The organism is Collinsella sp. AF28-5AC, from assembly GCF_003457875.1.
Taxonomy (GTDB): Bacteria; Actinomycetota; Coriobacteriia; order Coriobacteriales; family Coriobacteriaceae; genus Collinsella.
The window spans coordinates 1-207409 of record NZ_QRTA01000003.1; the positions used below are offsets into that span (position 1 = coordinate 1).

At 60.2% G+C, this 207409-nt stretch carries 168 protein-coding genes, 7 tRNA genes and 1 other RNA gene; 40 read left to right on the forward strand and 136 right to left on the reverse strand.

The window, feature by feature from the left end; all coding sequences use genetic code 11:
* Positions 1 to 385 precede the first annotated feature (385 nt).
* Genes DWZ01_RS03235 through DWZ01_RS03255 form a run of 5 tightly spaced genes read left to right on the forward strand, consistent with a single transcriptional unit; the run spans position 386 to position 6984 of the window.
* The gene (locus tag DWZ01_RS03235; RefSeq protein WP_199408098.1) at positions 386 to 1036 is read left to right on the forward strand and encodes a hypothetical protein; all 651 of its coding nucleotides are present in this window, start codon (positions 386 to 388) and stop codon (positions 1034 to 1036) included.
* A 1-nt stretch (position 1037) separates the two neighbouring features.
* A complete protein-coding gene (locus tag DWZ01_RS03240; RefSeq protein WP_117848075.1) occupies positions 1038 to 4100 on the forward strand; it encodes a type III restriction-modification system endonuclease in 3063 nt (1020 codons plus the stop codon).
* A gap of 1 nt (position 4101) precedes the next feature.
* The gene (locus DWZ01_RS03245; protein ID WP_022349656.1) at positions 4102 to 4986 is read left to right on the forward strand and encodes a DUF4238 domain-containing protein; all 885 of its coding nucleotides are present in this window, start codon (positions 4102 to 4104) and stop codon (positions 4984 to 4986) included.
* Between the two features lie 24 nt (positions 4987 to 5010).
* Positions 5011 to 5229, forward strand: a complete 219-nt coding sequence (locus tag DWZ01_RS03250) for a hypothetical protein (RefSeq protein WP_022349657.1) — start codon at positions 5011 to 5013, stop codon at positions 5227 to 5229.
* A 51-nt stretch (positions 5230 to 5280) separates the two neighbouring features.
* Entirely contained in the window at positions 5281 to 6984 is a 1704-nt protein-coding gene (locus tag DWZ01_RS03255; protein ID WP_022349658.1) for a DUF262 domain-containing protein, read from the forward strand.
* Positions 6985 to 6987: 3 nt separating this feature from the next.
* Here DWZ01_RS03255 and DWZ01_RS03260 read toward each other — a convergent pair whose 3' ends face one another.
* The 3 genes from DWZ01_RS03260 to DWZ01_RS03270 are packed head-to-tail and all read right to left on the reverse strand — an operon-like array spanning position 6988 to position 8694.
* The gene (locus tag DWZ01_RS03260; RefSeq protein WP_022349659.1) at positions 6988 to 7413 is read right to left on the reverse strand and encodes a hypothetical protein; all 426 of its coding nucleotides are present in this window, start codon (positions 7411 to 7413) and stop codon (positions 6988 to 6990) included.
* A 5-nt stretch (positions 7414 to 7418) separates the two neighbouring features.
* Positions 7419 to 8489 (reverse strand): site-specific integrase, encoded by a 1071-nt coding sequence (locus DWZ01_RS03265; RefSeq protein WP_022349660.1) that lies wholly within the window; start codon positions 8487 to 8489, stop codon positions 7419 to 7421.
* Between the two features lies 1 nt (position 8490).
* Positions 8491 to 8694 (reverse strand): hypothetical protein, encoded by a 204-nt coding sequence (locus tag DWZ01_RS03270; protein WP_006681531.1) that lies wholly within the window; start codon positions 8692 to 8694, stop codon positions 8491 to 8493.
* A 140-nt stretch (positions 8695 to 8834) separates the two neighbouring features.
* On the opposite strand from DWZ01_RS03270, the gene DWZ01_RS03275 reads away from it, so the two are divergent.
* Positions 8835 to 9248: a helix-turn-helix domain-containing protein gene (locus tag DWZ01_RS03275; protein WP_022349661.1), complete on the forward strand. Its 414-nt coding sequence runs from the start codon at positions 8835 to 8837 to the stop codon at positions 9246 to 9248.
* 618 nt (positions 9249 to 9866) lie between these two features.
* Here DWZ01_RS03275 and guaA read toward each other — a convergent pair.
* Positions 9867 to 11465, reverse strand: coding sequence for a glutamine-hydrolyzing GMP synthase (guaA, locus tag DWZ01_RS03280; RefSeq protein WP_117848077.1), 1599 nt, complete (start codon positions 11463 to 11465; stop codon positions 9867 to 9869).
* 268 nt (positions 11466 to 11733) lie between these two features.
* Here guaA and DWZ01_RS03285 point away from each other — a divergent pair, with 268 nt between their 5' ends.
* On the forward strand, positions 11734 to 12747 hold the full coding sequence (locus DWZ01_RS03285) for an asparaginase (RefSeq protein ID WP_117848079.1): 1014 nt from the start codon (positions 11734 to 11736) through the stop codon (positions 12745 to 12747).
* A 317-nt stretch (positions 12748 to 13064) separates the two neighbouring features.
* On the opposite strand, the gene DWZ01_RS03290 is transcribed toward DWZ01_RS03285, so the two are convergent.
* Positions 13065 to 13283 (reverse strand): helix-turn-helix domain-containing protein, encoded by a 219-nt coding sequence (locus DWZ01_RS03290; protein ID WP_117848081.1) that lies wholly within the window; start codon positions 13281 to 13283, stop codon positions 13065 to 13067.
* A 76-nt stretch (positions 13284 to 13359) separates the two neighbouring features.
* Between DWZ01_RS03290 and DWZ01_RS03295 the strand changes: the two genes are divergently transcribed.
* A complete protein-coding gene (locus DWZ01_RS03295) occupies positions 13360 to 13749 on the forward strand; it encodes a hypothetical protein (protein WP_117848083.1) in 390 nt (129 codons plus the stop codon).
* 9 nt (positions 13750 to 13758) lie between these two features.
* Here the strand turns inward: DWZ01_RS03295 and DWZ01_RS03300 are convergent, their stop codons facing one another.
* The 4 genes from DWZ01_RS03300 to DWZ01_RS03315 form a co-directional block, all read right to left on the reverse strand.
* On the reverse strand, positions 13759 to 14112 hold the full coding sequence (locus DWZ01_RS03300; protein ID WP_233506165.1) for a DUF1648 domain-containing protein: 354 nt from the start codon (positions 14110 to 14112) through the stop codon (positions 13759 to 13761).
* A 41-nt stretch (positions 14113 to 14153) separates the two neighbouring features.
* Positions 14154 to 15230, reverse strand: coding sequence for a redox-regulated ATPase YchF (ychF, locus tag DWZ01_RS03305; protein WP_055309950.1), 1077 nt, complete (start codon positions 15228 to 15230; stop codon positions 14154 to 14156).
* 127 nt (positions 15231 to 15357) lie between these two features.
* Positions 15358 to 16701 carry a 6-phospho-alpha-glucosidase gene (locus DWZ01_RS03310; protein WP_117848085.1) on the reverse strand — a complete coding sequence of 448 codons (1344 nt, stop codon included), beginning with the start codon at positions 16699 to 16701 and terminating at the stop codon, positions 15358 to 15360.
* A gap of 155 nt (positions 16702 to 16856) precedes the next feature.
* Positions 16857 to 18467 (reverse strand): alpha-glucoside-specific PTS transporter subunit IIBC, encoded by a 1611-nt coding sequence (locus tag DWZ01_RS03315; protein ID WP_117848087.1) that lies wholly within the window; start codon positions 18465 to 18467, stop codon positions 16857 to 16859.
* A gap of 356 nt (positions 18468 to 18823) precedes the next feature.
* Between DWZ01_RS03315 and DWZ01_RS03320 the strand changes: the two genes are divergently transcribed.
* Both DWZ01_RS03320 and DWZ01_RS03325 read left to right on the forward strand, forming a co-directional pair.
* Positions 18824 to 19849, forward strand: coding sequence for a zinc-dependent alcohol dehydrogenase family protein (locus DWZ01_RS03320; RefSeq protein WP_117848089.1), 1026 nt, complete (start codon positions 18824 to 18826; stop codon positions 19847 to 19849).
* A 65-nt stretch (positions 19850 to 19914) separates the two neighbouring features.
* Positions 19915 to 20670, forward strand: a complete 756-nt coding sequence (locus tag DWZ01_RS03325) for a GntR family transcriptional regulator (RefSeq protein ID WP_117848091.1) — start codon at positions 19915 to 19917, stop codon at positions 20668 to 20670.
* 131 nt (positions 20671 to 20801) lie between these two features.
* Here DWZ01_RS03325 and DWZ01_RS03330 read toward each other — a convergent pair whose 3' ends face one another.
* The 4 genes from DWZ01_RS03330 to DWZ01_RS03345 all read right to left on the reverse strand — a co-directional run bounded on the left by DWZ01_RS03330 (position 20802) and on the right by DWZ01_RS03345 (position 25234).
* Positions 20802 to 22055, reverse strand: a complete 1254-nt coding sequence (locus DWZ01_RS03330; protein ID WP_117770021.1) for a 4Fe-4S binding protein — start codon at positions 22053 to 22055, stop codon at positions 20802 to 20804.
* A gap of 151 nt (positions 22056 to 22206) precedes the next feature.
* Complete coding sequence (locus tag DWZ01_RS03335) at positions 22207 to 22713, reverse strand: iron-containing alcohol dehydrogenase (protein ID WP_117848093.1); 507 nt, start codon at positions 22711 to 22713, stop codon at positions 22207 to 22209.
* A gap of 113 nt (positions 22714 to 22826) precedes the next feature.
* Positions 22827 to 23927, reverse strand: a complete 1101-nt coding sequence (locus tag DWZ01_RS03340) for a glycerol dehydrogenase (protein ID WP_117848094.1) — start codon at positions 23925 to 23927, stop codon at positions 22827 to 22829.
* Between the two features lie 83 nt (positions 23928 to 24010).
* Entirely contained in the window at positions 24011 to 25234 is a 1224-nt protein-coding gene (locus DWZ01_RS03345) for an iron-containing alcohol dehydrogenase (protein ID WP_022093871.1), read from the reverse strand.
* 500 nt (positions 25235 to 25734) lie between these two features.
* Here DWZ01_RS03345 and DWZ01_RS03350 point away from each other — a divergent pair, with 500 nt between their 5' ends.
* The 4 genes from DWZ01_RS03350 (at position 25735) to DWZ01_RS03365 (ending at position 30254) form a co-directional block, all read left to right on the forward strand.
* Positions 25735 to 26811 carry a hypothetical protein gene (locus tag DWZ01_RS03350; RefSeq protein WP_117848096.1) on the forward strand — a complete coding sequence of 359 codons (1077 nt, stop codon included), beginning with the start codon at positions 25735 to 25737 and terminating at the stop codon, positions 26809 to 26811.
* Positions 26811 to 27854, forward strand: coding sequence for a hypothetical protein (locus DWZ01_RS03355; protein ID WP_117848098.1), 1044 nt, complete (start codon positions 26811 to 26813; stop codon positions 27852 to 27854). Before DWZ01_RS03350 ends, DWZ01_RS03355 begins: the two co-directional genes overlap by 1 nt.
* Before the next feature lie 45 nt (positions 27855 to 27899).
* Complete coding sequence (locus tag DWZ01_RS03360; RefSeq protein ID WP_117848100.1) at positions 27900 to 30077, forward strand: MurT ligase domain-containing protein; 2178 nt, start codon at positions 27900 to 27902, stop codon at positions 30075 to 30077.
* 100 nt (positions 30078 to 30177) lie between these two features.
* Positions 30178 to 30254, forward strand: a tRNA-Glu gene (locus DWZ01_RS03365).
* A gap of 634 nt (positions 30255 to 30888) precedes the next feature.
* On the opposite strand, the gene DWZ01_RS03370 is transcribed toward DWZ01_RS03365, so the two are convergent.
* Positions 30889 to 32976, reverse strand: a complete 2088-nt coding sequence (locus tag DWZ01_RS03370; RefSeq protein ID WP_117770025.1) for a glutamine synthetase III — start codon at positions 32974 to 32976, stop codon at positions 30889 to 30891.
* Positions 32977 to 33402: 426 nt separating this feature from the next.
* Here DWZ01_RS03370 and DWZ01_RS03375 point away from each other — a divergent pair, with 426 nt between their 5' ends.
* The 8 genes from DWZ01_RS03375 (at position 33403) to DWZ01_RS03410 (ending at position 43003) form a co-directional block, all read left to right on the forward strand.
* Entirely contained in the window at positions 33403 to 34275 is an 873-nt protein-coding gene (locus DWZ01_RS03375; RefSeq protein WP_117770026.1) for a methylenetetrahydrofolate reductase, read from the forward strand.
* The gene (locus tag DWZ01_RS03380; RefSeq protein ID WP_117770027.1) at positions 34275 to 35066 is read left to right on the forward strand and encodes a hypothetical protein; all 792 of its coding nucleotides are present in this window, start codon (positions 34275 to 34277) and stop codon (positions 35064 to 35066) included. Before DWZ01_RS03375 ends, DWZ01_RS03380 begins: the two co-directional genes overlap by 1 nt.
* A 109-nt stretch (positions 35067 to 35175) precedes the next feature.
* Positions 35176 to 36336 carry a DNA cytosine methyltransferase gene (locus tag DWZ01_RS03385; protein WP_117848101.1) on the forward strand — a complete coding sequence of 387 codons (1161 nt, stop codon included), beginning with the start codon at positions 35176 to 35178 and terminating at the stop codon, positions 36334 to 36336.
* Positions 36299 to 37312 carry a DUF4928 family protein gene (locus tag DWZ01_RS03390; protein ID WP_158556906.1) on the forward strand — a complete coding sequence of 338 codons (1014 nt, stop codon included), beginning with the start codon at positions 36299 to 36301 and terminating at the stop codon, positions 37310 to 37312. The genes DWZ01_RS03385 and DWZ01_RS03390 overlap by 38 nt, the downstream gene beginning before the upstream one ends.
* Complete coding sequence (locus DWZ01_RS03395) at positions 37302 to 39869, forward strand: homocysteine S-methyltransferase family protein (protein WP_233506166.1); 2568 nt, start codon at positions 37302 to 37304, stop codon at positions 39867 to 39869. Before DWZ01_RS03390 ends, DWZ01_RS03395 begins: the two co-directional genes overlap by 11 nt.
* Positions 39870 to 39977: 108 nt before the next feature.
* Positions 39978 to 41342, forward strand: coding sequence for a PFL family protein (locus DWZ01_RS03400; protein WP_035136908.1), 1365 nt, complete (start codon positions 39978 to 39980; stop codon positions 41340 to 41342).
* A gap of 519 nt (positions 41343 to 41861) precedes the next feature.
* A complete protein-coding gene (locus DWZ01_RS03405; RefSeq protein ID WP_117848159.1) occupies positions 41862 to 42545 on the forward strand; it encodes a hypothetical protein in 684 nt (227 codons plus the stop codon).
* A 158-nt stretch (positions 42546 to 42703) separates the two neighbouring features.
* On the forward strand, positions 42704 to 43003 hold the full coding sequence (locus DWZ01_RS03410) for a YhbY family RNA-binding protein (protein ID WP_006234690.1): 300 nt from the start codon (positions 42704 to 42706) through the stop codon (positions 43001 to 43003).
* Between the two features lie 69 nt (positions 43004 to 43072).
* On the opposite strand, the gene DWZ01_RS03415 is transcribed toward DWZ01_RS03410, so the two are convergent.
* From DWZ01_RS03415 to ssrA, 8 genes are all read right to left on the reverse strand, one after another.
* The gene (locus tag DWZ01_RS03415; protein WP_117848103.1) at positions 43073 to 46072 is read right to left on the reverse strand and encodes a BTAD domain-containing putative transcriptional regulator; all 3000 of its coding nucleotides are present in this window, start codon (positions 46070 to 46072) and stop codon (positions 43073 to 43075) included.
* Between the two features lie 448 nt (positions 46073 to 46520).
* Positions 46521 to 47249, reverse strand: coding sequence for a glucosamine-6-phosphate deaminase (gene nagB, locus DWZ01_RS03420; RefSeq protein ID WP_055251013.1), 729 nt, complete (start codon positions 47247 to 47249; stop codon positions 46521 to 46523).
* A 272-nt stretch (positions 47250 to 47521) separates the two neighbouring features.
* Positions 47522 to 48019, reverse strand: a complete 498-nt coding sequence (locus tag DWZ01_RS03425) for a PTS glucose transporter subunit IIA (protein ID WP_022094632.1) — start codon at positions 48017 to 48019, stop codon at positions 47522 to 47524.
* Positions 48020 to 48090: 71 nt separating this feature from the next.
* Positions 48091 to 49428 (reverse strand): phosphoglucosamine mutase, encoded by a 1338-nt coding sequence (gene glmM, locus DWZ01_RS03430; protein ID WP_117640103.1) that lies wholly within the window; start codon positions 49426 to 49428, stop codon positions 48091 to 48093.
* Positions 49429 to 49551: 123 nt separating this feature from the next.
* The gene (rpsI, locus tag DWZ01_RS03435; RefSeq protein WP_022094634.1) at positions 49552 to 49947 is read right to left on the reverse strand and encodes a 30S ribosomal protein S9; all 396 of its coding nucleotides are present in this window, start codon (positions 49945 to 49947) and stop codon (positions 49552 to 49554) included.
* A gap of 2 nt (positions 49948 to 49949) precedes the next feature.
* A complete protein-coding gene (gene rplM / locus DWZ01_RS03440; protein WP_117848105.1) occupies positions 49950 to 50393 on the reverse strand; it encodes a 50S ribosomal protein L13 in 444 nt (147 codons plus the stop codon).
* A gap of 157 nt (positions 50394 to 50550) precedes the next feature.
* Entirely contained in the window at positions 50551 to 51429 is an 879-nt protein-coding gene (locus DWZ01_RS03445; RefSeq protein WP_117848107.1) for a patatin family protein, read from the reverse strand.
* A 617-nt stretch (positions 51430 to 52046) separates the two neighbouring features.
* Positions 52047 to 52410: a transfer-messenger RNA gene (gene ssrA, locus DWZ01_RS03450) on the reverse strand.
* Positions 52411 to 52647: 237 nt separating this feature from the next.
* On the opposite strand from ssrA, the gene DWZ01_RS03455 reads away from it, so the two are divergent.
* On the forward strand, positions 52648 to 53082 hold the full coding sequence (locus DWZ01_RS03455) for a hypothetical protein (RefSeq protein WP_117757419.1): 435 nt from the start codon (positions 52648 to 52650) through the stop codon (positions 53080 to 53082).
* A gap of 58 nt (positions 53083 to 53140) precedes the next feature.
* On the opposite strand, the gene DWZ01_RS03460 is transcribed toward DWZ01_RS03455, so the two are convergent.
* The 20 genes from DWZ01_RS03460 to DWZ01_RS03555 all read right to left on the reverse strand — a co-directional run bounded on the left by DWZ01_RS03460 (position 53141) and on the right by DWZ01_RS03555 (position 81615).
* The gene (locus DWZ01_RS03460; protein ID WP_158556985.1) at positions 53141 to 53656 is read right to left on the reverse strand and encodes a PIN domain-containing protein; all 516 of its coding nucleotides are present in this window, start codon (positions 53654 to 53656) and stop codon (positions 53141 to 53143) included.
* Positions 53653 to 54006, reverse strand: coding sequence for a hypothetical protein (locus DWZ01_RS10695; RefSeq protein WP_158556986.1), 354 nt, complete (start codon positions 54004 to 54006; stop codon positions 53653 to 53655). Before DWZ01_RS10695 ends, DWZ01_RS03460 begins: the two co-directional genes overlap by 4 nt.
* Positions 54007 to 54149: 143 nt before the next feature.
* Entirely contained in the window at positions 54150 to 56165 is a 2016-nt protein-coding gene (locus DWZ01_RS03465; RefSeq protein ID WP_233506167.1) for a heavy metal translocating P-type ATPase, read from the reverse strand.
* A 78-nt stretch (positions 56166 to 56243) separates the two neighbouring features.
* A complete protein-coding gene (locus tag DWZ01_RS03470) occupies positions 56244 to 56489 on the reverse strand; it encodes a DUF6110 family protein (protein ID WP_055250999.1) in 246 nt (81 codons plus the stop codon).
* Between the two features lie 641 nt (positions 56490 to 57130).
* Positions 57131 to 58807: an Asp-tRNA(Asn)/Glu-tRNA(Gln) amidotransferase subunit GatB gene (gatB, locus tag DWZ01_RS03475; RefSeq protein ID WP_117770039.1), complete on the reverse strand. Its 1677-nt coding sequence runs from the start codon at positions 58805 to 58807 to the stop codon at positions 57131 to 57133.
* The gene (gatA, locus tag DWZ01_RS03480; protein WP_117770040.1) at positions 58807 to 60321 is read right to left on the reverse strand and encodes an Asp-tRNA(Asn)/Glu-tRNA(Gln) amidotransferase subunit GatA; all 1515 of its coding nucleotides are present in this window, start codon (positions 60319 to 60321) and stop codon (positions 58807 to 58809) included. The genes gatB and gatA overlap by 1 nt, the downstream gene beginning before the upstream one ends.
* Positions 60321 to 60632 carry an aspartyl/glutamyl-tRNA amidotransferase subunit C gene (locus DWZ01_RS03485; protein ID WP_117770041.1) on the reverse strand — a complete coding sequence of 104 codons (312 nt, stop codon included), beginning with the start codon at positions 60630 to 60632 and terminating at the stop codon, positions 60321 to 60323. The genes gatA and DWZ01_RS03485 overlap by 1 nt, the downstream gene beginning before the upstream one ends.
* Positions 60633 to 60977: 345 nt before the next feature.
* On the reverse strand, positions 60978 to 61895 hold the full coding sequence (locus DWZ01_RS03490) for a class C sortase (RefSeq protein ID WP_158556907.1): 918 nt from the start codon (positions 61893 to 61895) through the stop codon (positions 60978 to 60980).
* 132 nt (positions 61896 to 62027) lie between these two features.
* A complete protein-coding gene (locus DWZ01_RS03495; protein ID WP_117770043.1) occupies positions 62028 to 62801 on the reverse strand; it encodes a hypothetical protein in 774 nt (257 codons plus the stop codon).
* A complete protein-coding gene (locus tag DWZ01_RS03500) occupies positions 62783 to 63745 on the reverse strand; it encodes a MarR family transcriptional regulator (protein WP_199412379.1) in 963 nt (320 codons plus the stop codon). The genes DWZ01_RS03495 and DWZ01_RS03500 overlap by 19 nt, the downstream gene beginning before the upstream one ends.
* Before the next feature lie 517 nt (positions 63746 to 64262).
* Positions 64263 to 65897 (reverse strand): isopeptide-forming domain-containing fimbrial protein, encoded by a 1635-nt coding sequence (locus DWZ01_RS03510; protein ID WP_158556987.1) that lies wholly within the window; start codon positions 65895 to 65897, stop codon positions 64263 to 64265.
* Between the two features lie 114 nt (positions 65898 to 66011).
* Entirely contained in the window at positions 66012 to 67679 is a 1668-nt protein-coding gene (locus tag DWZ01_RS03515; RefSeq protein WP_158556988.1) for a SpaA isopeptide-forming pilin-related protein, read from the reverse strand.
* Positions 67672 to 70836 (reverse strand): SpaA isopeptide-forming pilin-related protein, encoded by a 3165-nt coding sequence (locus DWZ01_RS03520; protein WP_158556989.1) that lies wholly within the window; start codon positions 70834 to 70836, stop codon positions 67672 to 67674. Before DWZ01_RS03520 ends, DWZ01_RS03515 begins: the two co-directional genes overlap by 8 nt.
* A gap of 586 nt (positions 70837 to 71422) precedes the next feature.
* Positions 71423 to 72244, reverse strand: a complete 822-nt coding sequence (locus DWZ01_RS03525; RefSeq protein ID WP_117848118.1) for an HAD family hydrolase — start codon at positions 72242 to 72244, stop codon at positions 71423 to 71425.
* A gap of 223 nt (positions 72245 to 72467) precedes the next feature.
* Entirely contained in the window at positions 72468 to 73754 is a 1287-nt protein-coding gene (locus DWZ01_RS03530) for an MFS transporter (protein ID WP_158556990.1), read from the reverse strand.
* Positions 73755 to 74044: 290 nt separating this feature from the next.
* Positions 74045 to 75346, reverse strand: coding sequence for a molybdopterin-guanine dinucleotide biosynthesis protein B (gene mobB / locus DWZ01_RS11010; RefSeq protein WP_117770050.1), 1302 nt, complete (start codon positions 75344 to 75346; stop codon positions 74045 to 74047).
* Positions 75347 to 75350: 4 nt separating this feature from the next.
* Positions 75351 to 76406, reverse strand: a complete 1056-nt coding sequence (moaA, locus tag DWZ01_RS03540) for a GTP 3',8-cyclase MoaA (protein ID WP_233504624.1) — start codon at positions 76404 to 76406, stop codon at positions 75351 to 75353.
* A 235-nt stretch (positions 76407 to 76641) separates the two neighbouring features.
* Complete coding sequence (locus DWZ01_RS03545; RefSeq protein ID WP_117770051.1) at positions 76642 to 77679, reverse strand: hypothetical protein; 1038 nt, start codon at positions 77677 to 77679, stop codon at positions 76642 to 76644.
* Positions 77680 to 77894: 215 nt separating this feature from the next.
* The gene (locus tag DWZ01_RS03550; RefSeq protein WP_117770052.1) at positions 77895 to 79793 is read right to left on the reverse strand and encodes an ABC transporter ATP-binding protein; all 1899 of its coding nucleotides are present in this window, start codon (positions 79791 to 79793) and stop codon (positions 77895 to 77897) included.
* The gene (locus DWZ01_RS03555) at positions 79786 to 81615 is read right to left on the reverse strand and encodes an ABC transporter ATP-binding protein (RefSeq protein ID WP_117770053.1); all 1830 of its coding nucleotides are present in this window, start codon (positions 81613 to 81615) and stop codon (positions 79786 to 79788) included. Before DWZ01_RS03555 ends, DWZ01_RS03550 begins: the two co-directional genes overlap by 8 nt.
* Before the next feature lie 258 nt (positions 81616 to 81873).
* On the opposite strand from DWZ01_RS03555, the gene DWZ01_RS03560 reads away from it, so the two are divergent.
* Complete coding sequence (locus tag DWZ01_RS03560; RefSeq protein ID WP_117770054.1) at positions 81874 to 83220, forward strand: MATE family efflux transporter; 1347 nt, start codon at positions 81874 to 81876, stop codon at positions 83218 to 83220.
* Between the two features lie 140 nt (positions 83221 to 83360).
* Here the strand turns inward: DWZ01_RS03560 and DWZ01_RS03565 are convergent, their stop codons facing one another.
* The 10 genes from DWZ01_RS03565 to DWZ01_RS03610 form a co-directional block, all read right to left on the reverse strand.
* The gene (locus DWZ01_RS03565; protein WP_233506168.1) at positions 83361 to 83552 is read right to left on the reverse strand and encodes a type II toxin-antitoxin system Phd/YefM family antitoxin; all 192 of its coding nucleotides are present in this window, start codon (positions 83550 to 83552) and stop codon (positions 83361 to 83363) included.
* A 61-nt stretch (positions 83553 to 83613) separates the two neighbouring features.
* Complete coding sequence (locus DWZ01_RS03570) at positions 83614 to 84036, reverse strand: PIN domain-containing protein (protein WP_117770055.1); 423 nt, start codon at positions 84034 to 84036, stop codon at positions 83614 to 83616.
* Positions 84033 to 84425: a type II toxin-antitoxin system Phd/YefM family antitoxin gene (locus DWZ01_RS03575; RefSeq protein WP_158556910.1), complete on the reverse strand. Its 393-nt coding sequence runs from the start codon at positions 84423 to 84425 to the stop codon at positions 84033 to 84035. The genes DWZ01_RS03570 and DWZ01_RS03575 overlap by 4 nt, the downstream gene beginning before the upstream one ends.
* Before the next feature lie 284 nt (positions 84426 to 84709).
* Positions 84710 to 86938, reverse strand: coding sequence for an NAD-dependent DNA ligase LigA (ligA, locus tag DWZ01_RS03580; RefSeq protein WP_117770057.1), 2229 nt, complete (start codon positions 86936 to 86938; stop codon positions 84710 to 84712).
* Between the two features lie 448 nt (positions 86939 to 87386).
* Positions 87387 to 88847 carry a S1C family serine protease gene (locus tag DWZ01_RS03585; protein WP_117770058.1) on the reverse strand — a complete coding sequence of 487 codons (1461 nt, stop codon included), beginning with the start codon at positions 88845 to 88847 and terminating at the stop codon, positions 87387 to 87389.
* Positions 88848 to 89055: 208 nt separating this feature from the next.
* Positions 89056 to 89718 carry a winged-helix domain-containing protein gene (locus tag DWZ01_RS03590; protein ID WP_117770059.1) on the reverse strand — a complete coding sequence of 221 codons (663 nt, stop codon included), beginning with the start codon at positions 89716 to 89718 and terminating at the stop codon, positions 89056 to 89058.
* 50 nt (positions 89719 to 89768) lie between these two features.
* Positions 89769 to 91106 carry a glutamine synthetase family protein gene (locus DWZ01_RS03595; RefSeq protein ID WP_117770060.1) on the reverse strand — a complete coding sequence of 446 codons (1338 nt, stop codon included), beginning with the start codon at positions 91104 to 91106 and terminating at the stop codon, positions 89769 to 89771.
* A gap of 134 nt (positions 91107 to 91240) precedes the next feature.
* On the reverse strand, positions 91241 to 91612 hold the full coding sequence (locus tag DWZ01_RS03600; RefSeq protein ID WP_117770061.1) for a DUF86 domain-containing protein: 372 nt from the start codon (positions 91610 to 91612) through the stop codon (positions 91241 to 91243).
* Positions 91599 to 92093 carry a type II toxin-antitoxin system RelB/DinJ family antitoxin gene (locus DWZ01_RS03605; RefSeq protein ID WP_117770062.1) on the reverse strand — a complete coding sequence of 165 codons (495 nt, stop codon included), beginning with the start codon at positions 92091 to 92093 and terminating at the stop codon, positions 91599 to 91601. Before DWZ01_RS03605 ends, DWZ01_RS03600 begins: the two co-directional genes overlap by 14 nt.
* A gap of 42 nt (positions 92094 to 92135) precedes the next feature.
* Positions 92136 to 93158 carry a LacI family DNA-binding transcriptional regulator gene (locus tag DWZ01_RS03610; RefSeq protein WP_158556911.1) on the reverse strand — a complete coding sequence of 341 codons (1023 nt, stop codon included), beginning with the start codon at positions 93156 to 93158 and terminating at the stop codon, positions 92136 to 92138.
* Positions 93159 to 93391: 233 nt separating this feature from the next.
* Between DWZ01_RS03610 and DWZ01_RS03615 the strand changes: the two genes are divergently transcribed.
* Both DWZ01_RS03615 and eda read left to right on the forward strand, forming a co-directional pair.
* Positions 93392 to 94426 carry a sugar kinase gene (locus DWZ01_RS03615; RefSeq protein WP_117770064.1) on the forward strand — a complete coding sequence of 345 codons (1035 nt, stop codon included), beginning with the start codon at positions 93392 to 93394 and terminating at the stop codon, positions 94424 to 94426.
* A gap of 253 nt (positions 94427 to 94679) precedes the next feature.
* On the forward strand, positions 94680 to 95321 hold the full coding sequence (gene eda, locus DWZ01_RS03620) for a bifunctional 4-hydroxy-2-oxoglutarate aldolase/2-dehydro-3-deoxy-phosphogluconate aldolase (RefSeq protein WP_117848121.1): 642 nt from the start codon (positions 94680 to 94682) through the stop codon (positions 95319 to 95321).
* 392 nt (positions 95322 to 95713) lie between these two features.
* Here the strand turns inward: eda and DWZ01_RS03625 are convergent, their stop codons facing one another.
* Positions 95714 to 96403, reverse strand: coding sequence for a GntR family transcriptional regulator (locus DWZ01_RS03625; protein WP_117770065.1), 690 nt, complete (start codon positions 96401 to 96403; stop codon positions 95714 to 95716).
* Between the two features lie 486 nt (positions 96404 to 96889).
* Between DWZ01_RS03625 and DWZ01_RS03630 the strand changes: the two genes are divergently transcribed.
* Both DWZ01_RS03630 and DWZ01_RS03635 read left to right on the forward strand, forming a co-directional pair.
* On the forward strand, positions 96890 to 97570 hold the full coding sequence (locus DWZ01_RS03630) for a YitT family protein (protein ID WP_117770066.1): 681 nt from the start codon (positions 96890 to 96892) through the stop codon (positions 97568 to 97570).
* 103 nt (positions 97571 to 97673) lie between these two features.
* Entirely contained in the window at positions 97674 to 98765 is a 1092-nt protein-coding gene (locus tag DWZ01_RS03635) for an ATP-binding protein (RefSeq protein WP_117770067.1), read from the forward strand.
* Between the two features lie 228 nt (positions 98766 to 98993).
* Here the strand turns inward: DWZ01_RS03635 and DWZ01_RS03640 are convergent, their stop codons facing one another.
* The 5 genes from DWZ01_RS03640 to DWZ01_RS03660 all read right to left on the reverse strand — a co-directional run bounded on the left by DWZ01_RS03640 (position 98994) and on the right by DWZ01_RS03660 (position 103291).
* Positions 98994 to 99233 carry a hypothetical protein gene (locus DWZ01_RS03640; protein ID WP_052044012.1) on the reverse strand — a complete coding sequence of 80 codons (240 nt, stop codon included), beginning with the start codon at positions 99231 to 99233 and terminating at the stop codon, positions 98994 to 98996.
* 73 nt (positions 99234 to 99306) lie between these two features.
* Entirely contained in the window at positions 99307 to 99933 is a 627-nt protein-coding gene (locus DWZ01_RS03645) for a hypothetical protein (protein ID WP_158556912.1), read from the reverse strand.
* A gap of 925 nt (positions 99934 to 100858) precedes the next feature.
* Positions 100859 to 101167, reverse strand: coding sequence for an MGMT family protein (locus DWZ01_RS03650; RefSeq protein WP_006234744.1), 309 nt, complete (start codon positions 101165 to 101167; stop codon positions 100859 to 100861).
* A gap of 174 nt (positions 101168 to 101341) precedes the next feature.
* A complete protein-coding gene (locus tag DWZ01_RS03655) occupies positions 101342 to 101848 on the reverse strand; it encodes an HPP family protein (protein ID WP_006234745.1) in 507 nt (168 codons plus the stop codon).
* 3 nt (positions 101849 to 101851) lie between these two features.
* On the reverse strand, positions 101852 to 103291 hold the full coding sequence (locus DWZ01_RS03660) for an MDR family MFS transporter (RefSeq protein ID WP_117770069.1): 1440 nt from the start codon (positions 103289 to 103291) through the stop codon (positions 101852 to 101854).
* Between the two features lie 520 nt (positions 103292 to 103811).
* On the opposite strand from DWZ01_RS03660, the gene DWZ01_RS03665 reads away from it, so the two are divergent.
* Positions 103812 to 104153, forward strand: a complete 342-nt coding sequence (locus DWZ01_RS03665; RefSeq protein WP_006234747.1) for an arsenate reductase family protein — start codon at positions 103812 to 103814, stop codon at positions 104151 to 104153.
* A 172-nt stretch (positions 104154 to 104325) separates the two neighbouring features.
* Here the strand turns inward: DWZ01_RS03665 and ilvD are convergent, their stop codons facing one another.
* The gene (gene ilvD, locus DWZ01_RS03670) at positions 104326 to 106104 is read right to left on the reverse strand and encodes a dihydroxy-acid dehydratase (protein ID WP_199411412.1); all 1779 of its coding nucleotides are present in this window, start codon (positions 106102 to 106104) and stop codon (positions 104326 to 104328) included.
* 108 nt (positions 106105 to 106212) lie between these two features.
* Positions 106213 to 107574 carry a GntP family permease gene (locus tag DWZ01_RS03675; protein WP_117770598.1) on the reverse strand — a complete coding sequence of 454 codons (1362 nt, stop codon included), beginning with the start codon at positions 107572 to 107574 and terminating at the stop codon, positions 106213 to 106215.
* A gap of 234 nt (positions 107575 to 107808) precedes the next feature.
* Between DWZ01_RS03675 and DWZ01_RS03680 the strand changes: the two genes are divergently transcribed.
* From DWZ01_RS03680 to DWZ01_RS03690, 3 genes are all read left to right on the forward strand, one after another.
* Positions 107809 to 108501 (forward strand): FadR/GntR family transcriptional regulator, encoded by a 693-nt coding sequence (locus tag DWZ01_RS03680; RefSeq protein ID WP_230318618.1) that lies wholly within the window; start codon positions 107809 to 107811, stop codon positions 108499 to 108501.
* A gap of 160 nt (positions 108502 to 108661) precedes the next feature.
* Entirely contained in the window at positions 108662 to 109471 is an 810-nt protein-coding gene (locus DWZ01_RS03685) for a gluconate 5-dehydrogenase (protein WP_055309684.1), read from the forward strand.
* A 140-nt stretch (positions 109472 to 109611) separates the two neighbouring features.
* Complete coding sequence (locus DWZ01_RS03690) at positions 109612 to 110253, forward strand: RpiB/LacA/LacB family sugar-phosphate isomerase (RefSeq protein ID WP_117563655.1); 642 nt, start codon at positions 109612 to 109614, stop codon at positions 110251 to 110253.
* A gap of 120 nt (positions 110254 to 110373) precedes the next feature.
* Here DWZ01_RS03690 and DWZ01_RS03695 read toward each other — a convergent pair whose 3' ends face one another.
* The 18 genes from DWZ01_RS03695 to aspS all read right to left on the reverse strand — a co-directional run bounded on the left by DWZ01_RS03695 (position 110374) and on the right by aspS (position 134951).
* Positions 110374 to 112323, reverse strand: a complete 1950-nt coding sequence (locus DWZ01_RS03695) for an FAD-dependent oxidoreductase (protein ID WP_117848123.1) — start codon at positions 112321 to 112323, stop codon at positions 110374 to 110376.
* A 197-nt stretch (positions 112324 to 112520) separates the two neighbouring features.
* Positions 112521 to 113738, reverse strand: a complete 1218-nt coding sequence (locus DWZ01_RS03700; RefSeq protein ID WP_117848124.1) for an FAD-dependent oxidoreductase — start codon at positions 113736 to 113738, stop codon at positions 112521 to 112523.
* 103 nt (positions 113739 to 113841) lie between these two features.
* Complete coding sequence (locus DWZ01_RS03705) at positions 113842 to 114747, reverse strand: sugar phosphate isomerase/epimerase (RefSeq protein WP_147332620.1); 906 nt, start codon at positions 114745 to 114747, stop codon at positions 113842 to 113844.
* A 1-nt stretch (position 114748) separates the two neighbouring features.
* A complete protein-coding gene (locus tag DWZ01_RS03710; protein WP_195543847.1) occupies positions 114749 to 115987 on the reverse strand; it encodes a glycoside hydrolase family 105 protein in 1239 nt (412 codons plus the stop codon).
* Positions 115988 to 116094: 107 nt separating this feature from the next.
* Complete coding sequence (locus DWZ01_RS03715) at positions 116095 to 116763, reverse strand: SGNH/GDSL hydrolase family protein (protein WP_233506169.1); 669 nt, start codon at positions 116761 to 116763, stop codon at positions 116095 to 116097.
* Positions 116764 to 116832: 69 nt separating this feature from the next.
* Positions 116833 to 118998, reverse strand: coding sequence for a pectinesterase family protein (locus DWZ01_RS10785; RefSeq protein ID WP_199412380.1), 2166 nt, complete (start codon positions 118996 to 118998; stop codon positions 116833 to 116835).
* Positions 118999 to 119132: 134 nt separating this feature from the next.
* Positions 119133 to 120728 carry a glycoside hydrolase family 28 protein gene (locus DWZ01_RS03730; RefSeq protein ID WP_117848129.1) on the reverse strand — a complete coding sequence of 532 codons (1596 nt, stop codon included), beginning with the start codon at positions 120726 to 120728 and terminating at the stop codon, positions 119133 to 119135.
* Positions 120729 to 120843: 115 nt separating this feature from the next.
* Positions 120844 to 122403, reverse strand: coding sequence for an MFS transporter (locus tag DWZ01_RS03735; protein WP_117848131.1), 1560 nt, complete (start codon positions 122401 to 122403; stop codon positions 120844 to 120846).
* Between the two features lie 353 nt (positions 122404 to 122756).
* Positions 122757 to 124241 (reverse strand): UxaA family hydrolase, encoded by a 1485-nt coding sequence (locus tag DWZ01_RS03740; protein WP_117770589.1) that lies wholly within the window; start codon positions 124239 to 124241, stop codon positions 122757 to 122759.
* 81 nt (positions 124242 to 124322) lie between these two features.
* Positions 124323 to 125837: a tagaturonate reductase gene (locus tag DWZ01_RS03745; protein ID WP_117770588.1), complete on the reverse strand. Its 1515-nt coding sequence runs from the start codon at positions 125835 to 125837 to the stop codon at positions 124323 to 124325.
* Positions 125838 to 125933: 96 nt separating this feature from the next.
* Positions 125934 to 127361, reverse strand: coding sequence for a glucuronate isomerase (gene uxaC / locus DWZ01_RS03750; protein WP_117770587.1), 1428 nt, complete (start codon positions 127359 to 127361; stop codon positions 125934 to 125936).
* Positions 127362 to 127821: 460 nt separating this feature from the next.
* Entirely contained in the window at positions 127822 to 128901 is a 1080-nt protein-coding gene (locus DWZ01_RS03755; RefSeq protein ID WP_117770586.1) for a substrate-binding domain-containing protein, read from the reverse strand.
* A gap of 144 nt (positions 128902 to 129045) precedes the next feature.
* Positions 129046 to 129246, reverse strand: coding sequence for a hypothetical protein (locus DWZ01_RS03760; protein WP_117770585.1), 201 nt, complete (start codon positions 129244 to 129246; stop codon positions 129046 to 129048).
* Positions 129247 to 129421: 175 nt separating this feature from the next.
* Positions 129422 to 131749: a ferrous iron transporter B gene (locus DWZ01_RS03765; protein WP_117770584.1), complete on the reverse strand. Its 2328-nt coding sequence runs from the start codon at positions 131747 to 131749 to the stop codon at positions 129422 to 129424.
* 123 nt (positions 131750 to 131872) lie between these two features.
* Positions 131873 to 132094 carry a FeoA family protein gene (locus tag DWZ01_RS03770; RefSeq protein WP_006234774.1) on the reverse strand — a complete coding sequence of 74 codons (222 nt, stop codon included), beginning with the start codon at positions 132092 to 132094 and terminating at the stop codon, positions 131873 to 131875.
* A 39-nt stretch (positions 132095 to 132133) separates the two neighbouring features.
* Entirely contained in the window at positions 132134 to 132376 is a 243-nt protein-coding gene (locus DWZ01_RS03775) for a FeoA family protein (RefSeq protein ID WP_022094360.1), read from the reverse strand.
* A gap of 232 nt (positions 132377 to 132608) precedes the next feature.
* On the reverse strand, positions 132609 to 132857 hold the full coding sequence (locus tag DWZ01_RS03780) for an HPr family phosphocarrier protein (RefSeq protein ID WP_158556992.1): 249 nt from the start codon (positions 132855 to 132857) through the stop codon (positions 132609 to 132611).
* Positions 132858 to 133163: 306 nt separating this feature from the next.
* The gene (gene aspS / locus DWZ01_RS03785; RefSeq protein WP_055285971.1) at positions 133164 to 134951 is read right to left on the reverse strand and encodes an aspartate--tRNA ligase; all 1788 of its coding nucleotides are present in this window, start codon (positions 134949 to 134951) and stop codon (positions 133164 to 133166) included.
* 256 nt (positions 134952 to 135207) lie between these two features.
* On the opposite strand from aspS, the gene serB reads away from it, so the two are divergent.
* The 4 genes from serB (at position 135208) to DWZ01_RS03805 (ending at position 138189) form a co-directional block, all read left to right on the forward strand.
* Positions 135208 to 135843 (forward strand): phosphoserine phosphatase SerB, encoded by a 636-nt coding sequence (gene serB, locus DWZ01_RS03790; protein WP_117563673.1) that lies wholly within the window; start codon positions 135208 to 135210, stop codon positions 135841 to 135843.
* 114 nt (positions 135844 to 135957) lie between these two features.
* Positions 135958 to 136740, forward strand: coding sequence for a nickel pincer cofactor biosynthesis protein LarB (larB, locus tag DWZ01_RS03795; RefSeq protein WP_117848135.1), 783 nt, complete (start codon positions 135958 to 135960; stop codon positions 136738 to 136740).
* Positions 136741 to 136750: 10 nt separating this feature from the next.
* Positions 136751 to 137647: a LarC family nickel insertion protein gene (locus DWZ01_RS03800; protein ID WP_117770443.1), complete on the forward strand. Its 897-nt coding sequence runs from the start codon at positions 136751 to 136753 to the stop codon at positions 137645 to 137647.
* A 2-nt stretch (positions 137648 to 137649) separates the two neighbouring features.
* Positions 137650 to 138189, forward strand: coding sequence for a TetR/AcrR family transcriptional regulator (locus DWZ01_RS03805; RefSeq protein ID WP_117770442.1), 540 nt, complete (start codon positions 137650 to 137652; stop codon positions 138187 to 138189).
* A 307-nt stretch (positions 138190 to 138496) separates the two neighbouring features.
* On the opposite strand, the gene larD is transcribed toward DWZ01_RS03805, so the two are convergent.
* From larD to DWZ01_RS03900, 19 genes are all read right to left on the reverse strand, one after another.
* On the reverse strand, positions 138497 to 139228 hold the full coding sequence (gene larD / locus DWZ01_RS03810) for a D/L-lactic acid transporter LarD (protein ID WP_006234784.1): 732 nt from the start codon (positions 139226 to 139228) through the stop codon (positions 138497 to 138499).
* Positions 139229 to 139277: 49 nt separating this feature from the next.
* Complete coding sequence (gene larA / locus DWZ01_RS03815; protein WP_117770441.1) at positions 139278 to 140555, reverse strand: nickel-dependent lactate racemase; 1278 nt, start codon at positions 140553 to 140555, stop codon at positions 139278 to 139280.
* Positions 140556 to 141021: 466 nt separating this feature from the next.
* Entirely contained in the window at positions 141022 to 143835 is a 2814-nt protein-coding gene (locus DWZ01_RS03820; protein WP_369832481.1) for a phosphoenolpyruvate carboxylase, read from the reverse strand.
* Positions 143836 to 144092: 257 nt separating this feature from the next.
* The gene (gene hisS / locus DWZ01_RS03825; protein ID WP_117770439.1) at positions 144093 to 145406 is read right to left on the reverse strand and encodes a histidine--tRNA ligase; all 1314 of its coding nucleotides are present in this window, start codon (positions 145404 to 145406) and stop codon (positions 144093 to 144095) included.
* Positions 145407 to 145710: 304 nt separating this feature from the next.
* The gene (locus DWZ01_RS03830; RefSeq protein ID WP_195521812.1) at positions 145711 to 146160 is read right to left on the reverse strand and encodes a hypothetical protein; all 450 of its coding nucleotides are present in this window, start codon (positions 146158 to 146160) and stop codon (positions 145711 to 145713) included.
* 122 nt (positions 146161 to 146282) lie between these two features.
* Positions 146283 to 147575, reverse strand: coding sequence for a M20 family metallopeptidase (locus DWZ01_RS03835; RefSeq protein ID WP_117770438.1), 1293 nt, complete (start codon positions 147573 to 147575; stop codon positions 146283 to 146285).
* A gap of 115 nt (positions 147576 to 147690) precedes the next feature.
* Positions 147691 to 148674 (reverse strand): DMT family transporter, encoded by a 984-nt coding sequence (locus tag DWZ01_RS03840; protein WP_117770437.1) that lies wholly within the window; start codon positions 148672 to 148674, stop codon positions 147691 to 147693.
* A gap of 201 nt (positions 148675 to 148875) precedes the next feature.
* Positions 148876 to 151065 (reverse strand): YhgE/Pip domain-containing protein, encoded by a 2190-nt coding sequence (locus DWZ01_RS03845; protein ID WP_117848137.1) that lies wholly within the window; start codon positions 151063 to 151065, stop codon positions 148876 to 148878.
* Positions 151066 to 153831 (reverse strand): YhgE/Pip domain-containing protein, encoded by a 2766-nt coding sequence (locus DWZ01_RS03850; RefSeq protein WP_233504660.1) that lies wholly within the window; start codon positions 153829 to 153831, stop codon positions 151066 to 151068.
* A 492-nt stretch (positions 153832 to 154323) separates the two neighbouring features.
* Positions 154324 to 156348, reverse strand: coding sequence for a molecular chaperone HtpG (gene htpG / locus DWZ01_RS03855; protein ID WP_099432638.1), 2025 nt, complete (start codon positions 156346 to 156348; stop codon positions 154324 to 154326).
* 202 nt (positions 156349 to 156550) lie between these two features.
* Positions 156551 to 157051 (reverse strand): GNAT family N-acetyltransferase, encoded by a 501-nt coding sequence (locus DWZ01_RS03860; RefSeq protein WP_099432637.1) that lies wholly within the window; start codon positions 157049 to 157051, stop codon positions 156551 to 156553.
* A gap of 39 nt (positions 157052 to 157090) precedes the next feature.
* Positions 157091 to 157741, reverse strand: coding sequence for a tyrosine-protein phosphatase (locus DWZ01_RS03865; protein WP_022094060.1), 651 nt, complete (start codon positions 157739 to 157741; stop codon positions 157091 to 157093).
* 17 nt (positions 157742 to 157758) lie between these two features.
* The gene (locus DWZ01_RS03870; protein ID WP_055309657.1) at positions 157759 to 158496 is read right to left on the reverse strand and encodes a CpsD/CapB family tyrosine-protein kinase; all 738 of its coding nucleotides are present in this window, start codon (positions 158494 to 158496) and stop codon (positions 157759 to 157761) included.
* Between the two features lie 2 nt (positions 158497 to 158498).
* On the reverse strand, positions 158499 to 159155 hold the full coding sequence (locus DWZ01_RS03875; RefSeq protein WP_022094058.1) for a YveK family protein: 657 nt from the start codon (positions 159153 to 159155) through the stop codon (positions 158499 to 158501).
* Between the two features lie 195 nt (positions 159156 to 159350).
* Positions 159351 to 160775 (reverse strand): cell wall metabolism sensor histidine kinase WalK, encoded by a 1425-nt coding sequence (locus DWZ01_RS03880; protein ID WP_117848138.1) that lies wholly within the window; start codon positions 160773 to 160775, stop codon positions 159351 to 159353.
* Positions 160776 to 160778: 3 nt separating this feature from the next.
* Positions 160779 to 161507, reverse strand: a complete 729-nt coding sequence (locus tag DWZ01_RS03885) for a response regulator transcription factor (protein WP_117848140.1) — start codon at positions 161505 to 161507, stop codon at positions 160779 to 160781.
* 64 nt (positions 161508 to 161571) lie between these two features.
* Entirely contained in the window at positions 161572 to 162447 is an 876-nt protein-coding gene (pstB, locus tag DWZ01_RS03890; protein ID WP_199412381.1) for a phosphate ABC transporter ATP-binding protein PstB, read from the reverse strand.
* Positions 162448 to 162550: 103 nt separating this feature from the next.
* Complete coding sequence (locus tag DWZ01_RS03895; protein ID WP_117848142.1) at positions 162551 to 163789, reverse strand: sensor histidine kinase KdpD; 1239 nt, start codon at positions 163787 to 163789, stop codon at positions 162551 to 162553.
* A 25-nt stretch (positions 163790 to 163814) separates the two neighbouring features.
* Positions 163815 to 164510, reverse strand: a complete 696-nt coding sequence (locus DWZ01_RS03900; RefSeq protein WP_117848144.1) for a response regulator transcription factor — start codon at positions 164508 to 164510, stop codon at positions 163815 to 163817.
* Between the two features lie 197 nt (positions 164511 to 164707).
* On the opposite strand from DWZ01_RS03900, the gene DWZ01_RS03905 reads away from it, so the two are divergent.
* Entirely contained in the window at positions 164708 to 166048 is a 1341-nt protein-coding gene (locus DWZ01_RS03905) for a D-alanyl-D-alanine carboxypeptidase family protein (RefSeq protein ID WP_158556993.1), read from the forward strand.
* A gap of 131 nt (positions 166049 to 166179) precedes the next feature.
* On the opposite strand, the gene DWZ01_RS03910 is transcribed toward DWZ01_RS03905, so the two are convergent.
* The 7 genes from DWZ01_RS03910 to serS all read right to left on the reverse strand — a co-directional run bounded on the left by DWZ01_RS03910 (position 166180) and on the right by serS (position 171643).
* Positions 166180 to 166270, reverse strand: a tRNA-Ser gene (locus DWZ01_RS03910).
* Positions 166271 to 166362: 92 nt separating this feature from the next.
* On the reverse strand, positions 166363 to 168804 hold the full coding sequence (locus DWZ01_RS03915; protein WP_117848148.1) for a lipopolysaccharide assembly protein LapB: 2442 nt from the start codon (positions 168802 to 168804) through the stop codon (positions 166363 to 166365).
* A gap of 185 nt (positions 168805 to 168989) precedes the next feature.
* A tRNA-Arg gene (locus tag DWZ01_RS03920) sits at positions 168990 to 169066 on the reverse strand.
* Between the two features lie 348 nt (positions 169067 to 169414).
* Positions 169415 to 169491, reverse strand: a tRNA-Arg gene (locus DWZ01_RS03925).
* A gap of 163 nt (positions 169492 to 169654) precedes the next feature.
* Positions 169655 to 169731: transfer RNA gene (locus tag DWZ01_RS03930), tRNA-Arg, on the reverse strand.
* A 77-nt stretch (positions 169732 to 169808) separates the two neighbouring features.
* On the reverse strand, positions 169809 to 170186 hold the full coding sequence (locus DWZ01_RS03935) for a hypothetical protein (RefSeq protein ID WP_117770522.1): 378 nt from the start codon (positions 170184 to 170186) through the stop codon (positions 169809 to 169811).
* A 173-nt stretch (positions 170187 to 170359) separates the two neighbouring features.
* Positions 170360 to 171643: a serine--tRNA ligase gene (serS, locus tag DWZ01_RS03940; protein WP_040359108.1), complete on the reverse strand. Its 1284-nt coding sequence runs from the start codon at positions 171641 to 171643 to the stop codon at positions 170360 to 170362.
* A gap of 111 nt (positions 171644 to 171754) precedes the next feature.
* On the opposite strand from serS, the gene DWZ01_RS10790 reads away from it, so the two are divergent.
* The gene (locus DWZ01_RS10790) at positions 171755 to 171928 is read left to right on the forward strand and encodes a DUF6724 family protein (RefSeq protein ID WP_006235069.1); all 174 of its coding nucleotides are present in this window, start codon (positions 171755 to 171757) and stop codon (positions 171926 to 171928) included.
* Between the two features lie 156 nt (positions 171929 to 172084).
* Here the strand turns inward: DWZ01_RS10790 and proC are convergent, their stop codons facing one another.
* From proC to DWZ01_RS04065, 26 genes are all read right to left on the reverse strand, one after another.
* A complete protein-coding gene (gene proC, locus DWZ01_RS03945; RefSeq protein ID WP_055285927.1) occupies positions 172085 to 172855 on the reverse strand; it encodes a pyrroline-5-carboxylate reductase in 771 nt (256 codons plus the stop codon).
* Positions 172856 to 172928: 73 nt separating this feature from the next.
* Positions 172929 to 173399, reverse strand: coding sequence for a 23S rRNA (pseudouridine(1915)-N(3))-methyltransferase RlmH (gene rlmH / locus DWZ01_RS03950; RefSeq protein WP_117770521.1), 471 nt, complete (start codon positions 173397 to 173399; stop codon positions 172929 to 172931).
* Positions 173400 to 173405: 6 nt separating this feature from the next.
* On the reverse strand, positions 173406 to 174344 hold the full coding sequence (locus DWZ01_RS03955) for an SPFH domain-containing protein (protein WP_117848150.1): 939 nt from the start codon (positions 174342 to 174344) through the stop codon (positions 173406 to 173408).
* Positions 174345 to 174650: 306 nt separating this feature from the next.
* Positions 174651 to 174737 (reverse strand) — tRNA-Leu (locus DWZ01_RS03960).
* A gap of 43 nt (positions 174738 to 174780) precedes the next feature.
* Positions 174781 to 175698 carry a TatD family hydrolase gene (locus DWZ01_RS03965; RefSeq protein ID WP_117848151.1) on the reverse strand — a complete coding sequence of 306 codons (918 nt, stop codon included), beginning with the start codon at positions 175696 to 175698 and terminating at the stop codon, positions 174781 to 174783.
* Positions 175688 to 176548 carry a 16S rRNA (adenine(1518)-N(6)/adenine(1519)-N(6))-dimethyltransferase RsmA gene (gene rsmA / locus DWZ01_RS03970; protein ID WP_117848153.1) on the reverse strand — a complete coding sequence of 287 codons (861 nt, stop codon included), beginning with the start codon at positions 176546 to 176548 and terminating at the stop codon, positions 175688 to 175690. The genes DWZ01_RS03965 and rsmA overlap by 11 nt, the downstream gene beginning before the upstream one ends.
* 107 nt (positions 176549 to 176655) lie before the next feature.
* Positions 176656 to 178257: a methionine--tRNA ligase gene (gene metG / locus DWZ01_RS03975; protein WP_117848154.1), complete on the reverse strand. Its 1602-nt coding sequence runs from the start codon at positions 178255 to 178257 to the stop codon at positions 176656 to 176658.
* Between the two features lie 69 nt (positions 178258 to 178326).
* On the reverse strand, positions 178327 to 179205 hold the full coding sequence (rsmI, locus tag DWZ01_RS03980) for a 16S rRNA (cytidine(1402)-2'-O)-methyltransferase (RefSeq protein WP_117770516.1): 879 nt from the start codon (positions 179203 to 179205) through the stop codon (positions 178327 to 178329).
* 6 nt (positions 179206 to 179211) lie between these two features.
* Positions 179212 to 180273 carry a glycoside hydrolase family 5 protein gene (locus DWZ01_RS03985; protein ID WP_117716618.1) on the reverse strand — a complete coding sequence of 354 codons (1062 nt, stop codon included), beginning with the start codon at positions 180271 to 180273 and terminating at the stop codon, positions 179212 to 179214.
* A gap of 480 nt (positions 180274 to 180753) precedes the next feature.
* Positions 180754 to 180826 (reverse strand) — tRNA-Phe (locus tag DWZ01_RS03990).
* 135 nt (positions 180827 to 180961) lie between these two features.
* A complete protein-coding gene (locus DWZ01_RS03995; RefSeq protein WP_199412382.1) occupies positions 180962 to 181249 on the reverse strand; it encodes a ribbon-helix-helix domain-containing protein in 288 nt (95 codons plus the stop codon).
* A complete protein-coding gene (locus tag DWZ01_RS04000; RefSeq protein ID WP_117770513.1) occupies positions 181246 to 181512 on the reverse strand; it encodes a hypothetical protein in 267 nt (88 codons plus the stop codon). The genes DWZ01_RS03995 and DWZ01_RS04000 overlap by 4 nt, the downstream gene beginning before the upstream one ends.
* Before the next feature lie 58 nt (positions 181513 to 181570).
* Positions 181571 to 181930 carry a DUF192 domain-containing protein gene (locus tag DWZ01_RS04005; RefSeq protein ID WP_233504671.1) on the reverse strand — a complete coding sequence of 120 codons (360 nt, stop codon included), beginning with the start codon at positions 181928 to 181930 and terminating at the stop codon, positions 181571 to 181573.
* The gene (locus DWZ01_RS04010) at positions 181927 to 182403 is read right to left on the reverse strand and encodes a hypothetical protein (RefSeq protein WP_117770512.1); all 477 of its coding nucleotides are present in this window, start codon (positions 182401 to 182403) and stop codon (positions 181927 to 181929) included. The genes DWZ01_RS04005 and DWZ01_RS04010 overlap by 4 nt, the downstream gene beginning before the upstream one ends.
* Positions 182403 to 184463, reverse strand: coding sequence for a hypothetical protein (locus DWZ01_RS04015; RefSeq protein WP_117770511.1), 2061 nt, complete (start codon positions 184461 to 184463; stop codon positions 182403 to 182405). Before DWZ01_RS04015 ends, DWZ01_RS04010 begins: the two co-directional genes overlap by 1 nt.
* Positions 184464 to 184539: 76 nt before the next feature.
* Positions 184540 to 185040 (reverse strand): TadE/TadG family type IV pilus assembly protein, encoded by a 501-nt coding sequence (locus DWZ01_RS04020; RefSeq protein ID WP_233504670.1) that lies wholly within the window; start codon positions 185038 to 185040, stop codon positions 184540 to 184542.
* Positions 185015 to 185233 carry a hypothetical protein gene (locus DWZ01_RS10705; RefSeq protein WP_147333370.1) on the reverse strand — a complete coding sequence of 73 codons (219 nt, stop codon included), beginning with the start codon at positions 185231 to 185233 and terminating at the stop codon, positions 185015 to 185017. Before DWZ01_RS10705 ends, DWZ01_RS04020 begins: the two co-directional genes overlap by 26 nt.
* A gap of 1 nt (position 185234) precedes the next feature.
* On the reverse strand, positions 185235 to 185798 hold the full coding sequence (locus DWZ01_RS10620; protein WP_147332621.1) for a hypothetical protein: 564 nt from the start codon (positions 185796 to 185798) through the stop codon (positions 185235 to 185237).
* A complete protein-coding gene (locus DWZ01_RS04030) occupies positions 185762 to 185995 on the reverse strand; it encodes a Flp family type IVb pilin (RefSeq protein WP_117770508.1) in 234 nt (77 codons plus the stop codon). Before DWZ01_RS04030 ends, DWZ01_RS10620 begins: the two co-directional genes overlap by 37 nt.
* Positions 185996 to 186005: 10 nt before the next feature.
* The gene (locus DWZ01_RS04035) at positions 186006 to 186647 is read right to left on the reverse strand and encodes a type II secretion system F family protein (RefSeq protein ID WP_117770507.1); all 642 of its coding nucleotides are present in this window, start codon (positions 186645 to 186647) and stop codon (positions 186006 to 186008) included.
* Positions 186644 to 187570 carry a type II secretion system F family protein gene (locus DWZ01_RS04040; RefSeq protein ID WP_117770506.1) on the reverse strand — a complete coding sequence of 309 codons (927 nt, stop codon included), beginning with the start codon at positions 187568 to 187570 and terminating at the stop codon, positions 186644 to 186646. Before DWZ01_RS04040 ends, DWZ01_RS04035 begins: the two co-directional genes overlap by 4 nt.
* On the reverse strand, positions 187543 to 188871 hold the full coding sequence (locus DWZ01_RS04045; protein WP_117770505.1) for a CpaF family protein: 1329 nt from the start codon (positions 188869 to 188871) through the stop codon (positions 187543 to 187545). The genes DWZ01_RS04040 and DWZ01_RS04045 overlap by 28 nt, the downstream gene beginning before the upstream one ends.
* Positions 188868 to 190511: a P-loop NTPase gene (locus DWZ01_RS04050; protein ID WP_117770504.1), complete on the reverse strand. Its 1644-nt coding sequence runs from the start codon at positions 190509 to 190511 to the stop codon at positions 188868 to 188870. The genes DWZ01_RS04045 and DWZ01_RS04050 overlap by 4 nt, the downstream gene beginning before the upstream one ends.
* The gene (gene cpaB / locus DWZ01_RS04055; protein WP_233504669.1) at positions 190511 to 191170 is read right to left on the reverse strand and encodes a Flp pilus assembly protein CpaB; all 660 of its coding nucleotides are present in this window, start codon (positions 191168 to 191170) and stop codon (positions 190511 to 190513) included. The genes DWZ01_RS04050 and cpaB overlap by 1 nt, the downstream gene beginning before the upstream one ends.
* 252 nt (positions 191171 to 191422) lie before the next feature.
* Positions 191423 to 192376 carry a ribosome small subunit-dependent GTPase A gene (gene rsgA / locus DWZ01_RS04060; RefSeq protein WP_199411404.1) on the reverse strand — a complete coding sequence of 318 codons (954 nt, stop codon included), beginning with the start codon at positions 192374 to 192376 and terminating at the stop codon, positions 191423 to 191425.
* A gap of 504 nt (positions 192377 to 192880) precedes the next feature.
* Entirely contained in the window at positions 192881 to 195562 is a 2682-nt protein-coding gene (locus tag DWZ01_RS04065; protein WP_117770502.1) for a cation-translocating P-type ATPase, read from the reverse strand.
* A gap of 437 nt (positions 195563 to 195999) precedes the next feature.
* Here DWZ01_RS04065 and pyk point away from each other — a divergent pair, with 437 nt between their 5' ends.
* On the forward strand, positions 196000 to 197460 hold the full coding sequence (gene pyk, locus DWZ01_RS04070) for a pyruvate kinase (RefSeq protein WP_117770501.1): 1461 nt from the start codon (positions 196000 to 196002) through the stop codon (positions 197458 to 197460).
* Between the two features lie 203 nt (positions 197461 to 197663).
* Here the strand turns inward: pyk and DWZ01_RS04075 are convergent, their stop codons facing one another.
* The 6 genes from DWZ01_RS04075 to pheS form a co-directional block, all read right to left on the reverse strand.
* Positions 197664 to 198512, reverse strand: a complete 849-nt coding sequence (locus DWZ01_RS04075; RefSeq protein ID WP_117770500.1) for a hypothetical protein — start codon at positions 198510 to 198512, stop codon at positions 197664 to 197666.
* An 80-nt stretch (positions 198513 to 198592) separates the two neighbouring features.
* On the reverse strand, positions 198593 to 199363 hold the full coding sequence (locus DWZ01_RS04080) for an energy-coupling factor ABC transporter ATP-binding protein (protein WP_233504668.1): 771 nt from the start codon (positions 199361 to 199363) through the stop codon (positions 198593 to 198595).
* A 46-nt stretch (positions 199364 to 199409) separates the two neighbouring features.
* Entirely contained in the window at positions 199410 to 200246 is an 837-nt protein-coding gene (locus DWZ01_RS04085) for an energy-coupling factor transporter transmembrane protein EcfT (RefSeq protein ID WP_117848155.1), read from the reverse strand.
* Positions 200224 to 201309: a cobalt transporter CbiM gene (gene cbiM, locus DWZ01_RS04090; RefSeq protein ID WP_117848156.1), complete on the reverse strand. Its 1086-nt coding sequence runs from the start codon at positions 201307 to 201309 to the stop codon at positions 200224 to 200226. The genes DWZ01_RS04085 and cbiM overlap by 23 nt, the downstream gene beginning before the upstream one ends.
* Positions 201310 to 201554: 245 nt before the next feature.
* The gene (gene pheT, locus DWZ01_RS04095) at positions 201555 to 204008 is read right to left on the reverse strand and encodes a phenylalanine--tRNA ligase subunit beta (RefSeq protein ID WP_117770496.1); all 2454 of its coding nucleotides are present in this window, start codon (positions 204006 to 204008) and stop codon (positions 201555 to 201557) included.
* A 63-nt stretch (positions 204009 to 204071) separates the two neighbouring features.
* Entirely contained in the window at positions 204072 to 205148 is a 1077-nt protein-coding gene (gene pheS / locus DWZ01_RS04100; protein ID WP_117770495.1) for a phenylalanine--tRNA ligase subunit alpha, read from the reverse strand.
* A 505-nt stretch (positions 205149 to 205653) separates the two neighbouring features.
* Here pheS and DWZ01_RS04105 point away from each other — a divergent pair.
* Positions 205654 to 207237 carry a carboxypeptidase M32 gene (locus DWZ01_RS04105; protein ID WP_117770494.1) on the forward strand — a complete coding sequence of 528 codons (1584 nt, stop codon included), beginning with the start codon at positions 205654 to 205656 and terminating at the stop codon, positions 207235 to 207237.
* Positions 207238 to 207409 lie beyond the last annotated feature (172 nt).

Genomic DNA, 207409 nt, shown 5'->3' on the forward strand with positions numbered 1-207409 from the left:
TGCGGAAACGCGGGGCCCGTTCAGGCTGTTGCGTTGAGATTGAAAATCAACCCCTTATATGTAACAATCATACCGGCTTCCTAACGTTCAGAATGGTTTCTACTGTCTGCTGCGGTGTTTGGTTGGAATTGTCCAGCCAAAAGCCGATCCGTGGTGTTGTCTGCATTTTACTAAATACAAATTCAATGTATACAGAAAGAAATATATAAGGAGTGGGAGGGATTCCGCCGTAGTCGGCATTGTAGGAAAATCCAAAAGTTTAGATTTTCTCAAAATGCTTATCTTTTGGTCTTTGGTTCGGAATAGTGTAGTGCTGGCGGTCTATCTATTGTTTTCGGTTGCTTGCTTCTTTACCGTACATGAGCATTTAAGCACGGGTGATATTGTGCTTGATTTTTTCTCAGGCTCAGCATCGACCGCCCATGCCATGTTCCTGCAGGAGCTCGGAAAAGATGATCGCTATCAGTTTATCCTTGTCCAGCTTCCAGAGCCTTGTGACCCGAAACGCGACGCCTACAAGGACGGGTATGAGACTCTCTGCGACATAGGCGAAGGACGCATTCGCCGCGCAGGCGACAAAATCAAAACCGAGCTCGAGGAATCCAACCGTCAACTCAAGCTTGGCGAGGGACCCAAGCAGCTTCCCGACATCGGCTTCCGTGTGTTCGAGCTCGATGAGTCCGGCATTGAGAAGCCCGAGCCCGGTCAGCTCCTCTTCGACGTGGTCAAGCCCGATCGCTCCGATATGGATATCGTCTTCGAGATGATGCTCAAATGGGGCCTCGAGCTCACGCTGCCCGTCGAGAAGTCTGAAGCCGCGGGCTATCCCATCTGGTCCGTCGCTTGCGACGAGCTCGTCTGCTGCATGTCCCGAGGCCTCACCATTGAGGCGCTCGAGGCCATCGCCGACATGGAGCCCAGGCGCGTTCTCATCCTCGATTCCGTCCTCGACGACACCCTCAAGCTCAACGCCGTGCAGATCTTCAAGCACGCCGGCGAGCGCATGGGCTGTGAGATCGAATTGAGGACGGTCTAGCATGGCGGCGCTCGAGTTCAAGTTCTCATCCGACCAGCAGCACCAGCTGGAGGCCATCGAAGCAACCTGCGACCTGTTCCGCGGACAACAATTTATTGGCAGCGTATTCTCCGCCGATTCCGGCCGCAAAGGCCAGACGGCAATCGGCGAGCTCATGGTCGGCCACGGCAACGAGCTTCGCGTGGCGCCGGGCCAGCTCCTCGACAACCTGCACGCCGTGCAGGAGGAGGGCTGCCTCCCGGCAACCGACGTCCTCACCGATGGGCGCCTGCGAGACTTCACCGTCGAGATGGAGACCGGCACCGGCAAGACCTACGTCTACATCCGCTCCATCTACGAGCTAAACCGCCGCTACGGCATCACCAAGTTCGTTATCGTCGTGCCGAGCGTGGCCATCCGCGAGGGCGTCCTCAAGAGCCTCCAGACCACCCGCAGGCACTTCGAGACGCTCTACGACCGCACGCCGCTCGACTACTTCGTGTACGACTCGAAGGACATGGGGCCGGTGGGTAACTTCGCCACGTCGAGCTCCATCCAGGTCATGGTCATCAACATCGACGCGTTCAACAAGGGCCTCGAGAAGGATGGCACCGCGAAGGAGGGCAACCTCTTCCACCGTCCCAGCGAGAAGCTCACCGGCGGCTTCAGCCCTCGCGAGCTCGTGAGCGCCTGCAAGCCCGTCGTCATCATCGACGAGCCCCAGAGCGTCGACAACACCAAGCAGGCCAAGGCCGCCATCAAGAGCCTGAACCCGCTGTTCGTGCTGCGCTACTCGGCCACGCACAAGCAGGCCTACAACATGATCTACCGCCTCACGCCGGTCGACGCCTTCGAGCGCCACCTGGTGAAGGGCATCTGCGTGGACTCGATCAAGGCCGAGGCGAACCTCAACGGCGCGTACGTGAGGCTCGAGTCCGTCAAGTCCGACCCGTTCTCCGCCAAGGTGTCCATCGACGTGCGCCAGGCCGACGGCACGCAGAAGCGCAAGGCCGTCACGGTGAAGACCGGCAACGACCTCTACCAGAAGAGCGGCGAGAACAGCGACTACGAGAGCGGCTGGGTGGTCAACAACATCGGCGCCGCAGTGGGCGACGAGTTCATAGAGTTCCAGAACGGCGAGGTGCTCGAGCTCGGCGAGGCGCTGGGCGACGTCAACGAGGAGGTCGTCAAGCGCGCGCAGATCCGCCGCACCATCGAGGACCACCTGGCCCGCCAGTTCGAGCTGTGGCCGCGCGGCGTGAAGGTGCTCTCGCTCTTCTTCATCGACCGCGTCGACCGATACCGCGTCTACGAGCCCGAAGTCCACGGCGGCCTGTACGCCCTGATGTTTGAGGAGGAGTACGCAGGTGCCCTGAACTCGAAGGCGCCTCGTCGCATCGCAAAGGCGGCGGGGATCGGCAAGGGCACGTGGCTCGAGTGCTACGAAGCCGTCGGCGCCCCGCTGGTGCGCGACCCCCACGCCGTGCACCAGGGATACTTCGCCAAGGACAAGAAGGGCAAGTTCAAGGACTCCAAGGGAGCCGCCGGCACCGCCGACGACGCCGGGGCCTTCGAGCTCATCATGCAGAAGAAGGAGACGCTCATCTCCTTCCCGGACGGCAAGGACGCGGACAAGGACGTCTCTTTCGTCTTCAGCCACTCCGCGCTCAAGGAGGGCTGGGACAACCCCAACGTGTTCCAGATCTGCACGCTCGTCGAGACAAAGGACAACCTGACCAAGCGCCAGAAGATCGGCCGCGGTCTGCGCCTGTGCGTGAACCAGGATGGCGAGCGCCTGTACGACCCAGAGGCGAACGTGCTCACCGTCATCGCGAACGAGAGCTACGACGACTTCGCCAACGGCCTGCAGAAGGAGCTTGAGGCTGAGGACTTCAAGTTCGGCGTCATCACTCCGGAGAGCTTCACGAAGGTCACGGTCAAGGGCGATGATGGCGTCGAGGAGCGCCTGGGCTACGAGAAGTCCAAGCAGGTCTACGACCACCTCGTCGCGACCGGCATGGTCGACGACAAGGGCGCGGTGACGCCCGAGCTGAAGGCGGCCGCCGAGGAGGGCAAGGTCGAGCTCCCCGCCGAGCTCGAGCCTGCCAAGGAGCAGGTCGAGGCGATCATCATCCACAAGTCCCAGAGGGTCCAGATCCGTGACAAGGCCAAGGAGGTCTCGGTCGAGCTGCAGAAGGACGTCACGCTCGACCCTGCGTTCCAGGCCCTGTGGGACCGCATCCGCCAGCGCACGCGCTTCCAGGTGGAGGTCGATTCCGAAAAACTCATCGAGCATGCCACCGAGGCGGTCGATGGCATGCTCGCCGTGCGCCCGCCCCAGGTGACGAGCGAACGCGCCTCGTTGGGCATCGACGACGTGGGCGTTAGCGCCGAGGGCACGGGCACCTCCGTGGTTTCCGTTGCCGGCAAAGTGAAATACGATCTTCCCGACCCGATCGCGGAGCTTCAGGACGCCGTCGGGCTCACCCGCGGCACCATCAAGGCGATCCTCGAGGGCTGCAGCCGCCTCGACGAGTTCGAGATCGACCCCGCGACCTTCCTCGCGCAGGTCGGCGACAAGATCAACCGCGTGAAGAACGACCTCATCGCCCAGGGCATCAAGTACGTGCGCCTTCCCGAGGACGAGTGGTACACCATGCGCGACCTCGAGCTTGACGACTACACGGCCTACCTTGGGCAGAACGCGTGGAAGCCGGACATGACGAGCAAGAGCCTGTACAACTACGTGGTCTACGACTCGGCGGGGGTCGAGCGCTCCTTTGCCGAGGCTCTAGACAAGCAGGAGGAGGTTCTCGTGTTCGCGAAATTGCCCTCGGCGTTCAAGATCGACACGCCGCTCGGCAGTTACAACCCCGACTGGGCGTACGTCGAGGAGGCCGACGGCGAGCGCCGCGTGTACTTCGTGACCGAGACCAAGGGCGGCAAGAACGGCGAGCCCGCCCTGCGCGACGCGGAGAAGATCAAGATCGGCTGCGCCAAGAAGCACTTCGAGGCGCTGGACCTCGGAAACGACTTCCATTACAACGTGCGCACGACCTACCAATACGAGGCGGTGAAGGCTTAGGATGTCGAAGCTGCCCGGAAAGATGACGCGAAAGCAGCACTGGGTGCCGCGGTTCTACCTGCGCCATTTCGCGGATTCCTCCGGGCAGCTTCATGCCTACAGCAGACAGAAGGGCTCCTTCTTCCGCACGAATTGCGAGAACCTTTGCAGCATGCGCGATCTTTATGAGGTCGAGCATGCCGATGCGACAGGCGATGCGACAGACAGATTCTATGCGCAGAACCTCATCGAGGTTAAGCTATCTGAGCTCGAGAGCCGCATCGCGCCGCTTTACGATCGCTTTTTGGAACGCCAGAAAGAAGACCAGTGCGAAGACGAAGGGTATTCTGATGGGAAAGCCGCCGTTTGCGAGCTGGCAGCAAATATCATCGTCCGGCACCCTATCAGTATGCGCGTCGACAAGAAATGGTCACGCGAGACTGCCGAAGAGCTGCTCAGAAACGTTCATCTGACACCCTATGAGCTCGGCTTGCTCGATTGGTCGGATTGGCGCGGGGATTCCCAAGCGGTGGTCGAGCTTGCCGCCGCCGCAACCATGCTCTTCTCCAACGATGATATTGTGCCAGTTAACCGTATTCGAAAGGCTTTTTTTGAGAAGAGCTTCTCCATCCTTAGGGCACCCGTCGGCTCAGGGTTCGTTACGACGTCGATGCCTATGTTCATCATCGGGCCCGAGGACGACTCGTACGATTTTCATCTCGCGTATATGCCGTTGAGCAGTGAGTATGCTGCGGTCTTTTCAGATGACCCTCTATTTCCGCCGTTTGCGAGACTCGGTTTTTCGGGCGTCGAGTTCATGAACCGACTTCTTCTGCTTAACTGCGAGCATTGGGATGTCGCCATATCGAGGGGAAGCGGCCCGCTCGAGCACGCGGTACGCGATTGAAGTCAAGCGAACAGTGCCGAATTCATGCACGAGATGTTCACGCGCGACGGCAGGGAGCTATCCCTCGACACAGTGATCTACGACCGCTCGAAGAAGAAGGGGCAGACGATGATCGATACCATCGACCGTGGCTGCCTCGAGGGCGGCTGCCTTGATGACGAGGACCTGCGCATCATCTTCGAGCACCTTCTGGGGAGAAGACGGCAAGGACCGGGAACATTAAAGGGTCAAGCAGCGTATTGATAAAATTGACCCCGCCAGCAATAACCGCAAAGGATAGATAGGGCTTTAAGGATGGATGCAGGAAAAGCAACGATAAGCGGCGTGTTCAACGGATCGCGCCTGCTCGAAATACCTTTTTACCAAAGGGCGTACGTCTGGGGAGAAGAGCAATGGGAGCGTTTCCTCGGCGACATGGAGTTCGTCACGGCCTCGAAGCGGCCCTATTTCCTGGGCTCCATCATCCTGAAGCAGGCCTCCTCCGGCAACACCTGGTCCGAGGTCTCCGAGGTTCGCACCGTCATCGACGGCCAGCAGCGACTCACGACCATGGTCATCTTCTTCAAGGCACTCTGTGCAAAAAACGGCACCAACAATTTGTTTGAGCGAGATTTCGTCCTGGAGACCGGCGATGTCGCCTTGCGGCACGGCAAGTACGACCGGCAGGATTTCGAAAAGGTCGTCAGCGCCACGGGCTGCGAACCCCTCGAGGGCTCCTCGGCCATCGTCCTTGCCTACAACTACTTCCTCAAGAATATCGACCCGGAGAAGGTCGACAGGAACACGATCAAGTCGAACGTCCAGTTCGTCTGCATCGATCTTACCGAGGGCGAGGACGAGCAGCAGATATTCGACACCATCAACTCGCTCGGGGTGCGCCTGACGACGGCGGAGCTCCTTAAGAACTACTTCTTCAACCGCGAGAACGAGCAGGCGTTCAAGGAGTGCTGGGAAGACGTCTTCGAGCCCACGGCTGAGAAGAGGGAGTATTGGGAGCAGGAGATCGTTACCGGGCGCATCAAGCGCACGCTCGTCGACCTCTTCTTCGACGCGTTCCTCCAGATTCTGGTCCAGGACAAGAGGCGTGGCGTCACGACCGAGGACAAGCTCTTCTATTCGCGTACTTCGAACCTCTTCCAGTCCTACAAGGATTTCATCGGCAGGTACTGCAACGGCGACAAGGTCGAGATTCTCGACAACATGAAGGCGTATGCCGAGGCGTTCGAGTCCACGTTCGACCCTGGCTACTGCGACGCGGACATCCCCTCCGCTTCCGGCGTCGAGCGCCTGAACGTGCTGATATTCGGCCTCAAGAACTCGACGCTCATCCCGTACGTGCTCTACGTTCGAAAGAACGCGGAGTCTTCGAGCGAGGAATCTAAGATCTACGCCCTGCTTGAGAGCTACATCGTCCGCCGAATGCTGGTTCAGGCGACCACGAAGAACTACAACAGGCTGTTCACCTCGCTGATCTTGAACGAGGTGAAGGACGCGGAGGCGCTGAGGAAGGCTCTCGAAGCCAATGACGAGGCGACGACGTACATGCCCGGCGACGCCGAGGTTCGAGCGGCATTCGAGGAATCGTGTCTGTACAACCTCCAGTCCAAGGGCGTCCTCTATCTGCTGGAAAGCGCCATTCGTCCGGGCATGAGCAGCACGGCCCTGCTCGGGTTCAACCAGTACACCCTCGAGCACATGATGCCCAAGAAGTGGCGCAACAAATGGGGAGCCCTCGACGATGAGGCTGCCACGCGAAGGGACCGGAAGCTCCTCACGCTCGGCAACCTCGCCATCATCACGCATTCGCTCAACGCCTCCATCCGCGATGCCGATTGGCCCACCAAGAAGCAGGGAAAGGGATACAAGGACGGCCTTGCCCTCTGCGCCGCCGGCCTTGCGACCATGGCCGGCGCCCTAGAGAAGGAGTCTTGGAACGAGGGCGATATCGCCGATCGCGCCGAATGGCTTGCGGACAAGGCGTTGGAGGTCTGGCGCTAGGCCCTACCTGCGTCCCATCTCGAAGATGCTTGCGGTGTCGGAACCCGCATCGATGACGGATGGAACCGGCTCTTCCAAAAACGTAGTTCGTGGCGATGTCTCTTCCGTCGGCGCGTCAAGAGGCTCGCCGAGCGCTAGGAAGAACCTCATCACGTGCTCAATTCTCTGTTGCAGGGACTCGCTCAGCTCGCCGTAGGAGGCCGCCAGCCGCACCTCCTTGGCCAATTCCGCCATCGAGTCCCTCAGTGCCTTCTGCACGCTCACGGAGGGCCTCACCTCGACCTGGGTATCGGTGAGCTTGGCGATGATGTAGTCCTGCCTGTTCATGCCGCTCCAGGCTGCCATCTCGCATATGAGCTTGCGCTCCTCGGGCGTGCAGCGGAACGCCATCGTCTTGCTGCGCTTGCGGGCGCTGTTCTCGCACGGCATCCTTCTTACCCCCTCGCCCCGTCGAGCGCGGCGGCCATCTCGTCCTGCTTCGTGGGGAACAGGTGCGCGTAGCGGTAGGTGATGTCCACCGCCTCGTGGCCCATGCGCTCGGCGATGGCCAGCGCGGAGAAGCCCATCTCTATCAGCAGGCTCACATGGCTGTGGCGTATGTCGTGTATGCGGATGCGCTTCACGCCCGACGCCTTGCACCCGCGCTCCATCTCGTGGGCCAGGAAGTGCTTGGTCACGGCGAACAGGCGCTCGTCGGGGGCGACGTCGTCGCGCATCTCGATGAAGTCCGCCATCTCGTCGCGCAGGAAGGCGGGCATGACGATCGTGCGCACGGACTTGGGCGTCTTGGGGTCGGTCACGGTGTCAACGCCGTTGAGGCTCTGGTACGACTTGTTGATGCGCAGCCGCGAGCTCTCCAGCATGAAGTCGGACGGCGTGAGCGCCAGGAGCTCGCCGCAGCGTATGCCCGTCCAGTAAAGCAGCTCGAAGGCGTGGAATGAGAGAGGCTTGTCCATGACGGCCTCGCTGAACCTCAGGTACTCGTCCTTGGTCCAGAACTGCATCTCGCCGCCCTTCTTCGAGCCTATCTTGTCGACCCTGCGCACCGGGTTGTCGCTGAGGCCGTAGTAGCGCTCGGCGTGGTTGAAGATGGCGTTGAGCTGGTTGTTCACTGTGCGCAGGTACGTCGGTGCCCAGGGCTTCCCGTCGGCGTCCCGGTGCTCGGTGAGCTCGTTTTGCCACCTGATGACGTCGATCGGCCTCACGTCGCACATGCGCATGTCCCCGAAGAACGGCACGAGCTTGTCGTTGATGATGTACTCCTTGGTGATCCACGTGTGCTCGCGTATGCGCGGCTTCACCTCGGAGGCGTACACCTCGACGAACTCGGAGAACGTCATGTCCATGGCCCCGCCGTTAAGGCTCTTGAACTGGCTCTCCCACACTGCGGCCTCCACCTCGGAGGAGAAGCCGCGCTTCGTCTTGTGGCGCTTCGAGCCGCGGGCGTCGCGGTAGTAGCACTGCACGTAGAACGTGCCGTTGCCGTCGTCCTTGTACACGGGCATGTCAGTCCACCTCCGGGAAGTACAGGGCGTCGAAGACGTCGCTTCGAACGCGCCCGCGGATGACCACGCGCCCGCGCGCCTCCTGCTCGGCGTTTATCTTCCTGATCACCTCGTAGGCGCTGCCTTTCTTGATCCTCAGCAGCTCCGCGACCTCGTCGGCGTCCAGCATGTGCGGCCTCGGCGTCTTCGCCACCTTCTCGTCCATGGCTCCTCCAATCAATGGCGTACGGATACGTACGGTTCACAGATTCAGAGTAAACGTACATATCTGTACTGTCAATAGAATTGCGTACATTTGCGTACGCTGATAAGATGTGCTGGTACGTAATTCCAGGAGGAGGGCTCATGTCCGTAGGCGAGAACATAAGGCGGTACCGCAAGTCGCGCGGCATGACGCAGGCGCAGCTCGCCGAGGCGGTCGGCCTGACCGAGGGGGCCGTGCGCCACTACGAGAGCGGCATCCGCGCCGTGAAGCCCGAGCTGCTCGAGTCCATCTCCGCGGCGCTCGGCGTGTCCGTCAACGCCCTCAAGGATTACGGCGTCGAGACTGCGGGCGACCTCATGTCGCTGCTCGTGCGGCTCGAGGACTCCTTCGGCATCGTGCCCGCAGCCGACGGCACGGGCCTCTCCCTGAACCCCAAGGCGCCGCACGCGCCCAAAGCCGCGATGGCGATCGAACTGTGGGCAGAGAAGCGCGCGCAGCTCGAAAACGGCAAGATCGACGCCGACGAATACGAGGACTGGAAAGCCTCGCTGTAGCGGCTCTCCGCATTTCGCGATCAACGCAACCGAATCAGGACGGTGGACCAGGCGGCGAGCGCCGCTCGGGCCTGCGTAAGCTGAGTTTTTACTCCCCATTGCATGCCAAGGCATTTCCGGCGCACCTGGGGAGTAAATGACGCGGTGGCTTACACGGCGGCACGCGGCAGTACGCCGCGGCATTTCCCCTGGTTACTCCCGTTTTCATTGAGGCGGCGAGATTCTTTACTCCCCATTAACCACCTGGGAAAACGCTGTGAGAAGACCGCCGAAAAGCCTATTGAGTTCGATTTGAGTTTCACAGGCCCCGAAACGGCCCCGTTTGGCTCTCGGAGACAAAAATCGCGCGTCTACTCACTTGGGATGAATCCTTACTCCCGTTCCTCCGAATGCCGCACCGTGCCTTGCCGTCTTGAAACACGGGGGAGTAAATTGCGAAATCGCAGGTGAAAGGGAGTAAAACGACAAAGAAAAAGCCTCCGTCCCAACGCGGGAACGGAGGCTCGGTTATCGTATTTACTCACCAACATCGCTGGCGGCTTTGCCATGACTCTCGTACGAAACGAAACTCAGCGGCACAGTGCGGCACTCAAAAATGCAGGTCAGAACCCTATCAGCCTACTCCCACTCGATGGTCGCGGGCGGCTTGGACGTGATGTCGTAGCACACGCGGTTGGCGCCGGGAACCTCGGCCACGATGCGGCCGGAGATGCGGGCCAGCACGTCGTAGGGCAGCTTGGCCCAGTCGGCGGTCATGGCATCGCTGGACTCGACGGCGCGCAGGATGATCGGGCGTTGGTAGGTGCGCTCGTCGCCCATAACGCCGACGGACTTAATGTCGGGCAGGACCGCGAAATACTGCCAGCAGCTGTGCTCGGAGTTGCGCTCGCCGGTCTGCTCAAACAGACGCTGGTTGTAGGCGTCGAGCTCCTCGCGCACGATAGCGTCGGCGTTCTTGAGGATCTCGAGCTTCTCCTTGTCGACCGCGCCGATGATGCGGATGGCCAGACCCGGGCCCGGGAAGGGCTGGCGGAACACGATGTGGCCCGGCAGGCCCAATGCCAGACCAAGCGCGCGGACCTCGTCCTTAAAGAAGTGGTCGAGCGGCTCAATGAGGTCGAAGTGTACGCCCTCGGGGAACGGGATCAGGTTGTGATGGCTCTTGATGGTGGCCGTCTTGCCGCCCGTCTTGCGAGCGCCGGACTCGATGATGTCGGGGTAGATGGTGCCCTGAGCCAGGTACTTGACCGGCTTGCCATCGGTCTCGAGCTGCTGCGCCACGGCGAAGAACTCTTTCCAGAACTGCGTGCCGATGATGCGGCGCTTCTCCTCGGGCTCGGTCACACCGGCCAGAAGCTCGGCATAACGGTCCTCGGCGTGGACGTGGATAAAGTCGACGTCAAACTGCTTGGTGAAGACCTCCTCCACCTGCTCGGGCTCGCCCTTGCGCAGCAGACCGTGGTTGATGAACACGCAGGTCATCTGCTTGCCCACGGCGCGAGCGCCCAGCGCAGCCACGACGGAGGAGTCGACGCCGCCGGACAGGGCCAGAATCACGCGGTCGTCGCCGACCTTCTCGCGGAAGTCTGCCGTCATGGTCTCGACCAGGTTGTCCATGCTCCAGTTGGGCTCCAGGCCACAGATCTCAAACAGGAAGTTGCTCAGCAGCTGCTGACCGTACTCGGAATGCTTGACCTCGGGGTGGAACTGCGTGGTGAAGATCTTGCGCTCGACGCACTCCATGGCGGCAACCGGGCACACGTCGGTGCTGGCGGTAACGGTAAAGCCCTCGGGCACCTCGGAGACGGCATCGCGGTGGCTCATCCACACGGTCTGCTCCATGGGCGTGGAGTTAAAGAGCTTGGCGCCTGCCGTGCGCGTGATGGTGGCGCGGCCATACTCGCCCACCTCGGAGTGGCCGACCTTGCCGCCGAGCGTCACGGCCGTGATCTGATGACCGTAGCAGAAGCCCAGGACGGGAAGGCCCAGGTCAAAGATGGCGGGGTCGATGGACGGAGCGTCCTCGGCATACACAGAAGCCGGGCCGCCGGAAAGGATGAGCGCAGAGGCGTTCATCTCGCGAATCTCGTCGGCCGAGATGTCGCAGGGAACGATCTCGGAATACACGTTGAGGTCGCGGACGCGACGGGCAATGAGCTGACCGTACTGCGCACCAAAGTCGAGTACGAGGACCTTTGCGGAAGCCTTTTGATCCATGGTTTCCCCCTCTTGTTGGCGGGGAGCCGGTGCCCACCCGCGCGAATAAACGAAAATTGCTTTCATAGTGTACACGTTATATGGGGTTTCTCGTCCCTCGCAGCCATCAGTGCACGGCAAACGCACGACCAGGGCCCCTATTTGACGGCAATTGAAGTGTTACCAAACGTTACAGATGATGTAATACGTTTGAACATTGGACGCCCTGTGCCACAATACTGCCGAACGACTCCGCCTCTGTGGCGGCAAATACGATAGGAATACCAGCATGAAGCGCATCCTTCTCATCGCCACGGGCGGCACCATCGCATCGACCGAGGACGGTAACGGCCTCTCCCCCGCCCTGACCGGTGAGGAACTCGCCCAGAGCGTCCCCGAGATCTCGGGCCTCTGCGAGCTCGACGTCGTGCAGCCCATGAACATCGACAGCACCAATATGCGCCCGAGCGACTGGATGCGCATCCGCGATGTCATCGTCGAAGGCTATGCCGATCACGACGGCTTTGTGGTCCTGCACGGCACCGACACCATGAGCTACACCGCGGCAGCGCTTTCCTATCTGATTCAGGACAGTCCCAAGCCCATCGTACTCACCGGCTCGCAAAAGCCCATGGGTAACCCCTTTACCGATGCCAAGCTCAACCTGTACCAGAGCCTGCTCTATGCGCTCGACGAGCATTCACACGACGTCTCGATCGTGTTTGGCGGCGTCGCCATTGCCGGCACGCGCGCCCGCAAGCAGCGCACCATGAGCTTTAACGCGTTCATTAGTGTCAACTATCCGCCCATTGCCTACATCCGCAACGACCGCATTGTGCGCAACGGGCTTCACGGCACGCATCAGGGCGAAAACCCGGTGCGTTTCTACGACAGCATCGACCCGCGCGTGTTTGTCCTTAAGCTCACGCCCGGCGTGAACCCGGGTATCCTGGACGCCCTGGCCGATAGCTACGACGCCGTAATCCTTGAGACCTTTGGCATTGGCGGTATTCCCGAGTTTGGTGAGTCGGGCGAGTCATTCCAGGAGGCGATTTTCCGCTGGGTCGATTCGGGCCGTACTGTCGTTATGACCACGCAGGTCCCCGAAGAGGGCCTCGATTTGGGCGTTTATGAGGTCGGCCGTGCTTACGCGGATCATCCGGGCATTCTGCGCGGCGACGACATGACCACCGAGACGCTCGTGGCCAAAACCATGTGGGCGCTCGGCCAGTCACGTGATGCAGCAGAGATTCAGCGCCTGTTTTACAGCCAAGTCAACCACGACCGTATCCCGATGGCGTAGCTAAAACAAAATCCGCCTCTTTGGGCCTTGTAGGGCACGTGATACCCCTCGGAACGTGCAAAAAGCGGAGTTTTCAGCATCCGCCCCTTCCGGGAACGTTAAAACCGCTGGCTGTAAATTGCCTTTCGACTCGAAAGACTCGTTCCGCGCGCTTGTTATTCCTCATATTATTGAATTTTGTGGATAATCCAAAACATTACGCGTCGTATTTGTGGCCCCGGCTGCCGTTAAATTATTGAGGGATGCTGAATACTCGCGTTTTTGCACGCCGCCGTCGGGGGGACCCGTTCAACAAGCGGCAAATCTAGCAAAAAAGGCTACTCGATACCCTCGAGAAGCTCTGACACCGTCATGCCAAGCGCGGGCGCAATCTTAAATAGAACCTTGAGCGTGAAATTTGCCGTCCCATCTTCGATTCGGTCGAGATAGGGGCGGCTGATTCCTGCTGCCACGCAAAAATCGACCTTGGAGATACCAAGGGCCTTGCGCGTCTCTTCGACCCGCCTGCCAAGAATCTGTTTCGCACGTTCGTCCATGCAGACGAGTTTGAAATGGAGCCGAACATAAACGTAAACTATAGTTTACGTTTTGCCGAATACACAGGAGTTTTCTATGTCGGCTTGCTCGATTTGCATGCGTCAGAAATCACGTTGCGCAGACGGTGTGCAGCCCAAGTTTGTCATCGTTGAGGCCGAAAACCTTTCCCCAGATGAGCGCACGGCCTTTACACTGCTATCGAGCCGTGTTGCGACCGCACTACTCCCCGACCCAGCGCAAGGCGACCTCGCCGCTCAATGTCAGGCGTTCGGCTGCACCCTTGACCAGGCCGCAGTAATTGCAACCAGCCAGCGTGGCCTGCCACTTCTCTTGGAAGCCGGTATCGCACTCGCCCTTCGCGGCGCCGGATACGAAAACGAGGCCGCCGCCGACATGGTCTTTCAACCACGATCGAGCGGCGGCCTCGCAGCAGCCATCGAATATGCTTGCAGGCTCGTTGCCTAAAGGCGCAAGCTAAAAGCCCAGGCCAAAGCCCATACCGGTAATCGCCGAATACATAAAGTAGACGTTGATTACGTTGAGAAACACACCCGTGATGCAGCCGTTTCGCAGGTAGCGCTCGCACACGATGCGCGCCATGGCGGCGGAGTCATCATTGTTTTTAGCCTGGCGTCCCGCCGTAAAGTACGTCGCCACGCTCAGCAGCAGATTGAGCACCGGCAACGCCAGCAGCTCGTAACTCTTGCCCCAGCGCGTCGCCTCGCCGGCGGCATTAAACTTCGTTGCCACCTCGGGACCAATGTTGGGGATAACACACGCTGCGACCACCAGCGGAATCACCGCAAGTACGAGCAGCGCAATACCCATGTAGCCAGCTTTTTTGCCATATTTAAACATATGCGTCGTCCTTACACGTTAAAGCGGAAGTGCACGACGTCGCCATCGGCCATGACATAGTCCTTGCCCTCAATACGCAGCTTGCCGGCGGCCTTGGCGCCCTGCTCGCCACCGAGCTCGATGTAGTCGTCGTAGCCAATGACCTCGGCCTTAATAAAGCCGCGCTCAAAGTCGGTGTGGATGACACCGGCGGCCTGCGGGGCGGTCGCGCCCTGACGCACCGTCCAGGCCTTGACCTCCATCTCGCCAGCCGTAAAGAACGACTGCAGGCCGAGCAGCTTGTAGGCAGCCTGAGCGAGCACGTCCAGACCGGGCTGCTCCAGGCCCAGGCTCTCCAGGTAGTCGGCGGCATCCTCGGGATCGAGCTCGGAAAGCTCGGCCTCGATCTTGGCGCAGATCGGCAGCGGCTTGACGCCATCAATGGGCGCCAGGTCCTCGTTGAGCATGTCCTCGTCTACGTTGGCCACATATAGGATGGGCTTCATGGTGAGCAGGAACAAGCCCTTGGCAGCGGCGCGCTCCTCGTCGGTCATCTCCATGGACGCGGCGCGCTTGCCCTCGTTGAGCCAGGCAAGCAGGCGCTTGGCGACCTCAAACTTGGGCATAAGCTCCTTGTCGCGCTTGGCCTCCTTCTCGAGCTTGGGCAGCTGCTTCTCGAGCGTGCCCATGTCGGCCAGGATGAGCTCGGTCATGATGGTGTCGGCATCGCCGGCGGGATCGACGAACTCGCCCGTGCGGCCCACCTCGCGCATAACGTTGGGGTCCTTAAAGTAGCGCACGACCTCGCAGATGGCATCGGTCTCGCGGATGTTTGCCAAGAACTGGTTGCCCAGACCCTCGCCCTCGTTAGCGCCCTTCACCAGACCTGCGATGTCGACAAACTCGACCGTAGCCGGCACAATGCGGCCGGGGTTGACGATGTCGGCGAGCTTTTGCAGGCGGCTATCGGGCACATCGACGATACCCACGTTGGGGTCGATCGTGGCAAACGGGTAGTTGGCGGCAAGGCCGGTCTTTTTGGTAAGCGCGGTGAACAGCGTCGACTTGCCCACGTTGGGCAGGCCCACGATACCGATGGAAAGGGACACGACAGCTCCTTTTGGTACAGGTACTTCAAACTGCATAAGTATAGCGCCGCCGCAGCATCTGGGCGAACCCGGACGCCACGGCGGCGCAAATGAAGCAGAGATGAGTGAGAGTTCGAGACTGCAGTCCTTACTTAAGCTCGGGCCAGAAATCCTTGTTGGCCTCGATGAGCTCGTCCAGGATCTGCTTAGCAACGCTCGCCGAAGGAATGGTCTTGGAGAGCGTGAGTGCCTGCCAGAGCTTCTGGTAGCTGCCCTCGACCCAAGCCTGGACAACGAGCTTCTCGACGGAAACCTGCTGCTCCATCAGGCCCTTCTGGAACTGCGGAATCGGGCCCTGGCAGATCTTCTCAAAGCCGTTGGAGCCGACGATGCAAGGCACCTCGACCATGGCCGTCGGGTCGAAGTTGGGCACAGCGCCATCGTTGGGGACGATCAGCAGAAAGCGCTCGAGCGTGTTCTCGGCCAGTGCGCAGGCAAGGTCGACGATGTAGTTGGCATGTACATCTGGCTCAAAGCCGCCGTCCTTGGCAGTACCCTTGGCGATGATGTCGCGGCAAGCGCCAAAGACCTTCTTCTCACGGCCGTCCATAACCTCATTGGCGCGAGTGTAGTTGGGGTCAGACGTCTCGACGACATAGTCCGGGTACAGGTAATACTTGAGGTAGGTATTGGGAATCGTCTCGGGATCGACAGCATAGACATCCTTGGCCTTGCCGAAGGTGTGAATCCAGCTCTCCTCGACATGCTGCTCCTTGCCGGCCTCGTGCTCGATGCCGTCCAGGTAGCCGTTCTTAGCCATGTGCTCCTTAATCTGCGGCATGAGGTCGTTGCCGTCCTTGTCGTAGATCTTGCTCCACCAACCAAAGTGGTTGAGGCCGTAGTAGCTATACTGCAGCTCGCGACGATCCTTGATGCCGCACATACGGCTCATCTTATCCATGAGGTCGATCGGCATGTCGCAGATGTTGATGATGCGGCTGTTGGGGCGCAGCACGCGGCAAGCCTCGGCGACGATGGCCGCGGGGTTGGAGTAGTTGAGCATCCAGGCGTTGGGGCTGTACTTCTCCATGTAGTCGAGGATCTCGATGACGCCGCCGATGGAGCGCATGCCGTAGGCGATACCGCCGGCACCGCAGGTCTCTTGGCCAACGCAGCCGTACTTGAGAGGAATCTTCTCGTCGAGCTCACGCATAGCGTACAGGCCAACGCGGATGTGAGCGAGAACGAAGTCAGTACCGGTAAAAGCGGTCTCGGGGTCGGTGGTGTAGCTAAACTCAACCTCGGGGGCGTTCTCGTGGAAGTAGATCTCGCAGGCCTTGGCCACGGTCTCCTGGCGCTCGGCGTTGTTGTCGTAGAAGGTCACCTTGTTGACCGGGAAGCGGTCGCGCTCCTCAAGCAGCATCAGAGCGATGCCCGGGGTGAAGGTAGAGCCACCGCCGGCAATGGTCACGGCATAGTTTTTCTTGGACATGATGTCCTCCTCATTCTGGCCGCTTGCTCAATCCATCCCCGTACGCGGCCTGCACGGTTTGGAATTGTTACCTAGAAGTGGAGTTTTTTATCTCTAGAATCGGCCTTGCGGTGCATACCGGCTCTGCAAGGCCGATTGTTTCGATGGACGATGGTTTACAGAAGACTCTCGAACTTCAGAAGACTCTCGAACTTCTCGCGAACCTGCGGGACGCTAAGACCGACGATGACCTGGATTGACTGACCTTGGACCACCAAGCCATGCGTACCGATCGCCTTGAAGGAAGCCTCGGGTGCAACGACGCTCTTGTCCTTGACGTTAACGCGCAGACGGGTAGCGCAGTTCGTTACATCGATGATGTTATCCGTGCCACCGAGCAGATCGAGGATGTTCTCGGCAAGCACCAAGCGCTCATCATCTTTACTCTGGGCGGCCGATTTGCCAGCAGCAGCACCGCCCTGCTTTTGCTTGTAGTCGGCCTTGGACTTGAGCTCGACCTCAACATCGTCATCCTCGCGACCGGGGGTCTTAAAGTCGAACTTGACGATCAGGAAACGGAAGACCACAACCCAAAGAGCGGTAAAGCACAGACCGACAAGGATGGAGATGGCGTACTGCAGACCGTGTGCGGCCCAAAGGGGCAGCCAGTCCCACGAGAGCATCGAGATGATGCCGCCGTCGAAGATACCCACGACGCCAAGGAGGTTTTGAGCCATGCAGCCAAGCGCTCCGAGCACGCAGTGGACGACGAACAGGCCGGGCGCGATGAACAGGAAGGTGAAGTCAAGCGGCTCGGTGATACCGCAAAGCATAGCGGTAAGGGTGACGGGAATGAGCAGAGCCTTGACGCGCTGCTTGCGCTCGGGTTTGGCGGTCATATAAAACGCAATGGCGACGCCAAGCGAGCCGAAGACTTTAGTCCATCCAGGGCAGGTATAGGCAGCCCAGGGTGCGGCATCCTTAAGAGCAATGCTCGGATCGGCAGCCAGTTGGGGCAGGATGTTGGCCCAAGCGGCAAAGATGCCGCCGTTGACCGCCGCGTTGTCGTAATAGAACGGCGTATAGATAAAGTGGTGCAGGCCTGTAGGGATCAGCACGCGCTCGAAGAAAGCAAAGACACCCACGCCAAACGTACCGGCGGAAAGGATGAATCCCTGGAAGGCAGAGATAGCAGCCTGAACATGCGGCCACACCAGGCAGGCGATAAGAGCGACCGGGACCATAACGAAGAAACCGATCATATAGATGAACACGGAACCCGAGAACACGCCCAGCCACTCAGGAAGTTCGGTGTCGAAGAACTTGTTATGCAGCATCGTGGCGATACCAGAGATAATGAGCGCGCCCATGATGCCCATATCAAGCGTTTTGATGCTTGCGATAGTGGCAAGACCAGTACCGCTGCCCGCCTCGACAGAGTAGTCGACGCCAAAGACAGGGCCCCACTGCCCCAAGATTGTGCTTACAAAGTAGTTGAAGGTAAGGTAGATGGCCAAAGCCTCCATGCAGCAGCGAGCGTTCTGCTTGTTCGCGAGCGAGATTGGCAACGCTACGCAAAACAGCAACGGCATCTGGTTAAAGAGCGTCCAACCACCCTGGAGCAGCACATTCCAGCAATCAAACCAAAGATGGCCCGCAGTGGCCATCTCGCCAAAGATCGCCTCGGTGGTAAACAACGTACCCAGGCCGACGACGATTCCGGAAAATGCGAAAAGAATTGCAGGCGTGTACATTGCACCGCCGAAACGTTGTATCTTTTGCATCATGACGGGGAATCCCCCTCTCTTCATTCGGAGCGCTGCGGTTTTGGCTTCACTCGAGACCGCAGACGCGCCGTTTGCGTGTACCTCGTGCAATAGGACGGGTGGGCCCGCGTCCCCGGCTTCTTGCGCTTCTATTTTTATCACATCACTTATCTAGACAAGTTAATACGGTTTCCATGTTCGGTCAGCGGTCGATAATTGACGGTGAACGGTTTATTTCAAAGGTTTTGCCTGTTATTGCCTGTTTGTCTAAAACTTCTAAAACAAAATATTTATCAACTTGTCTAGATAGGCTTGTATAAGGATGTTTGCATACCTATACTTCATTACAACATTCACCGCCACGTTAAGGAGTCACCATGAAAAGCGCGGTCTTCTATGGAAAGCACGACCTCAGAGTCGAGGAATCGGCAAAGCCGGCCGTGGGCAGGCGCGACGTTCTGATCAACGTCAAAGCTTGCGGCGTCTGCGGTACCGACGTTCATATCTATGAAGGCGACAAGGGTGCAGCCGACGTTACCCCGCCCACGATCCTTGGTCATGAGTTTGCGGGCGTTGTCGAGGCCGTGGGCAGCGACGTCGCTGGCTTTAAACCGGGCGATCGCGTGTGTATCGACCCAAACCATCCCTGCGGCTGCTGCGAACCCTGCCGCGACGGAATCAACCACTACTGCGAGCATATGACCGGTTACGGCACCACCGTTAACGGCGGCTTTGCCGAGTACTGCTCCGTCGATATGCAGCAAGTCTACAAGTTGGGCGATCACACCAGCTTCGAGCAGGGCGCCATGACCGAGCCCGTCGCCTGCTGCCTGCACGGCATCGATATGTGCAACATCAAGCCCGGCAGCACAGTTGTCGTTATCGGCGGTGGCATGATCGGTCTGCTCATGATGCAGCTCGCCAAAAACGCCGGCGCCACCAAGGTTGTCTTGCTCGAGCCCGTCGAAGGCAAGCGCGAGGTTGCGCTCAAACTCGGCGCCGACCTGGCAATTGATTCCATCCACGAGGACGTCCCGGCCCGCCTGAAGCAGGAGGGCGTCGGCAACGTCGATGTCGTTATCGAGTGTGTTGGCAAGCCCGTCACCATCGAGCAGGCCATCCAGATCGCCGGCCACAAGGCTACGGTCATGATGTTCGGCCTCACCAAGCCCGATGAGACAATCACCGTCAAGCCCTTCGAGGTCTTCCAGAAGGAGCTTGTGCTTACCTCGTCCTACATTAACCCTTATACGCAGCGTCGTGCGCTCGAGCTCATCGACTCTGGCAGGCTCGACGTATCCTCGATGGTCGCAAAGGTAGCCTCCCTCGACGAACTCGGCGCCATCCTGTCAGACCCGGCCCTGCGTGCCATGGGCAAATATATAATCGACCCCGGCAAGTAAATCGATTGACACCTGCGCGGGCGGCCCCCATCCGTCGTTCACGCACCCAGCTCTAGGAGACCGTCATGGCGCGAGCCATCTTCCAAACTATTTATGACAACGTGAAGCAGTCGATTGACGACGGCACATACGCCTATCAGAGTTATCTGCCTTCGGAGACTGAGCTCACGCAGCTGTTTGACTGTTCGCGCATGACGGTCCGTCGCGCCATCTCGATGCTTGCGGCAGATGGTTACGTGCTCCCCCAGCAAGGCAAAGGCATGCGCGTCATTCGCAACATCAGTGACGAGACGAGTCGTGGCGGCGGCGGACTCGAGACCTTTAAGGAAATCGCGGTCAACCGAGGCTTTGAGCTCAAGACTGTCACCACCGTCTTTGAGCTCCTCATCTGCAGCAAGGCGCTCTCCAAGATTACCGGGTTTCCCGAAGGCTGTGAGCTCACACGCGCCAAACGCATCCGTTATGCAGACGGACAAGCCGTGTGCTCCGACGACTCCTATTACCTAAGTTCACAAGTACCGGGACTGACACCCGAGATTGTCAACGATTCGATTTATCGTTACCTCGAAGAAGACCTTGGCATTAAGATTGCCACGGGCAAACGCGATGTAACGATTGAGCACCCCACGCCCGAAGATGCGCGCGTGCTCGATCTCGACGACTTTAACGCACTCGCCGTTATACGCGGGCAGACCTACAACGCCGACGGCATCCTTATGGAATACACCGAGACAAAACAGGTCCCCGGGTTCTTTTTGCTCCATGAAACCGTGACGCGCAACGGTACCGGTCGAACCGGCCACCAAAGCAGCATGAACTAACCATTTATTAGTTGCGGTGGAATAGTTCCTAGAATGGCCAGCTTAAGGGCAAAACAGGAACTATTCCACCGCAACTTTTTTGGCCGGTGGGGCAGTACCTGTCCCACCGGCCATCATTTACGTTCTTTTAGCTAGTCTGCGAGCTTCTCCACCTGATCGAGCATCTTGTCGAGCTTGGCCTTTGCTTCGGCCTTGACCTTCTCAGCTTCTTCATGAGCCTTCGCCTTCTGGGCGGCCTTTTCCTCGGCCTCGGGATCGACGACCACCAGGTTGGATGCATCATGCTCAACCAACTTAAGCGCATGCTCGGGACACACCTTGACGCAAGCTCCGCAACCTAGGCAATACGTGGACTCCAGTGCAAAGCGACCGCTTCCCACCAAATCGCAGGCGAACGTGGGGCATACATTGACGCACTCGCCGCACGACGTGCACTTGTCAAAATCGCACTCCGGCGTGCTCACCTGCATGTTCTGGGCAAGCTCGGGGTGGTTTTGCAGCGTCGAGAGCACCAGCTGCCGCCCGTGCGTGAGCGAACGGCGACGCTTGGTCGTCGTGGTGCCGCACATGGTGTTGAGCGTGCGCTCCAGCTGGGTAATCTGATGGCGATGGGCCTTGAGCTTTTGCGTCACCGAGGCCAGCGCCGCCGTCGCCGGATTGAGCTTGGTCACCGTCAGGCCCGTGGTGCGGGCGATCTTTTCCATGTACTCCTTGCGCTCGTACTCGCGGCGCTTATGGCATTTGAGGCTCTTGGAGTCGACCTCCAAGCCCATACCCGTGCCGGACCACTCCTCGGCCTTCGCAATCGCCTCGCCCAGAATGTCCTCACCGCCGGTGTTGCGGCATTTATCGCACACGTCCAACGGCAGGTACACACTCACGTTGGGATAGTCTGCCAGTACCGAGAACCAGGTCTCGGCCGTAATATCGCCCACGCAGGCAACGACGACTTCGTTCTCGCGCGGCATGCGCTTAAGGGCACGCGTGCAGGTGACGTAGGCGGTCTCGTGGCTCGTAGCCGCCGAGACAATGTCGTCGTAGACGTTTTTGGGCGCCAAGCGCGGCGAGATGATTGCCTCGGTCGGACAGGCAGCGGCGCACAGGCCGCACTTGCGACAGGAGTCGAGGATCTCGATGGCGTCTTCCTCGACCTCGATAGCGTTGACCGGGCACACGTCCATGCACGCGGTGCAGCCGCTCTTTTCGTTTTTGCAGGTCAGGCACGGAATGGTGTTACCGCGCGGACGCTCCTTGTAGTCGGCAGGATTCCACTGCGGCGCCGACGGATCGAGTGCATCGGTCACACCGCCAAGCGGGTTTTTAAGAAAGTCGAAACCCTTGCTGATCTCGATAATGTCATCAAACAGATCGTGTTCCTGCGCCATGCGCGGCCCCTCCCTGAGCAGTGCAAACAAGCAAGAGATAATGATACGCTATCGGCCCACGCCTCGGGCAAATTACACGCGGAGCATCTTTGCAGCAAATAGCCCATGGCCTATCGCCGTCTCGATTGCACAAGGTCAATCAAGCGCCAAACTATGCCTCGCACATGAGCTGCACGAGTTTTTGTTTGGTCACCTTGGCCTGTTCGTTAGCCATATTGCGCTCGTTTCTAAAGACCGCATTTGCAACACCCTGCAGATCGCCATCGGAAATCACGCTGCACGGACCGTCCATCGACGCCGCCGTGGGGCATACGCACAACGGCAACTCGGCATAAAACGCAACGGCCTTGGCGATATCGAGCATCTTGCCGCCGCCAATACCCACTACCATGTCGCAATACTCGGCCTGGGCTTCCTTAGCCATTTCGAAAACGGCCTCTTCCGTACACGGACCGTCATAAATCTTAAAGAACGGCTCGCTTAGATCGTCGTCCAGAAATCCATCAACAATCTGCCTGCACAGCCGATCCTCGGTGCCCTGGTCAAACAAGACATAGGCAGCGCAGCCCAACCATGACAAATACTTGCCTTGACGCGACAGTTCGCCCGGCCCCTGAACATACCGGCCGGGACCGCCGTAAACCACAGGAAGCGCCATACGAGAATCCGCCCTTCATCAAACAACGATTGGTGCAAAGTAACCTGACCCCTTTGCACCATAGCAAAAAGGGGCAAAGCCATCTGTTGGCTTTGCCCCTTCCTTAGCTTGATTTACTCATCCATGAGATAGTAGTGACCCAGTGCGTCGGCACCCAGAATGGCGTTTGCAACCATCTCGGGCGTCACCTCAAACGGCATGTTGCACATGGTGTCATCGGGTGCGCAGGCGGCCTCGGCAACAATCATGGCCTGCTCGCGCGTAAGCTCGGCAACGCCAAGTTCCTTCATCGTGACCGGCAGGCCCAGCTCAATGCAGAAGCCCAAGACTTCCTCGAGTTTCTCAGTCGGAGCATCCTCGAGTACCAGCTGGACGATAGTGCCAAAGGCGACCTTCTCGCCGTGATACATGCCGTGGCACTCGGGCAGCATCGTCAGGCCATTGTGGATGGCATGAGCAGCAGCAAGGCCCGAGCTCTCAAAGCCGATGCCGGAGAGCAGCGTGTTTGCCTCGATGATATGCTCGACGGCAGGCGTGAGCGCACCCTTCTCCAGCGCGACCTTGGCCTTAACGCCATCGGCCATAAGCGTCTCGTAGCAGAGCTTGGCAAGCGCCAGACCGGCCATGCCGCCCTTGCCGCCAGCGCAGGTGCCGCCGTCGGCATCGTGCGTTGCCTGGGCCTCGAAATAGGTTGCGAGCGCATCGCCCATGCCGGAAACCGTCAGGCGCACCGGGCTCGCCGCGATAACCGTCGTATCCATAAGGACAATATTGGGGTTTGCCTTAAGGAAGAGGTACTTGTCGAACTGGCCGTCATCGGTATAAAGCACCGAAAGCGCCGAACACGGGGCATCGGTCGAAGCAATGGTGGGGCAAATGATAACCGGGGACTCCAGGTAGTAGGCGACGGCCTTCGCGGTGTCGAGGATCTTGCCGCCACCGACGCCGACGACGATATCGCAACCGTTGTCGCGAGCGAGCGCAACCAGGCGATCGACCTCGCCCTTGGAGCACTCGCCGTTAAAATCCTCAAACAGCAGCTCGGCCTTAGCCTCGGCAAAGCCGCCCTCGATCTTGGCACCGACGCGCTTCTTGCCCGAAGGCGTCACGATGACGAGGGCCTTAGCGCCGAGCGGCTCGACATAGGAGCCGAGCTTGGCCAGCTCGTCCGGACCCTGGATGTACTTGCTGGGGCTATTGAAAATTGCAGCCATAACTATCCCATTCTCTAAAAGAAAAAAGAAAGGGGCTCCGTACAGATACGTGCGGAGCCCCTCGTTACGATAACAAGAGTCGATTAGAAATCGATGTCGGTGTCGTAGTAGCAGGCCTTGAGGATCTTCTCGAAGTCGGCAGCCTTGGTCTCACGCGGGTTCTCGGGCGTGCAGGCGTCCTGCTCGGCGTTCGCGGCAATCTCGGGCAGCTTGGCGAGGAACTCCTCCTCGGAAACCATCTGCGGGTTCTCGGCGTCGACCTTCACGCCACCATTCGCGTAATCCTTGATGGACTGCGGAATGTTGAGCTGGTCGTTGAGGTCGCGGATCTTCTGGACGAGCGCAGCGATGAGCTCCTCGTTGGTCTCGCCGGGAAGGTGCAGGATCTCCTTGGCCACGTAAGCGTAACGCTCGGCAGCACGGGGATCCTTGGAGTTCCACTGGATGACCTTGCCCAGGTACATGGCGTTAGCGGCACCGTGGATGATGTGGCCGTTCTCGAAGGCAGCACCGGTCTTGTGAGCCATGGAGTGAACGATGCCGAGCAGGCCCGAGGAGAAGGCGATACCGGCGATGCACTGAGCCTCGTGCATGTGCTGACGGGCCTCATGGTCGCCAGCATAGGACTTGGGCAGCCACTCGACGATCTCGCGGATGCCGTGCAGAGCGTTGGCGTCGGTGAACATAGAGGCGCAGGTGGAAACGTAGGCCTCCATGCAGTGGGTCAGAGCATCCATGCCGGTGTGAGCGCACAGCTTGGCGGGCATGGTGTAGGTGAGCTCGGGGTCGACGATGGCGACATCAGGGGTGATGTTGAAGTCGGCCAGCGGGTACTTGATGCCCTTTTCGTAATCCGTGATGACGGAGAATGCGGTGACCTCGGTAGCAGTGCCGGAGGTAGAGGAAATGGCGCAGAAGTGAGCCTTCTGACGCAGCTCGGGGAAGCTGAACGGCTGGATAATGTTGTCGAAGGACTCCTCGGGATACTCGTAGAAGACCCACATGGCCTTAGCGGCATCGATGGGCGAACCGCCGCCGATAGCAACAATCCAGTCGGGCTCGAAGTCGCGCATAGCGGCTGCGCCCTTCATGACGGTCTCGATGGAGGGATCGGACTCGACGCCCTCGAACAGCTTGACCTCCATGCCGGCCTCTTTGAGGTCGGCCTCAACGTCCTGCAGGAACCCGCCGCGGCGCATAGAGCTGCCGCCAGAAACGATGATGGCCTTCTTACCCTTGAGGTTCTTCACCTCGTGGCGAGCGCCCTCACCAAAGTACAGATCGCGAGGATTGGTAAAACGTCCCATACTGTGCCTCCTAAACAAGCCCCTCTTAGACTTGCGTATATAACGGAGCACCCAATTGGCTCCGTTAGGACCGGTTTGCGCGTTGCCGGCGATGACAATGCGCGATGTCTAAACGTCTCAACGCTCAGACAAACACTATTTTACCGTTCTGGTTGGTCAGTTATTCACCTAAAGCCGCCAATGATGAAACGTTTTTTCTATCCCTGAAGACCCTTGTGCGGCATCCATACTCCCAAGCTGGGCAAACGTTTTATCAAGGTTGACTACATATCCCGGGCAGGACCGTGCCCCTCCAAAATATGCACCGTTCGCCGCCAAAAATCGACCGTTTGCGGCACCGTGATACCACTCGGTCGTCCAAGGTGCCGACATTTGTGCGACATCCGTCTTCGTGGTGCAAAGGTGCAAGTCCAAGTGCGGCACCCCCGGTGTGCCACATGCGGGTAAACTAGAACCTTATATAGAAACATTTGAACCCTAACCGCAGCAAAGGAGGCCCCATGGCATTCGATCCCATTCAAGAGGATTGCCATCGCCTCGTTCTTGAGGCCTTGCGCCGCGACAATATCCCGCTCACCGACGGTGCCGCCGTAGAGCGTCTGATGGAACAATTCACCCGCAACCCCGCACCGCTCATCGTGCACGACCGCGACCGCGCCGGGCACCTCATTGCCAAGGTGGTCGAGGCTGTCGACTACCGCATTCCCTTTATCCCTGACGATACCCAGGCAGAGCAAGAAGAGGCAGCTGCCGAGAACATGCTCCGCGAGGCAGCCGCGCTCGACCCGACCAACTGGGACGCTCAGCGCATGCTGACCGCCCTCACCGCCGGCTCCAACGAGGAATACGTGCAGTATCTGGTGTCCAAGTGCGACGAAGTGGAGCACGATCTGGCGCTCAAGACCGCCTCGGCGCAGGACCCCTACGAGCGTGAGGCCGCAGGCGACCTTATGCGCCGCCCCTACCTGCGCTGGCTTGCCGCCTTGGCATCGCGCGCGCTCATTAGCGGACGCTACCGCATGTCGCTCGAAGCCGCGAATCGCAGCTTGGACTTTGCGCCCAACGACCCCGCTGGTGTCCGCCACACCGCGATGCTCGCTATGGCAAAGCTCGAATACCCCGCCGAGGAGCTCAAGCGATTTCGCTCTGCCCACTCCGTCCCCTATCTCGCCAGCACGCCGCTGCGTCGTCGTCCCAAGGACGCGGAGCGCGACTTGGACCCATGGACGCTCATCGCGCTGATGAGCGCTGCCTGGCGCGAGCTGGACTACGAGGGCGCCGAGCACTATTTGCGCATCCTCGCACGCTCGTGCCCGCACGCGGCCGAGGCGCTCTACTTCCAAACCGAGTTTCCCGATGGCGTCTATGCCCGCGTCAACGTGGGTGTGGGCTCCACCGACGAGCTCGTCCTTGCGCTGTCCGAGGCGACGCCGGTACTGCAGGAGGGCCTGGGCGCCCCCGACAACGCCAGCTTCGCCGCCTGGGTCGCTACCAACGATATCGTGCGTTCCCAAATCGATGAGCGCATACTGCGGGCGGCCGAGCAGGGTTTGCCGTTTAAGGGAGGAGACCTCTAATGGATCCGAGCGTCTACATCCCCGCCTACCTGGAGCGCACCTATCTGGCGTCGCACCCCGAACTCACCGATGCAGCACGCGAGCTTGTCCATAACGACGTGAGCGTCAACCCTCATAAGTATGCGCAGACCGAGCATGCTCAGGCACTGCTGTCCTACGCCGGTGTTCATCGCCACCTGCTCGACGAGCTCCATCGCATCGAGGATATGGGCAGCGACGAGGAGTTCGAGCAGACGCGCAATCGTCTGTTCGACGACATGCGCGATGAGCTGCTCAAGATTGTCCGCGTCGATGCGTATGTCCTCGATGCCCAGCTGCTCGCCATCATTTTGGCGGACACGCCCGTTGACGCCTGCCTGGGCGACCTGATGAAGCTCGAGGCGACCACGACCGATTACCTGCAGCAAAGTGTGCCCGGGTTCGATATGGAGGCCCCACACTACTGGGCCAACAAAGTTTTGACGGACGGCGTGACGGCGGCAGATCTCACCGTGAACGAGCCGGCACTTATCGGGTGGCTCCACACGCTCGAGGCCATCTCGCAGCTGTGCATGGCGAGCGCCCGCTACCGTGCTGCCGCCAACTACGCCCGCCGCGTCCTTAAGGCGGAAGGCTACCCCACCCGAGCCGCAGGCACCGTGTTGCTCGCCCTCGCTCGCCTGGAAGACCAGGACGGCTTTTTTGCCCTGGCTCACCAGCTCGAGGAAGAGATCGGGGCTGATGCACTCGAGAACTCCCCCTGGTACCTGCTCGCCCGCACCATCCTCTTGTTCAAAACGAACAAGATGCGTCCGGCGGTGCGTGCGCTGCGTGAGTTCGCTAACCGCTGCGAGGGCGGCGCATTCTTCTTGCTGAATCCCATGTACCAGACACCGTACCTTCCCTGCCGACCCGAGCCGCGCGACCCCTGGGACCTCTCGCACCAGGCGGTTTGGGAAGCCGACGGCATTATCTCGGACACCCCCGACTTTGCCCCCTGGGCCAACGCCTGCGAAGATGTATCGCAGCTTGCCCAGGAATTTGCGCGCCGCTACGGATTTTAGTGACGCACTCGACCCGACCATGTCGTTTACGTTAGGAACGGTTTCATGAATCTCCGCTCATCTCTTGCCTGCACCTCGAGCGATATCGCTCGCTGGGGACTGCGCTCTGTCCTCAAACGCCAGGGCGGCGTACTCCCCGGCCGCATCGCCATGAAGATCGATCCCGAGTTGCTGAGCGACCTCGCTGGCCTTGTCGACCGCAGCGTGGTGATTACGGGTACTAATGGCAAGACCACCACCTCCAACCTCATCGCCGACGCCGTTGCCGCCAGCGGCGCCACCGTGGTATGCAACCGCGCCGGCAACAACATGGAGCCGGGCGTGGTGGGTGCGCTGCTCGAGGCCCGCAGTGGCCTTAAGCACACCAGCAGCGGCAAGCGCGTGGGCGTTTTTGAGTGTGACGAGCTCTACACCGTACGCGTTCTGCCCAAGCTCAAGCCGACGTACTTTGTGCCGCTCAACCTGTTCCGCGACCAGCTGGATCGCTATGGCGAGATCGACCATACCCAAGACGTCATCGCCCATGCGTTGGAGCTCTCTCCGACGACAACGCTCATCTACAACGCCGACGACCCGTTGTGTGCCTCGATTGCCGCGCGCGTTCCCAACGCGAGTATTGCCTTTGGCATCGACGGCGCCACCAACACCGAGTCCGACCGCATTAGCGACTCACGTTTTTGCTCACAGTGCAACGCGCCGCTGGAGTATGACTACGTGCAATACGGCCAGCTCGGCGCCTACCATTGCCCCTCGTGCGGCTGGGCCCGCCCTGCGCTTGTCCGTCGCGTGACGGACGTGAAGCTCGGCTGCGACGGCTACGGCTTCGACCTGGTCTTTGGATCTGCGCCCGACGCGGCTGCCGTACACATCGCCACACGCTACAACGGCCTGTACATGGTCTACAACGTTGCCGCTGCATTCTTTGCCGCACATGAGTTAGGCGTGGATACGGCGCACCTGCAGCCCACGCTCGACGCCTACGTCCCCGCCGGCGGACGCATGGGCCGCTGGGATATCGCCGGCCGCACCATCGAGGCCAACCTGGCTAAGAATCCCGTAGGCTTCGATCGACAAATCCAGTCCATCAAGACGGCAGGCGGCAGACTCTGCGCTTTCTTCCTCAACGACAACGACGCCGACGGCCACGATGTATCGTGGATCTACGACGTCGACTTTGAGCGCATCGCCGACACGCCGGGTCTTGTCGCCTTTGCCGGAGGCACGCGCGCGCACGACATGCAGGTGCGCCTCAAGTACGCCGGCATCGATGCCGCGATTATCTCGGACGTCGCGCAGGCAATTGGCGCCGTGGCAGACGAGGCCGCCGATGACACCTTCTACGCCGTCGCCAACTACACGGCCTTCCCGCCGCTGGTCAAGGAGCTCGACGGGCTGAAAGGCGCCACCGCCGACGCTGTTGCTGGGCGCGCCGTAGCCCGTGCCGACGGCAGCGCTCTTCCTGTCGGTATCGCGCCAGTCGAGCTTTCGCGCCCGCTGCGCATCGTCTACCTGTATCCCGATGCCCTTAACCTCTACGGCGACGGCGGCAACGTCATCGCCCTCGAGCGCCGCTGCGCCTGGCGTGGCATTCCCGTGCGCGTGGACGAGGTCCGTATGGGCGAAACGCTTGATTTGACCGATGCCGATATCGTCATGATGGGTGGCGGCTCCGACCGCGACCAGCTAGCCGTGGCACACGAGCTGCTCGCCCAAAAAGACAAGGTCGCGGCCTATGTTGAGGATGGCGGCTCGCTGCTTGCCATCTGTGGCAGCTATCAGCTGCTCGGCCGTTCGTACTATATGGGCGAAAATCGCATCGAGGGCCTGGGCGTCATTGCCGCCGAAACCGTACGTGGCTCCGATCGCCTGATCGGCAACGTAGCCGTCAAAACCGATCTGGCACCTGAGCCCTTTGTGGGATTCGAGAACCATGGAGGTCGCACCCTGCTCGACGCGGAGGCAACGCCGCTCGGAACGTCCGTCGTCGCGGGCACCGGCAACAACGGCGACGATGGCCTTGAGGGTCTGATCTACAAGGGCGTCATCGGCACGTACCTGCACGGGCCGGCGCTGCCCAAAAACCCCGAACTCGCCGACTGGCTGATCGCGCATGCCCTCGAGCGCCGCGGCGATGCGCAGGCCACAGCCCTGCTGCCGCTCAAACCCCTCGACGACACCTACGAGCACGCCGCCCACGACGCCGCGATGAAGCTCCTCCCCTAACGCCTCGCCACCACAAAGGGGACAGGCACCTTTGTGGTGGTTTTTCAGTTTGCCAACGATATGTGAACGGCTAAAAAAGTCTGCTATACTCTTTCCCGCTGTCCCCATCGTCTAGCGGCCAAGGACGCCACCCTTTCAAGGTGGATATCGCGGGTTCGAATCCCGCTGGGGGCACCATTTGAATTGAAGAGCCCGTTACCCTCGCGGTAGCGGGCTTTTTGCTACCCATGCGCCGGGATTCGAACCCGACAGGGTGCGGAGCTGAGGAAACGCGAAGCGTTTTCCAGCGCAGCACGCAAGGAGCGAAGCGACGCGGCGAAAGCGGGCGGCGTCAGCCGCACGCGGACATCCCGCTGGGGGCACCATTTAAATTAAGAAGCCCGTTACCCCCGCGGTGACGGGCTTTTTGCTACCGATATGCCGGGATTCGAACCCGGCAGGGTGCGGATCCCGGCATCATCGCAAGGCCTGTGGTCAAAAAATGGCAAATATGAGTACTGTTACCATTTTAGTTACAGAGATTTCATGCCTTCAGAAGGCGATTTAGCCGTCAGGCGTCCTACGGCGGAAAAATTGCAGACGTTTATCGGCTAAGTACTTGGGCATATGTTGCGTAACACTACATATTTTGCAAATAAATAATGCTACAGGACTTGTGACAGTACTCATATTTGACGTTTTTTGTCCACAACCCTTTATACCTAGGCAAGTCGGCGGCAAAACGGGCTTCAAAGCGTCCTTCGCAAACAAAAACCGGGGCCCGCATGATGCGGACCCCGGCTCAATACCGTGACGATATGTCAGTTACGCTCTACACGTAGAACAGGATGTCGTCGTAAGTCGGGACCGGCCAGTAGTCGGCGGCCACGATCTCCTCCATGGCATCCACGGCGGCGCGCAGCGTATCCATAGCGGGGACGACCTCGTGTGCATACACGTTGGCCTGCTCCTGACCATCGAGGCCCTCGGCCTTCTGATGCACGGCGTCGAGCGCCTTGATGGAGTCGTTGATGGTGGTGATACCGTTGCAGAGCTTGTTGAGCGTGTTCTGCTCGCACTGCATGGCGGCCTCGGCACCGGCGGCACGAATAGTCTCAAGGCCCTTAGCGACCTTGGTGGCATAGGCAGTAATGACCGGGCGATAGGTACGACGCGCCTCGCGAACCATCGTGGTAGCCTCGATGTTCATGAGCTTGTTGTACTTCTCGAGCTTGCAATCGTAGCGGCACTGGGCCTCGGCCTTGGTCAGGACGCCCGTCTCCTCAAAGAGCGCAATGGCCTTATCGGAAACAAAGGCGGGCAGGGCGTCGGCCGTGGTCTTGTTGTTGGCAAGGCCGCGCTTCTCGGCCTCGACGGGCCACTCGTCGGAGTAGCCATCGCCGGAGAAGAGGATGCGCTGGTGGTCGGTCAGGACCTTCTTGCAGTACTCGAGCGCGGCGTCCTGGAACTCATCCTCGGGCGTACCCTCAAGCGCGTCGGCGAAGGACTTGAGCGACTTGGCCACGGCGGCATCGAGCACCAGGTTGGAGTCGGAGACGTTCTGCTCGGAGCCGCAGGCACGGAACTCGAACTTGTTGCCGGTGAAGGCAAACGGGGAGGTGCGGTTGCGGTCGGTGTTGTCCTGCATCAGCTTGGGCAGGGTATCGGCGCCCAGGTCGAGCACGCCGCGCGTGGCATGGACGGAAGCCTTACCATCGATGATCTTCTCGACGACCTCGGTAAGCTGGTCGCCCAGGAAGATGGACATAATCGCCGGAGGAGCCTCGTTGGCGCCCAGACGATGGTCGTTGCCGGCCGAGGCAACAGAGGCGCGCAGGAGTTCCTGATAGTTATCGACGGCCTCGATCACCGCGGTGAGGAAGACGATGAACTGCAGGTTGTCGAGCGGGGTGTCGCCCGGATCGAGCAGATTCTCGGACTCGGTGCCAAGCGACCAGTTGTTGTGCTTGCCCGAACCATTGATGCCCTCGAAGGGCTTCTCGTGCAGCAGGCAGACCAAGTCGTGGCGGGAGGCGATGAGCTTCATCTTCTCCATCATGACCAGATTCTGGTCGATGGCCTCGTTGACCTCGCCATAGACCGGTGCGAGCTCATGCTGGCAGGGAGCGACCTCGTTGTGCTTGGTCTTGGCGGGAATACCGAGCGCCCACAGCTCATCGTCCAGGTCCTTCATGTAGGCCGAGACGGTGGGGCGGATAGCGCCAAAGTAGTGCTCCTCGAGCTCCTGGCCCTTGCATGGAGCAGCACCAAAGAGGGTGCGGCCGGTGATGACCAGGTCCTTGCGCTTGCGGTAAGCGTCCTTCTTGATCAGGAAGTACTCCTGCTCGTCGCCCACGGAAGGAACGACCTTCTTGGGGGTCTTACCGAACAGCGCCAAAACGCGCTTAGACTCACGCGAGAGCGCGGTCATGGAACGCAGCAGCGGGGTCTTCTTGTCCAGGGCCTCGCCCGTGTAGGAGCAGAAAGCCGTGGGGATGCACAGGACATCGTCCTTGATAAAGGCGGGGCTGGTGGGATCCCAAGCGGTGTAGCCACGGGCCTCGAAGGTGGCGCGCAGGCCGCCGTTGGGGAAGCTGGAGGCGTCCGGCTCGCCCTGGATGAGGTTCTTGCCCGTAAACTTGGTAATGGCGGTGCCGTCGTGGTTGGGCTCCAGGAAGCTGTCGTGCTTCTCGGAAGTAATGCCCGAAAGAGGCTGGAACCAATGTGCGTAGTGCGTCGCGCCCTTGGAGATGGCCCAGACCTTCATGGCATGGGCAACGGCGTTGGCCACATCCAGGTCGAGCGGCTCACCGCCCTCGAGGGTTGCAGCAAGGCGCTTCCAAATGTCCTTGGGGAGGTAGTCCTTCATGACTTCCTCAGAGAACACCATGGTCCCGAAGCGGTCAGTAAGTTCGGCCATACGGAACTCCCTTCGTATCGGCACCGCGTGAGAAGCGGTGTTGATTACTAACGAACGAGTCATAGCTTAGACTCGCCGTGTTTCCGCGACATTACCGTTATGTTGCTGTCGCGAAACCAATCAATGAGGTTACCCTATCGAGGCGGCGTTGCCACCCTCAACAGCCAATCAACTGCATAAATTGCAGACCTCTCCCCATAGTTTAAGGGTAGTCAATTTGGGATGGAGCTCTATTAACTGGTATTTTGCATCAGATACCAGTCTTTATAGTCCGTGCCTAGATTAGCCGCTCTGTTATAGAGAAAGCCGATAGCAAGGCATCTTTGATTGGTATCCTCAAATAGCGAGTGAAACTCCACCGTGGCACAGTGGTGCTGTAGAATCCTTACAACACATCACACTATTACGTATCTAGAGGAGCACGATATGCGCGTCGACGAGGTTTTTAAGCAGGCAGCATCCCAGGGCACCGCGCCCATTTCGTTTGAGATGTTCCCGCCCAAGGGCGAACTGACCCTCGACATGGCTCGCGAAGTGGCAGGCAATCTGTGCAAGCTTTCGCCGAGCTTTGTCTCGGTCACCTGCTCGGCCGGCGGCTCGGGCAACGGTGCCGCCACCGCCCCCATCGCGCATATGATTACGAGCGAATTCGACACGCCCTCGGTGGCACACCTTACCTGCGTGGGCCGGTCGCATGCCGATATCGCCGCCAAGATCGATGAGTATCGCTCGGCCGGCGTGGAAAACGTGCTGGCCCTGCGCGGCGATCTTCCCGCCGGCGCGACCGAGGACGACAAGCCCGCCTCCGACTACGCCTACGCCCGCGACCTCATCCCCGAGCTCGTCGACGCCGGCTTTTGCGTGGGCGCCGCAGCCTACCCCGAGGGCCACATTGCCTGTGAGGACCTCAACGTCTCGGTCGAACACCTCAAGCAAAAACAGGACGCCGGCGCGAGCTTCTTTGTGACGCAGCTTTTCTTTGATAACGAGTGCTTCTACCGTTTTCGCGAGCTTGCCGACAAGGCCGGCATCACCGTGCCCATTACCGCGGGCATTATGCCGTTTATGGGCAAGTCGCAGATCAGCCGCATGGTCTTTATGTGCGGCGCGTCGCTGCCCTCCCCCGTCATCAAGATTCTCGCCAAGTACGAGAACGACCCCGAGAGCCTGCAGGCAGCCGGTGTAGATTATGCCGCCCGTCAGCTTTGTGACCTCAAGGAGCACGGTGCCGACGGCCTGCACCTGTACACTATGAACCGTCCTGCAATCGCCGCGACCATTATGGAGCGCCTGGGGTAATGGAAAAACCGCACATCGATACAACCACTGTCGAAGTGCCGGCCGACCTTGCGTCGCCGGCGCTTTACCGTGTCGATGCTGCGCACCATCCCCGTGTCGACCGTGCCGAGATGCTGCGGTATCTGGGTTACGGCGGCCAGCAGATTGAGCCCGAACTGTCACGACGTATTGAGCTTGTCGTTGAACGCCTGGAATTGGACATTGAGCCCCGTGGCGTGCGCCGCGTATTTGCCGTCGATGCCACGGGCGTGGACGAACAGGGCAAGCCTTGCATCCGTCTGGTCGGCACCAACGTTGAGCTGCGCGGTCGTGATATCTATCGACATCTCAAAGACGCCCGCTTTGCCGCGCTCATGGCATGCACTCTCGGCATGGATGCTGAGCGCCGTTTGCGCACCACGGGAGCCCAACATCCCCTGGAGGGCGCCGTGCTCGACGCCGCGTGCTCCGCTTACGTGGAAGCCGCCGTTGAGCAAATGGACCAGCAGGTCAAGATGGACGCCGCCGTTCATGGGCTCGCCGGCAACTGGCGCTTTAGCCCCGGCTACGGCGACTGCCCGCTCTCGGCCCAGCGCTCGATCGTCAATGCGCTCAACGCCACGCGGCTCATCGGCCTGACCGTCACGCCCACCAGCCTGCTCATGCCCACTAAAAGCGTGACAGCGGTGATCGGCCTGTTCGACGGCGAAGTCCACGACGCCCAGAGCCGCCCCACCTGCAATATCTGCCGCATGCGCGAGCACTGCCGCTTCCGCGCCGCCCACACCACCTGCTATTCGCATTCTGAATAAAATGTCAATTGATGGCACGGTATCGAGGGAATCTCATCCGTATGTAAGCGGATGTCCTCACAAACAAGTACCATAAGATTCCAAATAACAACTATCTGAAAGCCAGTACATGCACAACATTCTGCAGTTCTCGCCACAACTAACCGCGCTTGAGTTTTTTTCAGGCATTGGCTTGGCTCGTGCCGGCATGGCAAAAGCCGGAATCAAAACAATCTGGGCAAATGACATAGACCATACTAAATGCGCCATGTACGGCCAGTGTTGGGGCGATGAGCATCTAGTCGAGCAGGATGTCCACACACTCGACCCCGACTTAATACCCCAAGCCGACATCGCATGGGCGTCAAGCCCTTGCACAAACTTATCTCTCGCGGGAAACAGGGAGGGACTTATCTCTGGCAAAGAGTCCAGTGCGTTCTTTGGCTTTATTAAGGCCATCGAAGGAATGGGCGATCGTGCCCCGCGGGCACTTGTTCTCGAAAATGTCATCGGCCTTGCCACGTCTAATAACAGTAATGACTTTAGACTCGTTTGCCAGGAATTTAATCGTTTAGGCTATTCATGCGACGCTTATTTTATCGATGCACGGCACTGGCTTCCCCAGTCACGCCCCCGCATGTTTGTCGTCGGATTAAAAAACCCTCTTCCCAACAGCCGACTCGATTCCTCGCTTCGTCCTGAAAAGGTCTCCTGGATTCACTCCGACCCTTCACTCATTACGCACGTCTCTCACCTAAACGAGCCAAGTCCACTTCGCATGACGGGCCTTGCAACGGTTGTTGAAAATATTCCCGAGAACGACAAGCGTTGGTGGAACAAAAACCAAGTACAAGCATTTATCGACTCACTTGCACCGCATCAAGCAGAGCGCCTTCAGCGCTTCTTAAATGCCAAAGAAAAAAATGTTCGCACTGCTTACCGTCGCACGCGATCGGGCGTTGTGCGCTGGGAAATCCGTGAAGAAGAAATTGCCGGATGTCTAAGAACGGCTCGCGGCGGCTCATCAAGACAGGCAGTCGTTATATGCGAAAACGGAAAGATAGAAGTTCGCTGGATGACTGGAACTGAATATGCCCGTCTCCAAGGTGTTGACTCATGTCAGTTTAGCGGCTTCTCGGATGCTCAGATTCGCTACGCATTCGGCGATGCAGTTGCCGTGCCAGTTGTCACTTGGCTTATAAAAAATGCAGTCAAACCCGCGCTTATGTCTTCAAGGAACGGAGTGGACAATAATGGAAATGACCAATTGCTCCTTGAGCGAGCCCGATAAAGACATCTTGGATGCCATTGAACTCTGGTACGAATCCAAGCGCAGCAAGCGAGGCAACGTCAACCGTAACGTCATGGCGGTTGGCATAGGCATAAGCGAGCTGTTGCAAAACCGTTTTCCGCTCACCGACGATTATGTGCAATCGGACAAGGGGAGCCAAGTACGAGGCCTAAGTGGAGCATGCATCAAAACAGTTTTAGCCAGACATGGGGAAACGCGTGCCTTCGCGTCAGAGGGCGGCAGAACCTCACGCGGCACACTCCCGATGGCGCTTGAGCTTGCCACGATTATCAACTCTGCCCTACCCAGTGACATTTGCGAAGACACTCGTCTTGAAGCTGCGAATGCAATCGCCAATTTCTTCGTCGAGCGAATCCAGGTCGATTTCTTTAACCGGCAGAGAATCAAAGTCGAAATCGATCTTCAAAAACCAATTTCTGTCATTGTCGATGATATCCTAGCCGAAGCAAGCCTACGGTCCGATAAGCCAACGGGTACCGTCGCACAGCACCTGGTAGGTGCAAAACTAGAGATGTTATTTCCAACCATAGAAATCGGAAAAGACAACTCAAACGCCGCCGACCAGCAGACAGACCGTTCTGGCGATTTCCAAATCAATGATGCTGCATTTCATGTGACTGTATCGCCAATGGCCAAATTGACCGATCGATGCCGAGATAACATTCGAAATGGCATTCGGCCCATCGTCGTTGTCCCCCACGATAAAGTTTCCTTCGCTTACGGACTGTTCGAAAGTGAGGGACTCGGCAATCGCGTACAGGTTATCGCACTCGAATCGTTTATCGGCATCAATATTGAAGAGTTATCGTTCTACAAGCGAGGCCTAATTCGATTAAATGTCGCACGGCTTCTTGCCCACTACAACAAGCGAATCGAAGATATCGAGCCCGACAAATCTCTTCAAATAGAAATTCCTCAGTGGGCTCTAGACGAAATGGATGCACATGGCGAATAGCTCAAACATACTTATCACTCATGATCTGGACGGTGCCGCGCTGGCGGCACCCGTTGATGCCGCACGTCGCAACGGTGCCACGTACAAGACGCGCACGATCGACGATCTGCGCATTAAGGACGATCGCCTGCGCGCCGCCATCGAGGGCACGGGACACCTGCTGTTCGACGGCGGCATGGGCACCATGCTGCAGGCGGCCGGCATGAAGGCCGGCGCTCTGCCCGAGCTGCTCAACTTTGAGGAGCCCCAGGTCATTACCGACATTCAGCGACAGTACGTCGAGGCCGGCTGCGACGTGATCACCGCCAACACCTTTGGCGCCAACGCCCACAAGCTCGATGGCGCCGCTACCGTGGCAGATGTCTTTGCCGCCGCTGCCGCCTGTGCCCGCGCGGCCGGTGCCCATTACGTCGCCGGCGACATCGGCCCCATCGGTGCGCTGCTTCGCCCCCTGGGCACCCTCAGCTTCGACGAGGCCTATGACCTCTTTGCCGAGGAAGTGCGCGCCGGCGTCAATGCGGGCGTGGACCTCTTTATTATCGAAACCATGACCGACCTGGCCGAGATCAAGGCGGCCGTCCTCGCCTGCCGCGAGAACTCCGATCTGCCCGTCTTTGCCACCATGACCTTTGAGGAAGACGGTCGCACCTTCCTGGGCACGAGTCCCGAGGTTGCCGCCATCACGCTCGATGCCATCGGCGCCGACGTTTTGGGCATCAACTGCAGCCAGGGACCGGCCGAGCTCCGAGGACTCGCCGCTCGCATGCTCACCGTTACGGACAAGCCCGTTATGGTGCAGGCCAACGCAGGACTGCCCCACGTGGACGACGACGGCAACACCGTCTTTGATATCCAGGCGCCCGAGTACGCCGTGGCCGTCGCCGGTATGATTGAGGACGGCGTAAGCGTCGTGGGCGGCTGCTGCGGCACCACGCCGGCGCACATGGCGGCCCTACGCACGCTTATTGACAACCACACGCCCAGCCCACGCCATCGCAAGCCCAGTATGTCGGTCACGAGCGCCCAGACGGTCGTGGACCTTCCCTGCGACGGCCATAAGATTGCCGTCATCGGCGAGCGCATCAACCCCACCGGCAAAAAGCGCCTGCAGCAGGCCCTGCGCGACGGCGACCTGGACTACGTCGTGAGCCGGGGCATCAGCCAGCAGGAACAGGGCGCCGACATCCTGGACGTCAACGTGGGCCTGCCCGAGATCGACGAGGTCAAGATCATCCAACAGGCGACCGAACAGCTCCAGGGCTCCACGCTGTTGCCGTTGCAGATTGACTCCACCGACCCCGCAGCCGTCGAGGCCGCCGTGCGCCGCTACGCTGGCAAGCCCATCATCAACTCGGTCAATGGCAAGCAAAAGATCATGGATGAGATCTTTCCGCTGGTCGCCCACTACGGCACCAACGTTGTCGGCCTTACGCTCGACGAAGGCGGCATCCCCGATACCGCCGAGGCCCGCTTTGCCATCGCCGAACGCATCGTGGCCGAGGCCGCCCGCTACGGCATCGGCCCGGACCGTATCCTCATCGACTGCCTGGTCATGACCGCCTCGACCAACCAGCGCCAGGCCGAGCAGATCCTACGCGCCATGTCCCTGTGCAAGGAGCGTCTGGGCGTCAAATGCGCGCTCGGCGTATCGAACATCAGCTTTGGCCTGCCTGCCCGCCCGCTGCTGGGCTCAGTCTTTTTGGCTGCCGCTTTTGGCGCGGGCCTGGACGCCCCCATCATGAACCCGGGCTCCAAGCGCTTTATGGATACCGTCTACAGCTATCGCGTCCTGAGCGTTGAGGACGAGGGCTCGACCGGATACATCGAGCGCTACGCCGGCTGGACCGATCCGTACAAGATTGCCGCAAACCCGGCAGCAGCTCAGGCCGCATCGACCGACACCGTGCCCGCTGCTGGCACCGCCGGCACCGACGGCAACGACGACCCGATTCGTCGCATGGTCGTCTCGGGCCGCAAAGGCGAGATCGCTGCCGAGACCGAGCGCCTGCTGGCAGACCACGACGCCATGGACCTCATCAACAATCACTTTATCCCCGCCCTCGACGAGGTTGGCGTCCTCTTTGACCAGGGTAAGTTCTTCTTGCCGCAGCTCATGGCCTCGGCCGAGGCCGCGCGCGTGGGCTTCGACACCATCAAGCGCCTGATGCCCGCCGGCGAGATTGCCGACAAGGGCAAAATCTGCGTGGCCACCGTCAAGGGCGACATCCACGACATCGGTAAGAACATCGTCAAGATGCTGCTCGATAACTACGGCTATACCGTCTTTGACCTAGGCCGCGACGTCGACCCGCAAGAGGTGCTCAAGACTGTACAGGAGCGCGACATCAAGCTCGTTGGCCTCTCGGCGCTTATGACTACCACCGTCGTCGCCATGGAAGAGACCATCAAGTTGCTCCATGCCGAGGTTCCGGGCGTCAAGATCATCGTGGGCGGCGCCGTACTCACCCCCGAATACGCCAAGCAGATCGGTGCGGACTACTACGCCAAGGACGCCGCCGAGAGCGCTCGTATCGCCGAAGAGGTCTTTGGGAAGTAACACAACGGAAACAACCGAGCACCAAAACGTGCCGCACGCGCCACTTGGCACGTGCGGCACGTTAGAATAGATAAGACTATGCTCGTTTTGGCAGATAGGAGCGCAAGGATGGCGATCACGCCCGCAGAAATCGCGGAAACCCGCGGCATGGTTGAGGAACAGAACCTCGACATCAGGACCATCACCATGGGTGTTTCGCTCATGGGTTGCGGTGACGAGAACCTCGACCGCATGTGCACGAAGATCTACGACCACGTGACGCACACGGCTGAGCATCTGGTCGAGACCGCCGAGAACCTCGAGCGCGAGTACGGTATCCCCATCGTCAACAAGCGCGTTTCCGTCACCCCGGTGGCGCAGATCGCCGCGTGCTGCAAGGATGAGGACCTCACCCCCATCGCGCATGCCCTCGACCGCGCGGCCGAGACGCTCGGCATCGATTACCTGGGCGGCTTCTCCGCACTCGTCCAGAAGGGCATCGGCGACGCCGACCGCCGCGTCATCCAGTCCATCCCCCAGGCGCTCGCCACCACGAGCCGCGTCTGCTCCAGCGTCAACGTCGCCAGCCTGCGCGCCGGCATCAATATGGACGCCGTGCTTATGGCCGCCCAGACCATCATCGATGCCGCTAAACTCACGGCCGACCAGGATTCCGTCGGCGCTTCCAAGTTTGTCTGCTTTGCTAACATGGTCGAGGACTCCCCGTTTATGGCGGGCGCCGTCCACGGCGGTGGCGAGGCCGACGCCGTCATCAACGTAGGCGTCTCGGGCCCCGGCGTTATGGCCGCAGCCCTGGAGACGCTGCCCGATTCCGCATCGATGATGGAAGTCGCCGAAAAGATTAAGCAGACCGCCTTTAAGATCACCCGTGCCGGCGAGCTCATGAGCCGCGAGGCCGCCCATCGTCTGGGTGTCGAGAAAGGCATTGTCGACCTGTCGCTGGCTCCCACGCCTGCCATTGGCGACTCCGTCGCGCGCATCCTCGAAATCATCGGCGTGGGCACCTGCGGTGGCCCCGGCACGACCTGCGCGCTCGCCATGCTCAACGATGCCGTCAAGAAGGGCGGCGTCATGGCCAGCTCCAGCGTGGGCGGTCTCTCGGGCGCTTTCATCCCCGTGTCAGAGGACGCCGGCATGATCGCCGCCGTCGAAGCCGGCGCGCTTTCGCTCGAGAAGCTCGAGGCCATGACCTGCGTGTGCTCCGTTGGCCTGGACATGATCGCCATCCCCGGCGACACCCCGGTCGAGACCATCGCCGGCATCATCGCCGACGAGATGGCCATCGGCGTCATCAACAACAAGACCACGGCCGTCCGCGTGATTCCTGCTATCGGCAAGGGCGTGGGCGACTGCGTCGAGTACGGCGGCCTGTTCGGCCGTGCGCCCATCATGCCGGTGAACCCCAACGCCGGCACCGTGCTTGCCCACCGTGGTGGACGCTTCCCGGCTCCGCTGAACTCACTGAAGAACTAGCCCAGGGATACGAGGCGAGGAGCCCCGGGGGGCAAATATATAAGGTCGCCTGCTCGGACAGTCCTGACTCGCACGGAGAGCACATTAAGTGCTCTCCGGCTCGTGCGGAACTCGCGATCGACCTTATATATTTGCCCTCCCCGGGGCTCCCGCACAACGGGACCTCGGTTGGGTTCTATCCCGGTTGCAGTTGCTTCGCTCCTGCACCACATGGTTGATACGGCGGTTTGGCGTTGGATCGGTTCTTTCCGATATATGCTGGTTGCGGCTCTTCTTTTGGGAGGAGTCGCTTTTTTGTTGCTAGGAGGTTGGCCCGTGGTTGATGGGGATGCTCGCTCTGGGCTTCTTTCTGCTGATTGGAATGGCGAATGGATGCGTTTGCAAGCTGGTCGGCGGCGGGCTGATGACTCTTTTGAGTGGGATAAGCGGGCTCGGCATTTTCGGCCGCTTGAGACTGCTCCGTATGCCCGGGACTTTATGAAGCTGTTGGCGTTAAGGCCTGGTGAATCGGTGCTTGATATGGGGTGTGGGGCTGGGTCGATTGCTATTCCGCTTGCTCAGACTGGGCATCCTGTGATTGCTGCTGACTTTTCCCCTGCCATGTTGGGCACGCTTGATGCTGGCATTGAGTACTATGGGCTCGAGGATCGCATTACGCCGCTTGAGCTTGCTTGGGATGATGATTGGGATTTGGTTGGACCGGTCGCAAAGGCGGTGGATGTTGCCTTTGCCAGTCGGTCGGTTACGACGACTAATCTAAAAGGTGCGCTTGCCAAGCTTGATCGTACGGCTCGTCGGCGTTGTGCTGTCACGATGGTCGCCAACTCCAGCCCGCGTTATGATCTGCACTTGATGAACGCTATCGGCGCCTCGGTTACCTGCAGCAATGGCTTTGTGTACGCCTTCAACATCCTCATTCAGATGGGTGCGTTGCCGCAGGTTACATACTTTGAATCGCCTCGTCGCGATACCTTCGATAGCCTTGAGGCAGGCGTGGCGGATTTTTCCCGTATGCTCGAGCATGGCAACGAGGATAAGATCGACCGCCTGCGCGACTATATCGCTCAGCACATGATCGAAAACCCCCATGCCGGCGAGCCGGGCTCCAAGGGCGTGCCGCAGGGGCGCTATATGCTCGACCATATCCGTAAGGTTCGCTGGGCGTTTATTGCATGGGAACCGATCTCTGAATCCCGCTCGTAGCCCGTTCACAGCCCGAGCTGCCCATCACCTCGGCATCCGCATTCTTTGCGAACTGGGCAAACGCGCCCCACACCGCGCCGTTCCTGCGCTATCGTGGGACAGCTCACGTAGATTAAGGCCCCGTCGCGGGGCGCCCCATACATAGAAAGCGAGAACCCATGGCACTGACAGGAGCCCAGGTCAAGCAGCTTCGCAGCATGGCCCATCACCTCAACCCCGCCATCATCATCGGCAAGTCCGATGTCAACGAGGGCACCGTCGAGCAGACGGTCGCCTACCTGGAGAAGCACGAGCTCGTTAAGTGCTCCGTGCTCGATGGCTCCAGTCTTTCCGCCCGCGAGGCCGCCGAAGAGCTCGCTGAGCGTTGCCACGCCGAGGTCGTCCAGGTCATCGGCCGCAAGTTCTCGCTGTATCGCGAGTCCTCGCGCAAGGACATCGAGAAGATCAAGCTCGTCTAAGAGCCAATGATCCGGCGAGCCAACACATAGCAAGCTTACGGGTGCCCAAGTACTTCGGGCGCCCGTTTTTTATCGCTCGACCAGCACGCGATTGAGCCGCCCCTCCACCAAGCGCTCGTATAGATGCCGCGTCTCGGGCTCGGGTACGCCATTGACCTGTTCCCTTAGATGGTGCATATGCCCGCTGTATAGCTCGACGATATCGCGCCGCCGCCCCGCCGCACTGTAGACGCGCATGGCGCAGCGCACCATATCCTCACGCGCCGTTTCCTGTCGAAGCCCCGACTCCGCCAGCCAAATCGCCGACTGCAAATCGTTTTCTTCTAGAGCGGCATTTGCTCCCTTAATCATGCAATCGATGTACTTTGACTGCATAATGCGTCGCATACGCAAAAAGTAGGTGGGGTTACAGCCATTGGGAACATACAGCGGTCCGGCATAAAGCTGCTCAATCTTAAGGCACAGCTCAACTAAATGGGGCCCGCGCGCACCCGTGCGATTTCCCAAAACCTCGCGGCTTATCTGGTCAAACAGCCGTACATCGGTCTTGACGTAGTCGCCGTTGAGTCCGATGCATTCATTTTGGATGAGCACACACGACTTGCCATCCGGCGTCGGTCCCAAAGCCGACCGCAAGCGCGATATCGTCGAGTACAGGTTGTTGCGGGCGCTATTGAACTCGGCATGGGGCCACAACTCCATGGCCAGCGTCTCACGATCGACGAGCGCATCCATGCCCAGCGCAAGCCGCTCGGCAAGTGTCGCCGCCTTCTTGCGGCGCCACATTTTGTCCGTGATGGGAAACCCGTCGCGCTCGGCGCGAAACGCACCAAACATGCGAATCTCGATATGGTCAATGGTATCAACGGCTTCAACCTCGCCGGCCTGGAACAGGCGCTCGCCCTCCCCTTCCAAATCGTCGCGCAGCGAGTACCGCGACAGCTCGCGCACGGGAAGCTTCTTGCGAATCCTGGTCGCCGGCTCGCCCAGACAATGCATGGCAAGGCGCGCAAAGAGCCGATACGATGGCTCCAGAATCCCCGCACGATTCATGGACATCCAGGCCGCAAGATCGCTGTCTCGGCCCGCACAGGCCAAATGCAGCGCCACCATCCAGGCCTCCGCTCCACCAACCTGCGTCTGGCTTATATCGAGCAACTCCGCTTCCTCACGTACCGAAACCATCGAGGTGTTACGCAGATACGCCGCGCGCTCCAGCAGCAATGCGTTATCGCGCATGTACGCAATCGACTCTTCGGCAAGTTTGAGCACTTGGACCGCACGGAACTTTGCATTAACCGGCCGTCCCTCTGCCAGCGACTGCCAGCCTTCTAGCAACAGGCCAAACAGCTGAATCTGGTTATCGCGCATGCGCACGGCAAAACGATCGAGCTCGTTGAACGCCGCGTCGTCGGTTACCGGCAGGCCGGAAAGGAGCCGCCGTGCCGCCAGCACCATGCGCACCCAGATAGCCATCGCCTTAAGCCCACGTACGTCGAGCGCCTCCCGCACCACCGTCATCTCGTCGTCGCGCTCGTCGGTTCCCGCAAACGACCCGTCAAAGAGCTCCACCAGCATGCTATCGGCCCGTATAACAATCCCCGCGATGTCGAGCTCACAGTCGTAGGCCTTGCTCGTTTTGAGCTGCTGTAGAACGCCGCCGTCATCTCCCCGTTCGGTCAGGCATCGCTTGACCTCGATATGCGCGGACAGCATGTCGAGTGCGGTGTGGGACGTCTCTATTTCTGGCACGGCCAGGTTCGTAGGAAGCCCAAGCCCGTTGTCCCCATAGCAAACAGCCGTCAGTGTCTGGGCCACCCTCCATGAAACAGGGTCTATTTCGCAGGCCGCCCGTTCGCCCCCGCGCTCGATGACCGATGCCATATAGCGAGCGAGCTTTGTATTGGACACGCTGACCGCTGCCAGATATACGCCAAGCGCCTCGGCAGGCGTTGGCTCTGGAGCCGGATCCTCGGCATCGATCGTGCCCAGCGCTGCTCGGCAGATATCGGCCCCGTGCCCCGTCAGAGCCAGATCGACCCCATACTGCCCAGCAAGTTCAAGGACCGCATCACGGTCCAAAAAGGCGTCCGCCAGGCCCATCGCCGCATCGCATCGGCCCGCCTTAAGCAAAATCCGGGCCGCCCTCGGAACAAGTTCGGGGCGGACCTCGGCCACCAACTTACGCAAGCGCAAGCGTCCGTTATCCTCCGTGCCCAGACACGTAAAACTCCGCTCGGCGGGGTCCAAGCCAAAGATCGGGTAGTCGCGTACGAAGTAGGACTGGTCGACCATCGATAGCCTCACCCCGCAAGCCTCGAGTTCTGCGATATTGCCCTCGCCCATCAAAATCATGAGACATGCCACGCAAAACAGCGCATTATTGTCGAGCGAAGCCAGATCGACAAGTGCCGCGCCATATACGTTGACAATCTCGTTTTCGAGCAGACCGGCTACGTCGCCTTGGCCATACAGACCCGTCTGCAATGCCGAAACGAGCTCGGGCACGCCCTGCGTGAGCTGATAAAAGTCGAGCGATGTGCTGATCGAAAACGCCGATGCCCACGCCGAATACTCATAGGCATGCACCTTGAGCATCTGCGCATTGATCTTAACCGAATCGCCCAGCCCATGAATCAGTTGACGATTTGAAGGACGGCAGGAGATAAAGACCCCTACCCCCATAGCGCGCAGGCCGCGAATCCTGTCGATGAGGTCTTCGGTATCGTGCTGATCGAGGTTTGGCACATTATCAATCGCGATAAGGGAGTGCGGTTTGTCTTTGAGTTCTTCGGTAACCACCTCGAGCTGCATAAACACCTCGCGCCCGGTAGCGCGATCGGCCTCGATAATCCGCACGGGGCCTCGCGTCGGGTCGCATTTAACCTCATGGGTGTACTGCAGCAGTACCGAGGTCTTCCCAAACCCGTCGGGCGCATAAAGAACCACAATGCCGGCCTTTCGGCCCTTGGCGATAAGCTCATTCATCAAGCGTTCGCGTCGCACCATATAGCCTCCGCCCAGCGGCATCAGCTCGAGGTCGTCTATACTGCCCAAATCGTTTACCATGCCCGCTCCTCAACTCGACCGTATGGACACTGTAACCGCAAGACCATACAAGCCGCGCTATGAATAGAGCGACCTTGTGTTCTAGGTTGTCTATTGGTACGCAAGCGGCAAGTTTTTGTACAGCGAGGGCCGATTGTTATTAATCCCCCGACTAATCGGTCTTTAAGCAGGTAAATGAGCTTGTCAGCTTGTCCCATCTAAGCGGCAGTGTAACGCAAATGAACAAGGTTCAGCTATGTCATTCAACTCGCCTAGCACCCGCTACCGTCTACGACCTTTTAGTGGCATTTTTGCATAGAATCTGATATGGAATGAATCAAGCTGTTTGACATCCGGCATTCGTCAAGCTTGCGGCAAGATTTTGGTCAAGCGGGCGGAAAGGGATAGCAAAAAGGCCCCCGCAAAGCGGAGGCCTTAGGCAAGGCTATGTCGAGGTGCAGGATTCGCGCTACTCGCAGAGCGAAAGGGCGGCCTCGTCGGCAACGACAACGCAGTTGGTGTGCAGCTGCAGGATCGAAGCCGGGCACGCGGGCGTAACCGGACCATAGCACATGTCATGCACGGCCTGAGCCTTGGCCTCGCCGTTGGCGACGACCAGGATCATGCGGGCATACATGATGGTCTGGGTGCCCATGGTGTAGGCCTGACGGGGAACGTCGTCGATGCTGTCGAACAGGCGGCTGTTGGCCTGAATGGTGCTCTCGGTGAGGTCGACGCAGTGCGTGCCCTTGGAGAAGTGGTCATCGGGCTCGTTGAAGCCGATGTGGCCGTTGTTGCCAATGCCGAGCAGCTGCAGATCCGGGTAACCGGCGGCGGCGACGATCTTGTCGTACTCAGAGCAGGCAGCGGCGGCGTCGGGGTTGGAACCGTCGGGCACATGCGTGTTGTTCAGGTCGATGTTGATGTGATCGAAGAAGTTCTCACGCATGAAGTAGTGATAGCTCTGGGGATCGTCGTGCGAAAGGCCGCGATACTCGTCCAGGTTGTAGGTGCTGACCTCGGCAAAGTCGACGTCGCCCTTCTCGTACCAAGCAGCGAGCTGCTTGTAGGCACCGATCGGGGTGGAGCCGGTGGCAAGTCCCAGCACACAGTCGGGCTTGAGGATAACCTGCGCCGAGATAATATTGGCGGCCTTGCGGCTCATATCCTCGTAGTCTTTAGCTTTAATGATCTTCATTACGCGTCCTTTCTCGTACAAGAGAGGCAAGGCTCCCCTTACAAGCACTTGCCCGCGGCCCGCGTCGGCCGCAACCAACGTGTGCGGCCACCAGGGCGAGGTCGCGTAATGTATGTGTCTCGTGTCTAGCCGCGTCGAGGCCCCTGCCCGTCCACGGTGACCCGAAGCCTTTTAGCTTCGGACAAATCCCATCTTGCCACGGAGGGCGTCCTCTTTCAAGGGCGCCCTCCGTAAACGTGTTTGAATTGTAGGCTAATGGCCACATGCACTTGCTAGCGCTCGCGAGCAACGATGAGCTGGTCCATCTCTTCGACATGCACGCCAACGGAGCCCTTGATGCTCGAGAACTCAACAGAGTTGCACACCAAGATGGGAACCGTCACATCGTAGCCCTCGGCAGCAATTGCCTCGCGATCGAACTCAATGAGCACATCGCCCTTATGGACGATGTCGCCCACTTGCGCATGTACGGTAAAGTGCTTGCCCTCAAGCTGAACAGTGTCCAAACCAACGTGGATGAGCACGTCCAAGCCATCGACCGTGTTAAGCGCAACAGCGTGTCCCGTGGGAAAAATGGCCTCGACCTTGGCATCAGCCGGTGCAATCACACGCGTGCCGGTAGGCTGAATCGCCACGCCCTGGCCCAAAAGGCCGGTGGCAAATGTCTGGTCGTTTACCTCGGAAAGCGGAATGACGTCGCCCGAGATGGGAGCATCCAGCGTAAGGACTCGACCACGCATACCAAAAGACCTTAGGACTTTAGTGAACATGCTCCCCCTCGGACATACCAATCGACCAAAATAGCCTTAACAGTTTACCACTTGGCACTCGTTTTTGACCATTAGGGAAGTTCGCGCTTGACAACCTCGACGATGTCGTCGACAACGCGCTGGGTCAGCTCGTGCGTCTCGGCCTCGGCCATAACGCGGACCAGCGGCTCGGTACCGCTCGGGCGCACCAGAATGCGGCCGCGGCCATCAAGCTCCTTCTCGGCAGCAGCGACGGCATCCCAGATGGGCTGGCAATCATCCAGACCAGCCTTGTTGTCGGAATGCACGTTGACGAGGACCTGCGGGTACTTCTTCATGATGCCGGCAAGATCAGTGAGGGTACGACCGGTGCGCTTGAGCACGGCCAGCAGCTGCAGAGCCGTCACCAGGCCGTCACCGGTGGTGTTGTGCTCCAGGAAGATGATGTGGCCGGACTGTTCGCCGCCGATGACGGCGCCATCCGCGAGCATGCGCTCCAAAACGTAGCGGTCACCCACGGCGGTCTGAACCATCTCGAAGCCCTGCTCCTTCATAGCGATGGAGAAGCCAAGGTTGCACATGACGGTCGAGACGATCTCGGAGTTGGCGAGCTTGCCGCGGGCGGCGAGGTCAGAACCGCAGATAGCCAGGATGTAGTCACCGTCGATCTCATTGCCCTCGCCGTCGACGAACAGCACGCGGTCGGCGTCGCCGTCGTGGGCCAGGCCGATATCGGCGTGGGTGCGCAGCACGAGCTCGCGCAGGGGCTCAAGGTGAGTGGAGCCGCACTCAACGTTAATGTCGGTGCCGCAGTAATCGGTGTTGATGGCATGGACCGTGGCGCCCAGGCGCTGCAGCGCAGCGGGCGTGGTCTGGCAGGAAGCACCGTGGCCGCAGTCGACGGCAACAACCAGGCCATCGAGCTTAAGGCCGTCGAGCGTGCTGATGGCATGATCGACATAGGCCTTGCGGGCGTCTTTCATCTTGATGATGTGACCCACACCGGCGCCGGTCGGCAGCGTGTCGGCAGCCATGGCCTCCTCGGACATGACCCAGGCGCTGATCTCTTCCTCGACAGCATCGGGAAGCTTCATGCCCTTGCGGCTAAAGAACTTGATGCCGTTGAACTCCGGCGGATTATGCGAAGCGGAGATGACGATGCCGCCGTCGAGCTCGTTTTGGACGGTGAGCAGCGCCACGGCCGGCGTAGGGATAACGCCGCAGCAATGCGGACGGCCGCCCTCGGCCATAATGCCAGCGGTCAGAGCACTCTCGAGCATGGTACCCGAAAGGCGCGTGTCGCGGCCGATGCAGATGTCCGGGCCAAGGAACTTGGTCGCCGCGCGGCCCAGGCGAAACGCGAGGTCGCACGAGAGGTCGGCATTGGCGACGCCACGGACGCCGTCGGTACCGAAGATGTTCTGGGGCATAGGATCGCTCCTTCCCTAGCAGGCGATATACAACCGCCCACCCTAGTCGAAAAAGAAAAGCGGGACCCGCCGAGGAATCGGCAGGCCCCGCTTGTACATTGTATCTCGAAAGGAGATAAAACCTTAGCGCTTGGAGAACTGGGGAGCGCGGCGGGCCTTCTTGAGGCCGTACTTCTTGCGCTCGACCACGCGAGCATCGCGCGTAAGGAAACCGGCCTTCTTGAGGTCAGCACGGTAGTCGCCAGCGTTCAGAAGAGCGCGGGCGATGCCCAGGCGCAGAGCGCCGGACTGACCGGAGATGCCGCCGCCATCGCACAGAGCGATAACGTCGAACTGACCGGCGGTGTCGGTCACCTTGAAGGGAGCAAGGGCGTTCTCAACGAGCTGATGACGGCCGAAATACTGCTCGGCGTCACGCTTGTTGATGGTCACCTTGCCGGTGCCGGGGACGAGACGGACGCGGGCGACGGCGTTCTTACGACGGCCGGTACCCTGGTAGACAACGGTGTTCTCAGCCATCTTTAAGCCTCCAGCTCAATCTTCGTGGGGTTCTGGGCAGCATGCGGATGCTCGGCACCAGCGTAGACCTTAAGCTTGGTCATCTGGGCACGGCCGAGGGTGGTCTTGGGCAGCATACCGCGAACGGCGCGCTCGATAACCTTCTCCGGGTGCTTCTCCATAGCCTGGCGGAAGCTCTCAGCCTTGAGGCCGCCGTTGTAGCCGCTGTGGCGATAATAGGTCTTCGTGCCGGCCTTGTTACCGGTAAGCTGGACCTTATCGGCGTTGATGACGACAACGAAGTCGCCGCAGTCGCTGTTGGGCGTGAACTGGGGCTTGTTCTTACCGCGCAGGATCATTGCGATCTGGGTGGCAAGACGGCCCAGGACAGCACCATCGGCGTCGACGAGAACCCAGTTGCGCTGGACCTCGCCCTGCTTGGCGTAGTGAGTCGATTTCGAAATCACTTAGACTCCTCCATGTACAGTACGTGTTGTTACAGAGATTCACGGGGCTCTGCAAGTAACCCGTCCATATTACCCCGCTCGCCGTACGAGTCAACAGGTATTTTGGCTCCGACCAGAGTTTCTGCACATGTCATCCACGAGCCGTGATGTCGCAGCGTTAACGCTCGACAAACGCCTCGATATCTCCCAGCAAGCGCTTTGCCTCCTGGCGGCCCTGGATATACAGATCGAGAAGCTTTGCCGGATCGTGCTCGACATGGCCGACCTCGACCGGCTTTTGCGGAGCGACGACCAGTGCGCGGCCCTCGCGCTCATACTTCCACAGGTGCATGCGCTGGAGGTTATAGCGGTCGTGGCGCGTCTCGATAGCCTCGAGCAGATAGGGGTAGTCGGCATAGCGCGCACGCGCCGCCGGCAAAAACTCGTAGGGCTTTTTCTCATATGAGCGGTCCTGGGTGACGATGACGACCGCACGGTCGAAGCCCGCCTCCTCGAGCACATGCTCGATAGGAACCGAATCGGCCACGCCGCCGTCGACGTATTTGTGCCCGTCAATCTCGACCGGCGGCGTCACCAGCGGCAGCGACGTCGAGGCGCGCACGGCGTCGAGGTCGAGCACGGCGCTTTTGACCGGCAGGTAGGCAGCGGTTCCAAACAGCATGTCCGTCGCGACGGCGTACATCTCGATAGGGCTGGCGTCGAACGCCTCGTTGTCAAAGGGATCCAGGCGGTCCTGGATATCGTTGAAGATAAAGTCGTGACCCACGATGGAGCCCGTGGATGCGAAGGATGCGGCACCCATGTAGCGGTTGTCATTGCAGAAGGTCAGGTTGATGCGATTGACGCGACCGATCTGGTGTGACTTGTAGTTGACGCCGTTGAGCGCACCGGCCGATACGCCATATACCGCCGGAATTTCGACACCGGCCTCCATGAGAACGTCGAGCACGCCGGCGGTAAACTGCCCACGAAAACTGCCACCCTCCAAGACGAGCGCGACCTTGCCGACGTTCTTTGCCTTATCTTCTGCAGTCATATTGACCTCCTGCGATTGCGTTTTGGCTTTCTTCTACCCAGTTTTGGAATGGAGGGCGCGCAGGTTTTTCGAGGCGGCAGGTGAAGCGGAAAGTGCGTCCCAGTTTGAGGCGGGATTCCGGGATGAACTTTCCGTTTGGACCGCCGTTGGGAAAGCGCGTCCCAGTCTGAGCGCGGATTCCGGGATGCGGTTTCCGCTTGATGTGTCATCCGGAAACTACGTCCCAGTCTGAGCGCGGATTCCGGGATGGGCTTTCCGCCTGGGCTGCCATTGGGAAAGCGCGTCCCACTCTGCGTCACTGAGGCGTTTTCTTTACGCCCGCGCCCTGCATAGAGTTCGATTCTCCGCGGGTGGAGGGGATCCGTCCGCGCGGGACACGGCAGGCTGTCATCCGGTCGGCATCGAATCTATATCCAGTCGAGGCTTTGCGCGGAGAATCCGCGTATTTGCTTCGCAAATCCGCACCGGCTTCGGCCGCCTGCCGGCGTCCTCGCCCGCTCGCTACAAACGCTCCGCGTTTGTTTAACGCTCGCGCCCTGCACAGAGTTCGATTCTCCGCGGTACGGGCTAGAAATGAAAAGGCAGGTAGATACGAATATCTACCTGCCTGTAACTATTGGTGGAGGCGCGGAGAATCGAACTCCGGTCCACGAAAGCCCCCTGATTGGCATCTCCAAGCTCAGTCGCTGGTTTAGTCTCGGACGCTTTGCGCGCAGCGACACGCTCGCAGCATCCCAACCGGTTCGATCTTAGCCTGCGCCATACCGATTACGTGCGCAGGAGCATTCCCTTAACATGACGTCGCACCGGTGTCGGGGAAATCACCGGGTTGACGCGCCGCTATAAATTAAGCAGCGAGAGCCATAGGCTCAAAAGAAGAGTTGTTGTCAATTCAATTTGACGGTACCCCTGTTTAACGAGGCGAGGAGACCTCGGCTTGCTTCCTCTCTCAGAGCTATCGTGTCGAAACCAGTCGCCCCCGAATGTCGGGAAAGTCTGGATAGCATTGGGCACGAGCACCCAACACCCGTCGACTTTTCAAGGAACATACGGGGCGAGCCCCGCTTGTGGAGTGTTATCTTACCACGTTCTGAAAGCGGACAGCTGTCCTATGCACGAGCTGTGAAGACCCCAATGTGCGCCGCACTTCGCACTTTTGTTACCGATCGCATCACGTATATTTTCGCCAAGCATAATTGACCCGTCGAAAGGACCGTTATGGATACCAAGCAGCAACTCGTCAATGCCCTCGCAGGCCTGGGCTCAACCATTACCGAAGCTATGGATGTCATCGAGGGCTTTGTCCCCTGCGGACATCCCGCCCTCACGGTATCGAACGCACTCGTCGCGCTGGACGCTGACGATGATGCGGCTCTCGCCCAGCAGCTTGAGACCGTCGAGGGCTTTATCGACCACGTGAGCGAGAACCGCGGCGTGACCGCCTACCACGGCATCGAGGTCGAGCTCGCGGGTCCCAAGGCCAATCTGCTCGCAGCAATCCGCGAGGTAGGTGCCCTTATGCAGACCGCAGGCGTCAAGAACACCCAGGTCAACGAGTGGGTCTACCGCAGTCTGGCAGCACTCGACAGCTCCGACGAAAAGGCAGCCGAGCAGCTCGCAGAAAGTCCCGCCATTAAGGCCGAGCTTTTGTAAATAGCAGACGCGGGCCCCTTGGCGCATCGTCGTCCAAGAGGCCCGCAAACAGTTCGCATCAACCGATAGCCGCGCCGCCGCGTTCGGCCAAAGCCAGAATCGGCATCATTTGGCGCGGGGTCTTTGCTGCAAGATCGGCATGTTCGAGCAGTTTTCGATCGTTGGTCACCAAGTAATCGACCTGCGCGCGCTTGCATGCGGCGAGCACCAAGTTGTCCTCGTAATCGCGATGGAGCGCTAAGTATTTGTCGGCCAGCCAAAGGTCCGACGCATCTGCACCCACGGCCGTGGCGTTTTCGGTCATATTCCGAACAAACGCCAGCGCCGCATCGCCAATCGCGCGGGCAGAAGCCTCGTCGAGCGCTCCCCCGCTGGCAAGAACGCTACGCTTCAGTTCGTGCTGGACAACGTACAGCACGTCCTTGGCGATATGCACCGGAAAGAGCAACGTTGCGCCCGATTCCGTCGCCCGCCCAATAAACGCACGCGCGGCAAGCGACTCGGCATGGTCGACGCAAAATGAATCAACCCATACGTTGGCGTCCACCATTATTTTGAGAGGAGCCCCGCTCACAGGATCATCCCCTTTTGGCGATAGCGCTCGTCCATGGCTTCGGAATAGATTGTGTCCCAATCGCGGGCATCGGATACGGACGAGGTAGCGATGCCCAGGTCCGCGTAAAGCTGGTCCGCTGCCGCCCATGATGCGGCGAACGGAGTATCGGGCGCGACGGTCTGCTGCCGGTCGTCGACGGCCGCAAGCACTTCCTCGCACTGCCCGCCACCCTGCGCGACCTTGGCCACCACCTTTTTGATGAGCCCGGGCAGCGACCTGCCCGAAAGCTGCAGCACCTCCTCGGCACGGTTCTTGACCTGGCGATTTACGCGAACGTTCACCTGCGCCATGCCGCTAACAGCACCCACGTCGATCCCGCTCCCTTCAATTGCTATCCCTGCTAGCAACACTATATAGAGAAGCTAGCACATGGTCAAACGCAAAAGGCCTGCGCCCAGACGACACCGATGCCGTCTGGGCGCAGGCCAGATAACGTGGGCGAACACGTCTGCTAACGCAGGTACGCCTTGGCGTTGCTCAGGCTGTAGGCAATCGTCGAGCCGTTGTGCAGCAGCGACGACGCCTGCGGGGTAATCGTTCCGGTAATGCCCAGTGCCAACAGCGCCGAGTTAGTGAGCATCACCTTAGAATAGGAGCTCGTCAGACGATCAATGAGGCCCTGACTCATGCGGCGCAGGCGCACGATCGCGGCGAGATCCGTATCGGTCAGGATGATATCGGCGACCTCCTTGGCGATATCGCTTCCGCCACCCATCGCCAGGCCCACGTCGGCCAAACCGAGCGCCGGCGAATCGTTGACGCCGTCGCCCACCATGGCAACGTGGCGTCCCTCGCTCTTAATGCGCTCCACATACGCGTACTTGTCCTCGGGCAGCAGCTCGGCCTTAAACTCGTCGACACCTGCCTCGCGAGCAATGCGCTCGGCCGTGCGCTCGGAATCGCCCGTGAGCATAACGACATGCTTGACGCCCAGCGCATGCAGGTCGGCGATGGCCTCACGGACCCCGGGCTTGAGCGGATCCTCGATGCCGAGCACGCCGACGACCTTGCCATCGACCGCCAGATACAGCGGCGACAGGCCCTGCATCTGGAGCTCGATTTGCTCCTTGATGTCGGACTCGAGCTGCGCGCTCTCGTCCTCAAATACAAAGTGCGCGGAACCGATGATGGCGCGACGCCCCTCGATGGACGAAGCGATGCCGTGCGCCACGATGTACTCGACGGCGGCATGGCGCTCGCGGTGCTCAAGCCCGCGTTCGCGGGCGGCGTTGACCACGGCACGCGCCACCGGATGCGGGAAATGCTCCTCCAAGCAAGCGGAAAGACGCAGGACCTCGTCCTCGCTCCAGCCATCGGTGGTGAGCACGCAAGCCAGGCGCGGCTGCGCCTCGGTAAGCGTGCCAGTCTTATCAAACACAATGGTGTCGGCTTTGGCAAACGACTCAAAGTACTTCGCGCCCTTGACCATGACGCCCATCTTGGCGGCATCGCTCATAGCGGTCATGACGGCAACGGAGCCCGTAAGCTTGAGTGCGCACGAGTAGTCGACCATCAACGCCGCCGAGGTCTTGATGAGGCTGCGGGTGGTAAGCGCAACCAGGCCCGCGAGCAGGAAGTTCCACGGGACGATCTTGTTGGCGAGGTCTTCCATGTGCGACTGGCCCTCGGACTTGAGCGAGTCGGCCGTCTGCACGAGTGAGACGATTGAGCGGAGCTTGGTTTGAGCCGTATTGGCGCGCACGCGCACCAAGATGCTGCCATCTTCCACGACGGTACCGGCGAACACGTCGTCGCCCACGCTGCGCTCGACGGCCAGCGGCTCGCCGGTCAGGGTCGCCTGGTTGACCATAGCGCTCCCCTGCTCGACAACACCGTCGATGCAAATGGACATGCCAGTGCGCACGGCCACCAAGTCGCCGGGCTCAAGCTCGGTCGCGGCAACGCTTACCTCGGTATCGCCGACGACCTTTTGTGCCTTATCGGGCACGTCGAGCAGCGAGTTGATGAGCTCGTTTTCGCTCATGGCACGGGTGTAGTCCTCGAGCAGCTCGCCCACGTTGAGCAGGAACATCGTCTGGCCCGCGGTGTCGACATCACGTTTGACAAACGAGATACCGATGGCCGAAGCGTCGAGCACGGGAACGGTCAGGCGCGGCTGCGCGAGCTCACGGAGGGCGGCACGCAAAAAGGCCATGTAACCGGCCACGACAAACACCGCGCGCAGTGGCGTGGGCAAGAACCAGCGACGTGCGTAATGGGCACCGACGAGTGTCGCCAGGTCCATAACGAGTTTGTGCTTGCGCGGCTCAAGCTGCATCACGTAACCCGTCTTTGCGTCGGCAATGGCCTGAGCGTCGAGCGCACCGACGGCGGCCAGCACGGCATCGCGGCGCGACTCGTCGTATTCGAGTGCCATCTGGCCGATGCGGCCATATACGCGCACCTTGCGCACACCATCGATTTCGCCGCTGAGCTTAAGAAGTGCATCGAGATCGCTCTCTGGCACAGGACCCGCCAATTGAAGACGGGTCCTGCCGGGGATCTCGCTAATAATCGAGAATCTCATAGTTTGTGCCTGGGAGCGTTACTCGGCTGCCTCGTCAGCAGCGGCCTCGCTCTGGGTGATGTAAGCAGCCTCGGCAACCATGTCGTCGACATTAGCCTTGGCCTGCTCGACCATGTCCTGGTAGCCGTTCTTGATGCGCATGCCGCACGCGATACCCTGCACGCAGGCATTCTTTACCGGAGCGCTGGTAAGCAGCTTGATGCCGGCCGTGCCAAGCAGAAAACCGCCACCGACAAGCAGGGTATTGAACGTCGACTTCTTCATGTTGCTTCTCCCTTTTGCCGCATTGGACGCGGCATGGTGCTTCAGCACCCGAGTAAACAAGTTTGCTCGAGCACGCTTTTGGAAAATAGTTTAGTTTATCTAACTATTAAGTTCAACAAAGGTTAACTCTTTGGAAATCTTAAGGTGGGGAACAGCCGGCTTCTAGCGATCCGCCCGCCGCGATGTACATCCGTAACGCCAAAGAGGGAGCCCTCCCCTCTCCAGCAAATTGAAGGTGAATGGTTTTCCGCGAAGTGAACGAGCAAAATTAGACCCCCGAAACATCCGCATTTTTTCGCAGCAAAACCGCAGGAAACACTCGACAAAACCGCAGAAAACCGAGCCAGAAAAGTGTTGATGTTTCAGGGGTCCAAAATAGGTCGTTCACTTCGCGGAAAAGTATTCACCTTCGTTTTCTCGTCCACAAAAATGAGGGCGCCAACGGCGCCCTCATTCACCAAATTCCATTCAGCCTACCTGACCCGAACGGCCGAGTCGTCACGGAGCCGAGGGGCCGGGCGCAGGGCCTTGCCTCTCAATGAGTTCCGCACGAACAGGAGGCGCCAGTGGCGCCTCCGTCGTGAGTCAGGACTGTCCGAAATTGAGAGGCAAGGCCCTGCGCCCGGCCCCTCGGTTCCCGCTTACGAGAGCGACGTTCTCAGCAACTCGTTGAAGAGCTTCGGATTGCCCTTGCCGCGGCTCGCCTTCATGCACTGGCCCACCAAAAAGCCGATGACCTTCTGGTTGCCGTCACGATACTGCTGCGCCTGATCAGCACAGTTTGCCAGCACCTCGTCCACGATCGGCTGCAACGCGCCGGCATCGCTCACCTGACGCATACCGCGCTCGTCGACGATCTTGTTGGGGTCGTCGCCGGTCTGGGCCATGGCCTCAAAGACCTCGTGCGCCTGGTTGGAACTGATGGCATCGGTCGCCAGTAGCTTGGCAAGAGCTGCCACCTGAGCCGGCGCGATCCCAGACTCGGTCAGCGAGACGCCGGCGCCCTTAAGGTAGGCAATCATCTCGTTCACCAGCAGGTTTGCGACCGTCTGAGCCTCCTTGCCAGCCATGCCGGCAGCGGCGGCCTCAAAGAACTCGGCAAACTCCGGATCGCCAGCAATCTGCTCGGCGTCGGCCGTCTTAATGCCAAAGTCGGCCTCAAAACGGGCGCGCTTGGCATCGGGCAGCTCGGGAATCTCGCCACGGCAGCGGTCGATGAACTCGTCGTCCAGATCGAACGGCGCCAGGTCGGGGTCGGGGAACAGACGATAGTCGTCGGCCGTCTCCTTCACGCGCATGACCACGGTGCGCTTGCGGCTGGGCTCCCAGTGGCGGGTCTCCTGATAGATGATGCCACCCTCCTCGAGCACCTCGGCCTGGCGGCAGATCTCGTAGGCAAGGCCGTCATGCAGACTCTTAAACGAGTTGAGGTTCTTGAGCTCGGTCTTGGTGCCCAGCTTGGTCTCGCCGCGACGACGCAGCGACACGTTGCCGTCGCAGCGCATGGAACCCTTCTCCATGGAGCAGTCCGAAATGCCCAGCGTCACAAAGATGCGACGGAGCTTCTCCATAAACAGGCGCGCTTCCTCAGGCGTACGCAAGTCGGGCTCGGTGACAAGCTCGATCAAAGGCGTGCCGCAGCGGTTGTAGTCGACGAGCGACTCGGCCGCGGCGGTAATGCGGCCCTCGGCGCCACCCACGTGGACCATCTTGGCGGCGTCTTCCTCCATGTGGATGCGCAGAATGCGGATAGGCACCGTGTAGGAACCGTCCTCGCGGCGCTCGGGCATCTGCAGGTTGGACGCGTCGTAGCTGGCCAGATGGCCGGCGCGCTGGTTGCCCTCGCGCATGGTCATCGTCATGGACGTGGACAGGCCCTCGGCGTTGGCCGAGGCGCTCGCCAGGCTCTGGGCCTCGGCCTCACCAAACGCGCAGTCGGGGCGCTCGGCGGCACCGCGACCGGTCACGTCCAGGTCCAGGTGGCCGTACATGGCAAAGGCGACCGGGCCCTGCGTGGTCTGGAAGTTCTTGGCCATATCGGGATAGAAGTAGTGCTTGCGGTAGAACATCGAGTGGCGCTGGATCTCGCAGTTGGTGGCGAGGCCGGCCTTGACGATGCTCTCGATGGCGCGCTTGTTGGGCACCGGCAGGGCGCCGGGCAGGCCCAGGCATACCGGGCACACGTTGGCGTTGGGCTCGTCATCGTGGCTGAGCTTGCAGTTGCAGAACATCTTGGTATCGAGTGCGGTGAGCTCGGTATGGATCTCCAGGCCGATCACGGCCTCCCAATCCTGCAGGACCTCGGAAAGCTCCTTCATTACAGCTCGCCTCCCTTCCCGGCAAAATCGGGCGCGACGGAAAGCGCGGGCGCACCCGTAGCGGTATCGGCAAAGCTGCGCTCCAGGGCGCGGGCAAACGTGAGCAGCTGACGGTCCTTAAAGGCAGGTCCCACCAGCTGGGCAGAAACGGGCAGTTGAGTATCCTCGCCCAGACCCAGCGGCACCGAGATGCCACCGTTGCCGCAAATGTTGAGCGAAATGGTGTACAGGTCGGAGAGGTACATCTGCGTGGGGTCGCTAATCTCGCCAAACTTAAAGGCCGTGCGCGGCGAGGCGGGCATGAGGATGGTGTCCACCTTGGCATACGCGGCGTCGTAGTCCTGCGTGATGAGCGTGCGGGCCTTTTGCGCAGCGTAGTAGTACTTGTCGTACACGCCCGAGCTCAGCAGGTAGGCGCCGAGCATCTGACGGCGCTTGGCCTCGGCACCAAAGCCGTGGGCGCGCGACAGCGAGCTCTGGTCGGACAGGTTGGCGCAGCCCTCCTCCTGGTAGCCGTAGCGAATGCCGTCGAAGCGGGCCAGGTTGGAGAACGCCTCGGCCGGGCCGATGACGTAGTAAGCGGCGATGGCGGCGTCCAGGTGCGGCAGGTCGACCTCGACCAGCTCGGCGCCCTGGTTCTGCAGCTCCTGGGCGGCGCGCTGAACAGCGGCCTTGACCTCGGGCGTCAGGCCCTCGGCCTCCATAAACGAGGGGATGATGCCCACGCGCTTGCCCTCGATGCTGTCGTTGAGATGCTCGGTAAAGTCGACGGCGCAGTCCTGGCTGGTGCAGTCGTACGGATCGTGGCCCGCGCCGGTAAGCGCGTTCATGGCCAGCGCGACATCCTCGACCGTGCGGCCAAAGGGTCCCACCTGGTCGAGCGACGAGCCAAAGGCAACCACGCCGTAACGGCTCACGGCGCCATACGTGGGCTTAAAGCCCACCACGCCGCACAGCGACGCCGGCTGGCGAATGGAGCCGCCGGTGTCCGAGCCCAGCGAGAGCGCGACCTCGCCCGCGGCGACGGCGGCAGCGGAGCCGCCCGAAGAGCCGCCGGGCACGCGCTCGGTATCCCAGGGGTTGTTGGTGCGGTGGAACGCCGAGCTCTCGGTAGAGCTACCAAAGGCAAACTCGTCCATGTTGGCCTTGCCCATGGGCAGGCAGCCGGCATCGAGCATGCGCTGGACGCAGGTAGCGGTGTAGACGCTCTGGTAGTTCTCGAGCATGCGGGAAGCGCAGGTGGTGCACGTGCCCACGAGGTTCATGTTGTCCTTGATGGCCAGCGGCACGCCCGCAAGCGGGGGCAGCGGCTTGCCTGCGGCACGGTCAGCATCCACGCGCGCAGCGGCCTCGAGCGCAAGCTCGGGCGCCACCTGCAGGAATGCCTGGACCCCGCCCTCGCGCGCCTCGATGGCGGCAAGGGAGGCCTGGGCCACCTCGGTAGCGGTAAAGTCGCCGGCGGCAACGCCCGCGGCGATCTGGGCGGCGGTAAGGGAATCGAAGCTTAGCGCCATTACTCGCTCTCCCCCTCTCCCAAAATGGACGGCACGCGGAAGTAGCGGTCGCGCGCGCTGCCGGCGTTTTCCAGCGCAACGTCGAGCGGCAGGTCGCGCTCGGGCTCGCGCAGGTCATCGCCCATCACGTTGGACAGGCTTCCGATAGGATGGAACGTGGGCTCCACGTCGGGCAAGTCATATTGCAAGACGGGCTCGAGCATCTGGACGGCGTCGTTCATGTAGGACGTCATCTGGACGAGCTCGTCATCGGTCAGTGCGATCTTTGCGTACTCGGCGATGCCGCGCACGTCTTTCTCGCTGAGTGCCATAGGCGCTCCCTTCCGCATAGCAGTTAAACCGCTCTAGTATACAAGGCAACGCCGCTTGGAGCAGGTGCTTTACCCAAATGCAGCGAAAACGTAACGAGGGCGGCGGTTGGCAGGCGGCGGGCCGGCCGTTCTGCAACGAAACCGCACCGTCCATAGCGAAAACCGTCCCGCCCACAGCGAAGACCGTCTCGACCACAACGAAAACCGTCCCGCCCGAAACGAAAAGCATCACAACATTCGACGCTTTTCGCCAAAATCGAGATTTTCATCGAATGTTGTGATGGTTTGGAAGTCCCGACCACCGCAAAGGCGCCTGTCCCCATTGTGGTGGTTCTGGAGAATGTCTTATGCCGAGGCTTTGGCCTTGCGGCGCTTGCGGACCGCGTGGATCACGATGTCCAGCAGCAACAGCGCAATGGCTATGACCACGATGAGCACGGCAAACTCGCGCTTACCCCAGTGGCGGCCGGCCAGCGACTTTTGCTTGTCGACGTCCTTCTTGCTGTACTTGGTGCGCACGCAATGCACCAGCAGGCGATGGTCGTTTACGCCGTAGGGCGTGCAGGTGACAAGCGTCACCTTGTCGGCGCCCGGCTCGATGGTCAGCGACTCCATCTCCTCGGGCAGCACGACCTCGGAGTCCACCATCTTGTAGGCGAGCGTCTTGTTCATGGTGTGCAGCAGCACCAGGTCGCCGGGCTCCAGCGAGTGGATGTCGTCGAACATGCTCAGGTTGCGCATGCCCGAGTGCGCGGTGAGCACGCAATGCGTCGAGGTGCCGCCCACCGGCAGGCTCGTGCCCTCCAGATGGCCGACGCCCGCCATGAGGACCTCCTCGCTCGTGCCGTGGTAGATGGGCATGCTCACGTCGATGGAGGGGATCTCGACCCAGCTCATCATGGGGTCGCGGTCAAAGATGAGCTGCTGGGCGTAGGGCTCGATCTGGTCGGCGGGGAGCTCGGTGGCCTCGCCCGCCAGCTGCTCGTTAAAGGAGCGCGCCTGGAGCAGGATGCGCTCGCGCTCCTCGGCAGACAGCGCGTCCACGGTGCTGGACACGGTGCTGATCTGGTTGAACACGCCCGAGGCCTCGAGCCGGTCCAAGATCCACGGCCAGGTCATAAGACCCACGCCAATAAGGATGATGACGATGGTGATGAGCCGATCGGCCCAGCGCGGCAGTCGCTTGCGACGGCGCTTGGGCTTTGGTTGAGGTTTGGGCTGAGGGCTTGAGCCGCCGTTGGCCGCAGCGTTATTGCTCTTCATATGTTTGGCGCCCTGCACCATCGCCGGTCACTCCTCTACAACTCAGGTTGTCTAAACAAATAATAGCCGATTAGCGAGCTCATACGCCGGACAACGCAGCTTGGCTGCACCGTCCGGGCCACGTAACCCCACTCAACCAATCAAGCCATATGTTGCTTTCATCGTCTCGAGCAACTGCGCCATCGTTACGCCCGCAACCCCAATCTGTTTCAGATTGACGTCGCCCACCTCACAATCTTTGACAAACGCAAGCATATCGTCCTTCAGTTCTCCGCCCAGGTCGACACCTTCCGACTCGCCGAGCAGCTGAGCAAGTCTCAGCGCATCGCGTTTATGCTTTTTTACCTTCCTCGAATCAACGTTCTCCCCCGCTTCCCTTCTAGCTTTTAGGTCGAGATACGCCTTCGCTTTGAACGGGACAATGTATTCCGTACCCAGGACCGAAACGCCGCCTACGGTCCGAATTCCCTGAAGGAACAAGCTGTAGTAAGCATCGTCCAACAAAATTGCCGACAGACTGCTTATGTTTTCATCAACGTGAATTGGCGCCACATCAATCCCCTCACGACCCTTTAGAAAGTCGGGGCACTTCGCGAAGAGTTCGATCATATGGGGGTAACCCGGCCTCTTTGGCTCTGTAAACCGATAAAAGCATGAGTCTTTACCTTCGCCCCAGCCGCAGCGGTAGCCGCCATCACGCACCAAAGTCCATATAGCTTCTGCCGTCTGAGGCAACCGGTCATCGGCGACAATTACCACATCAAAATCGTGAGTCGCCCTAAACGGAAGTCCCGCCTCCGAGAGCAAAATGTCGCATGCCGTGCCGCCGATAAGAGCATACGATCCTGCAGCTTCTTGCATATGCTGCTGAAATTCTTGGAGACCTTCTACAGCGCTTCTTGCCATGGATATTCCTTTCCAAACATGCGATCGACTTCGAGCTGAATTCGCTCATCGTCGATTGCCGCCAAAGATAGCGCAAGCGAAATGTCATCGACGCGGGAGGAGTCGGCAAACACGGGCGCATAGCGCCACACTTGGATCATCGCCGTTTCGTTATCCGGCAACTCCCCGTCTGCGACTTCGAGGTCGCTCAGTTGACACCATGCACTTCTTAAGACGGCCTTTTGTTCCATGCCCGGCGCAGCGAGCATCGAACGCGCAGCGAGCGCCGTCTCCCCGGCGTCAACAAGATAGTCGATCTGCGGCGTCTTCCTTGCAAAAAAGACCTTCGAGACAGGCGAGGAGAGCTCTGCCATGTGCTCGCTAAGCAGAAGATCAACGGCAACAGGGAGCACGACGACACGTCGCTCGCAACGCTCGCGCCTCGCGAGCCCCCTGTCAACAAGCTCGGTTATGGCCTCACTCGCGCGGCTTGCCGAGATTCCAAGCGCACGACAAAGGTCATAGGGACGATATGGCTCCTGGGCTGCTCCCCAGATTGCGGCAGCCTGCGCGTTGGGTGACATCTTGATCGCGTGATTGTGAAACCAAGCACCGCCCCTCTCCGTGCAAGCTGCGCCCATAAATGGAAGAAAAGCCTGTCTACCTGGACAGACAAAGGGAATCCCTTGTGCGACCAATGCTTTGCGCTGACGTGCATCGGCATCAGGAAACGAAACGACAACAGGAGTCTCCGCGCGCAAGGCTAGCTGACTATAGACTCTCTTAGCCTCGGGAAGCCCGACGCCAGTAGGCAAACTTGCAAGCAAAAACGAAAAACCGTTTGCGTCAACAGCGCGGACCTCAATCGCCCGCAGATGCAGCGGCAAGCGTGCGAATCCAGGCCAAGTTTTGGTCTTGGCGGAGAGACCTAGTGCTTCTTGTAAGTAGATTAGCGCTTCGTTCATTTCCATCTTTTTCGTTTGATTCCAGTTTATATTGGAATTATACATAATTCTCGGAATTAACGAGATTCCTTTCGTGCCTAAGTCCATATTTGCGTTTTCAGAATATCCCGGATCGGCGGAGCGATTCGGGATACAATATCAATAGAAAACGACGCACCCCGCGTAAATGTTTGGGAGCGCGGGCGGCCTAGTTTTCAGCTTTTGTTAAATGCCCGGGATCCGACCCCCGGGCATTCTTATTTGCGCTTGTTGCGGCGCAAATGCCTTCTACCGTCCGCACCGCGCGTGCGCCTACGGACCTTAAACCGAACTTCATACGAGTCAAGAAACGCGATGACGGATGAGTCCGCATCGGACGGTGGAGGCTGCCTGTGTTGTCCAAAAAACGGGACAGACTCCAGTGCGGAGTCTGCCCCGAAAAGAGAATGGCAAAGCAAGAACGTGGATGGACGAGAAAAGTGTCCGCAAGTCTCATGGCCATCACATCCCACCTGCCAAAGGGATGGGTGAGCGGGCGTTACTCCTGCTCGGACTCCTCAGCCTGCTTACGGCTGCGGATGAGATGCGCCACGCCAATGCACAGCACCGCGCCACCAGCGATCCAGGTGAAGGTCACACCGTTAAGACCGGTCAGCGGGAGGCCAGAGCCCTTCTTGTTCTGAATGGTGACGGGAATGGTCGCGTCGTTTGTAGGACTGGAAGCAACCATTTCGGTATTGCTGGACGTTACGTCGAGATTCTTCAGGGTGCCGTCATCGTTGTACTCCGGATCCACTGTGATGGTAAACGGAGCAAGAGTGTTGTAGCCGGCAGGTGTATCGCACTCGGTGATCTCATACGTTCCTGCAACAAGGCCTGGGATATAAATCTTTCCACCATCCTTGTCGGTCTTGAATTTTCCTGCGTTTGCCACTTCTTCGGTAAGACCGCCTTCTTGGGTCAACCATTTCTCCTGCGTAAGCTTTTTATTTCCCTCATGGGTCATCTTGACTTGGAAGGTAGCCTCGAGCTTATGGCTCTGATCATCCTTATCGACCTTGGTCACATCCAGGCGGAAGACATGGTCGGTAACTCGCTTCGACGTGGACGTGCCAGTACCGTCAACCATGGGGTTATTAGAATAGACAAGCTTGACATCATTGGTGTTGCCGGCGGCCGTGTATTCAGCCTTTTCGGTCAGCTTTGCCTTGTATGTTACAACGACCTTGGAGTCACCCTTAAGCGTCACACCTGCATCTTTTGCAGCAGCCTTGAGGTCAGTGAAGGAAATCGACAGGTCATGACCACCAGTAGGGTCTCCAGAAGCGTTCACAGTCTCCGCAAGGTCTACTTTTGTAGGCTGGATAACAGTGTCGTTAATTGTCACCTTAACGGAGTTCTTGTCAGCCTCCAAACCAACAGAAAGATGGTCCTGGAACGTATATTCGTACTTGGTAAAGGTGTCGATGTTGCTAGCAACAGAGCCAGTCAGTTTATATTCGACCTTCTCGCCAATATACGAGTCACTCACCTTTCCCCAGTTACCGCCCTCGAAGACCTCCTTATCGACCGTGGGAATGCTGGTCTTCTCGGTAATATTGATCGCTTCATCGCCAACAACAGTGAAGATAGGAGCGGTACCGGCTTCAACACCTGTGACGGTAGCAGCGTCAGTCACAAAGAGCCAGTAGCCGTGTGAAAGGTTGTTAGCAGCGCCCTTCGAAGTAGTTGCGTAACCACTTGAACCTTCCAGACCAGTCACCGCGGCCACAGCTGCTGCAATCTTATATGCAGCAGAGCCAGACTCCACGCTAGTCGTTTCATTAGTGTCCGTCACGTACGTCTTAATCCAGTCAGCAGCATCCTGAGCGGTTGTAATACTGGCGTTAGGATCTATTTTTTTAATCTCTTCCGTAACAGCAGTTTCAACCTTGTCGTTCGCCCATGTGATATTGCTCACAAGCGTCTGGTCATTCTCGTCCTTTACCACATTGGCATCGAAGATCTTATAGCCCTTGAAATTAGTCTCGTTCCCATTCGCGTTCGTAATGGTCACCGAGCCATTCGCCACACCCTCAGCAAACGCCATCGTGACCGGGGCCATGACGCCGCCGAAGCTCAGCGCTGCTGTGAGGCCGGCGGTTACTGCCAGGCGTGCGATGTTCTTACTCATGCTCATCTTCTTTTCCTCCGTTTTCCGTTTGGTTCCCATTCGATCGGTCATCATCTGTCTGTGTCTTAGCATCTACTTCGCTACGTCTCGCCCCGCTCTCTGTGGGGCTGCCAGCTACTCTTTATGGCTGCCACCTCCCCGCTTGACCAGGAGCGCGACCACAATGAGCGCGGCTCCGGCGACCGCTGCGGCGGCCGCGGCGTACATTGCCATATCGCCAGTCGAGGGCATAAAGCCTCCGGTGGTAATGCTAGGGGGTGTGCCGGTGGGCGTGTTGATGAGCGACGCCTCCAGGCTGCCCGTCGACCCGTCCGCGCTGTCGGCACGCAGGGGCGACTCGGCCGTGATGGTGAGCTTGGGCTTGGCAGCGGCCACCTGGTCGACGTCCAGGCCCTCGGCCTTGACCGTCACGGAGCGCGCGCCCTCGAAGGCGGTGTAGCCCTTGGGCGCCTTGAGTTCGCGGACCTCCAGCTTGCCCGAGTCCACGCCCGAGACGGTCACGCGGCCGTCCTCGCCCGTGGTGACGGTGGCCTTGCCCTCAGCATCCCACGTGCCGTCGGCCGCCAGCGTGCGGCCGCGGTCGTCGGCGATGCTCAGGACCGCCCCGGCAAGCGGCTTGTCGCCGTCGCTGCCGCGCTTGGTGAGCGCGAGATCCCAGGTGTAGGCGCACGCGTCATCGCTCGGCGTGCGGGTGAAGTCCGCGTCGCCGGACTGGTCGGTAAAGGGAGAGCGCGGGTAGCGCAGGTAGACCTCGTTGGGGTTGCCCTTCGCGATGCCGTGGTTGCATGCGCTGTTGAGCGGCGCGTTGTACACGGCGACCACGCGGGCGCCCGCGGTGAAGGCGTCGGCCCCGCCGAGCGCGGCGATCAGGTCGCCGGTGCGCACGGTGAAGGTTCCGTCCGCCGCTACCTTGGTGGCGCACTGGGCCGTGATGTCGGTCCAGCCCTTCGCAGGGTCGGTGCCGGCGCGGCCGTCCTTGCCGGTCTGGACGGCGTCGAAGCCGCCGTCCGCGCCCGCCGCCACGTACACGCGCATGCTCGCGGCGACCTTGGAGGGGTCGAGTCCCGCGCTCATGGTGTCGACAAACCGCACCGTATAGGTGTCGTAGGCGGTAAGACCCGCCGGGACCGTGGCAGAGAGGCGCCAGTACAGGTCGTCGGCGACCGTGGCGTCGGCGGCCTTCTGCCATGCGGCGGTGCTGTCCTCCAGCACGTGCTTGGCGACCTTGGGCGTCGCCGCCTTGGGCTTGACGGTGACGGCGCTGCCGCCGACCAGGGCCATGATCGGCGCGGTGCCGGCCTCGTCCTGGGCGATGGCGTCGTCGTCGGCGACGATGAGCCAGTAGCCACAGGGCAGCTCGGCCGCCGTGCCCGCGTTGAGGGCCACAAACACGGCGCCAGAGCTCTGGAGGGAACGAGCGAGCTGTGCGCTCAGCGCGCTCGTAAGGTGGGAATCGGTGTTGAGCCACTCGGCAGCTTCCTGCGCGGTGGTCTGGGAATTGGGCATGCCGGCGCTGTGCAGCACAGGCAGCGCGGCGTCGCGCACGGCGTCGCTTGCCCAGGCGAGATCGGTGGCGATCTTGGAGTCGCTGTCGCCGTCGACGACGTTGGCGCTAAAGATCTGGTAGGCGTCGTAGCTGCGCGCCACGGTGCCGCTCACCGTGATGGAACCGGTCGAGGTCGGCGCGGCCTGCGCGGAAGCGGGGAACACAACCGCGCAGGTGCCGATCAGGAGGGCAAGCAGCGCAAACAAGATCGGGAAGGAGCAAACTTTCTTATTCACGACGCTTACCTCCCTTCGCATTCGCCTTGCGACGAATGTGCATCCAGGCCGCAGCAGCGCAAAGCACCGCCGCGCCGGCAAGGTACGTCAGAGTGACGCCCGACATACCAGAAAGGGGCAAAGAGGTGGAGTAGGTGTTGGTGAAGGTGGAGACGGGAATGATGGTTGGGTCCGCACCGGCGGAGGTTTGAACCGCGACGCCCTGCCCGTTCTCGCCAAGGGTGTTGCCCATGTCATCCTTCATCTGCGTAACGGTGGTAGAGGTGGTAAGACCGGTGTACTTGCCAGTGGTCTCATTCATGACGGCCTTCACCGTGACGGCAACCTGGTACTCGGCCTTGGAGTAGCGGAGCTTATCGATGGCACCGGTGGTAGGCGCGATCTCCTTCACCGTGTAGGTGTAGGTCCTGGCGTAGTCACCCGCCGTACCGCGGGTATCGGACAGGTGCGACTTGTTGAACGTCATGGCGCCAAAGGTCGCCGTGATGTTGTTGGGCTTGGCGGCGTCGGTCTCCCCTGCTGCGGGTGCAATGGAGAGGTCTGCCGGGTTAGGAATGGGCACGTTGGTTGCGTAATCCCCCGTAGCCTCGATGTTGAAGTCGAACGCAACGTATTTCCCGCTGGAATCCTTCGGCCAGTCCGTATTACGGACGGACTTAGTCACCGGGATTTCCACGGACGTGGTGGTGAGAGAATCGGAGATGTACGTAGTGCCCTCAACAATGCTCGGTTTCTTTCCCTCGGTCCACGCAATGGAACCGTCCGCCTTGGACACCGTGAACTCGTAGGTTGTCTGGTTCAGCTCGTAGCCAAACGGCGCCTGGGTCTCCGTGAGCGTGTACGTGCCCGGCAGCAGACCCTCGAGCTTGAACTTGCCATCGGCGGGATCAGAATCTGCCCACTTGTTGCTGACAGCTTCCGCATTCGTATCGTTATCAATCACAGTCAGGGATGCAGCGTCCGGAATTTCGGCACCATCGGCATCCTTTACCTTGGTAAGCGCCCACTCGGAACCAGCCAAAGGAGTGTGTCCCGTGTCGCTCTCCTCAACCTTGGTCCAAGACACCGTACCGGTGATCTTGGTGTTGGAGATGGCGCCCGTGGTGTTGGAATCATCGAATGAAACGAGCTTATTTCCGTTCACCGTGTCCACATGACCCTGAACATAGTTCACCTGCTCGCCGGTGTTGTTCATGGTTGCGTAGTAGATGGTGTCCGACTTCTGATAACCAGCCGGCGCCTTGACCTCGCGAATGTAGTACGTGAAGTAGTCTTTATCGTTGGGATCGCCAATTTTGGCCTTCTGATTCAAATAGTTGAACTGAAGCTCGCCATCATCCGAAGAGTAATCATTGGCACCGCCATCCGTTACCGTAACGATGGGATACGTTTCATTCTTGGCATCATCGACAGTGCCGTATATCGTCCACGAGGAACCAGAAAGCGGCGTCATGCCGTCCGCAGCGTCGACCTTGCTCCACGCAATGGCAGAGCCGTCCGGTGTATACGACCCAGACCACGGGAAGTTGTGACGCTCCTGATCCATATCGATGACGGAAGCCGAGTTACCCTCGAGATTTGTGAAGTTGTACGCGATCTTAGGGTTGTTCATCATGAAATCTTCGCCCACGTACACACGACCGTTGGTGGTCACATGGTCGTCGAAGCTTCCGTTGGGAACGAGAATCGATCCGAGCATAGCAGCGGCGGGGTCATCGTCGGTCCACTTGCCGTCCCCGCCGCCATTGCCCCAGTCGCTTCTACCCTCGCCCGCAATGCCACCACGGATGGTGAGGCTCGTGGTATCGACAAAATTCCACATGATGGACTGGGAGGCCAGCGAGTATTTCGCGCGAAGGTCTTTATCGGCGTTACTCTCATTACCGCGAGATATTTCTGTATCGCCCCACCAGAAGCGCCAGCCATTGTGGAACTCGACAGGACCAGCACCTGTAACGTTCACGACAATGGATGCGCCTTCGGGGACATTGGTGAACTTAAAGTCGACGCCGCGGTAGTAGACGCCATCCTTCAAGTTGGAGAGCTCGGAACCGGCAATGGTGAAGACCTGTTGCATAGAAGTTCCATCGCCGGTAAAGGTGATAAGTCGCTCGGTGTTGCAAATCTTATAGTTCGGGATTCTGGTATCAAGCGCACCGGAAACAGACTTCTCACTACCATCGAAAGTGAGTGTATAGCTTGTTCCCTTGTTATCGTACTTGTTGATTGCGTAGCTGTTGTCGCTAATTGCGGAACCATCCGTAACTGTGCCGGTATTTGCAAACGAGGCGAGCTGTTTCGATAGCTTCGAGAGGTATCCATCTGCACCGTTGTAGCTCGAATAATCGTTACCGTTAACATTAGTCAAATCAACATTTTGATTGAACAGGTCGCTCTTCAGAGCATCCGAGCCCTCGAACCAATTACCTTGCTTTTTCACGACAGACTGGCGCCCGTTGTTAGCATTCGAATCCCAATAGGAATAGGTAATGGGACCGGCGATCTGCGCGGTATAGTCATAGCCAGGGTGGGAGTCAGTCTTTGTCGCCTTGCCGACCCAAGCACCCTTGGTCCAAGCACCAACCGTCGCAGCATCTGAGGTCGTTCCCTGACCGGTATTCATGTTCTCAATCAAGCTGTTTATGCCGGCGACCGCAAGCACCGTGCTTCCCTCCCTGGGACGAAACTGCGATCCAAAACCAACGGTGCCGAAACGGAAGCCCTGGCCGCCCCAACTCTCCTTGATAGGATTCATGGCCAGTTTGCCGTGGACCACGGTAAGGCCCTCCGCCTCAGCGGCATATGAGCCGGTGGGGGCGTTATTCGCATCAAGAGTGCTAGTTTTGTTCGGCTTACCACCGATGTACATGTCGCGGCCGACGTAGGTGGCCACGCCGGGATCGGGGGTGGAGATATCGATATTCGTACCGATACCGATAGACGTGGGCTTGTAGATGCCCTTGTTCACAGTAGTAGCCGCGTTCGCAGAGGTGGCGGCGCTATTCTGGTTTTCGGCATCCTCGCTGGTGTTATCTACAGCAGCGGACTCACTTGAGGAACTCCCCGTTACAGCTTCCTCGGTAGAAACTGTCTGGGTGTCGTTGGCAATGGCCTGCGAGATCGGAGGCATGACGAGCGACAGTACCAGGCTCAACACGGAGACTCCGCACAAAACGCCTGCCAGTACACGGCGCGTCGCTTTTTTACTCTGCTTAGTTTTTTCTGAATTCGCTTTCATCGATGTCTCCTCCCCAAGAGACCGCGATCTTGCTCTTTCACTATCAAACGTATCTGCGCAATCTGTAATTGCGCTCGCTTAGTAATACTATTGTAACTATTGTTTAAACATCCGGGCAACAAAACCGACATTTTTGTAGCCAGTTCTCAATTCTCTTGACATTTACTCAGATTTGCTTTCGTTTATTCGCTCTGAAATATCTGTTTCTACTGGTAATTAAGTTAGTTATCAGTTTTTTAATAGCATTTTATTTATTTGCACAACATTTTGCTCAAGAGCAAACATCCTGTGAACGGTCGAAAATCGACCGTGAACGGTAGGTCATTAACCGGGAGGAATAGACTGCCAAATTGATGGGAATATCTTTAACTCATCGGTGGTTAGAAGCGTAATGTTCAGACAACGTTATTTGGGTTTTCGCGCAGATTTTAGGCATCAATTCGCCCAAATCGCCTGAGACCACCGCAAAGGAGCCCGTCCCCTTTGCGGTGGTTCTCCCCCGGCGCTACAGCAGATGCTCCTCGATAAAGATCGCGATGCCGTCTTTGTCGTTGCTCGCGGTTACAAAGTCGGCGGCGGCACGGGTGGCGTCGCTGCCGTTTGCCATGGCCACGCCCACGCCGGCGTCAGCCACCATGCAGGTGTCGTTGTCCGCATCGCCAAACACGCAGATGTCCTGGAGCTCCATGTCGTTGAGCTCCGCCACGCGCACAAGGCCGCGCGTCTTGGACACGCGCGGATCCATGAACTCGTAGAGCCGCTGCGTGGTTTGCAGAGCCGCCGCCTTAACGGTGTCATCGGCAAACGTCGACGCCCGCTCAATCACCCGCGGCATCACCTCGGGCGCCATGGTAAACATCACCTTGGGCTGCGGCTCGCGCAACAACTCGGCAAAATCGACCACCTGGTAGGGCACACCGTCGACGCGCGACAGGTGCTCGACACACGCGTTGCTCTCGGGCACGTAGAACACGCCGTCTCGGGGACAGACGGGTGTTGCCGGAAGGTCCGCCATGTGCTTGCAGATGCGCGCGATGGTCTCGCCCGGCAGCGGATAGCTCAGCTCGTTGATGTCGTGCGCGCGGTCGATGACCTCGGCGCCACCGCAGCCCACCATCACGTCCACCAGGCCTTCGATGCCCCAGAGCTCGTACATGGCCTCGGTCGCGTGGGCGTCGCGCCCGGTGCACAGGCCAAAGAGCACGCCGCGCTCGCGCAGGGCGCGGATCGCCGCCACGGTGCGCGGGGACACCGTGTGCCGGCTCGTGAGCAGCGTGCCGTCGATATCGCAGAACACGGCTTTGATGTGGCTGAAGGTGGTGTCCATGGGGGCCTTTCTGGGTTGTGCGGCGGTGTGGGGTGTATTCGCGAACGGCGTACATGGTATACCAAGGCGGACACGGGGCGCTTTGGCGCAAAACCACCACAAAGGTGCCTGGCCCCCTTGTGGTGGCCGAACCCGAAGGGTGGCCTGGCCCGAGACGCAAAGCATCACAACATTCGACGTTTTTCGGCAAAATCGCGATTTTCGCTGAATGTTGTGATGGTTTTTACTGCCTTGTGGCACGATCAAAATGCCGGCGTCCAAACAGCAGCAACGCCGCGGGAACCGCCGTCACAACCATGCCCGCCCCTACGAGCGTCTGCTGCACGCCAAATGTCGCCGCCAGACACGGGGCAATCGCCAGCGGCACCACGCCGGCGAACATGTTGCCAAAGCCCATGACCGAGTTCACGCGACCAAGCTGCTCGAGAGGAGCCGTCGTTTGCACGATAGTGTTGTGGAGCGGATTTACGACACCCCAGGCAACGCCCAGGGCAATCTGGCCGACAAGGGCTACGCCCACGTACGGTGTCCCCACATAGAGCAAACTTCCCAGGCCTACGAACATAAGCGCCACAAGCAGCGTCTTAAGGTTGACCAGGTGCGGCGGCAAGCGGAGCGCGGCCACGGCGCCCAGCACCGCGCCCACACCGCTGGCCGACGAGAGCCAGCCCATCCATTCGACACCGACGTGCAGGACACCGCGGTAGAAGAACGACTCCAGCGGGTCGAAGGCACCGTAGCCAAAGTTTGAAAGGAAAATAATGCAGAACAGCAGGGCAAGGACGCTGTTGGTAAAGACTGTCTTGATGCTGGTCGCGAAGGTGACGCGGGAAGATGTGTTGGGGTCGGGGCTTTGGCTGGCAGTGATTGCCGTTGTACTGCTGTCCGCGGGAGTACTTTCACGCGCGGCGACGCGAACTGCTTGCGGTCTAAAGCCCCAGCCGGCAATAAACGCCAGTACGGTAAAAATCATCATGAGCACGAACACCGCGCGCGACGACGCAGCAGCCGCGACAAAGCCGCCCAGCGTGGGGCCGACGATGATACTCACGTTTGAGAACATGGCAATGGCGGAGTTGATGTCTTTGAGCTCGACGGGGTCGTTGGTGAGGTAGGCCGGATAGGACGTGGCAATGGGCTGAGCGAATCCCATCGTAAAGCCTAGGAACACCGCGCCGAGCAGGATGACGCCGGTCGCGCTACCAAAGGCGAGGATTGCCGCGCCGGTTGCCAGCGTGCCCACGATGCTCAGCAAGAAATGACGGCGCGGACCCCAGGCGTCGAGCGCCGCGCCACCCGCAAAGGATCCCAAGATCACGAATACGTTCATAAAGAGGACAGCCAGCGATGTCGCCACGACCGAGGCATCGTCTGCATAGGTGAGCGTTCCGATGACGCCGATAAAGTAGCTGGTCTGAAAACCGGTGTAGATGAGAAAGCGCATCGCCACCAGGCGCTTGGCCTGCACGGACAGCGATGACTGAGGCTTTGAGAAAAGAGAGACGAGCATGGAGACTCCTTGTTTCATACGAATGCGGACGGCGGGCATTCGCCACCGTCTGTCGAATCAATCTATCCGCATGAAACATTAAGGACGCATCAAGAGCCCCTTCTCTCCGTTTTTCGCCCGTCATGAACTACTTGGTAGATTGTAAGGCATGTCCCACACATCTACTTAAACAAAAACCACCACAAAGGTGCCTGGCCCCTTTGTGGTGGAAGTGACGTTTGCCCAGATAAAACCTGCCAAAACAAACCTGTCCCTATTTGGCAGGTTATGGCAGCGCAGCGAGCCAGCCCTTAAAGGTAATCTTGGATAAGATCGCAGATGGCTCGGGCGTCGTTGATGTTGATGGCTCGGGTCGCAAAGCCGGCGTCGAATGCCTGGCGTGCCAGGGCCTCGTTGCAGGCAAGGGCCAGCGTGCGACCGTCGACCAGGTCGAGCGAGCTCTTGCCGCGCAAACGGTCGACACCGGAGCGCGCGACGACGATATTGTCAAAGCCCTCGGTCTTGTAGCCCTCGATGATCACCACGTCGACATCGTTGTAGCGCGACAGCAGCTCGCGCGCGGGCATCTCGTCCTCCTCGCGCGTGTCGGCGTACTCCGCCCAGCGCGTGGCGCAGATGAGGCCCACGTGCTTGGATCCGGCTTGGTGATGGCGCCAGGTGTCCTTAGCGGGCACATCGATATCAAAGCCGTGATGCCCATGATGCTTAAGCGAACCCACGCGCAGGCCGCGGCGGGTGAGCTCGGCAATGACCTTCTCGACGAGCGTGGTCTTTCCCGAGTTCTGGTAGCCGATAAACGCGATCGCGGGGACGGCCGGTGCCGGAGCTGCGGGCGCGACGGCGACGGGTGCGCTTGCGGGCGCGGCACCGTCAGCGGCCACGGCCTCAACAGCAGCGGCCTGGCGTTCGGCACGATCCCACACGCCCGAGCGGCCACCCTCCTTGTGCAGCAGGCGCACGTCGACGATCTCCATGCCGCGATCGACGGCCTTGCACATGTCGTAGATGGTTAGGCACGCGGCACTCGCGCCGGTCAACGCCTCCATCTCGATACCCGTCTTGCCCGTCACGCCGGCCGTGACCAGTACGTGAAAGCCAACCTGCCCGTCCGCGCGCGCCGGCGCCCAGCCCTCGGGCACGTCCTCGGCCGGCGTCCCCGCCGCAGCGATGGGCGCAATATCGCACTTGCTCTTGGTAATGAGCAGCGGATGGCACATAGGGATAATGTCGCTCGTGCGCTTGATGGCCATAATGCCCGCCACGCGCGCGCAGGCAAGCACGTCGCCCTTTTTGGCGCGGTCCTGCAGCACCATGGCCTGCGTCTCGGGGTGCATGAGGATGGTGCCCTCGGCGATGGCGATGCGATGGGTCTCGGCCTTGTCGGACACGTCGACCATGCGTACCTCGCCCTTGGCGTCCACGTGCGTCAGCTCGTCGCGACGGGCGTCGCGGGCGGGCTCGGCGGCAGCGCTGGCAGTCGGCTGTGCGGACGCGTCGGCGTTGCCAACATTCGCCGCAGCCGTGGCTTTGTGGGCAGACATCGCGGCCCTGCGAGCGGCCTTGGTGGCATCGGCGTACCTGCTCTTGGCCATATGATCATCCTCCGATTTGGGACATAAATCGTTGCGTGCCCTCAATTATCGCGTGTTCCTGCGGTTTGTGGGCCACGGCATCGCGCCAAATCGAAAGTACCTGCATATCATCACCACGGCGCAGCGCCTCACGCACCGAATACTCGGCATCGCTGAACAGGCACGGACGCACGTTGCCATCGGCCGTCAGGCGCAGACGGTTGCAATTCGCGCAAAAATGGTTGGACATGGCGCTAATAAAGCCAACCGTTCCCGCCGCACCCGGAAAGTGCCAGTAGCGCGCAGGGCCCGCGCCGGCAGGAGCGTCGTTGATGTCGAGCGGCTCGAGCTCGCCCAGTCCCGTCGCTGCGGCCCCGGCATTGATGCGCGCCCGCAGCTCGTCGCTCGGCACGGTATCGCTCGCGTCCCACAGCTCGGGATTGAGCGCAGGCGCATGCGGATCCACAGCGCAATGCGAGCTCGTGCGCTCGTCGCCGATGGGCATGTATTCGATAAAGCGCAGATGGATGGGGCGGTCGAGCGTGAGCCGCGCAAGGGCTCCCACATCCTGGTTGAGCCGGCGCACCACAACGCAGTTGACCTTAACGGGCTCAAAGCCCCAAGCCAGCGCCGCGTCGATGCCAGCCATGGTCTGCTCGAGTCGGCCCAGGCGCGTGATCTTTCCAAAGAGCGTAGGGTCGAGCGTGTCGAGCGAGATGTTGACGCGGTTAAGCCCGGCGTCTTTGAGCTGCGGCGCCAGCTTGGGCAGCAGGGCGCCATTGGTGGTGAGCGAGATGTCCTCGATCTGCGGAATCGCGCGGATGTCACGAATGAGCGGAATAATACGGCGGCTGACCAGCGGCTCGCCGCCCGTCAGGCGCACGCGGCGAATGCCCTCCCCCGCCACCAAGCGCACAAAGCGGGCGATTTCCTCGGCGCTGAGCAGCTCGTCGTGTGCACGGGGCGCCACGCCATCGGCCGGCATGCAGTAAATGCAGCGGAAATTGCACTTGTCGGTAACGGCAATGCGCAGGTAGTTGATATCGCGGCCAAAGCCGTCATGTTGCACGTGCCCGTCCACGCAACCCTCCCCTCACGCGGCGTTTTATTCTTCGGAAAACATAATACCCCACGAGAGAATCATGCCGACACCCGTACGACAGGACAGGTCGCTTCGAGCAAGACCGGCTTCCCAAGCCCATCCTCAGCATACAAACCATCACAACATTCGATGCTTTTCCCGTTTTTGGCGATAAACGTCGAATGTTGTGATGGTTTGCGTGCCCGCAGCACCCCGCAGAAGGACCAAAACGCCCCTAAAGACCGCCGTCCCAGTGCCGAATCACGAATTCTCGCAGGTCGTTCTGACGTTTCTGGAACGCTTCGCTTCGGTCGCACTTGAGGCCCATGGCAAGCGCGATGGCGTTCATCGCCCGGTGCAATTGCAGCTGGTGGGCAAACTGAGTCCCGGTGAGGACGATCATCCTAAAGCCCAGCGCGCTCAGCACGGTCATACGCTCCGCGTCCGACGCGCTGCGCTGTTTATCAAGATGGTCCGAGCCGTTGTATTCAATCCCCGTACCGCTCGCAGGCGCATATACGTCAATCTCGAAATACCCGGCCTTTGCGAGATACTTGAACTCGTTGGGAACATCGACCCGATGGTTGAGCTCGATCTTGGCGTATCCCAGCCCTCCCTGGGAACGTTTTGCTACGACCATGATTGCGGTGGCCGTCTCCATGGGCGACCGCGCGCCATCGTGCACGCGCTTGAGCACGGCGGCCGCGCGTATAGCCCCCTGACGAGATCGGTTCTCGTTGCAATAAGCAATCAAGTCGGCAACGGTATACCTCTGCCCCATCTCGATATAATCGCCTGTCGACAGATGATTCAAATGGTATCGGGCGCAGATTTCGTAGCCATATTCCAGCTGCTCGGGCTCGCTCATCCACGAACCCGCTTGGACAAAGCACATGGCCTCATCAACCACTAGAAGGCCCTCTGCCACCTCGATAAGATGGCCTGGAGGTATCGGCGCCCCAAACACGTGGCACCTAAATCCAGCCGGCGTCGAACGCTCAAAATCGAAGTTGACGAGCGTGTCGATATGATCGAGCTCTTCTCGTGGAATACCAAGCGAAACCAGATAGTCGGTAACGATCCCAGCTGCCGTTGAAGCCCTCAGACCCTTGGCATCGAGTCCCAATTTGGGCAGGCCCGCAGTCGGCTCCGCCTCGTTAGCAAGCGAGTCCTCATCGTATAGGCTGCTTGCTCGCGAGAGCGGCTCGGACGGACGCGCCACGTTGTGGTACAGCCAGGCAGTCTTATGGGACAGGACGATCGGCAGGTCCATGAGCCCTCCAATGGAGTCGGATAACCAACCTTATTCCCCGGCCCACGGGTCCGCACACCTTCGTGCGCAAGAAAGCGATTCCACCCGGTCGAGTGGCAGAAAAACCATCACAACATTCGATGCTTTTCCCGTTTTTGGCGAAAAGTGTCGAATGTTGTGATGGTTTGAGTCGAGGTGAGGAGCACGGAGGGGTCAAAGCATCGTGCTCGAACGGGTTAATCCAACTCTTTTAAGCCATGCGCCAGCTGCCAGTACTCGCCGTGCTGGGCGAGCAGCTCTTCGTGCGTGCCGCGCTCGATGATGCGGCCGTGTTCGAGGACCATGATGGCGTCGGCGTCGCGGACGGTGGACAGGCGGTGCGCGATCATAAACGTGGTGCGACCGCGCATGATGCGGTCCATACCGCGCTCGATGAGCTTTTCGGTACGCGTGTCAATGGAGCTCGTGGCCTCGTCCAGGATGAGCACCGGCGGATCGGCAACGGCCACGCGCGCGATGGCGAGCAGCTGACGCTGGCCCTGCGACAGGTTGGCGCCATCGGCCGTGACCGGTGTGTCGTACCCTCTAGGCAGGCGGCGGATAAACGAGTCGGCGCAGGCGGCCTCGGCAGCGGCGCGCACTTCCTCGTCGGTCGCGTCGAGCTTGCCAAAGCGGATGTTCTGCGCAATGGTGCCGCTAAACAGGTGCGTGTCCTGCAGCACAATGCCGAGCGACCCGCGCAGGCTGGCCTTGGCAATGTGCTTGACGTCGATGCCGTCGTACGTGATCTCGCCGTCATCGACCTCGTAGAAGCGGTTGATGAGGTTGGTAATGGTCGTCTTGCCGGCGCCCGTGGAGCCCACAAACGCAATCTTTTGCCCCGGCTTGGCAAACAGGTTGAGGTCCGTGAGCACGCGGGCGCCCGGCACGTAGGAAAAGTCCACGGCATGGAAGCGCACGTCGCCGGCAAGCGGGACCAAGCCGCACGTGAGCTCGGTGCCGTCGGCGGCCACCGCGCGGCCCGACTCATCAACGGCTGCCACGTCATGCAGGTGCCCGTAGACGCCCACGCCCTGGCCCTCGGGAATTTTCCACGCCCATGCGGCATCGCCCGTCTGCACCAGCTCCACGCAGCCCTCGTCCACCTCGGGCTCAAGGTCCATAGCCGCAAACAGGCGCTCGGCACCGGCCAACGCGTTGAGCAAGAAGTTGCCGAGCTGCGTAAACTGGTTGATGGGCATGGCGGCCTGGCGCACAAAGACCAGGTAGCTTGCAAGCGCGCCCACGTCGGAGAGTCCCTTGATGCAGAGCATGCCGCCCGCCACGGCGACGATGGCATAATTGACGTAGCCAATCACGACGGTCATGGGCACCATGGAGTTGGCATAGCTCACGGCGGCGGTGCCGGTGCGGCGAAGCTCGTCGTTGCGGCAGGTGAAGCCGGCAACATTCGCCGCCTCGCGGTTAAAGACCTTGATGACCTTTTGGCCCGAGACCATCTCTTCGATATATCCGTCCAGGTCGCCAAGCGATGCCTGCTGGGCGGCAAAGAAGCGCTTAGAGCGCGCGCCCGAGTAGCGCGCATACAGCACAATGGCCGCATCGCACACGAGTGTGATAATCGTGAGCTGCCAGTTAAGGATGATGAGCATGGCCGTGGTGCCCACAACCTGAATGGCGGCCTGAATCACGTTGGCAAAGCTGTTGTTAAGCGCCTCGGAGACGGTGTCGACGTCGTTGGTGAAAAAGCTCATGATGTCGCCCGAGCGCGTGCTGTCAAAATAACTGAGCGGCAGCGTCTGGATGTGCGCGAACAGGTCGCGGCGAATATCGGACACCACGTGTTGGGCCGCGCGCACCATAATCTGCGAGTAGCCCAGGGCCGAGAGCACGCCCGCAGCGTAGATGATCGCCGTCAGGATGACCTGCTTGGCAAGCAGTTCCTCCCCGCCCGTGGCCAAACCGTTAACGATGGGGCGCACCATGTAGGTGCCGGCGAGGCTCGCGATGGCGGCAACGGAGGCGAGCACGCCCACCGCGAGCAACGAGAACTTGGCATGCCCCATGTAGGAGAGCAAGCGACGCACAGTGCGCTTGAGGTCGGCCGGGCGTGCTTGGGCTGCGGTCTTAGGCATGGCGCTCACCCCCTTCCAAGGGCGATCCGCATGCGACGGAGGAAAATGGATCATTCGCGCAACCATCGTCGCTGCCGTCGCCGGCGTCCGCGTTCCTCGCAAACTCCATCTGCGAGGCGTAAATCTCCTGGTATATGTTGTCGCCCGCCAGCAGTTCCTCGTGCGTGCCCACGCCGTGGACACGACCGTCGTCCAGCACCACAATGCGATCGGCATCCATGACGCTCGCGATGCGCTGGGCGATGATGAGCACGGTCGCATCGGGAATCCGAGCGATGTGCTCGCGAATCTTAGCGTCGGTCGCCATATCGACCGCGCTGGTGGAGTCATCAAAAATGAGCACGCGCGGATGCTTGAGCAGCGTGCGCGCGATGCACAGGCGTTGCTTCTGGCCACCCGAGACACCGGCGCCGCCTTGGCCCAACTCGCCGTCCAGCCCGCCGATGCGATCAAGGAACTCGTCCACGCACGCCGCGCGGCAAGCCGCGAGGAGCTCATCGTCCGACGCCTGCGGATTGCCCCACTGCAGGTTCTCGCGCACGGTACCCGTAAACAGCACATTCTTTTGCAGCACAATGCCCACAGCGTCGCGCAAGGCGGCGAGGTCGTAGTCGCGCACGTCGCGTCCGCCCACAAGCACGGCGCCTTCGGTGGCGTCGTACAGGCGCGCAATCAGCTGCACAAGCGAGCTCTTGCCCGAGCCCGTGCCGCCGAGGATGCCCACCGTCGAGCCGCTCTCGATGCGAAGGTCGATATGCTGGAGCACATCCTCGGCTGCATCCGCGCGGTATTTAAAGGAAACGTCGCGAAACTCGATACTGCCGTCCGCTGGCGCCGCAATCGCGAGGTCTCCCGCGGGGTTGGCGATAAAGGGTTCCTCATCGAGCACCTCGGCGATACGGCCCACACTCGTAAGAGCGCGCGTGAGCAGCAAAAACACGTTGGAAATCATCATGAGCGAATTCATGATCAGCAGCACGTAGCTCATAAAGCCCGTGAGCGAGCCCACGCCCAGCTTGCCGGCGAGAATCATGCGGCCGCCAATCCACAGGATAGAGAGCGCAGCCACGTACATCGACAGCTGAAACACCGGCAGGTTGAGCACCGCGCTGCCAAAGGTCTTTGTCGCAGTGCCGGCGAGCTCGGTATTGACGGTGTCGAACTTGGCCTCCTCGTGCTCGGCACGCACATACGCCTTGACGGCACGCACGGCGGTGAGGTCTTCCTGTACCACGCCGTTGAGGTGGTCCATCGAGGTCTGGAGTTGGCGGTAGAGCGGACTGACGCGATAGGTGATGGCGCCCAGTACGATTGCCAGCACGGGCAAGATGATCGCAAAGACGGTGGCGAGCGGGCGCGACAGCATCAGCGCGTAGATAAGGCCGACGATAAGCGTCACCGGGCCGCGCACCATAGGGCGAAAGCCGTTGCCCACAGCATTTTGGATAACGGTGATGTCCGTGGTCATGCGGGTGACGAGCGAGCTGGCGTCGTAGTTGTCCAGGTTACCAAAAGCGAGCGTCTGAATCTTTTTGTACTCGGCCTCGCGCAGGTTAGCGCCTAGGCCCGAGGCAACGCGGGCGGACGTGCAGGCATAACCCAAGCCCAGTACCAGCGAAAGCGCAGCGCACACCAGCATGTACGCGCCCTGCAGCAGCATGTAGTTGATATCACCCGCAGGCACGCCCACATCGATGATGTTGGCCATGATGACCGGGATAAACAGCTCGAGCACCGTCTCGACCGACACAAAGAACACGCCGAGGATGGCATCGCGACGGTATGCCCCTAGATAGGAAAACAGTATTTTGAGATTGCGCACGCAGGTTCAACCCCCATCAAACGTTGTTCGCAAACGCACGTATTATTGCGCGCCGAATAATGGTGTCAAGTATTCCGAAATCGTTTTCTGCAAGGTTAGCGCCGGCGGCGAGTTCTCGTGATGTGTGTCCATATTCACTCGGAATAATGGTGCGCGAGACTTTTTCGCTCCGGCGTCAACACAAACCTTGACTCTACAATCGTTGTAGGGTTTTCACTACACTGGTACGTAAACAAACCCAGCCAGAAAGCCCCGCCCATGGAACACGACCTCACACGCGGCAATGTCCTTAAGACCATCGCGGTCTATGCCCTGCCCTATATGCTCTCGTACTTTTTGCAGATGCTCTACGGCATGGCCGACCTGTACATGATGGGGCAGTTTAGCGGCGCCGCCGGTATCACCGCCGTGGGCAATGGCGCGCAGACGCTCTATATCATTACCGTGACGCTCGTGGGCCTGGCCATGGGAACGACGGTGATCGTCGGCCACGCCGTGGGCTCGCGCCGCTTCGACCGCGCCGAGACCGCCATCGGCAATACCATCACGCTCTTTATGGGCGTCTCGGTGGTGCTGGCCGCTGTCCTGCTTGCATTGTGTCCGCAGATTGTGGCACTCATTGGCACGCCGGCCGAGGCGGTCGAAGGAACCGCCGCCTACCTGCGCATCTGCTTTGTCGGCATTCCGTTTATCGCCGCATACAACATCCTCTCGGCCATCTTTCGCGGGCTGGGCGATTCGCGCTCGCCCATGTACGTGATCGGCGTGGCATGCATCATCAACATCGCGCTCGACTTTCTATTTATCGGCCACATGGGACTCGGCCCCGTGGGTGCGGCGCTCGGCACGGTAACCGCCCAGACGGCAAGCGTTGCCCTCGCGCTCGTGTGGCTCAAGAGCCGTCGCACGAACATCCACGTTAAGCGTAGCGACCTGCGCCCCCAGCCCGAGGTGCTCGGCAGCATTCTTAAGATCGGCGTGCCCGTGGCCGTGCAGGACGGCTGCATCCAGGTGGCGTTTATGTTCATCACCGTCATTGCCAACCACCGAGGGCTCGTCGACGCTGCCGCCGTGGGCCTGGTCGAAAAGATGATCAGCTTTTTGTTCATTGTGCCGAGTTCCATGGGCGCTACCGTCAGTGCACTCACGGCGCAAAACGCCGGCGCGGGCAAGGGCGACCGTGCACGTCAGGTGCTCAAAGACGCCATGACGATCTCGGTGGTGTACGGCTGTCTGATCACGGTGCTGATGTGGCTAGTGGCGCCGGCGTTTATCGGCTTTTTTGCCAAGGACGCCGCGGTAGTCGCGGCCGGCACCGGCTATATGCGCAGCTATATTTTCGACGCGATTTTTGCCGGCATCCACATTTGCTTTAGCGGCTTTTTCGCTGCGTATGGCAAGAGCTACATCGGCTTTGCGCACAACGTACTAGCCGTGGCGCTCATTCGCGTGCCGGGCGCGTGGCTGCTGTCGAACGCCTATTCCGACACGCTGTTTCCCATGGGCATCGCCTCGCCGTGCGGATCGATTTTGTCGGCGGTCATCTGTGTTGTCGCGTTTACCGTGCTCAACCGGCGCGGGGCTTTTGACAAGTTGGCAGCGTAGCGGGGCAACGTGAGATTGCCCTGATCGACGACATCATCAGCGACGATCCCACAACCTACGTGACGCAGATCACGGTGCCGGTTGCCCCGTCCAAATAAGAACTGCCCAGAAAACGTTCGGCTGAAAGCAGAATCTTGACGTTATAGGCCATATTTTGCCTCAAGGTCATCGAGAGCCTCAAAGGCATCACGCGCCATGCCAGCAGTACGCTCCCGCTCGGCCACAGCTATACGAGCCATCAGACGAGCCTTAGCCTGTTCCTGAACCATGAAGTCATAGTCTTCAGATCGAAGTACAACAAATTTGCTATAGCCGTTTTTTGTAACAGTCACTGGACCAGGAGCCTCCCAACAAGCTCGCCAAACGCCGGGGACAATCCCCGATATGGCGGTTTTACTCCTCCGGAATCGGAAACGCACGGATGAACTCTGCAGGCGAGAAGGTCTTGATGGTCGAGCGCACAAAAGCGGCGCGGTCACGCGTGATGATAAAGTCCACGCCGGCACGCTCGGCCATCGCACGGATACAGCCGTCCTCAAAGTCCGGCTCATCGGAATAGGCGGAGGTAAAACAAGCTTCTTGGTCGAGAGGCTCTACCGAGTAGCTCTTAAGACAGTCGCGCACTACCTCGCGGGCGCGCGCCTCGTCTGTCTGTTTAGTGAGAATGTAGTACGCGTCCTTGAGAGAGCAGGCCGAAACAACACCCTCGATAAGTCCCACGTCAACGAGCCCCTTGATCGTTTGCGCCGCTGCGTGCTCCAGCCGGCCCGGAAGCACGCAATCGAGCAGAAAGTTGGTATCAAGAAATGCCCTCATAGGTAGCGCTCCCTCGCGACGCGCTTTTCATCTTCAACCGTCATCGTATCGAGCGGCGTTCCCTTTGGCATGTTAGCCACGATATCGAGATACTCCTGGTAGTCCTCATTCTCCGCGAGCATCTCACGGATCTCCTTCCAGGTGATCTTGGGATGCCACATCGTACCCACGTCGCGCTTGGGCTTGTCCGTGCCGCACGCCGGCTTTGCGCCCCCACGCTCCTGAGCAGCGTCATATTCCACCGCAACGGGGCTTTCATAGTCGAGCGGCACGATCTTGAACAACGGCTTGCTCCGCTTGAAGACCACAACCTCCTCGCCATCATTGGCAACCCTTTCGGCCACCTGCGTAAGGTTTTGGCGCAGTTCCGAAAACGCGACGGTAACCATAACTGCTCCTCTCAACATATATCTTTACTGCTAAGTATACACGTTAATGTTAATGTTAAAGTGTATAAAACTCATCACGATGGGGCAGCCCTGTTGTGGGACCTCACTGCGGGGCCCCTTTGCTTTGTATGAATCTTCTATCGCTCCGGAACGACACCGCTCCGCAGGGTCACCCTCAGCAACCTACATGACGCGGATCATGCTGCCCGCCACCACGCCCAAATAAAAACCTCCCGGAAAGTATCAACCTTTCCGGGAGGTTTTCTAATTTGATTATCGATGTCCTAAGCCTGGGGCACCTGACCAGTCGCCAGGATCTGCTCGAGTGCGTCCTCGTCCAGCACGGGCACGCCCAGCTGCTCGGCCTTGGTGAGCTTGGAGCCCGCTTTGGGGCCGGCGACCAGATAGCTCGTCTTCTTTGAAACACTGCCCGAGACCTTGGCACCAAGCACCTTGAGCGCCGCGCCTGCCTCGTCGCGCGTGCGGTTGACGAGCGTGCCGGTGAGCACGAAGGTCAGACCCGCAAGCGGCTGTGCGTCGGCGAGCTCGCCCGCCACGCCAGCGTCGGCTGCGGCTTGCGCGTGCGCGGCGCCCAAATCGACCTCGAGCGACAGGCCCGCCTGGCGCAGGCGCTCCAGCACGGCAAGGTTCTCGGGCACGGCCAGGAACTGCTTAACGCTCGCCGCAATCTTGGGACCGATGCCCTCGCATTCGGCGATGTCCTCTTCGCTCGCCAAGATAAGCTTGTCAATCGACAGGAATCGCTCGGCGATGACCTCGCCCACGCTCTTGCCCACATGGCGGATACCTAGGGCAAACAGCACGCGACCGAGCGGCTGGCTCTTGGACTTGTTGAGCTCGGCGATGATTTTCTCGGCCGTCTTGAGGCCCACCGGAATGGGGTCGCCCTTCTTGACGCCCTTTTTGCTGTTGGAGCTGGCATAGGTGCGCCCCGTGTCCAGGCCTGCGATGTCGTCGACCGTGAGCTGGTAGAAGTCTGCGACATCGTGGATCAGGCCGGCGGCGATCATCTTGTCGACGATCTCGTCGCCCAGGCCGTCGACGTCCATGCAGCCGCGGCTCACCCAGTGGAGCAAGCGCTCCTTGAGCTGTGCGGGGCAATCGATGGAGACGCAACGGTAAGCGACCTCGCCATCCTCGTGGACAACGGGGCTGCCGCACACGGGGCAGACCTCGGGCATGTGCCAGTCGACCGAATCGACCGGGCGCTTGTCGAGCACCGGGCCCACAACCTCGGGGATTACGTCGCCCGCCTTGTGCACGATGATAGTGTCGCCCTCGCGCACGTTTTTGCGGCGGATCTCGTCGATGTTGTGCAGCGTGGCGCGCGCGATGGTGGAGCCGGCGACCGTCACCGGGTCGAACTCGGCGACCGGTGTGAGCACACCGGTGCGGCCCACCTGGATGCGAATTTCGCGCAGGACGGTCTGCTTTTCCTCGGGCGGAAACTTAAAGGCAATGGCCCAGCGCGGCGCGCGGGCGGTAAAGCCCAGGTCGAGCTGCTGCTGGAAGCTGTCGACCTTTACGACCACGCCGTCGATATCGTAGTCCAAGTCGCCGCGGTGCTCGAGGGCCTGGGCGCAGAACTCGTGGACCTCGGCCGGCGTGGCGCAGCGTGCCACGTTGGGGTTGACGCTAAAGCCGGCGCTACGCAGCCAATCGAGAAACTCACGCTGGCTGTGGACGTGCAACGGGTCGGTATCGGCGATGGCATAGATAAAGGTGGCCAGGTCGCGGCGCGCCGTGACCTTGGGGTCCTTTTGGCGCAGGCTGCCGGCGGCGGCGTTGCGCGGGTTGGCGAAGGGGTCGCGGCCCTCGGCATCGGCCTCTTCATTCAGACGCACAAAGCTGCCCTTGGGCATATAGACCTCGCCGCGTACCTCAATGGTGCGCTCGCGGTCGGCGCCCATGTGGGCGAGCGCCGGCTCGGACAGGTGCATGGGCACATCCTTGATAGTACGGACGTTGAGCGACACGTCCTCGCCCGTGGTGCCATCGCCACGTGTGGCTGCGCGTACGAAGGTGCCGTTTTGGTAAGTAAGGGCCACGCCCAGACCGTCGATCTTAAGCTCGCAGGTATAGGTGACGCTACCGGCACCGAGGGCATCCTCAGTGCGCTGGAGCCACGCGTCGAGTTCGTCCAGGTCCATGGCATCGTCCATGGAATACATGCGCGCCATATGCGTGACCGGCGTAAACTGCTCGCTCACGTAGCCGCCCACGCGCTGGGTATAGCTGTCGGGCGTCACCAGGTCGGGGTAGGTGGCCTCGATTTCCTGCAGTTCAACAAGCATTTTGTCGAAGGCGGCGTCCGTGATCTCGGGCGCATCGAGCATGTAGTAGCGATAGGCGTGGTAGTCGAGCTCGTGGCGCAGTTCGGCCGCGCGCGCTGCCGCCTGGGCACGGGCATCGGTCGGTGCGGTGGCTTCCGCGGTCGCGGGCGTTTCGGTATCGATGTCCACACCGTCACCAAACAGGCTCGATTGCTCCATAGCAGCACTCCTTCGCTCGATTTCAAACGGATACTAGAGTACCACCGGTCGCAATGGGGTCGAATAGCCCTTTCGAACCGCACCGAATCGGCAGCCGCCAGACCGGGGTGGACAGTTAGTTCAGATACGTATAAATCCTAGAGCTGAATCAGGCACGAACACCCCTGTTTCAACTAATTTGGGCTCCTCGAGACCATGTAAACGTCCCGCTCTCCCTTCCAAACACCCATTCGAGCCCCATCCCAATCAAAAATTGCTCAAAACGCATCCCAAGCTGCCCCAGATTTATACGTATCTGAACTAACTGTCCAGACCATTACGAACCAGGCCTCTTGTCAGCCCCAAGTGATCCGTTTTCCTCCGTCCCCAACGGATCAACAAGAAAAGAGGGGCTGTCCCACACTTGGCGGGACAGCCCCTCTGGCTTCGGCATATGCGATACAGCTCGTTAGAAACCCTGGCCGTAGCCCTGGCCCTGGCCCTGCTGGCCTAGCAGCTCCTCCAGGTACTGGCGCAGCTGCTCGTCGGTAATACCGCCGTTGCCGGTGTCGGTCGAACTGTCGTCCTGCTGCTGGTTCTGCAGCTCCTCGTCAGAGCCCAGCTCGACGGTGACCTTCTTCTCGTCCTTACCGCGCATAAGCGAGATCTCGACCTTCTCGCCCACCTCGTGGCTGCGCAGCGCGATGATCAGGCCATCGGCGCTCGTGATTTCGTCGTCGCCCAGCTTGGTGATGACGTCGCCCTCCTGAATGCCGGCCTTGGCAGCAGGACCGTCCTCGACGACGCTCGCCACATACGCGCCGCTATCGGTGCTCAGCTTGTTGGTGCGGGCGTTGAGCGCATTGACGCTCGAAAGCGTAGCGCCCATGTACGGATGCACCGGCGTCTTGCCGTCGATAATCTGGTCGGCAATGTTCTTGGCGTAGTTAACGGGAATAGCAAAGCCCACGCCTGAGCTGGAGCCCGAGTAGCTCTCGATGAGCGAGTTGATACCCACCAGCTCGCCATTGTCGTTGACGAGCGCGCCGCCGGAGTTGCCCGGGTTGATGGCGGCATCGGTCTGGATCATGTTGGCATAGATGGTGTTACCGCTGGTAGAGCTCATGGCCGTGGAGCGGTAGAGCGCCGACACAATGCCCGTGGAGACAGACTGCTCGTTGCCAAACGGCGAGCCGATCGCCATAACCCACTCTCCCACGTTGAGCTTGGAGGAATCACCAATCTCGATTGGCGTGAGCTTGGAGGCGTCGGCGTCCTTGAGCTTGATGACGGCCAGGTCGCTCGAGGCATCGTTGCCCACGAACTCAGCCTCGTAGGTGGTGCCGTCGTCCATGGTCACCACGTACTGGTCGTAACCATCGACCACGTGGTTGTTGGTGAGGATGTGGCCCTCGGTATCGAGCACGACGCCCGAACCGACGCTGCCCGAGCTATCCGACTCATCAGCAGACTGCGAAAGCGAGCCATTCTGGCTGCCGCTCGAAGTGGCGGTAATGGAAACGACGGAGGGCAGGGCCTTAGCAGAAACGGCCTCGGCCAGCGTGGTGTCCTCGGAGTCAATGGTGATCTTTTGCGTCGACGAACCCGAAGCACCCGCCGTCACGGCATTCTTGCCACCACCGATATCGAGCGTGCCGCTCATAATGAGCGCAATGACCAGCAGGGCTCCGCAGGCACAGCCGGCAAGCGCCGTAATAAAGATCGGCAGCTTTTTGGTCTTGGTCTTGACCACCGTGTGCTTGTTCACGACCTGCTGGCCACCCAGCGGCTTGCCGGTCTGCGTGTCGTAGGCCTGCACGTAGGGAATGTTACTGCCGGCAGGCGTCGACTCCACCTGCACACGCGGCTGCTGCTGGGTCTCGCCGGCGTTGCCCGCATCCTGGGGACGCTGGGAATCGTACTCGCTCATGGCTGCGATCCTTTCGTCAAATAACCAAAGGCCCGCCAAACATGTGGCGGGCCATCATTGTTCACGTTGAGTTGTACCCCAATATGCGGGCGCAAGTGTATGAGAACGCAATCTTTTAGGAAGGCTTAAGTTCTGCCGCAGACCCGAAAGGAATCCGTACCTGCGTCAAAACCACCACAAAAGTGCCTGTCCCCTTTGTGGTGGAAATCTAGTCTTTAAACAGATAGCCCACGCCGCGGACGGTGGTGATGTGCGCCGCGATCTGCGGACCCACCTTGGAGCGGATGCGTCGAATGTGCACGTCGACGGTGCGCGTGCCGCCGCAGTACTCAAAGCCCCATACGCGGTGCAGCAGCACCTCGCGGCTGTAGGCGCGGTTGGGGTGCGTCGCCAAAAAGCTCAGCAGCGAGTACTCCATCAGCGTCAGGTCGATGGGCTCGTTATCGAGCGTCACCTGGTAGGTGGCCAAGTTGATCTCGAGGTTATCGATGTTGAGCACATCGTCGGCGGCGACGGTCTCCTCCTCGCCCATCAGGCGCTGCGCACGAGACTTAAGCTCGTTGGGCGTCGCCGTGGGGCATACAAAGTCGGCATGCGCGTGATTGGGCAGGCGCAGGGTGCCGAGCGCCTCGTCGTCAACGATCACCAGCATGGGGACGCCGCCGCGGTCGTCGAGCCACTTGGCAATCTGATCGATGCGGTCACTGCGGATGCCATCGGAATCGAGGATCAGCAGGTCAAAGTCGTGCGCCGCAGTCGGCGAATCGGGGGTTGCCAAGCTCACCTCGACACCCAGAGTGGTCGTCAAGCTGCGGGCAAACTCGTGGAAGCGCGTCGTGCGCGCCATGAACAGGGCACTCTTTTCGGACATATCGGCCTCCAAAGAAATGAGCTCAATCGTACTGGAACAAGCCAGCACGATTAGGAGTTCGCCAGGTAGTGCTTGATCTCCCACTCGGTGATCGTAGACTCAAACTTATGCCACTCGTCGCGTTTCTTTTTGAGGAAGAAGCTGTGGATGTGCTCGCCGAGGGCATCCTTCATAAACTGCGAGTCCTCAAACACGTCGAGCGCCTCTTTGAGCGAGCGCGGTAGCGGCGTGTAGCCGGCCTCAACCATCTGACGGTCGGTGAGCTTGAGCGTCTCGGCCGTGGCCTCGGGCGGGAGCTCCAGCTTGCGCTCGATGCCGTCCAGACCAGCCGCCAGCGTGACGGCGTTGACCAGGTACGGGTTGGCCATGGGGTCGGGGCTGCGAAGCTCGATGCGCGTGGACAGCTGCTTGCCGGGCTTGTAGACCGGAATGCGGACCATGCTCGCGCGGTTGCGCAGGCCCCACGTGGCGTACTGCGGCACGGAGTCGCCGCCTGTGGTGATGCGCTTGTACGAGTTGACCGTGGGGTTGGTGATGGCGCTAATCTCGCGGGCATGCGCCAGGATGCCGGCCATGTAGTGCTTGGCGATATCGGAGAGGTGGTACTTCTCGTCGTCCTCGCCCCAAAAGACGTTGTTGCCGTCGTGGTCGAATAGCGACTGGCACAGGAACATAGCGCTGCCGTCCTCGCCCGCCAACGGCTTGGGCATAAAGGAGGCGTGGCAACCGCTCTCGTAGGCCTGCTGCTTAATGATGAGTTTGGCCGTGGTGATGGCGTCGGACATGCTCAGGGCCTCGGCGTGGCGCAGGCTCATGCCGTGCTGCGAGCGGCCGGCAGCGTGGAAGGTGTACTCCACGGGCACGGACATCTTCTCGAGCGTGAGAACCGTGTTGCGGCGCAGGTCGCGGGCGGCATCGCTCACCGAAAGATCGAAGTAGCCCACGTTGTCGAGCGGCTCGGGCGTGTGCTCGTCGGGGAAGTAGTAATACTCCAGCTCGGCACCCACGTTGAGCAGATAGCCAGCCTTCTCGGCCTTGCGGAACATGCGGCGCAGGGCATCGCGTGGATCGCCGGCAAAGGGCTTGCAATCGGGAGTGCACACGTCGCAGAACACGCGGGCGACGCCGTTGTGGCTCGGGCGCCACGGCAGGATCTGGAAGGTCGAAGCATCGGGAAACGCCAGCATGTCGGCTTCCTCGGGCGTGGCAAAGCCCTCGATGGCGGAGCCGTCAAAGCCAATACCCTCCTCAAAAGCGACCTCGAGGTCCTCGGGGCTAATGGCAAAGTTCTTGAGGCGGCCGAGAATGTCGACAAACCACAGACGCACAAAGCGGATGTCACGCTGCTCTACGGAGCGGAGTACGTAATCGATGTTCTGCTGGTTCATGTCGCTCCCCTTTCTTTCGGGCGGGTTTCGACTGGTCTATATCGCAGATACTATCGCAGAAAAATGTTTCCGCAGGGTTAAAGCGTATCAAGCGCTCAAAAAACGTGCGCGAACAGGCAGTTGCGAACGAGCGGCTAGCGTTCAGATTCGGAGACAATTTGTCTACAGGCTCGTTCCAGCGTAGGGAACTCCATCGTCACTGCATCCCAAACAACCGAGCGGTCGACATTGCCGTAATCATGCGCAAGATAATTTCTCATGCCGATAATTCCACGCCATTCGATTTCGGGATGAAGCCGCTGCGAGCGTTCCGACAATTTGCCCGCTTCTTCCGTTACCCTAAGCGCACACATCAAAAGGGAGTCCGCCAACGCCCTCGTCCGCACGTCATTCGCATGCAGAAACTGGTCCTCGGTGATATCAAAAACCTTGATGCGCTCGTTCGTTTCAGAAATGGCATCCAAAACCTCTTGGGCGCGAAGGCTGTCTGACTTACGCGCGATCATAAAGGATCACTCCTTCGCGCTCGATTACCGCGGCAAGATCGTCATCAAGATGATCACTAGAGACGAGATCAACCTGCCTCCCGGTTTCTTTGCGCACCGCCTCACCAAATGCCGACAGCGCGAAAAGACCAAAGCCCCGCTCGCGATCGACTTCGAGGCGCAAGTCAATATCACTATCGGCATGCGCCTCGCCACGGGCATACGAACCAAAAAGAATCACGGTTTTGATGGCGGGAATCGAGCTGGCCGCCTCGCGGACGGCGGACTCAATCTGGGCAGTATCCAAAATGCCCGCCGCGGCGCTTTCGCTCGCAGAGCTTTTACCGAGTGAAGGAACAAACGGCAGAGAGCGTTCGCGCAGCATCTGCCTCATAAACATATTGACCGCAACAGACGAAGTCATGCCAAGCTCTTCGCACAGTTCGGCAAATGAGTCTTTAATTGACGAGTCCACTCGCACACTCAGCACAGACGCAGCCATGGATACCTCCTGTATGACATTGTCTATATATTATCACACAGACTAGCGCGAGGTCGATGCGCGATGTTCGATGTGGCCGGGGATCTCGATGCGCTTGGGGGCGAGCTTTGCGGCCTCGCCCACGGTGGTGGTAACAACATCGATGCGCTCGGACAGGCGCTCGACTACGCGCTCGGCAATGGTAAGGGTGTCTTGCGCTGCCGTGGTCACGCCGCCAAAGAGCACGTGATTCCAGGGATAGTCGTCAAACGTTGCGATCTTGAGACCCGCCGGCAGCGAGGGACCAAGCTGCGCCAGCGCCTCGGTCAGACGCAGGAAAACCAGGCCGTTGACGGCAATGAGGCCGAGCTTTTTGCCTGCATAGCCGCGGATGGTCTCGTCCAAGCGACCGACGCCCGTGGCGCCACCGTCGGCCAGGGTGACGACCTCGCCCGCAAGGCCGCGGCGCGAAAGCTCGTCGGCAAAGGCCTCGGCGCGCTCTCGACGCACGGGGCTATCGTCGCTTGCCTCGGTGAGCAGGCACAGACGCTCGCTGCCCGCAGCGGCGAGCTCGTCTACCAAGCCGGCGACGAGCTCACGGTTGTTAGATGTCACCAGATCGACACCGCCGTCGGCAACATCGCGGTCGAGCAGCACAACGGGCAGACGTCCCGCTGCCGCGACGATCGCCTCGTCATTGCCTCCGCAGGTGTTGACGACCAGGCCGTCCACGCCGGCATCGATAAGTCTGGTGAGCGACTCCGCTTCCTTAGCGGGGTCGTTGCCGCTAATGGCCGTCATGAGCGAGCAGCCGCGCGCCGCGGCGCTGGCGGAAAGGCCCTCGAGCATGGCGCTCGAGAACGGGTTGGCGATGTCAGCCAGAATCACACCGATGAGGTTCGTACGCGAGCTGCGCAGATTGCGCGCGGCGGCACGTGGGCGATAGCCGGTGCGTTCGATAACCGCTGCGATGCGAGCGCGGGTTTCCTCGGTCATTTGCCCGGGGCGGTTGTTGAGATAGCGCGAGACCGTGGCCGGGCTCACGCCCGCCTCGGCGGCAATGTCCTTGATTCTCATCTGCGCCATAGCGCACCCCGTTTCCCAATTGTCGGCGATCTGAGCCATTTTAGGCATTTTTTAAAAATCTCGGTTGCAAAACGCTGTAGGTGAGTATACTACAACTCGAAACGAAACCGATTTCGTAAACCGATTTCGGCAAGCGTTGGCACGCAGGTGCAAAGACGCACCCTACCGTCTTGGCACCTGCGTGCCAACGCCATATCAAAGGTGTACGCACGAGTAAAAGGAGCTGCGCGACCATGGGTAAAACGGTTCTTACCTTCGGCGAGATCATGATGAGACTCTCGCCCAAAGACCACCTGCGTATTGAGCAGGCAACCGAGTTTGACGTCCGCTACGGCGGCGCCGAGGCCAACACCGCGCTTTCCCTGGCCTACCAGGGCGACAAGGCCGCTTACGTCTCCGTTGTCCCGGCCAACCGTCTGGGCGAGTGCGCCCTGCGTTCGCTGAAGGCCTACGACGTCGACACCACGCGCGTCGTGCGTCGGGGCGACCGCCTTGGCTCCTATGTGTTTGAGGTCGGTGCCTCGCAGCGCGGCAACGGTTGCGTCTACGACCGCAAGTACTCTGCCATCAACATGGCCAAGCGCGACGTCTTTGACTGGGACGAGATCCTCAAGGGCATCGATGTCTTCTATTTCTCCGGCGTGACCCCCGCCGTCTCCGATGAGATGGCCGCCGCCTGCAAGGATGCGCTCGCCGCCTGCCGCGCCAAGGGCATCACCACCGTGTGTGACGTGAACTATCGCGGCAAGATGTGGTCGCCCGAGAAGTCGCAGGCCACCATGAAGGAACTCCTGCCGCTCGTCGACATCTGCATCGCCAACGACGAGGATGCGCCTGCCGGCCTTGGCATGACCTGCGTCTCTGGCTCCCTTTCCCACGGCATCGAGGAGCGCGACACCTACGTCGAGATGGCCCGCCAGATCTGCGCCGAGTACGGCTGCAAGAAGGTCGCCTCGGTCGTCCGCAACATCTCCTGCGTCGAGCGCTCCATCTGGATGGGCATGCTCTTTGACGCCGAGAGCGGCGAGCACTGGTTCTCCCCTGCTCACGATGTACACGTGCTCGAGGGCGTTGCCGCTGGCGACGCTTTCAACGCCGGCCTCGTCCATGCCCTCATCAACGACTTTGACCCGCAGGCTGCCGTCAACTACGCCATCGCGGCCTCGATCCTCAAGCTCACCATCAAGGGCGATTCCAACTTGGTGACCGCAGACGAGATCGCAGCCGTGGCATCAGCCGCCAACGGTGGCACTCGCGTCGCACGCTAGTCCGTCTCCATTCCGCGGGCCGCAGCTTTCCAATCCCATACCCCTGCGGCCCGCTCCCCGATTCCTCCGGCCGGGCAAAACCACCAGTCCCATTCCGGTTTTGCCTGGCATTTCCTACATGACTGGTCGAGCAGCCGGTTTTGGAATTGCTTGAACCCCAAGCAGTGCCTCCGATAACCAATCCAAAATCGGCTCCTGACCAGCACATTTGGCAATCACGCGCCCATGCGCGCCACACATCGAAAGGAACATCATGTTCGATCAGTTCTACACCACGCTTGAGTCCCTGGGCATCGTGCCGGTCGTTGTGCTCGACAAGGTCGAGGACGCCGCTCCGCTCGCCCACGCCCTTATGGCAGCTGGCATGAAGTCCGCCGAGGTCACCTTCCGCACCGCCTGCGCCGCCGAGTGCATCGCCGCTATGGCCGAGGCCGAGCCCGTGATGTGCGTTGGCGCCGGCACTGTCCTGACCGTCGAGCAGGTTGAGCAGGCCCGCGCAGCCGGTGCCAAGTTCATCGTCTCCCCGGGTTACAACGAGGACGTCGTGAAGCACTGCATCGACATCGACCTGCCCGTCCTTCCCGGCACCGTGACCCCCTCCGAGGTCACCGCAGCCGAGAACCTGGGCCTCAAGGTCACCAAGTTCTTCCCCGCGTCCCAGTATGGCGGCCTGAACACCATCAAGGCCCTCGCCGCTCCGTTTGTCGGTCACCGCTTTATGCCTACCGGCGGCGTGAGCACCGCCAACGTCGAGGAGTACCTGAGCTCCTCCGCCATCATCGCCTGCGGTGGCACCTGGATGGTCAAGCCGGCCCTGTTTGCCGACGGCGACTTCTCCAAGGTCGAGCAGATCGCCCGCGAGGCCATGGACGTCGTCAAGAAGGTCCGCGGCTAGGTTTAGCTCTCTATCGTGAAAGGGGGCGTGCCCTAGACCTCGCCCCCTTTCTTTTAAAGCGGCTCGGAAGCGCGCCGTTTCCGTCACGGACAAGAACCGAAAACGTCTTGTATGCTGATAGAACGTGACGGAAGCGACACGCCCCCGAGCCGCTTTGCCTACTCGGTTGGCAACCGCGCTCAACTGAGCCACTTCGACAAAAGCCGAGCCACCAAAACAGCTGCGGCGCCGTCTGGAGGAATGGACTCTTGCTTCCGGTCTTTTCCTCCAAGCAGCGCCGCAGCTTTTTCGTGCCCCGATGTGCCCCGTCACTTGCGGTGGAATACGGACTGCCTACACCATCAGAGCCGCAAAACAATCCCTATTTCACCGCAACTAATGAAGGGGACGAGTTAGATGGCCGAGTCTTTGGACAGCTCAAAATAGTCGGGATGCAAGGCGATAACCGGACCTTGCTCCTCGGGCATCAGGTGCAGGTGCGTCTCTGCCAGATAGCTCGCCGCGTCGGTATCGCCCCTCTTAATGGCCTCGAGAATCCGGCGGTGCTGCCGACGAATCGGCTCCCAATCCAGATCCTGCGACACCATACGCAACCAGTTGTATCGCTCAAAATGCGTGTTGATGCTCTTCATCCAATCCCACAACATGTGGCGGCCGGCAATCTCAAAACATGTCTCATGGAACAGGTTGTCCAGATCGAAAAAGCGACGCGTTTCGCTATGGTCGAGCGACTCGGACTCGGCAAGAATCTGCTCGAGCCGACACTTCTGCTCGGGTGTGGCGGCAGAGCAGCATTTAATGAGCACGCTTCTCTCGAGTTTCTCACGCAAGAAACAGGCGTTCTCGGCGCGCTCCATGCTGATTTTTGAGACATAGGTGCCGCTTTTGGGACGCGTTTCCACCAGCTCCTGCTCACGCAGGCGCACAAAGGACTCGCGAATGGGCGTGCGTCCGATTCCCGTCTCCTTTTCCAGACCAATCGCCGAAAGGCGCGTGCCGGGCTTGAGCTCGGCATAGATGATCTTGGACCGCAATGCGTTGTACGCCTGGTCTTGCAGGCTCTGATAATGCTGCTGTTCCATAAAGCCCTCGGATGAAGCCTCGGTTAATCGAATACCACCATGCAATACTATCGCATCCCCCGCCCCCCCATAAGTTGCGGTGGAATAGTTCCTGTTCAAGGCCTTCAGCAGCAAAAACAGGAACTATTCCACCGCAACTACAGCCAACGAGTTGTTGCAATTAGGTGAACGTTCACCTTTTTATTGTTTTTCTCTTCGCAAATAAAATCCCGTCGTATACTTAGGCTCAAACGAAACCGATTTCGTTGAGCGTGGGCAATATGATGCTAAGACGCACCCTACCATCTTGGCATCTTATCGCCCACGCAATGCCATTTGCTTTCTTCCCGTCTCGTTGGACCTTTAGTCCCATTCCGGCACAGCGAGACACTTCCTAGACGACTGACCGTGGGGCCGGCTTTTCTGCTTTTGCAGCAGTGCCTCCGATAACCCTCTTTTGCCGGCCCGGGTCAGCTTTTTCACACAACCGAAAGGACGGGTAGCAACATGCGACCGCTCATCATCATGCATGGCGAGAACATCGACTGGTGCCATACCGTCATCAGAATGCTGATGTATCTGGTGGGCGTTGCAGTACTGGCACTCGGTATGAGTCTCCAGACGGCATCCGGCCTGGGCGTCGCCGCGCTCACGTGCTTTGCCACAACCCTATCCATGCTCACTGGCAAGACGCTCGGCTTTTGGATCACCGCAACCTACGTCGCCTACATCGTGGCGCAATTAGCCATCTTGCGAAGCGAGTTCCAGCCGCGCATCCTGCTCGAGTTGTTCTTCTCAACGCTGATTGGCGGCTTGACCGACCTCTTCATGGCGGTCAACCCACTGCATCCCACGGCACTCCCCACACAGATTGCGACCATGCTGCTCTCCCTCGCTGTCACCGCATTTGGCGTAAGTCTCGTCGTCAACATGGGCGTTGTCCCCAACGCGCCCGACGGCTTGGTGCAAGTCATTGCCGAAAAGCTTAAACGCCGCTTTGGTGACGTAAAAGTCGTGTTTGACTGCTCACATGTCGCCGCCTCGCTCGCGTTGTCGCTGATCTTTATGTACAACCTGGGCGGCTTTGGCGTCACGACCGCCATCTCGGCACTGTTCCTGGGCCATGTCATCAACGTCGCCAACAAGCTGTTCGCCCAGCGCTTTGTGCGCGCGGCATTCGGGAAATAGCACCACCGTAAGAACCCGCGAACAGCGCTATACGTTGCTATATCTCACTATACTTTGCTATACTTTGCTATACTTTGCTATATCTTGAGCAAAGGTGGCTCACATGCAAACAAACCCTTTTAAGCCCACAGCAGGTAAAACACCTCCCACGATTATCGGCCGCGAAGATGTACTTGAAGAATTCAGTGAAGGCCTCACCAACGGGCCTGGTGCCCCTGGGCGCCTAATGCGCATAGCCGGCGTCCGTGGAACGGGCAAGACGGTCCTCCTTGACAAGTGCTCACGTTTGGCGCAAAGCCGTGGCTGGACGGTCATAAAAGAGGTCGCAACCGAGGGACTTTGCCAGCGCATTCTCGAACAGCTGCAGCCCAAATTCCAGGCCAAACACGCCAGATTTGAGCCCACCGTAGCTGGCATATCCATCGGCAGCATAGATATTGAGCGAATCGGCCCATCGCTACGCGACGCCATGAGACAGACAATATCCAAGAATGGAAATGGCCTGCTCATCACTCTCGACGAGGTTCAAGACGCAGAGCTCGATGAGGTCCGAACGCTCTCCATTGCGATTCAGCAGGTTATCGGCGAAGACCTTGATATCGCCTTTGTTTTTGCTGGGCTGCCTTCGATGATTGAAAGCATCATCAACGGAAAGACACTTACGTTTTTGCGCCGTGCCCTCCCCTTTGATCTGAAGGCTGTGGCAGTAACCGAAGTGTCGTACTCCCTCGAGGAAACCATTGAAGCGTCTGGCATGGAGTTGCAGCCAGGTATTGCCGGCCAACTTGCCGAGGCAACGCAAGGCTATCCTTTCATGATCCAACTCGTTGGATACTACGCATGGCAGTTGGCAAGACGTGCACATACAGCGATTATTGGAGAAGAAGAAGCCGAGCGTGGCATTGCAACGGCACGCGAACGCTTCTGCGCCATGGTGATTGAGCCCGCGCTGCGGCGCATTCCGCCCACGTGCATCGCTTATCTGCTGAGCATGGCGTCTTTGGGGCAGACGAGCTCGACTAGCATGGTTGCCGATGGCCTAAACAAAACGCCTCAACAGGTGAGCTCCGTCCGCAGCCGCCTGTTAAGAGAATCGATTATCGAGGCCCCCTCGTACGGCAAGGTCTCATTTGCCATCCCCTACATGCGCAATTACCTCTACGAACACAAAGCCGAACTGGAAGTTGAACTGTAGAAGCGGTAACTGCCCTGCAAGACGAAAACCGTTTTCGTACGGATTTAAAGCAGACGTAAACGATTTTCGTCTTGATTTGCGTACGGAATTAAGACGTAAATTGCGCTTTCGTACGCTTATTACCAGACGCAAATTGTTTTCGTCCGGCCATGCGTCCCCAATCTAGACGAAAAGAGCCCCGAGCTCGAATCGGGGCTCGATGTAAGTTCTAGGGTGTCAGAAGTTACATCAGCCGCTTACGACCGCTCTGTCTATCTCTCCGAGCGGGACGGGCGCCGATGCCCTGATCTCTGCCATGTCGAGGTGCGAGATCAAATCCTTGGCGCGCTCGCCGGAGTGGTATGCCTTGTTCGGCGCCACCTTCCTGTAGAGCTTCTTGAGCTTCGTCTTCCCCTTGTTGCCCGGCGGCATCTCCGTCTCAGGTGGCAGCCCTAGGAAGGACAGGACGCCGGGCAGGTCGCACAGCATCACGTCCTCGATGTCGGCCTTGGCCGCCAGGTCGACGACTCTCTGCGCTGTCGGCGAGATGTTCGGGGTGCTGCTACCGCCCGCTGGTTCGGAAGCTGGCGGGCAGTAGCGGGCAGTAGCGGGCAGTAGCGGCAGTAGCGGTGTGGCTCGATAGGCCCGAATATCCGTAAGGAAGGTGCTCGCTCTCATATGTGCTGATATGCCTCGCCTCGCGAACCTTGGGATGCTTCCTGAGGTAATCCCTCAATTCGAGCCACTCTTTATGCTCATAACGCTTCGAAATCGTTTCCCCGTCGACAGTTTCCTTCACATAATGGTATGTTCGAACGCCTTCGAACTTGCCGAACCCGTTCTCGACGCTGAAGTTTCTGAACCAGCGCGAAAACCCATTCAGGTCCATGAAGTTGACTTGGGGATGCCTGTCTTTCGTTCGTTCGAATGAGTGGACGAGCGGAGTGCCTTTGACTTGTTCCAGGCCGAAGGCTTCCATTTCGCGGGCCTGCTCCTTTTTCCAGAATTCGAGATACGACGTCAGCGTCTCGCTTATCGAGATCCTCCGCACGCTTTTCTTGCTTTTGGGCGAGCGAACGCTTCGATCGGCCGCGAACTGCTGCTCAATGAGGATGCTTCTGTTCTCGACGGAGGCATCGGACCACGTCATCCCGAGGGCTTCTGCCCTTCTCATGTCGGTGTCGAGCATGAGCATCACGCATGTGATGTGCGCGTCCGTTCTCGATTGAGTAGGATGTCGAGTAGGCGAGCGGCGTGATGGTTCCTTCGCGGTTGTCGTGGAACTTTTTTGCGTACGAGCCGACGGTGTCCCTCGATTTTTGGACGTAGGTGCCGCTGTTGAGTTCTGCCTTGTAGGCTTCGAGTGCGGCGTCGACCTCTCGGCTTTTGGTGGTATGTATGGTCTGCCACGGCGAATAGCGGTATTTGCCCGTGACCGGATCCTTGCCGAGGCTGTGACGGTAGCGCCACGTGTATTTGTCGCGGCGTTGCTTCGTTCCTTTGCCTATGACGAGAGGTCGGTCGTTCATCGTGTTCCTTGCCTGAAGTGCCTGAGAATCGCGCTCGGTTGCGCGGAATGGCGCAAAGGGCTGGGGCGAGTGGGCATTACCCTTGGTGGTGGGCCCTGCGTGGGGTCACACCCCAAGGGTAATGCTCCGCCTGACCGCTTTCAAGCTCGTTGTGGGTCGAATTTGGGTCGAATTATTCCGCGTACTTTTCTTTCGTAAATCTATGAAAACATCAAATGACCTGGAGTTATATTGACTTCAATTTGGGTCGAAATGTCTGAATGAAACAACGTCGTAGCGACCTCATAACCCGAAGGTCGGTGGTTCAAATCCGCCCCCCGCGACCATGAAACTTCAGGTCGGAAGCATAAAAGCTCCCGACCTTTTTCTTTGTCTAGGGGTTTCGGCATCTCTCGTTCTTTGGGTACCTCGAGGCGGGCAATCAGATAGATGCTTACGAGTATCATAGGGTCTTTTTACGTCGCGGTCGTGTCTCGTACTGGTGCGCCGCTCTTTGTGGGACGTGTCACTTTGCCATAGGTTGTCCGGCGGCGGGGCGCAGGTCGTTCCCCGTGGCGTCGCTCCTTTCGACGCTACGCTGCCTGGCTACTCGTTCCACTGGTGCTTTTTCATGTCGACGCAGCCGTTGTCTCGGAAGGCGACTCCTTCCTCCGTCAGTAGTGCTCGCTGGTCGGGGAAGTTTGGCGCGAGGCGTCCCGCGTGGTTGACGACGCGGTGGCAGGGATAATCGCCGTAGCGATCCGCCTCGCTCAGCACCGCTCCGACCAGGCGAGAGTTTTTCTCCCTGCCGATGAGGCGCGCTATCTGACCGTACGAGGCGACGCATCCCGCCGGAATCTCTGCCACGACGGAGAGAATCTCATAAACCAAATCTTCGTCCAGGACTTTTCCCATCGTATCGCTCCCGTGTTCGCTTTTGCCTTCGGGGGCGCGGCGCCGACCACCCGTGCTGCGATTTTCGCAGCTCCCCTTACCGAAGCATCGAGGGAAAGCGCGTGCGTGTCAAGGTTGTCTGGTCCAGTTGCTGGCTCGATGCCTCGAGATGTTCGCCTCAAGTGCGACCTGCCCCTATTGGAAAAGGATGCCGAAGATGTATTTGGTGATGGCGGAGCGGCGGATGACCCCCACGAGTTTGCCCTCGTCATCAACCACAGGAAGCTTCTTGAACTTCTTCTTCGCCAGCAGCGCGGCGACGCGGGCGATGCTCTGCTCGGGACGGGCACACACTACCTGGCGCGTCGCGAAATCCATGACGCAGCGATCCTTCAGGTCTTCGATGCGCTGCTCAAGGCTCTGATCGTCGAAGTACAGCATGGACGCGTCGCCGCCCGTGAAGATGGTGTGAGCGCGATGCTGCGCGATGGCTCCCATGACATCGCCGTCGGAGATGAACCCGACCACCTGGTTGCGCTCATCGATTACGGGCATGCTGCTCACCTCGTTTTCGGCGAGCATGCGCACCACGTCGGAAATCGTGCAATCCTGCGTGCAGGTGAACGGCTCTTCAATCATGATGCTCGAAACGGGCGTCCCCTCGAGCTCGAGCGGGATGCGCTCGGACAGAATCTCGGACATCGCTTATGCCTCCTTCGTTTTCGGTGCGGTTTTCTTGGTGCGCACGCTGAATATGGCGCAGATAAGGGAAACGAGGCCGATTGCCGCGCACACCTTGTAAGCGACGCCCGCGCCCACGGCGGTGGCTACTTGGATGCTCGCATCGACGCCGGCCGACGCGGTGACGCTTGTCATGACCGTGATGATGAGCGCCGTGCACAAACCGCCGGCGACCTGGCGGCCGGTGTTCGCGATGGCGTTGCCGTGGGCGATCATGTCATTTTTCAAGGCATTGACACCCCATGTGTTCACCGGCATGTTCGCGAGCGACTGGCCGGCGGACTGCAGCATGCAGAACAGCGCAACCACCAAGATGGGCGTGTTTACCGTCGAAAGCGAGAGCAGGAACAGGGCGCCGGTCATGAGGGCCAGGCCGACGATCGAGATGGCACGCGGACCGAACTTGTCGAACACCACGCCGGAGATAGGGCTGATGATGATGCCCACCGCCGCGGCGGGAAGCATGGCCATGCCGGTTTCGAAGGCCGAAGCGCCAAGCGAGGTTTGCAGCAGCAACGGCAACAGCGTGTTGGTGACCAGGCATGCGGCGTTGATGAGCGTGACGATGATGGCGGCCACGCGGAAATCGCGCGTCTTGAGCGTGCCCAGTTGAAGCAGCGGGTCCTCGATTTTGCCCTGGCGTACGACGAACAGCACCAAGCACACGACACCCGCGACGATCGAGCCGAGCACCACGGGGTTGCCCCAACCCATCGACGAGGCGCTCGAGAACCCGTAGAGAAGTCCGCCGAAGGCGATGGTGGAGAGGACGACCGAGGGCAGGTCGAGCTTGGGGTTCTTCAGCTCGCCCACGTTTTTCAGCATGAACACGCCCAGCACCAGCACGAGAATTGCGAGGGGGACGATGGCGCCGATCATGGTGCGCCAGCCGTACGTGTCGATCACCGCACCGCCTACGACGGGGCCGACCGCGGGACCCGCCGACATGACGATGCCCGCCATGCCCATAGCCGTTCCTCGTTTCTCGACGGGGAACACCAGCATGGGAACCACCGAGACAAGCGGCATGAGCACGCCTGAGCCCGCCGCTTGCAACACGCGACCGATGATGAGGAACAGGAAATCAGGGGCTGCGGCGCACAGCAGCGTGCCCAGCGCGAACACCAGCGTCGCCCCGAAGAATAGCGCGCGGGTGCTGAACTTGTCGATAAGGAACGCCGAAACGGGGACCATGATGCCGCTCACCAGCGGGTATATGGACATGATCCACTGGGCAGTCGAGGCATCGATGGCGAAATCGGACATGATGACCGGCAGCGCAGGCGACATCACCGTTTGGTTCAGTAGCGCCAAGAAGGCACCCAGGACGACGACCGCGACGATGCGGATCTGGGTACCGGTAATGCGCCCATTGGCGGGCGCGACCGTACAATTATCAGACATAAGCTTCCTTCGTATCTATTCGATTCTTCGCCGAAGGCGCGCCGGCCCACGGGCGAAATAACATGCACGTGCTATGCGTGCATCAGATACGACAGGAAGAAAGCGGCTGCTCAGAGCGCACTTGGGGAACAACAGGAGAGGCCCCGTATACCAGGGGCCGCCGAATTGCGATGTATGCTTTGGTCAAATCCTTCATAGCGGGGAGGTATTCTAGCAGCCGTCTTCGCCCCTTTCAAGGGATGTAACCCAGACGTTGATTTTCTTCACCGAGGCGCCATCGTTGACGGGTGGCGTGCTTCTCTATCGCCACACCGCGGGGCGAGGGAACGCCGCGGCGAGCTTGTACATCGGCTATGTGTGCAGCTGCGAGCGTGTCGCCGGCGCGCGCTGGGCGCCAGTCCGATCCGGCCGACTCTTGCCGACGGTCGGTCGCCGTCCTCCTCCATCTCCGCCTGCTCTGTTTTTGCTCGGCTCCCTTGTCGTATCATGGACGGACGAGAATTGAGCGAAGGCGGTACGTATGAACATCCAGATATTCGGCACGAAGAAAAGCTTCGATACTAAGAAGGCGCAGCGCTATTTCAAGGAACGTCGTGTGAAGTTCCAGTTCATCGACTTGAAGGAAAAGGGGATGAGCAAAGGCGAGCTCGAAAGCGTGGCGCGCGCCGTCGGCGGGATCGACGCTGTGATCGATCCAAAGGCGAAAGATGCCGACACGGTTGCGCTCGTACAGTATCTTGCTGCCGACCAGAAGTTCGAAAAGGTGCTCGATAACCAGCAGATTCTTCGTGAGCCCATCGTTCGCAACGGCCGCCAGGCAACCGTTGGCTACGAGCCTGACGTGTGGAAGGGCTGGGAATAAAGTGAAGCGCCCACGCCCGTGGTTTTATCCACGGACGCGGGCGCTTGCGTAAGACGTCTCTTGTCGTTTGAGTGGAGCGCCCCGGCGGCGCTGAACAACGCGCCCCGGTGACGTGGCTCGGGGCTCTTTGTGCCGCGCATCTATGAGAGGAGATATTCGATGCGTACGTGCGCTACTCCATGTAGCCACCCTGAATGGCGGAAACTGCATGCTCGGTAAAGAACTTGAGCGTGCCGGAGGTATAGCGATTAGCCTTGGGCTTCCAAGCGGCTCGGCGCTCGGCCAGGACGGCATCGATCTCGGCCGGCTCCATCTCCTTGCCGGCGATGCCCACAATAGACAGCGAGCGCTCGGGGATGTTGATCTGGATAAGGTCGCCCTCCTCGATCAGGGCAATCGGGCCGCCCACGGCAGCCTCGGGCGAAACGTGACCGATAGCCGGGCCCTTGGAGGCGCCGGAGAAGCGGCCATCGGTGATAAGGGCAATGCTCGCACCCAGCTCGGGATCGCTGGCGATAGCCTCGGTGGTGTAGAACATCTCGGGCATACCGGAACCCTTGGGACCCTCATAGCGAATGATAACGGCATCGCCGGGCTTGACCTCGTGCGTCAGGACGGCGTGGATGGCGTCCTCCTCGCAATCGAACGGACGGGCCTTAAGCGTGGCCTGGAACATCTCGCGCGGAACAACCGTGTGCTTGACGACGGCGCCCTCGGGGGCAAGGTTGCTGTGGAGGATGGCGATGGAGCCGTCGGTACCAAAAGCCTGGTCAAACGGGCGAATGATGTCCTCGCGCTTGAGGTTCCATTTCTCCAAGTAGCGGCCGCACTTCTCGTAGTAGCCGTTGTTCTTAAGGTCCTCGAGGTTTTCGCCGAGAGTCTTGCCGGTGACGGTCATGACGTCGAGGTGGAGCATCGACTTGATCTCCTCCATGATGCGCGGCACGCCACCCGCATAGTAGAAGAACTGCGCCGGCCACTCACCTGCGGGACGAACGTTGAGCAGGTAGTGAGCACCACGGTGCAGACGGTCGAAGTCGTCGGCGGACATCTCGATGCCAAACTCGCGGGCGATCGCGGGAATGTGCAGCAGCGAGTTGGTGGAACCGGAGATGGCGCCGTGGACCATGATGAGATTCTCGAAGGACTCCTTGGTCACGATGTCGCGGGGGCACAGGTTGTGCTCGGAGAGCCACACGGACTGACGGCCAGCCTCGCGCGCAAACTCACGCAGATCGGAGCTGGTTGCGGGCAGCAGAGCCGTGCCGGGGAGCATAAGGCCCAGGGCCTCGGCGGTAACCTGCATGGTCGAGGCGGTACCCATAAAGGAGCAGGCGCCGCAGCTGGGGCATGCGTTGTGCTTGGCAAACTCGAGCTCCTCGCGGGAAATCTCGCCGCGCTCATAGCGGGCCGAGATGGCGCCGAGCTGCTCCAGGGTCAGCAGGTCGGGACCGGCATCCATGACACCGCCGGTAACGACGATGGAGGGGATGTTGATGCGGCCCATGGCCATGAGGTTCGCAGGCAGACCCTTATCGCAGCTGGCGACAAAGACGCCGGCGTCGAATGGAGTGGCCTTGGCATGAATCTCGATCATGTTGGCGATCATGTCGCGGCTGGGCAGCGAGTAGTTGATGCCGTCGTGGCCCTGGGCCTCACCGTCGCAAATGTCGGTGCAGAAGTAACGAGCACCGTGACCGCCAGCCTCGGCAACGCCAGCACGGACCTCCTCGACCAGATCAAACAGGCCGGCAGAACCCGGGTGCGAGTCGCCGAACGTCGACTCGATAATGACCTGCGGCTTGTCCAGATCCTCGATGGACCAGCCAGAGCCCAGGCGCAGCGGGTCCATCTCGGGGCTGATGGTGCGGAACTTGCCAGAACGCGGCTGCAGCTTGGCAACCAGGTCGGCGGCCTCCTGCTGAATCTGTGCTTTGGTTTTCTCGTCCATGATGTTCTCCTCTTTTGGTTTGAACGGTTGTACCAATCGTTGGTTAATGAATCAGGTGAAAATGGGTACCGAGCGATGCACTCGGTGAAAGATGCTTAGCTACGCGAACTAGGCGAAGAACGAAATCACCAGGGCGCAGGCAAGACCCGAAAGGCCGATGAGCGTCTCCATAACGGTCCAGGACTTGAGGGTTGTCTTCTCGTCAATCTCCAGGAACGAGGAGCACATCCAAAAACCGGCATCGTTGACGTGCGAGAGGGCCGTGGCACCGCCGCAGATAGCAAGACAGATAGCGGCACGCATGAGCACCGAGGCTCCTGCAACCGCGGGCATGGCGGCCATAATGCCCGATGCCATGGTCATAGCGACGATGGAGCTGCCGACAGAGGCACGCACCATGACGGCAATCAAAAAGGCAACGACCACCAAAGGCAGCGGAGAAGCCTCGAGCATGGGGCCAATAACCTGACCTAGGCCGCAGTCCTGCAGCATCCAACGCATGACGCCACCGCAAGCGATAACCAGCAAGATCATGCCGACGGGCTTAAGAGAGCGGTCGAGCAAGGCCTTGAGCTCGGCGCCGGAGTAGCCGCGGCGCGCGCCCAGCAGATACATCGCGACGAGCGTGGCAAGCGTCAAGGCGACGAACGGCTTGCCCAGGAAGGCGAGAATCGAAGCGAGCTCGGCGGGCATGGGGATATAAGAGGACAGCGTGCCCAGCAAAATCAAACAAAGCGGCGTGAGCACGATGGCAAGCACCATGCCAAAGGAGGGAAGCTCCTTTTCGTCGCTCGCGCCCTCGGCAGAGGTAAAGTGCTCCGGAACATCGGTAAAGATGCGACCGCCCACGTTGCGACCCCAGATGACGCCGGCGATCGCCATGGCGATGAAGGCGGTAGGGATACCGACGAGAATCATGGTGCCCAGGTCGACACCGAGCGTGCCGGCGACCAGAACCGAACCGGCCGATGGCGGCACAAACGCATAGCCAGCGGCAAGTCCTGCGAGCAGCGCGATGCCGTAGTAGAGCGTCGACTTCTTGGTCTGCGACGCCACGCTAAAGGCAAGCGGGATCAAAACGACCACGCCGGCCTCAAAGAACACCGTAGTGCCGATGACCAGACCGGTAATACCCAGTGCCCAGCTAGAGTGACCCTGCCCAAAGGTATCGATGAAGGTCTGGGCAATCTTCTTGGCGCCGCCGCTCTCTTCAAGAATCTGGCCAAACATCGAGCCCAGGCCAATGAGCAGGGCGATGTTTTGCAGCGTGGCGCCCACGCCCTTGGTGACAGTGTCCGCCACCAGGTCGAGCGGCATACCGGCGCCGATGCCGATCGCGAGCGCCGAGACCATCATCGAAAGCACGGGGTGCAGCTTGAACTTGATGATGAGCGCAAGCAGCAGCGCGATGCCCACGATGGCGGCGATGACCAGCCTGGTGGGATCAGCCATAAACGTTGGGTCTGACATCTTTCCTCCAATTCATCAGACCTTTTGAATTCGTCTGATGACTATAGCGTGTTTTGGAAAGGTCTGATGTTTCATTTTGAAATTTGTTCGAAATACATCTGATGTATTTGGTAAACGGTCGTATTTGCGCTGCGAACGGTATATCTAAGCCGCCCGACTCAAATCCAGCGGCCAATATCGCATCCGTGATGCGCTAAAATAGCTCAGATGAATTTTGTAATGAAAGGTATAGCTATGGCCCGCGCCGAATCGGGACTCCCCGAGCAAATATCGGAGAAAATCATTCAATTGATTCTGGATGAACACCTTGAGCAAGGCGATCGCCTACCTAAGGAAACCGTGCTGGTCGAGCGCTTGGGCGCCGGCAGGAGCACCGTGCGCGAGGCCATGAAGTTGCTGCAGTCGCGCAATATCGTGCGCATTAAGCAGGGTTCGGGCACCTATGTGGCGTCAAACCCCGGCGTTGCCGACGACCCGCTGGGCTTTACCTTTATCGACGACAAGCAGCGTCTGGCGCGCGACCTACTCGAGGTGCGCTTTATGATCGAGCCGCAGATGGCACGCATGGCGGCCGAGCACGCAACCAACGATCAGGTCGTCTGTATCGAAGAGCTCTGCGATGAATCCGAGCGCCTGGCCGAGGCCGGTAAGGATTACTCCGCCGCCGACACCGCGTTCCACAATGCCATTGCCGAGAGCTCCGGAAACCTCGTCGTTCCCCGCCTGATGGGCGTGCTCAAGGCATCCGTCCCCCTCTTTATCGACGTGACTGGCAAAAAGCTCGTCGAGGAAACTATCCGCACGCACCGCGATGTGGCCGACGCCATCGCCTCGCGCAATCCCACCGCCGCGCACGACGCGATGTACCTGCATCTGGTGTACAACCGCAACATGATCGCAGAGGGAGCGCAGGAACAGAGCAAATAGACGTCCGCACGGCAAGGGCGAGACCACCGTTTACCTTTTAAAAGTGAACGTTCACCTGTTTTTAGGAGAATCTGTCTTTTAATTCCCCCTCTTCTCCTATACTGACCTTGTATGAAAAGCAAGACTTATATAGATGAACGTTTCTTTTGAAAGGATCGCTATGTCTGATCTTATGGACAGCTTCCGCCTGGATGGCAAGGTCGCGCTCGTGACCGGCGCCACCTATGGCATCGGTATGGCCATTGCCGAGGCGCTCGGAGAGGCCGGCGCCAAGATCGCCTTTAACGCACGTCACGCCGACAAGGTCGCCGAGGCCGAGAAGCACTACCGCGAGCTGGGCTTTGAGGCTCATGGTTACGTGGCAGACGTCACCGACGAGGCCGCCGTTGCCGAGCTCATCGCCAAAATCGAGGCCGACTTTGGCACCACGCCCGACATCCTGGTCAACAATGCCGGCGTCATTCAGCGCACCCCGATGCTCGACATGAGCGCCGAGGACTTCCGCCGCGTCGTCGATATTGACCTCAACGCACCGTTTATCGTGTCCAAGGCCTGCCTGCCCGGCATGATCGCCAAGGGCCACGGCAAGATCATCAACATCTGCTCGATGATGAGCGAGCTAGGTCGCGAGACCATCGCCGGCTATGCCGCCGCCAAGGGCGGACTCAAGATGCTCACCAAGAACATCTGCTCGGAGTTTGGCGAGGCCAATATCCAGTGCAACGGCATTGGACCCGGCTACATCGCCACGCCGCAAACCGCACCCCTGCGCGAGACGCAGCCCGACGGCAGCCGCCACCCGTTTGACCAGTTCATCATTGCCAAGACGCCGGCCGCCCGTTGGGGCACGCCCGAGGATCTGAAGGGCCCCGCCGTGTTCTTGGCTTCCGATGCATCGAACTTCGTCAACGGCCACATCCTCTACGTCGACGGTGGAATCCTCGCATACATTGGAAAGCAGCCTCAATAAGCGTCGCCGCAACTGCCCATATCAGGTTTCATCCACTCGTTTTTCATTTGAGTTGCGGTGAGATAAGGATTGGTTTTGGCTTCTATCAGGCAAAACAGTCCGTATTTCACCGCAAGTTAGAAATAGGAAGGTAATTCGCAATGAAGATCGCTCTGATCAATGAGAACTCTCAGAACTCCAAGAACCCTATGATCGAGGCTGCCCTTAAGAAGGTTGTCGAGCCCATGGGGCACACCGTCTTTAACTATGGCATGTATGCCGACGCCGATTCCAAGCCCCTCACCTACGTGCAGAACGGCATCCTTGCCGCCGTGCTGCTGAACTCCGGCGCTGCCGACTACGTCGTGACCGGCTGCGGCACCGGCGAGGGCGCCATGCTCGCCTGTAACTCCTTCCCCGGCGTGCTGTGCGGCCACGTTGCCGACCCGCTCGACGCCTACACCTTTGCCCAGGTCAACGATGGCAACGCCGTTGCCATGCCCTTCGCCCTCAAGAACGGCTGGGGCCAGGAGCTCAATCTTGAGTACACCTTCGAGAAGCTCTTTGGCTTTGGTTCGGGCAACGGCTATCCTGCCGAGCGCGTTGAGCCCGAGCAGCGCAACAAGAAGATCCTCGACGGCGTGCGCGCTGTGACCATGCGTCCGCTCGTCGACGTCCTGGGCGAGATCGATCAGGACCTGGTGAAGGGCGCACTTGCCGGCGAGCACTTCCAGGAGTACTTCTTTGCCAACGCCACCGACGAGGCCATCATCGCCAAGGTCAAGGAGCTCCTGGGGCTCTAATCGCACGACTCATTGCGGCTAACGCAAGCGGCGGTCGTCCCACGTACGGGACGACCGCCGCTTTTTGCTATCTACCGACTGACGCCGCGGGGATAGGCCTCACATGCACCAAGGGGTTGACTAGAGCTCGCAGGCAATCTTGTAGCCGTCGCCGATGGCGTCGCGGATGTTGCCGCACTTGTTGGCATCACCCAACACGTGGGTGGTAACGCCGGCTGCAGCAAGGTCGTCGGCCAACTTGGTATTGGGACGATAGCCCATGGCAAGCACCAGCGTATCGGCACCGGTGATGGTGTGGACCTCGCCGTCCTTTTCGTAACTGATGGTGTCCTCTGTGATCTCGGTCACCTTGGCCTCGGTCAGCACGTGGACGCCCTTGGAGAGCATGCGCGTGATGAGCACCGCGCGACCGGCGCCACCCTCGTTGGCGGCGAGCGTCTTGGTCATCTCGATAACGGTGACATCGCGGTTGGCCGGCGAGAGGTCATTGACCAGCGGGGCCAGGTAGTCGGCCGTCTCGCAGCCGACGGTGCCGCCGCCCACGACGACGATCTTCTTACCCGGGAAAGCCTTGCCACCCAGCAGGTCGTCGGCCGTCATAACCTGCTTAAAGCCCTTCATAAAGGCCGGAGCGATGGGCTCGGCGCCATTAGTCAGGACGACCTCGTAACCCGCGTAGTCACGCTGAATGTCCTCGGCAGTAAGCTCGGTGCCAAATACGCACTTCACGCCGGCCTCGGCCAGGCGACGGTACTGATACTTGATCACGCGGGTGAGCTCCTGCTTTGCCGGCGGAACGGCTGCGATGCGCATCTCGCCGCCCGGCTCATCCTGCTTATCCACGAGCACCACGTTGTGGCCGCGCTTGGCGGCAATGTAGGCTGCCTCCATGCCCGCAGGACCAGCGCCCACAACGAGCACGTTCTTGGCCTCGGCGGCAGGCTCGTAGCCGGCCTCGTCGCGCTCCACGTCCGGGTTGACGGTGCAGGAGATGCGCTTGCCAAACATAATGCCGTTCAGGCAGCGCAGGCAGCCAATGCAGGGACGGATATCATCGGCGTTGCCGGCAGCGGCTTTGTTGCAGAACTCGGCATCGCACAGATTGGCGCGGCCCATCATGCATATGTCGGCAGCGCCGTCCTCGATCAGCTCCTCGGCGATCCAGGCCTCGTTGATACGTCCGACGGTGGCGACGGGAATGTTGACGTGCTTTTTGATCTCGCGCGAGCAGGCGGCATGCGAGGCCTGCTGGGTACCGGCGGCGGGAATTGCGGAGCCGCGCTTGATGGTGGTGCCGCCCGACACATGAATCATGTCGACGCCGGCCTTCTCCAGGCGACGCGAGACGTAGATCATGTCGTTGAGGGTCAGACCGCCATCGGTGTACTCATCGCCCGAGATGCGGACGTCGATGATAAAGTCCTTGCCGCAGCGCTCGCGAATCTCGGCGATGACCTCGAGCAAAAAGCGCATGCGGGCGTCGAGCGAGCCGCCGTACTCATCGGTACGCTTGTTATAGAGCGGGGTCAAGAAACCGCCGAGCATGCCGTGGGCGTGCGCCGCATGGACCTCGATGCCATCGACACCGGCCTTCTGCATACGCACGGCAGCGTCGCCAAACTGATGCGTGAGCTCGTGAATCTCGTCGACCGTGATGGGACGCGGTGCCTCACGGGCATAGGACGGTCCCACGAAGGACGGAGCGATCAGGCGCGGCGTGCCCGGAATGTTAAAGGCCATGTAGGCGGGGTGAAAGAGCTGCGGCATGATCTTGCAGCCATACTCATGCACGGCGGCGGCGAGCTTTTCCCAGCCAGGGATAAACGTGTCGTCGTAGCAGCACATGTCACCCGGCAGATAGGTATAGGTGGGCTCGACCGTCACGACCTCGGTAATGATGAGGCCCACGCCGCCCTTGGCGCGGGCACGGTAATGATCGACCAAGTCGTCGGTCACATAGCCATGATCGGCCAGGTTGGTGGACACCGGCGGCATAAAGACGCGGTTCTTGACCTCGGTCGTACCGACCTTGATCGGACTAAAGAGCATCGGGTAGGCGGAGGACTCCATACAGGGTTCCTTTCATTTGAGCCGCTCGGCGGCAGTTGCTGACGTACCTATCGTACCAGCAACCGCGCAGCACCCGACCGTGCGCGTTCCTCCAGCCTCTGCTCAACCCCAAAAAGTTGCGGTGAAATACGGAGCAATCGAGGCTTTTGACAGCCAAAACAGTCCGTATTTCACCGCAACTGATGGGTGGGATGGAGTTAGAGGCCCAGATAGGTAGTCATGCCTTCGACGGCGAGCTTGGCGCCGGCTACGGCGTGAACAACCGTCAGCGGGCCGTTGACCACGTCGCCGGCGGCAAAGACGCCAGGCACGGTGGTCATGCCGCGCTCGTCGACCGAAAGAAGGCCGCGATGGTCGGTCTCCAGACCGCCCGTCGTAAGCACAAGCTTGTCCTTGGGCACCTGCGAAGCCGCAATCACAACTGTGTCGGCAGACGCATGGTCGAGCTCTTCCTCGTAGCCCACCACATTGTTGTCCTCGTCAAAGATAGCCGTCTCGAACACCGGACCGTTATCATCGATGGCGCAGATCGCCTTGCCGCGCACAATCTCGGCACCGTCAAGCTCGGTCAGCTCGACCTCGTCGTCGATGGCCGAGATATGGCGCGAGCGTGCATACACAGTGACCTTGCGAGCACCCGAACGCAGCGCCGTGCGGGCAACATCCATGGCCACATTGCCGGCGCCGATAACCGCCACGTTCTGCCCGATTGCCACGCTCGTGGGATCGACCAGATAATCGATACCAAACAGCACGTTGCCGCGCGACTCGCCGGGAATACCCAGCTTTCGAGCTCGCCAGGTACCAGTACCGACAAAGACCGCATCGTAGCCGTCGCGCAGCAGGTCGTCGATATGCAGCGCGCCACCGATGGTGGTCGAGGGGCGCACGCGCACGCCAAGCGAGCACATCACGTGGCGATACTTTTGCACGAGCGCACGGGGCAGGCGGAACTCGGGGATACCGTACTCCAGCACACCGCCGATCTCGGGCCGCTGCTCAAATACCGTGACGGCACAGCCCAGCTGGGCCATCTTAATGGCCACGGTAATACCAGCGGGACCGGAACCGACCACAGCAATCTGTTTACCGCACGACGGTGCGGGCTTCCACTCCTTACGATCCAAATATGCCGTGGAGATATAGTTCTCGATGCTCGAGAAATGCACCGGCGCGCCCTTGCGGCCCTGGATGCACGCGCCCTCGCACTGGCCCGAATGGTTGCAAACCATGGAGCAGACCGCGCTCATGGGATTGTTCTGGAACAGTAGCTCGCCCGCCTCTTCTAGACGACGCTGTTTGAACAGGTCAATGACCTGTGGAATAGTCGTCTGAACCGGGCAGCCCTTAATCTGGCAGAACGCCCTTTTACAACCCAGGCAACGATTCGCCTCTTCGACAATGTGGATAGCCACGCAACTCCCCTTTTTAATGCAATCCAATGGGGCGACGATAAAGACCCTTCACCGCCGCCCCCATACAGGTAATCTCAATCTGCCGACACGGCAAAAGCCAATGCTATAACTCGCGATGCGAAGCCTCGCAGCGAGCGGACATGTGCTCGAGTGTCGCCAGGCAGTCAGCCGCCGTCGCCGGCACGCTGTTCTCGACCACGCAGGGAATCCCAGGGCAGGCGGCAGCCGCCCAGGCCACCACGGGCTCAAAGTCATATCGTCCCGTCTCGCCCACGCCATGACACACCAGGCGCGAACCCGTACCGTCGCACCAACCGGCTTCATCCTCGTTATCAACGACCTCAAAATCCTTGGCGTGCAGCGCGCGGATCTTACTGCCGCATAAGTAGAGCATGCGCGCGGTGATTTCCTGCGCTTCGTCAACAACACTGGGGTGCAGCAGTGATACCGGGTCATAGATCACGCCGAGCGACGGACTCGAGACGCGCTCTAGCACCTCACGGCAGCGATCCGGCGTGTTGACCGTTTCGTTCCAACCAGGCTCGATCAAAATTTGCCCACCCACGGCCTCGGCCCGATCGCAGACGTGTGCAAGCCCGTCTGCAAACGCATCGAGTGCCTCATCGGTCATGCGGTCGTCAGCAACGCGGTTCTGTGCATTGGGGCGACCGGTCTCGGTGCCAACCGGGCATCCGCCGAGCATCTGGGCAAAGTTCAAGCATGCCTCGTACTCGGCAAAGTTATCCATGAGCTGTTGGCGATCGGGCGTCGCCAGATTCTTATAACAGCCGAGCACGGTGACCGAAACGCCCGCCTCGTCGAGCACCGCACGCAAATGGTCGGCAAGCTCGTGGGTCAGGCCGCCTCGATCGATCCCCATCGATGCGTAGAGCACCTTGCTCGGCAGTTGAATGCACGAAAAGCCCAGCTCTCCCGCCATGCGAATGCGTTCCTCGACGGTCCCCTGCGGAAGGTCGTGCAAACGTACGCCCGGAGTAATAGCCCCCACGTTATTCACATCCCTTATGAGCGTTGATGCCCGGGGTGTATCCGCCAAACGGGTCCTCGATGGAGCACACGCCCGAGGGGGCGAGCGGATCGCGCTTACCGGCCAGCTTGTCGTGATGCATGGTCTCGATATAGGCAAGCACCAGCGGCGCCACACCCTTTGCATCATTTTTGACCACGGGCTCGCTCATGTAGTAATCAAACGTGCCCTCGCGGTGCGCGGTGTTGCCCAGGCCCGCAACCAGGCAGATGTTGTCGAGCGCCAGCTGCCCGTCATACTCGGACAGGCAGGTCTCGCAGATGCCGTCGAAGGCGCGACGGCCGTACTGGTAGTAACGCTCGCCCAGCACGCCCAGACGCACGCCCTTCATGATGGCGTTGGCAAAGATGGCGCTGCCCGACTCCTCCAGGTAGTTGGGGGCGATATTGGGCAGGTTGATGACCTGGTGCCACATGCCGGTCTTCTCGTCCTGATACGGCAGCATGGCGTCGATCAGATCGTGGAACATCTTGCGGATCTCGTCCTTCTCGGCCGACATCGAAGGCGGCATAAGCTCCCAGGTGTCGATGAGCGCCATGGCAAACCAGCCCTCGGCGCGCAGCCAGAAGTTAGCCGAAAGGCCGGTGACCGGGTCGCACCAGAACTGTTTGCGGCTCGCGTCGTAAGCGTGATAGTACAGACCGTTGAGGGGGTTGCGCATCAGGTCATGCACGACCTGGAACATATGGAAGCTGTCCGAGCAGGCACGACGGTTGTGGAAGCTCAGCTCATACTGCATGTAAAACGGCTGCGCCATATACATGCCGTCGAGCCAGATCTGGTTGGGGTAGACGGCCTTGTGCCAAAACACGCCCTCTTTGGTACGCGGCTGGGTTTCGAGCTGACGATAGATGGTATCCATGGCGGCGCGATACTTGGGCTTGCCCACCAGGTCATAGAGCTTGTAGAGGGTCTTGCCCGCATTGACGTTATCGAGGTTGTACTCCTGCGGGTTGTAATGCTTGATGGTGCCGTCGTCCTGGACAAAGAAATCGATATAGTCGTCGGCAAAGGTCAGGTAGCGCTGCTCACCCGTGATCTCGTACAGTTCGATGAGCGCCTTGATCATGCAGCCGTCAATATAGTTCCAGGTGTTCTCCTTGCCGGCGCGAATCTTTTCGATATTCCAAGCCGGCGCCTGCGGCGTAGAGGTTTCGATCAACTGCTCGATATAACGGTCCAGGATTTGATTGCAACCCATTGCTGTCCCCTCTGACATAAACGATAGGTGAACGTTACCCCTAGTGTAACGCGAACGAGGAATATAGGGTGAACGTTAACCCTATATTCCTCGCGAACGGCAGACTTTTAGCGGCAAACGGCGGTGAGACCCGCGGCGATGCGATGCGCCAGGCGCTCATAGCCAGCCGGGCTGTAGTGCAGACCGTCCGGCATATAGAGCTCGCGGTGCTCCGGCAAAAACGGGCTGATACCGCTTTGCGCATACAGGTCAATCACCGGAACGGAGTAGCGGTCACAGACCTCGAGCATCGCTCGCACGTAGGCGACCTGCGTCAGGCCCAGGTGGTTGAGCTCGTCGCTTGCCGGGATATCCTTCTCGTGCTTACCGCTCGTCTTGCACGGCGTCATAAACACGAGCTTTGCCCGAGGCGAGCGTGCCGTGATGGTGCGGACCAGATAGTCGAGTGCACCATAGAACTCATGCACGTCCGTGCTGCCCAGCTCTCCAAGCGGCACGTTGCGGCTAAAGTCGTTGATGCCGCCAAAGACAACATAGACATCGGCCGCATCGTCGATGCCGTCCAAGCGCTCGACAAATGAATCGGTACGGTCGGCCTTGATGGCGATACGCGAACCCTTGATGCCAAAGTTCTCGACGACTGCACCTCCCAGCAACGCGCCCAGATGCGAAGTCCAAGAGATGTCGTTGCCGCCTGCGCCGCATCCGTTATCCCCCCATGTGGTCGAATCGCCAAAGCAGCAAATGGTCGATTCACTCAAGTTCTTCGTTTCCATAATCTTCTCCTCATCCGCCCATTGGCGGCCATACAGGTACGTACCGTTTATTTGCAGCATGCCGAGGGGCTATGCACGGTCGCATTTCGCAACGTGCGAATCGAGCCATTCGATATCCTCGACAAGATGTGCCACGCCCAGATGGTGTCCACCCGGACACACCTCGTGCCGCAGAGCATCTCTGCGGCCCAGCAACTTGTAGGCATCGCGCACGATCTTGAGCTGTTCATCGACATTTTTCAGCCCGCGCGAACCGTTCAGATGATCCTCTTCGCAGCTCTGCACCAACAGCGGGCGTGGCGCAATAAGCGAGGCAATATCGCCCATGTCGAGCAAGCGCCAAAGTCCGGGTGTGTAGTTGCAGCTGCAATTGCCGTTGAGGTGCAGCAGCGAATCATCGACACCGTACAGATAGCCCGAGACAAACGCCTTGCGCACACGCGGGTCGAGTGCGGCCAGGTACAACGTCATGTAGCCGCCACCCGAAAAACCAAAGCAACCCAGGTCATCCATGGCAATATCGCCGCGCGCCTCTAGGTAATCGATCAGACGCATGTTGTCCCAGACGTTGAGGCCCGCAACCGTAAGGCCCAGTGGCTCGGCCATGCGCGCCTGGTTTAGGCACGTGCCGCGCAGAAAGCTGTTCTCGCCATCGCCCTGACCCTTCCAGTCACGACGGTATCCCCAACCGCGTGCGTCGGGGCAGACGGTCACGTAACCCATACGCGCCAAACGTAGACCGTAGTCGTAATTGAACTTACGCACAGCATCATCGACCGCCGGCACGCCCGTCACGCCCGCAACACTTGCGGCGCCTGCTCCCTGATGGCCATGCGGGCAGATATAGCAACACTTGCGGCCGCGCGCATCGAGCTTAGGCGACTGCGGCTCGAGCAGGTAGAACGGCATCCAAACGTCGCGCTCCACCTGCAGCATCGCATGGGTGCGCACGATACCGCCGGCAATCTGCACCCGATCGAGTTCGCGCGCCTCAATCGACACGCGATCCATAATCGATAAGCCCAACAGGTCAAACAGCCGAACCCTCGTCGCAACCTGCCATGTCTCAAAGTCTTCGGGCGTCGTGCCCTTAAATGCGGCGGAGCGACCCTCACGCTTAAGGCGCTCACGAAATGCCAGTTCGTCTTCGTAATAGGTGTCGATATGCACCGTGCGACCGTTATCGGAAAGACTGTCGGTCTCCGCAGCGTCGCCCGGGCCACCTTCGGGGTCCCAGCCGTCCGCACCGGAAAGCACCTGTTCGCGGGCGTATCGGGTAGTGGCTGTCGCATCGAGCTCGTGCGCCCATGGCGCCCAGTTTTCGGCATCACTCGCCGGGCCATGTAGGCTTGCACCAGCGTAGTGCGCCCTCTCGTGCGCCGCCGGCTTAGCCCAATCCCACCAACCTTCGCGCTTGATATGCTGTCCCAGCCAGCAATCGATCAGCACGGTCTGGGCCCACTCACGCCAAGGACGACCCAAATAGACCGAATCCGGTGCCACGTCTTGCGCGGCTGTAAACGAGCAGCCGTGGAACACGAAGCCATATGGCTCTCCCTCGGGCGTCGATGCCGCCGTCACGTAACCGTTCACGTCCATATTGCGGTTGAGCGAGCGGATCTCGCACCCCTCAAAATAGGCACACGCGCCACCAAAGATAAAGTCGACGTCGCCCTCAATCCGGCAGCGTCGAAAATACTGACGGCCCACCCGACGCGGCGCAAACTGCTTGGGCCCAATGAATCCGCCCGGTTTGACTTCGCGCGGGGGCAACGGGCCCAAAAACAGCGTGTCCTGGCGCCCCGTAATGCAACAGGCGTCGACTACCAAACGGTCGCCGTCGGCGTACAGGGCAATCGCCTGCCCCACCTCGCGACCGTCGCCGGCATCGTTGACGATTGTGAGGTTCTCGAGCCGCACGTCGTCGGCATCGACCAAAACGGTATAGGTCCTAAAGGTGCCTAGCTTTCCGTCAATGCCCGATCCGTCCCCCGAGGGCATCTTGGCGCCCAGGCTGCCCACGATACGCACGCTGTCAGCCGTCTCGCCCACCAGCGTCACATACGGTCGATGAATCTCGACCCGTTCGCGGTACTCACCCGGCTCGATATGGATTGTCACCGGTCGTCCGTCATTCGGACAGGATTCATCAATTGCCTCCAAGGCCTTAGAGATACTGTGATATGCCCCCGCACGCTCGGGTGAAACCTCAAATAATCGTCTCTCACTCATCATCAGTCACCGCGTCCTCCCGTCGCAGACCGTCTACGTCGCAGTTTCGGCATATTAAAAGTGCGCGCAATGGGTCGGGAAGGCCCTGCCCATCGCGCGTCGCGACATGCCGAATTCGATTGTTTAAGAGCAAACGCCTACGCGCGGATAACCTTGTCGACGTTCTGGAGCTGCAGCTCCTCGCCGTCCTGGCCCTCAATAACCACATTTTGCAGGTCGAGTACCTTGACGTTTTGCGCGATGATGCCCTGGCGCACCATCGGCTCCACACCACAGGCCATGGCCGGCACAAAGGGCTCGGCATCGTCGGCAAAGGTAACGTGAACGTCTTGGAACGTCAGACGTGTCACCTTGCTCTCGGGCAGACCCGTGATATAGGCCGCGGCAGCATGGCAGTTGGTGGCCTCGATATCGCAAAACGTCGTGGCACCAAAGCCGGGCGTGCGGTCGTCGACGGGCAGTGCCTCGCGAGACTGCACGTAGTCGGTCTTGCCGTCCTTGTCGCAGAAGTAGAACGAGTTGACCACGAAGGGCGTAAGCACCTCGTCCATACGAATGTGCTCGAAGGTGATGCCCTCGTTAACGGCGTCCTTGCCGCGACCGCGGCGGGTCTTGACGCGCAGGCCGCGGTCGGTGCGCTCGAACAGGCACTTGCTCACGGTGAGGTCCTTGATGCCGCCGGCGGCCTCGGACCCCAAGACCACGGCGCCGTGGCCATCGTGCATGTAGCAGTGCGAGATCAGCACGTCGTGCGTAGCGGGGCGAAGCTCGGGGTCAATGCCCAGCTTGCCGCTCTTGACGGCGATGCAGTCGTCGCCCACCGAGAACTGGCAGCCCAAGATGCGGACAAAGCCGCAGCTCTCGGGATCGAAGCCGTCGGTGTTGTGGGAGTTCTTGGGGCCCTCGATGGACAGGCAGAGCGCATCGACGTGCTCGCACAGGATGGGATGGATATTCCACGCCGGGCTGTTGCGCACGGTGAAGCCAGCCAAGCTCACGTTCTCACACTCGGACAGGAAGATCATGCGCGGGCGGGAGACCTCGCGGCCCTCCTCGGGGCGAAAGATGTTCTTAAAGTCCTTGTTCCACCAGTTGTCCTCGGCAAAATCGGTCTGGCCGTCGATGGCACCACGACCATAGATGCACACGTCGTGCACGCCCAGACCCGTAAAGGTAGAACAGTAGGTCGAGAAGCTCTCGCCCTCCCAGCGGCCCAGGGGCAGCATATCGGTACCGGCATAACCGGCACCCTCGTTGCCCGTGACCGTGCCCGGAATGTAGGCAAGCGCGGCACGATCGTGGCGGGCCAGCAGCACCGCCCCCTCGGCGAGCTCGATGTTGATATTGCTCTTAAGGAAGAGGGACTTGATGCGATAACTACCGGCGGGGATCAGCACGCGCCCGCCCTTGGGGCAGGCCATGATGGCAGCCTGGATGTTGGTGGTGTCGTCGTGCTCGGCATCGCCCTTGGCGCCACAGTCGCGAACGTTGATGGTAAAGGGCTCAGCCGGCGTGGTGACACCTACGCTCAGCTCGCGCTCGCCACAAACAAAACGAACCAGGTTGCGCTTGCCGGGGGTCAGGCCGTCGACATAGGTCTCGACCGTATTCGTGGTACCGGCGGGCTCATCGTTGACAAAGATCTCCCACGTATCGGCACAGGTAAAGTAGCCGCCGTCGTCAAGCTCGATAACCGCCGCGCGCGCGTTGCGCCAGATAACGTTCGTCTCCATGGGTTTCTCCCTCAAAAAGATGCTCTAAAGGCAAATTGTACGCTGTTGAAAAAGGGCCGTGCCTGCCGGCGGAATTCCGGTGGCACGGCCCTGTGATTTGGACGATATGTCGGCCTTACTCGGCAGGAGTTACGCTACCGTCCTGGAAGCCAACGTTGTTGTGAGCAAAGCAGTCCTCGTACTTAAAGCCGGAGAGCTCCTCGCAAAGCGCCTTGACCTCGGGCTTGACGTCGGCCATCTTGCCACCCTCCTTGACTCGGTGAATCTCGTCGCAAAGGACGTCGCACTGCTCCTTGTCGATCTTGATGCCGCGGGCAAGGACGGCCGCAAGCAGGAAGAAGCCGGCGCAGCCGATGATCATGTAGCCGCAGATATACAGAGGCACGGTAGCGGGCTGAGTCACGGCGTCGCTATTGCCGGCGGTCTGAATGAAGCCGGAGGCAGCAAGGACGATAGCCCACACGTTGACGGCGATAGCCTGGGCGATCTGCTGGCAGAGCTGCTGCGCGGAGCTGTAGATGCCCTCGCGACGGCGCAGAGTGATGAGCTCATCGACATCGGGGATATAGTTGAGCAGAACATCGGGCAGGTACTGGAAGCCGACGTAGAAGAACTTCCAGATGGCGAAGATGATGGGGTAGGCGATCATGGCGATGGCGACCGTGGAGGTGCCGTTGATCTGACCAAAGGCGAAGTAGTTGTAGGCAATGATGCACGCAGCGCAACCAACATTTGCGAGGTACCAAGACTTGTGGAAGCCCTTCTTGGCCATGAGGGCGACCCAGATGGCGGTGCAGACGATAGCGACGACCTTGCCAGGCATCTCCATCACGGACTCGTAGGACTTAGGAATCTGTAGGCAGTAGACGATGAAGAAGGACAGGCAGGCAGACCAGCAGGCAGCAGCGAGCTTCGTGGAGACCTGTGCATACAGGACCTTGCGGAAGGACTTGTTGCGGAAGGTGGAGATAACGTCCACAAAGAACTTCTTGATGCCCTCGCCGACGCTCTCGATCTTCTCCTGAGCGACCTCCTCGGGGGTGTGCTCCCACGTGGACAGGTACACGCAGAGCAGCGAGATTGCCATAACCGAAGCGTTGACCGTAGCGATGATGAAGTAGCTGAACGGGTTGGTCTCGCCGAAGGTGCCAAAGCCGAAGCCCACAAGTGCAGCCATCAGGAAGCCGGCGGCGTTACCAAAGAGATGCTTGTAGCCGGTGAGGTACGTACGCTCCTTAAAGTCATCGGTCATCTCGATGGTAAGCGGCGACAGGTTGGCGGTGCAGAACGTGTACGCGACGTTGTAGATCAGGTACAGCACAAAGTAGTACGGGAAGCCAAACGGCGTAGCCACGAAGATGAGCGGCTCGGCGATCATCATCGGGATGGCCAGCAAGATCCAGAAACGACGACGACCAAAGATGCGGCCGATCTTGGTGGCATAGAAGTTATCGGCCACAAAGCCCATCAGCGGGCAAAGAATGGCGTTGACATAGATGGCAAACGAGCTGATCAGTGCAGCCTCGCCTGCGGACAGGCCACACTCCGTGGACAGGAACAGCACCATGTAGCTGTGCGTAAAGGTCAGGGCACCGGAATTGAGCATACCGCCCATACCAAAGCCCAAGCGCGTCCAGAATGTGATCTTACGCTTTTTTCCGATCTTATTAGTCATCGAGCTCCCTCTCTTTTCTCGATTGTCTTGCAGCAAAACATTGGAGTCCACACTGACATCTGTCTGCCCAGCGTTCAGGGTGAACGTTTAGTTAGATTATGTGCGATTCCTTACGAGAGGTGAACGTTCACTTGCATATTATCCCCGAACGGTCGATTTTTACCGCTGAACGGACACAATTGAGGCCCTAAGACCTATTGTCTGCTGGTAAAGGTGCCATGCTGGACACCCATGAGATAGGTGAACGTTTATCGTATTTTCCAATTTTTTCACTTAACCACAAAACGAAAACCCCGCCGGGAACACTCCCGACGGGGCCGACGACATAGCGCCACGCTTGGGTGCATTTGCCACTACAGGCAGACGCCGTCCTTCCAGATGCTGATCTCGTGACAGCCACGGCGCTCGGCACTCGTGAGTTTACCGCTCGCCGTCTCCAGCACCAGCTGGTATAGATCGCGAGCAGCCTCGTCGAGCGTGCGCTCACCCGTGGCAATCACGCCGGCGTTAAAGTCCATCCAGTTGGCCTTGTGGTCGCACAGACGCTGATTGGTGAACACCTTGAGCGTAGGCGCCGGCGCGCCAAACGGCGTGCCGCGTCCGGTCGAGAACAGAATCACGTGGCAACCGGCAGCCGTCAACGCCGTGGTGGATACCATGTCGTTGCCTGGACCGCACAGCATGTTCAGGCCATGCTTAGTTGCCTGGCCGGCATACGGCAGCACGTCGACGATGGGGGCAGATCCACCCTTTTGCACGCAGCCGCAGCTCTTGTCCTCGAGCGTGGTAATACCGCCGTCTTTGTTGCCGGGACTCGGGTTCTCATAGACGACCTCGCCGTGGCTAATAAAGTAGTCCTTAAAGCCATTGAGCATGTCGGAAGCGGCGTTAAAGACCTGCTCGTTCTCACAGCGATCGAGCAGGATACTCTCGGCGCCAAACATCTCGGGCACCTCGGTAAGCACCGACGTGCCGCCGCGGGCGACGACCATATCGCTCACGCGACCGATCGTGGGATTGGCGGTAATGCCCGAAAGACCGTCGGAGCCGCCGCACTTAAGTCCAATAACCAGCTCGGAGGCCGGAATGGGCTCGCGCTCGGCCTGCTTGGCGAGGTCTGCCAGCTCGGCCAGAATCTTGTGGCCCTCGATCTGCTCGTCGGCTACATCCTGGCAGGTGAGGAAGCGGACGCGCTCGTGGTCGAAGTCACCGAGCTCGTCAAGCACCTGCTGGTGCGTGCAGTTCTCGCAACCGAGCGACAGGAATAGCACACCGGCCGCATTAGGATGACGCGAGAGCGCCACCAGCAGACGACGCGTCTGGGCATGGTCGGCGCCGGTCTGCGAGCAGCCAAAGGGATGCGGGAAGTAGTAGACGCCCTCGAGCGGGCCCTCGACCAGATCCTGAGCCTGCTCGCACATAGCACGCGCAACCTCGTTGACGCAGCCGACCGTGGGGATGATCCACAGCTCGTTGCGCGTCGCGGCACGACCGTCGGCGCGGCGGAAGCCCATAAAGGTTTCAGGCTCAACGGGATCCACAACCGGATGCGTGGGGTTGTAGGCGTACTCGACCTCGCCCGAAAGGTTGGTCTTCACATTGTGCGTGTGGAGCCACTGACCGGGCTGGACATCGCCCGTCACATGGCCGATAGGAAGGCCGTACTTGATGACGTCCTCCCCCGCGGCAATCGAGCGCACGGCCATCTTATGACCCTGCGGAATATCCTCCGCGGCCACGACCTCGCCCACCCCGGGAACCGCGACGGCGGTGCCCTTGGCAAGCGGCGACAGCGCGACGATCACGTTGTCGGCCGGATTGATCTGGATAGTGTTCATTGCAAATGGTCCTAACCCTACAGGTTGAGCAGAAGTCGAGACGCGGGCACGCCGTCCCGCGCCCGCGTCTGCGCCGGAAATTTACGCCTGAGCGTTGGCGAAGGCCTGCTTGGCACCCTCGGCACGCACGACGGCGAGCGCGCTGACGACAAACTCCTCAAGACCTGCGATCTGCGTAAGGTCCTCGCCCCACATCTGCTTGTTGGTGAGCACGTCGTGCACCAGCTGGGCATCGTCGGCGCCGGCATGGGCGGCGTAGAAGTCGAGCACGAAGGCGTCGTCCTGAGCGGTGTACTCGGTGCCGTCGGAGCGACGCAGGTGCAGGCCGTCGCCCTCGCGGGACACGAGCTCCTGTGTGTAGAAGGAGATGAGCGTAGCGAGGCTCGTCGCCAGGCACTTGGGCAGGTTGCCGGTCTCGGCAACGTAGTCCTTGAGCGTGGGCAGGTCGCGAGCGCGCCACTTAGCCGTGGAGTTGAGGCAGATGGAGAGCAGCGCATGATCAATAAACGGGTTGTCGAAGCGGTTTTCGACGGCGGCGGCAAAGGCCTTGCAGTCCTCGACATCCAAGTCGGCGGCAAGCGTCGGAATGACCTCGTCGTAGAGCATGGTGTTCATGAAGCCGCGAACGGTCTCGTCATGCATGCAGTCGCGCACGATATCAAAGCCGGCAACCCAAGAGCCCGGAACAAAGGCGGTATGGGCACCGTTGAGGATGCGGACCTTGCGCTTCTTGTACGGGGTTACATCGGGGGTAACAAAGACACCCGGCAGGCCGGCCTTTACGAAGGGAAGCTTCTCGGCAAGCGACTCGCCGCCCTGGATGCCCCACATCTGGAAGGGCTCACGCACGGCCAGGAAGGGATCCTCGTAGCCCAAACGCTCGGCCACGACAGCGGCCTCCTTGGGATCGCGAATGCGACCCGGAACGATGGTGTCGACAAGCGTGGTGCAGATGGTGCAGTCGTTGGCCATCCACTGCGCAAACTCGTCCTCCCAGCCCCAGTCGCTCACGTACTGGTTCATGATGCGCAGCAGCTCCTCACCGTTGTGATCGATGAGCTCGCAGGCGAGCACGATGACGCCCGGCTTGCCGGCGGCCCAGCGGGCGTGAAGGACCTGGGCAAGCTTGGCAGGGAAGCTCGCGGGCGGCATGTCGTCGGCCTTGCAGGACGGGTCGTAGGCGATACCGGCCTCGGTGGTGTTGGAGACGATGATCTCCAGGCTGTCGGAGACGGCGACCTCCATCATGGCGCGATAGTCGTCCTCGCGATACGGGTTGAGACAGCGGCTGCAGGCGCTGATCACGCGGGACTCGTCAACCGTGTTGCCGTTCTCCTTGCCGCGCACCAGCACGGTGTACAGGTCGTCCTGAGCATTGATGCCATCGGCAAAGCCAAAGGCGCCGCTGATGGGCTGCACCATGACAACCTTGCCGTTCCAGCCGGTGACCTCGTTGCCCATGTCAAAGAAACGGTCGACGAAGGCGCGCAGGAAATTGCCCTCGCCAAACTGTAGAACCTTCTCGGGAGCGTCCTTGGGCAGCAGATAGCCCTTGTAGCCGATCTTCTCGAGCGCATCGTAGCTGATGTTCTCCATCTGTGTCTCTCCTTAGATAGCTGTTAGCGTGCAAGCAAAACGGGGGCGCCGTGTGTGGCAACGGCGCTCCCGTGTTCGATGTGATTCGATGCAGGCTTATGCCTCGACGGTGTCCAGATCAAAGCCAAAGTAGCGGACCGCGTTGTTGTAGCTAATGTCGCGCACGATATCGCCCAGCAGCTCCATGTCGGCCGGATACTTGCCCTGCTCGACCCACTCGCCGATCACGCTGCACAGCACGCGACGGAAGTACTCGTGACGCGGGTAGGACAGGAAGGAGCGGGAGTCGGTAAGCATGCCCACAAAGTTGCCCAGCACGCCCTCGTTAGCCAGAGCCGTGAGCTGCTCGCGCATACCGACCTCGTTGTCGTTGAACCACCAGGCAGAACCGTTCTGGATCTTGCCGGCGGTCGGAGCCTCCTGGAAGCAGCCCATCACGGTATCGATCATGGTGTTGTCGATGGGGTTCAAGCTGTACAGGATGGTCTTGGGCAAGCCGCAGGTCTCCTGAATGGAGTTGAGGAAATCGGCAAGCTGGTCGGACGGCGTGTAGTTGGAGATGCAATCGTAGCCGGTATCGGGGCCGAGCTTGGCAAACATGGCGCGGTTGTTGTCGCGCTTGCAGCCAAAGTGCAGCTGCATGGCCCAGCCCAGACGGACATACTCGCCAGCAACGAACTGCATAAAGGCAGTCTTGTACTTGAGGATCTCTTCCTCGGTAAGCGGCTCAGCAGCCAGACCCTTGGCAAAGATAGCCTCGATCTCGTCGGCGGTAGCCGGGACGTACATAACGTAGTCGAGTGCGTGGTCGGAGGCGCGGCAGCCCAGCTCGTGAGCAACGTCGTAGCGCTTGGAAATGGCAGCCTTCATGCCCTCAAAGTCGCTGACCTCAACGCCGGCAACCTCGGAAAGGTGCTTGCAGTAGTCGGCAAACTCCTGGCCGCGCTCGATACGCAAAGCGGCATCGGGGCGCATGGCGGGAACGACCTGAACGTCAAAGCTGTCGTCGGCGGCAATCTTCTTGTGCCACTCAAAGCTGTCGGCGGGGTCGTCGGTAGTGCAGATCATGCGGACGTTGGACTGCTTGATCAGGTTGCGGCAGGTAAAGCTGGCCTCGGCGAGCTTGGCGTTGGCAAGGTCCCAGACCTCCTGGGCAGTCTTGCCGTTGAGGACGCCCTCGTAGCCAAAGTAGCGCTTAAGCTCCAGGTGGCTCCACTCAAAGACGGGGTTGCCAACGCAGCGACCCAGGGTCTCGGCCCACTTTTGGAACTTCTCGCGAGCAGGGGCGTCGCCAGTGATAAAACGCTCGTCGACGCCGTTGGCACGCATCAGGCGCCACTTGTAGTGGTCGCCGCCCAGCCAAACCTCGGTGATGTTCTCGAAACGCTTGTCCTCCCAAATCTCCTTAGGAGAAATGTGGCAGTGATAGTCGACGATGGGCATGCCCTCGGCAAAGTTGTGGAACAGCTCCTCGCCGGTCTTGGTGCTCAGCAGGAAATCCTGATCGTCCATAAAGTTTTTCATCAAACAGCCCCTTTGCTGGCAAGGCGGGCGCACGGCGCGCTCGTTATCCTTTAGGTGAACGTTCACTATACTAATCCATTGCACCTCAAAAGGTGAACGTTCACCTAACCACCACGGGGTGAACGGTAGATTTTGCCCGTTCAACGGTTGCTGGAGATGTGACTTGCATGTATTGCGGACTGTTTGGCGTCCCCGAACACCGAACTTGAGCGCTTTTGCTCAGGTGGGTCATGTCCCGACGTACATTTTTGGGAGTATTCAGCATTGGAGCGCGCCGTGCGCCATCCTCAGCGTCCTATTTGGAACGCAGATAGCGCCCGATCGGCATAAAAAGTGCCCCCGATGGCAAATTACGCCATCGGGGGCACTTAAAACAGTCGTTCTGCACCTCATTCAGGGCATGCCAATGCTGAATACTCCCAAAAATGCACGTCGCAAGAGGGGGTACCTGCTCAATCGGCTAAATACCCGCAAGTTCGCAGTAGCGGTCGACATTGCTGGCAAATACCATCTCGACGGCGCCCTTCTGGACGGGCACCGTCGGGGTCCTTCCCCACAGCAGATAATCGCCTAAGGTTTTGGCGCCACGATATGCCAGACTCACCGGGTCCTTGTAGACGATGTTGGTAAAGATGCCCCGACGCAAGGCCAGGGCGCTTTCGGGAAACAGGTCGTTGCCGATCACCATAACCTGACCGGCCTTGCCGCTCGAGACAAGCGCATCGGCAACCACTTCGGAACCAACGGCAAAAACGCTACAAATGAGCTCAGGGGCGTCCGGCGCACTCAAGCGCTTTTCGAGCTCATGCTTGAGCTGTTTGACTTGCGCATGGGCGCCGGCAAGGTCCTCAACTTGCCATGGAATATCGTGTTCGCGCAGGTAATTGTGAAAGGCGCGGGCGGTTAGATAGTGCGAATCGGTATAGGGGTCGCCCGCCAACAGGAGCACGCGGGCGTCAGCCCCAGAAGCGTGAACCAGGTTTGCCGCCTGCTCTGCCATAAGACTGCCCGCCGCGGAATAGTCTGCCAGACTGGCACCCAGGCGATCGAGGTGCGGTCGGTCGCCATCGACGAGCTCGATCGCCACACCCGCCTCGGCAATCTGCCTCAAAAGCTCGGTCGCACGGTCATCGCTCGGAACATAGGCAAGCAGGCCATCAATCTTCTCGCCTACCTGCAAGCGCTCATCAATCTGCTCGAGCGCATCGGCGTAGCCACCCACGCCAAATTCAACACGCTCAACCGTAATGCCCCGGTCGATGACCTCCTGCTCAAAGCGGTTGCAGCCTTCCCACAGGTAACGGAAAAAGTACGCTCCCTCGCGCGAGGCGCGGGGCAGGCAAAACACCAGGTTGATATCCTTGCGGCGCAGGCTCGAGGCACTCGTATTGCGATGGTAACCCATGGCCTCGGCCTTAGCATTCACCTTGGAGCGCACGGATTCGCTCACGCCGGCCTTACCCGTCAGGGCCTTGTGCACGGTATTGATGGAAACGCCAAGCTCGGCGGCTATGTCCTTCATGGTTACGCGAGCGCTCATGGGGATACTCCGTTATAGATAAGTTGCCAATTAACACTACAGGTAACGATACCCCAAAATCACTCTACAACTCGCCGCGCTCGCCCCCAAATGTGCAAAGCGCCCCGCGAACGGATGCTCGCGAGGCGCTTGGATGCCTAGACCTTATTTAATACCGCGGCCCAGGTCTTCGGCGATTTTGTCCACGCCCTTAAGCGCAGCGCACGTCTTTTTGCTGGAACAATGCCCCGTGCAAACGCCGCCCTGAGCGCAGTCGGCGCAGGTTCCCTTTCGGTAGATGCGCACGCACACGGCGACAAACGCAATACCGATAACAGCCAGTACAACAATATCGATAGGTGCCATAGCAAGCCTCCCCTAGTTAACCAGCACTTACTTTACCCCATTCTCCACCTACCAAAAAGGGACAGGTTTATTTTGGTCGGTTTTATCTGCGGAAACGTCACATCTCCCCCACCAAAAAGCCCGAGTGTCGCTGGGACACCCGGGCTCGTGGAAAGGGGTTAATCCTTATTCGGACTTAAGCGGAAACTGCGGCGGAAGCAGTGTTGGTCTCGTCCTCGTCGGTCCATGCATGCTTGGGCATGGGACGGAAGATCTGGAAGAGCATCGCAACCAGCAGCACGATGGCCACAATCGTCCAGATACCAAACTGTCCAAGAACAAGCAAGTTGTAGAACTGGTTGATGAACAGGCCGATCACCCAAGCGAAGGCGCACTCGTAACCGATGGCGATCGCAGTCCACTTGCCGGAATCCATCTGGTTGCGGATGGTGCCAATGGCAGCAAAGCACGGAGCGCACAGCAGGTTGAAGGCGCCGAAGGCAACGCAAGCGCCCATGGTGGGGAACATGCCGGCAAACGCGGTCCACAGGCTCGGGTCGGTCTCGCCCGCGTCGGCGACGGACAGCAGCGAGCCGGCGGTGGCGACGACGTTCTCCTTGGCGACGAGGCCAGAGACAGTCAGCGCGGTGGCCTGCCAGGTGCTAAAGCCGAGCGGGGCGAAGATCCAAGCGACCAGGTTGCCCAGCATGGCAAGCACGGAGTAGTCCATAAACTCCTCGGGGATGCCGTCCATCGCAGGCAGGAAGCCAAAGGAACCGTTATAGCTACCAAAGTTGGAGAGGAACCAAACGACGACGGTGGACGCAAAGATGACCGTGCCGGCCTTCTTGATAAAGGCCCAGCAGCGCTCCCACACGTGCAGCGCCCAGGAACGGATCGCCGGGAAGTGGTAGGCGGGAAGCTCCATAACGAACGGCGTCGGGCGACCGGCGAAGAGCTTGGTCTTCTTGAGCATGAGGCCCGAGGCGATGACGGCAAAGACGCCCAGGAAGTAGAAGAGCGGGCTGATCCATGCAGCCGTGGTGGAAGAATCGCCAATGATGGAGCCCATGAGCAGGGCGATGATCGGCAGCTTGGCGCCGCAGGGGATGAACGTGGTGGTCATGACCGTCATGCGGCGGTCCTTCTCGTTCTCGATGGTCTTGGTGGCCATGACGCCGGGGACGCCGCAGCCCGAGGACACGAGCATGGGGATGAACGACTTACCGGACAGGCCAAAGCGGCGGAACACGCGGTCCATGATGAAGGCGACGCGGGCCATGTAGCCGCAGTCCTCCAGGAAGGACAGCATCACGAACAGCAGGAACATCTGCGGCACAAAGCCGAAAATGGCGCCCAGGCCGCCAACGATACCGTCGCAGACCAGCGAATCGACCAGGCCACCGTCCTCGGTGCCACCCGCCACAAGGGCGTCGTGCACCACGGTGGTGATACCCGGGACATAGGGGCCGTACTGCGTCGGGTCAACCGAATCGGCGTCGTCGCCCGCAGCCTCGACAGCTGCGTCGTAGGCGTCGCGACCCTGGCCGAGCACATACCAGCCGTCGGTGCCGAAGAGCTGGTCGTTGGTGAAGTCGGTCACCGTGCCGCCCAAGGTAGAAACGGCGATGTAGTACACGCAAAACATGATGACCACAAAGATCGGCAGGCCCAGGATACGGTTGGTAACCACGCGATCGATCTTCTCGGAAGTGCTCATCTTGGCCGGGGCCTTGGTGAGGCACTCATCGATGATGTGCGCGATGACGCCATAGCGCTCACCGGTGATGATGGACTCGGCGTCGTCGTCGCAGTCCTGCTCGCACTGGGCGACCAGCTCCTCCACGCGAGCGGCCTTCTCCTTGGTGAGGTTGATGAGTTTGCAGGCGTCTGCATCACGCTCGAACAGCTTGACGGCGTAATAGCGGCGCTTGTTGGCGGGAACGCTCGCCGGAAGGTTATTCTCGATGTGGTCCAGAACGTCCTCGATGGAGGAGTCGAACTTGTGCTCCGGCACCTGGCCCTTGGAAGCAGCGGACTTCTTGACCTGCTCGAACAGCTCCTTGATGCCCTTGTTCTTAAGAGCCGAAATCATCATGACCGGGCAGCCGAGCTTCTTGGAAAGCTTGTCCGTGTCGATCTTGTCGCCGTTCTTCTCGACCAAATCGGCCATGTTGAGGGCGACGACCACGGGCAGGCCGGTCTCGATGACCTGAAGCGCCAGGTACAGGTTGCGCTCGAGGTTGGTGGCGTCGACAACCTGGACGACCACATCGGGCTCGCCGCTCATGAGGTAATCGCGCGAGCACTGCTCCTCGGGGCTGTAGGGGGAAAGCGAGTAGATGCCGGGGAGGTCCGTGATGGTAACGTTCTTGTCGCTTAGGAGCTTGGCCTCCTTTTTCTCAACCGTGACGCCGGGCCAGTTGCCAACGTAGCCGTTGGCGCCGGTGATCAGGTTGAAAAGCGTGGTCTTGCCGCAGTTGGGGTTACCCGCCAGCGCGACATGGATCTGAGAATCCGCCATTCAATCCTTCTTCCTTGTGTGCCCGCGCTGCTTTCTCCGCACGGGCTGGATAATGTGCTTCAAAGTTGCTGCATTAAGTTAGAAATAACTAACTTTATCTGCAGAAATATACACCGCGAGTCTTTACTGGACCTCGACGACGGCCGCCTCCTCCTTGCGGATGGAAAGCTCGTAGCCGCGCACGTTGATCTCGACCGGATCACCGAGCGGTGCGACCTTCACGACCTTGAACGAAGTGCCCTTGATGAGCCCCAGGTCCATAAGGTGGCGGCGAAGCGCACCCTCACCGTGAAGCTTGACGATGGTGGAGCTCTCGCCCACCTTAACGTCACCCAACGTCTTCATCCTCTTGTCCCCCTTTCGGTTTTTATGAAATGCTACAGACTAACCGACGGTCATGATGTGCATGGCAACCTTGGAATCGATGCCAAAGCGTGCGCCCAGCACCGTGACGATGATATTGGCACCACTCGAGCTCACCACGTGGATTTCGTTGCCCTCGACAAAGCCGAGGTCCTTGAGGTGGTGTTTCATGTCCTCATTGCCCTTTACACGAGACACGCGCACGGTTTCGCCCGCTTTTACCATCGAAAGCGGCATGGCCGGCATCTGCGGTCCGCAAGACATGAGTGGCTCCTAACGTCAGTTCGTCCTCAACATCGACGCGATAAAAGTTAACCACGTCTATGTTCGCTTTAGTAAACTAGCACGTGGTTAACTTTTTGGAAAGGGTCCCCATTCAGATTTCGAAAAAGTTTCCCATACGAAACAAAGGCACCGCAAAGACCATCTCTTTGCAGTGCCTATTGATACCAATTTATGCAACAGAGGGGACTGCCCCTTTGTCACATTGTTGAGGTTAAAGCGAGAGGTTTCTGATCGACGTGACGCAGGAGGCCTCATCCACGCCCGAAACACGGAACACGACGTCTTCGCCACATTCGCCACAGAGTGCCATGAGCCCTATAACGTCGCGACCGTCGGTATGGCGGTCACCGATGCTGACCGACACGTCACTACGATGCTTGGCGATAATGTCATAGAGCAGCGCAACCGGGCGGGCATGCAATCCCAACGGATCTTTAATCGTCTTTGTAAACTCGACCATGTCCCCTCCCACGACATCGTACATTCGGCTGGCAAACCCAGCCATGTGGTAGTTATTGTAGCGTTAGATGCTTGTTGAAGCCCGCCAGAAGGCTCAACCGGAAAGTGCGACCCGTTATTTGGCTGGATTCTGGGACGCAGTTTCCCAAAGGGGCCTGTTTGGGAAACTGCGACCCGTTTTGGACGCAAATTCTGGGACGTAGTTTCCGCGACGCCCAGTCAACCTATACCCTCGCAACCTCGGCGTATAAAAAACGAGGGAAGGCACGCGTCCTTCCCTCGCAACGGGCAATATGTAGTCGCTCGCCTACATCAGGCGCAGGCTGACGTCCTTGAGCTGGGCGCCGGAAACGGCACTCGGGGCGCCCGACATGAGGTCGGAGCCGCTGGCCGTCTTGGGGAACGCCATGACGTCGCGGATGGAGTCAGAGCCGGTGAGCAGCATGCACACGCGGTCCAGGCCCAGAGCGAAACCGCCCATCGGGGGCGCACCAAACTTGAGGGCCTCCATGAGGAAGCCAAACTGCGACTCGGCACGCTCCTCGGTAAAGCCCAGGAGCTTGAGCATGGACATCTGCATCTCGGCGTTGTGGATACGCATACCGCCGCCGCCAGCCTCAAAGCCGTCCATGACAAAGTCGTAGGTGCAAGAACCAGCCGCCAGCGGATCGGCCTCGATCTTGGCGATGTCGGTCTCGGTCGGCAGGGTAAAGGGCTGGTGCTCGGCAGCATAGGCCTTGCGATCCTCGTCCCAATGGAACAGCGGGAAGTTGACGACCCACAGGAAGTCGTGGCCCTCGCGCTTGATCTCGAGCGCGTTGGCCATGTGGGAACGCATGCCGCCCAGGATCTCGTCGGAGAGCAGGCGCGGGCCGGCGGCGAACATCACAAGGTCGCCGGGCTCGACGTCCATGCGCTCGCGCAGAGCCGCCATCTCCTCGTCCGAGAAGAACTTGACGATGGGGCTGTTGATGGAGCCGTCCTCGCGGAAGGCGATCCATGCCAGGCCCTTGGCGCCAAACGTGGAGGCCACGCCGGCGAGCTTATCGATCTTGGCACGTGCCCAGGCACCGGCGCCCTTGGCGTTGATGGCCTTGACGACAGAGCCCTCCTCATTTGCGGCGGTCGCAAAGACCTTGAACTTGGAGTTGGCAAAGATGTCGGTCAGGTCGACCAGGTGCATGCCATAGCGGGTATCGGGCTTGTCGGAGCCATAGGTGTCCATGGCATCCCAGTAGTTCATGCGACGCAGCGGCGTGGGCATCTCGACACCCATGCGACCGAAGGCATCGGCAAGAACCTCTTCGAGCGCGCTCATGACATCGTTCTGGTCCACGAAGGACATCTCGATATCGACCTGGGTGAACTCGGGCTGACGGTCGGCACGCAGGTCCTCGTCGCGGAAGCACTTGGCAACCTGGTAGTAGCGCTCGACGCCACCGACCATGAGCAGCTGCTTCAGGAGCTGCGGGGACTGCGGCAGGGCGTAGAAGTTGCCCGGCTGAATACGGCTGGGAACAATGAAGTCGCGGGCGCCCTCGGGCGTGGACTTGAACAGGGAGGGCGTCTCAACCTCCATGAACTCACGGTTGTGCAGCGCCTCGCGAATGGCAAAGGTGAAGTCGGAGCGCAGCTTGAGGTTGGCCATCATTTCGGGACGACGGAGGTCCAGATAGCGATAGCGCAGGCGGGTGTCCTCGCTGGTCTCGATGCCGTCCTCGATCTGGAACGGCGGGGTGACGGACGTATTGAGTACCTCGGCGTGGTCGGTCAGGACCTCGATCTCGCCGGTCGCGAGCTTGGTGTTGGTGGTCTCCTCGCCACGAGCGCGCACGACGCCGTGGATCTTGATGGGCCACTCGGGACGCATGGTCTCGGCGATCTTAAAGGCATCGCCGTCGGAGTGCTCGGGGTCGAAGGTGAGCTGCGTGATGCCCTCGCGGTCGCGAAGGTCACAGAAGATAAGGCCGCCGTGGTCGCGGCGACGGCTCACCCAACCGGTGAGGGTGACCTCTTCGCCCACGTTCTCGAAGCGAAGCTCGCCGCAGGTACGGGTGTGCATGGAATGCTCATCGATGGGACGGGTCTGGCTCATACCAGTGATCCTCCTTTATGGATCTGTGCCGCCCCGTGTCGTTCCGGGCGGCGTCGTACAGATTTGCCCAGCCTGCGTAAACCGCGCAGCCGGGCATGGCGTTCTATCTTATCGCACCCGCGTCGATGTGCCGCGAAAAAGTAGCTCTTGCCCAAAGACTTGACGGAGACGAAACAATTGACGCGGCCTGGCCGTCGCCCAAGCGCGCGGCGTGCGACAATGTGCCCCAATACAACCGCACTCGGAAAGGCCCGTCATGACCGCACGCCTCATCGTTATGGATATCGACTCCACGCTCATCAACCAGGAGGTCATCGACCTGTTGGGCGAGGAGGCCGGCGTGGGCGAGCAGGTAGCGCAGATCACCGAGCGCGCCATGCGCGGCGAGCTCGACTTTAAGCAGGCGCTCGAGGAACGCGTGGGGCTGCTTGCCGGCTTGGATGAGAGCGTATTCGAGCGCACCTTTGAGCGCGTGACGTTTACCCCCGGCGCGCTGGAGCTTGTGCGCTCGGCACACAGCAAGGGCTGGAAGGTCGGCGTGGTAAGCGGCGGCTTTCACGAAGTCGCCGACAAGATCGTGGCCGCCGCGGGCATCGACTTTTGCCTCGCTAACCGCCTGGAGGTCGTGGACGGCAAGCTCACCGGTAAGCTGGCGGCAGACATCGTGACCAAGGAGTCCAAGCTCATCCAGCTGCTGGATTGGGCGGTTGAGTGCGGTGTCGACATGGCCCACACCGTCGCGATCGGCGACGGCGCCAACGACATCCCCATGATTCAGGCCGCGGGCACGGGCATCGCGTTTTGCGCCAAGCCCAAGACGCGCGAGGCCGCCCCGTTTGCCATCGACGAGCGCAACCTGATGCTCGCCATGGACATCATCCTGCGTGACTAGCCGATCCGTCTAACAATTGAATCAGTCTGTCCTATAGTTTCCGAACAATTTTGTCTTAGTGTTCGGAAACATACCCTTTGAGTGCTAGACTTTGCGCCGTCGAAGGGAACATATATGGATAAGCGAGATCTTGAGCAGCTGCTGAGCGATGTTGCCGGCGGATCAGTCGCCCCTGCCGACGCGCTTACGCGCATCCAGACGGCGCCAACCGCCGATCTGGGTTTTGCGCAGCTCGATCTTTCGCGCGGGGTGCGCCAGGGAGCCGGCGAGGTTGTCTACGGCGCCGGTAAAACCGCCGAGCAGATTGCCGCCATTATCGAAGCGCTGCACGATGCCGGCCAGGAGCGCATCCTGGTCACGCGCCTGGACGCCGAAAAGGCAGACCGCACCTCGGAGCTCCTCGACAACGGCATCGACCTGGGATATGTCCCGGACGCACAGCTCGCCCTCGTGGGAGGCAAGCCCTCCCCTACCGGCAACGGACGCATCGTCGTCGCCTGCGCCGGCACGAGCGACCTGCCCGTCGCCGAGGAAGCCGCATTGACGGCCGAGTTCTATGGCAACGAGGTCGACCGCCTCTACGACGTGGGTGTCGCCGGCCTGCACCGTCTGCTCGCGCATGCCGAGGAACTTGCCCAGGCACAGGTGGTCATCGCCATCGCCGGCATGGAAGGCGCGCTGGCGAGCGTTGTCGGCGGTCTGGTGAGCTGTCCGGTCATCGCCGTTCCCACCAGCGTGGGCTACGGCGCAAGTTTTGGTGGCGTAGCCGCACTGCTCGCCATGCTCAACTCCTGCGCCAGCGGCGTATCGGTCGTCAATATCGACAACGGCTTTGGTGCCGCCTACCAGGCAAGTCTTATCAATCATCTGAGCGCCGGCACACCCTGCGCCCGTTAAGGAGCATTCCATGTCCAACCATCAGCACACGCTTATCATCGACGGCACCTCGGGCATCAGCGGCGACATGACCGTCGCGGCCCTGCTCGACCTGGGCGCCAGCGAGGAGCACCTGCGCGAACAGCTCGCCACACTGCCGGTCGACGGCTTTACGATCGCCGTCACGCGTGCAAACAAGCATGGCATCGACGCCTGTGATTTTGACGTCCAGCTTGCAGAGGAGCTCGAGAACCACGACCACGATATGGCCTGGCTCTACGGCAACGAAGCAGCTGCCGAGCACATGCACGAGCATGAGCACCACCATCATGACCATGACGAGCACGAACACGAGCACTGCCACGAGCATGACCATGAGGGTCACCATCACGCCCACCACCATCACCACCGTTCTTTGGCGGATGTCACCGCCATCATCGATGGCTCACGGCTAAGCGATGGTGCCAAGCGTCGTGCCCTCGCCATTTTTTCCGTACTCGCCGATGCCGAGGCAAAGGCTCACGGCAAAACGCCCGAGACCGTCATGTTCCACGAGGTAGGCGCCGTCGATTCCATCGTCGACGTCTGCTCTGTCGCCATCTGCCTCGATGACCTAGGTATTGAGGACATCGTGGTCGAGTCGCTCTCCGAAGGCCACGGAACCATTCGCTGCGCCCACGGCCTTATGCCCATTCCCGTCCCCGCTGTCGTCAACCTGTGCCAGGCGGGCAATATCGCCCTCACGCCCGCACCGGTCGCTGGCGAGCTCGTGACGCCCACGGGCGCCGCCATCGTCACCGCGCTGCGCACGTCCGAGCACCTGCCGGCACGCTACCACATCGAGGCCGTCGGCTACGGCGCCGGCAAGCGCCCCTACGAGGGTTGCTCTGGCACGCTCCGTTGTCTACTCGTTGACGTGGATGCATAGCCATGGATGCCCGCAAAGAAAAAAGCCGCGCTGCCATCGTTGCAGCGTTCTCCGAGCTGCTACGCGAAGAGGATTACGGCAAGATTACCGTCGGCGACATCATCGCTCGTGCCCACGTAGGCCGCGCGACATTCTACGGCCTCTTTAAGAGCAAAGACGACCTACTGTCCGAGCTCGTGAACGACATCTGCACCCACGCCCTCGACGACGATGGTACGCCGCTCGACGACCCACTCGTGCAAGTCGAGCATATCCTCAACAACCTCTGGGAACGCCGTCAGGGCGTTCGAGCCCTCGTAGCCGGCGCCGGCTCACGCGTCTTCGCCGACTGCCTCCGCAAGACCATCATGTCGCGCGCAGCCGAAACCGTCCCCGTCGACCCCGCAGGCCCCGCCGCCACCATGGACCGCAGCTTCTTACTACACCACATAGCCTCAAGCTTCGTAGGAATGGTCCAATGGTGGGCCTGGCACAACTTCCAAGCAAACAAAGCCGACGTAGCCAAAGACTACCTCTCAGCCATAAAGCCCCTCTTCACCTAAGTAAGAAGCTCATCCCAAATCATCGACCCAACCCAGGCCGCCACGCATCCCAAAGTGTCATTCACACTTCAACGCCCCCAACAGCAACAAGCCCCTCCCATCTATATTCAGATATATATGTTGGGCTGCTTGTTCGAAGGCAACTGGATTCCCGCAGGGTCCGGCATAGGTTAACTTTCCGCCGCATTCCGCAGGACGCAAGAAGCTCCCGCCGCACGAAGTGCGCAGCGGGAGCTTCTTGCATGTCCGAGGACGCGGCGGAAAGTTAACCTATGCCGGACCCGGGCGTTATATCAATTGTCTTGGCCTAGAACATGCCCAAGAAACCATGCACAAACAGCGCGGCCAGAGCGGCACCGACAAACGGAGCGATGCCAGGAACAAGCAGGCCGTACTTCCAGTTGTTGTCAGCCTTGTTCTTAATCGGCAGCACCTGATAGGCCATGCGAGGACCAAGGTCACGGGCCTGGTTCATGGCGAAGCCAGTGATACCTCCCATGCCCATGCCAACAGCCCAAACGATCAGACCGACGCAGATAGCGAGCATCAGGACGTTCTCGCCAGCACGGTTAGCAGCAGCAAGGATGGCGCTGATGAACACAAAGGTGCAGATAGCCTCGCAGAAGAAATTACGGGCATAGTTCGTACCCTCGGTGGTGGGGTTGGTCGAGAAGATGTTGCGCTGAGCAATGGGATCGATGACACCATCGGAAGCCTTGAACTCATCGGCATACATCAACCATGCGATCACGGCACCCGCAAAGCCGCCGAGCATATCGGCAATCATGAAGGGGATGCAGCTGCTCCACGGCACCAGACCGACGATGCACTGGGCAAGCACCATAGCCGGGTTCATGCACACGGCGCCACCAAAGACAAACAGGCAGACCGAGATGCCAAAAGACCAAGTGGTGATGGCAAACATATGGCCGGAGCCCTGATACTTGGTACCCTTAAGCACGGTATCGCAGTGCACGCCCACGCCAAAGATGATCATGAGGGCCGTTGCGCCGAATTCGCAGAGGAGTTTGGTAAGCATAAAACCTTATCTTTCTTGTCGGTTATAAACGATTCGTTTAGGCCGCGTACTAGTGCTGTGCGACGACAACGCCCAGGCCATCGGGAATGACGGCCACCTTGGCATCGGCACCCTTCATCTCAAAGGCGAGCTTGAGCGCCTCATCGAGGGTGTTGACCGGCGTCATGTGCATATCCTTGATCATCTGGTGATCGCACAGGTCGGTGACCATGATCACAGGGTGATGCGCCAGGATGCGGGCAAAGATCTGGCTCGTCCACTGGTCGGGCAGGGTCTCGTCCTTAGGACGGTCGATGCAGGCACGCTCAAACTCCGCCGGATCGTTGTCGGCGATGTTGTGATAGAAGCCCTCGCCACCGTGACCGTCGGCACAGCCGGCGACGTCGATGATCACGCCGCCCTCGGGAAGCGTAGCCTCGGCAGAGCACATGCCCTTCACGGCCTGATAGATGTTCTGGTCGAGCGGGTAGCCGCCGTTGGTGGTAATGGCAATCTCGCACTCGACGGGCTCAACGCCGGCAAGGCTCTTCACGAACTCGCAGCCAGCCTCGTGCGCCTTGTGGATGTCGCCGGCAAAGGAGCCGATGACCTCGTGCTTGCCGTTGAGCACCACGTTGAGCACAAAGGCAAGGTGAGCCATCTCGGCAGCGGCAAACATGTCCTCGCTCACGTGGTTGTGGCACAGGTTGCCGGCACGCGAATGGGAATCGTTCACAAACTGACCGTTGTGGTTGTACATGATGGTCTTGTAGCTGGCGATGCCAGGCAGGACGGACTTGCGGCTACCAGAGAAACCGGCAAAGAAGTGCGGCTCAATAAAGCCCTCGGCAAGCAGCAGATCGCAATCGGCAGCAATCTTGTTGATGATGCACTCGCCGCCAGAAGGCAGGGTGCCGATCTTTTTCATCATGCTGTCATCGGTCGCGACGTGCATAACGATTTCCTCGTTGGCAACGATCTCCTCGCCGTACTTGTTGACGAGTTCCTCATGCGTCGACGGACGATGCATACCCGTAGCAACCAAAATGCGCACGCGAGCCTCGGGCGCAGCGGAATGGATGTGATGCAGCAGAATAGGCATCGTCACACGCGAGGGAACGGGACGCGTATGGTCGGAGCTAATGATGACGATATCCTTCTTGCCAGCACAAAGCTCCTCGAGCGACGGCGAGCCATAAGGGTTGGCAAGCGACTCCCCTACCAGCTCTTCCTGCGATTTCGTGGTCTTAAACTCGTTTTGATGACCTTCCATCACACCCGCGAAGTTCTTATCCTCGAGCTCCAGATGCAACGTCTTGTGGTCAAACGGCAGTTCACATTCAAACAATGACGAGCGCCCTCTTCCTTTTCAACTGACACACTAGATAAACCGTTGGAAGGATACGCCGCTCACCGAAAAACACCACCGTCCACCGACTCATTAACACAACGTTCATATTTGACCCACAACAAAACGGCCGCGACCCCAAACGGGACCGCGGCCGCTACAGTCGTAAGGCGAGAAGCACCACATGCATCTCAATCCCGATCGATAAGGCGCGCGGCGCGAAGCGCCAAACGCGCCGCCGGGACAGACCCCATCCAAAACGCGCGAAGCGCGCCATTAATTCCCCCAGCAGTAATCCACTGAAGACCGGACATCGCAGGGCCCGCCATTAGTTTACTTTTAGGCACACTCCGCAGGACGCAAGAAGCCCTCGCCGCACGAAGTGCGCAGCGAGGGCTTCTTGCATGTCCGAGGACGTGCCTAAAAGTAAACTAATGGCGGGCCCGGACGACTACAGGGCTATCGATTACCCCGTGTTCTGCAGTCCTGCCGAGACGCCGGTCACAGTCGAAAGAATCAGGCTCATGTACTCGGCCTTCTTCTCCTCGGCCATCTCGTCCTGGTTCATACGCACCTCGCGAAGGGCGCGGACCTGGGCGATGGACAGGGCGTCGACGTAGGGGTTACGCACGCGAACGGCGCAGCCGAGCACGCGACGACGCTGCAGCGGCCATTCATCACCGACGATGGCAAGGACCCACTTACGGGTGAGCTGCATCTCGGTAAAGACCTTCTTGGACAGATCATCGCGGTCGCCCAGATGCAGATACATCTTGGCGATGCGCTGATCGGTCTTAGCAATCGACATCTCGATGTTGTCGATAAAGGTGCGGAAGAACGGCCACTCCTGGTAGGCAGCCTTGAGCTGGTCAAGATCGCCCAGCTGCTCGCAGGCGGTGCCCAGACCGTACCAAGCGGCCAGGTTAATGCGCGCCTGGCTCCAGCTGAAGATCCACGGGATGGTACGCAGGTCATCGAGCGACTTGGCGCCCAGACCGCGCTTGGCGGGACGCGAGCCGATCGGCAGCAGACCGACCTCGGTCAGCGGCGTCACGGTCGAGAACCACGGTGTAAAGTCCTCGGTGTTCAGCAGGTCCAGATAGCGTTCGTGGCTTGCAGTGTTGAGCTTCTCGGCCATATCCCAGAACTTCTGCGTGGTCTCGGTGTTGGTCTTCTCGACACTCGGGGCCGACTGCAAAAGCGTTGCGGCGGCAACGGACTCAACATGGCGCTGAGCCAGCGTGCGGTTGCCGTAACGGGCAAAGATGACTTCGCCCTGCTCGGTAAGCTTAAAGAAGCAGTTGACCGAACCCTTGGGCTGCGCCAGCACGGCCTTGTTGGCCGGGCCGCCGCCACGGCCCACGGCACCGCCGCGACCGTGCATGAGCACCAGGTCGATATCGTTCTTCTCTGCCCACTTGGCGATGCGCTCCTGCGCGGAGTGCAGCGCGAGCATGGCCGTGGTAGGACCGGCATCCTTGGAAGAGTCGGAATAGCCCAGCATGACCTCCATGCGGCGGTTGGTCTGGGCAAGGCGCTTTTGCACCACGGGCAGCGTAAGCATCTGATCGAGCACGTCGACGCAGCCCTCGAGGTCCTCGAGCTGCTCGAACAACGGGATCACGTCGAGCTCGGGGACATCCTCCTCGTGTGCAAAGGACAGGTGCGCCAGCTCAAAGACGTCGGCCACATGCTGAGCGCTCTTGGTAAACGAGATGATGTAGCGGTGCGCCATCTTCTTGCCGTAGCGCTTTTGGATGGAGCCGATAGCGCGGAAGGTATCGATGACCTCGCGCGTCATGGGCTGCAGGTCGCCATGGATACCGTTCTCGTGGATATCCTTAAGGGCGCGGGCATGCACCACGGAGTGCTGACGGAACTCCATCTCGACCATATGGAAGCCGAAGGACTCGACCTGCCAGATGATGGTTTGGACCGGGCCGTAGGCAGCACGGACGGCACCGCAGGCGGCCAGCGAACGCTGGACGACGCGCAGGTCATCCAGGAACTCGTCGGCGCTGTGGTACATGGTGTCGGTGATACGACGGACGGTGGCGTTCAGGCGGTCGGCCATGACGAGCATGACGGCGCGATGCGGCTCGTGCTCGGAGATCAGCTCGGCGCGGGCCGTGTAACGAGGGCTCATCTCGACCTGATGGTTCCACAGGTTAATGAGCTCGGCCGACGGCTTGCTGTAGGTAGCCTCGAGCGTGAGGTTGCGGCCGATGTGGCGGCACTTGTCCTCGAGCTTGAGCACCATGTGCGTAAAGTACTTGGCGGCGACCTCACGGCTCACCTTGGCGGTGACGTTGGGGTTACCGTCGCGGTCGGAACCGATCCAGCTGCCGGGATGGAAGAACGCCGGGCACAGCGGCGGCACAGTACCGGCCTTGTCGCCCAGCACCCAATCGTCAAAACGACGATAGATAACGGGGATAACGTCGAACAGCGTGTTATCGAAGATGTCGATGATGGTATCGGCTTCCTCGACCGGCGTGGGCTTCTTGAGCGCGATGGGACTCGTACGCACCAGGGCGTCGATCTCCTGCAGCATATGGCGCTCGTTCTCCACCAGGTCGGAGCCGCCCAGACGCGGACGCTCCTCCAGCAGGTTGGAGATACGGCGGATCTTGCCCTCGACGGCCTTACGACGGGCCTCGGTGGGATGTGCGGTAAAGACAGGGTGGAACTCGAGCTTGTCGAGCAGCTCGTTGGCACCCTCGACACCCAGCTCATTCACCAGCTGGTGATAGGCAACGGTAAGCTCGTTGGCAGGATCGACCTCGGTATCGGTCGACGCACCGGCCTCGCGCTCGCGCAGCTGCGCCACACGGTAGTTCTCCTCCGACAGGTTTGCCAGATGGAAAAAGCTCGTAAAGGCGCGAACGATGACCTGCTGCTTATCGAGCGGCAGGCTGTCGATCAAATCGACGACCTCACGAAATGCCACGGCAGTGGGCTCGTCGGCGGTGGGCACGCCCTGCTCGTCGACGGCTTCGTCGGCAGCGCAGGTACCGGGGTTGCCGGCATTGACCACAATCTCGGCTGTCAAAATCTTGTCGAACAGGTCCGCGATCTCGGGATCATACTCGCTAAGCACACGGCGCTCCAGGCGCAAGAACAGCGCCAGATTGTCGCGCAGCTCCTCGGGGATCTCGATCTCGGCGAGACGCTCCCTGGACTCGGCATTCGAGCCGATTCGGTTAACGAGGCGGTTGACCACGGCAGCGACGCGCGCCGCGGCTTCGGGTACAGACTGGTTGCTTAGGTTCTCAGCCACGTTTCCTCCCATTCCTCCTTCTATGCACGTAACATGCGGTATTCATTATAGGCGCTTGAGAAATACTTTCGACACTGATTGCGCTTTACCACACAAAAGTATTTTCTGCATTGCAAAGGTTTTTGCCCTAAATGGTCGTATTTCTCGGTGGGCGGCATACGTAAACGGGGGCATTCCGCATAAAAGCGAAACACCCCCGTAACAATCGCTCTCCATGAGCAGGACACGTTAGCAGGCCCGAAGCTCAAAAAGATGCGCTACAGGCGCTCGCGAACCGCCTCGACGACGTTGTCCAGATCGGCGAGCACCTCGTCATGGCTCTGCATGTCGCGCACTTTGACCTTGCCGGCGGCAAGCTCGTCGCCACCCAGGACCAAGATGAGCTTGGCGCCTACCTTATCGGCTTGCTTAAACTGGGCCTTGAGCGAACGACCCTGATAGTCGGCCTCGGCCACGATACCTGCGGCGCGAAGCTCCTGCGTAATGGCAAAGACGTTCTGACGCAGCTCCTTGCCGGCGTTGGCGACATAGACGCACGGGGCCTCATCGGCACCCAAATCGCTGCCAAAGGCCTGCAGGGCCAGCAGGGCGCGCTCAAAACCGACAGCAAAGCCGACGCCCGCCGTGGGCTTGCCACCCTCGAGCTCGACCAGGCCATCGTAGCGGCCGCCGCCGCCGATGGAGCCGACGCCGGCGCCAGGGGCCTCGACCTCAAAGACAGTACGGGTGTAGTAGTCCAGGCCGCGCACCAAGGTGGGATCCTCGACATACTCGATACCGGCGGCATCCAGATAGCGCTTGACCTGCTCGTAGTGCTCGCGGCACTCATCGCACAGGTTGTCACCCATCAGCGGAGCCTCGGCCATGATCTCGCGGCAGTGGTCGTTCTTGCAGTCGAAGGCACGCAGCGGGTTGAGCTCGGCGCGCTCGCGGCACTCATCGCACATCTCGTCGGCGTGATCGAGGATGAACTGCTTAACCTGCTCGCGATAAGCCGGACGGCACTGGGCGTCACCCATCGAGTTGATGAGCAGACGAAGCTTGGAAAGATCGAAGCCCAGGCGCTTGTAGAACTCCATGAGCATGATGATGCACTCGGCGTCTGCCGCCGGATCGGGAGCGCCGAGCCACTCGATGCCCACCTGGTGGAACTGGCGCAGGCGGCCCTTCTGGGGACGCTCGCCGCGGAACATGGCCTCGGCGTAGTAAGCCTTAAACGGCGTGGAGCCCTGGGGCACCAGATTGTTCTCGACGACGGCGCGCACCACGCCGGCCGTGCCCTCGGGGCGAAGTGCCAGGCGCTGCTTGGGCTTGAGTTTGGTGTCGGTGCCCTCGGTAAAGACGCGCTCCAGGTTGGCACCGCTGAACACGCGGAACATTTCCTTGCGCACGACGTCGGTCGACTGGCCGATACCGTGGACAAACACGTCAACCTGCTCGATCGCGGGCGTCTCGATGGGTTTAAAACCAAACGGCTCGAACACGCCGGCCGCAATCTGCTGCATCTTTTGCCAGGCGCGCATCTCGGCGCCGATAAGGTCGCGGGTTCCCTCCGCCTTCTGTGCCTGCATGGGCAAACACCTTTCTTTTGTATCGCGTCATAGGTAGTGGACATTATACGGCACAAAGCAGCAACGCGGCGGCGCGTCTGACCGAACGAGGGTATGGGGACTCGTTCGGCCAGACGCGCCGCCGCTGTTTGTGATCCCTTTTCCTCCGTCCCCTTCGGATCACGTGATCCCTTGGGGACGGAGGAATAGGGATCATTTCGTAGGCCCGTGGCCGCCTTGGAAACCGAATGATGGTACGAGCATCCATTCGGCTTCCAAGGCGGCCACGGACAGAACGGGACGAACAGAAAAGAGCGACGGACGCCTACTCCCCCGCCACGCTCGCGCGCAGCTTGGCGGCGATGGGCTCGGATACCAGCAGGAACACGAGCATGACCACGGAGCACGCCAAGCACACGATCCAGGTGCTCGCAAAGGAGCCCGAGACGGCAAAGAGCACGTAGACCTGCCACAGCTCACCGACAAAGCTCATGCCGGCAAGCACCGCCGAGGTAGCGATAACGGTAAGCGAGCCCAATACGCGGCCACTCACCTTATCGGCAACATGACCGATAACGAGCGAACCCACGACACTCACCACGGTGGAGATGGCATTGGAGACGTTGTACTGCGCAAGGGAAATACCCAGGTTGCTGACGATCAGCGGCTGGAACAGGCTCATGCAGTTGACGAAAATCGTGTAACACGTGGCCATGATCACGAAGCCGGAGGCCACCACGAGCCAGCCGGGGAAGAACTTACGCTGCTGGGGCATACTGCTCCTTTTAGACAAACGAATAGCCTGCGCCGGGCGCCGGTAGTGCCCAAGATTGCCTTGAAAGACAAGGGCATAGGCCTTACGGCCATGCCCGCAGGCTTGAAAGGCAAGGTTGGGTGCTACCGGTGGTCGGCGATATAGCCCAAAGCGACGGCGGTATAGGCCGCGGCACCGAGCGGCAGCTCGGCATCGTTAAAACGTGCCTTGGGATGGTGCTGGGCAAAGTGTTCGTCCGTGTCGGTTACGGCCGCGCCCACGGTAAAGTACGCACTTGGGATCTTGCTCGAGATAAGCGCGAAGTCCTCACTCGCCATGGCATGGAAAAGCGGCAAGAAAGCCGTCTTGGGCAGCACTGCGCCCACGTAGCCAAGCGACGCCTGAGTCATATCGCTGTCGAGTACAAGCGGCGGAACATCCGAAAGCGTCTCGATGGTCGCCGGCGTACGATAGGTCGTAGCAACGCCGTTAACGACCTCCGCGATGCGGGTCTTTAGGTGAGCCATGAGCTCAACATCAAAGCCGCGCAGCGTTCCCTCGAGCACGCAGGTGTCGGGGATGACGTTGGCCGCCAAGCCGCCGGCGAACTTACCAACGGTAAGTGCGACTTCCTTGGCCGCCGGCACCTCGCGGGAGATAAGCTCCTGGAGCGCCAGGTGCACGTGGACGCCGGCCGTGATGGGGTCGATGCAGATCTCGGGGCTGGAACCGTGGCCGCCCTTGCCCTGGAGCGTGATGCGGAAACCGTACACACCCGAGAGCGCCGGGCTGCCGTAGAGCACCAGGCCAAGCGGCGACTGGCTGTTGACATGCATGGCAAAGGCCGCCTGAGGGCGCGGGTTCTCGAGCAAGCCGTCGGCGATGGCAGCGCGTGCTCCCTCAAAGGTCTCCTCGCCCGGCTGGAACAGCAACTTGACGGTAGCGTTGGCCTCCACAAGCTCGGCCTCGCGGGCCTTGAGCAGGCGCGCCGCACCAAGCAGGGCCGTCGCGTGCATATCGTGACCGCAAGCATGCATGCAGCCATTGGTGGATGCAAAGGGCTCGCCGGATTCCTCGACAACGGGAAGGGCATCCATATCGCCTCGGAGCATGACGACCGTTCCGGCCTGCTCGTCCTTGCACGTGCCATTGCCCTGAGCGGCCGCACCGGCACCGATCAGGCCAACGGCGCAGGAACCGTCGACTAGCGTGGTATGGGGGATGTCCATCTCGTCCAGACGTGCCTGGATATAGGCAGACGTCTGCGGAAGATTGTTACCCAGCTCGGGCATCTGGTGTAGATCGTGTCGCCATGCAGCGAGCTCGTCTGCAAAAGCCTGAGCTTCTGCGACAAGACCGTCACCGATAGCGGCCTGCGCCGCCGCGGTGGCCTGGGGCGCTGGTTGCGGTTGAAAATCGGACAGAGCTGATGCCATAGAAGCCCTCCAGTAACGTTTTTGCAGCACGCACTTTGATAGCGTAAAGTGCAAGGTACAACTGTAAGGGCATGACATAAAAATGCCGCCCTGGGAGGGCGGCGCAACAAGTTGTTTACAATTGCGGGTGTGATTTTCGGCGCAAGAAATCGAAATGCGTCTCGCTCAAGATAATCGAAAGAAAGATGAGCGCGAAGCCGGCGAGCAGGCGCGAGGTGAGCGCCTCCCCCATCAGCAGCACCGAGAACAGCACGCCCGAAGGCGACTCCATCGAAAGGAGCAGTGAGCCCGTCGAGGCCGAGACATGCGCCAAGCCGACGTTTTGGATGAGCAGAGCCGCGCATGTGCAACCAACCGAGAGAAACGCCATCGCGCTGATAAAGCTCGGCGTCCACACGGACAGAGGCGCTTGGGTCTCGAATAGCAGCGACGTTGCCAGGCTCAGCACGCCGTTGCCCACAAACATCCAAAACGTGATGACGTTGATGTCCATTTTGCGACCGTACTTGGCAGTCACCGCCATCTGGATGGCGAAAAAGACCGCACCCGCCAGCGTAATGACATCACCGATGTTGAATTCAACGCTATCGAGCGCCACCAAGCCAATGCCCGCCAAGCACAGCAGCGCCGCGCCCAGGTTATAGCGGGTGAGTTTTTCGCCGCTCAGAAAATAGCTCGCGAACGGCACAACGATGCAATACGTGCCCGTCAAAAAAGCATTCTTGCCCGCCGTGGTGTGCGCCAGACCGACTGTCTGCAGGGCGTAGGCGGCCCACATAAGTGCGCCCATGCCAAGTCCGACGATAAGGTTGCGGGCGTTGAGGTGCGCGATGATGCGCTTGTGGAAGATGAAAAACATGACCAACGCCGCAGGCAGAAAGCGCACGTAGAGCAGTTCGAACACCGGAATGGTGTCGAGCGCGTCCTTCATGGTCGTAAAGGAGTAGCCCCAGACGACTGCCACCGAAAGCAGCAGGACTTTCCAGAACAGCGGCGAGCGAGCGCCGGCGCCGCGGGAGGTGCCGCCCGCGCCCAGGTCCTCGCGAGCAACAGGGCTATCGGGCATCATTTCGATATTGTCAGTGGCATGCTGGGCCATAGGGCATCCTCGCGCTCAATCTGGGCGTGGTGTCCGCACGCGCATGGCTGCGTGCCGCCTCATGGTCAAATAAAAGCAGGGCGCACCGGACCCCCGGCACGCCCCGCTACTGTAGCAACAACCAAGCAGCCCGTGCAATTCACTACGCTAAAGCATCGGGTTGGAAGATCTCGATGTTCCGACGGCGTTTACGTTGCTGAACTAAATCAATTTGGTTGACTCCAGTTTTTCGATGATCCAGTCGTTGGCTTTGATGACCGGACGGCGGAAGACGACGCCCAGGGCCAGCGACGGAATCAGATAGCTCGCCAGAATGCCTAGCTCAATCCAGTACTCCATATGGTAGGCGCCAGCCATGGCGGCATGCATGGCGTTGATGCCGTGGGTGAACGGCAGGAACGGATAGATCGCCTGGAACACGGGGCCGGTCATCTCGATAGGGAACGTGCCGCCCGAACCGCCGACCTGCATGACCAGCAGCACGACGGCGAGCGCCTTGCCGATATCGCCAAACGACACCGTAAGCGTGTAGACGATATTGGAGAACACGAGACTCGCGACCCAGCCCGCCAGCACAAACTGCAGCGGGTTGTCGCACTGAATGCCAAAGAACAGGATGTCGCCCGCACACACGAGCGTTGCCTGCAGCAGGGCCAGACCGCCAAAGAACAGGTAGCGGCCCAGGTAGATCTCGTGCAGGCGCACGGGGATGAGCTCGTTGATGAGCTCATCGTCAACCGAGACCTTCATCATGGCCGCCAGCACGATCGAGCCGACCCATAGCGACAGAATCGTGTAGAACGGTGCCATGGCCGAACCGTAGTTACGAATCGGATAGACCGGCTTGCGATCGAGCGCGACGGGGCCGGAAAGCGACACGGCCAAACCCTCGGGATCGTTGCCAATCATCGTCTTGATCGTGGCAAGGTCGTCCGACATCAGGGCGCCATCGAGCTCGTCCTTAAACGCACTGATCTTGTCCGACGCCTCGCCCAGCTGATCAGAAGCCTTGTTGACCAGCTTTGCAGCCTTGGAGAGGCCCTTTGCCAGCGAACCGGATGCGTCGGTCAGGCCGTCTACGGCGCTATCCAGATCGCCCGAGATGCCATCGAGCGAGTCCAGGATGCCCGAAACCGTCTTCTTGAGCTCCTTGGCCTTAACCGAGAACGTGGAATCGTAGTCGGACTTGGCGCCCGAAATGCCCGCCTTGGCATCGGCGATGGCCTGATCGACCTCGGCACGCGTGCTGTTGACCTCTGCCATGCTGTCAGAAAGGGACTTAGCAGTTGCCGTCAGGTCCTTGGCGTTGTTGCGATACTCCACCGCGATCCTGCCCAGCGATGTTGCCACAGATTTAAGGCTCTCCTGGAGCTTTTCGTCACTGACCTGCTCGGCAAAGCCGCGGAGCTGGTCGGCCGTGGCGTCGATATCGTCGGCACGTGTATTGAGCGCCGCCGCGGCATCGTTGAGCTGAGACACCGTAAGGTCGACATGCTGATTCGCGGCATCAAATGCCTTCGCAAGCCCGGCGGACACGTTGTCGAACGAGCCCGCGCTTCCGTCAATCGCGGCGTTGATGGCGTCGTTGGCGGCCTTCAGCGCTTCTTTGGAATCGCTCATGCCGCTCTTGGCATGCTCCATCAACTGCTTGGTCGACTCATCGACCGTACCCGTCTGCTGGAGCATACCGCTCGCCGACGTCAACGAATCGGACGTAGAGCTCAAAATGCCCGCCAGCGACGAAGCATTAGCCTGAACGTCTTGCAGGTCCCCAATCGAATCGCCGAGCGTCGAGGACAGGTTGGCGATAAAGTTGCTGACCTGGTCGGTGCTCATGTAATCGAGCAGGCTGGACACCGTCTTAAGACCGATGCTCGTAATGGTCTCGGTAAAAGATTCGTTAACCTGGTTCTGAACGGCGCTCGAACCCTTCTCGGTCACGATCTGCGCGATGGCGTTGGCCTTCTGATTCTCGTAAAACTCGATATCGGCATGCTTAACGTCGGTCGAAAAGAGCGTCATCATATCGGCACTAAACGTCTTAGGGATAACGACAGCCGCATAGTATGCGCCCGATTTGACGCCCTCGATAGCCTTTTCGCGATTGTTGAGCACAACCCAATCGAAGCTCTCGTTGCCGCGTAGGGTGGCGGTCACGTTTTCGCCCACGTTGACCTCGACGGGGATCAGATCGCTCTCGTAACCCTCATCGGTGTTGACCACGGCGATCTTAAGATTGCCGGTGTTGCCGTACGGATCCCAGCTGCCGGCGATGTTAAACCACGCGTACAGGCACGGTACGATAATGAGGCCCATCACGACAACCAAGCCGATTACGGAGCGAGACACGTTTTGGACATCGCGCTTAAACAGATGCAGGATGTTCTTCATTTATGCCTCACCTCCTTTGGAGTGCTTGCCGAGCGGGGCGTTCTTTTCATTCATCACAAACGTGTCATCCCCGTTCTCGGGCACATGGGCCGCATCGCGATGACCACATTGGTTGACAGCCTGAGTCTTGGGTTCAGACCCCCGCTCGCTCGCATTCAAGCCGAACATGCGACGAGCGGCCGGAATGGCGGCCGTGTGCTCGCGCATCTCGCGGCGCAGGTCCTCATCCGAAAGCGCCGAGATGCGCATCTGGGTGTTGAGGCTCGAGCGGATGTACTCGATATTGATAAGCCAGCCGCAGATGGCAATAACCGAGATGATCCAAATGACAAGCAGGATGATCTTGCCGTTATTGTCGATATCGAGAACCGTCGACAGGACAAAGAGCAGGACCTGAACGCCCACCACGGCGGCAAAACCGCCCTTGATGTAGTACGGGTAGCGATGTTCAAAGGCGACCGCATGATCGAGCAGTTCGCGACGGTACGAATCGGAATCGAGCATGACACGCATGGCCGTGCGCAGCGAGTAGCGCTGGCGCGGCAGGTCGTTGGACTCGCAAATCATCATACCGGTCGTGGAGAGCTGTTTATCAAAGAGCAGGTTAAGGTTGAGCAGCAGCGGACGCAGCTGCAGACCGATAAAGAGCGCCACGATCAAGAACACGCCCAGAATGCACAGGTTAAACAGGTAGTTGAACGAATACATGCCGCCGACCGTCTCGCGCAGCAGATTGATGCCGTAGGTAAAGGGCAGCAGCGGGTGCAGCCACTGGAAGAAGCCGGGCATCATCTCGATGGGGTACATGCCCGACGAACCCGGGATCTGCACGATGACGAGAATGACGCCGATAGCCTTGCCGATATGCTTAAACGTGGTGGACAGCGCATAGATGATATTGACGTAGGTGAACGAAATGGCGATGCCGCCCAGCACGAACAGCAGCGGGCTGACGCACTGCACGCCAATCACCAGATCGCCTACCGTAACGATGATGGCCTGCAACGCGCCCAGGATCACCATGAGCAACCAGCGGCCAAAGTAGCCTTGGCGCGCCGTAAAGCTGCCAACACCTTCACGGTCGACCTCGAGCTTGTAAATGGCGATGAGCACATAGCCGCCCACCCAAAGCGCCAGATTGGTGTAGAAGGGAGCGATGCCCGAGCCAAAGCTCTTGACCGGATAGATTGACTTGGACGTCAACTCAACCGGAGACGCCATGAAATCTGCCACGTCATTGACATCGACGCCCATCAGATCGGCCAGCTCGCCCATGGACTCGGAGGTCTGCAGCGCCGCGATGTCATTGGCGGCGGTTGCAAGCTTGTCCTGGACCTTGGCAAGCGAGGAATCGGTCTGGGACAGCGTGGTCTTGGCCTGGCCGAGCGTAGCGCTAAGCTGCGCCAACGTGCCGCGCGCATTTGCAAGTGTAGGTGTCATACCCGAGACGATACCGGTCAGGTCGCCCGAAACGGCAGCAAAAGAGTCGAGCGCGCTCGAGGCCTTCGGCAGCGCGTTTTGGCCCAAGTCCGTCTGGGCTTGGCCAAGGTTGGTCGCACCGGTATGAATTGCGTTATTGATAGCGTCACTGGCACCCGAAACAGCCGCTGCGTCATTCGCCATGGCGCTCGACTGCGCGGACAGACCGTCCTTGATGCTCTGAAGCTTTTCATTCTGCTCTCGAAGCAAATCGATGGTCGATACAATGCGCGCGTCAATTTCCTCGGAACCTGTCGACGTGTCATTGGCGAGAATCTCCAAGTGCCCGATAACGGCCTTATTGTGGTCGATCGTCGCTTGAAGAGACTCGAGCGAGTTGTCGATACGGGTGGTCGTAGATGTGACCGCGCCCGTCAGCTTGCCGATGGCAGCGTTCGCAGAGGCCGACGTCTTGGTGAGCGCAAGGCTGCCTTCCGAGAGCGCCTTGGAGAGCGAGGTGATGGAGTTGCCCGCCGTGGTGCGAGCTTCGCTCAGCAGGTCGTTGCCCTGGGAGATCGCCTGCGTCAGCGACGGTGCCTGGCCTTGCAAGCCGGCAAGTGCCGCATCAGCCGAGGCGATAGCGCCACTCGTCTTATCGATGGCGGCATTCATATCGCCAATCGAATCGCGCACCTCGCCCAAGGTGTCGGACGCCTCGGACACCGAACTTGCCAGCGAGTCCTGAGTCTGGGTTGCCTTGTCCTTTAAATCGACACCGGCATCCTTGGCGATACCGGCAACAGTCTTGCCTACCGTAGAGACAAATTCCGAGTTGATCTGCTCCTCGATGGTGTTTGCACCGGTATCGGTAACCTTGGGCGCAATGGCGCTCTTCTTCTCATTGACGTAGTACGTGAGCTTGGGCTGATGGTAGTTGCCGTCGAGCATCGAAACCAGGTTATCCGAGAAGTTCTTGGGAATCACGATAGCGGCATAGTACTCGCCGCTCTCGACGCCCTCCTTGGCATCGGCCGTCGAGTCGACGAACGTCCAGCCCAACTGATGATTCTCCTTGAGCTGGTCGACCACTTTGTCGCCAGCGTTGAGCTCACCCACCAAGTCGTTTTGGGTGCCTCGATCGTTGTTGGCGATAGCAATCTTGATGCCTTGGGTGTTTCCATACGGATCCCAGTTTGCCACGATGTTATACCAGGCATACAGCGAGGGAATAACGCACACGCCTAGGGTAACCACCAGGGCGACGGGGTTCACAAGCAGTCGCTTAATGTCGCGCTTAAATATCGCAAAGGACACCTTTGCATTGGATAGTTTGCTGCCGAGACTCACGCTTGGACCATCCATCCTGTCGTTGAATCGAATCGTACTATCGATAACCATTGTACGTAAGCGCTTTAGCGTCTCAGAGCACAATGGTATTGAGTTTTGCGGGTAGCAATATACTACGAAGACGAATTAGCGTACAGTTGTACAGTATCTTTAATTTCAGCAGGTCACAAAACCACAACCCGCACAAATTAGCAATTCAAATAGTCATCGGGGACGTTCTTAAACGACTGGTCAAACAAGAACGCCCCCAACGACTAGTTTGGACCACGGTAACATCGATGTTTTAGCAATGCCAGCGAGCGGGCGCCAGAGCGAACAAATTGGCATGAAAAGAGGACGGCATAGACCTTCTGGTCATGCCGTCCTCTTTGAATGACAAGTTGTCGCTCTGGCGCCCGCGCAGCGTCGACTGGTCCGCCGTTCGTTAGAACGGCGGAACTGAGGGCAGCGTCGAGCCGTTACGCGGTTTGGTAAAACCGCGTAACTACCTAACTACATCAAGTTGCAAACAGCCGCCGCGAAGGCAACGGGGTCCTCGGGGAGGATGCCCTCGACCAGCAGGGCCTGATCGTAGAGCAGACCAGAGTACTGCTTGATCTTGTCGGCGTCGCCTGCCTTCTGGGCAGCGACAAGCTTGTCAAAGACCGGGTGCTTGGCGTTGAGCTCGAGCACGCGTTGGCTCTTGGGCATGCCGTCGGGCGCGCCCTCGGGTCCCTTCTGGAGCACCTTCTCCATCTCGAGCGAAAGTGGGCCCTCGGTGGTGATACAAGCGGGGGCATCGGTCAGGCGCGCGGAGACGGCGACTTTCTCGACCTTGTCACCGAGCGCCTCCTTCATAGCGCTAAAGAGGTCCTCGTTCTCCTTGGTGGCGTCCTCGGCCTCCTTCTTCTCGTCCTCGGTCGCCAGGTCAAGATCACCGGTCGCAACGTTCTTGAGCTCTAGATGACGATCCTCGACCTCGGGCTCGGCACCGTCGGCCACAGCCTTCTCGGCAGCCTCGCGGGCAGCATCGTCCTCGTAGATCTTGGGCATATCGGCGGCAACGTACTCACGCATAGCCTGGAACGTGAACTCATCCACATCCTGCGTCAGCAGCAGCACGTCATAGCCGCGGTCGAGCACGCCCTTTACCACGGGCATCTTGGCCAAGCGCTCACGCGAGTCGCCGGCGGCGTAGTAGATGGCCTTCTGATCCTCAGGCATGCCCTTGGCATACTCGGCCAGGGTAATCATCTTCTGTTCCTTGGCAGACCAGAACAGCAACAGGTCGGCGAGCTCATCGGCCTTCATGCCATAGCTCGAGTAGATGCCGTACTTAAGACCGCGGCCAAAGTTCTCAAAGAACTTCTCGTAGGCCTCGCGGTCGTTGTCACGCATATCCTCAAGGTCGGCGGTAATCTTCTTTTCCACACGCTTGGCGATGGCCTTGAGCTGACGGTTCTGCTGCAGCGTCTCGCGCGAGATGTTGAGCGACACGTCGGCGGAATCCACGACGCCGCGGACAAAGTTGTAGTAGTCGGGCAGCAGGTCGTCGCACTTCTCCATGATCAGGACGTTGGAGCTGTAGAGCGCCAGACCCTTCTCGTAGTCCTTGCTGTACAGATCGAACGGCGCGCGTCCCGGCACAAACAGCAGGGCGTCATACTCGAGCGTGCCCTCGGCGTGGAAGCTGATGGTGCGCGCAGGATCGTCAAAGTCGTGGAACGTGGACTTGTAGAACTCGTCGTAGTCCTTCTGCTCGACATCGGAGCTGTGCTTCTTCCAGATCGGTGTCATGGAATTGACGGTCTCGAGCTCCTGGTAGTCCTCGTACTCGGGCTTGTAATCGTCGCCGGCGTCCTCGGGCTTGGGTTTCTGGCGGCTCTTGGACACCATCATCTGGATCGGGTAACGCACATAGTTACTGTACTGCTGAATCAGGCTCTTGAGACCCCACTCGGTCAGGAAGCGATCGTAGGTCTCGGCCTCGCCGTCGGCATCGAGCTTCTCGTTCTCGCGCAGCGTCAGGATGACATCGGTACCGTGCTCGGCGCGCTCGCCGTCCTCGATGGTGTAGCCCTCAAGACCGTCGGATTCCCACACATGGGCGACATCCTCGCCGTAGGCGCGGCTGACGACCTTCACATGGCTGGCGACCATAAAAGCCGAGTAGAAGCCCACGCCAAACTGACCGATGATGTCGACATCGGAGCCCTGCTGCTCGGCGTTCTCGGTCTTAAACTCCTCGGAGCCGGAATGGGCGATGGTGCCCAGATTGCGCTCCAGCTCCTCGGCGGTCATGCCAATGCCGTTATCCGAGATGGTAATGGTGCGGGCGTCTTTATCAAAGGAGACGCGAATGGCCAGGTCGCCCTGGTCGATCTTGACGCTCGGGTCCTGCAGGCTCTTAAAGTTGAGCTTGTCGACGGCGTCGCTCGCGTTAGAGATAAGCTCGCGCAGGAAGATTTCTTTATTGGTGTAGATGGAGTTGATCATGAGGTCGAGCAGTTTTTTGCTCTCGGTCTTAAATTGACGCATGTGCAGTCCTTTCGCGCTACCCCTGTCCGCAAAAACGGCTCGGTCGCCCGAGCCGCATCGCAGACCTGCTATGTTCAGACTTAGATTTTATAACCCATTAACGCGCATATATACATACGGAATCGAAAAACTGTATGTCCGAGCGCTCTGATGCGCCAATTGCCAAGGAGTGTCCCAAACTGCCGGCAGGAAAGGAACGTTCCTATCTGCCATCTACGCGCTTGGCCATCCAGGCATGAGGCTGGCCCTCGTCTTCGTAGTCCACCGGGGCAATCTGCGTGTAGCCCGCCTTGGCATAGAGCGGCAGCACGTATTCCTGAGCATGCAGCTTAATGAGCTTGGCGCCGGCATCACGCGCGCACGTATCACTGGCCTCGACAATCTTGCTCGCCAAACCGCGACGGCGCATGCTCGGCAGCACGGCCACGCGCCCCATAATGTAGGTCTCCCCCGCCGCGACACCTTCGTCCAAGTCGCACGCCGGCGACACCGGAGCCTCTGCGTCAGCCGCGCGCTCAAGCTCTTCGGGAAACACGCGCGAGCAACCGGCAAGCTCGCCGTCTACATAGAGCGTCACATGAATGCAGTTCGGATCCTCGTCGATAGCGTCGAACTCATTCTCGTAGCCCTGCTCGTCCATAAAAATGACGCGGCGCACCAACGCCGCGTCATCAAAGCATCCCGTCTTAAGTTGGATATCCATGGCTGCCCTTTCATTCAATGCGAACGTTAGGGACAGATTTTAGCGAAAATGAGCTCCGCGTACGCTAAACTTCGCGCGAGCCTTCGCCAGGCAGTCGTAATGACCCACGTTATGGGCATCGCTCGCGATGAAGCTGTACAGGTTCTGATCGAACAGGCGCTGTGCCGGCTTTTTCTCGCGACCAAAGCGACCGCCGGCAATAAAGTCCGCCGAAGCCTGCAGCTTGCAGCCCATATCGACCAGGCGCTCCGCCACGCTTACATCCTTTTGAACCGCACGATAGCGCTCAGGATGAGCGATGATCACCTGGTAGCCACGGCACTGCAAATCGTAAATCGTGTTCTCGTACTCTCTAAACGCATACGCATCGGCATGTGTCGAAAGCTCGAGCAGAAACTCGTTGGTTCCATCGAAATGCAAGTGCTCCGCGGCATCGATACCAAGTTCAACGAGCTTTCGATGGTTGACCTCGAAGCCCATCTGGAGCGGAAAACCGTCAGCGTTATCACGCAGCAGCTCAAAGGCATCCCACATCTTGTCGTAATCAAAATAGGGATCACGGCAGTGAGGAGTGCAAACGATTCTGGTTACACCGGCCCGCTTGGCAGCCTCGAGCATCGCCAAGCTCTCATCGAGATCGGCGGCGCCGTCGTCTACACCCGGCAAGATATGGCAATGAATGTCACGCATAGGTCAGCCTTAATCAACTAAACGTTTGCTCGGTTGGTGAAGATGCCCTTTTTGGAAGTCCCCTGATCGTCGGAGCCCTTCTTAACCTTCTTACCGTCCTTGGTGTAGTAGGAGTAGTAGTACTCGCTGGTCTCGGTCTCGCAGTAGTTCATGACGGTACCGATGAGCTTGACCTTCTCGGACTTCTTAAGCTGGCCGATAGCGTTGAGTGCCTCCTCGCGCTTGGTGAAGTCCTCGCGCACCACGAACAGCGTACCGTCGGTCAGGCTGGCAATCTCGGCAGCATCGATGAAGGTGCCGACCGGGGGAGCATCAAAGATGACGTACTGGAACTTGGCGGACAGTGCCTTTACCAACTTGGCAAAGCGGTGAGAGACGATGATGTCGGCAGGATTGGGAATATGCGGCTCGGCATCGAGGAAGTAGAAGTTCTTCTGACCCGTCTCGACAATTGCCTGGTCAATGGAGATCTGCTCGGAAAGGACCGCATAGAGTCCGCCGCGCGAACGAACGCCGAGCATATCGGAAAGGGACCTGCGGCGCATATCGGCCTCGACCAGGAGCACGGACTTGCCGCTCGTGGCGATAGCCTGGGCAAGGTTGATGGAAACCGTAGACTTGCCCTCGTTGGGAATCGAGGACGTGACGGTAATGGTGCGAATGGGGTCGTCCACGCTCGCAAAGCGGATGTTGGCCAGAAGGGTCTTGGCGGCATTCTGTACAACGAGCTTATCGGTGTTCTTTGCCTTAGCCATGCCTATTTACCACCTTTCATAGCCGGAATTCGGCCAACAACGGGAATGCCCAGGAGCTCTTCTGCCTCTTCGGCACCGCGGATGCGGGTATTGAGCATGTCTGCCAAAACGACATAGGCGACTGCGATAAAGATACCGGCGAGGAACGCGACAGCAACGTACAGCATACGCTTGGGACCGCTGGGGGCTTCGGGGGTCTTAGCCTCGTCGATAACGTTGATGCTCTGGGCAGCGCCGACGTTCTGAGCGACCGTACTCACCGAGCTGGCCATGGCCTTTGCGACCTTAGCCGTCTCCTTGGCATCGGTGCCGGTAACCGAAAGCGTAATGACACGCGTGGTGGTCTCGGAGGAAACAGACACCTTGTAGTCATCCAGATCGGTGAGGCCCAGTTCATTGGCTGCGCCGCTCTTAACGCTATCGCTATCCAGCAGCGTGGCGATATCGTTGGAAAGCATCTGACTCGCCGAGAGATCGTTGTAGCTCATCTGACCGCTATCGTCGGTCTTGGCGAGAATGTACATGCTCGTCGTCGCGGTATAGGTGTTGTCCATCGCAACGAAGGACACGATGCCCATGGCGATCGCGCAGACCACCGGAAGGGTGATGACCAGCTGAAGGTGCTTCTTCAGCAGCTGGAACAGTTCGAGAAGGGTCATGCAGCTTGCCTTTCATTTCCCCAGTTCGGATTGACAAAACTGTCCGTATGTTATCGCATCTTTTTACCGAGACCAAACTCTATACATAAGAAACAGGCTCTCCTGTAAAAATGTCGGAAGCAATCGTAAAATTGCACAACAACGCCGCACCCGAAAGTCAAATGCGGCGTCTGCATCAATATCTATGTTATATCGCTATGCGAATGGCTCGTCCTGCTGTATGGGAAACGTCACCGTAATGGTGGTTCCCACGCCCAACTCGCTCGACAGATCGAGCGTGGCGTGATGATACAGGGCCGCATGCTTGACAATGGCAAGCCCCAGACCGGTTCCGCCGCGTGCCTTGGACCTACTCTTGTCCACGCGATAGAACCGCTCAAATACCTTGCCCTGTTCTTCAGGCGCGATACCGATTCCCGTGTCGGCGACCGCAAGGAACGGATGGCCTTCGTCGTTGGTGCCGCACTGCAGCGTAACCGTACCGCCGGGTCGATTGTAGCGGATGGCGTTGCTTGCCAGATTATAGATGAGCTCGTCAAGCAAGCGCGACACGCCCTCGATGACCACAGGCTTGGTCTCATGACTTATCGTCACATTCGCCTGACGGGCGACCTGTTCAAGACGCTGCTCGACCGCGTAGATGGCACGTGAGAGCTCAATAGGCTCCGTGGACCCAATGGGCACCGCCTCGCCCTCAGCTGCACGCTCGGCCTCGTCCAAGTTAGACAGCGTAAGGATATCGTTGACAAGCGCTGCCAAGCGGCCCGCCTCACGATAGATGCGACCGCCAAAGTTGCGCAGGTCGCCCTCGCCCTCGACCATGCCGTTTGCGATGAGCTCGGCATAGCCCGAAATCGCCGTAAGCGGCGTCTTGAGCTCATGGGTGATATTCGCCGTGAACTCGCGGCGCATACGGTCGTTGTCCGCCAGCACCGCCATTTGGCGCTTGAGCTCCTGGCGCTGCGACTCAATACGCTCAAGCATGGGGACCATCTCGGCATAGGCGTGCTCATAGCTACGGCGTGGGTGGTCCAAATCCACCTCTTGCAAAGGCGCGATGATGGCACGGGACTCGCGGCGCGCCATAAAAAACGAGAGTACCGCACCCGCTGCTGCGATAAGCAGCATCGGCGCCACCATCGACAGCAAAATCGCCGCAACGCCAGGCTGGGCCTGCGCCAAGCGGACAACCTGGCCGTTATCAAGGGCGACGGCGCGATACAGCATAATCTCGTCGAGCGTAGAGCTTGCGCGCTCCGCGGAACCCAAACCACTCTCAAAGGCCTCGATGACCTCGGGGCGATCGCCATGGTTGGGCAGTGTGGAAGGCGACGCCTCGTTGTCGTAGGCAACCGATCCATCCTTGTTAATCAGCGTGATGCGCAAGTCCTCTCGATCGAGGCTACGCAAGAACGGGATGGGCTCCTGCTGCTCGTCGAGGGCGGCAGCAATGAGCTCGGTTTCCTGCGCCAGATTGGCACTCGTGGCATCCGCCAAGGTGTTTTGCACAAAGAACGCACCCAGCACCGTAAACGCCACGATAACCGCCATGGCGCAGACAAAGATCGTCACAAAAACGCGGTGCGACAGCGTATGTTTTCCCTGGGGGGCGAAGACCACGGGTTACTCCTCCGATGCGGTGGCCGCGGTGTCGTCACCTTCGGCACCATCACCGGCAGAAGGCTCGGCCAAGCGGTAGCCCACGCCGCGCACGGTCTCGATGGCGCTGGCATGCTCGCCCAGTTTTTGGCGAAGCGTCTGCACGTGCACGTCAACGGTGCGCGAACCGCCGTCGAAGTCCCAGCCCCACACGCTCTGCAGCAACGACTCGCGGGTAAAGACCACGCCGGGCTTGCGCATGAGGTACTCGAGCAGGTCGAACTCGCGCAGGGTGAGCTTAAGCGACTCGCCGGCAACAGTCACCTCACGATGGCTGGGCGAGAGCACAATGTCGCCCACGCTGAGCACATCGCTTGCCTGTTTGACCATGCCGCCGCGACGCAGCAGTGCGCGGCAGCGGCTGGCGAGCTCCATGAGCGAAAACGGCTTAGTCAGGTAATCGTCGGCACCGCCATCGAGCGCCATCACCTTGTCGAGCTCGGTATCCTTGGCGGTAAGCATCATGATGGGCACCGTCGCCGTCAGGCGATCGGCACGCAGTCGACGCGTAATCGCCAAGCCATCGGTATCGGGCAGCATGATATCGAGCAGGACAGCATCGGGTACCCGTCGCGCCACGGCGGCCTTAAACTCGCCATCGCACGAAAAGCCCTCGGCCTCGATTCCCTGCTTGCGCAGCGCATAGACCGTCAAATCCCTGATGTTGTCATCGTCCTCGACGTAATAGATCATGTTGAACCCCTTTGCGGCCGGCATGACCGCATCTTAACCCTAAAGGTGCCTGTACTAGATGGTATCAGCCAAAACGGCCCGTCAAATAATCCGCCGTGCGCGGATCAGTCGGATTCTTGAAGAGTTGCGCGGTGGGCGCGTGCTCCACCAGCTCACCCAGCAAAAAGAACGCGACCGAATCGGAAATACGCGCGGCCTGCTGCATGTTGTGCGTCACGACCACGAGCGTGCAGGTCTCCTTGAGCTCGCAGGCCAGCTGCTCCACCACCAGCGTCGATACGGGGTCGAGCGCCGAGGTCGGTTCGTCCATCAGCAGAATGTCGGGCTGCACGGCCAGCGCACGGGCGATGCACAGACGCTGCTGCTGGCCGCCCGAAAGACCCAGACCCGATTCTTTGAGCTTGTCCTTGACCTCGTCCCACAGGGCGGCGCGTCGCAGGGAGTCTTCGACCAGCTCGTCGAGCACGACGCGGTCGCGCACTCCCATGCCGCGAGGACCGTAGGCGACGTTGTCGTAGATGCTCATGGGAAACGGGTTGGGGCGCTGAAACACCATGCCCACGCGCTGGCGCAAACGGCAGATGTCGTAATCGCCCAGGATATCTTGACCATCGAGCGCAATCTTGCCCTCGATGCGGCAATCCTTGATGCCGTCGTTCATGCGGTTAAAGCAGCGCAGCAACGTGGACTTTCCGCAGCCCGAAGGCCCGATAAACGAGGTGATCTGCTTGTCGCGGATCTTGATATTCACGTCCTTGAGCGCATGATGGTCGCCATAGAACAGGTCGAGGCCCTCGACGTCGATGCGCGTCGGCGAGGCGGCAAGATCCTCTGCCGTGGGGCGAGTCGCATCCCCAACCTCGCGCTCGTACGCGGCCTCGGCCTGCGCTTTCATGAGTTCTTCAAGCTCCGTGGGCTCCACAGCCGCAGCAGCCGTCATACCGCATACCTCCACATCGATATCAATTCAGCAGTATCGATAGTAGAAATCGCGGCTCATATGCACGTGAGCGCATTGTCAAGTGTTTGTAAGGGCACGCTGGCTATGCGGCGGGCAGCTCGATGGTGAATATCGTGTGTTCGGGCGTCGATTCACATGCAACGGTACCGCCGTGTGCCGCGATGATCTCCTTGGCAATAGCAAGGCCCAGACCGGCACCACCGCGATTGGTCGCACGCGCCGCATCCAGGCGATAGAACTTCTCAAAGATCACCTTGAGCTTAGCCGCAGGGATAGGATCGCCCTGATTGATAAAGCGCACGCGCACGCCGCCATCGTCTTGGCGCCCGGCCTCGATCGTGATAGTCGAGCCCTCATAGCTATAGGCGACGGCGTTTTTCATGATGTTGTTAAACACGCGGGCCATCTTGTCGCCATCCACGAGCACCGTCAGGTCCTCGCGAATATCAACTTGGACTTCCTTATGCTGCTCGTTGAGGATGGGATAGAACTCGTCAGTCACCTGAGCCAGCAGCAACCCCAGATCAACATAGCCGCGCGTGAGCACGATATCGTGGAAGTCAAAGCGCGTGATATCGAAGAACTCTTCGATGAGTGCATCGAGCCGGTGCGCCTTGTCGAGCGCCACGCCCGTAAAGTGCGTACGTTGCTCAACCGGCAGCTCGGGAGCCTCTTGCAGCAGCGAAAGATAGCCCACCACGCTGGCAAGCGGGGTGCGCAGGTCATGTGCCAAGTACGTGACCAGATCGTCCTTGCGATGCGACTCGTCACGCAGAGCTTGCTGCACCTTGCGCTCACGGTCACGCACGCGGTTAAGGGCGCCCTCGGCCTCCAAGAAGTCGCCGTCGATGTTGTCCCAGGTGTCGGGGTGATCGATCAGGCGATCTTGAATACGAGCGGCCAGCACACAATCGGCATGCTGCTCGCCCTGCTCGTAGCCCTGGTAGTACAGGGCGCGGCCGCACAAGAACAGCACGCACACGGCAAGCGCCAGCACAAAGCCAAGCATGTTGAATACAAAGCCGGCATCGAACAGCACCGGCCCTTCAATGCCGCCGAGCGCCATGGCGCCAATCGCCAACGTCATGGCCCACGCGGCGCCGCCAATCACCACGCAGCGGCGAACGATTTCGAATCGATCGATCAGCAAAAAGCCGATAAGCAGCACCGCCAAGATTCCGGCGATGTTATCGATGCCAATCAGCAGCAGGCTCAGCAAAAAGAGCAGCACCGTTGCAAGCGCGCGGTTGTCGACGACCGACCTCACGTATTCAAAGAGTCGATCGGGCACCTCGAATGCCTGCCTATCGTCTTTTGTCATATCCACTTCCCCACCATCAAAGGCGCTATTCGATTATGTAGCCGACGCCCCAGACGTTTTTGATAAAGCGCGGCTTTTGTGCGTCGTCGCCGATCTTTTCGCGCAGGTGGCGAATGTGCACCATCACCGTATTGTTGGAGCCGGGCATAAAGTCCTCGTTCCACACCGCGCGGAACAGGTCCTCCACGGCCGCCACGCTGCCGCGATGCTCGACCAGATACAGCAAGATGGAATACTCGATGGGCGTGAGGCGAACCGGTGAACCGTCCACTGTCACGGAACGAGCATCGCGGTTGATCTCCAGGCCGTCGAGCTGGAGGGTCAGCGACTCGGCCGCCTGTGCGCGGCTACCGTAGCTGGTGTAGCGGCGAAGTTGAGCGTGCACGCGCGCGATGAGCTCCAGCGGACGGAACGGCTTAACCACGTAATCGTCCGCGCCAAGCGAAAGACCCTCGATCTTGTCTTGCTGGGCATCGCGCGCCGTCAGCATGATCACGGGATAGGTATGGCTGGAACGGATCGTACGCAGCAGCTCAAACCCATCGATATCGGGCAGCATGACATCCAGCAGCGCCAGATCGAACTCCTGCTCCAAGATTGCCTTGGCCGCATCGGCCCCGCTATAGGCAATCTGGACATCAAAGCCCTCTTTTGTAAGGTAGATACCAACCAAGTCGGCGATGGCCTTTTCGTCATCAACTACCAAAATGCGCTCGTTCATGCGTGCTCCTCTCGCGCTCCATTATGCCCGAGGCGACGCATGCCACACACAACAAGCGTGGGTGATTAAGTCGGCCTTAAGCACCCTTGTGCCCGTTCGGGCGCGGATGTGGGCCACGCACGCACGCGATGATCGCCGACGCCGGCAAACGATATACTCTAGTTCCAGAAGAGACCATCCCGTCGAAAGCGAAATCCGTGAAGTCCCTCACCTCTTTTGCAAAGCGCTCAGCCCAGCTTGCCGCCGGCTTTGTCTGCGCTATCGCCCTTGCCGCTGGCGTGCCCACCGTCGCCGGCGCCCAAGTGCTCACGACCGACAATGTTTGCGGCAAAACCGCCGATGCGCGCGGCATCACGGCCGAAAACCTGCCCGATATCGATGCGACCAATGCCCTCGTCATGGGCAAAGACGGCACCGTCTACTATGCCCGTGGCGCCGATGAGCAGGTCAAGATCGCCTCGATCACCAAGGTCATGACCGCGATCCTAACCGTCGAGAATTGCAAGATGGACGAGAAGGTCACGGTAAGCAACGCCGCAGCCACCGTGGGTAATTCGACCGCCGGCTTGCTCGAAGGCGACGAGCTTACCGTGGAGCAGGCACTGCGCGGCCTGATGATTCCCTCGGGCAACGACGCCGCCATCGTGCTCGCCGAATATGTGGGCAAGAAGATCGACCCTAAGACCAAAGACGCCGAGGCCACATTTGTGAAGGCCATGAACGAGCGCGCTAAGAAGCTCGGCTGCACCGGTACGCTTTTTGAAAACCCGCATGGTCTGGACTTTGATGAGTGGGCTGGCGATATGCACTCAACCGCACATGACGTAGCGCTAATGATGCAGAAGGCCATGAAAAACGACACGATCCGCGAGGTCGTAGCGAGCGAGGATTCTTGGATCGAGGTCACGGGCGCCGACGGCACCGACCATTCGCACTCCATGGACACGCATAACTATTTGCTGGGCCAAGATGGCAACATCGGTGGCAAGACCGGCACCACCGACGATGCAGGCTATTGCTTTACGAGTGCCTACAACCGCGATGGCGACGAGATCTACACCGTCGTTTTGAACTCCACCACCACCGACCAGCGCTTTACCGATACCGCAACCCTTGCCAATTGGTACTACGGTCACAAGGTGACGGTCGCGATCGCCAACACGCAGGAAAAGACCGCCAACGGCAACCCGCTTATGGCGCGCATTGGCCAAACCGACTGGACGGATAAGACGATCGACGCCACACTCGCCGATCCTACGGCGCAAGCGACCGTGTTTTCCCTTGCCGGCGAGGTGACCGAAAAGGTTAGCTACGACGATCTTTCGGGCACGGTGCATGTGGGCGACAAGGTGGGCAGCGTTACGCTCAAGCAGGACGACACCAAGATCGCCGTCATGGACCTAGTTGCCGACGAGGAAGGTGCAGGGCCGAATCCCATTGAATGGCTCCTTGTGAAGCTCGATCGCTTGGGCCGCCGCATCGACAACCGGCCACTCACGGCAGAGAGCGAGACCGTAGCCAAGGCACCCGAGGTGTAGGGTCGAAGAACAATACGCTCGCTGAAAGGAGGTGTCCGAAAGGACGCCTCCTTTTTTGAGGGTTCGAATCCCCAGCTAACGTGGTTCAACTAAAAAAGGGCCCCTTTCGGAACCCTTCTTTAAAGTCTTACTGGCGGAGAGCTGGGGATTCGAACCCCAGATGCCCTTTTGGGGCATACTCGCTTAGCAGGCGAGCACCTTCGGCCTCTCGGTCAGCTCTCCGTAACAGCCGTTCTATAGTAACCAAACAGCCAAGGATGGGCAAGAGGAAATTTTCTAATTGCCTAGCATCCTTTCCCCCTTGGAGGCTTCGCCTACCCCAGCGAGCGGTTGAGGGAGCCGAGCTCGTCGTTGCCCATGGTGCGCCACATTTGGAAGATGCAACCGCGTGCCAGGAAAAAGAAGCCGCTGTCGACCAGTTGCACAGCGGCATCTGCCAGCTGATTCGTCACGGCGGACACTGGCGGCAGCTCGAGTCCAGCCTTGCGGATGGTCTCGACCGCTTCCTCGAACGTCGGAGGCTCGCTGACGCCCATCTCGTTCATAAGGCCCTGCATTTCTTCCAGCGCGCTGCTGCCCGACTCCTCGCCGCGCGGCACCAGACGGTAACAAGCCAGCGCAAGGTCGAGCTGATCGCAATTCCAATAGGCAAACGCCAGGCGATAGAACAGGTAGCCGATTGCAGAACGATCGCTGGCAATACGTAGGCCGTGGCGCGCCACCTCGATAATCTCGTCGAAGCGCTCCAGACGCGCAAGCACGTTGATGAGCGCAAAGTGCGATTGCATGGACGAGCGCGCCAGATCGTAAAGATGGCGCACCTCGGGCAGTGCTCGTTCAAAGTCCTCTTGCTCGACGTAAAAGCTGCAGATCTCGTGCTGGGCAAAGTACAGCGCATCGGGCGCACGAAGGATTCGCACAGAGCGGTCTTCTTCCAACACCGGTAGCACCATGCGCACCAGCTGGTTATCGCAAAACTGCGTTTGAACCGGACCTGTCGCTAAAAGCTCGGCGACGGCGCACTTAGCCTCCAACTCCTCGACAAGACGAGAAAAGCCTTCAAAAGCACCTGTACGGTCGACTTTTGCCTGCTCGCGCAATTCAACAACACGGGCCACGTATGGGTCGTCGTCCTCTTCCATGACCTCCAACTCGTCAGCCGTATCGGCAAGCAGCAAATCGCGCAGCGCCGGCGGAAGCGTGCGATGGTCATCACGCGGACGAGCATGAACCTCCGCAGGCTCAATCGTCTCCGGAGCGGTTGACTCATACGCCTCAAGCACACGCTTGCACGGCATATCGTCCATGTCCATGCTCTCAAGATCCTTGGCAACAGGCACGCAATCGGCCAGATAGGCCGCGCGCCCAAAGAAATACGTTGCAACAACGCGCTCGCCCTGCTCACTGTCGGGAGCAGCAATCTGCACATAGCAGCGCGTGATGCAGGTGCCCGCGGCAAAACACGCTGCCGCAAGCGTGAGTGCCACGCGCGCATCGTGCTCCGCGGCCCAGATCGCGCGCGTGTCCTCGTCCAGCTCGCGCCAGGCGTCATCTTGAGCGTCGTATTCACGTTGCGGCATGGCATCAACGACAGACTGCCCAAACCGAACGAGCATAATCCCCTCGGCAACGTTTACTCGATAGGTATAGTCGAGCCGCGTGACCACGTTGAGCGCCTCAACGATTCGCGCAAAACGGGTGCGCACGTCCCACTCGCCGCCCGGCTGGCAAGCCACCGTACCCGGTTTGCCCCACGGGTTATCGCTCGAGGCCGTATCGAGCAGTCGGGGAACATCGTTGGTCGTCTTGGCGATATGCCACGCATCAAAGAGCGCGCAGCCCTCAAGGCTCGGCGAGGATGCCGCAGGGGCCAATCCGGCCCCGATGCGCTCGAGGATGCCGGAGAGGCGGTTGAGACGGCACTCGATGGCAAGCAGCATGTCAATCTCGTCCTGGTCCAGCAAGCTACGATCAAAATTGAGATAAAACAGCTTTGACCGGTCGATGCGCGCCAGGCTCATTTCGGACTTGGCGGCAATGGTGCGCAGACGGGGCAAGTCAATTTCGCTCATAAGGGTGGCGGCATAGCGCTCGATACCGCTCGGATTCTCGGCATGGCCAACGCGGTAAAGCAGCGTCTCGATAGCATCGGGGAGCGGTGACGTGTTAAAGCCCAAAAACACCTCGACCGGCTCGGGCAACTTTACGAGCTTGATCTTGTCGACAACGTTTTGCATGTCCGCATCGAGACCGTCGACGCCCGCCGTGTTCGCAATAGCGCTTTCGGAGTTGGCAAATATCACGTAGCGCAGGAACATCGACGCCATGAACTCGCCGTAAGGAAGGGAGCGGGCCGAATTCCATGTCTCGTGATCGGACTGCTCGCGCATGGGGCCTTCGGGAGAGCCGATGACTCGCGCCCGGGAGCGCATCGTCCCATCGGTACCCCTGACTGCAATCTCACCGATGTTGGAATCGGACTCGTCAAGAATCAGCTGCATGTCGGGATCGTCGGGCAGCGATACTTCGTTAACGGGACGGTCCACCTTATAGGCCTCACCCGAAACGCTCACGTAGCCCAAAAGCGACACATGGCTTTTGCCGACAAATTCGACGACATAGCATGATTCATGCGGGTCCTCGCCAAAGAGTTTCCAGACCACGCCATATGAGCGCCCCGCAGGCTGCTCGGGCATCGCCGGAAAGCGCTTCTTGGGATCGAGAAACCTGAGCTTGTATGTCGGACGCTCTGCCACGAAGTATCACCCTGATCGGTCGCTTGAAGAAGGAGTGGTCGCGAAAAAGTCGCGACATCTACTCGGAATCTTACACGAGTCGACAGGAAATAGTCCGCTTTACGCCCGCGCCTCGACCGAGGTTCGAATCCATGCGGTGCTTACGTAAAAGAAAAGCCCCCGTTGCCGGGAGCTTCAATCTCAAATGGTGCGGCGTATAGGATTCGAACCTATGACGTTCTGATTCGTAGTCAGACCCTCTATCCAGCTGAGGTAACGCCGCGACTTGTTGATTATTATGCACATCGACTGAATAAAGGTCAAGCATTTTTCGAAAAAAGTTATTGAATTTGATTTTTACTCATTTTGACCACTTGATGCGATCTTCGACGCATCGCGATATAAGAAAAGCCTCCGTTACCGGAGGCTTTAAAATTCAATTGGTGCGGCGTATAGGATTCCGCGCATCCGCTGCGCGGATCCGCACCGGCTTCGCCCGCCTGCCGGCGGACTCGCCCGCTCGCTAAAAACGCTCCGCGTTTTCTTGACGCTCGCGCCTCGAACGAGGTTCGAATCTCCGCAATGCCCCCGTAAAGGAAAAGCCCCCGTTGCCGGAGGCTTAAAACTCAGTTGGTGCGGCGTATAGGATTCGAACCTATGACGTTCTGATTCGTAGTCAGACCCTCTATCCAGCTGAGGTAACGCCGCAACGCACGGATTATTATGCACGTGACCCCTCGATGGGTCAAGCGACAATTTGGAAAATTTTTACGAAGTGATGATTAAGACGCCCGCGCCTCGGCCGAGGTTCGAATCCATGCAGTGCCGACGTAAAAGAAAAGCCCCCGTTGCCGGAGGCTTTAAGTTCGATTGGTGCGGCGTATAGGATTCGAACCTATGACGTTCTGATTCGTAGTCAGACCCTCTATCCAGCTGAGGTAACGCCGCAGCGCAAGACATATAAAACCACTTTAGCTTATTGGAGTCAAGCACAATCTCAAACTTTTTTGTGGAACGCAGTTTTGTCACGCTGCTCCGCATATACCGCCGTTCCCCGTACGATCGATTGGCTTTTCGATCACGTCGAACTTAGCATCAAGTTCCCTCAGGAGCGATCTCACCCGCTGGGCACAATCATAATCGGCAAACGAGATGCTCAGCATGCGCGCGACCTGGTTGGAAGTCCCAACTCCATAGAAGTGCTCCAGCGCCACAAGTCCCTCGTGCGTCACAAAGGTCTCGACCACATGCGGCGACTCCTCAAAGCACCATTGGGTCAACGGACCCTCACTCGTCTGCCGAAGCACCAGGCCACCCATGCCAGACGGCTCACACGTTACAAGCAGGTACTCCCCGCCTTCGTCGCTCTCAAACAAAACCACCCGATCATCAAACAGCTCCATCGCGTCCCCTTTCTCTCGCTCTTATTTAGCAAAAGCATAGCAGGTAGATGGCTGTATACAGAACAGTTGTTCGTGTGTTTTCTATTGAGCTGTCCGCACGGCATGGTATGGACCTACGCACGAAATAGGGCGCCCCCGAAGGAGCGCCCTTGCATATCCCCTATGCAGGCAAGTTACGCGACCGGCTCGATCTTCTCGAGGCCGCCCATGTAAGGACGCAGAACCTCGGGAATCGTGATGGTGCCGTCGGCGTTCTGGTAGTTCTCCAGAATGGCGGCCATGGTGCGGCCGGCCGGCAGGCCGGAACCATTGAGGGTGTGCAGGTAGCGCGAACCCTTGAAGTTCTCGGGGTCGCGATACTTGATGTTGGCGCGGCGAGCCTGGAAGTCACCGCAGTTGGAGCAGGAGCTGATCTCCTTGTAGGCGTTGTAGCTCGGCAGCCAAACCTCGACGTCGTAGGTCTGACGGGCAGAGAAGCCCAAGTCGCCGGTGCACAGGCTAATCACGCGATACGGAAGGCCCAGCTGCTGCAGCAGGTACTCGGCCTCGGCGGTCATGCTCTCGAGCTCCTCGTCGGACTCCTCCGGCTTAGCGAACTTGACCATCTCGACCTTGTCGAACTCGTGCTGACGGATGATGCCGCGGGTGTCGCGACCGGCGGAACCGGCCTCCTCGCGGAAGCAGGGGGTGAAGGCGGTGTAGCGGCGCGGCAGGGTGTCGGCATCGAGGACCTCGCCGGCGTGCAGGTTGGTAAGCACGACCTCGGCGGTGGGGATCAGGAAGTTGTCGCCCGAGACGTGATAGGCGTCGTCCTCGAACTTGGGCAGCTGGCCCGTGCCAAACATGGTCTGACGCTTGACGACGATAGGCGGCCACCACTCCTTGAAGCCACGGCTGGTGTGCGTATCGAGGAAGAAGTTGATGAGGGCACGCTCCAGGCGGGCACCGGCGCCACCGAGAACGGTGAAACGGCTGCCGGAGAGCTTGTTGCCGCGCTCGAAGTCAAGAATGTCGAGGTCGGTGCCCAGATCCCAGTGCGGCTTAAAGTCGAAGTCGAACTCGCGCGGGGTGCCCCAGCGGCGACGCTCGATGTTCTCGTCCTCGTCCTTGCCGTACGGCGTGGCCTCGCAAGGAATGTTGGGCAGGTGAGCCATGAAGTCGTACTGCTCCTGCTCGAGGGCAGTACGACGCTCGGCCAGACCGTCAATCTTCTCGTTGACGGCGCGCACGGCCTCCTTGGCGGCCTCGGCCTCGTCCTTCTTGCCCTCCTTCATCAGGGCGCCGATCTTCTTGGACTCGGCATTGCGCGTAGCCTGGAGCTCCTCGACCTCGGTGATGACGGCACGGCGCTCGTCGTCGAGCTCAAAGAACTTCTCACGATCCCAAGACGTCTGGCGATTAGCCATGGCGACATCGATGGCATCGGGGTTCTCGCGAACAAACTTGATATCAAGCATTAGATCCTCCGGCGATATACATTCCATTTAGGTTGCAACCTTGTACATGTATGGGCAAGTATATACTTATGAGCGTTTACGGCCCAACTCAACTACGCAAGAAGGCACCCAATGGACGCAGTTTTTTCCTTTTTGTTTGGCACCCGCACCGGTTTTGCCATCCTTTTCGCCGGCGGCATCCTGTTATTTGCGATTCTTGCCTTTGTAATGGAGAAGCGCACCCATAAGATGTACGTCGACCGCGGGCCCAAGTCCGAGGATGAGGAAGACAGCTTCTGGGACTAACCTGCCAAAAAGGGACAGGTTTATTTTGGTCGGTTTTATCTGGGCAAATGCAAGCGCCCCGCAGCTGGAATTGAGCCAGTTGCGGGGCGCTTTTCGTACATGCGACAAAACCGCAGGAAAAACCTGCCAAAATATACCTGTCTTTTTTGGTCGGTTTTATTGGAGAGTTGCGTCAATTGCCTTGACCAGGGCGCTGCGCATGCCGGCGTCCTCGAGTGCAACGACGCCCTTGATGGTGGCACCACCGGGCGAGCATACGGCATCCTTCATCGCCGCAGGATGCTGGCCAGTTGCAAGCTGCAGCTTTGCCGTACCCAGCACCATCTGGCTCACAATGCGATAGGCATCGGCGCGCGGGATACCGTGCTTGACCGCCGCATCGCCCAGGGCCTCGATTGCCATGGCGACAAATGCCGGAGCGCAACCACCCACCGTGCCGCCCACAAACAGCAGACTCGTATCGAGCTCGACCACCGCACCGAGTTTGCCAAGCAGATCAAGCACCACTGCGCTCTGCTCATCACTAAGCGTGGAAGCCTTCTCGCAAGCGATGACGCCCTCGCCCACCGAAACCGGTGTGTTGGGCACCGTCGAGATATGCGCGACGCCCGGCAGGACCTGCTCCCACTTGGCACTGTCCCAGGTCCAGGCAACCGACAGAACGACCTTTTTGGCAAGAGCATCCTTGAGCGGGGCGAATACCTTCTCGATCATGTACGGTTTGACCGCAGCAACCACGATATCGGATGCGGCGACAACCTCGGCGGCATCGTGGCAGGCGACCATGCCGCGCGCCTCGCAGCGCTCAACCAGTGCGTCGTAGCGACCCGCGCAGGCGCACATGTCGCTCGCAGCTACACCGGCAGCGATCCAGCCATCGGCCATAGCGCTCGCCATATTGCCAAAACCGACAAATCCAATCTTCATATCTCATAGTCCTTTCAGACACATTCCTCAAAACGAAAGGTATTGTCCCACGCCATTGTTTCGTATTGCCGACCTATTTGTGATACGGCTCGCCACGGCTGATCTTGGAGGCACGGTAAATCTGCTCTAGCAGCACCACACGCGCCAAGTTATGCGGCAAGGTAATGCGTCCAAAGCTGAGCATCTCGTCGGCGCGGGCGCGCACGTCATCGCTCACGCCGTCCGATCCGCCGATTACAAAGGCGATGTCGCTGTTACCACGCAGCATAAGATCATCGAGCCGCGCCGAAAACTCCTCGCTCGAGCGCTCTTTGCCCTCAATGGCCAGCAGGATCACATGCGCCCGAGACGGCAATGCAGCAAGAATTGCCGCCCCCTCCTTGTCGCGCGCGGCATCCACGCCGCCCGCCTTAGCCGGGTCGATATCGGCCACCTCGCGGATATCAACCTTGGCATAGGCACCTAGGCGCTTGGTGTACTCAGCGCACGCGTCCTTCCAAAAGCGCTCCTTGAGCTTACCGACGCAAACGACGGTGTATTTCACGCGCGTCTACTCCTTCGAATCGTTTTGAACTTTGCCGGCGGTCAGCATCTGCTCGAACATCGAGGCCGACTGCGAAAAGTCGCTCGGCAGCACGACCGTCGAGGTTTTACCCGTGCGAGCGAACTCCGTCATCATCTCGGACCACTGCGTAAACATGAACAGTTGGTTGGCCTCGTCATTGCCGACACCCGTCTCTTGGATGATCTCGAGCGAATCTTTGATACCCAGCGCGATGGCCTTGCGCTGGTTGGCGATGCCCTCGCCCGCCTTTTCCATTGCCTCGGCCTCGGCGGTCGCCTCGGTGACGCGCTTGATGCGGTCGGCCTCGGCGAGCTCCTGCGCAGCAGCGCGCTTGCGCTGGGCGGCGTTGATGTCGTTCATGGAGTTCTCGACCTCGGTCGGCAGCGCGATCTTGGTGATGAGCGTCGACACGAGGGTGAAGCCGTAGGCGGCCATCTGCTCGGAAACGGTAGCGTTGACATCCTTGGCGATGTCATCCTTCTTGGCAAAGACCTCATCGAGCGTATAGACGGGGATGGAAGAGCGCAGGGCATCGGTGATGAAATCACGCATCTGGTCGACGGGTTCCTGCAGCATGTAGTAGCTCTTGTAGATGCCCGAATCTGCCGGGCCGGCGCCCATGTCATAGCTCACGTGGTACTGAGCAGAGACCTCAAGGCCGATGGTCACGTTGTCCTGGGTCTTAACGTCGATGCCAAAACCGTTTTTCATGGTGCGCAGACTCACCGTGGCGGCCTTGCGGTCGATCACGGGCACCTTCATGTGGAAGCCCGCGTTGACGATGCGGTTAAACTTGCCCAAACGCTCGATGATCACGGCATGCTGCTGTTCAACGACATAGCAGGCGTTGGGGAGCAGCAGCAACAAAATGATGATGGGAAGTAGAAGGCTCGTAAGAGCAGCGATAATACCGGACAACAGCATGGTCTCTCCTCTGATAGGCACACGTTGGCACTAGGATACCCGCACAAAGCAGCCACGTGACACCAACAGGAGGCCCATAACAAAAAAGCCCCCATTGCTGGGAGCTCTTTCAATCAATGGTGCGGGCGAAAGGACGTCCGCGTATCCGCTTCGCGGATCCGCACCGGCTTCGCCCGCCTGCCGGCGTCCTCGCCAGCTCGCTAAAAACGCTCCGCGTTTTCTTTACGCTCGCTCCTTCGCAGGTTCAAGTCCCCGCGATGGGCCCATAACAAAAAAGCCCCCATTGCTGGGAGCTCTTTCATTTAATGGTGCGGGCGAAAGGACTTGAACCTTCATGGGGTTGCCCCCATACGGACCTGAACCGTACGCGTCTGCCAATTCCGCCACGCCCGCGTGCAGGAATTAGAATAACGGAGCGCCATCGCGAACGCAAGAACTATTTTTGAAAAAGTTTGCAGGCATTTTCCCAAGCTGCTCGCGCGATTGCCTCAGCATCCTCGCCGGTACGATCGACACGGTCGTTGACCAGCGTGTTTGCCGTGATAGAAATCATTGCCGGCTCGCACTCAAGACCACGAATGGGCTCCGGCGCCATATAGGGACAATCCGTCTCGAACAAAATGCGATCGAGCGGGGTCGCCGCAAATGCCTCGCGCACGTCGTCGTTGCGCTTAAAGGTGGCCGCGCCGCCATAGGCGATATAGCAGCCCAAACCCACAAAGCGCTCCATCGTGGCTCGATCCTCGCCAAAGCAGTGCAGCACGCAACCGGCCTGAGGCACACCTACCTCGCGCAGCACGTTGTACGCATCCACGTGCGAGGTGCGCTCCCCATCCGAGTCCTCGTGCCGCAGGTGCAGCTCCACCGGCACATTGCGGCGCACGGCAACTTCGAGCTGACGTGCCATGCAATCAATCTGCACGCTATGGGGCGCCGGCGCGATGTCGTCATCGTAATCCATGTGGTAGTCCAGGCCGATCTCGCCGATACCGGCGCACAAAGGATTATCGAGCGCGGCAACGACCTGCGCGTGAATGTCGTCGGTATAATCCGGCGCGCCATAGGGATGAACGCCAGCGAGATACTTGATCTGCGGAATATCCCGCATCGGTAGAATTTCGCGCACCAGCCAGTCGCTATAGTCCGTCACGCTGCGCTTGTCGGCGATGGGGTCGAGCATCGTCACCAACAGGTCGACGCCCGCGGCTTTCGCGCGCACGAGCGTCTCGGGCACTTCTTTGCCCCAAAACGAAAGCAGATGCGCATGCGTGTCGGCAAGCGGTGCCAAGGGCACGGGGCAGGCAACCGTCTTCTTTTTCTTGGTAAACGTCACGCGTTCGGCATTAGGCGTCATGGATTAGCTCCTGGGCCAGGCGGACAAAGTCAGCAACATCGAGCGTCTCGGCGCGCGTGGTGGGTGAGATACCGCAAGCCTCAAAGGCGGCATCGAGCACGTCCTTGGCAAAGCCGTTGGCGCTCATGGAATTGCGGATGGTCTTGCGACGCTGAGCAAATGCGGCGTCAATCACGCGGGCCACAAACTCGCGATCGAGTCCTTCGGGCACCACGCCGTCAACACGGTCGATACGCACGACGGCCGAGTCCACGTGCGGTGCCGGCATAAAGCAACGCGGCGGCACCTCAAAGCGACCCGTCACCTGCGCATACAGGCCGAGCTTTGCCGTATAGCCGCCATAGGTCTTGTTGCCCGGCACTGCGGCAATGCGATCGGCAACCTCCTTTTGAACCATGACGACGGCGCGCTTGAGCGCGGGCATCGTCTGGAAGAACTGCAGGATGATCGTCGCCGCCACGTTATAGGGCAGGTTCGCGACAAATACCGTCGGCTCACCGCCCGCAACCTGCTCAATCTGCTCCGGCGTCACCCTGAGCGCGTCGCCCATGATAAAGCGGAAGTTGGCGTAGTCAGCGGCATGGGCATCGAGCACCGGCTCGAGCTCGGGGTCGGCCTCGATCGACGTGACGCACGCCGCCTCCTGCAGCAGCGCAAGCGTGAGCGTACCAACGCCCGGACCGACCTCGAGCACGCGCTCATCGCCCGCAAGCTCGGAAAGCTCGCAAATGCGCTCAATTACATGGTTGTCGATCAGGAAGTTCTGGCCCAGGCGATGCTTGGTCGCAAGGCCAAACTCCTCCAGCAGCTCCCTTGTTGCCGTGGGGTTTGCCAAAGGCGAAGTTGTCATAGTTGCCTCCTTAGCATGGTGGCGGCGTCTTGAAACAAAAGGGCATGGACCGTTGCGGCCATGCCCTTACATCTAAACAGCAAATTGCCGATATGGCGCGCGGCGGCTTAGCCCAGACGCGGGAACAGCGGCTCGCCCTTCTCGACGGGCTGACCACCGGCAAGCAAGCCCCAAGCGCAAATGCCCTTGAGGTCGTCGCTCGCGGCCTCGTCCTCGCACGACAGGCGGCGCAGGGCCTCGGCAGAAGTCTGGGGCATGAGCGGCATCAGCAGGTGAGCGGCAATGCGGATAGCCTCGAGCAGGTTGTAGATCACAAATGCCAGCTCGTCAGCCTTGGTCTCGTCCTTGGCAAGCGCCCAGGGCTCGGAGTCCTCGATGTAGTGGTTGGCGGCATGGATGAGCTCCATGACCTCGTCCTTAGCTCCACCGTAATCGAGCACGTCCATCTTGGCCATGTAGCGCTCGACCAGGCCATCGGCGATCTTTGCCAGCGGGTTTTCGAACGCATCGAACGACGCGGGCTTGGCGGGCGCGCAACCGTCAAAGTACTTGCCGCTCATGTTGAGCGAACGCGAGATAAGGTTGCCCCAGCTGTTGGCCAGGTCGGCGTTGTAGACCTGCTCCATGCGATCGAAGCTGATGGCACCGTCGGTGCCGGGGACGACGTCGGTCATGAAGTAATAGCGATAGCCCTCGACGCCCAGCATGTCGATAACGTCCTGCGGAGCGATGGCGTTGCCGCGGCTCTTGGACATCTTCTCGGCCTTGCCGGTCTCGGCATTGCGCACGGTCAGGAAGCCGTGGGCAAAGACGTGCTCGGGCAGGGCCTCACCGATGGCCATGAGCATGGCGGGCCAAATGACGCAGTGGAAGCGGATGATGTCCTTACCCACGATGTGGAACTGCGCGGGCCAACGATAGGCCAGTTCGGCACGCGCCTCGTCGGTGTCGACGCCGTAGCCGACGGCCGTCATATAGTTGAGCAGCGCATCGAACCACACGTAGGTCACGTGGCCCTCGTCAAACGGGACCTGAATGCCCCAGTCAAAGCTCGTGCGGCTCACGGAAAGGTCGTTAAGGCCGCCCTCGACAAAGCTGCGCACCTCGTTCATGCGGAACGCAGGCTCGACAAAGTCGGGGTGCTCGTCGTAAAGCTTGAGCAGCTTGTCCTGGAAGGCGGAAAGCTTAAAGAAGTAGGACTCCTCCTGCACGCGCTCAAGCGGACGGTGGCAGTCGGGGCACAGGTGCTGGCCGACGCTGCCGTACTCCTCGTCGCCCTTCTGGACCTGCGTATCGGTGAAGTAGGTCTCGTCAGGCACGCAATACCAGCCGTCGTAGCTGCCCTTATACAGGTAACCGGACTCCTTCATGCGCTCCCACAGGTACTGCACGGCATGATGCTGGCGCGGCTCGGTGGTGCGAATGAAGTCATCGTTGGAAATCTCAAGCTTGCTCCAAAGCTCCTTGAAGTGCGGAGCCTGGCTGTCGGTCCACTCCTGCGGCGTCATGCCATGCTTGGCTGCGGCCTCGGCGACCTTCTCGCCGTGCTCGTCCATGCCGGTCAGGAACTTAACGTTGTAGCCAGCGGAGCGGCGATAGCGAGCCTGAACGTCGGCGATGATGGTGGAATAAGCCGTGCCCAGGTGCGGATCGGCGTTGACGTAGTAGATGGGCGTCGTGATAAAGAACGAAGGCTTGCTTTGATCCATGGGGTTTGTCCTCCAGAAAAACGTTGCATACAGGGGATGATTCTAGCGCAAGGGCTGGATATCCTCCATCTATTGCATATCGAGCACCATGGCATAGACATCGCGCTTGCGGCGCGAATACTTCTGAGACAGGCGCTTGGCCACCGCAGAGGCGGGCTCCCCCTCCTCGAGCGCGGAGCGGATATCCTCGCACAGGGCCTCGTCGGGATCCGCTGCCGCGGCGCCAACCGGCACGATACCGGCCTCCTCATCCTCGCTCGGCGGCGCGATGACCAGCGCAATCTCGCCCTTTACCTCGCCGCGAGCACGCAGCTCCTCGGCGAGCTGGGCAGCAGGCCCGCGCAAGACCTCCTCGTGCAGCTTGGTGAGTTCGCGGCAGACGGCAACCTCACGCTGGGGAAAGACCTCCGCCACGGCCTCGAGCGTCGCCACGATGCGGTGTGGAGACTCGTAGAAGATGAGCGCGCCGGGCACTACGGCAAGGCGCTGCAAACGGCGCACGCGGTCGCCGTGCTTTCGGCCCAAAAAGCCCTCGAAGAAAAAATGCTCGCAGGGAATGCCGGACGAAACGAGCGCCGTGACGCAAGCAGAGGGCCCGGGGATAACTTCGACGGTCACATCGGCCTCACGCGCTGCCTCGACCAGCGCCTGGCCGGGGTCGGACACACTCGGCATGCCGGCGTCCGAGGCAAAGGCGAGGGTCTCCCCCGCCAGCAGGCGGTCGACCAGGCCGGCGGCGCGACTGGCGATCACATTCTCGTCGCAACGGACAAGCGGTTTGGAAATGCCCAGATGCATCAGCAGCTTTGACGTCACACGCGTGTCTTCGCAGCAAATGGCATCGGCGGCGGCAAAGGCCTCGCCAACGCGCGGGGACAGGTCGCCCAGGTTGCCGATGGGCGTGCCGACCACATAGAGTTTGCCCGTATGGGCGCTGTTTTGCGTCATATCAACCTATTCAATCATGCCGCGCTCGAGCGTACCGAGTGCCGCGCGGGCATCCCATGCCGCAATGCGCTTCTCGGTCTTCCACGTTTGGAAGAACCAACCGGCAGCCGGTGCAAACGAAGCCAGCTGGTTGGCGATAAACACGCGCTCGTAGGCATTGCGCCCCTCGGGCGTAACCGACGAGTTGGCAAAAATCGCCGCACCCGACCATTCGCCCACCAGCACGGGGAACCCAGTCGAGATCGCTTCTTTAAGCTCGCGCTTGTTACGCGAAATCGCCGTCGTCAGCCCGCGGGGGCTCGTGATGTCGAGCGCATACTCGTCGCGGTAATGGTACAGGTGAAGGTCCATGTAGACGTTCTTATACTTGGCGCCGCGCATAAAATGCTTCCATTCGTTGGGATGCCCCGACGACGAGAAGACGACGATCTTATCCTCGGGCATATACGAACGGACGAGCTCGTAGGCATCGCGATAGAAATTGCGCAGGTAGTGGGCCGGAATGCCATCCGTCATGGTAAAGAGACTCTTGCGGACGCTCATCTGCGGCGTGTCCAGCAGCTCAATGCCCAGCAGGCTCTCGGCCTCGCCGTAGCGATCGGCCAAGCGCTCGAGCACGTCGAGTGCGACATGACGGCCGTTGGTGGACGAATGCCATTCGGCAACAGCCTCCGGCGTGGTGGGCGAATCGTTGGAATCGCCCTGGCCACCGGGCACAGTTGCCAAATCGAGCAGCACGCGGATGTCGTACTTGGCGGCCCACTCAATTGCACGGTCGATGTAGTCGACAACCGAGATGTAGGACGCATCGGACTCCTGCGAGCCAAAGGCATACCAGGGCACCGGCAGACGCACGGCATTGAGACCGATCTGCGCCATGCGGCAAAAATCGTCCTCACTCACAAACGTCTCGTAATGACGGCGCATGCGCTCGTTATAGGCGGCGGTGCCCATGGCCTCCTGCAGCTCGGCCGCATTGGATGCACCGGTCGCCGCGTATAGCGACGGGGTCACCCAAGGCTCGGGAATAAACCAGCCAGAGAGATTAACGCCGAGTATCCTCTCCATCACTGCCCCCTTCGGATCGTGCAGGCTGAGCCTGCATCGTATTGCATAGGAAAAGTATCGTTTTGAGTATACCCGCGCGTGCGGACAGACGACCGAACGGTCTATAAAGTGGCGCAAAAGCGGGAGGAATGTCTGGGGCGAGCGGGCACGAGCTGGTGCGCCGAGATGTGCACGCACGTCGGAAGTAAGCGCCGGAAAGCGCATCCCATTCTTTCGCTCAATAATGGGATGCGCTTTCCGCGGGTCCGCATAAAAGAAAAGGACCCCTTTGCAGAGGTCCTAGTCAATTCAAGGTGGCGGGGAAGGGAATCGCGTCCGCGCGCTGCGCGGACGGACCGCTGCGGCGCTTGCGCGCCTTGCGAGCTACGCTGGAAAACGCTTGCGCGTTTCCTCAGCTCCACGCCCTCACGGGGTTCGATTCCGTGCATGGTCCACATAAAAGAAAAGGACCCCTTTGCAGAGGTCCTAGTCAATTCAAGGTGGCGGGGAAGGGAATCGAACCCCTGACACGAGGATTTTCAGTCCTCTGCTCTACCAACTGAGCTACCCAGCCATTTGAGGTGTGCCTTGTTTCAAGGCTTGATTAGTATAACCAAGGACGCGCTCCGGTCAACCGAGAATTTGAAAAAAGTTTTTGAGCACGGCGCCAGCCACAAGTCCAACCCTATAGAACAGCACGTTAGAGACATCAACCCGCCGCAAGAAGTTTTTCGCTCAGGGCTGCACGGGCAAACTCACTTGGCGTCATCCCTTCAGCCGCCGCCCGACGACGAATCGCCTCCTTCATCCCTAGGGGAATCTTGACCGATAGCGTTGCCGTCCCTTCGCTTGAGAGCGGAGGCCGCCCGTGCACGATCCCCCCAACGGTATGCTCGCCGTCCGGAAACCCGCCATGCTCGTACGACTCGCACCACGCGTCAATCATTTCATCCGTTACAACCTGACCATTGGCAGCCGTATACGCCTTGCTCATCATCGACCCCTCTGCCGAGCTCGCTCGATCTCTTGCCAGAATTTCTTCTGAACCGGAGACAGGGCATGAACAATGAGCCATCCACGAATTAGTTCGACCGCAACAAGTTCCACACTTCGACCATCTGGAAGCCATCCAATGGCAAGCCATCTCGGCGGCTCATCCTCCGACTCGCGGCGAATGCACTCAGTAACCGCGAACCAGGCACCAAGCACCTGCTTTTCCGTCAAGTGTTTTTTGGCGTTGGGATGGATCTCAACATCCATGCATCTTCTCCTCCATCTTACCCAATTTCGTATGACGAAAGTCCGCTGTCGCCAATTCCTACGCCGGCACTTGTTGAAGGGCGGGAGGCGTAGCGAGGATTGAAGGGCGTTCCAGTACCGCCCAGGCACCGGGACAGGAACACATGCGCCAGGGACGGACGTTTTCGTAGCACGCGAGGATGCCGCCGTTGCGGTCGATAAAGGCAATGTCGATGGGATAGGCCATAAAGCAGGTGTGAACCGAAGAGCAGCGTGGGAACGCCATGACGAGCGGCAACCCGTTGGCGGCAATCGGAGACCGTCCCAGCATGCCGCGCAGGCGCACGGCAAACGACTCCGCCACCACAAACTCGGCAGGCGTCCAACCCAGCCTGTTGAGCGCCCGCGCGTAGGCAATGTAGGATGAGGCCGCGGTCACATAACCACCCCCGGACGCCACGGATCGACTGTCACTGCGCGCTCGTGCGACAACTGCGCCGGTGCCCCCAGCGAAACGCCGGCGATGCTGAGCGAGCTCGGCCACGGCTCGTAGCGCATGGTGCAGGTATAGGTCCTAAACGTGCCGGAAAGCGAAAGCAGACCGCCATCCGATGTCGTCGCACCCTGCTCGCTCGAGACCTCGATCTGCAAGTCATAGCCTTCCATGGCATGTTGGATCTGAGCCTGAACGGTCGCGGAGGAATCGATGGAGCTGCCATCGCCCTCCCCGCTCGGCGCCACGGCATGCGCTAGCACGATATCGGGCACCACGCGGTCGAAGCGTGCGACCGCACCGGCAAAGACCATGACGTTGTACACGATAAGCGCCAGAACCAGCAGGACGGGCGTGACCACGGCCATCTCGACCGTCGCCTGGGCGCGCTCCTCGCGCAGGCGTTTGCGGATGCCCATTACGACCCACCGCCCAGGGCACCCGCCAGCGTGGCAACATCGACGGTAAGTGGGATGGAACCGCCGCCGGGCAGCGGAATCTCCGCTAGCGTGAACACCGCACCGCTGATAGTGCGCTCGACTTGATATTCCAGCGCCTCGCAAAGCGCCTTGGGGTCGGTCACGCCCAGCGGAATACTTCGTAGCTTGTCCTGCACTTTAAAAAGACCTGTGATGTCAGACCCCGGGCTCTTGATGACATTGGCGGTGTCGGTCAGCACCGGCTTTCGTAGGCGCAAGTCGCACGGCTCCAAGCCCAGCGCCGCCACGGACGCCGAAACGGTATCGCCGAGCCACGACGCAATGGAGCCCAGCGCGCCACTGTTCCCTCCCAGGTCATCGATCATCTCGTCCATGAGCTCGTCGGCCGAGCCTTGGATGTCTCCGTATCCCACAAGCAGCCGTCCCCAAACATCCATGACGTCATCGAGTACGCCGACAACGCCACCCGAACGCTCCTCCAGCGTCGAGAAAAACCGCGAGAGAACGTTGTTCTGCGCCGTCGCGTCATCGGGCGCCAGCACCGCAGCAGAGATCGCGCCGCGATCGCCAAGCCTGACTGTCGTGTTAAACGAAGAGTTGAGCTCATCGGGGCTCGAGATGGCACCCGAAACCGCAAGGGCAACCACGCCATTGCGGCCGGGCGGGGCGATACGCGGACGCTCGCCCGAAAGCGCTTTAATGGCCTCGTCAAACGCATTGCCCGCACGGTCTGCCTCGTCCTCTGTCTGGCGCATGAGCTCGAGCTCTTTGTTGCGGCATTCAACGTATTTCTCCAGGGCATTTTTGAACTCGTCGAAGTGGTACTCGAAGCCACTCTCGATAGAAGTCGTTGCAATCGCAACATAGCCCAAAGACGAGACACCAAAATGGCATTCGTCGCACGTTTCGTGACCGTCAAAAGCCGAAACAGACGCCAACCCACCGGGTGTTCCCTTTTTGTAATTAGGACAGTCTGTTCCGTAATGCAAATATGCAACATCGCCCTTAACACTTGTTGGCCAGCGTGCGTCGGTATAGAGCTCAGTCGTCCGCGCCTCATCTGGATTTCGCGGAAGGAAGGGGATATAGGCGGAAACCTTGCCGTCCTCTTCAGTTATATTTGCCCGCTCAACTTCTTCGCTCGCATAGGCGAAAAACGCCTTTCGCGCAGCAGAATCTGCTTGCTTTTCCGGACTCTCGCCAAGCGGTCTCTCATTCGCCAGGCGCTCTCGGTAATACGCCTTCGCACGATTCAGGGCAATTTGCGGTTCCCAGTCAATACTCGAGACGTAATGCTTGTTCTGCTCACCTGAGAGCTCAGTCAAACTGCCTGCGCGCTCCCACATGCATGAACAGCTACCGGCCGAAGCCGGAACCGACCCGCCGCAATCCGCAAGCCAGGCGCGTTCTTTTGCTTTCGCCGTCTCCTCTGAGGCTTTCTGCAGCTCATCTGCCGCGCGTTCCAGATCTTTCGATGTGTCTTTCATCGCATCGGTCGAGATCTCGGACCCCTCGAGCGCAACGAAATCCGACTCGGACGTCCTGGGCACGGCAAGCGCCGTACCGGTATAGGTCGCACCCTCGGTATCCTGCGCCGACACGGCCTGCGTAGCTCGCGCGGCAACCAGATACGGTAGAGCCGTCTCGATTTTCTGCAAGCCCTTGGAGGCGCTTTTGGCAAACTTGTTGCGCGTTTTAATGATCTCGACTCCCGAGTCGACCATATCGCCCGCGGCAAGCTCGGCACCCGGAATAAGGATGGCGACCAAGCCGGTGCCGATCGTGGCAAACCCCGCCAGGCCCAAACTCAAAATGCTCGCATCCACCACCGTCGCAGCCGTATGGTAGGACGACACCACATTGGCGCCTGCCAGCGCGCCGCTATCGGCAGCCACCTGGGTGTCCCCGGCACGCGACATGCTCCATATCGCCGCCGTCGACGAAAACAGCAACGTGAGCACCACCAAGATGACCACCGCAGAGGAGAGCGTGGTATAGGCACCGTCTTCGATAAACAGGTCGATCCCGGCTCGACCCATAAAGCCGCCTCGCTTGCAGCGAGCACGCGGTCGGCAACGGCCCGCAAGCCCCCTCGTCACCTTCAACAGGCAGCGCTTAATCCCATGCAGCAATCCATGAATCATAATCTCCCTCCAGCCACTCGGGACGCGATCGATACGAGACGTCGACCTTAAGCTCGACATAGCCGTTATGGCCCGTGCTACCCATAGCCTGCGCAAACGCACCGATCACGGGCAGCGGTTTAACCTCGCCGGTAACGGAAACGGACGAGACGCCGCCCGCATCGGCCCGACCAAGCTCGATATCCCACGACAGGGGCCCGCCGGCATGGAAAATCGAAACGTCGGGAACCGCGGCAAGACGGCGGCGGGCAAACTCCTTAATATCCTCGTCATCCCCCACCGTCGTCGTGGTCATGAGCCGCGCGGTCTCGGCGGCGGCAGACTCCATGACCGCGCGTGTATAGAGCAGGCACACCGGCTGCAGCGCCAACAGGACGAGCGTCAGAAACGTCGGCAGTAGGAATGCCGCCTCGACCGTAGACTGCGCCCGGTCCTCGCGCGTGACATCAATAGAGCACGATGTCCTTAGCACCCGCAGCAGCGTCGACAACCGATGTCGAGGTGACGCCGTGAGACGCCGTCCGCTCGACCAGCGCCGCCAAGCGCCCATCGGCACCGGCACGCCAAAGCCCTGCGATCGCCAGCACGATGGAAAGCAGTGCCACCGTGACGATGGCGTATTCGACCGTTGCCTGGGCAGATTCCTCACGCAGGACATCATGCATTTCACGACCCCTCCTTTGAGTTCGTTGTCTGCGGGGTCAGGCGGACCACGCGCAGACGACACGAAGTATCACCAGCATCCGCGGCAACCGTCACCATATCGACCCAGCCGCGTCCGTCACGCACGATGGCGCCCCACACGTTGCCCTTGATGTCGAGATAGCCGCTCAGAGCAAGTTGCGCCGTGGGCACCTCGCGATAGGCACGCAGCATATCCGCCGCCGCTTCGGTCATCGGTCGGCACTCGGACCATGCGAGACGAACAGCGACGGCATTGTTTGCAGATGAACCCGTTGCAGCGTCCGCTCGCTCGTCGAGTGCTTGCAAGAACGTTTGCGCCGTGACGGCGGCATTCGCATCGTCCGCGTCTCGCGCATCGTCTATTTGAGACGCCGCAGCCGAACCCGAGCCCGCATCCGCGGCAACCCCTAAACGTTGTTGCCGTGCTGCGTTAAGCCCCCAAACCGCCACTGCCACCGCCACGACCGCACAGGCGAGCACCAGCAACGCGCCGACGGGACGGGCGCCCTCTACAGGCTGTTGATGCCCTCGCTGATAGCGCTCCATAGATCTTGGACCTTGCCCTTAAATGCGACGATGGCAATGATAGCGATCACCACGAGCACACCGACCAGGATGGCGTACTCGGTGGTGCCCTGCGCGCTCTCCTCCCGCAGCAGTTCCTCGGCACGCTGGCGAGCGTGAATTGACTGGCAAAACGCCCAGCTCCAGACCTTGCCAGCAACGTCAGTCATCGTATTCATGTATTCCTCCCTACATCATCCCGCCTGCTCCCAGCAGCGGGCCCAATATGGACAGAAGCAACGCCGGCAAGATGAGCGTGCCGGTGGGAATCAGCAGCTTGACCGGCGCGCGCTCAATCTCGCGCTCGACTGCAGCGCGATGGGCCGCGCGAATCTCGCGACTTTGAGCCGCCAGCGTCTCGGCAAGCGGGGCACCGAGGGCAAGCGCCTGCCCCGCTGTAATGGCAAAGGTCTCGAGCGCCCGCACATCCAGGTCGCGCGCGGCTGCCAGAAGCTCATCCTCTCGCGTCCCTACGCCCACCCGCCATGCCATGCAGGCTCGCTCAAGGCGGAGCGCCAACGTCGATCGGCGATTGGCGCAAAAAACCTCAAGCGCCGCATCGAACGAAAGGCCGGCCGAAAGCCCCAGACGCACCACGTCGATCATCTCGGACACCTCGCCAAGCGACACCTGCGCCGTACCACCCGTGCCGAGCATGCCTTTCAACCGTGCTGCCAGGGCATCGGTCACCGATCGAGCAGCCGTAACAACCAGCAGCGCTTCGCGTTTGCAGGCCTGGACGATCTTGTGTGCGTCCGCACGCTCCAAACCCGTCACGATAAACACGCTGAACGCGCACAGGCACGCCGCGACCCCGACCAGGGCGCTCATAGCTCCACCCGCATAATGCGTCGGATGACCACCAGGGCGACGGCGTTGAGAGCAAGTCCCAGCACCACGGCACCGGCACCCGCCGGCGTTACAAGGCCGCGGCGAAAATCGGCCGAAAGCAGCACCAGCACCGCGCACATACCCGCCGGCATCGCCGAGACCATGTGTGCCGACATACGAGCCTGCGATGTCTTGACGTCCAAGCGGCGCTTGAGCTCAATGCGCTCCCCCACCATGCTCGACGCCTCGGATAACAGGTCGGCGAGCGGGGCACCGGTTCGCTGCGACACCTTGAGCGCCAAAGTGACAAGCGAAAGGCCGGGGGCATCGATACGGTCGAGTAGGTCATCCAACGCATCAGTCGCCGAGACGCCGCAGTCGATCGCCGCCGCCACGCGCAAAAACTCGGTATGCACCGGCTCTTGCGCGTGGGCCCCCACAAACCTCATGCCCTGGGCCAGTGAATGACCCGAGGCGAGCGACATGGAGAGCGCCGTAAAGGCCTCGGGCATGGCTTCTTCCACATCGTGTTGCTCGCGGCGACGGTCGAAAGTGTCGCGAGCGGCGCCTACGCCAAACGGCGCGAGCAGCCCCAGAACAAAGCCGATAGGCGACAGCGATACGACAGTCAGGACAATGCCGCAGACGCCACTCGACAGCAGCAAGCATGCCAGGCACGCCTCATCATCTTCGATGACAAGGCCAAGGCGATGTGCTGGAATCAGCAGCGCCCAGGAGCGGGCAGTCTTTTTTAGCAGGTCGTTTTCTACCAGCTCGCGCGGCAGTTTCTCGGCCACCGACTCAAGCGTATGACGGGCCAGCTCCGCCGGCGGCACGCGCGGCGCACGAGGCTCCGCCCCGCACGCCACCGCGGCAGAAAGCCCCGTCAAACCCCCTACGACGAGGGGCACAACGATCTCCACTCGTCCACCTCCTCTTGCGTGAGCGTTCCCGAGCGCAGGCCCTCTGCGATAAACGGAGGCTCGCGATCGAGCGTCCAGGCGCGCGTGGCGGCATCGAACGTCACGTAGCGCTCAAGCTCCACGCCGCCTGATGCGCCGCGTCGCACCCCCGAATAGGAGGACACGAAACGCCTGCCGTCCGCATGGCGCTCGGACATCACGATGCCGTCGAGCGCCATGGCAATCTGCTCCTCGATAAGCTCGCTCGGCAGGTCGATGCCATAGCGCGCAAGCAGCGTCAAACGCACCACGGTCTCCTGCTCGGTGCCCGCATGAAGCGTGGTGAGCGACCCATCGTGCCCGGTGTTCATGGCCTGCAGCATGTCGCAACATTCCGCACCGCGCACCTCACCCACCACGATGCGGTCGGGACGCATGCGCAGGGCGTTGGTCACCAGGTCGCGGATTGTCACCGCGCCCTCGCCCTCAATTGAAGCCTCGCGTGCCTCCAGGCGAACCACATGCGGGTGATGCGCAAACTTGAGCTCGGCGGAGTCCTCGATCGTCACGATGCGCTCGCCGGTGGATATTTCGCACGATAGCGCGTTGAGCAGCGTGGTCTTGCCCGACCCCGTGCCACCTGCAACCGCCAGATCCTGACGCAGCGATACCGCGCACGACAGCAGCTGTGCATACCAAAGCGGTAGCGACCCCAGGCCCACAAGCTCGTCCAACGAACAGATGCGGTCTGAAAACTTGCGGATGGTGAGAATTGGCCCATCGATCGCCACAGGCGGAATCACCGCGTTGACGCGATAGCCCGTCTTGAGGCGAGCGTTGACAATGGGGCTGCGCTCGTCGATGCGCCTGCCCAGCGGCGAGATGATGCGGTCGATGAGCACGCGGATTTGCTCGTCATCCTCAAACGCATGCTCGATGGGATATAAGACGCCACCGCGCTCAAAGAAAGCCGATCGGCAGCCGTTGACCATGATCTCGGTGACGGTGTCGTCCTCGATGAGCGGCTGCAGCGGGCCCAGGCCCACCACGTCGTCCAGGATCTCATCGATGATGGTCTCGCGCTCGGGCGTCGCCAGGTCGCCCGGCTCCTCCACGTTGAGCGCCGCCTCCACCGCAGGACGCAATTCCGAGCGGGCGCGCGCCGGATCGATGTATGCGCTGATACGCGCCACCTCGTCATAGCCCATGCGGTCCATCACGGCGCGCTTGGTGCGGCGCTTGACGGCACGGTGGCGCCCTGCGTCAACAGGCACTGTCGCCGCGGCCGCGCCGGCCGCCTTAATCCTTGTTTGCAAGCTCATCGCGAATCACCCTCGCGCGACCAGGGAAGACGGATGCGCGGGCGCTCGGTGCGCGTCGCGCGGTCGGTGACCATGTCACTCCAGGGACCGATGGCGCAGCCCAGCTCCACGAGCATCTCGCGCGTGGCTTCGCGCACGCTGGTGGCAAAAGCGCTGGTCTGGCCCACCGCTTCGTCAGCACGGCCGAATGCCATGAGCGCCGCCAAGTCCTGCCCGCCGTCGGCGATGCGGATCTTGGAGCTTAACGCACAGGTAATCTCAAAGCGCATGGCGGCATCCTCGTCGGCGCCGCGCGCGCCAAACCGGTTGAACACGGCGCTCATGCGCGTACGTGGCACGCCCACACGGCTCGCCAGCTCGATGACGCGTGCCGCGGACGTCGCAGACGACACCGATGGATCGCCCACGACCAGGCAGCGGTCGCTTGCCGCCACTGCGGCCGCCACGGCGTCGCCCCAAAAGACCGAGGTGTCGACAAGAACCACGTCGGATTCACGGCGCAAGACGTCTAGCAGCAGCTCCACCGGACGTGCCATGAGCTCGGCCTGTTCGGGCGCGGCGACCGGACCCCAAAGCGTAACGCCCGGGGCCACGCGCATCGAGGCGGCCACGATGTCCGACTCGGCAAGTGCGCCCGCAGCCGATGACTCGATAAGCGTCGCCATGTCGTGCGGGGTATCGGCACCCAACAGGTCGTAGAGGTTTCCAAACATCAGGTCCAAGTCGAGCACGGCGGCACGCAGGCCCAGCAGCGACGCCGCGTGCGCCATGGTGGCGACGATCGTCGACTTGCCGCAACCGCCCGAACCCGAGACGGCGCAGACAACCGGGGCTCGATGCGACGGGGCGGCGGCATCCGCCGGCGGCGTGGGGGCAGGCGGCGCCGACACGGGCGGCAACGTTCCCGTCTCCCCGGCAGCGCTCATATGCTGCGCCCAAGCCGGCATGGCAGGTTGCTCGGCCCGCGGGGCCGAGTCTGGAGACTTCACGGCCGCATCGGCACGAATATTGTCGTTCCCAGCAAGCCCCTCAACCTCGTCGAGCTCATCGACCAGGCTCACGCCATGCACGTATCCCATATCTACAGCCAGAAGCTCCTCGCCATACGGCACCGGCTCTCCGGCATCATCGTATGCAAGGGGATCCCGGGGGCACCGACCATGCTCGGCTTCCGCTTTTCCACAATCATCAACACGCGGGCCTCTTGTAGCGCGAGGCGCCCCGGGTTCCCTATCAACAAAAGCATCGGGCTCAATCGTCAGACACCGGTCGTAATCAACCGTTCCCTCGCCCGCGCGCCCGTTGCCGCATATGCTGCGCGCAGCGATAACCTCGGTCGCCCCCGCGCGAAACAGCCCCTCGATATCCGAAGGATCGAGCGTCTCTATCAGTACGACCACGCGGCTCACACGGCCCTCGGCCGTCAGGCGTGCAACAGTCTTTCGCACGTCTTCGGCATCGAACAGGGCTGCCGCGATAATCGCCGCCCCGCGACGCGACGGAAACGCCCGCGCCATGGACACCAGCCCATCCAGGTCGCCCACGCGAAGCACCTGCGCGCCCGCATCGCGACCCTCGACTTCCCGCTGCAGCAATCCGTAATCACCACACGCGCAGCATGCAAGCCAGATCGCCTTCATCACTCGTCGCCTCCGCTCTTTTTGCCGCGCACCGTGGCGGGAATCGTCAAACTGACCGTCCCCTTGCCCGAGGCCCCCAGCAATTCCTTAACGTCTTCGGGGTCGGCCGCCAGCGTCACCCATTCGATCTTGCCTTCGCGCGTGGCGCCGGCCACTTCGCTGGTATCGATCACGCGCGCGCCGCACAGCCGATCGGTCACGCCATCTTTTTGCACGTACACGTCCACATAGCTGCCCACGCCCGTGGCGCCGCCGACCGAGTGCTCGGCATCGACCGCCACCGAAACGGCGACCTTGCCTTTGGGCACCTCGAGCTTGTGGCTTTCGGCCTTGGTGTAGGCATCGCAAATCACGGCATTTTTAGGGATGCGTGAGGTCGTCACGTCGCCGCGCACCTGGCGCAACTCGGTCGCCGCATCGCGCGGCAACAGACTCGCCAGCCATTCCTGGGTTATGACATTGGTCTCGTCGAGCGTCTCGCCCGCATCGATATCGCGTGCCGCGACGCACACCTCGACGCGATCGCCGCCGTACTTGGCCAGCGTCTCGGCCTGGGCCTGCTCGGCTTGCGAGCGAATCGACGAGCTGTAGACCATGCAGAGCGCCGCGGCAAGCACGCCCGCGGCCAGACTGATGGCGATGCGCTTGCTCTTGTTCACGGCCGCTCCTCTCATGGCGGTGCCGGGTAAATGCCCGTACCACCATTGTCTGGGCGACCAGGGCGCAAAGCGGCGCAATCGCAATCTTGGTTTTACGTGTCAAACCAATTGCTGACCAAAAGCTGACCAGCCCGTCAAGCTCGTGGCAAGGTTTTGGTCAGCACGTCGGCAAACTGCATGTTTCGAGGCTTTTCCGCAGCAAAAAAGCCGTCTCCCGAACAGTTGGGAGACGGCTGTCATAGGAAAAATCAATTACAGATGAACATCGGGATCGAGTATTTGAGCGCTCACGCGCATGGATGACGCCAGGTTTTGGAACGTTTCCAAACGCAGACTGTCGATCTGCCCGGCGTCCTCGGCCTCGCGAACGGCACAACCCGGCTCATGGGTATGCGTGCAATCGCCAAACCGGCACGCGCGCGATGCCTCGACAATCTCGGGGAAGGCGCGCGCCAGACCCCGCTCGTGACCCACGAGCGGTAGGCTGCGCAGGCCCGGGGCATCGGCGATCACGCCGGCGTCGCCCGGCAGCGCCACCATCACACGCGCGACGGTAGTGTGACGGCCCTGGTCGTCGCGTTCGCGCACACCGCCAGTCGCCAACGTATCGTGGCCCAGCAGTGCATTGAGCAGCGTCGACTTGCCGGCACCCGACTCGCCCAGAATCATGGCGCAGCTCCCGGCGGGCACGCAGGCACGGACCTCGTCCAGGCCGCGGCCCTCGGCAGAGGACGTCACGATCACGCGCACGTCCGGGCCCACCAGGCGGCGCACGCGGTCCAGATCGCGCTCGAGCTCCTCGGCATCGCAGCGGTCAGCTTTGGTGAGCACCACCACCGGCTCGGCATCGCAGTCGAGCGCCAACACCAGCGAGCGCGCCACGCGGTCGAGCAGCACCTCGCCGGCACCGAGCGCCTGCACGATTAGCACGCTATCCACGTTGGAGCAGAGCACCTGGCGCTCTCCGCGGGCACGGCCGCGCCAACGCTCAAAGCTCGTACGGCGCGGCAGCACGCACTCAATCACGCCCATATCGTGCCCGGGAGCGCGGCGCACCGCCACACGGTCGCCCACGGCAGGCAGCAGGACCTCGTCCTCGCCGCGCGACTTGGCAAACCCCACGGCATGCTCGGCGCGGAAGGTATCGTCGGCAGTCGCCACCAGCGGAAACCCGCGATCTAAGCGCACCACGGCGCCAAGCTGCATCTGCTCGGGCTCCTCAGCATGTGCGCAGAAATCATCAAAGGCAGTCTGCTGGGTTTCATCGACCGGCAGGTCATCAAACGCCGGAACGTCCTGCAGCGCGTCAAGCCCCGGCACGCTTGCCAGCAGCTCCTCGGCAGATGCGGGGGCCTCGGTCGCAAGCTTCCGACGACGATCGCGCTTAGCCCGCGCCCCCGTCGTCCTTTTCTTCGCCTTAGCCTTCGCCTTGCCCACAAGCGCCTCCCAGCACCATAAATCACAACTGAGCAGGTATTTTAAATCAAAAAGAGCTGGCCGGGCAAAGCCCTAAATCAAAAAGAGCCGGTCGAGCAAACGCTCGATCGGCTCACAAACTTTCCCTCAGCCCTTTATCATCCGCGCGGGAGAAAAGCCAGCAAGGATACCGCAGGGCCCGCCCCGGAAGCCCTTTCTCCCGAACGATCCCGCAGCGCGAAGCGCGAGGACCAGTGAGGGAGAAAGGGCGTGGGGCGGGCCCGGACGAGAACGTTACTCCTTCTCGACCGCGCGCATGATCGCCTTGTAGATTTCCATCAGCGGGATGATCAGGAAGGCCAGGCCCAGCGCGGCAAGAACGCCCTTGAGCTCAAGCGTCACAGGGCCAAAGAACATCTCGGCAAGCGTCGGCTGCACGGTCACGATCACCGTCAGCACCAGTGCCAGCGCGGCGGAAGCCCACAGCCACTTGTTCTGCTTCTTCATGGTGAACAGCGACGCACGACGGCTGCGCATATTGAAGCAGTGGAAAATCTCGACCATGTTGAGCGTGATGAACGCCATCATCACGCCTTCCTCGTCGGCATTGCCGGCGATCATATCGGCGATGTGGATGTAGCCCATGTCAAAGTACACGCCCACAAAGAAGCTCGCCAGCACCAGCACGGTGATGATTAAGCCCTGGACCACGCAGTCCAGACCCATATGTCCGGCAAAGACACCGTCCTTGGCGTTGCGCGGCTTGCGCTTCATGATGTCACCCTCGGCATCCTCCATGCCCAGCGCGAGCGCGGGGAAGCAGTCGGTGACCAGGTTCACCCACAGCAGCTGCACCGGCTGGAAGATGGTAAAGCCGATGAGCGTGGCGATAAACACCGAGAATACCTCGGCAAGGTTGGCCGAAAGCAGGAACTGGATGACCTTGCGGATGTTGTCGTAGATGCGACGGCCCTCTTCGCAGGCACCGATGATGGTGGCGAAGTTGTCATCGGCAAGCACCATGTCGGCGACGTTCTTGGTGACGTCGGTGCCGGTGATGCCCATGCCAACGCCGATGTCGGCGCGCTTGATGGACGGGGCGTCGTTGACGCCGTCGCCCGTCATGGCCACGATCTGGTCGCGCGACTTCCAAGCCTCGACGATGCGGGTCTTATGCTCGGGCTGGACGCGGGCGTACACGCCGTAGTCCTCGATGTGCGCGTCGAGTTCCTCGTCGCTCATGCGATCGAGGTCGGCACCGGTGATGGCATGGCTGCGATCGGTGACGATGCCCAGCTGCTTGGCGATGGCCACGGCGGTGTCGATGTGGTCGCCCGTGATCATGACGGTGCGGATGCCGGCGTCGTGCGCCTCGCGGATAGCGTCGGCCACCTCGGGACGGACCGGGTCAATCATGCCGGACAGGCCACAGAAGACCAGGTCATGCTCAAGCGCAGCGGGGCTGCAGTCGGCGGGAACCTCGGTGTAGGTGCGGCTCGCCAGCGCCAGCACGCGCAGGGCCTCGTCTGCCATGGCCTTGTTGGCTGCCACGAGCTCGGCGCGACGCTCCTCGGTCAGCGGGACGACCTTTTCGCCCTCGTAGATATGGGTGCACAGGCCGATCACCACGTCTGGCGCGCCCTTGGTGTACTGCTCGTACTCGCCGTCCAGGGTCTCGACGACCACGGACATCATCTTGCGGCCCGAGTCGAACGGGGCCTCGCCCACGCGCGGGTGCTCGGCAGTCAGGCCAGTAAGACCAGCCTTGCCGGCATCGTTGACGAGTGCGCACTCGGTCGGCTCGCCCACGGCCTCGCCCAGCTCCTCGTCCCACTGGGCATCGGAGCACAGCGCCATGCCGGCCAGGAACTTCTCCTTGGGCGCAGCGAGCTCGTGCTTGACGACGGTCATCTTGTTCTGGGTAAGCGTGCCGGTCTTGTCCGAGCAGATGGTCTGCGTGCAGCCGAGCGTCTCGACAGCAGAAAGCTTGCGGATGATCGCCTGGCGCTTGGCCATCTTGGTCACGCCGAGCGAAAGGACGATGGTCACGACGGCGACCAGGCCCTCGGGGATGGCGGCGACGGCGAGCGAGACGGCGACCATAAAGGTGTCGAGCAGGGCAGTCGGGTCGGTAAGGACGTTACCCACGCCGTGACGGATGATGTCGACGCCAAAGATCACGACGCAGATGACGATAACCATAATGGTAAGAATACGGCTGAGCTCGGCGAGCTTCACCTGCAGCGGCGTGAGCTCTTCCTTGGCCTCGGCCAGGGCGCCAGCGATCTTGCCCATCTCGGTGTTCATGCCGGTACCGACCACGACGGCGCGACCGCGGCCGTACACCACGGTGGAGCCCATGTAGCACATGTTCTTGCGGTCGCCGAGCGGCACGTCGTCGGTGCCCGCGGCAAGCTCAATCACGTTGGCGTGCTTCTCGACCGGCACGGACTCGCCGGTCAGTGCGGCCTCTTCGATCTTCATCGTGGCGCTCTCGAGGACGCGGCAGTCGGCCGGGACGGAGTCGCCCGCCTCGAGCATGAGGACGTCGCCGGGCACGAGCTCGGCGCTCGGCAGATGCACGAGCTTGCCGTCGCGCAGCACCTTGGACTGCGCCGCGCTCATCTCCTGCAGGGCCTCGAGGGCCTCCTCGCTCTTGGCTTCCTGGACCACGCCCAGCACCGAGTTGACGATAACGACGAACATGATGATGGCGACATCGGCAAAGTCCGCCTCGCCCTTGACCATGCCCGTGAGTGCGCTGATGACGGCGGCAACGATCAGCATGATGACCATAGGGTCGGCCATCTGCTCAAAGAAACGCTTCCACAGCGGCGTCTTCTCGGCTTCCTCGAGCTTGTTAGGGCCTGTCTTGGCGAGGCGCGACGACGCCTCGCCGTTGCTCAGGCCGAGATTCTCATCGACGCCTTGGTCGCTGAGCACCTCCGCCGCGGCGGACAGGTATTCCTTTTGCATATAGAGTCCCCTCCTGGGATTCGGGCCACTCAGCAGATTGATGCCCGATCATAATTCCCAGGAGGGCAAGGGCTCATCAAGGCTGCCGTGCTGAGCGGCAGTTGATAGTGGAGCTATGGTACCCCAAAGCGACGCGTCTAGCCAAAACATTCCATCTGGAAACACGGCACAGGCGCAACGGTGCAGACAGTGTGATGCTCAAGATTGATAAAACGTTTTTTCTTCGGCGCATCATCGAACTAAAATATCGCCCAGATAGCAGCGGTTAGAACGGTTGGTAAAGTTTTGCATATACCGTTTTTCCGCAAAAAATGAACTTCTAATTCGGCATACGGTCGATTTTTTGGGGTATTCGGTCGGCATTTCGTTATAATCATCTCAGTTTTATTTCTTATGGTTTATCTATCAGCGCAAGACGATGTCAGATGGAGGTCTGAATGTACAAGCGCACCAAGATTGTATGCACCATGGGTCCCGCCTGCGATAGCGACGAGACCATCCGCGAGATGATCAAGGCGGGCATGAACGTCGCCCGTTTTAACTTCTCGCACGGCTCCTACGACGAGCACCACGGTCGCATCGAGCGCGTCCGCCGTATTTCCAAGGAGCTCGGCATGCCCGTCGGCATCCTGCTCGACACCAAGGGCCCCGAGGTCCGCACCGGCCTTTTGGTCGACGGCAAGAAGGTTGCCGTCAAGACCGGCGACAAGATCGTCGTCACCGCTCAGCCCACGTCCGAGGATTTCCACGGCACCGCTGAGCACATCTCCCTCGACTACCTGGCTCTGCCCTCCGAGGTCGAGAAGGGCTCCCTCATCCTGATCGATGACGGCCTGGTTGCCCTCGAGGTCGAGTCCGTCGACGGCCAGGACATGACCTGCGTCGTTAAGAACGACGGCCTGATTGGCGAGCGCAAGGGCGTCAACATGCCCAACGTCAACATCTCTCTGCCCGCCATCACCGAGCGCGATCGTCAGGACATCCTCTTTGGCCTGACCGAGAACATCGACTACATCGCCGCTTCCTTCATCCGTGACGGCGAGTCCGTCCGCGGCATCCGCAAGCTTTGCCGCGAGAACGGTGGCGAGCACGTGACGATCTTCCCGAAGATCGAGTGCGCCCTGGGCGTCGAAAACTTCGACGAGATCCTCGAGGCTTCCGACGGCATCATGGTCGCCCGTGGCGACCTGGGCATCGAGATCAAGCCCGAGCTCGTTCCGCACATCCAGAAGGAGATCATCGCCAAGTGCAACGCGGCCTACAAGCCCGTTATCACCGCTACGCAGATGCTCGACTCCATGCAGCAAAACCCGCGCCCGACGCGCGCCGAGGTTGCCGACGTTGCTAACGCCATCTACGACGGCACCGACGCCGTTATGCTGTCCGGCGAGTCCGCTGCCGGTAAGTACCCGGTCGAGGCCGTCAAGATGCAGGCCAGCATCGCTCTCGAGACTGAGAAGTACCTCCCGGCTCACGCTCCGCTCGAGGTTCCGGCCGATGCTCACGGCACCCGCGTCGTCAACAACGTTGTGGGTATGTCCGCTGTGAACATGGCTACCACCGTTGGCGCCAAGTGCATCACCGTGCCGACGACCACCGGTCGTACCGCTCGCCTGATCTCGCACTTCCGTCCCAACATGCCGATCTGCGCGTTCTCCCGCCACGAGTGGGCCGTCCAGCAGATGATCATGTACTGGGGCGTTATCCCGCACCAGGCAGAGATTACCCAGGGCACCGTCAACGGCACGATTGTCAAGGCGATCGAGACCGCTAAGGAGCTCGGCTACGTCGAGGCCGGCGACCTGACCGTCGCCACCGCCGGCGATCCCCGCATGAGCGTCCAGCTCGAGGACAAGGTCTCCTCGACCAACGTCGCTTACGTCGCTCAGGTGCGCTAAAACGCACTTGCAAGCAGATTTGCATTGCAAAGGGCACGGAAGGCATTGCCTTCCGGGCCCTTTTTTAAGACCTTCTTCATATGCCGCTTCATCGATTTGCGTTCAATCGCAAGCCTCTCCGATGCCGAGCGCACCACCGAAGACGCCCTGCGACGGGAGTTGTTGGTCAATTGGGGTGAACTGTTCGCCGTCAAGCCGGCCGGCTAGCAGCTAGCGATCAGAGGGACTGCGGGGACGCCAGAAGCGGCAACGCGAGCCGCAAAGCCCGCCTCGGTCAGCTCGATGACCTCGGTAAACGTTGCGTCGAAGAATTCCTCGGTCAGCAGGCGGTATGGCGGATGGTCGGGCTCGCCGGGGTTTTCGCGTACAATCTCGTGCATAACGCCAATGGTCTTGAGCACATACTCCTTATGGATGGGATACTGACCAAAACGCGTCGCCGCAGTATACAGGCGATCGGTCGCGCGCGGAATCGAAACGATCCCGAGCGTCTTACCAAACCAGTCAAAGTCGCCTTGCTTTTTAATGCGGAATTCCTCGCACGGCTTGCCGCCGTGCGCCTCCAGGTACTGATTCACGCGCGTATTCCACACGGTATCGGCCACGAGGTGAGACCAAACGCCCAGCGTCAGATCGAGCAGCGACTGCGCCACGTCATCGGGCGCGAGCGAAAGCTCGCTAGCACCGGGACCGGCAACCGGCTCGGCATCCTTGTAGCGTTGGGGATAGTGCACGCGATTCAGTCGCTCGCGCTCCTCGATAATCGAGGTCGCCGCGGCTGGCGCACCGGTGGGTGAACTTTTAAGCAACGGTGCCACATAGGTATCCCAGAACTCGTGCTCACGCGGCTTAGGGATAGGCTCGGGCTTGGCAAAGTGCGTAATGCGGTACGGGATGGGATCGGCGATGCCAGGGACCATATAGCCCACGAAAATATCCGGAACCACGCAGCCAAACAAAAAGGCATTGCGGTCGCGCACGCTCTTGGCAAGCGCACCGGTGCGCTCCAGCAAACGCTCCGTCTGAGCGATATGAATGTTCCAGCTTGGCATAGCCACCCCCATAAAAAACCTGGATAACTATACCATCACGGCAAAGCCGCGCGGGCGGCTACGCACGCTCTACGCAGCAACTAGTCCGTAGCACCGCTTTCGGTTCCATACGACGGCGAAGGCGCCTCGACCACATGGTGATATCGATCGATATAGATTGCACGGGCACCCAGGCGTCGCACCAAATCCTGGTGATGTGTGCTCATCAAGACCGTCTTACCCGCCGCGACGTAGGCCAGCAAGAAGTTGACCACGATGTCGCATGAATCCTCGTCGAGCCCATTGGTAGGCTCGTCGAGGACCAAGATATCCGGGTTCATCGACACCACCGCAGCCAGCGCAACGCGCTTCTTTTGCCCGCCCGAGAGCTGATAGGGAGAGGCGTCGGCAAGGTCGGCAACCTGGAACAGCCCCATGGCATCGCGCACACGGCGCTCGAGCTCGTCTGCCGGCAGTCCCATCTGCGCGGGACCAAAAGCAACTTCCTCGCCCACCGTAGCGCAGAACAGCTGGGCGTCGGCATTCTGGAACACAAAGCCCACGCGCTGATGAAAACGCTGAGCGGCCGCGGAATCCTTTAGAAACGCCGCATCGACCACGTGCCCGTCGAACAGGTATGCCCCTGCGTCCGCGAGCTCAAGGCCGTTAATAAGGCGCATAATCGTCGTCTTACCGCAGCCGTTGGGACCGAGCAGGGCAACGAGTTCACCACGATCGACCTGCAGCGACACGCCATCGACAACCGTATGCCCCGCATAGGAGAACACCACGTCGCGCAGCTCGATGAGCGGCGCGACCTCGGCGCCGCCCGCACCGTTCGTGCCCGCCGCACTATTCATATCGATCGTCAAAACGTCGCCCTTCCCTATTTGCATCCCCAGCCGGAACCAGCAGCGCCTACAGCACGGCGCACAACACCGCCAGCAGCGCCACGCCGGCCGCATAGACCGCATCGCGCCAGCCAAACCCGGCGCGCGCGGGCGCCGGATACGCACCCGCAAAACCGCGGCACAGCATGGCCTCGTCCATCGCGCGGCTGCATTCCATCGCCTTGATAAAGGTCATGCCCATGATACCCGCGATCGAATCGGTACGCGAAAATCCCTCAGGCGCACGGCCAACGCTGCGCAGCATGACCGATTCGCACAAATTGTGCGCCGTGCGACCCAGCACCTCGACGTGCTTGAGCGCCATATCAAACGTAAAGATAACTTCGTCGGGCAGATGAAGCATCTTGAGCGCCGCCGACATGCGGCTCCACGTGAGGGTCCACGAAACGCCCAGCACCAGCGACACATTAATGAAGGTCTTGAGCGCAATTTTGAGCATGGCGCCCGTAGCGGAAGCGCCCAGCAGCAGGGCAGGCAGCGCCAAAACCACTGCGAGCCCCGCGGCGCCAAGCGCCGGCACAAAGGTCGCCCGCAGCCCGCGTACGGGGCGCACGGCAACGAGCACCAGCGCAATGGCCGCCATCAACATGAGGTACAGCGGGCTCTGTGTCAGACACACGCACAGGACGCAAACGAACATCCCCACCAGGCGCACCGGAGCCGAAACGCAAGAAAGGGCGCGGTCGACCATCGACCCGCCCCCGTGCGCGCCTCCACCCAGGCGAACCCGCTCAAGCAGGCTCGCCAGGTGCAGGACATTCTGTTGCATTACGCGATGCCGAGCGCCCGTGGGCTCGTAACGCTGCTCGTCCGCAAGCCAGCTAGGCAGCTCGACCGTCGCCATGAGCCCCGTTTTCCTTAACCGTCAGCGATATCAAACGAAATGCGATGGTGAGCACCGCCACGCCAATTACGCCCGAGAGGATATACATGGCAGCCTGGCCGGCAAAGCCAAGACCCTGCTCCTCGGAATAGGCCTGCAGATAATCGCCCGTGGGCAGTGCGTCGGCAAAGGTCGGGATATCGAGGCCGACCGAAGCCTGCAGGCTGTCGTCGCCAGCCTCCTGAACGGCGGTCGCGGCGCCCTCGGCGTCCCACTCGCCCCATGCGTCACCTGTGGCAAGCAAGCCGAGCGGCGTAGCCACGACAAGCACGGCAACCAAGATGAGCGTGGGGACCAGCGAGGTCTTCTTGGCAGCAGCACCCTCGGCAGTAAGCTGGCCATCGACGGCCTCGGGCCCGACGATAACGCTCGGCGCCGTCTTCTTAATGAAACCGTAGATGGCGGCCGTCGCCACGCCCTCGATCACGCCGGCAACCAGCATATGCGGGATCAACATGGCCGGAATAGCCACGGACAGCGGGAAAGGACAGTACAGCGGCGCGCCCGAAGCGTTGGTAAAGAGCATCGGCTGAATACCAAACTCGATTGCCGCGCACAGGGCCGCCAGGCACAGGCCGACCCAACCGCTCACGACGGCAGAAACCGAGGTGCCCCAGCTCTTGTCGTGCAGGCGGCTGTTGAGCGCACGGAACACGATAGCAGCGACAAACGGCAGCACAAAGGCCATGTTAAAGCAGTTAGCGCCAAACGACAGAACGCCGCCGTCGCCAAACAGCAGCGCCTGCAGCGCCAGCGCAACCGAGACAGCGATAGCCGCGGCCTCGGGGCCTAGCAGCAGTGCAATGAGCGCGCCGCCGACGGCGTGACCTGTGGTGCCGCCGGGCAGCGGCACATTGAACATCATAAGCAGGAAGGAGAACGCGGCGCAGATGCCCAGGAAAGCCATGTGCTCGCGATCGAGCGTGGCGCGCACTTTCTTGATGCAGTGGATCCAAACGGGCACCATCGCCACTGCCATGACGGCATCGGTCTGCGGGGACAGATAATTATCTGGAATGTGCATGTACGCCTCCCGGTTATCGGCGCACGGAATTGCAACGCCGCTTGAATCACCTTTCCAGTGTTACGTAATGTCAGATTCGTAACACGCCGCGGGCTATCATAGCAAAACGGCGCACTGCCGACAAAGCAGCACGCCGTTATGTAATGCGCGTGTCATATATGAAGGCTCAACGGTGCCTTATACCGAAAACAGCAGTCACGTAAGACTCGGCGGCAGCCGACGCTGGCCTATATCCGGCGCAGGACCTAGCCGCGGACCTCGCCGTTTACGCCCTTGCACACCTTGGTGACGATCTTCTGGTGCGCCTTTTCGACCTCTTCGCTGGTGAGCGTGTGGTCGTCGGAGCGATACGTAAGCGCAAAGGCCATGGATTTCTTGCCCTTGCCGATGCGGACCGGATCGCGGTAGACATCGAACAGGCGCACGCCCTCGAGCAGCTTGCCGCCGGCACTCGTAATACGACGCTCAAGATCCTCGCAGGTCACAGTGTTGTCGACCACGATAGCAAGGTCGTGCTCAACGGCCGGGTACTGCGAGAACTCACGGTAGTTCTCCTGGTTGCGGGCGCCCTTGATCAGCTTATCCAAGTCGAGCTCAAAGGCGACGACGACCTCGTCAATGCCCATAGCCTCGCGCGCCTCGGGGTGGATCTCGCCAACCCAGCCCAGCACGGTACCGCCCGAGAGCACCTCGGCAGCACGACCCGGCTGCAGGAAGGCATAGCTCTCGCCCTCGACGGGACGGAAGCGAACCTTCTCAATGCGCAGCTGGGCAAGCAGCTCCTCGACGATGCCCTTGCCAAAGAAGAAACGCAGCTTGCGGTACTTCATGTTCCAAGACTGCTCGCTCCACTGACCCGAGAGCACGCCCGCGACGGACTTGGTCTCCTTGGGCAGGCTGGCATTCTCGCGACCGTGGAACAGACTGCCGACCTCGTACAGGTGCACGTTGGGCGTGCCGTGGGCCTCGTTATAGGCAACGGACTGTAGCAGGCCCGGCAGCAGCGAACGACGCATCTCGGTCTGCTCGGCCACCAGCGGGTTCATGAGCACCACGGGGCAGCCGCGGCCTTCGGTGGACATGCCGATCTTCTCCAGGTCGCCCGGGGCGGCAAAGCCAAAGGTCGTGGTCTCGTTGAGGCCACAGGCGCGCAGGATCTCGCCGACCTTGCGGGTAAGCTTCTGCTCGCGCGTCAGACCGCCGATGTGGTTCTTGGCAGCCGGAATGGTCGCCGTCACGCGGCCCATGCCCCACAGGCGCAAGACCTCCTCGATCAGATCGATCTCGCGCGGCAGGTCGGGACGGAAGCTCGGCGGCGTGACCATAAAGTCCTCGCCGTCGCGCTCGACGGTGCAGCCCAGGCGGGTGAGCGAGCGCTCGATAAAGTCGGGCTCGATGTCGGCGCCGCAGATGGCGTGCACGCGGGCCAAGCGCAGCTTGATGCTATCGATGGTCTTGGGCGCGGGGAACACATCAACGTAGCCGGGAGCGACCTCGCCGCCGGCGATCTCCTCAATCAGCGCGCAGGTAACGTTGGCGACATCCATGCAACCGGTCTCATCGACCTGACGCTCAAAGCGAATGGAGGCATCGGAGATCAGCGACAGGTCGCGGCTGGTGTGCGAGGTGCGACCGGCGTTGAAGCAGGCGCTCTCGACCATCACGTCGACGGTGTCGTCCTCGATCTCAGAATCCATGCCGCCCATAACGCCGGCCAGCGCCACGGGACGCTCGCCGTCGGTGATGAGGCCCATGCCGGCGTCGAGCGTGCGCTCCTCGCCGTCGAGGGTCGTGAACTTCTCATCCTGCTGGGCGGCGCGAACCACCACGCGGCGATGGCCATCGCGCTCGGCAAAGGTGTCCAGGTCAAAGGCGTGCAGCGGCTGACCGGTGAGCATCATCACGTAGTTGGTGATGTCAACGATGTTGTTGTGTGGGCGCACGCCCAGGGCGTTGAGGCGCTTGACCATCCAGTCGGGCGAGGGGCCGACCTTCACGTTGCGCACGATGCGGGCGACGTAGCGGTCGCACAGGCCCTCGTCGGCAATCTCGACCGAAAGCTCGTCGTCGGTCGCGCGGCCGGTCTCGACCTTGATGGCGGGCAGCTCAACGTGGAAATCGCGATCGAAGATGGCGCCGGTCTCGCGGGCCATGCCGATCATGGACAGGCAGTCGGGACGGTTGGGCGTGATCTCACAGTCGAGCACGGTGTCGCTCGAGCCCACGTACTCGGCAAACGGCATGCCACAAGGCGTATCCTCGGGCAGGATCATGATGCCGGAGTGATCGCCACCCAGGCCGAGCTCGCGCGCAGAGCAGTTCATGCCCATGGACACGACGCCGCGAAGCTTGCTCTTCTTGATCTTGACGTCACCGGGAAGCACAGCGCCGATCATTGCCGTGACGATGTGGTCGCCAGCCTCAAAGTTCTGCGCGCCGCAAACGATCTGCAGCGGGGCGGGGTTGCCGTCGGCGTCGAGATTCTTGTCGCCCACGTCGACCGAGCACACATACATGTGGTCGCTATCGGGGTGCGGGGTCTTGGTGAGCACCTTGGCAGTCACCACGTGGTCGAAGGACTCGCCCACGGTGTCGATCGCCTCGACCTCGGTGCCGGTACGGATATATTCGTCCGAAAGGGTCTTGGGATCCTCCGGAATATCGATCATGGTCTTGAGCCAGTCGTAAGAAACGCGCATCTAACTGGTCTCCTTTCATAAATGCGGCTTTGAGCCGGAAACTGCAACTAAGAAGAAAGCGTTCTAGAACTGGTTCAAGAACCTCATGTCACCAGTCATCAACGTGCGCAGGTCGGGCAGGTCGTAGCGCAGTGCCGCGACGCGCTCGGCGCCAATACCAAAGGCGAAGCCGGTGTACTTCTCGGGGTCGATGCCGCAGTTGATCAGGACGTTGGGGTCGACCATGCCGCAGCCCAGGATCTCGATCCAGCCGCTGTGCTTGCAGAAGTTGCAGCCCTTGCCGCCGCAGACGTGGCAGCTCACGTCCACCTCGCAGCTAGGCTCGGTGAAGGGGAAGAAGTGCGGACGGTAGCGCGTCTTGCGGTCCTCGCCAAACATGCACTTAACAAAGTAGTCGAGCGTGCCCTTCAGGTCGCCAAAGGTGATGCCCTCGTCGACGACCAGGCCTTCGATCTGGTTGAACTGCGGCAGGTGACAGGCGTCGGCCGTGTCGGGACGATAGACGGTGCCCGGGCAGATCATGTAGATGGGCGGCTTCTGCGACTCCATGGTGTGGATCTGCACGCCCGAGGTCTGGGTGCGCAGCAGCACGTCGGACTCGCCGTGAGCGTGAGCCTCGGGATGCGCGACGCTGCCGGGATTGTTGTCGACCACATAGAACGTGTCGCGGGCCGATCGGCTCGGGTGATCCATGGGCGCGTTGAGCGCGGTGAAGTTGTAGTAGGAGGTATCGACCATGGGGCCGGACTCGACGGTGTAGCCGATGCCGCAGAAGATGTCCTCGGCCTCCTCGATGATCTGCTTGATCAGGTGCTGGTGACCGATCTGCGGACGGATGCCCGGCAGCGTGATGTCGACGGCCTCGTGCTCGAGCGCGTGCTTGAGGGCGGCAGCCTTCATCTCGGTGGTGCGCTCGTCGAGCATGCCCTCGATCAGCTGGCGCATCTCGTTGGCGCGTTTGCCCATCATGGGACGATCCTCGGGGGCGAGCTTGCCCATCATGCGCATCAGGCCGGTGATACGGCCCTTGCGACCGAGCAGCTCAACGCGCGCGGCCTCGAGCTTGGCGGCGTCGTCAGCGCTAGTGACGAGCTCCTTGGCCTCTTCCTCGAGTTTGACCAGATCATCAATCAGACTCATGTCTTCCCTTTCGTCTCTCGCGCATCCGCGCTCCGGGACGGCTGACGCCGCCCGATGTTGCGGATGCGCGGCCCGGTTCGGTAACAAAAAAAACCGCCCTCGGGCATGTACATTGCCCAAGGACGGTTGAATTCCGCGGTACCACCTTGTTTGACCCGGCGGATGTCTGGCCCGCCGCGCCCACTCTGTGCCTCTTGTCGCGAGGCTCACGGCTTCCCTACTGGGACTTTGCTGCCACTGGCCGCGTGCCCGTTGAGGTCGCTGCTCGGGAGTGAACGCTTGGCCCTTGCCACCGCAGGAAGGCTTGCAGCCCATGACCTTCCCTCTCTTGCCGGCGACGCGGCGGGCAAAACCCTCTCCGTCAACGCATTGGGCTATAGGATAACACATTTCGCGAGTGCATCGCCGCGTTCCGTTTTGTTCGCGCTGGGTACAAGGCAGGTAGCTGTGCAAACTGGCCGCGCACCCGCCTGCGGCGCTCGGCCTGCGAGATTAAGGATACGGTATGGGAAAGAAACTCGATAAGAAGGCCAAGGCCGCCGTGGCAAAGGCCGCCAAGGGCGTCAAGGCCGCTAAAGTCGACAAGGCCGTCAAAAAGTTCCGCAAACTCGAGGGCAAGCTGTGGACTCGCGAGTACCTGCTCAAGATTGCCGAGTTCGATGGGGCGACGATTGCTCCTGCCAACGGCGCTGCCGCCCGTGCCGACGCCATGGGCACGCTTGCCGGCGAGCATCACAAGCTGCTGACCAGCGAGAAGTCCGTTGAGCTCGTACGCTCGTTAGCGCGCGAGACGGTTGCAGGCGGACACGTAGACGACCCGCAGCTGCTCGACGAGATTCGCGTGCTCGGCCGCGACCAGCGCGAGGCAAGCGTTATTCCTACCGAGGAGGCCGAGGCCTGGACCAGGCTCACCTGCGAGGCCGACGCCGTGTGGCATAAGGCCAAGACGGCCAACGACTGGGCGAGCTTTGAGCCCTATGTGGATAGAATCGTCGCCCAACTTAAGCATCAGGCCGAACTCATGGACCCCAAGCGCGACCCATACGACGTTTGGCTCGACCAGTACGAGCGCGGCCTTTCTGCCGAGAGCTTCGACGCGTTTTGCGAGGAGGTCAAGGCCACGGTCGTGCCGCTCGTGCACGCCATCGGCGAGCGCGGCCAGCAGCCCGCTGCCGACTTTTTGCACGCCCGCGTGCCCGAGGCCGCCCAGCGCGCCATGAGCTTCGACCTGATGAAGCTCGTCGGCCTGAACCTGGACGACACCACGCTTGCCTTTACCGAGCACCCGTTTAGCGAGGGCTTTGCCGTGGGTGACGCGCGCATCGCGACACACATCTACGAGGACGATTGCATCTCCAACGTCTACAGCATCATCCACGAGGCGGGGCACACCATGTACGAGCTGGGCGTCAATCCCGCCTATGCGCGCACCTGCCTGGAGGGCGGCACCTCCATGGGCATCCACGAGAGCCAGAGCCGCTTCTTTGAGAACACCGTGGGCCGCAGCCGTGCCTTTATGGGACCGCTGCTCGAGGTGCTGCGCCGCCACGCACCCGAGGTCTACGGCGACGTCGACGAGGACACGCTCTACCACGCCGTGAACATCGCGCAGCCTTCGCTGATCCGCACCGAGGCCGACGAGCTCACCTATCCGCTGCACGTTATGGTGCGCTACGAGATCGAGCGCATGCTGTTTACCGGCGAGGCCACGGCCAAGGACATCCCCGCGCTTTGGAATCGCTTTATGGATGAGTACCTGGGCATTCCCGTTCCCGACGACACGCACGGCTGCCTACAGGATACGCACTGGAGCGGCGGCTCGTTTGGCTACTTCCCCACGTATGCGCTGGGCAGTGCCTACGATGCCATGTTTGTGCCGGCCATGTGCCGCGACGGTGTCGACCTTACCGGCGCCTGCGCGAGCGGCGACCTGACACCTGTCCGCGCCTGGCTGGGCGAGCACATTTGGCAGTGGGGCCGCGCCAAGGACGCGCCGGAGCTCATCAAGGGCGCGTGCGGCATGGCGTTCGATGCCCGCTACTACTGCAGCCACCTGCAGGACAAGTTCACCACGCTCTACGAACTGTAAGGCATAACCGACACGCCAACGCAAAGGGGACGCCGCGGAACCAATCCGCAGCGTCCCCTTTTTTCACCCAATAACTAGGTACCTAATGACTAGTTCGTTGACGCTAATGTCTTGGCAACGTCAGACACTATGACCCAATCCAGGGGCACGGAAACGACAGGAGCCCCCGCTC

Bases quoted from the DNA above. Each gene is read 5' to 3' on its own strand.
- htpG (WP_099432638.1), bottom strand. From the start codon at position 156,348: ATGCGTCAATTTAAGACCGAGAGCAAAAAACTGCTCGACCTCATGATC.
- DWZ01_RS03630 (WP_117770066.1), top strand. From the start codon at position 96,890: ATGCGACCGCTCATCATCATGCATGGCGAGAACATCGACTGGTGCCAT.
- DWZ01_RS03490 (WP_158556907.1), bottom strand. From the start codon at position 61,895: ATGAAGAGCAATAACGCTGCGGCCAACGGCGGCTCAAGCCCTCAGCCC.
- DWZ01_RS03635 (WP_117770067.1), top strand. From the start codon at position 97,674: ATGCAAACAAACCCTTTTAAGCCCACAGCAGGTAAAACACCTCCCACG.
- DWZ01_RS03995 (WP_199412382.1), bottom strand. From the start codon at position 181,249: ATGATGAGCAAGGCGTATACGGCTGCCAATGGTCAGGTTGTAACGGAT.
- DWZ01_RS03255 (WP_022349658.1), top strand. From the start codon at position 5,281: ATGGATGCAGGAAAAGCAACGATAAGCGGCGTGTTCAACGGATCGCGC.
- DWZ01_RS03345 (WP_022093871.1), bottom strand. From the start codon at position 25,234: ATGGGACGTTTTACCAATCCTCGCGATCTGTACTTTGGTGAGGGCGCT.
- DWZ01_RS03885 (WP_117848140.1), bottom strand. From the start codon at position 161,507: ATGATCTATTACGTCGAGGACGATGACAACATCAGGGATTTGACGGTC.
- hisS (WP_117770439.1), bottom strand. From the start codon at position 145,406: ATGCAGGCACAGAAGGCGGAGGGAACCCGCGACCTTATCGGCGCCGAG.
- DWZ01_RS03875 (WP_022094058.1), bottom strand. From the start codon at position 159,155: ATGACCCTTCTCGAACTGTTCCAGCTGCTGAAGAAGCACCTTCAGCTG.
- pstB (WP_199412381.1), bottom strand. From the start codon at position 162,447: ATGACGGCTGCTGCGGCTGTGGAGCCCACGGAGCTTGAAGAACTCATG.
- DWZ01_RS03290 (WP_117848081.1), bottom strand. From the start codon at position 13,283: ATGGACGAACGTGCGAAACAGATTCTTGGCAGGCGGGTCGAAGAGACG.
- rpsI (WP_022094634.1), bottom strand. From the start codon at position 49,947: ATGGCTGAGAACACCGTTGTCTACCAGGGTACCGGCCGTCGTAAGAAC.
- DWZ01_RS10620 (WP_147332621.1), bottom strand. From the start codon at position 185,798: ATGGAGCGCTATCAGCGAGGGCATCAACAGCCTGTAGAGGGCGCCCGT.
- DWZ01_RS03560 (WP_117770054.1), top strand. From the start codon at position 81,874: ATGGAACACGACCTCACACGCGGCAATGTCCTTAAGACCATCGCGGTC.
- DWZ01_RS10785 (WP_199412380.1), bottom strand. From the start codon at position 118,998: ATGATGAGTGAGAGACGATTATTTGAGGTTTCACCCGAGCGTGCGGGG.
- DWZ01_RS03550 (WP_117770052.1), bottom strand. From the start codon at position 79,793: ATGCCTAAGACCGCAGCCCAAGCACGCCCGGCCGACCTCAAGCGCACT.
- DWZ01_RS03485 (WP_117770041.1), bottom strand. From the start codon at position 60,632: ATGGCACTCAGCGAGAAAGACGTGCGCGGCATCGCCGAGTACGCAAAG.
- DWZ01_RS03585 (WP_117770058.1), bottom strand. From the start codon at position 88,847: ATGAGCGAGTACGATTCCCAGCGTCCCCAGGATGCGGGCAACGCCGGC.
- DWZ01_RS03415 (WP_117848103.1), bottom strand. From the start codon at position 46,072: ATGGTAAACGATTTGGGCAGTATAGACGACCTCGAGCTGATGCCGCTG.
- DWZ01_RS03240 (WP_117848075.1), top strand. From the start codon at position 1,038: ATGGCGGCGCTCGAGTTCAAGTTCTCATCCGACCAGCAGCACCAGCTG.
- uxaC (WP_117770587.1), bottom strand. From the start codon at position 127,361: ATGAAAAACTTTATGGACGATCAGGATTTCCTGCTGAGCACCAAGACC.
- DWZ01_RS03445 (WP_117848107.1), bottom strand. From the start codon at position 51,429: ATGACTGCAGAAGATAAGGCAAAGAACGTCGGCAAGGTCGCGCTCGTC.
- ligA (WP_117770057.1), bottom strand. From the start codon at position 86,938: ATGGAGCAATCGAGCCTGTTTGGTGACGGTGTGGACATCGATACCGAA.
- DWZ01_RS04030 (WP_117770508.1), bottom strand. From the start codon at position 185,995: ATGAATACGATGACTGACGTTGCTGGCAAGGTCTGGAGCTGGGCGTTT.
- DWZ01_RS03595 (WP_117770060.1), bottom strand. From the start codon at position 91,106: ATGAACCAGCAGAACATCGATTACGTACTCCGCTCCGTAGAGCAGCGT.
- DWZ01_RS03245 (WP_022349656.1), top strand. From the start codon at position 4,102: ATGTCGAAGCTGCCCGGAAAGATGACGCGAAAGCAGCACTGGGTGCCG.
- gatA (WP_117770040.1), bottom strand. From the start codon at position 60,321: ATGGCGCTAAGCTTCGATTCCCTTACCGCCGCCCAGATCGCCGCGGGC.
- DWZ01_RS03300 (WP_233506165.1), bottom strand. From the start codon at position 14,112: ATGGGTATTGCGCTGCTCGTACTTGCGGTGATTCCGCTGGTGGTCGCA.
- DWZ01_RS03395 (WP_233506166.1), top strand. From the start codon at position 37,302: ATGGCGAATAGCTCAAACATACTTATCACTCATGATCTGGACGGTGCC.
- DWZ01_RS04000 (WP_117770513.1), bottom strand. From the start codon at position 181,512: ATGGATGTTGAGATCCATCCCAACGCCAAAAAACACTTGACGGAAAAG.
- DWZ01_RS03285 (WP_117848079.1), top strand. From the start codon at position 11,734: ATGAAGCGCATCCTTCTCATCGCCACGGGCGGCACCATCGCATCGACC.
- DWZ01_RS04045 (WP_117770505.1), bottom strand. From the start codon at position 188,871: ATGAGCTTGCAAACAAGGATTAAGGCGGCCGGCGCGGCCGCGGCGACA.
- DWZ01_RS03260 (WP_022349659.1), bottom strand. From the start codon at position 7,413: ATGCCGTGCGAGAACAGCGCCCGCAAGCGCAGCAAGACGATGGCGTTC.
- rsmI (WP_117770516.1), bottom strand. From the start codon at position 179,205: ATGACGCAAAACAGCGCCCATACGGGCAAACTCTATGTGGTCGGCACG.
- pyk (WP_117770501.1), top strand. From the start codon at position 196,000: ATGTACAAGCGCACCAAGATTGTATGCACCATGGGTCCCGCCTGCGAT.
- DWZ01_RS03390 (WP_158556906.1), top strand. From the start codon at position 36,299: ATGGAAATGACCAATTGCTCCTTGAGCGAGCCCGATAAAGACATCTTG.
- DWZ01_RS03935 (WP_117770522.1), bottom strand. From the start codon at position 170,186: ATGGAGCTGTTTGATGATCGGGTGGTTTTGTTTGAGAGCGACGAAGGC.
- DWZ01_RS03530 (WP_158556990.1), bottom strand. From the start codon at position 73,754: ATGCTCGTCTCTCTTTTCTCAAAGCCTCAGTCATCGCTGTCCGTGCAG.
- DWZ01_RS03575 (WP_158556910.1), bottom strand. From the start codon at position 84,425: ATGGTTACCGTCGCGTTTTCGGAACTGCGCCAAAACCTTACGCAGGTG.
- DWZ01_RS10790 (WP_006235069.1), top strand. From the start codon at position 171,755: ATGGACGCAGTTTTTTCCTTTTTGTTTGGCACCCGCACCGGTTTTGCC.
- DWZ01_RS03775 (WP_022094360.1), bottom strand. From the start codon at position 132,376: ATGTCTTGCGGACCGCAGATGCCGGCCATGCCGCTTTCGATGGTAAAA.
- DWZ01_RS03355 (WP_117848098.1), top strand. From the start codon at position 26,811: ATGGATCCGAGCGTCTACATCCCCGCCTACCTGGAGCGCACCTATCTG.
- DWZ01_RS03400 (WP_035136908.1), top strand. From the start codon at position 39,978: ATGGCGATCACGCCCGCAGAAATCGCGGAAACCCGCGGCATGGTTGAG.
- DWZ01_RS03385 (WP_117848101.1), top strand. From the start codon at position 35,176: ATGCACAACATTCTGCAGTTCTCGCCACAACTAACCGCGCTTGAGTTT.
- DWZ01_RS03770 (WP_006234774.1), bottom strand. From the start codon at position 132,094: ATGAAGACGTTGGGTGACGTTAAGGTGGGCGAGAGCTCCACCATCGTC.
- DWZ01_RS03275 (WP_022349661.1), top strand. From the start codon at position 8,835: ATGTCCGTAGGCGAGAACATAAGGCGGTACCGCAAGTCGCGCGGCATG.
- DWZ01_RS03265 (WP_022349660.1), bottom strand. From the start codon at position 8,489: ATGCCCGTGTACAAGGACGACGGCAACGGCACGTTCTACGTGCAGTGC.
- cbiM (WP_117848156.1), bottom strand. From the start codon at position 201,309: ATGCACATTCCAGATAATTATCTGTCCCCGCAGACCGATGCCGTCATG.
- DWZ01_RS03865 (WP_022094060.1), bottom strand. From the start codon at position 157,741: ATGCGTGACATTCATTGCCATATCTTGCCGGGTGTAGACGACGGCGCC.
- DWZ01_RS03780 (WP_158556992.1), bottom strand. From the start codon at position 132,857: ATGGTCGAGTTTACAAAGACGATTAAAGATCCGTTGGGATTGCATGCC.
- DWZ01_RS03675 (WP_117770598.1), bottom strand. From the start codon at position 107,574: ATGTCAGACCCAACGTTTATGGCTGATCCCACCAGGCTGGTCATCGCC.
- DWZ01_RS03640 (WP_052044012.1), bottom strand. From the start codon at position 99,233: ATGCTGTGCGACCTGCCCGGCGTCCTGTCCTTCCTAGGGCTGCCACCT.
- DWZ01_RS03650 (WP_006234744.1), bottom strand. From the start codon at position 101,167: ATGGGAAAAGTCCTGGACGAAGATTTGGTTTATGAGATTCTCTCCGTC.
- DWZ01_RS03900 (WP_117848144.1), bottom strand. From the start codon at position 164,510: ATGAACGAGCGCATTTTGGTAGTTGATGACGAAAAGGCCATCGCCGAC.
- DWZ01_RS03510 (WP_158556987.1), bottom strand. From the start codon at position 65,897: ATGAGTAAGAACATCGCACGCCTGGCAGTAACCGCCGGCCTCACAGCA.
- DWZ01_RS03680 (WP_230318618.1), top strand. From the start codon at position 107,809: ATGGCCCGCGCCGAATCGGGACTCCCCGAGCAAATATCGGAGAAAATC.
- DWZ01_RS03730 (WP_117848129.1), bottom strand. From the start codon at position 120,728: ATGGAGACGAACGTTATCTGGCGCAACGCGCGCGCGGCGGTTATCGAG.
- DWZ01_RS04075 (WP_117770500.1), bottom strand. From the start codon at position 198,512: ATGCCAAGCTGGAACATTCATATCGCTCAGACGGAGCGTTTGCTGGAG.
- nagB (WP_055251013.1), bottom strand. From the start codon at position 47,249: ATGAAGATCATTAAAGCTAAAGACTACGAGGATATGAGCCGCAAGGCC.
- DWZ01_RS03610 (WP_158556911.1), bottom strand. From the start codon at position 93,158: ATGGCGCAGATGAGAATCAAGGACATTGCCGCCGAGGCGGGCGTGAGC.
- DWZ01_RS03590 (WP_117770059.1), bottom strand. From the start codon at position 89,718: ATGTCCGAAAAGAGTGCCCTGTTCATGGCGCGCACGACGCGCTTCCAC.
- DWZ01_RS04085 (WP_117848155.1), bottom strand. From the start codon at position 200,246: ATGGCGACGGTCGAGCTGCCTAGCTGGCTTGCGGACGAGCAGCGTTAC.
- serB (WP_117563673.1), top strand. From the start codon at position 135,208: ATGACCGCACGCCTCATCGTTATGGATATCGACTCCACGCTCATCAAC.
- DWZ01_RS03320 (WP_117848089.1), top strand. From the start codon at position 18,824: ATGAAAAGCGCGGTCTTCTATGGAAAGCACGACCTCAGAGTCGAGGAA.
- DWZ01_RS03360 (WP_117848100.1), top strand. From the start codon at position 27,900: ATGAATCTCCGCTCATCTCTTGCCTGCACCTCGAGCGATATCGCTCGC.
- DWZ01_RS03660 (WP_117770069.1), bottom strand. From the start codon at position 103,291: ATGTCTGATAATTGTACGGTCGCGCCCGCCAATGGGCGCATTACCGGT.
- rsmA (WP_117848153.1), bottom strand. From the start codon at position 176,548: ATGACAACTTCGCCTTTGGCAAACCCCACGGCAACAAGGGAGCTGCTG.
- DWZ01_RS03380 (WP_117770027.1), top strand. From the start codon at position 34,275: ATGGAAAAACCGCACATCGATACAACCACTGTCGAAGTGCCGGCCGAC.
- glmM (WP_117640103.1), bottom strand. From the start codon at position 49,428: ATGCCCCAGAACATCTTCGGTACCGACGGCGTCCGTGGCGTCGCCAAT.
- DWZ01_RS03295 (WP_117848083.1), top strand. From the start codon at position 13,360: ATGTCGGCTTGCTCGATTTGCATGCGTCAGAAATCACGTTGCGCAGAC.
- DWZ01_RS03335 (WP_117848093.1), bottom strand. From the start codon at position 22,713: ATGGCGCTTCCTGTGGTTTACGGCGGTCCCGGCCGGTATGTTCAGGGG.
- DWZ01_RS03645 (WP_158556912.1), bottom strand. From the start codon at position 99,933: ATGCTCGACACCGACATGAGAAGGGCAGAAGCCCTCGGGATGACGTGG.
- proC (WP_055285927.1), bottom strand. From the start codon at position 172,855: ATGAAGATTGGATTTGTCGGTTTTGGCAATATGGCGAGCGCTATGGCC.
- DWZ01_RS03600 (WP_117770061.1), bottom strand. From the start codon at position 91,612: ATGATCGCGCGTAAGTCAGACAGCCTTCGCGCCCAAGAGGTTTTGGAT.
- DWZ01_RS03495 (WP_117770043.1), bottom strand. From the start codon at position 62,801: ATGGCAAGAAGCGCTGTAGAAGGTCTCCAAGAATTTCAGCAGCATATG.
- DWZ01_RS03425 (WP_022094632.1), bottom strand. From the start codon at position 48,019: ATGTTCACTAAAGTCCTAAGGTCTTTTGGTATGCGTGGTCGAGTCCTT.
- DWZ01_RS03830 (WP_195521812.1), bottom strand. From the start codon at position 146,160: ATGCCCCAGCAGCGTAAGTTCTTCCCCGGCTGGCTCGTGGTGGCCTCC.
- DWZ01_RS03500 (WP_199412379.1), bottom strand. From the start codon at position 63,745: ATGAACGAAGCGCTAATCTACTTACAAGAAGCACTAGGTCTCTCCGCC.
- DWZ01_RS03615 (WP_117770064.1), top strand. From the start codon at position 93,392: ATGGGTAAAACGGTTCTTACCTTCGGCGAGATCATGATGAGACTCTCG.
- DWZ01_RS03340 (WP_117848094.1), bottom strand. From the start codon at position 23,927: ATGGCTGCAATTTTCAATAGCCCCAGCAAGTACATCCAGGGTCCGGAC.
- rsgA (WP_199411404.1), bottom strand. From the start codon at position 192,376: ATGCAGCTTGGCGCCGTGGTGCGCTTAGATCGCGGGTTTCCGCTGGTG.
- DWZ01_RS03375 (WP_117770026.1), top strand. From the start codon at position 33,403: ATGCGCGTCGACGAGGTTTTTAAGCAGGCAGCATCCCAGGGCACCGCG.
- DWZ01_RS04015 (WP_117770511.1), bottom strand. From the start codon at position 184,463: ATGGGTCGAGCCGGGATCGACCTGTTTATCGAAGACGGTGCCTATACC.
- larB (WP_117848135.1), top strand. From the start codon at position 135,958: ATGGATAAGCGAGATCTTGAGCAGCTGCTGAGCGATGTTGCCGGCGGA.
- DWZ01_RS03470 (WP_055250999.1), bottom strand. From the start codon at position 56,489: ATGAAGAAGTCGACGTTCAATACCCTGCTTGTCGGTGGCGGTTTTCTG.
- DWZ01_RS03350 (WP_117848096.1), top strand. From the start codon at position 25,735: ATGGCATTCGATCCCATTCAAGAGGATTGCCATCGCCTCGTTCTTGAG.
- DWZ01_RS03895 (WP_117848142.1), bottom strand. From the start codon at position 163,789: ATGACAAAAGACGATAGGCAGGCATTCGAGGTGCCCGATCGACTCTTT.
- DWZ01_RS04105 (WP_117770494.1), top strand. From the start codon at position 205,654: ATGGGAAAGAAACTCGATAAGAAGGCCAAGGCCGCCGTGGCAAAGGCC.
- DWZ01_RS03835 (WP_117770438.1), bottom strand. From the start codon at position 147,575: ATGGCATCAGCTCTGTCCGATTTTCAACCGCAACCAGCGCCCCAGGCC.
- DWZ01_RS04010 (WP_117770512.1), bottom strand. From the start codon at position 182,403: ATGGGCATCCGCAAACGCCTGCGCGAGGAGCGCGCCCAGGCGACGGTC.
- pheT (WP_117770496.1), bottom strand. From the start codon at position 204,008: ATGCGCGTTTCTTACGACTGGCTCAAGACCATGATCGATATTCCGGAG.
- DWZ01_RS03370 (WP_117770025.1), bottom strand. From the start codon at position 32,976: ATGGCCGAACTTACTGACCGCTTCGGGACCATGGTGTTCTCTGAGGAA.
- DWZ01_RS03695 (WP_117848123.1), bottom strand. From the start codon at position 112,323: ATGGAGTCCTCCGCCTACCCGATGCTCTTTAGTCCGATCAAGGTCGGT.
- ilvD (WP_199411412.1), bottom strand. From the start codon at position 106,104: ATGGACGAGAAAACCAAAGCACAGATTCAGCAGGAGGCCGCCGACCTG.
- DWZ01_RS03625 (WP_117770065.1), bottom strand. From the start codon at position 96,403: ATGGAACAGCAGCATTATCAGAGCCTGCAAGACCAGGCGTACAACGCA.
- DWZ01_RS03545 (WP_117770051.1), bottom strand. From the start codon at position 77,679: ATGGACCTGCCGATCGTCCTGTCCCATAAGACTGCCTGGCTGTACCAC.
- DWZ01_RS03665 (WP_006234747.1), top strand. From the start codon at position 103,812: ATGAACATCCAGATATTCGGCACGAAGAAAAGCTTCGATACTAAGAAG.
- eda (WP_117848121.1), top strand. From the start codon at position 94,680: ATGTTCGATCAGTTCTACACCACGCTTGAGTCCCTGGGCATCGTGCCG.
- guaA (WP_117848077.1), bottom strand. From the start codon at position 11,465: ATGGATCAAAAGGCTTCCGCAAAGGTCCTCGTACTCGACTTTGGTGCG.
- DWZ01_RS04065 (WP_117770502.1), bottom strand. From the start codon at position 195,562: ATGCAAAAGGAATACCTGTCCGCCGCGGCGGAGGTGCTCAGCGACCAA.
- serS (WP_040359108.1), bottom strand. From the start codon at position 171,643: ATGCTTGATATCAAGTTTGTTCGCGAGAACCCCGATGCCATCGATGTC.
- DWZ01_RS03655 (WP_006234745.1), bottom strand. From the start codon at position 101,848: ATGTCCGAGATTCTGTCCGAGCGCATCCCGCTCGAGCTCGAGGGGACG.
- DWZ01_RS03765 (WP_117770584.1), bottom strand. From the start codon at position 131,749: ATGGCGGATTCTCAGATCCATGTCGCGCTGGCGGGTAACCCCAACTGC.
- DWZ01_RS03455 (WP_117757419.1), top strand. From the start codon at position 52,648: ATGGATACCAAGCAGCAACTCGTCAATGCCCTCGCAGGCCTGGGCTCA.
- DWZ01_RS03330 (WP_117770021.1), bottom strand. From the start codon at position 22,055: ATGGCGCAGGAACACGATCTGTTTGATGACATTATCGAGATCAGCAAG.
- DWZ01_RS03860 (WP_099432637.1), bottom strand. From the start codon at position 157,051: ATGGATATCCAACTTAAGACGGGATGCTTTGATGACGCGGCGTTGGTG.
- DWZ01_RS03685 (WP_055309684.1), top strand. From the start codon at position 108,662: ATGTCTGATCTTATGGACAGCTTCCGCCTGGATGGCAAGGTCGCGCTC.
- larD (WP_006234784.1), bottom strand. From the start codon at position 139,228: ATGCTTACCAAACTCCTCTGCGAATTCGGCGCAACGGCCCTCATGATC.
- DWZ01_RS03325 (WP_117848091.1), top strand. From the start codon at position 19,915: ATGGCGCGAGCCATCTTCCAAACTATTTATGACAACGTGAAGCAGTCG.
- DWZ01_RS03310 (WP_117848085.1), bottom strand. From the start codon at position 16,701: ATGTCCAAGAAAAACTATGCCGTGACCATTGCCGGCGGTGGCTCTACC.
- DWZ01_RS03525 (WP_117848118.1), bottom strand. From the start codon at position 72,244: ATGGACACCACCTTCAGCCACATCAAAGCCGTGTTCTGCGATATCGAC.
- DWZ01_RS03315 (WP_117848087.1), bottom strand. From the start codon at position 18,467: ATGATGCAAAAGATACAACGTTTCGGCGGTGCAATGTACACGCCTGCA.
- DWZ01_RS03710 (WP_195543847.1), bottom strand. From the start codon at position 115,987: ATGGGTTGCAATCAAATCCTGGACCGTTATATCGAGCAGTTGATCGAA.
- gatB (WP_117770039.1), bottom strand. From the start codon at position 58,807: ATGAAGGAGCTTTCCGAGGTCCTGCAGGATTGGGAGGCCGTGATCGGC.
- DWZ01_RS03715 (WP_233506169.1), bottom strand. From the start codon at position 116,763: ATGGAAACGAAGAACTTGAGTGAATCGACCATTTGCTGCTTTGGCGAT.
- DWZ01_RS04050 (WP_117770504.1), bottom strand. From the start codon at position 190,511: ATGAAGGCGATCTGGCTTGCATGCTGCGCGTGTGGTGATTACGGATTG.
- DWZ01_RS03955 (WP_117848150.1), bottom strand. From the start codon at position 174,344: ATGCTGTTGTCCGGTATTATCGCTGCTCTTACGAGCCTTCTACTTCCC.
- DWZ01_RS03755 (WP_117770586.1), bottom strand. From the start codon at position 128,901: ATGAGCGCTCGCGTAACCATGAAGGACATAGCCGCCGAGCTTGGCGTT.
- DWZ01_RS03740 (WP_117770589.1), bottom strand. From the start codon at position 124,241: ATGAACACTATCCAGATCAATCCGGCCGACAACGTGATCGTCGCGCTG.
- DWZ01_RS03870 (WP_055309657.1), bottom strand. From the start codon at position 158,496: ATGGCTAAGGCAAAGAACACCGATAAGCTCGTTGTACAGAATGCCGCC.
- DWZ01_RS10705 (WP_147333370.1), bottom strand. From the start codon at position 185,233: ATGCATGATGTCCTGCGTGAGGAATCTGCCCAGGCAACGGTCGAATAC.
- DWZ01_RS03735 (WP_117848131.1), bottom strand. From the start codon at position 122,403: ATGACTAATAAGATCGGAAAAAAGCGTAAGATCACATTCTGGACGCGC.
- DWZ01_RS03805 (WP_117770442.1), top strand. From the start codon at position 137,650: ATGGATGCCCGCAAAGAAAAAAGCCGCGCTGCCATCGTTGCAGCGTTC.
- DWZ01_RS03985 (WP_117716618.1), bottom strand. From the start codon at position 180,273: ATGGAGAGGATACTCGGCGTTAATCTCTCTGGCTGGTTTATTCCCGAG.
- DWZ01_RS03605 (WP_117770062.1), bottom strand. From the start codon at position 92,093: ATGGCTGCGTCTGTGCTGAGTGTGCGAGTGGACTCGTCAATTAAAGAC.
- DWZ01_RS03845 (WP_117848137.1), bottom strand. From the start codon at position 151,065: ATGAAGAACATCCTGCATCTGTTTAAGCGCGATGTCCAAAACGTGTCT.
- metG (WP_117848154.1), bottom strand. From the start codon at position 178,257: ATGGATCAAAGCAAGCCTTCGTTCTTTATCACGACGCCCATCTACTAC.
- pheS (WP_117770495.1), bottom strand. From the start codon at position 205,148: ATGAGTCTGATTGATGATCTGGTCAAACTCGAGGAAGAGGCCAAGGAG.
- mobB (WP_117770050.1), bottom strand. From the start codon at position 75,346: ATGGCCAAGAGCAGGTACGCCGATGCCACCAAGGCCGCTCGCAGGGCC.
- DWZ01_RS03690 (WP_117563655.1), top strand. From the start codon at position 109,612: ATGAAGATCGCTCTGATCAATGAGAACTCTCAGAACTCCAAGAACCCT.
- aspS (WP_055285971.1), bottom strand. From the start codon at position 134,951: ATGAGCCAGACCCGTCCCATCGATGAGCATTCCATGCACACCCGTACC.
- DWZ01_RS03570 (WP_117770055.1), bottom strand. From the start codon at position 84,036: ATGAGGGCATTTCTTGATACCAACTTTCTGCTCGATTGCGTGCTTCCG.
- DWZ01_RS03745 (WP_117770588.1), bottom strand. From the start codon at position 125,837: ATGGAGAACATCAGCTACGATGCGCTCGAGAAGATCGGCTACAAGGGC.
- DWZ01_RS03250 (WP_022349657.1), top strand. From the start codon at position 5,011: ATGCACGAGATGTTCACGCGCGACGGCAGGGAGCTATCCCTCGACACA.
- DWZ01_RS03270 (WP_006681531.1), bottom strand. From the start codon at position 8,694: ATGGACGAGAAGGTGGCGAAGACGCCGAGGCCGCACATGCTGGACGCC.
- DWZ01_RS03410 (WP_006234690.1), top strand. From the start codon at position 42,704: ATGGCACTGACAGGAGCCCAGGTCAAGCAGCTTCGCAGCATGGCCCAT.
- DWZ01_RS03840 (WP_117770437.1), bottom strand. From the start codon at position 148,674: ATGGCCCAGCATGCCACTGACAATATCGAAATGATGCCCGATAGCCCT.
- DWZ01_RS03405 (WP_117848159.1), top strand. From the start codon at position 41,862: ATGGGGTGTGGGGCTGGGTCGATTGCTATTCCGCTTGCTCAGACTGGG.
- DWZ01_RS03965 (WP_117848151.1), bottom strand. From the start codon at position 175,698: ATGACGCCTAATGCCGAACGCGTGACGTTTACCAAGAAAAAGAAGACG.
- DWZ01_RS03800 (WP_117770443.1), top strand. From the start codon at position 136,751: ATGTCCAACCATCAGCACACGCTTATCATCGACGGCACCTCGGGCATC.
- DWZ01_RS04035 (WP_117770507.1), bottom strand. From the start codon at position 186,647: ATGAGCGCCCTGGTCGGGGTCGCGGCGTGCCTGTGCGCGTTCAGCGTG.
- DWZ01_RS03760 (WP_117770585.1), bottom strand. From the start codon at position 129,246: ATGGCACCTATCGATATTGTTGTACTGGCTGTTATCGGTATTGCGTTT.